The following is a 225,084-nucleotide window of genomic DNA, read 5'->3' on the forward strand; positions in this document are numbered from 1 at the left end:
GATCAGGTCGACGCAGCCGTCGGGCAGCACGCGCGTCGTCGAGGCCTGATGCACATCGGCCTGATAGCGCCAGACGCGGCGGATGCAATCCGCAAGCGCAGCCGGCGGGGGCGCTTCGCGATAGGGAGGCAGACGAGGCTCCGACATGCGCCGATGATCGCACCGCAGGCGGCGCTCAAACGGCGCGTCGACTGCCGGCTCGGGATGAACGACATGTGGGCGCCGGCGCCTCGCGCCGCCGATGGGCGGGCCGACTCACCCGGCCTCCAGCGCCGCCTGCAGTTTCAATACCGTCGCCCAGTTGCGCGTCGTCACCGCGCGCGCCGCCTTGCCGAGCAGCACCGGCGCGACCCGGCTGTCGAGCAAACCGGCGGGACAGCTGAGGTAGCCGGCGTCGGCGGTGACCACGAGCCGCTCGGGGGGCGCAGCCAGCGACACCAGGGCATCCAGCATGCGCAGGCCCTCCGGTGCCTGGGCGAAGGCCACCAGGAAGGCGCTTTGGTCCGATGCGGTGGGTGTCAGGGGGGCGTCACTCACGATGCGCGCGAACTCCGCCGACGACTTCACGATCACCGGCGTGGTCACACCCAGCTGCGCGGCGATCGCGTCAGCCACCGCAACAGCGAACGCCGTCGTGTTCCGGCGCGGCGCGGTGACCACCGCATTGCCGCTGTTGAGCAGCGTGCGCACCCCGGTGCACCCCAGGCCTTCGAGGAGCGACGTGAACGCCGCCATCGGCACCCGGTTGCCCTTGCCGACGTTGACACCTCGCAGCAACACGACGAAACGCGGCATGGCAGTTGGCAGGGGCTGTGGTGGCGCCCAGTGTGCGGCCACCGGGTGCCCGTTGCCCACACCATGCCGCCAGGCGAAACACCGGTCCTCCCATGCGAAGCGCACGACGGACCGGCACCCGCGATGACGGCCGACCGCACCCGTCGCTGCCCGACGCAGGCCTCGATCAGGTGCGCCAGACGGCGTGCACGGGTTTCGCGGCGCGTGGCACTGACCACCCGGTGCAGCACCACGTTGCGAGATCCCGGCGGGGTGCTCTCGAAATAGCGCCAGACCGCTGCCTCGCGCTTGAATGCACGCGTTTCGTCCGCCGCCAGTGCCGCCGGCTGCGCGCGTTCGAACGCATACACGCCGGATTTCTCGGCCGTGCGCGCCGCATACGCGGCCAGCCCCGCGGGCTGCATGCGCTGCTGCGCAATCAGCGCTTCGGCCTTGGCCAGGTTGACCCGGCTCCAGATCGACCCCGGACGGCGCGGCGTGAAGCGGATCTGGTAGGACACCGCATCGATGCGCCGGCGCACGCCGTCGATCCAGCCGTAGGCCAGCGCCTCGTCCACAGATTCCGGCCACGTCATGCTCGCCCGGCCGGCGGCCACCTTGTAGAAGCCGACGTGCAGCTCGCTGGCGCGTGCATGGTGCTCGGCGAGCCACGCACGGAAGTCGGCTGCAGTTTCGAAGAAACGGATCGAGTCCATGGGGTACCCGGGCTTGCGTGGCGGGCGGATCGGTGTCCGGCGCTGCATGGACGATCGTCGCACGCGGTACGCATGTCGTGCCGGGCGCCGATCCGTGCGGTCACTCGCTTCACCCGCGGCGCGCGCGATCACGAGCGGAGAATCTTCTCCATCGGCCGGCCTTTCGCGAGTTCATCGATCAGCTTGTCCAGCTGGCGGATCGTGCGCATCAGCGGATCCTCGACATCCTCCACCCGTACGCCGCACACCACGCCTGTGACCTGCGCGCGGTTGGGATGCATCGCCGGTGCCCGCGCGAAGAAGTCCTCGACGCTCGCAGTGGCATCGAGCTGCGCCTGCAGTCCCGCGGCGTCGAAACCGGTGAGCCAGCAGATCACCTGATCCACCTCGGCCCGGGTGCGCCCCTTGCGCTCGGCCTTCTGCACGTACATCGGATACACGGACGCGAACGGTGTCGCGAAAATGCGATGAGTGGGCATGCCGTCGTTCCTGCGGACACTGTGCGCGCCATGATGCGCCGCGTTTGGCGTGCAGGCCAACGTCTGCGGACCGGCCGGTCGTTCCCAGGGCATCGGCCTGGAGGCCGCTCCGCCACGCGAGACGGCGACTCGCCGAGGGGCGCCACGCCAGACGACGTGCGCTTGCTACCGCGCGGGGCGCTGTCTACCACCGCGTTGTCGGGCACTCGGCGGTATCGCGATCGCGGGTCGAGGCTGACGCGCCTCGGCCCCGGAAGAAGACCCGCCCATCTTTCGGATACGCTCCGCACCGCCGTGCGGTCATCGGCACCGTGCCACCGCTTCCGGAACTCGACATGTCGATAATGCGATCCCTCGCGGCACGGCCGCGCCCCAGGCGTCAGTGGCGTCTCGCCGCCGCGGCGATGCTGCTGACGGTCTTGTGCAGCTGCAGTGCCATCCGCGAATTTCCGCAGAACGTGCGAACGCTCAACGACGGCTTCGGCAGCCCGCAGCTGGATCACCAGACACGCACCGTGGACGCGGCCACCTATCGGGCCATGCCGGCATTCGGCGAGATCGCGCTGACGCTGCCGCCCGGCACGACACTCGGCACCCAGACGTACGGCGGGCCTCCGGTGTCGCTGTCCTACGACAAGAACCGCGCCGCGGGATTGCGGGGCACGCAGTGGCGCAAGCTGGGCGTAAGGGGCGTCGCGCCGGACGCCGACGGCGTGCTGCGTTTGCCGGTGCCTCATATCGCCGGGTACCACCCGACCTCGCTGCTGCTCTGGGTGCGCACGCCCGAAGCCGATGGCGCGCGCGACATGCGTCTCGATCTCCCGCTGACCGAAACCGCGGTCATCGATCCCAACGATGCCGACCGCCACGCCGCGTTCTGGATGGATCATCGCGGTGAATGCCTGCAACGCGGCCGTATCCAACCAATCGAATACGCAGACGACACCGAAGCCACGATCGACGGCGAGCGTCACCCGTTCCGGTTCCAAACCGACCTCGATGGCCTGTGCGTTTTCCAGCGGCCGCCACAGACCGCAATCATCGCAACCGACGTTCCCGGAACGCCGCTGCGCTCACCGGTGCGCGTGCGCATTCCGGAGGTGTATCTGCATTCGCAGTTCAGCGGCTACTGGCAGCCGCACGCAGCGCCCGTCCATGATTCAGAGTAGGCCTCGCAGTCGTATCTACCAGCTGGTCTTCGCACGCAAGCACATGCTCAGGGCACGGCGCGGCACCCAAGGCTCTGAGCGAAGCGCATCAAATAGCCGTCAGGGTCTTGCACAAGGAACTCGCGCTGGCCTTTCTCTGCTTGCTCGGAAACCGCATACCAGGTGTCTTTGACAGCGCGGAAAGGCGAAACACCCAGAGCTTCTAACGACGCCAATGTGGAGTGGGCATCGATCACTTCCACCTGGAAGTTGATGCCTCGCCCCAACGGCCTATCTAAGGGTTCGATGTTCCAGCCCGAATCGTGCTGCTGCTCGAGCATGAGCTGAGCACGCCCCATCTCGAGATACGCAAACGGTGGATCATCCCGACGGAAGCGCACCGTGAAACCTGCGGCCCTGTAGAAATCGATCGAGGTTTGGAGGTCTGTCACCGTGAACTCGGGAACCAGCGGGCTCCAGTACGTTTCATCGTTCATGTGTTCCTGACCGTAAATGATAGAGCTGGGCGACCGATGGCGCCGCACAGAGCAAAATCCTCGTCCCAACCGCTCTGGCTCACTCGGGCGCTTTGGACACTGGTGAGCCCGAACGTGAAGTGATCACTTGCAGGCTTCACGGGATTGGTTGCGAGATTTCATCATCTCCATAGGGATTGCGATGCCTTGCCCATATTCGCCGACGCATGCGAAAGCTTGCCTGGATGCCAGCAGGTTGGATTTTACCGAAGCCCGGAAAACGAACCTGACCCCGTTCTCGGCGCTCGTTCTGGATGGATCATCGCGGCGAATGCCTGCAACGCGGCCGTATCCAGCCGATCGAATACGCAGACGACACCGACGCCACGATCGGCGGCGAGCGTCACCCATTCCGGTTCCACACCGAGCTGGATGGCCTGTGTGTCTTCCAGCGGCCGCCACAGACCGCCATCATCGCAACGGACGTTCCCGGAACGCCGCTGCGCTCAGCGGTGCGCGTGCGTATTCCGAAGGTGTATCTGCGGCCGCAGTTCAGCAGTTACTGGCAACCGTCTGCTGCGACCGCCGCCAAGGACAAGTAAGCCTGGCACCGCTATTCGCGACTCGGCCCAGCTCCACAATTCTCAGCGGGATACCTGGCACGCGCTCTTGCGCCCAAAGCAGCAGCGCTTCATCCAGCATCTCCTGATCTTCATTCCTTCCCAACGCTTCCGGATGCTTGAAGATCGTGAGCGTGCGCATGGATGCGCAGTTTTGATCCTTGCAGTTGAAGCTGATCAAGGCAGCTCTGACCACGCGACCTTCGGCGCTGGCAATCACAGCCCCTTCTCGTGGCAACTATGCTGGCGGCAGCCAAAGCTCAGGACATAGCCATGGTCCATGCCCCAGGAGCGCTGCGCTTGCCGGTCTGGACCATCCGGAATGGCCATCGCAGTCAGGATCTGCGCACTGTGAAGCTCATGTCCTGTGATGTAGTGGCCGCCATGCGTGCCAGCGAACGCACGAAGCGCCTCGGGCGCAAATCCCCAGTGGCTGCTGCCCGCCTCGTTCACGTGCGCTGGATCGGATGTGCCCGTGCGCTCGTGGAACCGGATCCACGCCGAGCGCAAGCAGGGTTTGGGTACGCTATCAGTGGACACGAATACGCTCGCTTGTTTCCCGATGCGCCTTTCCTGCTGGTTATATCCGGTGCTCTCGACATGAGCAGGAATCGGCGCCGCTGACACTGCGGCGTCCAGACCCAATGCCGCTCTGGCCTCATCGAACTGCGCACATGCCGAACGATCCACCTGGTCCCCGGTGGCGAAGAAGAACTGGACACGACGAAGCCTGAGGTTCGTTCCATCGTGATCAGACGCAGCGGTGTAGTGAATGTTCTGCAAACCGATGAAGCTGGGGCTTCGCGTCCACTTCGTAGAACCCCAAAGGTATGTGCGCGACGGTACCCTTGAGCACCGAGCCTGGTAGATCCGCCACGCGATACATCAACTGTGGCTGAGCCTCAACTGCGCTGTTCGAGAGCGCTTCGAGCAGCGCAGCGAATGCCTGAGTGCTCTGTATGCCCGGAACGACAGCCGGTTCTGCTGCGCTTGCACGGCCGCAGCTACTCAGTGCGAGAGCACAGAAGAGGGCCGCGTTGATCTGCTGATGGGTTTCCATGCCGCCTAACACCTGAATTAAGCCGTGCCGCGAAGCGGCGTCGACTTGAATGAATTGTTAGGCGCCTGCCGACAAAGACGAAAAAATCCCATTATGGTATTCAGGGTCTTTGTCGTGGAACTCGAGCACCTTATTGGCGAGGTCAATATTGATGAATGCCTCTCCATAGTTGTCTTCGCCGTTATGCTCAAAGAATACTTTGATTGCTGCGCGGCTGGTTTTAATGACGCGAGGGTCGCTGTTTAGACCGGCCATTGTTAAAGTGGTGCGAGGCGACATTTTTTGAGTCGTCTCGGCAATACCGTACTCCTTGGCAAGAAGGCCCAGGAACGCATCGCTCTCATGGCCGGTGCTGCGGATATGGCCGTTGCCCCAATAAATGGTGAGCTCAGCGCCCTCTACTATCTGCTCCTTCCATTCGTTGCCGAGGTCGACCGCAATCGCGATTGTCTGGCCGTCGATCTTGCCGCGAGCTAGGACAGTCAGGGTTCCGTCCTTGGTGTATCGGCAGTCGGCCACAGGAAGATCAATGTCCACGAACCCGTCCTCCCGGGCTATTTGTCCGGCTTGTGGCTCAGAAGCGACTGCGCGACCAAAGATGCTCGCAAGAATGCTCATCATAAGGACCTTGAAGACGAAGTTAGTCACGAGAGGCAACTAACGCCTGAGTTAGGCCGTGCCGCGAAGCGGCATCGGCTTGAATGAACTGTTAGGCGGAGAGCTTATGACAAGCAGTGCAGCGGGTGGCTCTTTGCGGCAAAGCTGAGTACCCAAGGCGCCTCCTTCCGGGTGTAGATAAATCGCTGCGTGTTATGCGCCGATCTGCGATTGATTTCTAGGACAATCGATCGATCGGTCGTGAAGTACCGTGGCCTATTTGAGTTGGCCCTGTTGCCCAGAAACAAATCTCAGAACTAAGCGGGAAGCTTAGCTCGGACTCGCTCGCACCGATGCCCACTGACTCAAAAAAGAACGCCGGATTGTCGCAAGTGGTGAAATCCTCGCCAGGGCTGACGAGGAAGTGCCAGTCCATTGATACAGTTCCTGCAATGTTCTAGGTATTGCTCCGCTCTTTAACGTGTGATGCCAAAAGTAATCAGGAGGGTTCTCTTTGTCCGCAGAGATAGTCCGGTGAACCTCTTCCTTTCGCTTGCGTGCCATCGCTGCGAGATCGGGCTCGGACGCTGCAAGTGCGTCCAGTTGCTGAACGACTTGCATCTTGATCGTCTTAGCTAGCTGCGGGATGTGCCCAGCCACCCTCTTGCGCCCAGCAGGCACACGCTTCCACATGGCAACGATATAGCCGGCCAGGACCACACGATCTTCATCTCTGAGCTTGAGCCGCTTACGCGCGCGGTCAATCACGACTTGGGCCGGTCCTTCGACAACGTTTGCTAGGTTACTTTCAAACTCCTCGGTGTACATATCCGTCTCATTAGCCGAGGACTTGACCTGTGTTCGAAAAGATTGCCCCGCCTCGACGTCGTGTCCCCACAACTCCACTTCGTCGGCGAAACCAAGCAGGTAATGCTGGGGCAATAGTGATGTCCCATAGCCGCCTAACAAGATCTAGCGCTCGAAAAGCGCGATATGCACATCCTGTCCCGTGACCGTCCTAGGGTCAATCGGTTCCGTTCCGCCTTTTCCATCAGGCACTTGCGGAGCGCGCGCCTTCTCGATCCGCATTTGGTTGGCAGTGAATATTGAAACTTCTGCGCGATAACGCTTTATTCGCTCGAATTGTTCGATATGCACGACCCAAACGAACCGGGGCGACCCGAAGGCCGCCCCGATCCGTGTTGCTTCTGTAAGCCCGCGCCTCGCACGTCAGCGTGTGGCATCACTTCAACCCACGATGCTCCAGCAACGGCTCAACGCTCGGCGCCTTGCCACGGAACTCGCGGTACGCCACCGCCAGATCCCGTGAATGGCCGATCGACAGGATCTTGTCGCGGAAGATCTGGCCGTTCTCGCGGGTCAGGCCGCCGTTCTCGCGGAACCACTGGAAGGCGTCGTGGTCGAGGACTTCGGCGCCGAAGTAGGCGTAGTAGCCGGCCGCATACCCGCCGCCCCAGATGTGGCTGAAGTAGCTGGTGCGGTAGCGCGGCGGCACGGCGGCCAGGTCGACCTTGTACGTCTCGAGCGCCTGTTTCTCGAAGGCGTCGACGTCCTGCCTGGCTTCACCGGCGGGCAGGGTGTGCCAGGCGAGGTCGAGCAGGGCGGCCGAGAGGTATTCGGTGGTCGCGTAGCCCTGGTTGAAGGTGCGGGCAGTGACGATCTTGTCGACCAGCGCCTGCGGCATGGCTTCGCCGGTCTGGTAGTGCTTGGCGTAGTTGGCGAAGACCTTGAGATCGAGCGCCCAGTGCTCGTTGAACTGCGAGGGGAACTCGACGAAGTCGCGCGGGGTGTTGGTGCCGGCGACCGACGGGTACTTCGTCTTCGAGAAGAAGCCGTGCAGGGCGTGGCCGAACTCGTGGAACAGCGTGGTCACGTCGTCGAAGCTCAGCAGCGCGGGCTGGCCGGCCGCAGGTTTCGTGAAGTTCTCGACGTTGTAGACGACCGGAATCGTGCCGGTCAGGCCGTTCTGTTCGACGAAATTGCCCATCCACGCGCCGCCCTGCTTGCTGTCGCGCTTGAAGGGGTCGAGATAGAACAACGCGATCTGCGTGCCGTCTTCGTCCTTGATGTCGAACACGCGCACGTCGGGGTGATAGACCGGGATGTCGGTGCGCTCGGTGGCGGTGATGCCGTAGAGCTGGTTGGCGGCGAAAAACACGCCGTCCTTGAGCACGCGATCGAGCTCGAAGTAGGGCTTGATCTGCGCCTCGTCGAGATCGAACTCGGCCTTGCGCACCTGCTCGGCGTAGAAGTCCCAGTCGGCGGCACCGGCGGTGAAGCCGCCGTTCTGCGCATCGACCACGCCCTGGATCTTGGCGAGCTCGGCGCGCGCACGCGCGGTGGCAGCGGGCACGGTGTCGGTGAGCAGCTTGAGCGCAGCTTCGGGCGTTTTCGCCATCTGGTCGGCGATGCTGTAGGCGGCGTAGTTCGGGAAGCCGAGCAGCTGGGCCTGACGCGCGCGGATTTCGGCCAGGCGCTGGATGGTGGCGCGGGTGTCGTTGGTATCGCCCTTCTCGGCGCGGCCGGTGGACGCGGCGAGCACGCGCTCGCGCAGCGCGCGGTTCTTCAGCGAGGCGAGCACCGGCTGCTGCGTGGTGTTCTGCAACGTGAGCAGCCACTGGCCGTCCTTGCCGGCGGCCTTGGCGGCATCGGCAGCGGCGGCGATCGCGCCTTCGTCCAGGCCGTCGAGTTCGGTGACATCGGTGACGAACACGCCGCCGGCATTGCTCGCTGCCAGCAGCTTGTTGCCGAACGCGGTGGACAGGGTGGACGACTCGGAGTTGAGCGCGCGCAGTTCGGCCTTGTCGGCGTCACTCAGCAGGGCGCCGGCGCGGACGAAGCCGTCGTGGGTGTGCTCGAGCACGGTGCGCTGCTCGGCATCGAGGCCCAGCGTGTCGCGCTGATCGAACAGCGTCTTGACGCGCGCGAACAGCGCCGGATCCAGATAGATCGCGTCGCTGTGTTCGGCGAGCTTCGGCGCCAGCGCTTCCTCGGCGGCCTGCAGGGTCTCGGTGGTGTTGGCGCCGGTGAGCATGAAGAACACGTTGGCGCTGCGCGTGAGCAGTTCGCCGCTGCGCTCCATGGCCTCGATGGTGTTCTCGAAGGTCGGCGCCTCGGGGTTGTCGGCGATGGCGCGGATTTCGGCCAGGTGCTGCTTCATGCCCTCTTCGATGGCCGGCTGGTAGTCGGCGTCTTTCAGGCGATCGAAGGGCGGCGCCTGGAACGGCAGCGTGCTGGCCGTCATCAACGCATTCTCGGCCGGCGCGGCGGTGGTGGACTCGGTAGCGGGCATCGTGGACTCGGGGGCTGTGCGATCGCCACAGGCGACGAGGGCCAGCGCGATCGCGGACGACAGGAGCAGAGGACGCAACATGGGTGGCAACTCCGGAAAAGACAACGCGGTGATGGCGTCGGTCGCGTCGTGCGGCCCGCCAGCCGCGCAGCGTGCGCCTGTCGCGGGAGCGGTGGAATAGGCCGTTGGTTGGCCGCCCCCGAATGCCCGGGATCGGCAAAGTCGGGTTCAGGCGCGAGGACGTCGAGGGGGCGCTCGACGGAGAGGGGCACCACGCAGGTACGGGGTCACGACGACCGCGTTACCGCGTCAGGCGCGGCGGGCCCGGGCCAAGCGCGCGGTGGCCGCGCGCTCGAAAGGTCAGGTGCGGTGGCTCAGACCGTGCCTCGGTTCTTGCCCATCCATGGCGCGTACCAGGCACGGATCATCGCCATGTCGGCGTCGAGATCATCGCCGGGCTGGATCAGCGGGCCGAAGCCGATGACCTTGTCGGGGTAGTGGAAATACAGGGTCTGGATCGGCACGTTGGCGGCCTTGGCGATCTTCCAGAAGCCGGTCTTCCAGCGTTCCACCCGCTTGCGCGTGCCCTCGGGCGCGAGGCCGTACCAGAACGGCTCCGGGCCGTGGATGGCCGCTGCGGCCTGCTCGATCACCCGTGAGGCGCGACTGCGGTCCACCGGAATCACGCCCAGGCCGCGCAGCGCCCAGCCGAGCACCGGCACGCGGAACAGCGAATCCTTGCCGAGCACGCGGATGTCCAGGCCCAGTGCCGCCTTGGCGGCGAAGCCCCACACGCCGTCCCAGTTGGACGAGTGCGGCGCGCCGATCAGCACCAGCCGCGAGACGTCGGGCAGTTCACCGATCACACGCCAGCCGCCGAGTCGCAGGATGCTGCGGCCGATCCAGCGCGCGAGACGACTGGGCTTCACGCGGGGCGCATTGGGCGGTACGGGAATCAGGAACGGGTACTTCGAAGTGCTCATGCGTCCTCGGCGCAAGGGGCCTGCAAGGGCGGGTCAGTCCCAGTCGCGCAGGGCGCGACCGCGTTTGATGGTACTGCGTTCGCGTTTCTCCCCCAGCCGCCGCTCCTTGGCGCCGCGCGAGGGGCGGGTGGCGATGCGGGCCTTGGGCACGGCGTACCCGGTGGCGATGAACGCGGCGAGACGCTCACGCGCGTCTTCGCGGTTGCGCTCCTGGGTGCGGAAGCGCTGGGCGTTGATGACCAGCACGCCCGCATCGGTGAGGCGGCGGTCGCGCCGGGCCAGCAGCCGCGCGCGCACCGGCTCGGGCAACGACGGCGAGCCCGCGATGTCGAACCGCAGCTCGACCGCGGTGGCCACCTTGTTGACGTTCTGCCCGCCCGGCCCGCTCGCACGCACGAAGCGTTCGACGAGTTCCTCTTCGGGTATGGCGGGCGGGCTGGTCATCGGCGGCGATTGTAGACGCTGGCCCGACGCAGGCCGTGTGGGCACCTGCGGCCGGCACACGGGCGGTCACGGTTTACAGTAGTGCCTCATTCACGGACAAACGGAGTTCTCCGATGGCACGTCGCCTGCCTTTCGCCGCCCTGCTCGCGCTCGCCTTCTGCGCACCGCTCGCACACGCCGCGCCGCCGAGCGAAGCCCAGATCGACCGCCTGCTGGAGGCGATGCGCGCCGAGCAGACCGCCAATGCGGTGATTCCCCAGGTCATGGCCTCGCAGCAGCAGATGATCGCCCAGCTCACCCAGGACGCCGATCCGCAGCAGCGCGAGGCGGCGCTGCGTGCCGCGGCGTCGTCGCTGCGTGCGGTCGAATCGGCGCTGTCGTGGGACGCGCTGCAGCCGATCTACCGCGAGATCTACATGGAGACCTTCACCGCCGAGGACACCGAGGCGATGGTGAGCTTCTACAGCAGCCCGGCCGGCCAGAACCTGCTCGACAAGATGCCGCTGCTGATGCAGAACACGATGACCGCGGTGCAGCGCCTGGTGATCCCGATGCTGCAGCAGCTCGAACGCGACCTGCGCTCGGAACTCGAATCCGGCGCGTCGGCGGGCTGAGCCACGCGCACCGCGGCGCTCAGCCCGCCGCGGTGCCCGGAAACAGCATCAGCGCGCGGGCGAACTCGTCGCCCGGCGGCGCCTCGACGCACAGCCGCTGCCCGGTGTGCGGGTGGTCGAACACCAGCCGCTCGCTGTGCAGCAGCATGCGGTGGATGCCGAGTCTGCGGAAATGGCGGTTGTGGCGGCCGTCGCCATGGCTGGTGTCGCCGATCAGGTGATGCGACAGGTGCTTGAGATGCCGGCGGATCTGGCGGAAGCGTCCGGTCAGCGGTTCGGCACGCAGCAGCGCATAACGCGAGGTCGGAAAGCCCGATGAGGGCAAGGCGAGTTCGGTCGTCGCCAGGCGGGTGAAGCGGGTCTGCGCCGGCTTCTTGTGCGGCTTGCCGGGGCCACCGTCGAGCGGGTGGTCGACGAGACTCTCCTCCGCGGGCCAGCCGCGGCAGATCGCCAGGTAGTGCTTCTCCACGCTGCGCGCCATCCACTGGCTGCCGAGCGCACTGGCGGTGTCGCGGTCGAAGGCGAGCAGCAGGCAGCCGCTGGTGGCGCGGTCGAGCCGGTGCACGAGGAACAGCGGGCGTTCGAACTGCGCGCGCAGGCGATCGGCGAGGAAGTCGTGTTCGTCGCGGGCGAGTTTGCTGTCGTGGACCATCAGCCCGGCGGGCTTGTCGACCACGGCGAGCCGGTCGTCCGCGTACCGCACATCGATCATCACGCGCCTCCTGACAGGGCGGTCCGGGCGCCCGGACCACCGCGCGCGATCTGCTATTTTCGGCGATCGTCTCCGCAAAGGGAAAACACCGCATGCTGTGCCGGTTTCGCCTGGGCCTGCTCGCCGTCTGCCTGGCCGCGGGGACGGCGCTGTCCGCGACCGCCGCGCCGCGGATCGAAGCGCCGGTGCACAGCGCCGAAGGCATCGCCGAGTACCGCTTCGACAACGGCCTGCAGCTGGTGCTGTTTCCCGATCCCAGCAGCCCGGTGACCACGGTCAACGTGACCTACCGTGTGGGCTCGCGCCACGAAGGCTACGGCGAAACCGGCATGGCGCACCTGCTCGAGCACCTGGTGTTCAAGGGCACGCCCACGCATCCCGACATCCCCGGCCAGATGAAGGCGCGCGGCATCCGCTACAACGGCACGACGTGGTTCGACCGCACCAACTACTTCGCCAGTTTCTCCAGCGACCCCGACACCCTGGCCTGGCTGCTGCGGTTGGAAGCCGACCGCATGGTGAATTCGCACATCGCGCGCGCGGATCTCGACAGCGAGATGACCGTGGTGCGCAACGAGATGGAATCGGGCGAGAACAGCCCCACGCGCGTGCTGCTGCAGCGGGTGATGGGCGCGGCCTACCAGTGGCACAACTACGGCAATGCGACCATCGGCGCACGCAGCGACGTGGAGAACGTGCCGATCGAGCGTCTGCAGGCGTTCTATCGCACCTGGTACCAGCCCGACAACGCGGTGCTGGTGATCGCCGGTGATTTCGATCCGGTCGAGGCCATGGCGCTCGTCGGCGCGAGTTTCGGTGCGCTGCCGAGGCCCGAGCGCGCGCTGCCGGTCACCTACACGCGCGAGCCGGCGCAGGACGGTGCCCGGCACGTGGAGGTGCGCCGCGTCGGGCGCACGCCGTATCTCGCCACCGGCTACCACACGCCGGCCGGGCGCCACCCCGACAGCGCGGCGCTGTCGGTGCTGGCCCAGGTCCTGGGGCACACGCCGGGCGGGCGTCTGCACCGCGCGCTGGTCGAACGCGGCGCGGCCACGGGCGTATCGGCCATGTCGTACGCGCTCGACGAGGCCGGCTATCTGGCGTTCCTGGTGGAAGCGCCCGAGAACGCCGACATCGACGCCCTGCAGGCGGCGCTGCTGGCGGAGGTCGAAGACGCGGCCGCTGCGCCGTTCACCGAGGCCGAGGTGGCCGAGGCGCGCGAGCGCCTGCTCGCCGGCTATTCGCGTGCGATGCGCGATCCGAACGCGGTCGGCGTGGCCCTGTCGGAAGCCATCGCCCAGGGCGACTGGCGGCTGCTGCTGCTGGCCCGCGACCGGCTGGAGACGGTGAGCGTCGACGATGTCATCCGCGTCGCGGCGACCTATCTCAAGCCCGACAACCGCACCAGCGGCCGCTTCGTGCCGACCGACCGCGCCGAGCGCGTGGTGATCCCCGAGCCGCCGTCGGCCGAGACGCTGCTTGCCGGTTACGTGGGCCGCCCGGCCCTGGCCGCCGGCGAGGCCTTCGACGCGTCACCGGCCAACATCGATGCACGGACCCGCACCTGGACGCTGTCCAACGGGGCGAAGCTCGCAGTGCTCGACAAGGCCACGCGTGGCGGCGCGGTGCAGCTGCGCATGACGCTGCGCCTGGGCGACGAAGCCAGCCTCCACGGGCAGGCCGAGGCCGGCTCGATGGCGGGCGCGATGCTGATGCGCGGCGCGGGTGCGTTCGACCGTGCGGGCCTGTCGCGGGAACTCACCCGGCTGGGCTCGACGCTGTCGGTGGGCGGCAACGCGACCGCGGTCAACGTCGGCGCCAGCACCGACCGCGCGCGCGTCGGCGCTCTGCTCGATCTGCTGGCGACGATTCTGCGCACGCCGACGTTTCCCGAGCAGGAATTCGCCCAGCTGCGCACCCAGGCCATCACCGGCATCCGCGGCAGCATGACCGAGCCGGGCGCGCTGGCGAACCAGGCGATGGCGCAGCATTTCGATCCGTTTCCGCCCGGCCACCCGTATCACAGCCCGACGTTCGAGCAGCGCATTGCCGCGCTCGAAGCGCTGGACATCGACGCGCTGCGCGCATTCCATCGCGCGTTCTACGGCATGGGCGCAGGCACCACGATCGCCGTCGTCGGCGACGTCGATGCCGAGGCCGTGCACGCCCAGCTCGAGCGGCTGTTCGGCGACTGGACACCGGCCACGCCGTTCGCGCGCATCCCGCTGCCGGCCACGCCGCGGCCGCCCGCGCACGTGCGCCTGCCCACGCCCGACCGTCCGAATGCGGTGTTCATGGCGCGCCAGGCGCTGGCGCTGGACCAGGACCATCCGGACTATCCGGCGCTGCTGCTCGGCAATCACGTGCTCGGCGGCGGCGGCATGAAATCGCGACTGGCCGACCGTATCCGCCAGCGCGAAGGCCTGAGCTACAGCGTGAGTTCGAACTTCAGCGCCAATGCCTTCGACCCGGTCGGCAGCTTCGGCGGCTACGCGATCGCCGCACCGCAGAACATGGCGCAGGTGGAGACGGCCTTCCGCGAGGAGCTGCAGCGCCTGCGCGAGACCGAGATGCCCGATGCGGAGCGGGCGGACACGCTGGACGGACTGCTGCGTGCGCGCCGCACCTCGCGCGCCAACGATGCGCAGCTGGTGGGCATGCTCAACGACAATCTCTATCTCGGCCGCGACATGGCGTTCTCGGCCGCGTTCGAAGACCGCCTGCGCGCGCTGACGCCGGCCGACATCCGCGCCGCGATGGCGCGGCATCTGGATCCGGCGCAGCTGTCGGTGTTCATCGGTGGCGACTTCGATGCCGCCGGCGGTCAGCCCGCGCCTGTGGCCGCGGACTGACGCGCGTCCCCGCTCAGCCCTGGGGCGGGCTGGGCGGCGGCGCCTGCTGCGACATCTGCTGGAGCTCGGCACACATCTGCTGTTGCTGCGCCGGTGTCGCACTGCGGTACTGCGCCTGCACGCGGCCGTGCGCGGTGTTGAATTCCTGCTCGAAGGTGCCGGCGTCGCCGCCGAGGCGCACGAATTCCGCCTGCTGGCGCGCACGCGCGTCGGCCAGCTGCGCCGGACCGATGTCGGGCTCGCACAGTTCGACCGCCGCATGCATGGCGCCGCCGAGGCCCGCGAGCTGGTTGAGCATCGCTGCCGGCGGCGCCCCGTCCATCGGCGCGTCCGCGCGCGGCGTGGCATCGGGTCCGGTGGTCGCTTCGCCGGACTGCTGTGCACGCGCCGCTTCGCTCGGCACGGTGCGGGTGTCGTCGACGGTGTCGGTCTGCACGGCGGTGTCGGCAGCGGGCGGCGCGCGCTCGCCACAGGCGGCCAGGCCGAGCGTGGCGGCGAGCGCGGCGAGGCCCGCGATGGCGCGGAAACGGGGCTGGATCATGGGGAACTCCTGGCGTCGGTGCACACGACCCTAGCAGCCGCAGCGCGAAGCCGGAGTCGCCGGCTCACGGCGTCTGCGGCGTGGCCCGACGACTGCGGTAGCACTGCAGATGGACCCACGCGGCCTCGAGATGCGGCACGCCCAGGCCGGCGCGGCGTGCGCGCTCGACCATGTCACCTACGATCTGGGCCGCTTCGACATCCTGCCCGGACTCGAGATCGCGCAGCATCGACGCGGTGACCGCGGAGCCGGCCTTGGTCAGCAGCGCGCGGGCCTGCTGCGCGGCCTCGGGCGGAATCGGCTGTCCTTCGGCCGCCGCGACGGCGAGGCATTCGGCGTGCAGCGCGCCGAGAAAGGCGGGTCCGCCGTCGGCGTCGACGATGCGGCCGATGCTCGCGCGCATCAGGCAGGTGGCTGCGGCCAGGCTGGAGAGGAAGGCGAACTTGTTCCACGCCGCCTGCGCGAAGGTGTCGCTGCGCACGCCGTCGAAACCCTCGGCGCGTGCACAGGCCGCCTCCAGCGCACGTGTGCGCGCGCTGCCGTTGCGCGCGGGGTCGCGCTCGCCGAAGGTCATCGACGGCGGCGACGGCAGATGCACGATCTCACCGTGTTCGCCTTTCACCGCGCTGATGAAACACAGCCCGCCGAGCACGGCATCGGCGCCGAAGCGCGCGTCGAGCACCGGGTAATGGCGCAGGCCGTTGAGGATCGGCATGACCGCGGTCCCGGCACCGACCGCCGGTGCGACGGCCTCGATCGCGCTGTCGAGGTCGTAGGCCTTGCAGCTCAGCAGCACCAGATCGAACGGGCGCTCGGCCGCGAGCGCCGGCAGCGCATCGGCGGTGACGTGGGCCACCTGCAGATCGGCATCGCCGAGGGCGCTGCGGAGCTGCAGCCCCTCACGCGCGAGCTGCGCCGCGCGCGCCGGGCGCACGAGAAAGGTGATGTCGACACCGGCCTGCGCGAGGCGGCCGCCGAAGTAACCGCCGGTGCCGCCGGCGCCGAGAACGAGAATGCGCATGCGGTGATGGTAACGGGCGGCGACGGCGTGCGGCGTCAGGACCGACCTCCGAGCAAGGTGGGCGCGGTTGTGCGTCGTCTGTATCCTGCACGTCTGGATCCAGGTATCGACAAGGAGTCACGATGGCCCGTACGTCTCGCTGTGCTTCCATTCTCCTGATTGCCGGTATGACGCTGGCCACGGCCGCATGCAATCGATCGGCGCCTGCCGCGCCCGACACCGCGAGCGACGTCACCACCGCAGCGCCTGATGTGACACCGCCTGCTCCCGCCGCCGGGGAGGAGCGGCTTTCCCCCGACGCCTGGAGCGAACAGGCGCGCCAGTCGGCGACCGCCGCGACGCCGGAGGACGTGGCCGCCGAAGCCGCGGCTGCCGGTCGCGCAATGGCCGAAGTGTGCGGGTTCAGCGAGACGGAGATGCAGCAGCTCGTCGCGCGGGAAACTGCCGAAGGCCGGGGCCCCGGGTTCGAAGCCCGGGTGGCCGCTCACATGCCGCGCCTGCGGCAGGTACAGCAGACGCAGCGCCGCGAGAACGAAGCGGCGTACCAGGAGAATTGCGAGTTCCTGCGGTTCATGCAGAACAATCGCGGCTGACGCCAGCGCCTGCCGCGCATCGCGAGATGCGCCGGCCATCGCGGTGCCTGCGTCAGGCGTAGCCGATCCACACCGCGATGATGAGGGCGATCGACGCGGCTGCCATCAACTTCAGCATCAACGGCCAGGCGAAGCGGAACCAGCGGTCGTACGGCACGCCGGCCATGCCGAGGATCGCCATCAGCACGATGTTGGTCGGCAGGATCAGGTTGGCGAAGCCGTCGCCGAACTGGAACGCGAGCACCGCGACCTGGCGCTCGACGCCGGCGACGTCGGCCAGCGGGGTCATGATCGGCATCGTCGCGAATGCCTGGCCGGAGCCGGACGGAATGAAGAAGTTGATCAACGTCTGCATCAGCAGCATGCCCACCGCCGACAGTTCCGGCCCCAGCCGCGACAGCGGCATCGACGCCGCGTGCACGATGGTGTGCAGCACCTGGCCGTCTTCGAGGATCAGCGCGATCGAGCGTGCGAAACCGACCAGAAGCGCGACCACCGCCAGTTCCGCCGCGCCTGCAGCGAAGCGCCGCGCGGTGTCGTCGACGCCGAGCCGGCCGATCAGGCCCGCCGCCAGCGCGACCACCAGCCACAGCGCGCCGAGTTCGGTGAGATACCAGCCGCGCTGCGAGATGCCGTAGACCATCAGCACGACCGCGGCGATCACGACGACCGCGATCGCCGCATGACGGCGGTCGAACGGCGGATGGTCGGTGGCGGCGGCCGGCGCTGCGCTGTCGACACCGACCATCAGGCTCGCGCCGGGATCGGCGGCGACCCGGCGTGCGTAGCGCCACACGTGATGCGCGGCGATCAGCACGAACGGCAGGAACAGCGCGAGCCGGAAGCCGATGCCCGAAGTCGGCGGCAGTTCGGCGATGTCTTGCGCCACCAGCACCGTGTACGGATTGGTCCAGGCCACGCCGTAGCCCACCACGTAGCCGCCGATCATGATGCCCATCGCGGTCATCGCATCCAGGCGCATCGCCAGGCACAGCGCCACCAGCACCGCCGCGAACGGAATGTATTCGGTGGATACGCCGAGCGTGCCGGAGCCGGCGGCGAATGCGGCCGTGCCGAACAGGATCAGCAGCGCCGGATGCCCGCCCAGCGTGCGCAGCAGCCAGCCCAGCAGCGCGTCGATCAGGCCGGTCGCGCGCAGCACCGCGATCGCGCCGCCGACGATCAGCAGGAAGAAGATGATCGCCTGCGCATCGGCCAGCGCGCGCGGCACCGAGGTGAACAGCGCGGCCGGACTGAGCCAGACGCGTTCGGCATGCACTGCATACGTGCCCGGCACGACCATCATCCGACCGGCTTCGTCGGCCTCGGTGGTGAAGCTGCCCTGCGGCAGCAGCCAGGTCGCGACCAGCGCCGCGATCATGATCAGGAACAGCAGGACGAGCGTATGCGGGATGCGGAAACGTGTGGTCACAGGCGCGGTTGCCGATGGCGAGTGACCGGCCATGCTACCCCACGCGGTTTTTGGCGCTGCGCGGCCTGCGGGCCGCGCCCGTCACTCAGCTGCGCAGCCCGATCCCGCGCTTGAGCAGCCACAGCGCCAATGCGCCGAGCACGATGACGAAACCGGCCATCAGTGCGAACGACACGCCGAGCGAGACGTCGCTGACCCCGAGCAGGCCGTAGCGGAACGCATTGACCATGTAGAAGATCGGATTCGCATGCGTCGCGGTCTCGGCCCAGCCGGGCAGCAGCGACACCGAATAGAACACGCCGCCCAGATAGGTCAGCGGGGTCAGGATGAAGATCGGCACGATGGCGACATCGTCGAACTTCTTGGCGTAGACCGCGTTGACGAAGCCGGCCAGGGCGAAGATCGTCGCGCCCAGCAGCACGGTGGCGAAGGTGATCACCGGATGCGGAATGCGCACGGTGGTGAACAGCATCGCGATGCCGAGCACGATGACGCCGACGGCGAGGCCGCGCGCGACCGCGCCGATCACGTAACCGCCCAGGATCACCCAGGCCGGCATCGGGCTGACCAGCAGTTCCTCGACGTGGCGGCCGAACTTCGCGCCGAAGAAACTCGACGAGATGTTGCCGTAGCTGTTCTGGATCACGCTCATCATCACCAGGCCCGGCACGATGAAATCCATGTAGCGGATGCCGTCCATCTCGCCGACGCGCGCGCCGATCAGCCCGCCGAAGATCAGGAAGTACAGCGTCATCGTGATCGCCGGCGGCACCAGGGTCTGGCCCCAGATGCGCAGGATGCGGACGATCTCGCGACGCGCGATGGTGCCGAGCGCCACCCAGTGGCGCTGCGCGCTGCCCTCGACGGCGGCGACGTCGGTGTGTGTGGTGTGGGTGCTCATGCCGCGGTCTCCGGCTGCGGGGCGGCTTTGGGGCCGGTCATGCGGACGAACAGCTCCTCCAGCCGGTTGGACTTGGTGCGCATCGAGCGCACGCGGATGCCGGCGCCGTCGAGCGTGGCGAAGACACGGTTGAGGTCCATCGCACGCGGCATGTCGAGGTCCAGCGTGTGATCGTCGGTGGCCTGGAGCACGGCGCCGTCGATCTGCGGCAGCGCGGCGGGCAGCGTGCCGTCGATGTCGAAGATGAAGCCCTCGACGTCGAGCTTGGACAGCAGTGCGCGCATCGGCCCCTGTTCGACGATGACGCCGCGATCGATGATCGCGAGGTTGCGGCACAGGCTCTCGGCTTCCTCCAGGTAGTGCGTGGTCAGGATGATCGTGGTGCCGGCGGCGTTGATCTCCTTGAGCGTCTGCCACATGCCGCGGCGGATCTCGATGTCGACGCCGGCGGTGGGCTCGTCGAGGATCAGCAGGCGCGGCCGCGTCATCATCGCGCGGGCGATCATCAGCCTACGCTTCATGCCGCCCGAGAGCGTGCGCGACATCGTCTTCGCCTTGTCCCAGAGCTGCGCGCGCTTGAGTTCCTGTTCCGCGCGCACCATCGCCTCGGCACGCGGAATGCCGTAGAAGCCCGCGTAGTTGACCAGGATGTCGAAGGGCTTTTCGAAGAAGTTGAAGTTGATCTCCTGCGGCACCAGGCCGATCAGCCGCATCGCCTCGTCGCGGCGGGTGTGCAGGTCGGTGCCGAACAGGCGCACCTCGCCCGAGGTCTTGTTGACCAGCGAGGAGATGATGCCGATCAGGGTGGACTTGCCGGCGCCGTTGGGGCCGAGCAGGGCGAAGAAATCGCCGGGCGCGACATCGAGCGAGATGCCCTTGAGCGCCTCGACACCGCCGGCGTAGGTCTTGCGCAGATCGCGCACCGACAAAGCCGGCGCAGTGGCCGGCGACACGTGGGGTTGCGTCATGGTCCGTGGAATCCGGGAGCCTGGCCTGCGGGGAGCCGCGGCCGAAGGCGCTAGTATAGGCGCCCGGCCGCAGCCGGCCTCGCGATGCAGTGTTGCGTTGCCCGGGGCGCAGCGGCCGCCCCCGTTCCGATCCGGTTGACGTCGTGGCCATCCAGCAGTTCCCGCTCAAGCTCACGGGCCGGCGCATGATCGCGCCGACCGTCGCCCACCTGTCCTTCGTCCGCGACGACGGGCAGCCGCTCGATTTCATCCCGGGCCAGTTCATCCAGATCCACTTCGAGTACGCCGACGGCACCGCGACCAAGCGCTCGTACTCGCTGGCGACGATCCACGACCATGCGATCGGCCCGGGCGAAGCGGTCGACATCGCGGTCAGCTACGTGCCCGGCGGCGCGGCGACGGCGCTGTTCGAAGGGATGGCGCTCGGCGACGCCGTGCAGGCCAGTGGCCCGTTCGGACGCTTCTGCCTGATGCCGCAGGACACCAACCGGCGTTACCTGCTGATCGGCACCGGCACCGGCGTGACGCCGTATCGCGCGATGCTGCCGCTGCTGGAACGCGCGATCGCCGAGCGCGGTGTCGAGGTGGTGCTGCTGATGGGCGCGCGCACGCCCGAGGAACTGCTCTACGGGGACGATTTCCGCGCGTTCGCCGATGCGCATCCGAACTTCCGCTTCGTGCCCTGCTTCTCGCGCGAACTGCCGGCCGATCCGCATCCCGACGTGCGCCACGGCTACGTGCAGCAGTTCCTCGCGGACTTCGCGCCTTCGGCGGACGGCGACATCGCGTATCTGTGCGGCAATCCGAACATGGTCGATGCCGCGTTCGACGCACTGAAGGATGCCGGCCTGCCGGTGCCGCTGATCCGCCGCGAGAAGTACGTCAGCAGCAAGTAGGCGGCGGCCGGCGTGACGGCACCCGCGCTCGGGATGCGCGGCCGTGTCGAACCCCCGCCGCGCGCCACCACCGGAGCGGCTTCGGCCGGGCGACGGGCGCACGGTGCCGGACGACCACCGGTCGCGTGGTGCGGGCGGCCGAAGCCCCGGGCCGGCCGCAACGCGCCGCTCGCCCCGGAGCCGCCGGCGATCGACGACGGACGATGGACACCGCAATGGACGCCGGCACCGGCATGACCCGGGACCTCCCTGTCCGGCGGGCCGGTGGCGAACCTGCTGACCACGGCGGTGCTGGCGGCCCTGGTGGCGTGGCTGCCGATGCCCGCGTGGCTGGCGGGCACGCTGATCGGCGCGGCGCCGGGTGCGGCGACGCTCGGTCTCGGCGACCTCTTTCCGCTGCACGTGCAGGGCTGGCGGTCGGACGGACGTGGCCTGCTCGACCTGGCGCGGCGCACGCCCGACGCGGCGCTGCAGGTGCAGATCAACCAGCGGATGGCGCTGAGCCATGTGGGCGTGCGCCCGCGCGACTGGCCGGCTTCGGCGATGCCCGCGGACGACGGCGCCGCCGCCAGCGCCGGGCTGCGGCTGTCGCGCGCGATCGATGCGCGTGACGCCGACGGCGCGCGCGCCGACGCATTGGCATTGGCCGACGCGTTCCACGGCGCCCCGGCGATCTGCCAGAGCGCCATCGCGGTCGCCCTCGCCAGTCATGCCGCGCTGCTGGTGGGGGACCGGGCGCTGGTGGCGGCGTGGCGGCGGCGCTGCGAAGGCGGGCTGAGGACCTGTCGCCGTATCGCGCGTGGCTGGACGCGGAGATCGCCCGGCTCGACGGCGATGCCGCCACGTGTACGGCGCATCGCGAACGTGCGCGGCCTCATCACCGGATTCCGGATGCGGCGAGCCGGCAGGTGCTCGACGCACGGCTGTCCGAGCTCGGGCGGGACTGATCGAGCGGGCGCGCGTTCGCGCGCGAGTCCGGACGATCCGGCCGCGCCGCACTCGCCCCGCGGTGCAGCGCGCCGGCGCACGGCGCTGCTGTGTAAAGCTCGCTTGACAGGCGGCACGTGCGGTCGCATGCTCGCTGTCAAGCTCACTTGACACGCAGGCCGCCATGACCCGCTCCGCCAATCAAGCGCCCATGCTCGCCGTTGCCGCGATGCTGCTGGGCGGCGCCATCGCCCTGCGTCTGCTGGTGCCGGACGCGCCGGTGTGGGCACCGGCCCTGCTCCTGCTGTCGGCGATCGCGATCGGCATGGTCGCCATCACCCGCTACGCCGGCAGCTGCGAGGCAGCGCCGCCGGCGCTGCAGCGTCGCTACACGCGGGAGATGCTGTTCGGCATGGGCAGCTACACCCTGCTGCTGTTCGTCTCGCTGCTGTGGCTGCGCGAGGTCGAGTCGCCGGGGTCGCGCGCGCTGATCGCACTGCTGCCGGTCGCGCCGATCGCCCTCGTGCTGCGCGCGATGGTGCGCTTCATTCGCGGCGTCGACGAACTGCAGCAGCGCATCGAACTCGAAGCGATCTGCATCGCCGCCGCGCTGGTGTCCTTCGCCTACATGACCGGCGGTTTCCTGCAGGCGGCGCGCGTCATCGACGTGCCCTCGAGCGCGGCGATGCTGTGGGTGTTTCCGCTGGTCTGCGGCACCTACGGCGTCGCAAAATCCGTCGTCGCGCGGCGCTACCGGTGAGGGGTCCGGCATGAAGAGCCGGGTGCGGGCGCTGCGCGAGGCACGGGGCTGGTCACAAGCACAGCTCGGGGAACGTCTGGAGGTGTCGAGACAGACGATCAACGCGATCGAGACCGGCAAGTACGATCCGAGCCTGCCGCTGGCGTTCCGGATCGCACGCGAGTTCGCCGAGCCGATCGAATCCATTTTCCTGTTCGAGGACGTTCCATGAGGACAACACGGCTTTCCCTGCTGGCAGTGGCCGCGACTGCGGCGCTGGCCGGCTGCAGCGGCGCGGCCCCCGCGCCTGCCGATGGCGAGGCCGCGCGGCCGGCGCGGATGTTCGGCCAGATCGCGTTCCACGGCTGCACGCTCGACGGCGGCAACGCCGCGACGCGCATCGAGGCGCAGTGCGCGACCCTCGAGGTGCCGGAAGATCCGGAGGCGCCGGACGGCCGGAGGATCGGCCTCAACATCGCGTGGCTGCCGGCGGATTCGAACGACGGCGGCACCGCCGATCCGGTGTTCTTCCTCGCAGGCGGTCCCGGCCAGGCGGCAACCGAGCTTGCCGCGCAGATCAACGCCGGCCTGCGTGAAGTGCGCCGCCAGCGCGACATCGTGCTGGTCGACCAGCGTGGCACCGGTGCGTCCAACCCGCTGACCTGCACCGATGCCGATGGCGAGGCGATCGAACTCGACGCGCTGACCGCGCCCGACGACGCCGCGCTCGACGGCTACGTCGGCCGCTGCCTGGCCGGTCTGGAAGGTCGCGCCGATCCGCGCTTCTACACCACCGCCAACGCGATCCGCGACCTCGACACCGTGCGCGCCGCCCTCGGCGCCGAGCAGGTGAACCTGGTCGGCGGCTCCTACGGCACCCGCGTCGCCCAGCAGTACGCGATGGCGTATCCGCAGCACACGCGCAGCCTCGTGCTCGACGGCGTGGCGCCGAACGATCTGGTCGTCGGCGGCGAGTTCGCGCACACCTTCGAGGATGCGCTGTCGCTGCAGTCCAAGCAGTGCGCGCAGGACGCGACATGCCGCGACCGCTTCCCGACCGATCTGCAGGCGCAGCTGCGCGGTGTGCTGTCGACGCTGCAGACGACGCCGGCACCGGTGACCTACCGCGACCCGACCACCGGCGCGCAACGCGACGGCGTGGTCACGCCGGACACGGTGACCGGCCTGGCGTTCCTGTTCTCGTACGCGCCGCAGACGGCGTCGCTGCTGCCGCTGATCCTCGACGAAGCCGCGCAGGGCCGCTACGGCCCGCTGATGTCGCTCTCGCAACTGATGGTCGCCAACGTCGGCGGGCAGATGACGCGCGGCATGCAGTGGTCGGTGATCTGCGCCGAGGATGCCAGCCGCTACCGCGAGGACGGCCGCGTCGCGGACACCATTCTCGGCCCCGGCGTCGCGCGCATGTTCTTCGGCGCCTGCCGCACCTGGCCCACCGGCACGCCACCGGCCAACCACACCGCGGCGCTGCAGTCCGACGTGCCCGCCCTGCTGATGTCGGGCGAACTCGACCCGGTGACGCCGCCCGCCTACGCCGAACGCGTGCTCGCCGGCCTGCCCAACGGACGCCACCTGGTGTTCAAGGGCCAGGGCCACGGCACGTTCGCGCTCGGCTGCGCGCCCAAACTGCTCGCGCAGTTCATCGAGCGCACCGACGCCAAGGCGCTGGATGCGACGTGTCTGGATGCGATGCGCCCGGTGCCGCCGTTCACCAGCTTCAACGGGTGGTCGCCGTGAGGGCCGGGATTGGGGAGTGGCGAATCGGGATTCGAACGCGCCCGATCTCCAGGCTTCCTGCCGTCTGCCCGACCTCCGCCAGCCCGTGGAATCCCCACTCCCGAATTTCCAATCCCGGATCGCACCCATGATCACCGCCCAGCACCTGCACAAGGCGTTCAAGACCAAGACCGGCACGGTCCAGGCGGTCGACGGCGTCGACTTCGTCGCCGAGGACGGCCGCATCACCGGCCTGCTCGGCCCCAACGGCGCCGGCAAGACCACCACGCTGCGCATGCTCTACACGCTGATGAAGCCCGACAGCGGCCGCGTGCTGGTCGACGGCATCGACGCGGCGCAGGACCCGGCCGCGGTGCGCCGCGTGCTGGGCGTGCTGCCCGACGCGCGCGGCGTCTACAAGCGCCTGACCGCGCGCGAGAACATCCGTTACTTCGGCGAACTGCACGGGCTGTCGAAGGCCGAAATCGCCGAGCGCACGCAGGTGCTCAGCGAACAGCTCGACATGGGCGAGATCCTCGACCGCCAGACCGAAGGCTTCAGCCAGGGCCAGCGCACCAAGACCGCGATCGCCCGCGCGCTGGTGCACGACCCGCGCAACGTCATCCTCGACGAGCCGACCAACGGTCTGGACGTGATGACCACGCGCGCGATGCGCGAGTTCCTGTTCAAGCTGCGCGACGACGGTCGCTGCGTGATCTTCTCCAGCCACATCATGCAGGAGGTCGCCGCGCTGTGTGACCGCATCGTCATCATCGCCAAGGGCCGCGTCGTCGCCGCGGGCACCGCCGACGAGCTGCGCGAGCGCTTCGGCAAGTCGAACCTGGAGGATGCGTTCGTCAGTGCGATCGGTTCGGAGGAGGGCCTGCTGGCATGAGCAATCTGCAATGGATGTGGTGCGTGGTGCGCAAGGAGCTCCTCGACATCCGGCGTGACCGGCGCACGTTGCTCATGGCGTTGCTGCTCAGCCCGCTGCTGACGCCACTGCTGTTGATGGGCATGAACTTGATGGCTGAAAAGCGGGTGAAGACCGAGATGGACCGCGTGCTCGACGTGCCGGTGATTGGCGCCGAGCATGCGCCGAACCTGATCGCGCATCTGGCGACGATGGGAATCAACGCGGTCGATGCGCCCCTCGATCTGGAGGCCGCGATCGCGGCGCAGAAGGTCGACGTGGCGCTCGAAATCCCGCCGAGTTTCGGTGACGACTGGGCAGCAGGACGCCCGGCGACGATCGAAGTGATCAGCGACAGTACCCGCCGCAACGCCGAGACACCGACGCGTCGCGTGCGTGCGGCGATCAGCGCCTACGGCCAGCAGGTGGGCGCTCTGCGCCTGCTCGCACGCGGCATCGATCCGTCGGTGGTCCAGCCCGTGGCCGTCGGCACACGTGACATGGCGAGCGAGGAAGCCAAGCGCGGCATGCTGCTGGCGTTCCTGCTGCCCTACCTGTTGATCCTGTCGAGCTTCATCGGCGGCGCGTATCTGATCCTCGATGCGACCGCGGGCGAACGCGAGCGTCAGTCGCTCGAGCCGTTGCTGGCCACACCTGCATCGCGCGGCGCGATCGTCAGCGGCAAGATCGCGGCTGCCTGCGTGATCGGCATGGCGGCATTGCTGCTGACGTTGCTGGCCTTCAAGGCAAGTGCACACGTCGGCGGCGGGTCGTCGCGGATGCTCGATGTGAGTTTCGGCGCGATGGCGAAGATGCTGCTGGTGCTGCTGCCGATGCTGCTGTTCGGCACCTCCCTGCTGACGCTTCTGGCGGCGACCGCCAAGAGCATGAAGGAGGCGCAGAGCCACATAACCTGGCTGCTGCTGTTGCCGATGATTCCGAGCGTGGTGCTGATGGTCAATCCGCTCAAGACCGAGCTGTGGCAGTTCGCGGTGCCGTTCCTGGCCCAGAACCAGCTGCTGCTCAAAGTGATCCGGGCCGAGCCGATCACGATGCAGATCTGGGCGCTCTATCTGCTGGCCAGCCTCGCCTTGGCCGGCCTGCTGTGGTTCGCCGCGGTCCGCCGCTACCAGCAGGAGAAGCTCGCGGTCGCAAGCTGAGCGCCGGGCGCGGTCCGGGCGACCACCCGGATCGCGTCGTCCGTCGCGGTGCGGCGCGGCGCGGCGCACACAGATCGCCAATGAAAAACGCCCGGCTCGTGCCGGGCGTTGTTTCGTGCGGGGACGGGGCCTCAGTTGTTGTCGGGCGAGAAGCCGATCGTCCGTCGCGTGGTCACCGGAGCAGGCACCGGTTCGAAACGCCAGCGGCGCACGGCGGTGAGCGCCTCGCGGTCGAAGGTGCGCGGCGGATCGGCGCGCACCACGCGCGCATTGACCACGGAGCCGTCGACCCCGACGGTGAACTCCACCTGCACCTCGCCCGAGGTGCCCGAACGCAGGGCTTCCTGCGGATACCGCGGCGCGGGCGTGCTCAGCGGGCGCAGCTGCGCGGCGGCCTGCGCCGGGGCGGGCGCCGGCGTCGGCGCGGCCGCCTGGCGCGCGGCCTCCTGCTGGGCGGCCTCGCGACGCGCCGCTTCCTGACGCGCCGCCTCCTGGCGTGCGGTCTCCTCGCGCGCGGCCTGTTCGGCGGCGGCCTGCTGCTGTTGCGCCAGCTGCTGGGCGGCGGCGGCCTGTTGCTGCTGCTGTTGCTGGGCGCGGTCGCGCTCGAGCTGCTGCTGGCGCTGCGCTTCCTGCTCGGCCGTGAGCTGCTGCTGTTCGGTCTTGCGTGCCAGCTGTTCTTCGGCGGCCGTGATGCTCGCGCGCAGACGCTCCAGTGCCGGATGGCTGGCGTCGGTCCGCTCGATCAGCCCCAGCAGTCGACGCGCTTCCGCGAAGTCGGCGCGGTCACGGCTCTGCTCGGTCGCGATGACGGTCATCGGCAGCAGATCGATCAGGGCGCTCGAGGCCGCCGGATCGCCGGCTTCCTTCTCGCGCACCGCGAGGTAGTACTCCATCGCGTTCTGGCCGGCCGGCGAGTAGAGCCGGCTTTCCTGGTAGGCGGCCGTGGCGGCGGTACGCAGTTCGTCGAGTGACAGTCCCGCGATCGCATCATCGGCCGCCTGCTGCTGGCGCGCGGCCTGCTCGGCCGCCTGCTGGGTGACCGCGGCCGGCTCGCCACCGGCCGCCGCGGGCGTGGCCGCGTCGTCCTGGCTGCCGCAGGCGGTGAGCGCGACCGCGACACAGAGCGCCGCAGCCAGACGTGCCCGCGACGACCGGGCGGGCGTCGAATGCTTCGAGACCATCATCTTTCCCCAAGGATGCATGTCTGCAAGATTGCGTAGGACGCGGCAGCAGCGACGATTTGTCAACCTTTGTCTGCCTGTACGCCGGGTGACGGCGCCATGTCGGGTGGCGGATCCGTGCCGCAGTTCACGCTCCTGAGCGCCCGCCGGGCGGTCATTTGCCGATGCAGAAGCTCGAGAAGATGTGGCCGAGCAGATCGTCCGCACCGACCCGCCCGGTGATCGTGCCGATCGCATCATGGGCCACGCGCAGCGCCTCGGCGGTCAGTTCCAGGGCCTCGCCGCGAAGCGTGGCGCCGGCATCGTCCAGCGCGGCCGCCGCGTCGCGCAGCGCGTCGACATGGCGCTGGCGCGCGGTGAAGGCGCCTTCGCTGGCGGCCCCGGCACCGAGCCGGCGCTGCAGCGCAGCGCGCAGCGCGTCGAGCCCCGCGCCGGTGCGGGCGGAGACCGCCAGCGCGTCGTCCGGGACCTGCCGCCCGGACGCGAGGTCGATCTTGTTGTGGACGAGGAGCCGGTCACCGACGGCGGCCACGTCGTCGGCGACGGCCGCCAGGCCGCCTGCCGGATCGCGCGCGTCCACGACCACCAGTGCGAGATCGGCGCGCTGGAGTTCGGCCCGGGCGCGGCGCATGCCTTCGCGTTCGATCGCATCGCCGGCCTCGCGCAGGCCGGCGGTGTCGACGAGGGTGAGTTCGGCCCCGTCGATGCGCAGCGTTTCCTGCAGCAGATCGCGGGTGGTGCCGGCGATGTCGGTGACGATCGCGCGCTCGCTGCCCGCCAGGGCATTGAGCAGCGAGCTCTTGCCCGCGTTGGGCGGCCCGACGATCACCACGTGCAGACCGTCGCGCAGTTTGCGGCCGCGTTCGGCCTCCTGTTCGAGCGTGGCCACGGCGTCGGCCACGCGGGCGATGCGGCGGGCGACCTCGTCGCCGCCGAGCGCGTCGATCGGTTCGTCGGAGAAGTCGATCATCGCCTCGACATGCACCCGCAAATGCAGCAGTTCGGCCGCGATCGCCTCGCAGCGTGCCGAGAACACGCCGTCGAGCGACCTGCGCGCCGCCCGCGCCGCCCGCAGGTCGCCGGCGGCGATCAGATCGGCCACCGCCTCGGCCTGGGCGAGATCGAGCCGGCCGTTGAGAAAGGCGCGTTCACTGAATTCGCCGGGTCGGGCAAGCCGGGCACCGAGTGCGCGGCAGCGCGCCAGCAGCTGCTGCAGCACGACCGGACTGCCGTGCGCCTGCAGTTCGACGACGTCCTCGCCGGTGTAGCTCGCCGGCGCCGCGAACAGCAGCGCCAGCCCGTCGTCGATGACCGCACCGTCCTGCTCGCGGAAGCGCACGTAGTGGGCCTGACGGGGCCGGAGCGTGCGTGCGCAGACGGTGCCGGCGATCACGTGCGCCTGCGGTCCCGAGAGGCGCACGATGCCGACGCCGCCGGCCCCCGCGGGCGTGGCGATGGCGACGATGGTGTCGGCGGCGTGCGTGGATCCGGGCATCGGCGGGATTCTGCCTGAACGCACGAGCCCGCCAATCGGCGGGCTCGTGACGGAATCGTGCGCAGTGACGATCAGGCCTTGGCGGGCGCCGGCGCCTCGCTGTAGCGGCGGATCATCCACCACTGCTGCAGCAGGCCGAGGCCGCCGTTGGTGACCCAGTACAGCACCAGACCGGACGGGAAGAAGATCATGATCGCGCCGAACACCAGCGGCATCAGCTGCATGATCTTCTGCTGCATCGGATCCATGCCGACCATCGGCGTGAGCTTCTGCGTGCCCCACATGATCGCGATGTTGAGCACCGGGAGGATGAAGTAGGGATCACGTGCGGTCAGATCCTGGATCCACAGCATCCACGGCGCATGGCGCAGTTCCACCGATTCCAGCAGCACCCAGTACAGCGCGAAGAACACCGGCATCTGCAGCAGCACCGGCAGGCAGCCGCCGATCGGATTGATCTTCTCCTTCTTGTAGAGCTCCATCATCGCCATCTGGAACTTCTGGCGATCGTCCCCGTAGCGCTCCTTGAGCTGGGCGATGCGCGGCTGGAACTTGCGCATCTTCGCCATCGACTTGTACTGCGCGACCGACAGCGGGTACAGCGCCAGCTTCACCAGCAGCACCAGGCCGATGATGGCCCAGCCCCAGTTGCCGATCAGGCCGTGCAGCTTGGCGAGAATCCAGAACAGGCCTTCGCCGAGCATCGCGAAGATCGAGAAGCGGCTGTAGTCGACGACGCGGTCGAGCCCGCGGACGCCCTGGGCCTGGATCAGGTCGACCTGCTTGGGGCCGACCCACAGGCGCGCACTGGTCGCGACCTGCTGGCCGGGCGCCACCGCGACCGGCGCGCCGAGTTCGCGGATCAGGTACCGCGGCACGCCGGTGCTGCGGTCGACCTGCATCGAGATCTCGCCGGTGTCGTCCGGACGCGGAATCCACGCGCTGAAGAAATGATGCTGGACCATCGCGATCCAGACCTGGCGGTCGCGCGCATTGAGCGGACCGTCGCTTTCGAAGTCACCGAGCTGGCGGCGGCCGTAGCCGATCTCGCTGCCGAACCAGGTTGCGCCGGTCAGGCTGTAGGACTCCGGATTGGTCATGCCGCGCTTGACCGCGGGTGCGCTGCGGATCAGCTGGCGATAGGGAAAGCCCTGCCAGGCGGCGGAGCCGCCGTTGACGACCTCGTCGCGGACCTCGATCGCGTAGTCGCCTCGGGTCAGCACGACGCTGCGACGGATGGTCACGCCGTCGGCGCCCGTCCACACGAACGGGACCACCAGGGTGTTCTCGCCCTCGGCGAGGGTGGCCGAGGTGACGCCGCCTTCGGGCACGAAGGCCCCCTCGTGACTCGGCGCGGCATTGTTGCCGCTGACCCAGCCGCTCTGCGCGGCATAGAAATGCGCCGGATCGGTGTCGAACATGCGCACCGGCGGCGCGCCGTCGTCGCGGGTCTGCGGATAGGCCAGCAGGTCGGCCTGCACCACGTTGCCGCCCTCGAGCACCAACCGCAGCACATCGGTCTGCACGACGACCTGGCGCGTCGCCGCGGCCGCATCGGCCGTGGGCGTCGCGGCCGAGACCGCCGGCACCGGCGCCGCATCGGTCGGGGCCGTCGGCACCGCCGCCGAGTTCACCTGGGGCGTGGGCACGGTGGCCGACGACGACGCCGTCTGCGCGGCACTGGTCTGCGGCTGGGCGGCGGCGGTCTTTTCCTTGCCCCACTCCATCCACAGCAACACGGCCACCATCAGCCAGGCGAGGATCAGGAAGGTACGGATCTGGTTCATCGGACAGGCAGGCTCAAGCGCCGGGCGGGGCCGGCGTAGGGGATATCGGGGAGGCGGGCATTGTGCCGTCCGGGGCGTCGAGCGGCAACGCGCGTGCCCGGCGAAGCGCCGCCAGGAAGGCCGCGCGCAGGGTCGCGCCATCGGCGGCGGCGGCGGCGGGACGGGCGACGACCACATAGCTGCCCGGCGCCAGCTGCGGTCGCAGATGGCGGAACGTCTCGCGCAGCACGCGCTTGATGCGGTTGCGGCCGACCGCGCGTCGGTCGACCTTGCGCGACACCGCCAGCCCCAGACGCGCCGGCCCCGGCTCGCGCAGAAGATGGACCGCCAGCAGCGGCGAAGCGGTGCGCTTCGCGTCGGCGAAGACGCGATCGAAATCGGCACGCACGCGAACACGCACGTGCCGCGGGAAACCGGCACGTGCGTTCATGGAGCGGGCGCGATTCGGCAGGTGAGCAGGACGATGCAGCTCACCGGCCCGGCGGGATCAGGCCGAGAGGACCTTGCGGCCCTTCGCGCGGCGACGCGCGAGAATCTTGCGACCGTCGGCCGTCTTCATGCGGGCACGGAAGCCGTGGTCGCGCTTGCGCTTGAGGTTGCTGGGTTGATAGGTGCGCTTGGTAGCCATGGTGATGCCTTTGGGCAACGCGACAAAAAGGAACCGGAAATTCTAGCGGCGCCGCCCTCGCCCGGTCAAGCCGGCGTGACGGCCGGTGCCGCAGGCCCGCCGCCGCTCCGGGCCGGCGTCCGGCGGCTGCATGGTAGTCTGCCTGCCCTTCTCCCGGTGCCGGTCACCGCGCTCCGGCGTGGCGGTACCCGCTTTGTCGAATTCGCGAATGATGGATGTCTGGCCCCGCTGCCTCCAACGCCTCGAAGCCGAGTTTCCGGCCGAGGATGTCCACACCTGGCTCAAGCCGCTGCAGGCCCGCGCCGACGCCAACAGCACGGTGCTCTACGCGCCGAATGCGTTCGTCCGCGACGAGGTCCAGGCCCGCTACATGCCGCGGATCCGCGAGCTGCTGGAGCATTTCGCCGGCACCGCCGACGTCAGCCTGCAGGTGGGCTCGCTGCCGCGTGCCGCGGCGCCCGCGGCTCCGGTGACCGCGGCCGATCTGCGCCCGGCAACGGCCGCGCCGATCGAGGCCTTCGCCGGCAACATGGACAGCCATTACACCTTCGACAATTTCGTCGAAGGCCGCAGCAACCAGATGGGCCGCGCCGCCGCGTGGCAGGCCGCGCTCAAGCCCGGCGACCGCGCCCACAACCCGTTGCTGCTCTACGGCGGCACGGGCCTGGGCAAGACCCACCTGATGTTCGCCGCCGGCAACGAGATGCGGCGGCAGAATCCACACGCCCGCGTGCTGTACCTGCGCTCGGAGGAGTTCTACAGCGCGTTTTTCCGCTCGATCCAGGAAAAGACCTCGGACCAGTTCAAGCGCCAGTTCCGCCAGATCGACGCGCTGCTGATCGACGACATCCAGTTCTTCGCCGGCAAGGATCGCACCCAGGAAGAGTTCTTCCACACCTTCAATACGCTGTTCGACAGCAAGCAGCAGATCATCATGACCTGCGACCGCTATCCGCGTGAGGTCGAGGGCCTGGAGCCGCGCCTGAAGTCGCGTCTGGCCTGGGGCCTGTCGGTGGCCATCGATCCACCGGATTTCGAGACCCGCGCGGCGATCGTGCTGGCCAAGGCCGCCGAGCGCGGCACCCAAGTGCCCGACGACGTGGCCTTCCTGCTGGCCAAGAAGATGCATTCGAACGTGCGCGACCTCGAAGGCGCGCTCAATACGCTGGCCGCACGGGCGAACTTCATGGGCCGCGCGATCACCGTCGAGTTCGCCCAGGAAACGCTGCGCGATCTGCTGCGCGCCCAGCAGCAGGCGATCAGCATCGCCAACATCCAGAAAGTGGTCGCCGACTACTACGGTCTGCAGATCAAGGATCTGCTGTCCAAGCGCCGCACGCGCTCGCTGGCGCGCCCCCGACAGGTGGCGATGGCGCTGGCCAAGGAGCTGACCGAACACAGCCTGCCGGAGATCGGAGACGCGTTCGCAGGACGTGACCACACGACCGTGCTGCATGCCTGCCGGCAGATCCGCACCCTGATCGAGAGTGACGGCAAATTGCGCGAGGACTGGGACAAGCTCATCCGCAAGCTCAGCGAGTAAGCTGCGCACAATCCGGGCGTGTACAACACCGGGACGGCACGTGCACAGGGTGTGGACAAGTTCGAGCGGTCAAAACTGTCCACAGGTTCATCCCCTGCTGCCACCCCCACTGTCCACCGGGTTTGACGGTCCCAAATTGCTTTTCAAATCAGTGGTTTGAAGTAGATATCACCCGATTTTGGCATCACCCAGCTCCACCATTTTTAGATTTATATCCTTTCGTTAAAAGCACGGACCAAGGGGATAACACCGACATGCGTTTCAGTCTGCAACGCGAAACTCTGCTGAAGCCGCTGGCTCAGGTCGTCAATGTCGTCGAACGCCGGCAGACCCTGCCCGTGCTGGCCAACCTGCTGGTACAGGTCTCCGACGGCCAGCTCTCGCTGACCGGTACCGACCTCGAGGTCGAAATGGTCTCGCGCCGCGCGGTCGACGACGCCCAGGACGGCGAGACCACGATTCCGGCGCGCAAGCTGTTCGACATCGTTCGCGCCCTGCCCGACGGCAGCAAGGTCGGCATCTCGCAGTCGGGCGACAAGATCACCGTGCAGGCGGGCCGCAGCCGTTTCACGCTGTCGAGCCTTCCGGCCGGTGACTTCCCCTCGGTCGACGAGGTCGAGGCCACCGAAACGATCGCCGTGCCCGAGGCCGCGCTGAAGGAACTGATCGAGCGCACCGCGTTCGCAATGGCCCAGCAGGACGTGCGCTATTACCTCAACGGCCTGCTGTTCGATCTCGGCGATACGCGCCTGCGCTGCGTCGCCACCGACGGCCACCGCCTGGCCCTGTGCGAGACCACGCTGGATACGGCCGTGCAGAGCAAGCGCCAGATCATCCTGCCGCGCAAGGGCGTGACCGAGCTGCAGCGCCTGCTCGAAGGCGGCGACAAGACGCTGGAACTCGAAATCGGGCGCAACCATCTGCGGGTCAAGCGCGACGATGTCACCTTCACCAGCAAGCTGATCGACGGCCGCTTCCCCGACTACGAGGCAGTGATTCCGATCGGCGCCGACCGCGAGGTCACGATCGACCGTGAACTGCTGCGCGCCGCATTGCAGCGCGTGGCGATTCTCTCGAACGAGAAATACCGCGGCGTGCGCATGGAGGTGTCTCCGGGCCTGTTGCGCATCAACGCGCACAATCCGGAGCAGGAAGAGGCGCAGGAGGAAGTCGAGGCCGACACCAAGGTCGACGAACTCGCCGTGGGCTTCAACGTGAATTACCTGCTGGACGCGCTGACCGCGTTGCGCGGCGAGCAGGTGGTCATCAAGCTCCGCGATGCCAACTCGTCGGCCCTGGTGCGCGAGGCGGCGGACGAGCGCAGCCGGCACGTGGTCATGCCGTTGCGTCTCTGACCATGGTCGCCGGAGCGCCGTCTCCGGGTATGTTTCACGTGGAACACGACGCCCGGCCCGCCCGGGCGTCGTCCGTTTTCATACCGGGATTGCCGTGCAACTGAACCGCCTCGACATCCGTGATCTGCGCAACCTGGCCGATGTCCGGCTGAGCCCGGGACCGGGACTCAACCTCCTGCTCGGCGACAACGGGGCCGGCAAGAGCAGCGTGCTCGAGGGTCTGCATCTGCTGGCTTATGGACGAAGCTTCCGTGGCCGTGTGCGCGATGGCCTCGTGCGCAGTGGCCGGCCCGCGCTCGAGGTCTATGCCGAGTGGACCGAAGGAGCGGATGCCGAGCGCACTCGGCGCGCAGGGCTGCGCCACAGCGGGCAGGACTGGGACGGGCGGCTGGACGGTGTCGACGTCCAGCAACTGGGCGTGCTGTGCGCCGCGCTGATGGTGGTGACGTTCGAGCCGGGCAGCCACGCCTTGGTGTCGGGCAGCAGCGAGGTCCGGCGGCGGTTTCTGGACTGGGGCTTGTTCCACGTGGAACAGGATTTCCTGCCGCAGTGGCGGCGGTATGCCCGCGCCCTCCGGCAGCGCAATGCCTTGCTCAAGGCGGGCGCCGGGACGCGGCAGCTCGATGCGTGGGATCTGGAACTGGCCGATGCGGCCGGTCCGCTCGACCGTCGGCGGGAGGCCTATCTGGCCCGGTTGCAGATCGCGGTCCACGCCGTGGCCGCGGTGGTGGCCCCGTCACTCGGGCGTCCTGAGCTGGTCTTCCAGCCCGGGTGGCGCCGCGCCGACCTCTCGCTGGCCGACGCGCTGCTCGTGGCGCGCGAGCGCGACCGCTCGGCCGGGCACACCAGCGTGGGTCCGCATCGGGCCGACTGGCGGATCCGCTTCGATGCGCGCCCGGAACAGGCCTTGTTGTCGCGCGGTCAGGCGAAGCAGGCGGCCCTGTGCTGTCTGCTCGCGCAGGCCCACGACTGTGCGGACCGTCGCGGGGGACAGTGGCCGGTGATGGCCCTGGACGACCTCGCGTCCGAACTCGACCGGCACCATCAGGCGCAGCTTCTCGAATTCCTGCACGCGGCGGGTGCCCAGGTGCTGATCACCGGGACCGAGCGGCCTCCGCACTGGCCGGACGCGCCATTGGCGAATGCCACGATGTTTCACGTGGAACACGGCCAGTTCCACCGCCTCTGATGCGCTGTTTCACGTGGAACATCCCGCGCCGCCCGCCCGGCAGGCCGGGCGGCCGCGGATGGTATGATCGGACCACTCCCTTTCGCCCTCCAGCACCCGGCCCCGCCGGTTCGTGCGGGGGCAGCAGCTGACGGTTCCGAATGAGCGACGAACACCAGACCGGTTCCACCCCCGCGCCTGCGAACGGCAACTACGACGCGAACAGCATCACCGCGCTGGAAGGCCTGGAGGCCGTCCGCAAGCGTCCGGGCATGTACATCGGCGACGTGCACGACGGCACCGGCCTGCACCACATGGTGTTCGAGGTCGTCGACAACTCGATCGACGAGGCCCTCGCCGGTCATGCGGACCACGTCGCGGTCACCATCCACGCGGACGGCTCGGTGTCGGTGTCCGACAACGGGCGCGGCATTCCGGTCGGCAAGCACGCGCAGATGAGCGCCAAGCTCGGCCGCGAGGTCTCGGCGGCCGAGGTCGTCATGACCGTCCTGCATGCCGGCGGCAAGTTCGACGACAACAGCTACAAGGTGTCCGGCGGTCTGCACGGCGTCGGCGTCAGCGTCGTCAACGCGCTGTCGGAGAAGCTGGTGCTGGACGTGTTCCAGTCCGGCGCCCACTACCGGCAGACCTTCAGCAACGGCGCGGCGACCACGCCGCTGGAACAGGTGGAGTCGACCACCAAGCGCGGCACCACGCTGCGCTTCTGGCCCTCGGTGACGGCCTTCCACAACAACGTGGAGTTCCACTACGACATCCTCGCGCGGCGCCTGCGCGAGCTCTCGTTCCTCAACTCCGGCGTCAAGATCGTGCTCGTCGACGAGCGCGGCGACGGCCGACGCGACGATTTCCACTACGAAGGCGGCATCCGCAGCTTCGTCGAGCATCTGGCGCAGTTGAAGAACCCGCTGCACCCGCACGTGATCGCGGTGTCGGGCGAGCACAACGGCATCACCGTCGAGGTCGCGCTGCAGTGGACCGACTCCTACCAGGAGACGATGTACTGCTTCACCAACAACATCCCGCAGAAGGACGGCGGCACGCATCTGGCCGGCTTCCGCGGTGCGTTGACCCGCGGCCTGAGCAACTACATCGAGCAGAACGGCATCGCCAAACAGGCCAAGATCAGTCTGACCGGCGACGACATGCGCGAAGGCATGATCGCGGTGCTCTCGGTAAAGGTGCCCGACCCCAGCTTCTCCTCGCAGACCAAGGAAAAGCTGGTCAGCTCCGAAGTCCGCCCGGCCGTCGAAAACGCCTTCGGCGCGCGGCTCGAGGAGTTCCTGCAGGAGAACCCGAACGAAGCGCGCATCATCGCCGGCAAGATCGTCGATGCCGCGCGCGCACGCGAGGCGGCGCGCAAGGCCCGCGACCTCACCCGCCGCAAGGGCGCGCTCGACATCGCCGGCCTGCCCGGCAAGCTGGCCGACTGCCAGGAAAAGGATCCGGCGCTGTCGGAGCTGTTCATCGTCGAGGGTGACTCGGCCGGCGGCTCGGCCAAGCAGGGGCGCAACCGCAAGACCCAAGCGATCCTGCCGCTCAAGGGCAAGATCCTCAACGTCGAGCGCGCGCGCTTCGACCGCATGCTCGGCAGCGCGGAAGTGGGCACGCTGATCACCGCGCTCGGCACCGGCATCGGCAAGGACGAGTACAACCCGGACAAGCTGCGCTACCACCGCATCATCCTGATGACCGACGCCGACGTCGACGGCTCGCACATCCGCACGCTGCTGCTGACCTTCTTCTACCGCCAGATGCCGGAACTCATCGAGCGCGGCCACGTCTACATCGGCCTGCCGCCGCTGTACAAGATCAAGCAGGGCAAGAACGAGCTGTACATCAAGGACGACGCGGCGCTCGACGCCTATCTCGCCGGCAACGCCGTCGAGGGCGCCTATCTGGAGCCCGCAGCCGGCGCACCGCCGATCGAGGGCGTCGCCCTGGAGCGCCTGCTGCTGGATTTCGCCGCCGCGCGCGACGCCATCAGCCGCAATGCCCACCGCTACGATCCGGCCGTGCTCGAACTGCTGCTCGATGCCGCGCCGCTGGACGGCGATCCCGACACCGCCCGGCCGGCCCTGGCCGCGCTCGAGGCGCGACTCAACCAGAAGGGCCTCGGCCGTCCGCGCTACCGCTTCGGCATGCAGCCGGCCACCGAGGCACGCGGGCCGGTGCTCACGATCGATCGGCGGCACATGGGCCTCGACGTCACCCAGCTGCTGCCGCTGGCCGCACTGGAGACGGGCGAGCTGCGCGCGATCGGCGAGATCGCGCGAAAGCTGCACGATCTCGTCGGTCCGGGCGCGCAGATCGTGCGTGGCAATCGGGCCCAGCCCGTCAGCTCGTTCGCCGAGGCCCAGGCCTGGCTGCTCGAAGAAGCCAAGCGCGGTCGGCAGATCCAGCGCTTCAAGGGCCTGGGTGAAATGAACCCCGAGCAGCTGTGGGACACCACGGTGAATCCGGAAACCCGGCGCCTGCTGCAGGTGCGGATCGAGGACGCCGTGGCCGCGGACGAGATCTTCAGCACGCTGATGGGCGACGTGGTCGAGCCGCGTCGCGCCTTCATCGACGACAACGCGCTCAAGGTCGCGAATCTCGACGTCTGAGCCGCCGCCGAACGCCGCGCGCCTGTTGACGGCCCGTTAATCCGGGCCGTCTTACAAGAGTCGTCCTTGAACAGGGGACGATCGTCCATGAAAGCGCTCACTGCCGCACTCGCGACCGCGCTCGCCGTCGCCGGTTGTGCCACCACCACCTCGCCGACGGGGCGTACCCAGTACGTCGGCGCCGTGTCCCAGGCCGAACTCAACCGCATGGGCGAACAGGCCTTCGCCGAGACCAAGGCCAAGATGCGCCAGTCGCCGGACGCGAGGCAGCAGGCCTACGTGCGTTGCATCGTCAACGACATCGTGCGCGAACTACCGGCGAACTGGCAGCAGCTGAACTGGGAGTCGGTGGTGTTCGTCGACGAGAACCCGAATGCGTTCGCGCTTCCGGGCGGCAAGGTCGGCGTGCATACCGGCATCCTCAACGTCGCCCGCAACCAGGACCAGCTCGCGGCGGTCATCGCGCACGAGATCGGCCACGTGTACGCCAACCATCACGACGAACGCATCACCCGGCAGATGGGCGCGCAGGGTGCGCTCGGCGTCGCCGGGGCGTTGCTGGGATCGCGCTACGGCGAGGGCGCGCAGCAATCGACCAGCCAGCTCGGCGGTGCGGCGTTGCAGGCGACCTTCCTGCTGCCGGGCACGCGCACCCAGGAAACCGAGGCCGACGTCGTGGGCCAGGAACTGATGGCCAAGGCCGGATTCGACCCGCGCGCGGCGGTCGGACTGTGGCAGAACATGATCGCCGCCAGTGGCGGCAGCCGTCCGCCGCAGTGGCTGTCGACGCATCCCAATCCCGAGAACCGCATCAGCGAGCTTCAGGCGCGTGCGAACGCGCTGGTGCCGACCTACGAGCAGGCGCGCGCCGCCGGCAAGCGTCCCGCCTGCGGCTGAGCGCCCGCCGCCTCTCCCGGCGACGCATCCGCTCGTCCATAATCGACGTATTCCGTCTTTGCGGCCGCAGCGACGTGGCCGCGTCCGCCCAACGAGGTGTTCCGATGTCGAAGTTCCGTCTTTCCCACCCGGTGCTTGCCGGTGCGATCGCCACTGCATTGCTGGCGTTCGCCGCCCCGGCCGCGGTACACGCCCAGGACGCGGGCAGCGAGCGCGGCGATCGCAGCACGCGCGCCGACCGCAGCGCCCGTTCGAGCGAGCGCGGCGAGCGCCGCAGCTCGCGTCAGGCCCAGGCCGAGACGGCGCCGCGCTACCCGAACGCCACCCGCGAGGCGCCCGGCATTTCGGCCAGCCAGCGCCTGGCCAAGCAGCTCAACACGCTCTCGGAAGCCAACAACGAGCAGGACGCCGCGAAGGGCCTGCCGATCGCCGACGAGATCCTCGCCAACGAGCGCGCCAACCAGTACGACAAGTCGATCGCCGCGCTGCTCGCCGGTCAGCTGCTTCTCAACGACGACAACGACCGCGCGGTCGCGTATCTGCGGCAGGCGATCGATCTGGGGGGCCTCGACAACGACAACCACTTCCAGGCGATGCTGATCATCGCCCAGCTCCAGGCCCAGGAGCAGGACTACGAGGCCGCGCTCACGACGCTCGAGCGCTACCTCGCCGAGTCGGGTTCGACCGATCCCAAGGACCAGGCGCTCAAGGGCAACATGCTCTACCGTCTCGAGCGCTATCCCGAGGCGATCGCGGTGCTCAAGCCGCTGGTCGAGTCCGGTGGCGACGTCGATCCGCAGTGGACCCAGCTGCTGATGGGCGCCTATGCCGAATCCGGCAACACGGCCGAGGCCACCCGCATGGCCGAACAGGTCGCCCAGGCCACGCCGGGTGACAAGCGCTCGCAGATCAACCTCGCCGTGTCCTATCTGCAGACCGACCAGAACGACAAGGCGATCGAGGTGTTCGAGCGCCTGCGCAGCAGTGGCCAGCTGACCGAGGAAAACGAGTACCGCAATCTCTACGCGCTGTATCTCAACAGCGACAACAAGGAGCGCGAAGCCATCGCGGTCATCAACGACGGCCTCGAGAAGAACGTGCTCAAGCCCGACTACCGCACGATGTCCGCGCTCGGTCAGGCCTACTATTTCTCCGACCAGATCGGTCCGGCCATCGAGGCCTGGCAGAAGGCGGCGCCGCTGGCGGAGAACGGCGAGACGTATCTCAACCTCGCGCGCGTCTTGCACCAGGAAGGCCGCAGCGCCGAAGCGAAGGACGCCGCGCGTCAGGCGATCGCGAAGGGCCTGAAATCGAACACCGACGCCGAGCGCATCATCTCCTCGCGTTAAGGAAAAGTTGTATGTGCCACGGATGGTGCAGGCCGCTTATCTTGGTATAAGCTTTAGGGTTCCTGCCGCCCGGAAGCGCGGCAGGATCGACATCCCCACCGGGTTTCGCACCCCGGCCTCACCAGAGTTCTCCGCATGACGCTACGTTCGACGACGACCAACAGGAACGACGAAGACGAGGGCTTGAACTGGGCTCGCATCGCCGGCTTCACGATGGTGGTCGCGTTCCACGCCGCCGCGATCATGCTGCTGCTGGCGCCCGTGAATCCGCCGAACACTGCGCCTGACGAAGAGATGGCGACCCGCGTGGTCATCATCGAACCGCCGCCGCCGCCCCCGCCGCCGCCGCCGCCGCCGCCGGAACCGCCGAAGCCGCAGCCCATCAAGGAGCTGTCGCCTCCGCGACCGACACCGGTGCCACCGCCGCCGGAAGCGCCGCCGGTCGTGTTCGACGACCCGTCGCCGATGGACACCCCGGCTCCGCCGCCGGCGCCGCCCGCACCGCCGGCTGCCGTCGCCGACATCGGCGCCAGCGTCGACATCTCGTCGAAGAACATGAACCCGCCTCGCTACCCGCCCGCCGCCGCGCGCGCGCAGATCGAAGGCACGGTCATCCTGGTCATCGATGTCGATGCCAACGGCAACGTGACCAACGTGTCGGTCGAGAAGTCCAGCCGTAACCGTGATCTCGACCGCGCCGCGATCGAAGCCGCACGCCGCTGGTCGTTCTCGCCCGCGATGCAGAACGGCAAGCCGGCCGCTGGCCGCGTGCGTGTTCCGGTCGACTTCAGCCTGAGCTGATCGGCCACGTCACACCCGATACCTGGCGTCCCGCGTGGACGCCCGCTTGACCCGCGTCAAACGTTCCACTCTTCAAACCACTAAATCTAGAAGGTACGCGTCATGCTGCAGGAAACCACCAACGCCGCTGTGTCCAATGCTGCAGGTCTGTCGCAGATGGGCTTTGCTGACATGATCGAGCACATGGACGCGGTCAACTGGACCGTGCTCATCGTGCTGATCATCATGTCCGCGATGTCGATCTTCTGGATCATCTTCAACGCGATCAAGAATGCACGTCTGCGCGGCAGCTCGGACCGCGTGATCAACACGTTCTGGGAAACCCCGAACGCTCAGGACGCGATCCGCTTCATGGAAGAGCAGCCCAAGAGCGAGCCCTTCTCGAAGGTCGCCCTCGATGCGGCCCAGGCGGCGGCCCACCACCAGCGTCATGAAGGTTCGCGTCTGGTCGAGTCGCTGAACCGTTCGGAGTTCGTCGATCGCGCCCTGCGTCAGGCCGTGACCCGCGAATCGCTGAAGCTCGAAGATGGTCTGACCCTGCTCGCGACCGTCGGTGCGACCGCGCCGTTCGTGGGTCTGCTGGGTACGGTGTGGGGCATCTACCGCGCCCTGATCCGTATCGGTGCCAGCGGCCAGGCCGACATCGGTGCGGTGGCGGGTCCGGTCGGCGAGGCGCTGATCATGACCGCGATCGGTCTGGGCGTCGCGATCCCGGCGGTGCTGGGCTACAACTTCTTCGTGCGCATCAACCGCGGCCTCAACAACAAGCTCGACACCTTCGCGCACGACCTGCACGACTTCTTCGCGACCGGTTCGCGCGTGGGCGACGTTGCTCCGCCGGCGGCCAAGGTCTAATCAAGAACGTCTCGTAGCAGTCAGCGACAACGGAGTTTCGATATGGCTTTCAGCTCAGGTGGTGGCAACGACAAGGTCAACGCCACGATCAACATCGTCCCGCTTGTCGACGTCATGCTGGTGCTGCTGATCATCTTCATGGTCACGGCACCGCTGATGGCGCACAAGGTGCAGGTCGAACTCCCGGAGGCCAATCTCGACGAACGGCCGGAAAATCTGCCCGGTGTGCCGCTCACCGTAGCGGTCACCGAATCGGGCGAGATCTTCCTCAACGACGAGCCGGTCACGCTCCAGTTGCTGGAGAGCACGTTCTCGGTCGAAGCGCAGAAGACGCCGCAGCCGCCGGTCAACATCCGTGGCGACGCGACGACGAAGTACCGAACGATCAATGACGTGGTCAACGTTGCGCAGGCCCAGGGCATGCGCAAGGTCGGCTTCATCGCGACGACCGAAGTCAGGTAACCGGAGCAACACGCATGGCATTCTCATCCGGTGGCGAAGGCCCGATGGCCGACATCAACATCATTCCGCTCTGCGACGTGATGTTGGTGCTGCTGATCATCTTCATGGTGACTGCGCCCAAGGCCTCCTATCCGATCGATATCGATCTTCCCCAGCGCTCGACGCAGCAGCCCGATAATCCGGTAGAACCACCGGAACCGATCCGGCTGCGCATCGACGGCTCGGGCCAGATCTTCTGGAACGACAGCCCGACGCCGATCTCGGCGCTGCGCAACATGATGGAATCGGAAGTCCAGCGCGATCCGACCAACCAGCCGACGCTCGAGATCGACACGAACGCCGATGCCGATTACGGCGTGCTGGCCAAGGTCTTGGCCGAGGCCAAGAACGCGCAGATGCAGAAGATCGGCTTCGTACGGCAGTAACGCATCAACCGTCGGTGCGGGCCTGCAGCACGCACGACGCGCAACTGATGGATTTGAACGCCGCCTACGGGCGGCGTTTTTTTGTTCGGCGCGTCGCGGCGACGGGCCGCGCGGTTGTTCCAGGCGCCGCCATGTCGAAGCCGCGCTCGTGCTGTCATCGTGCTGGGTGGATGCGGAGCGACGCAGGGCGGTCTTCGAACGCGACCGCTACCGCGCTCCGGATCGCAACTCGCCGCGTGGATGCCGCCGCATACCGGGGGCAACCCGGCTCCGGCCCGCCGACATGCGCCATATCCGCGCGCCCGCGGGACGTGGCGTCTCGAAAGCGCGGACCAGGCCGACCCGGTACGGACGCGAGCGGCGGTGCGCCCGTTGCCCCTTTCCGTCTCGGCGGGCGTCGCGGCCAGGACCGACGCGCCCGTGCGTCGACCACGTCTCAGGTCCTGCACTCGATCTCCCGGCGCTGGACATCGCCGTGAGCTGGCTCAGCACTGCGTGCGGGCCTCGTGGTCTCGGAGCGCGGTGAGCGAAACCACCGCGGCATGACGCTGGTCCGGACCATCGCCGTGACCTGGCTCGGCACTGCGTGCCGGCCCTCGTCGTCTCGGAGCGCGGTGACCGGACCGCCGGCGGCGTGACGCTGGCGATGCCGCCGAGATGCGATGACCCCGCGTCGACTTCGCACGCCCACGACGACGGGCCGGCGGGCGCTAGCCGGTCGAGGTGCGGTCGACGATGCGGACATAGCGCCGTACGGTCGTATCGAGACCGTCGTACAGCGCTTCGTCGATCAGGGCGTGACCGATCGAGACCTCGTCGACGCGCCCGAGCGCATCGAGAAACGCCGCCAGATTCGTCTGACTCAGGTCGTGACCCGCATTGACACCGAGACCCGCGCGACGCGCGCGCTCGGTCGTCGCGACGAATGCGGGCAGCACCGTCTGCGGCACGCCGGCGGCGAACGCGTCGGCCCAGGGGCCTGTGTACAGCTCGATACGATCGGCGCCGATCGCCCGGGCGGCCTCGACATCGCTGCCGGCATCGGCGAACAGACTGACCCGACACCCGAGCTGCTTGAACCTGTCCACCAGCGGCGACAGCGCGGCCGCATCGCGCGCGAAGTCGAAGCCGTGATCCGAGGTCAGCTGGCCGTCGCCGTCGGGCACCAGGGTGACCTGGGCGGGGCGCGCCTGTTCGCACAGCGCGAGCAAGCCGGGATAGCCCGGGCGCGGCGGCGCGAACGGATTGCCTTCGATGTTGAACTCGATGCCGCGCGACGCCGTCAGCGCCGCGAGCGCGTGGACGTCGGGGGTGCGGATGTGCCGACCGTCGGGCCGGGGATGCACGGTGATGCCATGGGCGCCGGCGTCCAGGCAGACCTTGGCCGCGCGGCCGACATCCGGGGCATCGCCGCCACGCGAATTGCGCAGCACCGCGATCTTGTTGAGATTGACACTGAGCCGCGTCATGCGTGCGCGCCGCGCGGGCCGTCCTGCCACGACATCATGCTCAACGCGGATCGTGCGTCGCCGGATCCGACGGCGGTTGCGCTGCGGCGCGGCGCGCCTCGGCCTGCTCGCGCAGGCGACGCAGCTCCGCGGGGTCGACCATCATCGCCTCGCTCCGGCTCTGGTTGCCGACGCGCTGGGCCAGCAGGCCGAGTACGCCGATGACGATGAACACCAGCGCGAGCAGCAGCGCGATCGCGGCCAGGGCGACCGACGTGGTGGAGAACGCGAGCACGAGCGCACCGAGTGCGAGCAGCAGGAACAGCCAGGGCATGCAACGGACTCCGCCGGACGTCGGCGCAGTCTAAACCAGTGCATCGCCGCGCGTGGCACCCCGGCCGCCCCTTCCGTCGGTCGTCCGCTCCCAGTCGTCGGAGGACGTGGCCTGCGTGGGCGGACGTCAGCTCAGAGCAGCGGCGAGCACAAGCGCGCCAGAGCCTCGGGTAGACGCGCCGTCAGCAGCGGCCGCGGCCGCCCGCGGTGCACGCGCGGCGCATGCGCGAATTCGCTTTCGATCAGGCGCGCGAGGCGCACGGCAATGTCCGCGTCGTCGAACAGCACCGACAACTCGAAGTTCAGCCGGAAGCTGCGGTGGTCGAAATTGGCACTGCCGATGATCGCCAGGTGGTCGTCCACCAGCAGCGATTTGCTGTGCAGCATGCGCGAGCGGTACTCGTAGACCTTGACGCCGGCGACCAGCAGTTGCCCGAAGTAGGAACGCGCCGCGAGCGTGACCAGCCACGAATCGCTGACCCGCGGCACCAGCAGGCGCACGTCGAGACCGGAGAGCGCGGCCGAGGTGAGCGCCATCATCGCGGCCTCGCCCGGCACGAAATAGGGCGTGGTCATCCACACCCGCTCGCGCGCGGCGTGGATCGCGCCGACGTGTGCGCGGTGGATCGCCTCCCAGGTCGAGTCGGGGCCGGAGGTGAGGATCTGGGTGCGCACCGGCCCGGCATCGGCGGGCGGCGTCTGCTGCTCGACCTCGGCGAGAAAATCGCGGCGGCCGGTGGCGTAGGCCCAGTCCTCGGCGAACACCAGCTGCAGCACGCGTACCGATTTGCCGGTCATGCGCAGATGCAGGTCGCGGTAGGCGTCCGTGCGCAGGCGCTCGTCCTGCTCGTCGGTGATGTTCATGCCGCCGGTGTAGCCGATCCGCCCGTCGATCACGACGATCTTGCGGTGCGTCCTCAGGTTGGTCCACGGCCGCTGCCAGATGCGGCCGAAACGCATCGGATGGAACCAGGCGATCTCGCCGCCGGCATCGAGCAGCGGCGCGAAAAACCGGCGCGACGCGCCCGAGCCGACGAAGTCCATCAGCAGGCGCACGCGCACGCCCGCACGCGCACGTTCGACCAGGGCGTCGCGCAGCGCGGCGCCGGTGCGGTCCGGTTCGTAGATGTAGTACTCGAGATGGACATGGTGCTCGGCGTGCGCGATGTCGCCGAGCAGCGCGTCGTACTTCGCCGCGCCGTCGACCAGAAGATCGACCTGCGCCGACGAGGTCACCGGCAGGCCGGTCGTGGCCTGTGCCAGGCGCACGAGTTCGGCGGCTTCGCCGTCCTCGGCGTCCAGTGCCGAGTTCTGCATCGCGGCGCGACTGCGACTGCGACGCAGGCGGTTGCGGCGGATCTTCTGCGGACCGAAGACGTGATAGATCAGAAAGCCCAGGTAGGGCAGCAGCGCCAGGCCCAGCAGCCAGCTCAGCGTCGCCACCGGCTCGCGCTTCTGCAGCACGATCCAGCCGCCCAGCACCACCAGATACAACAGCCAGCCGCCGACCAGCACGGCGAGCAGGTGCGGGGTGGTCGCGAGCGCCTCCCAGGCGCGCTGCACGGCTTCGAACATGACGGACTCGGTCGGGGCGCCGATCGCGCCGTGCACAGGGTAGCGGCGCGGCACGCGGCCACGGTGACGGCGTCGACGGCCGCGACATGTCACAGCCCCCTGTCACCGCCGGGTGACAGCGTCCCGCCCGCCCCGCGCCGCGCCGCGCGCGAGAATCCGGGGCCGGCATGCAACATGGACGCGACGCGCGTTCCGGACAGCCTCCTTGCATTTCGATGCAAGCCATTGAATTTGATTGGAAAAATCATCTGGCACGGCCCCTGCGTTGACGTTCCCCGTCACCGAACGCGAGGGCAGGCCCGATGCGCACTCCGATCCACACCGTCCTGTGCACGCTCGGCGTCGGCCTGGCGCTGGCGACCGGCGATGCCCGGGCGGCCGGCGCGCGTACCGGCGTCCAGCCGCAGCACGGCGAGATGGTGCTGCTGCGCGACGTCAACGCGCGTCATGCGGTGCGGCCGGCTCCGCCGAGCCTCGGTCTGATCGTCGACCCGACACCGAACCGGCAACTGCTCCCCGCGCTCGCGAATACCGAACTCAGCGATGCCGATTTCCTCGCGCTCGACACCGGGCAGCAGGTGCAGGCACCCATGCCCGCTTCCGGCAGTCTCGCGGCGCCGCTGGTGCGCACGCTGGCGGGTCCGACGCTGAGCGGCTCGGGCCGGGACGGCGGCGCCCTGCAGGCGCCGGGCGCGCTCGGCGGCGCTGCCGGCGGGCCCTTGGGCGCGATCGGCACTGCCACGCGCGGCATCGGCGCCCAGGTCACCGGCGCCCTGTCGCAGCTGCCGTTCGGCCAGCCGGCGAGCGGGAGCGGTCCGTGAGCGCGCGCGCAGGCCTGCTCGTTGCCTGCCTCGGCCTGGGCGCCGCGCCGGCGGCGGCCGACGACTACGGCGCGATGCTCGGTTATCTCACCCAGTCGCGCATCGAGGGAACGACCTTCGCCGGCGCCTCCGGTGCGCTGGCCCTGAACGTCGCCGCGGGCGACCTCAACCAGCAGAGCAACCTGCGCGCGATCGCCATCGGCACGCGTGCGCTCGCCAGTGCCGACGTCCGCCAGACGCGACGTGGCGACAGGGCCACGTCGCCGGATGCGGCATCGGCGGTCATCGCCGACCGCGCCTTCGCGGGCGCGTCCGGTCTGGCGGGCATCAATCAGGCCAGTGGCCGCGGCAATTCCGCATTCAACGCGGTCGCGCTCGCACTGGCGCAACAGGGCATACGCGAGACCGACGACGACCGCGCGTTGTCGGCGGCCTTCGCGTCGGCGGGGCAACAGCACGATTTCGAACGAGGGGGCGCGACTGCGGGACGCCGCACGGCATCCGTCGACGCCACTGCGCTGCAGGGCTTCGAAGGTGTGTTGCAGCTCAACCAGGTCGCGGGCTCGGCGAACGACACCGGCAACGTCATGTCGATGTCGCTCCAGAGCGGTCCGTGACCCGGCACTTCAACGGAACTTCCACGTGAACCACGAGAGAGAGAGAGAGAGACCACATGAAGACCATGAAATCGACCGTCCTGGCGCTCGCCGTCGGTGCGTTCGCCGCCTCGGCCGCGCAGGCCAGCGGGCCCTCGCATACGCAGACCGACCGCCGCATCGTCGATCACGACATCACCATCGACGACACCCGCAACTACGAGACCAACGTCACCAACACCACCACCAACCTCGAGCTCAATGCGACCGCTGATCTGGCGCTGACCGCGACGGCGGATCTGTCGCTGCGCCAGAACCTCGACCAGAGCCTGGTCGAAAGCACCGAGCGTCGGGTCACCGAAACCATCGACCGCAGCCTCACCGACACCCAGAGCGTCAGCGACAGCTTCGACCGCAGCGTGTCGATCGACCAGAGCCTCGACGAGGCGCACCGCATCCGCACCAACCAGGTCTCCGAGGTGATCGACCGCAGCGAGACCGTCAACTCCGACATCCGCCGCGAGCGCAACGAACACGGCGTGTCGGTGAATCTGGAGAAGAGCCTGTCGTTGAGTTCCGACATCGCCTTCAGCGGCGATCCCACGCTGACCGGCGAGATCGCGATCGACTCGGCTGCGATCGCGGTGATCGACAACCGCCAGTCGGTGAGCGGCAACCTGGGCCGCAACGAGGTGCTGGAGAACGATGCCAGCATCGAGGACGACGTCGCGTCCAGCGCCTCGGGCAACCTGCTGTTCAACGTCGCCGCCGGCGACAACAACGTGCAGGACAACGCCGCGGCGCTGTCGGCGGCCGACGCCGGCTTCGCGTTCGGACTGGCCGATGCCGAGGTGTTCGTCAACCAGGCGGGCAGCGGCAACGTCACGATGAACGAGGGCGTGACCAACATGGCGGGCGTCGGTGGCAACGCGTTCTCCTCGGCCACCGGCAACATTGGCGTTAACGTGGCCTCGGGCAACAACAACGCGCAGAAGAACGCGATGGCCGCGTCCGTGGCCACCGCGGCCTACGCCCAGGCCAGCGTCAGCTCCAACCAGGCCTCCGCGGGCAACCTGACCAGCAACACGGGCAGCTACGAGTCGTTCACCGACACCGTCGACGTGTCGCTGAGCGGCACGATGAGCGGCGGCTCGGTCGCCGTGGGTTTCGGCGGCTACGAGGGCAGCACCAGCGGCAGCTCGTCGAGCCGCGGCAATGCCTACCAGCAGTCGAACTTCTATGCCGACCTGTGGTCCGGTTCCAGCCATCCGTCCGGCAACAGCACGGGGCATGCGGATTTCGACGGCGCCTCGCAGGGCGCGGTCAACAATCCCTACCGCGGCTCGGACGAGCACGGCCCGATCGGCGGCCTGGCGTTCGACACCGATTCCCAAGGCAGCTACCAGGGCAGCGAATCGGGCGATCTGGGCTTCGTCGAACTCGGCTACACCGAGCTCGAAGCCTCGCTCAGCGGCGAAGTGTCGACCACGCGCTGGGTGGCGGTGGCGGCGACCAACAGCGCCGGCCTTTCCGGCAGCGCCTTCAGCAACGCGTCGGGCAACATCGGCGTGAATGTGGCCTCGGGCACCGGCAACCTGCAGGCCAACAGCCTGTCGATGGCGGTCGCCCAGCCGGGTGCGGCGCCGCCGCCGGGCGGTGGCGGCGAGCAGTAAGCGCCCACGAGGTGTGCGTCCGGCCTGCTCCCCGGGCCGGACTCTCCCGGAGCCCCGCGCCACCTGCCCCCGTGGCGCGGGGCCTCCTTCCCTGCGAGGCTCCACGATGCTCCGTCTGATCGCTGCCGTCGCGACGGCCCTGCTGTTTCTGACCGTGGCCGCGCGCGCGCGCGGCGCCGATGTCCAGGTGCACGGCATCCTGCCCAACGGCGCGATCATGCCGGTGCGGCTGGAAAGCATGCGCGAGGCGCGCTACCGGCACATCGTGCGCCAGCACACCGATTACAGCTGCGGCGCGGCCGCACTGGCGACGATTCTCAAGTACGCCTACCGCCTCGATGTCGACGAGGCCACGGTGATCGAAGGCATGATGGGGCTGGCCGACCCCGATGCCGTCCAGGCCCGCGGTTTCTCGCTGCTGGACATCAAGCGCTACGTCGAATCGCTGGGCATGCGCGGACGCGGCTACCGGATCGAGGAAGACCGCCTGCGCGCACTGCGCGTCCCCGGGCTGGTGCTGATGGATGTCCGCGGCTTCCGCCACTTCGTCGTGCTCAAGCAGGTTGCGGGCGACCGGGTCGAGGTCGCCGATCCGATCCTGGGCAACCGCAGCGTGCCGATGGCCGAGTTTCTGGAGTCGTGGCCGTCGCGCGCCATTTTCATCGTCATTGCCAGTGACTTCGATCGCGAGACCGTGCTGTTGCAGCCGATGGCGCGCCCGAGCGCGAAGGCGCTGTTCGCCCGCCAGGGCCCGCTGACCGACGCCGAGCTGCTGGATTTCGGCTTCAGCCACGCCGATCTGTTCTGAACGAGGGTGTCATGACCACACACATCCCATGCCGGCTGATCCTCGCCCTCGTGGCGGGTGCGATCGCCGCACCGGTGCTCGCCGGCCCCGGAACACCGTCGGCCCACGCCGGCGGCCTGCAGGAAATCTCCGATGCCGAGCTCGGCGCGATGCGGGGGCGCTACATCGTCGGCGACAACCGCGTGGCCTGGTTCGGGGTGACCATGGTGTCGGACTGGGCCACCGCCGCCGGTCAGCACCTGCAGGGCGCGATGACGCTCGGCTTCGACCTTCGCGGCGCGCGTCCGACCGTCAGCTTCCAGCCCAGCGTCACGATCACCGCCGGCGAGCTTCCGGCCGTCGCCGGCAGTGGCCAGGTCGACGCGAGTGGACTGGCGAACGTCGGCGGCCTGGTGCAGGCCGTCCAGGTCGCCGGCGACGGCAACACCGCACGCAACGCGATCCGCCTGCGCGTGCGCGACGGCGCGATCCCGGCATCGGCGACGGATCCGGCGGGTCCGGCCGAAGTGCAGACCGGCAATGCATCGGCCCGGGCGACGCTGGACGACGCCGGCGCCCGCGTGCGGCTGGAGGTCGCGGGCCAGGGGTCGGTGACGCAGTGGATCGATGCGCGGGCCATCGGCCAGAGCATCCAGCTCACCGGCGACGGCAGCCGGGTCGGCAACCAGATGCAGCTCGATCTCGTGCGCCAGGCGGTGCCGGCCAGCCAGAGCGTGCACCAGAACCTCATGCAGGCGATCGGAATGACCCGCGCCGGCGGACTCTGACACCACACATCCACACGCGTCGATGCGGGAGGGGGCAATCTTGAAATCGACACACGGACGCGCGCGACGGCCACTGGCGATCGCGCTGGGCATCGCCTTGCTGTCCCCGGGGCTGGTCGTCGCCCAGGAGGCCGCCACGCTGAGCGCGGACGACCGGGCGCAGATGCAGCAGCTGCTGCAGGAGCTCTCGGCGCTGAAGCAGAGCTATGCGCAGGAGGTGCGCCGGCTGCGCGAGCTGGACATGCAGATCCAGGCGTTGCAGGCCCGGGTGGGCGGTGTGGCGCTGGCCGGCACGACCCAGGCGCCGCCGGTGGCGTCCGCGCCGCCGACGCCTGCGCCGGCGCAGGCCCCCGCCGCGGCGCCGGCCGTCCCGCGCGCCGACGAGGGCTATGCCGGCACCGCCGAGGATGCCCAGCGCGCCCAGGACGCCGAGTCGCGCAGCGTCGCCGACGTCAAGCAGCAGAACACCGCACTGTTCAACCGCCGGCTGACGATCGAGAACGGCATCAGCTACAACCGCTACGACCGCAAGCAGGTCACGCTCAACGGCTTCCTGGCGCTCGATGCGATCTTCCTCGGCAACATCGCGATCGAGAACGTCGAGTCCGACACGCTCAACTACAACCTCGCCGCGCGCTGGGGCGTGAGTCCACGGCTCAGTCTCAACCTGGACGTGCCCTACATCGCGCGCAAGACCGTCTACCAGAAGGGCGGCGCAGGCGGCGCGGCGGCCGCCATCGCGCAGGAGGAAACCGACGGCGCAGGACTCGGCGACATCAGCGCCAGCGCGAACTGGAAGCTCTTCGGCGAGCGCGGCGCCTGGCCGGAAACCGTGCTCAACGTCGGCGTCACCGCGCCGACCGGGCGCGAACCCTACGGCATCCCGTGGCGCGTGCTCGAACGCGACGAGGACGAGTTCATCCGCTTCGCCGTGCCCGAGGAGCAGCCCACCGGCAACGGCGTGTGGCAGGCGACGGTCGGCCTGTCGGCGGTGAAGACCACCGATCCGGCGATCCTGTTCGGCAACGTCGGTTACGTGCGTTCGTTCGCGCGCGACTTCGACGATCTGGACAACAACCCGCTGACGGTGAACCCGGGCCGGGTGGCCCTGGGGGATGCGTTCTACTTCGGCGCCGGCGTGGCCTTCGCATTCAACGAGCGCACCAGTCTGAGCATTTCCTTCAGCGACCGGCTCAACGCACGCGCACGCACGCGCTACGAGGGCGGAGACTGGATCAAGCTGATCGGCAGCGACGCCAACGCCGCCACATTGAGCCTGGGCGTGACCCATGCGATGACGCCGAGCGCGACTTTCGTCGGTGTGCTCGGCATCGGTCTCACACCCGATGCCCCCGATTTCAATCTCTCGGTGAAGGTGCCGTACGCCCTCTAGCGGCGCGCCGGTGCCGCAGCGCCGGCGTGCATGCCCACCCCGCAGGCGCGTTCCGGCGGGTGCCCGCGCTCAGCGGCAGGTGTCCGGCGCGATGCCGTGCTTGCGGCACAGGCGGTAGACCGTCATGCGCGAGATCCGCAGCCGCTGCGCGCAGGCGCTGACGTTGCCGCCCGTCGCGTGCAGCGCCGCGAGCAGGGCATCACGATCGGTGCGGTCGCGATGATCGTCCAGCGCGACCACGCGTGCGGTCGAGGCGCCGAGCTGCAGATCGTCGGGCTCGATCAGCGCATGTTCGGCGACGACGGCTGCGCGGCGCACCCGGTTGAGCAGCTCGCGCACGTTGCCGGGCCAGGCGTGGGCGCGCAGGCACTGGCGCGCCGCCGCGCTGAAGCCGCGCGCCTGCACCGGATGGCGGCTGCGGAAGTCGTCGAGGAACTGACGGGCCAGCAGGTCGACGTCGTCACCGCGTTCGCGCAGCGGCGGCAGGCGCAGGCGCAGGACGTCGAGGCGGTAGTAGAGATCCTCGCGGAACCGGCCCTGCACGATCGCGGCCTCGAGGTCGACATGGGTGGCGGCGAGCACGCGCACGTCCACCCGCACGGGGCGGTGACTGCCCACCCGCTCCAGCGTGCCCTCCTGCAGCACGCGCAGCAGGTTGGTCTGGGCCTCGAGCGGCAGGTCACCGATCTCGTCGAGGAAGACCGTGCCGCCGTCGGCCGATTCGAACAGGCCCGTCCGTCGCACGGTGGCGCCGGTGAAGGCGCCGCGCTCGTGGCCGAAGAGCTCGGACTGCACCAGGGTGGGGGCGATCGCACCGCAGTTCACCGCGACGAAGGGACGCTCGCGCCGGCGCGACAGCTCGTGCAGGGCGTGCGCGGCGAGCTCCTTGCCGGTGCCCGACTCGCCGGTGATCAGCACCGGCAGGTCGACATCGGCATAGCGGTGCAGCATCGCGCGTACGCCGAGCATCGCCGGGCTGCGGCCGCCGATGCTGTCGATGTCCCGGAGTGGCCGGGCGACCAGGTCGGCGAGCGCCGTGCCCAGGGCCTCCGGATCGAACGGCGCATGCAGCACCCGGCCGCAGTGGGCGTGGATCCGCGCGCGTGCGGGAGCGTCGTCGCCCTGGCCGTCGACCAGTGCGATCGACGGCAGGTCGGCGTGCTCGAGCAGCAGCGCCTCCAGCGTCGCCAGGCGCGCCGCATCGGCGCCGCGCAGATCGGCGACGAGCACCACCACGTCCTCGCCGCGCATGCCCACCTGGCGGCGCGCATCACCGCCGGCGATCCGCAGATGCCAGCCGCCGGCGGCGAGCAGGGCCTGCTCGCGCGGCGTCGGCAGACCGAACCAGATCGCGCAGCGCTGCGCGGTTGTCGCATTCACCGTGGTCATCGTGCGCCTCCGTCCGGCGACGCCGACAGGCCGGTCGATGCCGGCCGATGGTCCAACTTCATGCCCCTCTCCCCTTGCCCCGGGTACCGCTGCCTTCCACGCGCAAACGCGGCCGAACCGGCCACGCCGCCGTCGCACAGGCTGAGACCGGTGCGCGGCAGACTGGGTCGATGACCGCCGGCCGCCTCCGTCCCCCCGTCGCCACCGCCCGCAAGGGCCGTGGCAGCGCCTCGTGGGTGGCCGGACGTTACGAGCAGCGGAGCGCGATCCCCGAGGACGACGGCTGGGACGGCCTGCAGGCGCTGCAGGACGAGGCTTCCGCCCCGGACACGGTGGTCACCGAGGAGCAGGCCCGCAGCATCGTCAGCCGCAACCGCTCACCCGACATCAGCTTCTCGCAGTCGGTCAATCCCTATCGCGGCTGCGAGCACGGCTGCATCTACTGCTTCGCGCGGCCGTCGCACGCCTATCTGGACCTGTCGCCTGGGCTGGATTTCGAGACCCGGCTGTTCGCCAAGACCAACGCCGCCGAACGGCTGCGGGCCGAATTCGCGCGTCCGTCGTACGTGTGCTCGCCGATCGCGCTGGGCATCAATACCGACGGCTACCAGCCGATCGAACGCCGCTACCGCCTCACCCGGGCCCTGATCGAGGTCATGGCCGAAGCCCGGCATCCCTTCAGCATCGTCACCAAGAGCGCCAACGTCGTCCGCGACCTCGACCTGCTGGCACCGATGGCGGCCGACGGGCTGGTGACCGTGCACCTGTCGGTCACCACCCTGGACCCGCGTCTTTCCGCCCGCATGGAGCCGCGGGCGGCCGCGCCGCACGCCCGGTTGCGGGCGATGCGCGCGCTGTCCGAGGCGGGCGTGCCGGTGGGCGTGCTGGTGGCGCCGGTGGTGCCGGCGATCACCGATCACGAGCTCGAGGCGATCCTGCACGCGGCGCGCGAGGCCGGGGCCGGATCGGCGGGGTACGTCCTATTGCGCCTGCCGCACGAGCTCAAGACGCTGTGGCGGGAATGGCTGATGCTGCACTACCCCGAACGCGCCGCCCACGTGATGAGTCTGGTCCAGCAACTGCACGGCGGCCGCGACTACGACAGCACCTTCGGCCATCGCATGCGCGGCCAGGGCCCGTTCGCGGACCTGCTGCACGCGCGCTTCGCCCGCGCCCATCGTGCGCACGGCTTCGGCCGTCTGCCGCCGCTGCGCTGCGACCTGTTCACCGCGCCGCGCCCGGCGTCGCCCCAGGGCGTGCTGTTCTAGCGGGCATCCGCCCGATCGGCGGCGCCCCGCGGTCTCGACCTCGCGTCCACGCCGGGATTTCCTACACTGCGCGGTCACCCGCTCCCGCACCTGCCGATGTCCGATGTCGCCGCCACGCGTTCGCCCGTCGTCGCCGGGGCGGCCGCGCGCCTGCTCGACGCCCTGCGCGTGCCGGCGGCCGTGCTCGGCGACGACGGGCACTGGCGCCACGTCAATCCCGCGCTCGCCGCCCTGCTGGACACGACCCCGGCGGAGCTGCTCGGCGGGCCCGCGCACCGCCACGTCTGGCCGGACGTCGCGGCGCAGCTCGACAGTGCGCTGCGCCGTGAAGACCCCGCCGCGCCGCAGGAGATCGCCGTCACGTGGACCGCCGCCGACGGCCATCCGCGCGATCTGCGGCTGTCCCTGCAGCCGCTCGGCGCCGGCGAGCTCGTGCTGCAGGTCGAGGACGTCACGGCGCTGACGACACTCGAGCGGCTGCACGAGACCCTGGCGTTCGGCATCTCGCACGAACTGCGCGCGCCGGTACGCGTGATCGAGCAGTTCGCGCGCCGTCTGGCGACGCAGGGCGAGGTGATCGAACCGGCGACCGCGCAGGACCATCTGCAGCGCATCCGCGACGCCGCCGGTCACGCCGGACGCCTGATCGACGGGCTGCTCGAGACGATACGCGCCTCGCGCCCCCCGCGGTCGCCGGGCCCGGTGGACATCAGCCTGCTCGGCGAGTGGATCTGCGCCGAACTGCAGGATGCGGAACCGGGACGGGCCGCCGACGTCCACATCGCACCGGACCTGTGGGCCTGGGGCGAGGAACACACGCTCAAGCAACTGCTCGGCAAGCTCATCGACAACGCCTGGCGGTTCTCCGCGCATCGCGAGCGCGTGCACATCGCGCTCGACGGCGAGCGCCATGGCGACCGCATGCACCTGCGCCTGCGCGACGCCGGCCGTGGTTTCGACATGCGCTATGCTGACCGACTGTTCGTGCCGTTCAGGCGGCTGCACGGCGTCGACGACGGCGCAGGCCACGGCCTCGGTCTGGCGATCGCGCAGCGCATCGCGCACGCGCACGGCGGTCTGATCCGGGTGCAGTCCGAACCCGACGTCGGCACCACCTTCACCATCGAACTGCCGGCGGTGCCGGACGAGGATGCATCTGCGCCATGAGCAACCACACGATCCTGCTGATCGAGGACAACCCCGACGACGCCGAGCTGACCCGGATCGCCTTCGCGGAGGCCGGCATCGACAGCCAGCTGGTCGTGGTCGGTGACGGCGCCGAGGCGCTCGACTACCTCTTCGCCCGCGGCGCACACGCCGGACGTGACGCGACCGATCTGCCGTCGATCGTGCTGCTCGACCTGAACCTCCCCAAGCTCGACGGCCGCGAAGTGCTGCAGGCCCTGCGCGCCAACCCGGCCACGCGCGGCCTGCCGGTCGTGGTGCTGACCACCAGCACCGAGCCCTTCGACGTGGAAGCGAGCTACGCGCTGGGCGTCAACAGCTACATCCGCAAGCCGGTGGACTTCGGCAAGTTCGTCGAGGTGGTCAAGCAGATCGGGTTGTACTGGCTGGTGTTGAACCACCCGCGGGGGTGAGGGTGGTGCGCTGACGCGGTACGCGTCGGCGCGAACGTCGCCCTTGGGCTGCGTCTGCTGATCGGATCCGCGCGTTCCGACGGAATATCTGATCGGGCCGGGTGTTCGAATGGAGGCAACGCGTCGAGGAGGAACCGCGCGCGACGCTCCGCTGCCGCTGCTTTTGCCGTGCTGTTGGCTCCGGCTTTTGGCCGTGGCTTGTCTGCTTTTGGATGTTCGAGCCGTCAAGCGAGCCGAGCATCGCAGGGCGGCGGGGCCGGAGAGCAGCCCATGTCTGAGCGCAGCGAGTTTGGGCTGCGTCACCGTGAAGGTGACAATGTGCCCCATCGACCGAGAAGCGCAGGGGCCCGCCGCGGCTTCATGCGGCGGCTCGCGCCCGGCGAAGGCGGTTTTGCTTACTTTTGACAAGACAAAAGTAAGCCGCGCGTACAGCGCGGAAGCTCTGTTCTTCGCGGCTTCGCGTGGCCACGCAAGACAAGCGAACAAAGCAAGTGCACGGCTTTCGCCCGCTGCGCGTGCGAGTTCCTTTTTGAGGGACCAAAAAGGAACCAAAAAGTCCCTTCGCCGGACGCGATCCGATGCGATGAAGCCGCATCGGTTCCCTGCGCTCCTCGCCTGACGCGGCACATTGGGACCTTTACGGTTCCGCAGCCCAAACTCGCTTCGCTCAGACATGGGCTGCTCTTCGGCCGCGTCAGCCTCCGGTGCTCGGCTCGCTTTACGGCTCGACACGTCAAACGCTGACAGCCAAAGCCAAAGCCAAAGCCAAAGCCAAAGCCAAAGCCAAGAGCCACAGCAAAACGGCACCACAAAACCGCCACAACAAAAACCAAAGCCATCGGCACCGCCAACACCTACACCGATAGGCGGGCCGCCGGATCGACCCAACGCTGCGGGGCAATCAGACGCACAGATCGAGGGATTCAACGCGCGGACGAAACGCCCATGCCGACGCGTGGCCGCCCGCCGACCGGCGCCTCACCCCCCGTACAAGGCCTCCGCACGCTGGAACAGGATCCAGCTCGTCGCGATGAACTTGTCGCCGTTCAACGGCATGTTGCCGCGATGCGTATGTGTGAACGCCGTCGGCGCAATCAGCAGGTCGCCGGTGCGGGGTGCGATCCTGCGGTGCTGGAACAGGAATTCGGTCTCGCCGGCGTCGAAGCCGTCGTTGAGATAGATAGTCCACAGCAGATGGCGGTGCAGGGTTTCGGCGCTGCCGTCGCGCGGAAACAGCTCGCAGTGCCAGTACGGGTACCCGCCCTCGCCGCCCGTGTACCACTGCAGGTTGATCGCGCCCGGGCGCAGGCAGGTCTGCAGCAGGCTGCCGAGGTGAGCGTCGTCCATGCCGGCGAAATCCTCGGCCACCAGCCGGCGCAGCTGCCCGTCGGCGCCGGGCTGCTGCAGCATCAGCGGCGCGATCAGCACCTGCGGGTACTTGCGCAGATAGGCCATCAGGCCGCCGTAGACGGCGACGTTGAGTTGCTGCACGACGTCGGCCCAGTCGGCGCGGTCGTTGATCGACAGGTCGCGGCTGCGCTTGAGTTCGGGATAGATGCCGCCGCCCACCTGGCCCGGCTGCAGGTCCCGGCTTTCGCGCAGGCGCGCGACGATCGCCGCGCAGGCCTCGGGCGACAGCGCGCCGGGCGTGACCTCGATGAAATCGGCGGCGCTCATGCGGCCGCGCCGTCGTGCTGCAGGTGGTAGCGCGTCGCCGCGTCCACTTCGTCCTTCGAACCGAGGAACACCGGCACGCGCTGGTGCAGCGAGGTCGGCTGCAGGTCGAGGATGCGTTCGCGTCCGGTGGTCGCCGCGCCGCCGGCCTGCTCGACCAGCATCGCCATTGGATTGGCTTCGTACATCAGCCGCAGCTTGCCCGGCTTGCCGGGGTCCTTGGCGTCCCACGGGTAGATGAAGATGCCGCCGCGGGTGAGGATGCGATGCACGTCGCCGACCATCGCGGCCACCCAGCGCATGTTGAAATCCTTGCCGCGCGGGCCGGACGTGCCGGCCAGCAGATCGGCCACATAAGCCTGCATCGGCGGCTCCCAGTGGCGCTGGTTGGACATGTTCACCGCGAACTCGCGGGTCTGCTGCGGAATCCGCAGGTCCGCTTTCGTCAGTACGAACGAGCCCTGCTCGCGGTCCAGCGTGAACGCGTGCGTGCCGTGGCCGATGGTCAGCACCAGCATCGTACTCGGCCCGTAGAGGCAGTAGCCCGCCGCGACCTGGGTGTGACCGGGCTGCAGGAAGTCGGCATCGCCGGCCGCGGTGACCCCTTCGGGGCAGCGCAGCACCGAGAAGATGGTGCCCACGCTGGCGTTGATGTCGATGTTCGAGCTGCCGTCGAGCGGATCGAACACCAGCAGGTAGTTGCCGCGCGGAAAGCCGTCGGGAATCGGCTGCGAATGCTCCATTTCCTCCGACGCACACGCCGCCAGATGGCCGCCCCAGGCATTGGCCTCGAGCAGGATGTCGTTGCTGATCACGTCGAGCTTCTTCTGCGCCTCGCCCTGCACGTTGATGCTGTCGCCGTGGCCGGCCTCGCCGAGCACGCCGCCGAGCGCGCCCTTGCCCACGGCGACCGAGATCCGCTTGCAGGCGCGCGCGACCACTTCCAGCAGCAGCTGCAGGTCGGGCGTGAGCTGGCCCTGGCGCTGGGCTTCGATCAGGTGGCGGGTGAGGGAAATGCTGGCCATGGCGACATCCGGTGCGACGGGAGCCGCCATTGTCGCCGCATCGCGCGGGCGGTGTCCGCGGCCCAGGTTGTATTCTGGGCGGGTTTCGCACGCCGTTCCGGCTGCGGAATCCGCCCCCTCCGTCGTACAGGCCGTTTCCGTGTCCACATTCTTCGCAGACGTCGAACTCGTCCCCGGTGATCCCATCCTCGGCCTCAGCGAGGCCTACAACGCCGACCCGCGCGCCACCAAGGTCAACCTGGGCGTGGGCATCTACTACGACGAGAGCGGCCGCATTCCCGTGCTCGACGCCGTGCGCGAGGTCGAACAGCGCCTGGCGGCCGAAGCGAAGCCGCGCGGCTATCTGCCGATCGACGGCATGCCCGATTACACCCGCGCCACCCGCGCGCTGCTGTTCGGCGCGGAGTCCCCGCTGGTGGCCGAGGGCCGCGTCGCCACCACCCAGACCATCGGCGGCAGTGGCGCGCTGCGCACCGGCGCGGACCTGCTGAAGAAGGTGCTGCCGCACGCGACCATCGCGATCAGCAACCCGAGCTGGGAAAACCATCGCGCGGTCTTCGGCGCGGTCGGCTTCGAGGTCGTCGATTACACCTATTTCGACGCCGCCACCCACGGTGTCGACTTCGCCGGCATGCTCGCCGATCTGCGCAGGCTCGAGGCCGGCACCGTCGTGCTGCTGCACGCCTGCTGCCACAACCCCACCGGCGCCGATCTCACCGTCGAGCAATGGCGCCAGGTCATCGAGGTGCTGCGCGAGCGCGATCTGTTCCCGTTCATCGACATGGCCTACCAGGGCTTCGACCGCAGCATCGACGAGGATGCGGCAGCGGTGCGCCTGCTGGCCGAATCCGGCATCGCCACCTTCGTCGTCGCCAGTTCGTATTCCAAATCCTTCTCGCTCTACGGCGAGCGCGTGGGCGCGCTCTCCGTGGTCTCGGCCACGGCGGACGAGAGCACGCGCGTGCAGTCGCAGATCAAGCGGATCATCCGCGCGAACTACTCCAGCCCGTCGACCCACGGCGCCGCGCTGGTGGCCGGCGTGCTCGGCAGCGCCGAGCTGCGCGCGCGCTGGGAGACCGAACTGGGCCAGATGCGCGAGCGCATCCACGCCCTGCGCGCGGGTCTGGTCGAGAAGCTCGCCGCCAAGGGCGCGCCGGAGTTCGCGTTCATCCAGGACCAGGCCGGCATGTTCTCGTACTCGGGCCTGAGCCGGGCACAGGTGGAGCGTCTGCGCGAGGAGTTCGGCATCTACGCCGTCGGCACCGGGCGCATCTGCGTGGCCGCGCTGAGCCTGAAGACCCTGGACTACGTGGCCGACGCGGTCGCGACGGTCAGCCGCGGCTGATCACGCTCGCCGTCCTCCCCGCGTGCGGGGAGGTGGTTGTCACCGGTCACGAACGACTGCCGCACCCGCGCGGCGCCTTCCGTCACGTCGGGCGCCGCACGCGTGCCCGCCGGAACGCGCGCAGCTCGCGCGTCAGCAGTGCGAGCAGGACACCCGGTGCGACGAACTGCACCGCGATCTGCACGCTGCGCCGCACGGTGAGGCGGATCGCCTCGCGCACGTCGTCGCGCGCGATCCACGGGTCGAAGTCGCGCCAGCCGACCCACACGCACAGCACCAGGGCGACGCACAGCGCGAGGACACGCCAGCTGCGCGCACGGTCCGACGGGTTCATGCCGCGGCCTGGGCGAAATGCCCGTGGAAGCCCAGCGGAAACGCGTACGGCAGCCACGCGGTCGCGAGCGGACCGTCGCCGATGCGCTGCGCATCCAGCACCGCGATGCCGCTGCGGTCGCGGGTGGGGTCGAGCAGGGTGCCCACCAGCCAGCCGTCGTCGGGCCGCGTGCTGCCCGGGCGCGGCACGAAGACGTGCTCCTCGACGAGGATGTCGCGCCCGTACCGGTGCACCGCACGGAGGTCCGCCGCCGCATCGATCATCTGCACCGCATTGAAATAGGGCGCGCTCGCCTCGCCGACGGTCGCGGGCATGTACAGGCGCGCGCCGCGGTCGCCGGCCGTGCGGGCGTCGAAGAGCGGAAGCTCCATGCCCGGCACGCCGAGCATGTGCCACCGCGCGCGGCCCGCGCGCAGATCCAGCCGCAGTTCAGCCAGCTGCGCCGGCGAGGCGGCGCCGGCATGGCCGAACATCGCGGCGCGATGCGGCGAGCGCGCATGCTCCACGTCGTCGTGGTGCGCGGCCCGCACGATGAGTTCGCTGCCGCGTTCGAAGGCGTCGCCGAAGTGGTAGATCGCCGCGAAGTCGACCTCGAACCGGCGCATCACCCGGTCGGGCGCGGTCTTGTCGATCACCAGCGCCGTGCACGGGCGCTGCGGGGCGAACGCCATGCTCTCGAAGAACGAGCCGCCGGCCGTACGATCGAACGGCGTCATCAGGAACACCAGATACCGGTCGGTCTGCGCGAAGGCATGCAGATAGCCGGGTGCATCGAGGGTGTGCACATGCGCGTCGATCAGGCGCGCATCCGCGCCGATGTGCCACAGCAGCAGGCCGCCGCCGCCCATCAGCGACAGCGCACCGAAATTCCACCAGCTGCCGTCGCGGTCCCGCAGCGGATGCGCCGAGAACGGCAGCGCCTGGAGATCGGGCCGCCATGTCGTCGGCCCCAGCGTGGCCAGTTCGTCGGGATCGAGTTCGAATGCCGAGCCGCCCTCGTACAGCGCGAACAGGCGCCCCCCGATCGTCACCACCGAGGTGTTGGCGGTATTGGCGTCGTCGTTGTTGCGGATGGCCACCGGCTCGGCGATCGTGGTGCCGGCGGCCGGCGTGTTGAAGCGGCCGGCGCGCTGTTCGCGCTGGAACTTGGGCGTCTGCACCATGCGCCCGCGATGGGTGACCGCACCGTTGCCGAACTGCCAGCCGTGGACCATGCCGTCACCGTCGAACCAGTGTTCGTAGCGGAAGCCGTCGCGCTCGAACCAGGCCGGGCCGTTGCGATACAGCGTGCCGGCGAAGTCGGCCGGCAGCCGCCCTTCGAGCTGCACGGTGGTGGGACCGAAGGCCTCGGCGGCGACCTGGCGCCAGCCCGCGAGATAGGGACGCTCGCGCAGGCCGGCGGCGAATTCGGCCGGGTCTCCGGCCAGGGCCTCGCCGCCGCGCAGCAGCGCGGGGCCCAGCGCGGCGACGGTGGCGCCGGAGAGCAGAGTGCGAAGGAAGCGGCGACGGTCCATGGCGGGCTCCTGGGGCGAGGGCGGATCAGCGGATCGCGATGTCGAGCGCCAGCGCGTCGGCGCCGATCTCGAATGCGGCTTCGTCGAAGGTCGGCTTGCGCATCACCCGCGGATTGTTGCTGAAGCCGTAACCCTCGACCGGCATGCCGATCACGTTCGTGTCCAGCGTGCCGTTGCCGTTCTCGTCGTGGATCACCATCAGCGCGTAGCGGCCCGCCGGCAGGTCGGCGAAGGTGACCGGGGTGACGGCGCCCGCCGGCGCGACCCGCTGCGCGGCGACCGGCCCGCTGCGGCCGGCGTAGCCGTCGGCGTCGACCAGCGCCACCTGGAACTGGCCGCTCTGGCTGCGCGCCTCGTGGATCGAGACCGTGACGTCGCCCGCATGCGCGGGCGCGGCGAGCGCGGCGGCGGCCAGCAGGGCGACGGGGATGAAGAAGGGGGCGGGGATGCGGCGCATGGTGATGTCCTCGTTGGGTGTGGGGCCAGTGTCGGCGGCCGCCCCGCCGGTGCCAGCTGCCGGTGGTCATCGATCCGCCGTGCCGGAAGTCACTTTCGCCGCGCCGCCCATTGCCGCCGCGCGGGGCGGGCGGCAGCATGCCGGCATGGACCGCAGCCGCCTGCTCAACCCGCTCAACCTCGCCGCGCTGCTGACCCTCGGCGCGATCTCGCTGTCGATCCGCTACTTCGACGAGGGCAGCCGGCCGCTGGCGTGGTGCCTGCTCGGACTGTTCGCGGCCGGTTTCCTGTCGCTGTCACTGTGGCCGCCCCGGCTGCGCCTCGCCGAGCACGCGGTGCTCGCGGCGCTGCCGGTGATCGCGCTCGCCCTGATCGCGCTCGACCCGCGCATCGGCACCGCGCCGGTGCTGCTGGTGATCTGGGCCGGTGCGGTCTTCGCCGACTGGCCCTCGCGCCGGGCGGTGCTCGCGGTGCTCGCGGTCAACGTCGCCTACTACCTCGTGCTCAAGCATGCCGGCGGGCTGCGTGCGCCGTTGATGTCGGTCCTGATCTTCATCGGCTTCCAGGCGTTCGCCGCGCTGTGCATGCATTACGCGCGCAGCGCCGAGCGTGCGCGTGATGCGCTCGCCCAGGTCAATGCCGATCTTCTGGCCACCCGTGCCCTGCTCGCCGACAGCGCCCGCGATGCCGAGCGCCTGCGCGTGGCGCGGGAACTGCACGACGTGGCCGGGCACAAGCTCACCGCGATGCGGCTCAACCTGCGCGCACTCGCCGACGAACCGGGCTTCGCCGGCAATGCGCAGCTGCGCATCGCCGAACAGCTCTCGGGCGAACTGCTGGGCGACATCCGCAACGTTGTCCAGGCCCTGCGCGACAGCGGCGGTCTCGACCTGGCGACCGCGTTGCGCGCGCTGGCGGCGCCGATGCCCCGCCCGCGCCTGCAGCTCGACATCGCCGACGATGTGCGCGTGACCGACCCGGCGATCGCCGAGGCCGTGCTCCGCCTGGTCCAGGAAGCCCTGACGAACGCGGCGAGACACGCCGATGCCGACACGCTCGACGTCGCCCTGCATCGCGACGGCGATGTGCTGCATGTGACCATCGAGGACGACGGACACGTGCGCGAAGGCTGGCGCGAGGGCAACGGGATCTGCGGCATGCGCGAGCGCCTGGCGGCGCTGCACGGCCGCTTGCGGCTGGCGCGCACCGCGCGCGGCGCGATGCGCATCGATGCGGAGCTGCCGGCATGAACGTGCGCGTCGCGCTGGCCGACGACCAGGCCCTGGTGCGCGCCGGCCTGCGCGCGCTGCTCGAACGCCACGGCATCGACATCGTGTTCGAGGCCGATTCGGGCACCTCGCTGCTGGAACGCCTGGCCGCGCAGCCGGTCGACGTCGTGCTCAGCGACATCCGCATGCCGGGCATGGACGGCATCGACGCCCTCGTCGCCCTGCGCGCGCGTGGCGACACGACGCCGGTGCTGCTGCTGACGACCTTCGACGACAGCGACCTGCTGCTGCGCGCCACCGATGCCGGCGCGCAGGGATTCCTGCTCAAGGACGCCGCGCCGGACGACCTGCGCGATGCGATCGCGCGGGTCGCGGCCGGCGACACCCTGTTGCAGCCGGTCAGCACCGAACCGGTGCGCGCGCGTTACCGCTTCCACGACGATCATGCGCCGCGCGAGACCTTCACCGAACGCGAGGTCGCGATCCTGCGCCTGCTGGCCGGCGGCTATTCCAACAAGGAGATCGCCCGCAGCCTGTTTCTGGCCGAGGGCACGGTGAAGAACTACGTGTCGGCGATTCTGGAAAAGCTCGGCACCCGCGACCGCACGCGCGCGGTGTTGAAGGCGATCACCCTGCAGGTGATCTGAGGCCGCACGCGCGTCCATCCGCGGCGCGCCGTCATGTATGCGATGGCGTGAGGGGCGGCGACGGTCGATGGCGGGTTCATCCCGCGTGGCCGCCGTCGACGGGGCACCACGTCGCGCGGATGCGCCGACCGGAACGCGACGGCGCCAGCCGCCCGGCGTGCGCCGAGGCTTCACCGATCGACGGAGATGCGCGGGCCTCGCGATGACGCCCCTGCGACACCCCGTCCCAGGCCGTTCACGCCCGCGTTTGCGACAATGCACGACGCGATGCGCCGCATTGCCCCCGCTCTTCCCGGAGATGTCATGTCGAACCGCGTCTGGCGCGGCGCGCTCGCGCTGCTGCTGTCGATTCCCGCCACCGGTGCATTCGCGCGCGTCTGTCCGCTGACCGTCGACAGCGACGATTCCATGCGCTTCGCGCAGACCGAGCTGCGCGTGGCCGCCGACTGCACCCAGGTGCGGCTGACCCTGCGCCACAGCGGCCGCGTACCGGCCACGGCCATGGGCCACAACTGGGTGCTCACGCGCACCGCCGACTACCGCCAGGTCGCGATCGCCGGCGGCCGTGCACGTCTGGCCGACAGCTATCTGCCGAAGGACGATGCGCGCGTCATCGCCCATACGAAGGTGATCGGCGGCGGCGAATCGACCACGATCACCTTTCCCGTGCGCGGCCTGCAGCGCGGCGGCGACTACACCTACTTCTGCTCGTTTCCGGGCCACTGGAACGTGATGCGCGGCAAGCTGGTGATCGAATGAGCCGCGTCGCCTCCCGCACCGTGCTGGCGATGGCGATCGCGGCCGCCGGCGCGCCGGTCTGGGCGCAAGCCGCTGCAGACGACGCGGACCTCGCGACGGCGCCGCGGACACTCGAGCGTGTGCGCGTCGATGCCACGCGCCTGCGCGGCGTCAGCGATTTCGACACCCCGGCCTCGGTCGATGCGATCCGGCTCGACGACGCCGCCAGCAACCGCGCCGGCACCGTCGCGTCCGAACCGCTGGCGGGCGTGCCCGGCCTGCTCGCGCGCGACCGCCAGAACCACGCGCAGGACACGCAGCTGTCGATCCGCGGCTTCGGTGCCCGCTCCACCTTCGGCGTGCGCGGCGTGCGCCTGTTCGCCGACGGCATTCCGGCCTCGATGCCGGACGGCCAGGGCCAGCTGTCGCATTTCAGCCTCGTCGGCGGCGACCGCATCGAGATCATGCGCGGCCCGTTCTCGGCGCTCTACGGCAACTCGTCCGGCGGCGTGGTGCAGATCTGGAGCGCCGACGGCGCGCCGGGCGACGACTGGCGCTTCAAGGTCAGCGAGGGCCGCGACCGCACCACCAGCCTGTCGACGCAGCTGCGCGGCGGCACGCAGGCGGCCGGCTACAACCTCGCGCTGTCGCGGTTCGACACCGACGGCTGGCGCGACCACAGCGCCGCGCGCCGCGATTCGGCGAACGCGAGGCTGCGCTTCGATCTCGGCGACCGCCGTCGGCTGGACCTGGTGGCCAACCACGTCGACGTCGACGCGCTGGATCCGCTGGGCCTCACCGCCGCGCAGGTGCGCGAGACCCCGCGCCAGGTCGCCGCCGTCGCGCGCCAGTTCGATACGCGCAAGACCGTGCGCCAGACCCAGGCCGGCGCGGTCTACGAACACGGCCTCGGCGCGGCGCACACGCTGCGCGCGATGGCCTATGGCGGCGAACGTGCGGTCGTGCAGATCCTGCCGATTCCGGCCGCGGCGCAGGCCAATCCGCTCAATTCCGGCGGGGTGATCGATCTCGACAACCGCTACGGCGGGCTGGACCTGCGCTGGAGCTGGGAGGGCGCGCTGGCCGGGCGCCCGCTCGAGGCGACCGTCGGCGCGAATGCCGATCGCCAGCGCCAGCACCGGCAGGGGTTCGAGAACTTCGTCGGTGACACGCTCGGTGTGCGCGGCCGCCTGCGCCGCGACGAGCGCAATACGGTCGAGAACATCGACCAGTTCGCGCAGGTCTACTGGACGTTCGCGCCGCGCTGGTCGCTGCTGGCCGGCGTGCGTCACAGCGAGGTCGAGTTCGTCTCGCGCGATGCCTACGTCACCGCGACCAATCCCGACGACAGCGGCCGCATCGCGTTCCGCCAGACCTCGCCGGTGGTGGGCGTCACGTTCGCGCCGCGCGACGATCTGCGCGTCTACGCCTCGGCCGGGCGTGGTTTCGAGACGCCGACCTTCAACGAGCTCGGCTATCGCGCCGACGGCGGCGCCGGGCTCGCGTTCGACCTGGCGCCGGCGGTGAGCGACAACCTCGAAGTCGGCGCCAAGTGGCAGGCGCGTTCGGGCGCGTCGCTCAACGTGGCGCTGTTCCGCGCCGACACCGACGACGAACTCGCGGTCGCGCGCAACGTCGGCGGCCGCAGCAGCTTCCAGAACATCGGTCGTGCGCGGCGCCAGGGCACGGAGCTGTCACTGCGCCAGCCGCTGGGAGACGCATTCGATCTCAGCGTCGCCGCGACCTGGCTCGATGCCACCTTCCGCGACGACTATCGGGTCTGCACCGGCGCCGGCTGCACGGTGCCGGCCACGCCGGTGGCGGCGGGCGCACGCATTCCGGGCGTGCCGGCGCGGCAGCTGTTCGCGCGGCTCGACTGGCGCGACGGGCCGTGGAGCGCGGCGATCGAGGGGGTGGGCGTCGGCGACGTGGTCGTCGACGATCTGGCGACTGCGCGCGCGGCGGGCTACGCCCTGCTGCATCTCGAAGGCGCACGCCACTGGCGCTTCGCGGCCGGCGACCTGCGCACCTTCGTCCGCGTCCACAACCTGCTCGACCACGCCTACATCGGCTCGGTCATCGTCAACGAAGGCAACGGCCGGTTCTTCGAGCCGGGCCCGGGGCGCGGAGTACTGGTCGGCGCGCAGTGGACCTGGGACCGGTGAAGCAGATTTGGAAACGGTGAAGAGGCGCGATTGAAGCATCGCGCCGGCGGCGGAGGTCACCTCGAACCCCGCCATTCCCGCGCACGCGCGAGTTGTTCGTCAACTGCCGAACGGCTGGTCATCTATGGACGTCACTCGAAATCGAAGTCCATGGATCCCCGCATGCGCGGGGGGTGACGAATGCGTTGGGGCGCCTTGCCGAGCCTTGAAAAGCGCGTGCTTGCACGCTGTTCCAAATCCCGAATCCCGATCACCAATCCCCGCCCTCAAACATCCCCACCCGCCGTCCAGCCCTCGCCCGTGCCGCGATGGAAGACGCGGTCCTCATCACGCACCGTGCCGGCGCCCACCGTGTCCTGCGTCGCCAGGCGTGCGTAGATCGGGGTGAAGTCCGGCCGGGTCGCGTCCATCAGCTGCTCGAAGCTGTCGATGACGAAATAGGTTTTCTGGTAGGTGTCGATGCGGTAGCGCGTGCGCATGATGCGCTCGAGATCGAAGCCGATGCGGTTGGGGGCGTCGGACTCCAGCGAGTAGATCGACTCGCCCTTCGACGACACGATGCCGGCGCCGAAGATGCGCAGGCCGCCGGCCTGCCGGATCAGGCCGAACTCCACCGTGTACCAGTACAGCCGCGTCAGGTTCTGCAGCGCGTCCGGACCGATGCCGTGGGCTTTGACGCCGCCCTTGCCATAGGCCTCCATGTAATCGGCGAAGACCGGATTCATCAGCAGCGGCACGTGGCCGAACAGGTCGTGGAACAGGTCGGGTTCTTCGATGTAGTCGATCTGGTCCGGCCGGCGGATCCACCACGTCACCGGAAACCGGCGATTGGCGAGGTGGTCGAAGAAGTCGAGTTCCGGCAGCAGGCCCTCGACGCCCATCAGCGTCCAGCCGGTCGCGGTCTCGAGGACTTCGTTGAGTTCGGAGAATTTCGGAATCGCCTCGGGGGTCATGCCCATCGCGTCCTGGGCCTGCAGGAACTCGTCGCAGGCGCGGCCGACCAGCAGTTCGCGCTGGCGCGCGTACAGCGTGGCCCAGGTCGCATGGTCGTCGGCGCTGTAGGTGTCCCAGGGCTGCTCGACGATGCCGGTGGCGTAGACCGGCACCTTGCCCTTCTCGGTGTGCAGGTTCTCGACGCGGCGCGGGGCGTTCGACGGCTGGGCGGACATGGCGACTCCATGGGCGTGGCGTGTCCACCGACGATACCGCCGATCGCCTGCAACAGGCTTGCGTCATTGCGCGCCAAGCTGCGGAGCGCGCAATAATCGTGCGCACGATGCCGATTCAGGACAATATCCATGTCTTCCGCCCCACTCGACCGCACCGACCTGCTGTTGCTGGCCGAGCTCCAGCGCAACGGCCGGCTGACCAACACCGATCTCGCCGAGCGCGTTCACCTCTCACCATCCGCGTGTCTGCGCCGCGTGCAGCGGCTGGAACGCGACGGCGTGATCGCCGGCTACCGCGCCGACGTCAGCGCCGAGCGACTCGGGTTGGGCCTGCAGGCCTTCGTGCGCGTGCAGCTCAAGCACCACGACAGCGCGGCGGTGGCGGGCTTCGCCGACCTGGTCAACGGCTGGGACGAGGTGATCGCCTGCCATGCGCTGACCGGCGACATGGATTACCTGCTGCAGATCGCCGTGCGCGACCTGGAACACTTCTCCGGCTTCCTGCTCGACCGTCTGCTCAACCAGCCCGCGGTCGACGACGTGAATTCCAGTTTCGTGCTGCGCACGGTCAAGGCCTGGCGCGGGCTGCCGCTGCCTGCCTGACCCGCACCTCCCTGGTGCGTCTTCGCTGCGATGAACCAATGTGGTGCGAATTATGGGACCCGGGCGCACGCGCACCATCGCAAGTCACTGATTCCAAAGGGATCGCAGGTTGGCACGGCCGTTGCGTAACCAGGGTCACACTTCAACGCAAGGTGATGGTTCCCCGATGTCCACCGACAATCTCGACAAGCTGATCAAGGACCATAAGATCGAGTTCATCGATCTGCGTTTCACCGACATGCGCGGCGTGCAGCATCACGTCACGTTCCCGCAGTCGATCGTCGAACCGGGCCTGTTCGAGGACGGCAAGATGTTCGACGGCTCGTCGATCAGCGGCTGGAAGGGCATCCACAACTCGGACATGGTCCTGCTGCCGGACGCGTCCACGGCGTTCGTCGATCCGTTCACCGCCGATCCGACGCTGGTGATCACCTGCGACATCCTCGATCCGACCACGATGCAGTCCTACGAGCGCGATCCGCGCGGCATCGCGAAGAAGGCCGAGGCCTTCCTCAAGTCCAGCGGCATCGCCGACCAGGCGTTCTTCGGGCCGGAGCCCGAATTCTTCATTTTCGACTCGGTGCGCTACGGCAACGAGATGGGCCACACCTTCTTCCACATCGATTCGGAAGAGGCGCATTGGAACTCGGCCAAGGAATACGAGGGCGGCAACAGCGGCTACCGTCCCGGCATCAAGGGTGGGTATTTCCCGGTCGCGCCGCTCGATTCGCTGCACGACATCCGCGCCGAGATGTGCAAGACGCTGGCCCAGGTCGGCATCGAGGTCGAGGTGCACCACCACGAGGTGGCGAACGCGGGCCAGTGCGAGATCGGCACCCGCTTCAACTCGCTGATCGCCAAGTCCGACGAACTGCAGACGCTGAAGTACATCGTCAAGAACGTCGCCTTCCGCAACGGCAAGACCGCGACCTTCATGCCCAAGCCGATCGTCGGCGACAACGGCAGCGGCATGCACGTGCACCAGTCGCTGGCCAAGGGCGGCACCAACCTGTTCACCGGTGACGGCTACGGCGGCCTGTCGCAGACCGCGCTGTGGTACATCGGCGGCGTGTTCAAGCACGCGCGCGCGATCAACGCGTTCTCCAACGCCTCGACCAATTCCTACAAGCGCCTGGTGCCGGGCTTCGAAGCACCGGTGATGCTGGCCTACTCGGCGTCGAACCGTTCGGCCTCGTGCCGCATCCCGTATGTCGCCAACCCGAAGGCGCGCCGCATCGAGATGCGTTTCCCCGATCCGATGCAGTCGGGCTATCTGACCTTCGCCGCGCTGATGATGGCGGGTCTGGACGGCATCAAGAACCAGATCGATCCGGGCGGCCCGAGCGACAAGGATCTCTACGACCTGCCGCCCGAGGAAGAGAAGAACTTCCCGACCGTGTGCCATTCGCTCGACCAGGCGCTCGACGCGCTCGACAAGGACCGCGAGTTCCTCAAGGCCGGCGGCGTGTTCACCGACGACTTCATCGACGCCTACATCGCGTTGAAGATGAAGGAAGTCACCGCGTTCCGCGGCGCCACGCATCCGCTCGAGTACCAGATGTACTACGCGATCTGATCGATCGACGGCACCGGTGATCCCGGTGCCGTTCCGTGTCATCGCCGCGGCGACGCCTCCCTCCCCCACGGTCGGTTGCGTCGCCGACGGCACCCGCAGCACGCAGCACCGTGTGCACGGAAGGCGCGGCCACAGGCACCCCAGAGTGCCGGCCGCACGACGGTCAGGGGGACCGTCCGGCGCGGAGCGCCATGTCGTACGCAATGACCGGGGAGGGCTTTCCTTTCATACGAGGAGCCTGTCATGTCGTCACGTCTCACCATCGCATCGGGCCTGCTCGCGCTCGGCCTGCTGTCCGCGTCCGCCTTACACGCCGAAACATCCGGCACGCTCACGCTGACCAGCGACTATCTGTTCCGCGGCATCACCCAGACCAACGAGAAGCCAGCCCTGCAGGGCGGCATCGAGTGGGCGCACGACAGCGGCTTTTACGCCGGCGCCTGGGGCAGCAGCATCAGCTGGCTGTCGGATTCCGATCCCGACATCTCCAGCCAGGTCGAACTCGACGGCTATCTCGGCGTCCGCGGCGACTTCGGCGACAGCGGTGTCGGCTGGGACGTCGGCGCCGTGCACTACTGGTATCCGGGCCGCTATCCGGCCGGCTTCAACAAGGCCGACACCACCGAGCTCTACGCAGGCCTGAGCTGGCGCGTCCTCGGCGCGAAGTACTCCTACGCGGTCACCGATCTGTTCGGCATCCCGGACTCCGACGGCAGCAGCAATCTGGACGTCACCGTGGGGTGGGAGTTCGCGCCCGGCTGGAGCTTCAACGGGGCCGTGGGCAAGCAGTGGGTGGCCGGCACCGCCGGCACCGCGACGTATGCGTTCTGGTCGGCCGGGGTGAGCAAGGCGTTCGACAACGGCGTCGATCTGGCCCTCGCGTTCAACGACAACGACCTGATCGGCCCCGACGAGACCATCACCTTCGCGATCAACAAGTCGTTCTGACCGCGTGATCCACCACAGGAGAGCTGCATGAAACTGATCATCGCGATCATCCGGCCGTTCAAGCTCGACGAGGTGCGCGAAGCACTCGGCGCAGCCGGCGTGTCCGGACTGACGGTCACCGAAGTCAAGGGCTTCGGTCGCCAGAAGGGCCACACCGAGCTGTACCGCGGTGCGGAATACGTCGTCGATTTCCTGCCCAAGATCAAGATCGAATGCGCGGTCAGCGACGACACGTTCGAGGCCGCACTCGATGCGATCACGCGCGCGGCCGGCACCGGCAAGGTCGGCGACGGCAAGGTCTTCGTCGTCGCGCTGGAGCAGGTCCTGCGCATCCGTACCGGCGAAATCGGCGCCGACGCGCTCTAACCCCACGGAGATTCCCATGATCACGAACACGACCCGCGGGTGGGCGACCCGGATGCAGACGGTGTGCCTGTCGCTGCTGTGTGCCTTCGCCCTGCTCGCCCTGAGCGGCCATGCCCTGGCCCAGGATCCTCCGACCGCGACGCCGGCCGTGCCCGTGGCCGCGACCGGCGATGCGCTGGTCGAGGCCGACGTGGCGACCGAGGCGCCCGCATTCGACAGCGGCAACGTCGCGTGGATGCTGACCTCCACCCTGCTGGTGCTGCTGATGGTGGTGCCGGGCCTGGCGCTGTTCTACGGCGGCATGGTGCGCGCCAAGAACGTGCTGTCGGTGCTGATGCAGGTGCTGGTGGTGTATTCGATGGTGATCGTGCTGTGGGTGGCCTACGGCTACAGCGCGGCCTTCACCGAAGGCAATGCGTTCTTCGGCTCGTTCACCGAAAAGGCCTTCCTGCGCGGCATCACTGCCGACACCGATGCCGACGGCCTGCCGGAATTCCTGTTCGTGATCTTCCAGGCCACGTTCGCCGGCATCACCACCGCACTGATCGTCGGCTCGTTCGCCGAGCGCATCAAGTTCTCGGCCGTGCTGCTGTTCTCCCTGCTGTGGGTGACCTTCGCGTATCTGCCGATGGTGCACATGGTGTGGAGCGGCGACGGCGGCTTTCTCGCGCATCGCGGCGTGATCGATTTCGCCGGCGGCACCGTGGTGCACATCAACGCCGGTGTGGCCGGCCTGGTGGGCGCGTACTTCATCGGCAAGCGCCTCGGCTACGGGCGCGAAGCGATCAAGCCGCACAGCGTGCCCTTCACGTTCGTCGGCGCGTCGCTGCTGTGGGTGGGCTGGTTCGGCTTCAACGCCGGCTCGGCGCTGGCCGCCGATGCCAGTGCGTCGCTGGCGATGATCAACACCATGGTCGCCACCGCGGCCGGCGTGCTGGCCTGGGCGATCGTCGAGGCATTCACCAAGGGACATCCTTCGGCACTGGGCGCCGCGTCCGGCGCGATCGCCGGGCTGGTCGGCATCACGCCGGCGGCCGGCACGGTGGGCCCGATGGGCGCGCTGGCGATCGGCCTGGTGGCCGGCGCGCTGTGCGTCTGGGGGGTGACCGGCCTCAAGCGCCTGCTGCGCGCCGACGACAGCCTGGACGTGTTCGGTGTGCACGGCATCGGCGGCATCGTCGGCGCCCTGCTGACCGGCGTCTTCAGTGCGCAGTCGCTCGGCGGTACCGAAGCCGACCTCGCGATCGGATCCCAGGTCTGGGTGCAGCTGATCAGCGTGGTGTTCACCATCGTCTGGTGCGCCGTGGTGACCGCGGTGGTGATGCTGATCGTCAAGGCCGTGACCGGCCTGCGCGTGACCGAGGACGAAGAGCGCGACGGGCTCGACATCGTGTCGCACGGCGAATCGGCCTACGAGAAGTGAGGGCCTGAGGCAGGCACTGCGCGGGCGGCGGCGCGTCTTCGCCGCCCGCCTGCAGTGCGCAGATTTCTAACGCTTGCGCCGGCGTCGCGGCCCGTGTGCAATCGCGCGATGTTACGACCCCTCTTACCGATACTCGCGGCCCTGCTGCTGTCCGCCTGCGCCCATCACCAGGCGCCGCGGAATCCGCTGGCCACGTGGGTGCCGTCGCCGAACCATGACGCGCGTCGCCCGGTGCTGGTGGTGCTGCACTACACCGAGCAGGAGTCGGTGCAGCGCAGCCTCGACACGCTGCGCACCGCCAACAGTGGCGGCCGTGTCAGCGCGCACTACCTCATCGGCCAGGACGGCACGCGCTACCAGCTCGTGTCCGACCACGACCGCGCCTGGCATGCCGGTGCCGGCAGCTGGGGTGCGATCTCGGACGTCAATTCGGCGTCGATCGGGATCGAACTCGACAACGACGGACGCGCGCCGTTCCCGGAGCCACTGATCGGGAGCCTGCTGGTCCTGCTCGAGGATCTGAAGACACGCTGGCGGATACCGGCCGCGAACTTCATCGGCCACGCCGACATGGCGCCCGGCCGGAAGATCGATCCCGGCGTGCACTTTCCGTGGCGCCGGCTCGCCGAGCACGGCTACGGCCTCTGGCCGCAGGGCGGCACGCCGCCCGCGCCGGCCGGGTTCGACGCGATGCAGGCGCTGCGCGCGATCGGCTATCCGGTCGACGACATGGACGCGACCACGCGCGCGTTCCGCCTGCGCTTCCGGGCCCGGGACGACGGCGGCGCGCTCGACGACGAGGACCGGCGCATCCTCCACGCGCTGCAGCGCGGCTGGACGATCACGCCGCGCGAGCCGGTGCGCGCCCGATGACCGCGATGGACCAGGCGCGCGCGCTGTTCTTCGACGGCCTGGCGCATCACGAACGGCACCGCTTCGCCGCAGCGGAAGCCCGCTATCGCGAGGCGCTGGCGCTGATGCCGGACCGCGTGTCGGTGCTGGTCAATCTCAGCGCGGTGCTCATCGCGCAGTCGAAATTCGACGAGGCCGCGGCGCTGTGCAGGCGGGTGCTGGTCATCGAGCCGGGCAATACGGACTGTCGCGCGCATCTCGACGCCTGCCGGCATGCGGGCGGCACCACACGGCAGCGCTGGCTGCAGCTGGAGCAGGCCGTGGCCGCGCACCCGGACGACGCCGGCGCACACGACCGGCTGGGCAATGCGTGGCTCGACAACGACGAGCCACGGCGTGCGCTCGACTGCTTCGAGACGGCGCTGCGTCTGGCGCCGGGCGACATTTCGGCGAGCATCCACCGTGCCCAGGCCCTGCGGGCACTGGGGCGTCCCGATGACGCGCTGCGCGCCTACCTCGACTGTCTGGCGGGCAGCCCGGGCTCGCTGCTCGTCGCCCAGGCGGCGCTCATCGTGCTGGTGGAGCACGGGCACGCGATGGCCTGGGCGCTGCACGATCCGCGGGTCGTCCGCCTCCTCATCGAAGGGCTCGGCACGCCGCTGTTGCCGCCGCAATCGCTCGCCCCGTTGGCGATGGCGAAGGTGGCGCTGGACCTGCCGCGCGCCGATGCGCCCGCGGCCACGCTGGAGGTGCTGGCGGACATGCCGCTGCTGATGCGGGTGCTGGTGCATGCGCGGATCACCGCGCCGGCGCTCGAACGCCTGCTCACCGACACCCGGCGCCGGCTGCTGGCGCAGCTGACGGCGGTCGACAGCGTCGCGGCGCTGGAACCGGTCGTGCGCCTCGCGGTCGCGATCGCCACGCAGTGCTGGCGCAACGAGTACTGCTGGGCACAGACGGAGGCGGAGACCGAGCAGGTCCACACCCTGGCCGCCCGGCTCCAGAGCGGGCATGAATCACCGTTCGAGGTGCTCGCGTTCGCGATGTACGCGCCGGTCGACCGCGTCCTTTCCGACGATGTCGGGCTGCGCAGTTCGGCCTGGCCCGACGCGATCACCCGGCTGGTGACGCAACAGCTCGTCCTGCGCCAGCAGGCGCGGGCGGCATCGGTCGAGGTGCCGTCGCTCACCGGCGGCGAGCACACCGCGTCCGGCACGGCGCCGGATGACGACGCCCGCGAGCCGCTGCCACGCTGGACGGCCGTGCCGGCGCAGTCCGCCCGTATCCCGCTGCCGCACTTCGCGCGTCAGGTCATCGCCGGCGCACCGGTGATCGAGCTCGCGCCGGCGCCGGACGGCGTCCGCACGCTGCACGCCGCGTGCGGCACCGGCCAGCACGCGATCGAGATGGCGCTGCGCATCGACGGCCTGCATCTGCTCGCCGTCGACGAGAGCCGGGCCTGCCTGGGCTACGCGATGGCACTGGCCCGGCGTCACGCCGCGGCCGGCATCGCGTTCGCGCAGGCCGGTCCCGCGCAGCTGCACGCGTCGGGACGGCGTTTCGATTTCATCGACGCCTCGCGCCTGTTCCTCCAGCAGCAGGGAACATCCGACGCAGCCGTCGCGGCGCTGGTGGCCTGCCTGGCGCCGCGTGGTCTGCTGCGGCTCGCATTCGACACCCGGCGCGGCCGTCGCGGCATCCAGCCGTGCCGCGACTGGGTCCGGACCCTCGGCGCGACGCCGACGCCGGACGCGATCCGCGCGCTGCGCGAGGCCGTTCTCGCGCTGCCCGACGACGATCCGCGACGCGAGCCCGTGCGCTTCGACGCGTTCTACGCCACCAGCGAATGCCGTGATCTGCTGTTGCCCGCGGCGGAGGCCACACCCTGCGACCCGGTCGAGATCCCCGCGTTGCTCGCGCGCCACGGCATGCGACCGCTCGGCCTGGAGGCGCCGCAGGCCGTGCAGCAGGCCTTCACCCGCAGGATGCCAGGGGCCCGCCTCGACGATTTCGCCGCGTGGGACCGGTTCGAGGACGCACACCCGCGTACGTTCGAGCGCACGCTCATCGTCTGGGCGCAGATGCCCGGCTGACCGGCGCCGAGCCGGCATGCGACCGCCTGTGGTGATGCACGGGCGCGCTGATCGCCCGTCAGGGGCCCCGCAACGTGAACTGCCGCGCCTGACCGGCTTCGGCATGCGGGGCGATCCACATGTCGAACAGCCCGGGCTCGGCGGCGAACACGCCGCTGCGCGTGGTGAAGGCCAGCTGTTCGCGGCGCAGGGTGAACGACACCGTGCTGTGCTCGCCAGGCGCCAACGCGACCTTGCGGAACGCCTTGAGCTCGCGGATCGGGCGCACGCGGCTGGCGACGCGGTCGTGGATGTAGAGCTGCACGACTTCCTCGCCGAAGCGCGTCCCGTCGTTGCGCAGTGTCGCGCTCACCGTCAGCGTGCCGTCCCAGTCGAGCGTCTCGCTCGAAAGTTCGACATCGCCGTAGACGAAGCGCGTGTACGACAGCCCGTGGCCGAACGGATACAACGGACTGTGCGGCATCTCGCGCCAGCGGCTCTTGAACTCGCTCATGTCCGGCAGTTCGGGGCGGCCGGTGCGCTGGCGGTTGTAGTACAACGGCTGCTGGCCCGAATCGCGTGGAAAGCTCACCGGCAGGCGCGCCGACGGGTTGTAGTCGCCGAACAGCACGTCGGCGATCGCCGGGCCGGTGGCGGTGCCGAGGAACCACGTCGCGAGGATGGCCTGCGCATCGCGCACCGCGCCCTGCAGCGCGAGCGCGCGGCCGTGACGCAGCAGCACGACGACCGGCGTGCCGGTCGCGGCTACGGCCTCGGCCAGCGCCTGCTGCGCGGCCGGGACCACGATCTGCGTGCGCGACTGCGCCTCGCCACTGAAGCCCTGCGGCTCGCCGATCGCCAGCAGCACGACATCCGCATTGCGCGCGGCTTCGACCGCGGCCTCGAGGCCGCCGTCGATCGCGTCTTCCATGCCGCTGCCGTCGACGACGGTCAGCGCTTCGCTATCCTCGAGCGCGGCGCGCAGGCCGTCCTCGACGTTGACGTGCAGACGCTTGTCGCCGAACAGCGTCCAGCAGCCTTCGATGTTGTCGCGATCGCGCGCATAAGGGCCGATCAGTGCGATCTTCTGGCCGGATTTCTTCAGCGGCAGCAGTTCGCCGTCGTTCTTCAGCAGCACGATCGAGCGGCGCGCCGCATCGCGCGCGAGTTCGCCGTGCAGCGCCTCGGGATCGAGCGCGGCTTCGGCCTCCGGATCGAGCGAGCGGTAGGGGTTGTCGAACAGGCCGATCGCCTGCTTGACCGCGAACACGCGGCGCACGCCCTGGTCGATCACGTCCATCGGCACCTCGCCGCTGGCGACGAGGTCGGGCAGGTGCGCGGCGTAGAGACCGCTCTGCATGCTCATGTCGACGCCGGCGGTGAACGACAGCTTCGTCGCCTCGCGGTCGTCGCCCGCGAAGCCGTGCGCGACGAGTTCGAAATCGGCCGTGTAGTCCGACACCACGAAGCCCTGGAAGCCCCATTCGCCGCGCAGCAGATCGGTCAACAGCCCGTCGTGCGCGGAGGCCGGTACGCCGTTGATGTCGTTGAAGGCACTCATCACCGTCAGCGCGCCGGCATCGAGCGCGGCCTTGAACGGCGGCAGGTGCACGTCGCGCAGCGTGCCTTCGGCGATCTCGACGCTGTTGTAGTCCAGCCCGCCCATGACCGCGCCGTAGCCGACGAAGTGCTTGGGTGTGGCCAGCATGGAATCGCCCGCGGTGAGATCGGGGCCCTGGAAGCCGCGCACGCGCGCGGCCGCGAACGCATTGCCCAGCACCACGTCCTCGCCGGCGGCTTCCGCCACCCGGCCCCAGCGCTGGTCACGGGCGATGTCGAGCGTCGGCGCGAACGTCCAGTGCAGGCCGCAGGCGGTCGCCTCGATCGCCGCGGCGCGTGCGGTGCGCTCGGCCAGTGCAGGCTCGAAGCTCGCCGCTTCGCCCAGCGGAATCGGAAACACCGTGCGCATGCCGTGGATCACATCGGCCCCCATCAGCAACGGGATGCCGAGCCGGCTCTCCTCGACCGCGATGCGCTGCGATTCGCGGCCCTGCCGCGCCCCCACGCCATTGAACACCGCGCCGACGCGCCCGGCGCGGATGCGCTCGCGCAGCTCGCCGGCGTTCAACTCGTTCATCTCGGGATTCACGTCGGCCGCGAACGGACGCAGCATGTCGGCGAAGATGCCGAGCTGGCCGATCTTCTCCTCGAGCGTCATCTGCGCGAGCAACGCTTCGAGGTGGTCGTCAAGGCGCATCACCGCTCCGGTGTAACCGATTACAGCCGGCGATTATAGGGCGCAGCGCTGCGGTCCGGGCTAGGGCCGGCCCGGATGGACAGTCGACGTTCCTCCTCCCGGCGACCTGCACGCACGCCGCTGGAGCGGCGTGGTCGATCCCGGCGCGGACGCGGCTCAGTCCTCGCGCGGGCGTGCGGGCACGAACGGCGACACGGGATCGCTCGCGGGAAACGTTTCTTCCAGCGCCTCGTCGTGCACGGCTTCTTCGTGCCGTTCCTTGTGGCCGTGATGGTCACGGGCATCCTCGGGCGCGGTGGCGGGGGGCGTGTCGGCAGCGGTCGGATCGCGGGTCGGGTTCATGGTGTCGGGTGCCTGGGTCATGCCGCGAGCATCCCGCGCCGGGGCGCGTGCAGACGTGAACGTCAGTGCGGGCGCGCGCTTGACGCGGGAACGACGTGCGCGGTGCAAGCCTCGGGCTCCGGTCGACACCAGGGCATCGCGCCGCGAGCACCTGCCATCGCCGCGCAACGGAGGTCACCATGGCACGTCCCATCTGGTCCGGCTCGCTGTCGTTCGGTCTGCTGAACATTCCGGTCTCGCTGATGTCGGGCGAGCGTCGCACCGACATCAGCTTCCGCATGCTCGACTCGCGCGACAAGAAGCCGATCCGCTTCGAACGCGTCAATGCCGAGACCGGTGAAGAGGTGCCGTGGAAGGACATCGTCAAGGCCTTCGAGTACGACAAGGGCAGCTATGTCGTCATCGAGAAGGAGGACATCGCCTCGGCCGCGCCCGAATCGCATGAATCGGTGGACGTGGAGGCCTTCGTCGATGCGGGCAGCATCGGCACCCGGTTCTACGAGAAGCCCTACATCCTGGTGCCCGGCAAGAAGGCCGAGAAAGGCTACGTGCTGCTGCGCGAAACGCTGAAGAAGACCGGCAAGATCGGCATCGCACGCGTGGTGATCCGGACCCGGGAATATCTGTGCGCGGTGATGCCCGAGGACGACGCGCTGGTGCTGATCCTGCTGCGCTATCCGCAGGAACTGGTGGACCCGGCCGACTACGCCCTGCCCACGGGCGCGACCTCGAGCTACCGCATCGCCGACAAGGAATTCCAGATGGCGACCCAGCTGATCGAGTCGATGTCGGCCGACTGGACGCCCGATGCCTACCACGACGAGTTCCGTCAGCGCCTGTCGGAGATCATCAAGACCCGCATCAAGGCCAAGGGCGGCAAGGCCAAGGTGCCCGACACGCCCGCGCACCGCGAGGACGCGGCGACCAACGTCGTCGATTTCGTCGCACTGCTGCAGAAGAGCCTCCAGGACAACACGCGTACGCCGGCGGCCGCCAAGCGCCCGGCGAAGAAGGCGGCGAACAGGACGGCGAAGAAAACGGCCACGAAGAAGGCCGCGAAGAAGACGCCAGCCAAGAAGGCCGCGAAGAAGGCGACCAAGGCATCGCGCCGGAAGACCACCGAGACCTTGCGCAAGGCCTCCTGACCCATGTCCCTCACCGAGTACCGCCGCAAGCGCCGGTTCGACACCACCCGCGAGCCGGAGCCGGGCAAGCCCGCGCCGCGTGGGCGGCGCGCGATCTTCGTCGTGCAGCTGCATCACGCCAGCCGGCGGCATTACGACTTCCGTCTGCAGGTCGGCGACGCGCTCAGGAGCTGGGCCGTGCCGAAAGGGCCCAGCTACGATCCGGACGTCAAGCGCATGGCGGTCGAGGTCGAAGACCATCCGCTCGACTACGCCGAGTTCGAGGGCGAGATTCCCAAGGGCCAGTACGGCGGCGGCCACGTCGCGCAGTTCGATACCGGCGTCTGGGCCGCGGAGGGCGATGCCGAGGCCGGTCTCGCCAAGGGCCATCTGCGCTTCGAACTCTTCGGCCGCAAGCTCAAGGGCCGCTGGCATCTGGTGCGGTCGGGCAAACCCGCCCGGCAGCCGCAGTGGCTGCTGTTCAAGGATCGCGACGCGTACGCCGGCACGCTGGAAGCCGACGATCTGCTCGCCGATGTCCCGGCGCCCCCGGCCGAGGATGCCAAGCGCGCCGGGACCGGGAAGACACGCAAGCGGCGGAAGACCGACGTCACGGCGCCGACGCAGCGCGCACACGACTGGGCCGCCGAGGCGCGCACGCTTCCCGGCGCGCAGCGCGCGCCGGCCCCGACCGGGGCGTTCGAGCCGCAACTCGCCAAGCTCGGCACGTCCGCGCCCGTCGGTGACGCCTGGCTGCACGAGCTCAAGTGGGACGGCTACCGGCTGCTGGCCACGGTGTCGCGCGGCACGGTGCAGCTGTGGTCGCGCAACGCGCTGGAGTGGACCGGCAAGGTGCCGGAAATCACCGAGGCCATCGCGAGACTCGGCCTGAAATCGGCGGCACTGGACGGCGAACTGATCGCCGGCCGCGGCCGCCGCGAGGATTTCAATCTCCTCCAGGGCACGTTGTCGGGCGAGCGCCAGGGCGCGCTGGCGCTGGTGCTGTTCGATCTGTTGCACGTCGACGGCGTCGACATCAGCGCCGCGCCGCTGCTGGCGCGCAAGGCGCTGCTGCAGCGCATTCTCGGAGAAACACCGCCGGCGCATCTCGCCTTCAGCACGCACATCGAGGGCAACGCCGACACCGCGATCGAACTCGCCGCGGACTCCGGGTTCGAGGGCATCATTTCCAAGCGCGCCGATCGCGGGTACCGCCCGGGACGCGGCGACGACTGGCGCAAGACCAAGGAGCTGGCCAGCGACGAATATGCGGTCGTCGGCTACACACCGCCCAAGGGCAGCCGCAGCGGCTTCGGCGCCCTGCTCCTGGCACAGCCCGATGCCGAACACGGGTGGCGCTATTGCGGGCGTGTGGGTTCGGGCTTCAGCGACGCGCTGCTCGACACGCTCACTGCGCAGATCGGTCGCGCGGGCCGCAACGAGCCCACGGTCCATGTTCCGCCGAACGACACCGATCTGCGGGCGGCCCGCTGGTTCGCGCCGCGGTTCGTGGTCGAAGTGTTCTCGCGCGGCACCGGTGGCCACGGCCTGTTGCGTCAGCCCTCGCTGAAGGCCGTGCGTCCGGACAAATCGGTGGACGACCTCGACGACAGTGACCGCGACGGAGCGAACATGGACAGACCGGATGCAGGCAAGCGCCGGGCGTCGAAGTCGCCGGCCCCCTCGGCCGGACGCGCGGCCGGCAAGAAGACGTCCGCGAAGCCGCGGCCCGATGACGATCGCGCCCTGCCCACGCTGTCGAGTCCGGACAAGGTGCTGTTCCCCGGCGACACGCTGACCAAACGCGACGTCGCCGACTACTACGCGGCTGCCATGCCCTGGTTGCTGCCCGAAATCGTCGGACGTCCGCTGTCGGTCATCCGCTGCCCGAGCGGGATCAAAGGTGCCTGCTTCTTCCAGAAGCACCACACAGCGGGCATGCGTCTGGTCGAGACGGTGCGGCTGAAGGACGAAGCGGGCGCCAGCGATTACCTGGTCGCCAACGATGCCGCAGCCGTGCTGGAACTGGTGCAGTTCAACGCCCTGGAGTTCCATCCCTGGGGCGCGCACGCCGAGGCCCCCGACACCGCGGACCGGATCGTGTTCGACCTCGATCCGGGTGAAGGCGTGCCGTGGCCGGAGGTCGTCGCGGCCGCGCGTCAGGTGCGCGCGCTGTTGAAGCAGGTCGGCCTGGAGTCCTTCGTACGTACGACCGGCGGCAAGGGCCTGCACGTCGTGGTGCCCCTGAATCCGGGCACGGGCTGGGACGTGGTCAAGCCGTTCGCGCACGCCTTCGCCCAGGGCATGACCGAACTCGATCCCCTGAAGTACGTGGCCACCGCCACCAAGAAGTTCCGCAAGCAGAAGATCTTCGTCGACTACCTGCGCAACGGTCGCGGCGCGACCGCGGTCGCCTCGTTCTCGCTGCGCGCGCGCGCCGGCGCGCCGGTGTCGATGCCGCTGCGCTGGGACGAGCTGGGCAGGTTGAAGTCGGGCGACGCGTGGACACTGCGCAACGCACCGGCCCGGCTCAAACGGCTCAAGGCCCATCCCTGGGGCGACTACACGACGTTGCGGCAATCGCTCGAGGACATCATCGACTAGCGCTGCCCACGACGCGCGTGCCGCGGAACGCAGTGCGTGGGGCGCGCGTCATCGGCATTGGAGTTGCACCCCGCGGCCTGCGCCGCTCGCGACATGCGCGCGGCGCGGATCGCGATGCGGTGCCCGATCACGGGCGCTACACTCGGCCACTCGTTGAACCGTCGTATTGCCCATGCATGGATCGCCCGGCGCGTCACTCCTCCATCCTCGCGTTCTGGAATCGGCCGACCGCCTCGGCGCCGAGTTCACCAGGGCCGAGCCGTTTCCGCATCTGGTCATCGACGACTTCTTCGCACCCGGGGTAGCCGAGCGTCTGCTCGCGGAATTTCCCCGGTTCGAAGAGGGCAACTTCGTCGGCGACGACGGCCAGCCTGGCGGCAAGTCCACGTCCGACCAGGTGCGCCGGCTGGGCGCGGCCTACCGCGCACTCGACGACGCGGTCCAGAGTCCGGCGTTTCTGCAGACGCTGTCACGCCTGACCGGCATCGACGGGCTGCTCTACGACCCCTGGTACCTCGGCGGCGGCACGCACGAGAACCGGAACGGCATGAGCCTCGACCCGCATGTGGATTTCAACTTCCACCCCAGCGAACGCTGGCACCGCCGCCTGAATCTCATCGTCTATCTCAACCCGGCGTGGGAGGCGGCGTGGGGCGGCTGTTTCGAACTGTTCCGCGACCCGCATGCCTCGCCCCGTCCGGATGTCAGCATCGTGCCGGTGTTCAACCGCTGCGCCCTGTTCGAAACCTCCGAGCGCTCGTGGCACGGCTTCGACACGATCCGACTGCCGCCCGGGCAGGAAGACCTGAGCCGGCGCTCGATCGCGCTGTACTTCTATACGAAGGAGCGCCCGGTCGAGGAGATCGCCGAGCGCCACACCACGTACTACGTCAACCGTCAGCTGCCGGAGCGATTCACCGAGGGCCGCGTTCTCGACGCCGGCGACGTCGACGAGCTGCGGGGCCTCATCGCCCAGCGCGATGCGCACATCCGCATGCTGTATGCGGAAAACACCGCGCTGCGCAAGGCGCAGGACAGCGGCATCGGCGGGCACATCCTGTACCTCGCCAAGCGCGCCTACGTCCGGTTCCGGCGTTGAGGCCGTCCGACGCTGTTTGATCGCACGCCGGTCGGTACCGCGGCGCGTGATCCAGGGTGCTGTCGGCCTCGATGCTCCCGAGCGAGGAAGCACGTGTCGTCGACTCCGCCCGTGGCCACCGTCGTCTTGACCGGGTGACAGCGTATCCGCCCATCCCCGAATCCGCCGCGCTGCACTACATTGGTGCAATGACGACAGCTGCCGCCGTGCCGGCGTTCGACGCCCTGACGACGCCCCTGGCCTGGACCGGGGCCGATGGCCGCATCCGCGACTGCAACCTCGCGTTCGCGCGCTGGCTGGGCGTGGGCCGGCGCCGGCTGATCGACCAACCGCTGGCAGCGCTGGAGGCCGAGGGCGAGCTGTTGCGCGAGGCACTGCGTCAGGCCGGCGATCCCAGCGACGGGCCGCTGCGCGTGCGTCGCCTCGCCCTCGCCTATCTCGGCGGCGAGCCGCGATTCGCCGATGCCTGGCTGTCGCGCGAAGCCGATGGCGGCGTGCTGCTCGAGGCGCACCCGGTCGACGAGTTTCCCGGCGCCGATCCCACCCTGGCGATGCCGTTGGCGCTGTCGGCGGCGCTGCGCGGGCTGGCCCACGAGCTGCGCAATCCGCTGGCCGGGCTGAAGGGCGCGGCGCAGCTGCTGGCGCGACGCGTCGGTGACGGCGAGCCGCGCGAACTGGTCGGGCTGGTGGAGGCCGAGGTCGCGCGCTTGTCGGCGCTGGTCGATCAGCTGCTGTCGCCGACCGCGCCGCAACCGCACCGGCCGTTGAACATCCACGGCGTGCTCGAACAGGTGCTGCGTCTGGCCGAGGCCGATGCCGGCTGGGCGGTGCGCATGGTCCGCGACTACGACCCCAGCCTGCCCGAGCTCGACGGCGACGCCGACCGCCTCACCCAGACCATCTGGAACCTGGTGCGCAACGCGATCCAGGCCGGCGCCGCCAACGTCACCCTGCGCACGCGCGCGGCGATCGGCGTGCGCATCGGCGATGCGGTGCATGCGATGGCGCTGCGACTGGAGGTCGTCGACGACGGCCGCGGCGTGCCGGAGGACATGGTCGAGCAGATCTTCCTGCCCCTGGTCTCGGGCCGCGCCGACGGCAGCGGCCTCGGCCTGGCGCTGGCCCAGCAGGTCGCGCGCGAGCACCGCGGCGCGCTGGTCTATCGCTCGCGGCCCGGCCATACCGTCTTCACCCTGCAATTGCCCTTCCCCTCCGACGACGCGCCGCGCGCCGTTCCCGGGCCCGAGGAGTCCATGCCGTCATGACCACACCCCCTTCGCGCATCTGGGTCGTCGACGACGATCGGTCGGTCCGCTTCGTGCTGGCGACTGCGCTCAGCGAAGCCGGCTACGACGTCGCCAGTTTCGACGGGGCACACGCCGTGCACGATGCGCTGGCCGCGCGGCGTGCTCCCGACCTGCTGTTCACCGACGTGCGCATGCCCGGCGACAGCGGCCTGCAGCTGCTGGATGCGCTGAAGCGCGACCACCCGCAGCTGCCCGTGGTCGTGATGTCGGCCTATACCGACGTCGCCAGCACCGCCGGCGCCTTCCGCGGCGGGGCCCATGAATTCCTGTCCAAGCCCTTCGATCTCGACGACGCCGTGGCCCTCGCCGGGCGCGTGCTCGGTGACCGCGACGCCGATGCGGGCCTCGAGGTCGTGCCTCTGTCCGAGGCCACCGGCGATGCCCTGGTGGGCGATACGCCGGCGATGCGCGAGCTGTTCCGTGCGATTGGCCGTCTGGCCCAGGCGCCGGTCTCGGTGCTGGTCACCGGCGAGACCGGCACCGGCAAGGAGCTGGTGGCCCGCGCGCTGCACCGCGAATCGCCGCGGGCCGCGCGGCCGTTCGTCGCACTCAACACTGCGGCCATCCCGGCCGAACTGCTGGAGAGCGAACTGTTCGGCCACGAAGCCGGCGCGTTCACCGGCGCCGCGCGCCGTCACGTCGGGCGTTTCGAACAGGCCCACGGCGGCACGCTGTTCCTCGACGAGATCGGCGACATGCCGGCCTCGCTGCAGACCCGGCTGCTGCGCGTGCTGGCCGAGGACGAGTTCTTCCGTGTCGGCGGGCGTGAGCTGATCCGGGTCGACGTGCGCGTCATCGCCGCCACCCATCAGGATCTCGAAGCCCGGGTCGCCGAAGGGCGGTTCCGCGCCGACCTGCTGCACCGGCTCGACGTGGTGCGCTTGCGGCTGCCGCCGCTGCGCGACCGGCGCGACGACGTGCCACGGCTCGCCGAGCGCTTCCTGCAGGCGGCCGCGCAGCGCCTCGACGCGCCGCCCAAGCGGCTCGGCCGCGCCGCGGTGCAGCGCCTGCTCGAACACGACTGGCCCGGCAACGTGCGCGAACTGCAGAACCTGTGCTGGCGGCTGGCGGCGCTGGCGCCCGCGGACCGCATTTCGGTCCAGGATCTCGACGGTCTGCTCCCGCGGCGCGCGGTGGCCTCGGCGCGGTCCGATCACGACGGTGAGGACTGGGAGTCCGCACTGCGTGCCTGGGCCGACGTCCGGCTGCGCGACGGCGAGACCGACCTGCATGCGCAGGCGCGCGAGCGTCTGGACCGCGCGCTGCTGGAAACCGCGCTGCGCCACACCGGCGGACGTCGGGCCGAAGCCGCCACGCGGCTCGGTGTGGGCCGCAATACCCTGACGCGCAAACTCGGCGCACGGGGGCGCCGTGGCTGAGCGGTCTTCATCCCGGCCTGAGGTACCGGCCGCTAAGGTGCGGCGCATGTTTCTGCTCCGGTTTCGTTCGACGTGTGCGGCCCTCGCCCTCCTCGCGCTTGCAGCTTGCGCCAGCGCCCCGCGCCCCGCGCCCGCCCCGCCCGCCGCCGAGGCCGCGCCGCTGCCGCCGGCCGCGAGCGGCACGGCGCGCAGCGCGGTCGCGAATCTGGCGTCGGCATCGGGCACCCTGGTCAGCGGCCGGCTGACGCTCCATGCCGAGACCGGTGGCGTGCGCGTGCGGGGCGACATCGGTGGCCTGGTCCGTAACGGCACCCACAACCTGCGCCTGCATGCGCGCGGCGATTGCAGCGCGGTCGATGCCACCAGCGCGGGCGCCGAGTTCGACCCGCTGCGCGGTGTGCTCACACGCGAGCCCGACCCCGGCGACCGCGGGCGCATCGTCGCCGACGCGCGCGGCGTCGCCGCGGTCGATCTCCTGCTGCCGGGGGCGGTCCTCGGCGGCGGTGGCGGCAACGACATCGGTGGCCGCGCGCTGCTGGTGCTGGGGGCGACACCCGGCGCGATCGGGGCGCGCGTGGCCTGCGGCGTGATCCAGATCGCCTGATTTCCCGTCGACGCGCGTCGCGTGTCGATTCCGTTCCCTGCTCACAGGAGCTAGTCCATGACTTCGATGCCTTCCCGCCTGCTGGTTCCGGCCGTTCTGGCCGCTGCGCTCGCCGCCTGCGGCGGCGGTTCGAGCGGCGGCGACAATGCCGCCGCCGAAGCCGACCGCGCGGGCGAGACCGCCACGTCGACGCCCGCGACCGAGACCCCGGCCGCCGCCGCTGCCGGCGCCTCCGCGATGCTCGAACCCACCGAAGGCAACCAGACGCGCGGCGAGCTGCGCTTTGCCGCCGTCGGCGACCGCATCGAGGTCACCGGCACCATCAGCGGCCTGCCCGGCAACAGCACGCACGGCTTCCACGTCCACGAAACCGGCGATTGCAGCGCGCCGGATGCCACCAGCGCCGGCGGTCATTTCAATCCGGCCGGCACCGAGCACGGCCGCGTCGGCCAGGACGCGCATCACGCCGGTGACAGCGACAACATCACCGCCGACGCCGAGGGCAACGCCACCGTGCAGGGCTGGCTCGAGGGCGCCACCGTGGGCGACGGCGCGGCCACCGACATCGTCGGCAAGGCCGTGATCGTGCACGCCGACGCGGACGACTACGTCACCCAGCCCACCGGCAACGCCGGCGACCGTCTGGCGTGCGGCGTGATCGCCGCGCGCTGACGCCCGGGCGGTCGTCCCGCGCTCGCGGGACGGCGCCGATCCCGCCGCCGCCCGTCTTCCGCGGGGGCGGCGTTCCACGGGACGCGGCGCCGGCAGGGCACTTCGAATGGTCCCAGCGCAGGCCCCCTGCTGTCAGCCGCGGGCCGCTGGCGCCACACGCGGTGCGGAGCCGGATGCCCTCAGCGCAAGGCGTCGACCGGATCCTGCCCCGGCGCCACGTGCACGAACTGCACGTCGATGCCGTGGGCCTGCAGCACGGCGGCGATCTGCCGCTGCCGCGCTTCGTGCATCGCCAGTCCGCGCGCGAGCCGCCCTTCGTCCTGCTCCTGCGGCGCGTAGCGGGTGCGCCAGTCGGCCGGCGCGAGCAGGGCCATGCGCACCTCGCCGTCGACGTGGCGCAGCAGCGGTTCGGGTGGCGCGTCCAGCCAAGCTTCGCTGGAGGCGGCCAGCAGCGCTGTTTCCAGCACGTTCCACAGCGGCTCCAGGCCCTGGTTCGAGTACTGCAGCGCCATCATCGCCAGCAGATCGTGCAGCGTGAGGTAGCGCGCGTGCTCGATCCGCGCACCGAACGCCTCCTGAGCCATCAGCGCGGTCTCGGCCTGGGCCATGCCCAGATCGAGCAGGCTCGCTTCCATATGCGCGGACACGGCGTCGGTCGTCTCCGGCGCCCCGGTCAGCAGATACGGCAATACGCGCAACCGGCCGCCCGCCAGCTGGGCGTCGGCCTGGAACGGCAGCGGCACCTGGCCACGGGCATCGGCGCCGAATGCGATCACGCGCGCGCCGTCGTCCGTCCGCGGTGCACGCGCGCGCAATTCGTGAAGCCGGCGATGCACCGGCCAGCCGGGACGCAGCAGCTCCGCCGGATCGAAATGCGCGGCGGCGAACACCAGGTCGAGCTCGCGGGCACCCGGCACCAGCGCGCCGAGGTCGTGGCCGATCCGCGTCGCGAGGGCCCCCGCGGCCTGCGGATCCAGCGCGCCGCGCGTCGGCGACGCCTCCCCGCTGAGCTCGAGTGCGAGCACGCCGAGCACCTGGGGTGTGGAATCGTGTTGGGAAATGTCGGGATCTGCGGTCATTGGCCGTGCACACCGGCAGCGATACACTCGTTCACATTATGCCCGCCGCCGGTCTGCGACGGTCTCACGCTTTCTTCCCGCGAGGAATTCCCGATGCTGCAAGGTCGTCCCGTCGCCGTGCTCGGTGGCGTCCGCATTCCGTTCTGCCGCCAGAACACCGCGTATGCAGACGTCGGCAATCTCGGCATGTCGGTGCGGACCCTCGGGGCGCTGGTGGAGAAGTTCGGCCTGCACGGCCAGCAACTCGGCGAAGTGGCGATGGGCGCGGTGATCAAGCACTCCAGCGACTGGAACCTCGGCCGCGAAGCCGCGCTGTCGTCGGGCCTGTCGGCGCTGACGCCGGGCATCACGCTGCAGCGCGCCTGCGGCACGTCGCTCGATTCGATCATCACCATCGGCAACAAGATCGCCGCCGGCCAGATCGAATCCGGCATCGGCGGCGGCTCGGACACCACGTCCGACGTGCCGATCGTCTACGGCCGTGGCCTGCGTCGACGGCTGCTCGCGGCCAATGCCGCCAAGACCACCCAGGACAGGATCGCGGCCTTCAGGGGCTTCCGCCTGCGCGAGCTCAAGCCGGATTTTCCGGGCGTCGCCGAGCCGCGCACCGGCAAGTCGATGGGCGAGCACTGCGAGGACATGGCCAAGGAATGGAACATCTCGCGCGACTCGCAGGACGAGCTGGCCGTCGCCTCGCACCACAAGCTGGCCGCCGCCTACGAGCGCGGCTTCTTTGATGATCTGGTGGTGAGTTTCCGCGGCGTCGCGCGCGACAACATCCTGCGTCCGGACACGTCGATCGCGAAGCTCGCGACGCTCAAGCCCGCATTCGACAAGGTCTCGGGCCGCGGCACGCTGACCGCCGCCAACTCGACGCCGCTGACCGACGGCGCGTCGGCCTGCCTGCTGGCCAGCGACGACTGGGCGGCCGCGCACGGACACGAGGTGCTGTGCCACATCCGCGATGTGCACGTGGCGGCCGTGGATTTCGTCCACGGCGAAGGTCTGCTGATGGCGCCGACGGTGGCGGTGGCCGAGATGCTCGCGCGCAACGGGCTGACCCTGCAGGATTTCGACATCTACGAGATCCACGAGGCCTTCGCCGCGCAGGTGCTGTGCACGCTGCGCGCTTGGGAGAGCGAGGACTATTGCCGCACGCGGCTGGGTCTCGATGCGCCGATGGGCCGGATCGATCCGGAGAAGCTCAACCCGCTGGGCTCGTCGCTGGCGACCGGGCATCCGTTCGCGGCGACCGGTGCGCGCGTGGTCGCGACCGCGGCCAAGCAGCTGGCCGAGCGCGGCGGTGGCCGCGCGCTGGTGTCGATCTGCACCGCCGGCGGCATGGGCGTGGTCGCCATTCTCGAACGCTGAGCATGCGTCGCCTGTTGCTCGTCGGCGCCTGCGCCCTCGGCACCGCCTGCGCGGACGGTGCGGATGTGGACGTGCGCGCCTGGCCGGCCTGCGATGCGCTCGGCGCGAGCATCGGCCCCCTGGTGCAGGACCACGAAGGCCCGTTCACTGAAATGTTCGTCGGCGAACCCGGCGTGGCCGACGGCATGGCGTGCCGCTGGGGACGGCCCAGGGCCGCGGACGCGGACACGCTGCGCGCCGCCCTCGGAGACAGCGGGGACATCCGTGTGCGGGTCCAGGTCGCATCTTTCCGCACACCGCGCCGCCTGCGCCACGACGCGCCCCGTGCGGCCGCGATCGGCGGCTTCGTCCAGACCGCTGACGGCGTCTACGATTCGGCCGCCGAGGTGGAGGCATTCGCACCGCGCGTGGTGGCCGGCGGCGTCAGCGTCAGTGTCGACCAACTGCCGTTCCTCGCGTCCGACGTGCCCGGCCGACGGCTGACGGTGGACGATGCCGTCACCGCCGCCGTCGACATCCACCGCGCGCTGCGCGCCGCCCACGAGTGAGTCCCATGTCGTCCGAGCTCCGCCTTGTTTCAGCAGCCCGCCTGACCGGTCTGGCCTGCGCCGTGCTGTTGCTCGCGGCCTGCGGGTCGGATACGCCCGCGCCCGCCGCCGGCCCGCAGCGGGTTGCGGCTCCGTTGCCGCCCGATGCGCTGCCCGAGTGCGCCGCGATCGGCGAGGCGCTGGGATCCCTCGTTGCAGGCCTGGAGGTCGTGGATCCGGCCGGCACGCGCCAGACCGCGCCCGAGTCGCACGGCATGAGCTGCGCGTGGCGCTCGACCGACGACGGCGGGGCCCTGGGCGCGATCATCATCGTCGATACCCAGCCGCTGACCGAGGACGACATGCGCCGCGCCGGGCTCTACGCCACCGATCCGCGGGTCGCGGCGCTCGGCGGCTTCATCGCGATTCCCGACGGGCAGTTCGATGGCGCATCGATCCTGGGGCCCGTCGGTCCCCAGGTCATCGTCGGCCCGGTCACGGTGACGCTGGCCGGCAACGCGCGCGGCGCGGTGGCGGACGTGACCCTGGATCAGGCCATCGACGGCGCCGTCGCCGTTCACCGGCGTCTGCGCTGAGCACAGGCCGGTCGCCGGGATAGACCCGCGGGCCGGCGCCAGGCGGCGGGGCGAGCTCGGTCTGCGCTATCGGCGACGCGACCGTGCCGAACATGCAGGCCGGTTCGCGCGTGGCACCAGCGCGGCGGTTCGATCCGTATCGCCGTCAGATGATGCGCGGCGCCCTCGCCGGGCGGTCTAGACGCGCGGCGGCAGCGCGCGATCGTCGGCCGGGACGGACGAAGGATCGCGGTCGTCGCGGACGTCGACGACCGTATCCGGGCCGGCCGTGTGGGACACGGGCAGCGCGATGACCGGTTGATGACGGGCAGCACGCAGCGCGTTCGCATAGCAGAGCTGTGCCCGGTGGTCGTCGCCGGCCGCGGCGTATCCGTCGCCCAGCTGCACCCAGGCGTCGCGGCCCGCGCCCTGGTCGATCGCACGCTGGAGCTGCTCCCGGGCCTGGGGCCACTCGTGATGTGCCTGGTGCACGCGGGCCAGCCCCAGCATCGCGCCGGAGCTCGACGGGTGCGCCTGCAGCCAGCGCTCCAGACGGCTGCGGCGGTGCGCGGCATCGCCGACCTCCAGCGCCGAATAGCGGCTCACGAGCTGTTCGTCCCACCGTGCGTCGAGTGCGGTTTCCAGCGCGCGCAGCGCCGCATCGTGCCAGCCCAGGGCGACGGCACGGTCGACGTAGGCCAGCACCACCGGGGTTTCGGTCTTCAGGGCCTTCGGAAGCGCCTCCCAGCGCTCGGCGAGGACGTTGCCGTCGGCTGCCTCGCGCAGCGACGCCGCGGCCCAACGCAGTTCGCGCGCCGCGAGTTGCGATTCGGGCAGGGCGCGCTGCTGGCGCAGCGCCCCGAGCAGGCCGTAGGCCTCGGCGGCGTGGCCGGTCATCGCCCAGGCGTCGGCACGCAGCGCGAGGCCACGCGGTGGCAGTGGCTGCGCGGTCGGCGCCTCGAGCGCGGCCAGGGCATCGATCGGGCGTTCGTCGAGCAGCGCGATCTCGGCCAGCGCGATGGCGCGTGTCGCCGGATGCCGGTCGCTGAAGCGGTCGAGATGGGCGCGGGCAGCCACGGCGTCTTCGCGCGCGATGGCGGCCTGCGCGGCCGCGACGCGGGCCGCGGACTCGTAGTAGGGCGTTTCGTCGGCCGACTGCTGCAGCAGCTTTTCGGCCTTGGCGTAATGCCCCAGATGCAGGGCTTCCAGGCCCTCGCCCAGACGGCTCTGGGCGCGTGTTTCGCGATACCGCCCCCAGCTGCGGAAGGGCAGCAGGAGCAGGGTGACCACCAGCCAGACCAGCACCATCGCGCCCAGCGCCATCGCGATCGCATTGACCAGGGTGGTGGTGCGATCGACACCGCCGTACCGGACCAGCACGTAGCCGGGATCCTGGGCCAGCAGGAACTGCGCGGCGAGTGCGCCCACGAGCGCGATGACGATCCAGACCAGCAGGGCGCGGAGCAGGGACATGGCGGTGATTCCGGGTTCTGGGGCCGTGAGGACGCCTACGCTGACAGAGACCCGCGTGATGGTGCCGTCGCGGTCGATTCGCCCATTCAGCAACGAGTGGCCGAATCGACGGCGGCCGCCAGCAGTGCAGCGGGGCGGGCATCGGCAGCGCGGCGGACATCGTCGAACCCCAGCGTGCGCAGCCTTGCCGCCAGGCGCTCGCTCGCGGCGATCGCGCGCGCCGCGCGCAGCCGCGCCGCGATGTCGTCCGGCATCTTCGCCAGCGTCAGCGACAGCGCTTCGGCACTGCTGACCGGCAGCAGCCAGGGCATCGGCAGCGCACGGAGCGCGGCCAGCCGCGCCGGCGTCGGGCATATCGGGTGACGGGCGTAGACATCGGCACGCCGCACCGTGGCGCCCTTGCGTGCCAGCGTCGGCGCGAGCACGCCGCGCCCCCCGGGGGCGGTCACCAGGCCCACGGTGCGCCCACCGATCGCCGCCAGCGCGGGCAGGGCCAGCAGGCCTTCGCTGTCCATCCGCGCCGGCGCCTGCACCCGGCGCAGGCCGGACCCACGCAGCGCGCGCGCCGTGGTGTCCCCGACCGCCAGCCAGACCTGGTCGTTCCGCGTCTCGCGCAGCGGCTGCAGCGCTGCCGCCGCATGCACGGCCGGCGGGCTGGTGAACAGCACCACGTCGGCGTCGAGCGCCGCGCGCAGCGCCTGGCGGGTGACGTCGTCGTCGCGACGCACCAGCCGCCATGGCGACAACGCGAAGGTGCGCGCGCCCAGACGCGCCGCCGCGCGCCGCAGCCCCTCGTGGGCTCCGGCCGGTCGCAACGAGATGACGTAGTATCCCGCCAGAAGCGAGGAAGCCGGCGCGGCATGCATGCGCCCAGCTTGGTGGCTGCCGGGAGACGGCGCAAGCCGCATCACCCCATCCCCAGGACCCGCATGAGCCACGATCCGCTGCACGCCCTCGAGGCGCATTACCGTTCGATGCCACCCGTGGTCGCGATGCAGGTGCGCATCGCCGAGTTCGACGGCGAGCGGCTCCGCCTGCAGGCGCCGTTGGCCACCCACGTCAACGACAAGGGCACCGCGTTCGGCGGCAGCCTGACGTCGCTGATGACGCTGGCGGCCTGGGGCCTGACGACGTTGCAGGTGGAGGCGGCCGGGCTCGACGCCGAGGTCTACGTCGCCGACTCCGACATCCGCTACAAGGCGCCCCTGCGCGCCGACCTCGAGGCCGAGGCCACGCTGGCCGAAGGCGACTGGCCGGCGTTCCTGCGCACGCTGCGCCAGCGCGGCCGGGCGCGGGTCACCTTGCGCGCGCAGGTACCGCTGCCCGACGGCGGCGTGGCCACCGAGATGCAGGCCCGCTACGTCGCGATCCTGCGCCCGCCCGCCGCCGCCTGAAGCGGCGGGCCGGCGGCACTTGCGCGCGGCGCGCGCGCTGGCACACTTCCGCGCCGTCCCCGTGCCCGCCGGCGTCCATGTCGCATCCCTGTCTGACCTGCGGTGCGTGCTGCGCGTTCTTCCGCGTCAGCTTCCATTGGAGCGAGGCCGAGCCCGAGGTCGGCGGGCGCGTGCCGATCGAACTCACCGAGCCGCTGCGCACGCACGAGCGGGTCATGCGCGGTACGTCGCAACCCCAGCCGCGCTGCATCGCCCTCGATGCCGACATCGGCCGCTACTCGCGGTGTTCGATCCATCCGGTGCGGCCGTCGGTCTGCGCAGCGGTGCCGGCTTCGCTGGAGTTCGGCGCGCGCAGCGCACAGTGCGACAAGGCCCGGCTCGCCCATGGCCTGCACGTGCTCGAGGCCGACGACTGGCGCTGGCGCAACGTCGAGACCGCCGGCACCGTGCCGGGCGACGCCCGGATCACGCCGCCCGCGGTAACCATCTGAGTCAGGCGGCCGGCACCACCATCGTGGTGCGGTCGAGAAAGTCGCGGATCTCCGGCACCAGGCGCTCGTGCCGGTCCTCGAGCACGTAGTGACCGGCATCCTCGAACGCCGTCACCTCGGCCTGCGGCAGCGCGGCGCGGAAACCGTCGAGGAAATGCCGGTCGAACACGAAGTCCTTGAGTCCCCAGCCGATGAAGGCGGGACGGTCGGCGTAGTCGGGCAGGTGCCGGCCCGCGGCGTCGACCAGCGACCAGGCGCGGTCCTTCGGACCGAGCGGAATGTCCTGCATGAAGCGGATCGTGCTGATGCGGTTGGCCCAGCTGTCGTAGGGCGCGACATACGCGGCGCGTACGTCGGCCGGCATCCGCCGCTCCACGCCGAACCAGGACGCGCCCGCCGAGAAGGCGTTGAATCCGCGCACCATCCACTCGCCGACCGTGTAGTCGCGTCCCAGCGCGATCTGCCACGGCATCGGCTTGGCGGCCGGCATCGGAAACGCCGCGGTATTGGTGATCACCAGCCGCCCGACCTGCGCCCGGTGCTCGAGTGCCCAGCCGAAGCCGATCATGCCGCCCCAGTCGTGCACCGCCAGCGTCACCGGGCCGTCGATGCCCAGATGGGCCAGCAGCGTCTGCAGATCCTCGATCCGCGAGGCCAGCGTGTAGTCGTAGCGCGGTGCGGCGCGCTTGGCATCGTCCGGCTTGTCCGACAGCCCCATGCCGATGTGGTCGGGCACGATGCAGCGGTACCGATCGCGCAGGCCGAGCACGAGATGCCGCCAGTAGTAGCTCCACGACGGATTGCCGTGCAGCATCACGATCACGTCGGCGTCGCGCGGCCCCTCATCGAGGAAGTGCATGCCCACGCCCGGCCGGACATCCAGCCGATGGGAAGTGAAGGGATAGTCAGGAAACTGCACGGCCGTTGACGCCCGGATTCGGAATTTCGGGACCGGCATTGTAGTCAGCGACGCGCTCGACCACTGGATGCTGGGGTCCGGGCCGCGTTCATGAACGCGATGCGCGATCGGGCCAATCGCGTTCATATGCGGGAAAATGAACAGAAAAGCGCGAGACGCGCCGGTAAACTTGGCCGGTGAAAGTGAATGCGTCAGCACGTCCGGATGATCCCGTCGCCGTGTCGCACGGAGCGCGCGCTGCGCTGCGTGACGCGACGGCAACGCAGCATGCGCGTGTCGACAGCGCGTTTCCCCAGGGTCTCTCCACGCCGCAGGCCTACGCCGGATATCTCCGTGGCATGCATCGATTCGCGCTCGATTTCGAACGCGCAACCGGCCGCGCGCCGCGTCAGTCGCGCTGGCTCGCGCACGATCTCGATGCGCTGGGTCTGATGCCCATCGCGGAGGCATGGTCGTCGCCCGCGCCGCTCGTCGATGACGACGCGGCCACCGGCTGGGAGTACGTCATGGCCGGCAGCAGTCTGGGCGCACGCTATCTCGTGCGCGCGGTGCGCAGGCTCGGCCACACCGGCGAACGCGGGGCGCGTTTCCTGGAACGCCACGGCGCCAGCGAGGACTGGCGTGAGGTCCAGCATCGGCTCTCCGCGGTGGACACGGCCGACGCCGCCCGGCTCGCGCGCATGATCGACGGCGCGCGCGATGCCTTCACCCATGTTGCCGCGTGTCTCGCGCGCGGCGCAGATCCGGCCAACGAGGAGCACGTCCTGTGAACCCAGCCCTTGAACGCGCCCTCGAGGCGTGCGCCAACGAGCGGATCCACCTGTCGGCCGCGATCCAGCCGCACGGCTACCTGATCACCTGCCAGCTGCCCGACTGGACCATCCATCACGTCTCGGCCAACATCGAGGCGCTGATCGGTGCGCCCGTGCAGGAGATGCTGCGCAGCTCGCTGCGCGAGTTCCTCACCGACGATCTGATCCAGGCCATCGCCGAAACCATCGGTTTCAGTGAACCCGGTGCGCCGCCTCAGCGCGCGGCCGTGTCCAACATCGGGCCGATGGCGCATCTGTGCGACGTCAGCGTGCACATCGCCGACGGCCTGGTGCACATCGAGATCGAGCCGCAGCTGCGCAGTGCAGGGGAGCGGTCGCCGACGGTGGTCGCCCAGACCATGATCGCGCGTGTCGCCAACAGTGCCGACATCGCCGATTTCAACCAGCGCGTCGCCGAACAGGTGCGCCAGCTCACCGGCTACGACCGGGTCATGGTGTACCGCTTCCGGCACGACGACGCCGGCGAGGTGGTGGCCGAATCACGCGCGTCCGAGTTGCCCGCGTATCTGGGCCTGCGCTATCCCGCCTCGGACATTCCGGTGCAGGCACGCGCGCTGTACCTGCGCAACCGCATCCGGGTGATTCCCGATGCGCGCTACGTGCCCGTGCCGATCGTGCCCGAGCGCGACACCCGCGGGCAGCCGCTGGACCTCAGCCAGCACGCCCTGCGCAGTGTGTCGCCGGTGCACCTGGAATATCTGGCGAACATGGGCGTGGTCGCATCGATGTCGATCTCGATCATCTCCGGCGGCCGTCTCTGGGGCCTGATCGCCTGCCATCACCGCAGCCCGCGTCGGGTGCCGCCCGGCGTGCGCGCGGCGGCCGACCTGTTCGGCCTGTTCGTTTCGATGCGCGTGGCCTCGCGCGAGCAGCAACAGGCCGCGGCGCTGGAGGAAGAGGCCCGCAACGTCCGCGACGCACTCGCATTGCGGCTCGACAACGCCAGCGAGCCACGACTGGCGCTGACCGGGGAACTCGATCTGCTGGTGCGCGCGATCGAGTCCGACGGCGTCGGCCTGTTGCAGGGCGGCCACTGGTACAGCGCTGGCCGTGCCCCGGACGGCACGTTCGTTCCGGGTCTGCTCGGCTGGTTGCGGGGCTGCAATGCGGGCACCGGCCCGGTCAGCACCGACCATGCCGAGGAATGGGCCGAGACGGTGGACGCCGCCGACGGCCTGGCCGGTGTGCTCGCATTGCCGCTCGATCTGGGCCGCGACGAATGGGTGTTCTTCTTCCGCTGCGAACAGGTGGACGAGGTGCGCTGGGCCGGCAGCCCGGACGAACCCTTCCTGCTGAACGAGGACGGCACCCGGATCGGCCCCCGTGCGAGTTTCGCCGCGTGGCACGAAACCGTGCGTGGCGTCAGCGCGCCGTGGACCGATGCCGACCGCCGCATCGCCGGGCGCCTGCACCTGATGCTGCGCGAGCGCTACCGGCGCGGCACCCTGCAGCCTGACCTCGGCGACATCCGCGCGCAGGGCACGCGGCTCGACGTGCGCAGTCAGCGCGATCGCCTGCAGCAACTGTCCGAGCTTCTGGACGGCATGGTGCACGTCAGCCCGCAGGACGCGGCCCAGCTGTCGCACCGGATCGACCGGCTGGAATCCGACCTGCAGGGCCTGATCGACAACGCGGTGGTCGAGGAAGACTGAGCGCAGCCGACGGGGCGCTGATCGCGCGGAGCGACGGCCATGCCCGATGCGTGGCCCACGCGCAGGCGACGTCGAGACGCACCGGACCCGCTGACGCGTTCGGCGAGCCGAGCGGGTGCGCCGCGTTGCGGGTGTGCACGCGTGAGTCCCGATGCCGGGCCGCGGGTCGCAACGTCACCATCGGCCCCGCCGTTCCGCTGCCCGCCGCCGGCGCGGCGCCCGGTTCGATCCCGACGCACCGCGCATCGCATACGTCGATGCTGTCGGCATGCGGCCCGGGATGTTGCGTTCAGCGGACGACGACGCCGAGACGAGGCCGCGCTTGGAAGCGAGCGCAAAAAAGGCCGGACATGCCGGCCTTTCTCAACGGTCACTCTGTCAGTGGGCGGCTTACCACTCCACCTCGGCCATCGTGCAGTTCAGCCCCGAACCGATGCCCAGCAGCGCGATGCGATCGCCCTTCTTCAAGCGGCCCAGCTCCTTGAGCTTGCTCAGCACGATCGGCACGGAGGCCGGACCGATGTTGCCGTGCTCGCCGAAGATCGTGTGGACCTTCTTCGGATCGATGCCGAAGCTCTCGACGAACGCCCCGGTGTGCACCTTGCTGACCTGGTGGATCACGAACTGGTCCAGCTCGTCGACCACCCAGCCCATCGCCTCGCGCGCGGCCAGGAAGGTCTTCTGCGCCAGCTTCATGCCTTCCATCAACAGCATGCGGGTATCGGTGACCATGCGGTCGAGGTTGCCGCGGCACAGGGTGTTCCACTCGGTCGCCGAGCGCGTGACACCGCCCTTGTAGCGCGGCGCGTCGGGCAGCAGGTCGGCGCGTGCGAGCACCATCGCCGCCGAGCCGCAGCCGAGCGTCAGCGTGGCGAGTTCGTTGCGGAAATCCTCTTCCGTCGTCTCCGGGCGCAGCAGACGTTCGATGGTCTTCTCGTAGGCCAGATTCGCGGTCTCGCCGTCGACGACGAGCGCGTAGTCGATCTCGCCCAGTTCGATCATCCGGCTCGCGACATCCATGCCGTTGACGAAGGCCAGGCAGGCGTTCGCGAGATCGTAGTTCTGGCAGGTGTCCGGAATGCCGAGGTTGCCGCCGACGATGCTGGCCGTGGACGGCTCGAGGTAGTCGCGACTCACCGAGGTATTGACCAGCAGGCCCAGCTTGCCGACATCGATGCCCGCGTCGTCCAGCGCCTTGTGGCCGGCCATCGTCGCGGCGTCGGAGGCCTGGACCTCGTCGTCCCACAGGCGGCGCGCATGGATGCCGGCGATGTCCTTCAGTACGTCGGTCTTGATGCCGAGGCGGTCGATGGTCGGCTTCAGTCGTGCATTGATCTCGTCGCTGGTCACACGGTGCGGCGCATCGACATGGGCGAGGCCGGCAATGGCGACGTTCTTGAAGAGCATGGGCAGGGCGCCGGATCTGGCAAAGGGAGCCGCATAGGGTACCCGCTTCGGCGGGCCGACGCATGCTGCAGCACGGGTGAACGCGCCCCGGCGCCCGGCACGTCAGGCGGGAAACCGGGGCCTTGAGACCAGGAAGAAGACGCCCGCGCCGTGTCGCGCGGGCGGGTGGATCAGCGACCGCAGCGCCAGGCCGCGAAGCGCTGCGTGCCGCCGGCCGGCTCGCCGAGCGGATGGATGGTGTCCGCATCGAGGCCCGGCGCCTCGTTGCGCGCCAGCGTTTCCAGTTCCTCGCGCACGCGCAGCGGGTTGCGCTCGACGAACGCGATGCTGTGCTTGACCGACACTTCCACCTCGCCGCGCTTCTCGCAGCCGGAGGGCGCGGCGCTGGTCACGCGGACCGTGCTGGCGCCGGGCGCCATGTGCACCCAGGTGCAGCCGGTGACGGACAGGGACAGCAGCAACACCAGCATTGACGTGCGCATCGAGGGCTCCGGAGGCGGGGGCAGGGCGATGCCGCCATTGTGGCCGGCATCGCCGGAGTGGACCAGAACGCGGGCTTACTTCGCCGGCCGTGTGACCGGCCGGCCGTCGGCGTCGAGCACCTGCACCTCGCCCAGTTCGAGCGTGCGGATCGGTGCCTCGATCTGCGCCAGATCGCCGACCACGACCCAGGTCAGCGCGCCGGGGTCGATCGTCGTCGCCACGCCGGCGAGATCGCGCACCGTCATCGATTCGATCTCCGCCTTGCGCTGGAACACGTAGTCGTCCGGACGGCCGAAGCGCACGTTGCCGCCGATCGTCGACATCACTGCCCACGCGGTCTCGTACGCGCCGGGCAGGCTGAGCGTCTGGATGGCGCGGGCGCGGGCCAGTTCGGCGTCGGTGGCCGGACGCGCACCGGTGGCGAAGTCCGCCAGCTCGCGCTGGATCTCGGCCATCGCCTCGGCGGTCTTGTCGATCTGCACCGGCGCCGACGCCATCCACGGACGCTGGCCCAGCGTGCCGCTGGCCGAACTGCGCGCGCCGTAGGACCAGTGCTTGTCCTCGCGCAGGTTCATGTTCAAACGCGCGGTGAAATCACCGCCGATCACGGTATTGGCCATGTCGAAGCGGGCGGAGGCCGCATCGTTCGTCGGCGGAATCACCTGCGCCGCGAAGATGTTGGCCTGCACCGCGCCGGGCTGGTCGATCAGGAACACGCGCGCGGCGCTCGGACGTGCGACCTCGGCGACCTCGATCGCCGCGGGTGCAGGGCCGGTGCCACGCCAGTCCCCGAAATGCCGTTCCAGCATCGGCACGATGTCGTCCAGCGTGGTGTCGCCGACGACGATCAGCGTGGCACCTTCGGGACGCACCCAATCACGATGGAAGGCGACCAGTTCGTCGCGCGAGAGCTTCGCGATCGCGTCCTCGGTGCCGCTGCCGGTGAACGGGATCGCATACGGATGACCCGCCCCGTAGACCAGCGGCGGCAGCACGCGCATCGCCACGCTGGCCGGACGCGCTTTCTCCTGGGCGATACCGGCGATCCACGTCGCCCGGATGCGGTCGATTTCCGCCTGGTCGAAGTTCGGCCGGCGCAGCATGTCGGCGAACAGCGCGAGGGACGGGTCGAGGTTCTCCTTCAACGCCGAGACGTAGGCATTGCTGCCGTCGAGCGAGGCGCCCGCGCCGATGCTCGCGCCGAGTGCCTCCACGCGATCGGCGAAGTCGAGCGCGCTCAATCCGCCGGCGCCCTCGTCGAGCATGTTCATCGTGAAGCTCGCCGTGCCCGGCGTGCGTCCGAGATCGGCGGTGTACCCGCCCTTGAACTCGTAGCTCAGCTGCACCACCGGAATCTCCGGGCGGCGCGCCAGGATGACCTGGGTGCCGTTGGACAGTGTGGTGCGCTGCTGCTCGGGGAACTTCAATTCGGGGAACGAGGTGGTCGGCGGCACGCCGGTGCTGCGGTCGACGGTGCTGCGCGTGGTGCGGTACTTCCGGTCCGGCGCCGGCGGCGTGAACGGCGCCGGCGTGACCGCCGGCTCTTCGGCCAGTGGCGTGCGCGCGCCGGGCACGACGGTGAGCGTGTGGCTGCCGACATCGAGCCAGGTGGCGCCGGCCGCCCGCACGTCGGCGGCGGTGGTCGCGGCCACGTTGGCCAGCGATTCCCGGAAGCAGCCTGGATCGCCGGCGTAGACGGTGCATTCGGCCAGGGCATCGGCCTTGCCGCCGAAGCCGCCGATGCGCTCGATGCCGCGCACGAAGCCGGCGCGGAACGCGGTCTTGGCGCGTTCCAGCTCCTCGGCGCTCGGCCCCTCGGCGATCAGGCGCTGGAGTTCCTCGTCGATCGCCGCTTCCACCGTCGCCGGGTCCACACCCTGCTTCACGGTGGCCATGATCATGAAGGTCGAGCCCAGCTGCGAGCCGTAGGCGCCGGCGCTGACGTTGTCGACCAGACGGTCGCCGTGCAGTAGGCGGCGATCGAGTCGTGAGGCCTTGGCGCCGCCCAGGATGCTGCCCAGCACCTGCAGGTGGTCGATGTCGGTCGTGCCGAGTTCGGCCACGTTCCAGGCGCGGTAGATGCGCACCTGCGGGACCTGGTCTTCCAGCGTCTCGCATGTGTCGGCGGGGCGCCTGGCCACGTCGACCGCGGGCTGGGCCATCGTCGGGCCGGCCGGGATGTCGCCGAAGTACTGGGTCACCTTGCGGCGCGCGGTGGCCACGTCGATGTCGCCGGCCAGCACTAGCACCGCATTGTTCGGGCCGTACCAGGTACGGAACCAGGTCTTGACGTCGTCGAGCGAGGCCGCGTTGAGGTCCTTCATCGAGCCGATGACACCGCGGTGGTACGGATGGCCGGCCGGGTACAACGCGCGGGTGAGGCGGTCCCAGACCTGGCCGTAGGGCTGGTTCTCGCCCTGGCGCTTCTCGTTCTGGACCACGCCGCGCTGCTCGTCGAGCGCGGCCTGGTCGACCGCGCCGAGCAGGTGGCCCATGCGGTCGGATTCCATCCACAGCGCCATGTCGAGCGCGGTGGTCGGCACGTTCTGGAAGTAGTTCGTGCGGTCGGTATTGGTGGTGCCGTTCTGGTCGGTCACGCCGACCTGCTTGAAGGGATCGAAGAACTCGCCGTCGTGGTGCTCGCTGGCCTGGAACATCAGGTGCTCGAACAGGTGCGCGAAGCCGCTGCGGCCCTCCGGCTCGTCCTTGCTGCCCACGTGGTACCAGATGTTGACCGCGACGATCGGCGCCTTGCGGTCCGTGTGCACCACCACGCGCAGGCCGTTGGGCAGGGTGAAGGTCTCGTAGGGAATGTCGACGCCGGCCGCCTGCGACGGCGGCGCAGCGAGCGCCATCGGCGCGGCGGCGACGCCGGACAGGGCGAGGCCGGTGGCCAGGGCGAGCAGGGCCGCACGGGGGCGCGACGGGACGGAACGGAGACGGTCAGCGGACATGCCGGTCCTTGGGTTCGGGCAGGGTTGGACCCGCATCCTAGTCAGCGGCGGTCCGTGCGGCACGGGCCGCAGGTCACGGTCCGCCACCGGGCACCCGCGTCGGTCTGCCCCGTCCGGGAGAAGGAGCCCGGAGGCGGATGGGGCGGCTTCGACACACGAGCGGCGACGTCCACGGCCCTCACCCGACGCGCTGCCGCTGGTCGACCTCGCCCGCAAGGAGGATGCGGATCGAAGGCCCCCGCCTGATCCTCACCCCGGCGCGACTAGCATCGAACTCCGTTTCCGCCCGAGAGCCACGTCATGACTCACTGGACCCTCGTCACCGGCGCCAATCGCGGCCTCGGCCTCGAATTCGTCCGCCAGCTGCTGGCCGACGGCGCGCGCGTGGTCGCGACCTGCCGTCATCCCGGCAAGGCGACGGCGCTCAACACCCTCGTCGCCGAACACCCCGGTCATCTGAAAGTGCTGCCCCTCGACGTGGCCGACGCCCGCTCGCGCGAGGAGCTGGTGCGCGAATGGCCGCTGGCCGCCGGCGAGGACGCGCGTATCGAACTGCTGGTCAACAACGCCGGCGTCCTGCACAGCGGCGAGCGCTTCGGCACGCTGACCGCCGACACGCTCGACGACAGCCTGCGCACCAACGTCACCGGCCCACTGCTGCTGACCCAGGCGCTCGCGCCGCTGCTGTGCGATGGCGCGCGCGTCGCCAACCTGTCCTCGCAGCTGGGCTCGATCGCCAATACCACGCGTTTCGGTACGCCGAGCTACGCGATCAGCAAGGCGGCGCTGAACATGGCGACGGTGCAGCTGGCCCACGCGCTGCACGCGCGCGGGATCGTCGTCGTCGCCCTGCATCCGGGCTGGGTGCGCACCGACATGGGCGGCGCGCAGGCGAGCGAAACGCCCGAGGCGTCGGTTACCGGCCTGCGCACGGTCATCGACGGTCTCGGCCCCGACGACAGCGGCCGCTTTCTCGACTGGGCCGGCGCGGCTCTGCCCTGGTAGGCCGGAGGGCGTCACTCGCCCTCCGGCGTTCCCTGCTCAGAAGCGGTAGTCGAAGCGCACCGCGACATTGCGCTCGGCGCCGTAGCGTTCGCTCAGGGCTTGACGCGAACTGGTGCGCGAACGCGCCGACCGATAGGTCAGGTAGTCCTCGTTGAACACGTTGTTGACGTGGACGCTGACCACCGCATTGTCGTTGAGATGCAGGCGGCCGGACAGGTTGACGGTCTCGTAGGCGGGTGCCACGTCTTCGGGACGCGTATTGAAGTGCGACTTGAATTCACCGTAGGCGGCCACGTCGGCGCGTGCAAACGCCTGCAGACCGAACAGGCTGAACTCCTGGTCGACCGCAAGGTAACCGTTGTACTTGGGCACCATGGTCATGTCGTCGCCGGCTTCGGAACCGAGTGCCTCGTTCGCCACCAGCATGCGTGAATCGGTATAGCCGGCATTGAAGGTGAGCATCGTGCGCTCACCCAGCATCAGTGAGCTTTCGAACTCCACACCTTCCGAGCGCGCCGATTCGCCGGGCGTGTTGGTGGTGTAGCTGAAGCCGCACGACGGCATGTAGACCGACGCCCAGGTGCCGCTCCAGTCGATGCGGTAGATCGCCGAACTCACCCGGAAGCGACGATCGAACAGCGCCGCCTTGAAGCCGAGTTCGTAGTTGTCGATCGCATCGCTGTTGTAGCGCGCCTGGTACGCCCCCGCGAAGTCGTCGCCGGCGCACGAGGTCGGCAGCGGGGCGTTGTTGCCACCGGGCCGGTAGCCCTCCGAGTACAGGGCGAAGATATTGAGATCCCGGTTGGGCATGTACGAGAGACTGAACTTGCGACGGCTGCCCGACTCCTCACCGGAATAGGCTTCTTCGAAAACGGGCGAGCCGTCGGCGTTGGTGCCGAACCAGATACCGCTGCGCTGGAAGGCGGTGGCGTCCTCGAATTCGAACGCGCGCAGCCCCGCCGTGAGCTCGAATGCGCCGATTCCGGTGTCAAACAGATAGCTGAGCTCGCCGAACGCGGCACGCTCGCGCGAGTAGTCGTACAGGGTGGTCAGGTTGTAATTGATGCTCGGATCGCCGTACAGCGTCTGGCCGAGTTCGGCGATGTTGCGGATCCCCAGATCGGTGAAGCCGTAGTCGAAGAAGTCGTTCCAGGCCGAGAAGATCGCCACGCTGCGCGGATCGGTCCGGTGATACTGCCACTGCTCGTCGGGGGTGTAGCCCTGCCAGGAGCGATCCTGGAACAACCCGATCGTCCAGTCGAAGCCACCCATGCGCTCGTTGTTCTGGAAGCGCAGTTCGTGCGTGGTCCGATAGCTCGATGCGCGGTTGACGATCCAGGTCTGCGCCATGTCGTCCAGATCCAGGCGCGACCAGTTGTCGAGCGAATTGGAAAAGTTCTTGCGGTAGGAACCGACGTAGTGCAGCGAGCCGACCCCGAACACGTCGTCGACGTCGGTCCGGAGCGAGAACAGGTTGGTCGTATCGCGCGCCCAGCCGTCGAGCTGCTCGAAGATCCTGTACCTGGGATCGACCTTGCTGCCCGCACCGGGCGCGAGGCAGGCGGGACGCTCCGCACCCGCCGGACAGTCCACCGTGTCGAAGTCGACGTCGTACCCCCACGGCGAGGCGGGGTTGGGGGTCAGCGTGGGGACATAGTAGAAGCCGGCGATCGAGCGATCGGCATTGACGGTGCCGACGCTGTCGGTCGCCGTCCAGATGTGGCCGAGGGTGACGTCCACCGTGTCGGCCGGCTGCCAGCGCAACTGCGTACGGATGAACTCGCGCTCCGACTTCTGCGGGTTGCCGGTGGCGACATTGAAGATCTTGCCCGGCGAGTCGCGCTTGCTGGCCGCGATGCGCAGCGCCAGCGTGTCCTCGACGAGCGGTATGTTGACGCTCGCCTGCAGACGCGCGCCCGTGCCGGTGCCGCCTTTCTCCCGGCTGGCTTCCAGCGTCGTGGCGACTTCGGCCTCGTCGAACTGGGGGGCACGGGTGCGCAGCTGAACCGTGCCACCGATGGCGTTGGAGCCCCACAGCGTGCCCTGCGGGCCACGCAGGACCTCGGCCTGCTCGATGTCGAAGACATCGCCGAAGCCGAACGGAATGCCGTCGACGAACTGGCTGGTCGTGCCCGGCGTGGGACTGTTGCCTCCGGCCAGGCCGCGGAGCACCAGCTGTCCCGTCGGGCTCGCACCACCCGCGAGTGTCCGGTAGATCTCGCTGACCGTCGTGATGTTGCGATCCGTGAGCTCCGTCGCCGACACGACAGAGATGTTCATCGGCACCTCGAGAATGGTCTCTTCGCGCTTTCGCGCGGTCACCGTGACTCGATCCAGGTCGGTGGCCCGGTCCGTCTGGGCGGCGCCGGCGTCAGCCGGCGCGATCTGCGCCTGTGCATACGCAGGCGCGGACAGGACGAAGCACAGTGAGGCAGCGAGCGTCTTGCGGCGCAGGCGGCGGTCGGCGGATGTACGCATCATCGAAACCCCCTCGGACTGTAGAAAGAAACCGCTTGGGAGACGAGCGCCTGCCCGTCCTGCGCCGATGGCCGGCGCCTTCCCATTTCTCCCCCCGGCCCGATGTTAGGCATACGTTCAGCCCCGTGTCATCCTCGCGGCCCGCCCACCCAACGCGCAGCCGCATGTACGACGTGGTACTCCACAACCCCGAGATCCCTCCCAACACCGGTAACGTGATCCGGCTGTGCGCCAACACGGGCGCGCGGCTGCATCTGGTGCGGCCGCTGGGCTTCGATCTCGACGACCGCAACCTGCGCCGGGCGGGGCTCGACTACCACGAATACGCCACGCTGCAGGTCCACGACGATCTCGACGCCGCGCTGGCCGCGATCCGGCCGACGCGCCTGTTCGCGTTGAGCACGCGCAACAGCGTGCGTTACGACCAGCCGGCGTTCGTGCCGGGCGACGCGTTTCTGTTCGGCAGCGAAACCCGCGGCCTGCCCGACGCGGTGCTGGCGCGCGTGCCCGACGGCCAGCGCCTGCGCCTGCCGATGCGCCCCGGCAACCGCAGTCTCAATCTGTCGAACGCGGTGGCGGTGGTCGTGTTCGAGGCGTGGCGGCAACACGGCTTTGCAGGGGGCGCCTGACCGCAGCCGCCGCGTCAAGTTCCTGTACTTTTAAGTTCAATATTCAGCGCCGGTTGTCGGCGTGGTCCGAGAATGCAGTCCTCGGCCCGGGCGGCTGTGCTTCCCTCCCCTCGAAGCATCTCCCTCCCCTGCTGTCCGGGCCGACACCTTTCCTTGCAGCGAGCACGCCCCCCGATGACACGTGTACTGACCCTGGCGGTACTGGCCGCGGCCCTTCCGTTCACCGCCCAGGCCGCTGAAGGCCTGTCGTACACCTACCTCGAAGGCGGCTATTCGGCGAGCCGGTCGGACCTCGCGCCGGTCAATCCGAGCGCCGATTCCGATGGCTGGTCGGTGCGCGGCGCCGCTGCGTTCCATCCCAATTTCCACGCCTTCGGCGATTACACCCGCGAGCGCGTGGATCGCAGTCCGCTCGACCGGGACCAGTGGCGTCTGGGCGTCGGCTACAACCACGAAATCAATACGCGCACCGATCTGCTGACGCGCGTGGCGTATCAGTCGATCGATTTCGGCCGCGGGCTCGACGCCAGTGGCTATGCGGTCGAGGTGGGCGCGCGCAGTGCGCTGCTGCCGACGCTCGAAGGCTATGCGCTGGCCGGCTACGAGGATTACGGCAGAGGCTTCGACAGCGAGTTCTACGGCCGCCTCGGCGCGCAATGGACGTTCACGCCGAACTTCGGTGTCGCCAGTGACGTCAAGTTGATCCGGGGCGGCGACCGGCAGTGGTTCGTCGGCCCACGCCTGCGCTGGTAATTCCGTCTCCGTGGCATCCGGTCCGCGTTTCCCCGACGCGTCCCCTCTCTCCCTCCCGGATGTCGCACCGCCCCGGCCTGCCCACGCAGGTCGGGGTTTTTTATGCCGGTCGGCTCCGGTGTCTCGCGCGACGCCGGAGCTGCAGAGACGAGAACGCCCGGCGCGGGCCGGGCGTTCATCCTGCGCCGCGGCGGGGGTCGTCAGCCGAACAGCGCCTCGGGATACTCGGGCTTCTGCTCGCGCGCCATCAGGCGTTCGAGACCTTCGGCCGGCGAAATCTCGCCGTGCAGCACCGCGCGCACGTTGCTGGAGATCGGCAGTTCGATGCCGTGGCGCTCGGCCAGGCGCATGACCTCGTCGGCGGTCTGCACCGATTCGACCACTTGGCCGATGGCGCGCACCGCGTCTTCCAGCTTCTCGCCGCGGCCCAGGGCCAGGCCCAGCCGCCGGTTGCGCGACAGATCGCCCGAGCAGGTCAGCACCAGATCGCCGAGGCCGGCCAGACCCATCAGGGTTTCCGGTCGGCCGCCGATCGCCCGGTTCAGGCGCAGCATCTCGTTGAGGCCGCGGGTGATCAGGCCGGTGCGCGCATTGAGGCCGAGTTCCATGCCGTCGGCCGCGCCGGTGGCGACGGCCAGCACGTTCTTCATCGCGCCGCCGAGCTCGGCGCCGCACATGTCGCTGCCGGTGTAGGCACGGAACGACGGGCCGTGCAGCACGTCGGCGACGGTCTGCGCGAAGACCGCGTCGTCCGACTGCACGGTGATCGCGGTCGGCAGGCCGGACGCGACTTCCTTGGCGAACGAGGGGCCGGTGACGACCGCCAGCGGCACGTCTTCGCCGACCAGACCGCCGGCCACTTCGTGCAGGAAGCGGCCCGAGCCGGGTTCGAAGCCCTTGGTCGCCCACGACACGCCGACACCGGCCGGGCGCAGCGGCGCCAGCAGTTCCAGCGTTTCGGTGAAGGCGTGCGAGGGGACGACGACCAGGATCAGGCCGGCGCCTTCGACGGCGCGGGCCATGTCGGTGGTCGCACGCAACGTGTCGGGCAGGGCGATCCCCGGCAGATAGCGCGGATTCTCGTGGCGCCGGTCGATCGCCTCGATCTGCTCCGCATTGCGGCCCCACAGCGTGGTGGGGTGCCCGTTGCGGGCGATCAGCGAAGCGAGCGCGGTGCCCCAGGAGCCCGCGCCCAGCACCGCGACCGCGGTGGTGCGGTCACTCACGCTCAGGCGTTGCCGATCTGGTCGGTCGTGGGCTGCTCGTTGCCGCCCTGCTGCGCGCGCTGGCGCAGGCCTTCGGCGTACAGCGCATCGAAGTTGATCGGCTGCAGCAGGAACGGCGGGAAGCCACCGGCCTGGATCAGATCGCCGATCATCTGGCGGGCGTAGGGGTAGAGCACGTTCGGGCACTGGGTGCCGAGCAGCGCGTCGAGGGTGTTGCCGTCGAAGCCGGCCAGGCCGAACACGCCGGCCTGCTTCACTTCGGCCACGTAGACCGTGTTCGCGTTGTCCTCGCCCAGGCTGCAGGTCAGGGTGATCGCCAGCACCACCTCGTAGGCGTTGTCGCCCACGCGCTGCACGCTCTGGTTGAGGTTCATGTTGAGCTGCGGCTGGCTCTGCTCGTTGAAGATCGCCGGCGAACGGGGCGACTCGAACGAGACATCCTTGACGTAGATCTTTTCGACGCTGAACTGCGCGCCAGTCGGGACGGGGGCCGCGCCGTTGGCGCCGTTGGTGGCCTGTTCTTCGGACATGGAAATCAACTCCAGCAAGGACGGATGAAGGCGGATCGCCGATTATGGCACCCGCCGGAATGTGGACCGGCGGCTCAGCCGCGACCCTTGACCAGGGGCAGGTCGGCCTGCTGCCAGGCGCCGATGCCGCCGTCGAGCACGAACACGTTCTCGAAGCCGGCCTTCTTCAGCCGCTTGGCCGCGTCGCCGGCCGTGCTGCCGGTCTTGCACACCAGCACCACCGGCAGCGCCTTGGCGGCAGTGAGCTGCTTGCTCTCGGGGTCGAACTGGCTCATCAGCACGTTCTTCGAGCCCGGAATGTGGCCCTTGCCGAAATCCGCGCCCGGGCGCAGATCGACCACCAGCGCGTTCTCGCGGTTCATCAGCACGGTCAGTTCGGCCGGACGCAGCGCCTTGAAGCCACGGAACAGACGGGCGATCTCGTTGTAGATGATCGCCACCGTCAGCACGGCGAGGATCAGCGACAGCATCTGGTTTCGGCCCAGGAAGGCCAGCAGTTCTTCGAAATTCACGAAACGGTTCGCGAAGCGGCAGCGGGCGGCGATTGTCGCATACCGGGACAGGCGAACCTATCGGCCCGGACCGGGCGGGGCCGCGGCCGCGGCCGGCGCGCCGGGCTCACTCGCCGGCCCAGAGATCCGGCAGGCCGTCGACGATCCACCAGCGGCCGGCCGCCGCATCCCAGCGCCAGCGCTCGGTGTAGCGCACGGTGCGCTCGGCCATGGTGTGGCGGTTGATCACGCCGATCTGGATCTCGCGCAGTGCCTCGTCCGGGCCCGCCGTGGCCGCGGTTTCGCGATAGCCGGTGACCTGCACCTGCTCGTAACGGGCGAAATCCAGCTCGCTGAGCGGATGGGCCGTGCGGTACTCCGGGTCGACCAGTTGCCAGGCGGCCTTCATGTCGTTCCAGCGCACCGCGCCGGTCCACGCGTACTGGGCGCGTTCGAGTGCGCTGGCCTGCTTGCCGGTGCTGGCGCAGCCGGGGAGCAGAACCAGCAGTGCGAGCATCAGCAGGGCGAGCTGCGTGCGGAGCAGGGACGGGCGGCCGGATGTCGCGCGCATGGCAGGGTCTCGTGGCGTGAAGCCGCCATCGTAGCCGGCGCGGCGGGCGCACGTGCGGCTGCCGGTATCCTCTGCGGGATGGATGAGCACACGGCTTCCCCGCCCGCCACGGTCAACATCGCCGCCGCCCTGCCGCGCCTGGCCCAGGCGGCGCCCGGCCGCATCGCCATGCGCTGCCCCGGTCCCGACGGCCGCTATGCGGATGCGCACGCACTGAGTTACGGCGCGCTCGATGCACGCAGCGACGCGATCGCCGCCGGCCTCGCCGCGCGCGGCATCGTCCGCGGCACGCGCACGGTGCTGATGGTGCGCCCCACCCCCGAGTTTTTCCTGCTGATGTTCGCGCTGTTCAAGGCCGGCGCGGTGCCGGTGCTGGTCGATCCGGGCATCGACAGGCGCGCGTTGAAGCAGTGTCTGGACGAGGCGCAGCCGGAGGCCTTCATCGGGATTCCGCTGGCGCACCTGGCGCGGGTGGTGCTGGGCTGGGCGAAATCGGCACGGGTGCACATCACCACCGGGCGCTGGGCGCTGCTGGGCGACGCCACCCTGGCCGAGATCGAACGCGCCGGCACCGGCGCCGGCCCGCAACTGGCGGCGACCGCCGGCGACGACGTGGCCGCGATCCTGTTCACCAGCGGCTCGACCGGCGTGCCCAAGGGCGTGGTCTACCGCCATCGCCACTTCGCCGCCCAGGTCGACATGCTGCGCGAGGCGTTCGGCATCGGCGCCGGCGGCGTCGACCTGCCGACCTTTCCGCCGTTCGCCTTGTTCGATCCCGCACTCGGGTTGACCTCGATCATCCCGGACATGGATCCCACGCAGCCGGCCAAGGCCGACCCGCGCACGCTGCATGCGGCGATCGCCCGATTCGGCGTCGACCAGCTGTTCGGCTCGCCGGCCTTGATGGGCGTGCTCGCTAAGCATGGTCAGCCACTGCCGGGCTTGCGCCGCGTGACCTCGGCCGGCGCGCCGGTGCCGCCGCAGACGGTCGCGACGATGCTCGACCTGCTCCCCGACGACGCGAACTTCTGGACGCCCTACGGGGCCACCGAATGCCTGCCGGTCGCGGTCATCGAAGGCCGGGAGCTGCTGCGCTTGCGCATGCGTACCGAGCAGGGCGCGGGCACCTGCGTCGGCCGCCCGGTGCCGCCGAACGTGGTGCGCATCATCCGGGTCGACGACGCGGCGATTCCGGCGTGGTCCGATGCCTGGATGGTGCAGGGGGGGCAGGTCGGCGAGATCACCGTCGCCGGGCCCAGCGCCACCGACACCTATTTCAACCGCGACGCGCAGACGCGCCTGGCAAAGATCACCGAGACCCTGCCCGACGGCGGCACGCGCATCGTCCATCGCATGGGCGATCTCGGATATTTCGACACCGAGGGGCGGCTGTGGTTCTGCGGCCGCAAGGGCCATCGCGTGGTCACGGCCACCGGCACGCTGTGCACCGAACAGGTCGAACCCGTGTTCAACGTGCACCCCGAGGTGCGACGCACGGCGCTGGTGGGGGTCGGTGCGAAGGGGGCACAGACCCCGGTGCTCTGCGTGGAGCTGGAGGCCGGTATCGCGAAGACGGAGCAGTCACGCATCGCCGATGAACTGCGCCACATCGGCGAAGGCTTCGTCCACACCGGACGCATCGAACGGGTGTTGTTCCACCCCGGGTTTCCGGTCGACATCCGCCACAACGCCAAGATCGGCCGCGAGACGCTCGCGGTCTGGGCGGCGAAACGTACACAGGACCTCGCATGAATCTTCTCGTCACCGGCGGCGGCGGTTTTCTCGGACAAGCGCTGTGTCGCGGCCTGGTCGCCCGCGGCCACAGCGTCACCAGCTTCAACCGCGGGCACTACCCCGAACTCGATGCGCTCGGCGTGCGCCAGGTCCGCGGCGATCTGGCCGATGCCGCTGCGGTCCGCGCCGCTGCCCAGGGCATGGATGCCGTCTTCCACAACGCGGCCAAGGCCGGGGCCTGGGGCAGCTACGAGAGTTATCACCTCGCCAACGTGGTGGGCACGCAGAACGTCATCGACGCCTGCCGCGCGCACGGCATCGGCCGGCTGGTCTACACCTCGACGCCCAGCGTGACCCATCGCGCCACGCATCCCGTGGAAGGCGGCACGGCCGACACCGTGCCCTACGGCGAGGGTTTCAAGGCGCCGTATGCCACCACCAAGAAGATCGCCGAGCAGGCCGTGCTCGCCGCCGACAGCCCGGACCTCGCGACGGTGGCGCTGCGTCCGCGACTGATCTGGGGCCCCGGCGACCAGCAGTTGCTCCCGCGCCTGGCCGAACGCGCGCGAGCGGGCCGGCTGCGCTTCGTCGGCGACGGCGAGAACCGCATCGACACCACCTACATCGACAATGCCGCGCAGGCGCATTTCGATGCGTTCGCGCATCTGGCGCCGGGCGCCGCCTGCGCGGGCCGTGCGTACTTCATCAGCAACGGCGAGCCCAGGACGGTGCGCGAGATCGTCAACGCGTTGCTGGCGGCGGTCGGCGCGCCCCGGGTCGAGAAGACGCTTCCGTTCGGCGCGGCCTACGCCATCGGCGCACTGTGCGAGACCGCCTGGCCGCTGCTGCGGCTCGAGGGCGAGCCGCCGATGACCCGGTTCCTCGCCGAGCAGCTGAGCACCACCCACTGGTACGACATGGCACCCGCGCAGCGTGACTTCGGTTACGTGCCGAAGGTGTCGATCGCCGAGGGCCTGCAGCGGCTGCAGGCCTCGGCATGACCCGGACGCGGCATCGAAACGGGCGCGCACGCCCGCGCGTTTTCACGGCCGAATCACCCGGCTGAAACGACGTCGAAGCGGCCGTCACGTCGTCACCTGATCGCGACCTGACTGGGCATACGGTGTCCCCCACAGCCGCTACCGGCCATGCCACGGAGACCGCACCATGCTCAGATATGCCGTCATTTTCCTCGTCGTCGCCATCATTGCCGGTGTCCTCGGCTTCAGTGGCGTCGCCGGCGCCGCGACCAACATCGCCTGGATCCTGTTCGTGGTCTTCCTGATCCTGGCCGTGATCTCGATGCTGCGTGGCCGCGGACCCTGACGCTTACGTGTCCGAGCCGTCTACGACGCCCGCCTGCCCGGCGGGCGTTTTTTTGTCTCCCTGGCAGGCCAATCGCCGTCATGGGATGCGCCCCTCATTCGGGCTGAGAACAGGGCGTCCATGAAGATCGCCGCCGTCGTGTCGCTGATTGCCGGCACCGGGCTGGGTCTCGGGGCGATAGTCGCGTTCCTGACGGGCGTGAGCGGCGCTGCAGGCGCGGCAACGAGCGCCGTCTGGATCGTTTTCGTACTGCTCACGCTCGGCAGCAGCGGCGCCTTGCTTCTCGCCTTGTTTCTCTATCTCTGGGGCATGCGTGCGCGCAACGCGCCGTAGCCGGACCACACCGCCTGCCAACCCCTACAATGCCGGCATGGCCCAGTTCCCGCCCTCTCCGTTCGCCGTGCTCAAGCCCATCGCCGGTCGCGCGCTGGAAACCGCGCTCAACCGGGCGCTCGCGCTCGATGCCGACACCCGTAGCGCCTTGCGCGGACTCGACGGCCAGCGCATCGCGTTGACGCTCGCGTCGCCGCCACTCGCGCTCGAGTTGCGCGTCGACGGCGAGCGCTTGCGCGTCGGTCCGGTCGACGCGGCGACGGAGCCCGACCTCGCCGTGCGTACCACACTGGCCGGCGTGCTCTCGCAACTGCCGTTCCTGCGCCGCGACGATGCCCCGCCGATCGGCAAGGTGCGCGTATCGGGCGATGCGGAACTCGCCCGTAGGCTGCAGACCCTGGCGGCACGGTTCGATCCCGACTGGCAGCAGCCCTTCGTCGCGGTGTTCGGCGAGGTGATCGGCGTCCAGATCGCCAATGCGTTCGCCGCGGCCCTGCGCCAGGCCCAGGACCTCGGGCGTACGGTCGCCGGCAGCGCCGCCGAGTACATCACCGAAGAGTCGCGCGACGTCGTGCCGCGTGCCGAACTCGATGCGTTCCACGACGACGTCGATGCACTGCACGACGCGGTCGAACGCCTCTCCGTGCGGGTGGCACGCCTGCGCCGCGGCCCGGCGGCATGAGGTCCCGGCGATGAAGGGACTGCTGCGCGCCTCGCGCATCGGCCGTGTCCTGCTGCGCTATCGCCTCGACGATCTCCTCGACGGCACGCCGGCCGAGCGCTGGCTCAAGCTCGCGCGTCCGTTCGTGCCGCGTGCCTCGGCCGACATCGCGGCGCAGTCCCGCGGCGCGCGGCTGCGTCTGGCGCTGCAGGAACTCGGGCCGATCTTCGTCAAGTTCGGACAGATCCTCTCCACCCGCCGCGATCTCGTGCCGCCGGACATCGTCGACGACCTCGCGCTGCTGCAGGACCGTGTGCTGCCGTTCGACGGCGCCCAGGCGCAGGCGATCGTCGAGCGCGAGCTGGGTATGCCGATCGCGGTGGCCTTCGCGGCGTTCGATCCCGTGCCACTGGCCTCGGCGTCGATCGCCCAGGTGCACGCGGCGACGCTGCCGGCCGACGACCGGCATCCGCAGCGCGAGGTCGTGGTCAAGGTGCTGCGCCCCACGATCGAAAAGCAGATCGCGGCCGATGTCGCGCTGCTGAGGAACCTCGCCGCGCTGGTCGAGCGCACCCATCCGCGCGCCGAGAAGATCCGGCCGCGCGAGGTGGTGGCGGAAATCGAGAACACCCTGGCCGCCGAACTCGACCTGCAGCGCGAGGGCGCGAATGCGTCGGTGCTGCGACGCTTCTGGGCCGAATCGCCGGATCTCTACGTGCCGGCGCCGGTGTGGGAGCGCACCACCCAGCGCGTACTCACGCTCGAGCGCGTGCACGGCATCCCGAGCGACGACATCGCCGCGCTCGACGCCGCCGGCATCGACCGCAAGGCGCTCGCGGCCAAGGGCGTGCGCGTGTTCTACACGCAGGTGTTCCGCGACAACTTCTTCCATGCCGATGCGCACGCCGGCAACATCTGGGTGGATCCCGACCGCGCCGGCAATCCGCGCTTCATCGCGCTGGATTTCGGCATCATGGGCCAGCTCTCGCGCGAGGATCAGTACTACCTCGCCGAGAATTTCATGGCGATCTTCCGCCAGGATTACCGGCGCATCGCCGAGCTGCACATCCAGGCCGGCTGGATGCCGGCGCACCTGCGCATCGACGAACTCGAGGCGGCGGTTCGTTCGGTGTGCGAGCCGTACTTCACCCGGCCGTTGTGCGAAATCTCGCTCGGCGAAGTGCTGGGCAAGCTCTTTCGCACCGCGCAGCGCTACCAGCTCACGCTGCAGCCGCAGCTGATCCTGCTGCAGAAGACGCTGCTCAGCATCGAAGGCATCGGCCGCCTGCTCGATCCCAGGCTCGACATCTGGGCGGTCGCGCGCCCGGTGCTCGAACGCATCCTCGTCGAGCGCTACAGTCCGCAGCGCCTCGGCCGGGAGTTCCGCGACCGCCTGCCGGAACTCATCACCCAGGCGCCGGACATGCCGCGCCTGCTGCACGGCTGGCTCAAGCAGCAGGTCGAGGGCCGCCACGAACTGCGCATGCGCTCCGACGATCTCGCCGCACTCACCGCGACCATGCAGGGCATGCAGAAGCGTGTCGTCGCCGCGATCCTCGGCGTCGGCCTGCTGATCGTCGCCGCCGTGCTGTACGCGCTCGAGGCCGGCGGGCCGACGTTGCTTGGCCTGCCGGTGGCGACCTGGGTGGCGGGTGTGGGGGGATTGTGGGCCCTGCTGGCGGCGTGGCCGCGGCGGTAGCGGGCGCTGTTCGCATAAGTTGTTGTTGAGCAGCATCTCCCGGAGCAGCGGGCGAGCCTGCCGTTGCCGTTGCCGTTGCCGTTGCTGCTTCTTGAGCCCTTGCTGTTGCTCCAGCTGAAAGATGACACGCCTGCATCGTCGGCAGACCCGTAGGGCGCCGCCCATGGAGGGGCGGCGTTTTCCGACCGAGCCAGGATTGGCGAGTCGGAAAATCCCGGGACGAATGACTTACCGGGTGAGCTTCGTCGGGGAGGCCCTTTCTTTTGCTTACTTTTCTTTGGGCCAACAAAGAAAAGTGAGCCGCTCGCCGGCAGGCGAGTGGAAGCTCTGCACTTGTCTTCCCCAAGTAGTTCCAAGACGACAGCAAACGCTTTCGTCCGCTGACGCGGCCGAGTTCATTTCTTTTGTCAATCGACAAAAGAAACGGAACCAAAGAAAAACGATTTCCCGACAAAGCGAACCCGGCGCGTTAGTCGTTCCGGGATTTTCCGACTCGGCCTCCTGCCTCGGTCGGAAAACGGCGGGCATCCATGCCCGCCGCCCTCCGGGTCTGGCGAACGCGCGGGCATGTCGTTTTTCAGCAAAGGCAATAACAGCAGCAAAGCAACAGCAACAGCAACAGCAACAGCAGCTAAGGCGCAGAGACCGCAGCGATGACGCGTTTTCTACGCAGCCATGGCTCAAGCGCGCGCACCCCGCTGGCGCGCACCGTCAGTCGGATGGACGACTACTCCAGCCCGAAGAACGTCATCGCCGTCGCCGTCGTCGCCGCCGCGGTCTCGGCCACATCCTCGCCGCGATCCCGTGCCAGTTCTTCGACGATGTGCGGCAGGAACGCCGGTTCGTTGCGCCGGTCCTTCGGGCTGGGCCTGAGCGTGCGCGGCAGCAAGTAGGGCGCGTCGGTTTCGACCATCAGCCGGTGCGCGGGAATGTTGGGCACCAGTGCGCGCAGGTGCTGGCCGCGACGCTCGTCGCACAGCCAGCCGGTGATGCCGATGTGCCAGTCGCGGTCGAGATAGTCGAACAGCTCGCGGCGTTCGCCGGTGAAGCAGTGCACCACGGCCGCGCCGAGGCGGCCGTCGAAGTTCTTCATGATCGCGATGAAATCGTCGTGGGCGTCGCGCTGGTGCAGGAACAGCGGCTTGCCGGTATCGACGGCGATCTGCAGCTGGCGTTCGAAGGCCTTGCGCTGCGCCGGGCGGGGCGAGAAATCACGAAAGTAATCGAGTCCGCACTCGCCGACGGCGACGACTTCGGGGTGCGCGAGCAATGCGCGCATTTCGGCGTCGCATTCCTCGGTGTATTCGACCGCGTGGTGCGGATGCACGCCGGCGGTGGCATGGAGCATCCCGGGGTGCTGCTGCGCGAGCATCAGCGCCTTGGGCGAATGCTCGCGGCTCGCGCCGGTGACCACGAGCCGGGTCACGCCGGCCGCGCGCGCGCGTTGCAGCACCGCGTCGCGGTCCCGGTCGAAGCTGTCGTGGGTGAGGTTGGCGCCGATGTCGATCAACTGCATGCCGGAAACCACGCGTGGGGGACCGTGCATTGTAAAGAGGCCTCCGCCGTCATCGACGGCCGCGCGATGCGCCGCTAGCCTGTGCGCCGTGAAGACCGCCGTGCCCGCCTCGCCATCGACCGACGCAATGCCGATCACGGCGCTGCTGCCGGAGATTCTCACCAGTCTCGCGGCCCATCCGCGGCTCGTCCTCGAAGCGCCACCCGGCGCCGGCAAGACCACGCAGGTGCCGCTGGCGCTGCTCGATGCGGCATGGCTCGACGGCCGCCGCCTCGTGATGCTGGAGCCGCGCCGCGTCGCCGCGCGCTCGGCCGCGGCGTTCATGGCCCGACAGCTGGGCGAAGACGTCGGCGCGACGGTGGGCTATCGCATCCGCTTCGAGAGCCGCGTCTCCGCGCGCACGCGCGTCGAGGTCGTCACCGAAGGCATCCTGACGCGGATGCTGCAGGACGACCCCACGCTCGACGGCATCGGTGCACTGCTGTTCGATGAATTCCACGAACGCCATCTGGCCGCCGACCTCGGCCTCGCGCTCGCACGCGACGTGCAGGCCGGCCTGCGCGAGGATCTGCGTCTGCTGGTGATGTCGGCCACGCTCGACGGCGCACGCATCGCCGAGTGGCTGGAGGCGCCGCGCCTGTCGAGTGCCGGTCGCAGCTTTCCGGTGACGGTCTCGCACGTGCCGCCGCGGCGTGACGAGACGCTCGAGCATCAGATCCGGCGGGTGGTCGCCGACGCGCTCGCTGCCCACGCCGGCGATGCGCTGGTGTTCCTGCCGGGCCAGCGCGAGATCGCACGCTGCCACGCGCAGCTCGAGGCCGCGCTGCCGGCGGACGTCGAGCTGCTGGCGTTGCACGGCGAGCTGCCGGTCGAGGCGCAGACGCATGTGCTGCAGCCTGCGTCCGACGGGCGACGGCGCGTGGTGCTGGCGACCAACGTGGCCGAAAGCAGCGTCACGCTGCCGGGCGTGCGCATCGTGGTCGACAGCGGCCTGGCGCGCGAGCCGCGCTTCGATCCCAACAGCGGTTTCTCGCGGCTCGAGGTCGTGGCGATCAGCCAGGCCTCGGCGGACCAGCGCGCGGGACGCGCCGGGCGCGTCGCCCCCGGCGTGGCGCTGCGCCTGTGGCCCGAATCGCAGCGGCTCGAGCCCCAGCGCCGGCCCGAGATCGCCCAGGTCGAACTCGCGGCGCTCGCACTCGAACTCGCCGCCTGGGGCGACGCCGCGCTGGCGTTTCCCGATCCGCCGCCCGCGGGTGCGATCGCGGCCGCGCGCGATCTGCTGCAGCGTCTGGGCGCGTTCGACGAGCGCGGGACGATCACGCCGAGCGGCCGCCGCATGCTCGCGCTGGGCACCCATCCGCGGCTCGCCGCGATGCTGCTGGCCGCCGATGCGCCGGATGCGCGCGCGCTGGCCTGTGACCTGTGCGCGCTGGTCGAAGCGCGTGATCCCCTTCGCGGCGCCGCGCGGTCCGATGCGCTCGCGACGCGCTGGCAGGCCCTGGCGGCATTCCGGCGCGGACGCGACGGCGCCGACGTCTCGCGCGCCGCGCTGGCCGCCATCGATGCCGCGGCCCGGCAATGGCGCCGTCGGCTACGGGTCGATGCACAGCCGCCCGACACCGTGCCCGCCCACGCGATCGGCGATCTGCTCGCACATGCCTTCCCCGACCGCATCGGGTACCGCCACGCCCGCGATGCCTACCGCTACACGCTCAGCAACGGCCGCATGGCGCGGCTGTTCGACGACAGCACGCTCGTCGGCGAGCCCTGGATCGTCGCCAGCGAACTGCGTTTCGAGGCGCGCGATGCGCTGCTGCTGCGCGGCGCCCCGGTGGACGAGGCGGCCCTGCGCCGCGCCTGGCCGGAGCGCTTCGTCGAGGCGGACGAGACCCGCTGGGATGCGGCGAAACGGGCGCTGGTCGGCGAACGCGTGCGGCGCTTCGACGGCATCGTGCTCGATGCGCGCGCCAACGGGCGGGTCGATCCGGCGCAGGCCGCGCGGGCACTGGCGGACGCGGTCGGTGATCTCGGCCTCGAGGTGCTGCCGTGGACGGACGCGCTGCGCCAGTGGCAGGCGCGGGTGCAGGCCGTCCGCGCCTGGATGCCCGAGCTCGGCCTGCCGGACATGGCCGATACGGCGCTGCTGGCTTCGCGCGACACCTGGCTGCGGCCCGCCTTCGCCGGCATCAACCGGCTCGACGCGCTGGCACCCGACGCCTTCGCCGCGGCCCTGCACGGCCGGCTCGAGTGGTCGGTGCGGCAGCAGCTCGAACGTCTGGCGCCGACGCGGGTCACCGTGCCGTCCGGGCAGGCCCGGGCCGTGCAGTACGGCATCGAGGCCGACGGCGCCCCGGCCGCACCGGTGCTGGCGGTCAAGCTGCAGGAGCTGTTCGGCCTCGCGCAGACGCCGACCGTGGCCGACGGCCGGGTGCCGTTGACCCTGCATCTGCTGTCACCGGCCGGCCGGCCGCTGCAGGTCACCCGCGACCTGCAGGGCTTCTGGGAGCGCACCTACCCGGATGTGCGCAAGGAAATGAAGGGGCGCTACCCGCGGCATCCCTGGCCGGACGATCCCTGGAACGCGCCGGCCACGCATCGTGCCAAGCCGCGCGGCACCTGAGACCGTCTGCGCGCGCAACCGCACTTGAACGCGGGATCGCGCGCGCCGTCGCCGCTCACACCGGTTCGACAGCGTGGCGCACAGACTTCGCGTCCCGTATGCGGACCTCGAAGGAAATCCGATGAGCAAGTTCGAAGAGTTGTCCGACAAGGCGATGTCGCTGGTCGGCCAGGCAGGCGACAGCCTGCGCCATGCGCTTCCGTCCACGGCCGAGAACTGGATGAAGACCGGCATGGCCGTGGGTGTGGCACGCACCGGCGCCAAGGTCGGCGTGGGGTTCCTGCGTCGCAATCCGGCCATCGTGGCTGCGAGTGCGATCGGCGTGGGCCTGGTGTGGGTGGCCGCGCGGCAGTACCGCAAGAAGAAGGCGAACGGCACGATCGAAGGCAACTCGCGTCGTATCGAGGCCTCCAACGCCGCGGCGCGCAAGCGCGCGACCCGCAGCAAGCGCGGCGCCGCCACGGCCGCCAACGAGACCGACGCCGACTGATTCGGCGGCGCCGCGGCGCCGCCATCATCCACGTGTTCCCGCGCGCTGCCCGCACCACGGGCGGCGCGCTGTGCGTCGTGCTTCAGCCGGCGACAGGCGGCGGATGGGTATGCTCGTCTACCATCCGTCCCGAACCTGTCCCATGTCCGACGCGCTTGCCCCGACTCCGCCCCTTGCCGCGCATGCCGATCGCGCCTTGCGGGCCGGCATGCGCCATCTGCTCGGAGTCACCGCCGCGGCATTGCTGCTCGCCGGCTGCGGACGCGACAACGTGCGTCCCGTTGCCGAACCCACGCCGCCGCCGCGCCCTGCCACCGCGACGCCTGCGCCGCCGGCACCTCCGGTGCGGATCGGGTTGGCGCTCGGCGGCGGCGCGGCCAAGGGCTTCGCCCACATCGGCGTGATCAAGATGCTCGAAGCGAACGGCATCAAGGCCGACGTGGTGGCCGGCACCAGCGCCGGCAGCGTGGTGGGCGCGCTCTACGCCAGTGGCATGGACCCGTTCCGGATGCAGGAGCGGGCGGTGGCGCTCGACGAGTCCAGCATCCGCGACGTCCGCCTGTTCTCCGGTGGCCTGGTGCAGGGCGTGGCCCTGCAGAACTACGTCAACCAGGAAGTCGGCAACCGCACGCTGGAGCGCATGACGATTCCATTCGCCGCCGTGGCCACCCGGCTCGACACCGGCGACCGCGTCGTCTTCGTACGCGGCAACACCGGCCAGGCCGTGCGTGCCTCGAGCAGCGTGCCCGGTGTGTTCGAGCCGGTCCGCATCGGCGAGCGCAGCTACGTCGATGGCGGCGTGGTCAGCCCGGTGCCGGTGGACGCGGCCAAGCAGCTGGGGGCGGACCTGGTGATCGCCGTCGACATCTCCAGCAAGGCCAGCGGCAGCACACCCGGCAGCATGCTCGGCATCGTCAACCAGTCGATCGCCATCATGGGCCAGACGCTCGGCCGCCAGGAACTCGCGCGCGCCGACGTCGTCATCCGGCCGCAGGTCAACGACATCGGACCGGCGAGCTTCGAACAGCGCAATGCGGCCATTCTGCAGGGCGAACGTGCCGCGCTCGCGGCGATGCCGCAGATCCGCAGCCGCATCGCCGAACTCGAACGCGCACGCGCGGCCGCGCGCAGGCCGGCGACGCCGGTCGAGCCGGAGCCGGTCGACATCGACTGCGGTGACAGCTGGGTGCGGCGGCTCAATCCGTTCGCGAAGGAACGCGCCTGCTGACGCAGCCACGGCCCACGTGAGCGGCGTCTGCGCTGCGGCGCGCGGCACCGCCGCACAGTGCGCCGCAGCGATGGATCGAGCGGCCGGACGCCGGCCCCGGTCGTGCTGCGATGCGGCCCGCACGCGGTGATGCACGGGCGTCGTGCGATGCAGGACTGAATGCGCGTGATCGCGTTCGTTCACCCGCAGCCCACACCACGCCACGACACACTGCGCTCGGCCGCACCGATGCCGCGCGCATCGACCGACCCCGGACGCCCCCACACGCTCGCCGCTGCGCGCGCACTCCGGACACGCGCGCCATGCCGTCGGCAGCGCTTCCGCGCTGCCCGTCCATCGACTTGGTGCGGCCCGCCGCATCCCAGCGAGGAGAGTCCTTCCCATGCAAGCCAACACCCTCGGCCGACAGCTCGAACTGAGCCTGGGCCATTACCTGCCGAGCGTGCTCGGTGCGGTGCTCGTACTCATCGTCGGCCTGATCGCCGCGCTGTTCGTGCGTGGCGTGATCCGCAGCGGCATGGCGCGCTTGCGCGTCAACGAGCGCGTCCACACGCAGACCGCATCGCAGCTCGACATCGTCAAGGTGGCGGCGTCGATCGGCTTCTGGTTCGTGATCCTGCTCACCCTGATCGGCGTCTTCAGCGTGCTGCGCGTCGACGGGCTGTATGGACCGTTCTCGGCCCTGGTGACCGAGGTCATGCTGTACCTGCCGCGGATTCTGCTGGCGGCCGTGCTGGCTCTGGTGGCGTGGGTGCTGGCGACGGTGCTGCGCGCCGGCGTCAACCGCCTGATGGCCGCCGGGCGCTGGGACGAGACGCTCTCGGAATCGGCCGGCGTCCGGCCGATCTCGGGTGTGCTCGGCGACGTCGTCTACTGGCTGGTGCTGCTGTTGTTCCTGCCGGCGATCGTCGGTGCACTGCGCATCGACGGTCTGATGCTGCCGCTGGCGGACATGACCGCGCAGGTCACGACGATGCTGCCCAACATCTTCGCGGCCGTGGTCATCGGCGTGGTCGGCTGGCTGGTGGCCAAGGTGCTGCGCGGTCTGTTGACCAACCTGCTGGCCGCCAGTGGGATCGACCGCTACAGCAATCGCGACGGGCTCACCGAAGGTGTGCGGCTGTCGCAACTCGGCGGCACGCTGGTCTTCATCCTGGTGATCGTGCCGACGTTGATCGCCGCGCTCGATGCGCTGGCGATCCGGGCGATCTCCGAACCGGCGAGCGACATGCTCGGCATGTTCCTGACCGCGATCCCGAACATCCTGGCCGCGGCGCTGATCCTGATCGTCGCGTGGTACCTGGGCCGGTTCGTGGCCGGGCTGCTGACCCGTCTGCTCGAGAACCTCGGCGTCGACCGCATCCCGGCGCGTCTGGGTCTGGCCCATCTGTTCACGACTGCGCCGGCGGCTCCCGTCGCACCGACCACCGCCGCGCCGGTCGACCAGGCGCTGGCGACGGCCGATCCGGTCGCGGCCGCGGGCATGCCCGAGCCGGGCCCCCCGATCGTGGACGCACACGGCACGCCGGTGAACGCTCCGGCCGCCGGCACCGGGCTGTCGGCCTTCGTCGGCCGCGTGGCGCTGTTCTTCATCCTGCTGTTCGCCACCGTCGAGGCGGCCCACCGCCTGGGCTTCACCGGCGTGCGCGACCTGCTGGCGACCTTCATCGCCTTCGGTGCCGACGTGCTGCTGGGTGCGGTGATCCTGGTGGTGGGGTACTGGCTGGCCGACGTCGCCGCCCGGGCGATCCAGCGTGCCAATCCCGATCGCAGCGTCGGCCTGTCGCGCATCGCGCGGGTCGCGATCCTCGGCCTGGTGATCGCGATGGGTCTGCGCGCGATGGGCATCGCCGACGACATCGTCAACCTCGCGTTCGGGCTGGTGCTCGGCGCCGTGGCGGTGGCCACCGCGCTGGCCTTCGGCCTCGGCGGCCGCGATGCGGCCGGCCGGGTGGCCGACCGTTGGGCCCGCGCCTACCTGGAGCGTCGCGGCGACAACGATCCGCGTCCCTGAGCCCGACGGCGCCCCGCACCAAGGCCCGCCGCCCGGCGGGCCTTGGTCGTTTTCCCTCAATGGCGGGGTCGACGGTCGCGTGTGCGGCGGCGCTGCCGCTCGCAGCCGATGCGTCGCCCACAGGCAGGCCGCGAAGGCGCGGCCTCACTCCGGTGGGGGCATCTCGTCGCGCACGCGCAGGAACCGCGCGAAGCGCGGCAACCCGGTCGAGGTGAGGCCGTTGTAGCGATACGTCACCCAGGTGCCGAGCGCCGGCGGCTGCGCGCGCTGGGCGTCGCTGAAGCCGGTGCCGATCCGGAACCGGCGGCCGTCGTGGTGCTCGACTTCCAGGGCGCCGAGCATCCCGCTGTATTTGCCCTTGCCTGGCGTGTGTGCGACCACCCGCGCTTCGGCGTCGTCATGGGGCTTGAACTTGAACAGGGCGGCGCTGCGTCCGGCGCCGTAGCGGGCGTCGCGATGGTGCAGCATCAGGCCTTCGCCGCCGGCCGCGACCACCTCGGCGAGCTGTGCATCCAGCGCCGCGCGTGAGGTGCCGGGGGTCTGCGTCACCATCCGCAGCTGCGGATGTGCGGTGCGTGCCACCAGGGTCCGCATCGCCTGCACGCGCTCGGCGAACGGACCGGGGTGCGCCGGCAGGTCGAACACCATGAAGCGCACCGGTGCCCAGGCCGCGTCGTCAGCCCGCGCACTGCGCACGAGGGCGCTGACGGCCTCGAAGCGGTCGCGTGCGATCCACAGTTCGCCGTCCATCGGAACATCGGGCCAGCCCCGGGTGAACGCCGCCGGGGTGACGATCCGGTGCCCGCCGCGCGTCCACAACGCCCGTCCGTCCCAGCGTCCGCGCACGCCGTCGAGCTTTTCACTGACGAAATAGGCGTCGACGTCGATCCGGGTCGTGCCGAGATCGCGCGCCAGCATCAGTCCCGGCACAGGCGCCGCTGCGGCCGCCGTCGCACCGATCAGGCACAGCGCGGCGATGCAGACAGCGACAGCCCGGGACCAGGTCGGGCGATCGGTGCGCGATCGTGGCATCGGGACGCTCCGGTGTGCTGACGGGGCGTCCAGCCTGCGTGCGACGCCGGCGCCTGCGCGAGGCGGGTTCGCTGCAGCCCGGCGTCGGCGCGCACCGCGCGTGGATGTCGGGCGATGTCCCGATACGACGACGCCGGCGCAGCGCCGGCGTCGCGGGCACCTGCAGCGCCGGCGCCGTCAGAACGGCAGCGCGAGTTCCGGGTCGAGGGCCAGCAGCTGATCGCGGAAGGTCTGCTGGATCCGCGCCATCGCCTCGCGGCTGTCGGCATCGAAGCGCAGCACCAGCACCGGCGTGGTGTTGGAAGCACGCACCAGGCCCCAGCCGTCGGGCCAGTCCGCGCGGACGCCGTCGATAGTGGACAGACGCGCGCCCTCGAAGGCCGCGGCGGCCTGCACGCGCTGGACGAACGCGTGCGGGTCGCCGCCCGGCGCGTCGACCTTGATCTCCGGCGTCGACACACCGCTCGGCAGTGCCTTGAGCACCGCCGTCGGATCGTCGTCGATGGCCAAGATTTCGAGCAGCCGCGCGGCGGCATAGATGCCGTCGTCGAAGCCGTACCAGCGTTCGGAGAAGAAGAAATGGCCGCTCATCTCGCCGGCCAGCTCGGCGCCGGTTTCACGCATCTTGGCCTTGATCAGCGAATGCCCCGTCTTCCACATCAGCGGACTGCCGCCGTGGCGCAGGACGTGGCCCGGCAGACGCCCGGTGCACTTCACGTCGAAGACGATCATCGCGCCCGGATTGCGCTCCAGCACATCGGCCGCGAACAGCATCAGCAGACGGTCGGCGAAGATGGTTTCACCGTCGCGGGTGACCACGCCGAGCCGGTCGCCGTCGCCGTCGAAGGCCAGGCCCAGATCGGCATCGAAACGCTGCACCGTGCTGACCAGGTCGGCCAGGTTCTGCGGGTCGCTCGGATCGGGATGGTGATTGGGGAAGGTGCCGTCGATGTCGCAGTACAGCGGCACCACCTCCGCTCCGATGGCTTCGAGCACGCGTGGGCCGAGTTCGCCGGCCACGCCGTTGCCGGCATCCACCACCACCTTCAGCGGCCGCGCGATCTGGATGTCGTCGGCGATGCGGCGGACGTACTCCTCGCTGATGTCGCGCTCGCTCAGGCCACCGGGCTGGGCCGCGGTGTAGAGGCGGTCGTCGGCGACGCGGGCATGCAGGTCGGTGATCGCGTCCCCGGACAGCGTTTCGCCGCCGACGACGATCTTGAAGCCGTTGTAGTCGGGCGGGTTGTGGCTGCCGGTCACCGAGATGCAGCAGCCGGTGCGCAGGTGGAAGCCGCCGAAGTAGACCAGCGGCGTCGGCGCCAGACCGATGTCGATGACGTTGCGGCCGGCCTTGCGCAGGCCGGCGATCAGGCCGGCGACGAGGTCGGGGCCGGACAGGCGGCCGTCGCGACCGACGACGATGTCGGTGAGGTCCTGTTCGCGCATCAGCGAGCCCACGGCCTGGCCGATCAGATCGGCCACGCCGGCATCGAGGGTCTGTCCGACGATGCCGCGGATGTCGTAGGCGCGGAAGATCGACGGATCCAGCACGACCGACGGCGCGGCCTTCTTCGGCTCGCTGCGCACGGTCGGCGCGGGGACGGGCACGCCGTCGTCCGCCTGCGCGGGCTGCTGCAGGGATTCGGCCAGCGTCGGGGCGATGTCGTCGCTGGCCGCCACCGGCTGCAGGTGACGCGGCAGTCGCCACACCCCCGCAGCGAGCAGCAGCAGCACCACGGCGATCACCAGCAGCGGCAGGCCATCGAGGCCGAAGGGCGGGGTGTCCACGTGCGGCACAGCGGCCGCGACACGCAGGCCGGTGCCGGGCACCGGACGGCCGAGGCGCTCGGCCACGTTCGCCAGCGACGCATCGCCGCGGGCGTGGATGGTGTAGCCGCCCTGGCGAAGCGCGAGATAGGTGGCATCGTCCAGCGCGGCGCCGTCCAGCGGCGCCGTGGCACGGCTCAGCGGCAGCTGGGCGATCGCCACGCCGACGACGGCGTCCCCGGCCCGGGCCGGGGCGGTGAGCAGCACCTTGGGGGCATCGCCGATGCGTGCGACCGTCAGCACCGGTGCGTCACTGCCGATGGCCGCTTCGAGCGCGGCGAGCCGGCCGAACCCGTCGCCATCGAGCGCCGCGTAATCGGCGTCGAGCTGGACCGGCAGCACCTGCGCCGATTCCACATCGGACCAGTCGGCGCCCAGCGCCGCGCCGGCCGCCGCGAGGTCGCGGTCGGCGAGTGCGCGCTGGACGGCGGGCGTCTCCAGCTGGGTCCCCAGGCGGGCCAGGTCGTCACCCAGACGCGTGCGCAGACCGTCGAGCGCGGTATCGCGCGCGCGCTCGACCGCGGCCACGCGGCGGTCGCCCTGCAGCGTCTGCCAGCCGCTCCATGCGAACCACGCCGCCACCAGGCCCAGCACGATCGCCAGCAGCGGCGCGGCAGGACGCAGCTGCGCCAGCAGCGCACGCGTCCGTTGCGGATCCTTCTCGCTCATCAATTCGTCCCCGTCAGCGCACGCCCGAATGCCCGAAGCCCCCGGCCCCGCGTGCGGTGTCCACGAAAGTATCCACCACATTCAGCGTCGCCCGCACGATCGGCAGCAACACGAGCTGCGCGATGCGGTCCCCGGGCTCGATCGTGAACGCATCTTTGCCGCGATGCCAGATGCTGATCATCAGCGGGCCCTGGTAGTCGGCGTCGATCAGCCCGGTGCCGTTGCCGAGCACGATGCCGTGCGTATGGCCCAGGCCGGAGCGCGGCAGCACCACGGCGCACAGGCCGGGATCGCCGATGTGGATCGCCAGGCCCGAGGGCACCAGCGCGGTATCGCCGGGCAGCAGGGTCAGCGATTCGTCCAGTGCCGCGCGCAGGTCGAGCCCGGCGCTGGCCTCGGTAGCGTAGGCGGGCAGCGGCCACTGCTGGCCGAAACGCGCGTCGAGCACGCGGACATCGAGCACGTGGGCGTGGGGTGCGTGGCTCATGGCATCTCCTGGGCGAGGCGGCCGGCGATCAATGCGACCAGGGCGGTGGCGACCGCGGACTTGGAATCCGGACCGAGCCGGTGGCTGCGGGCCGCGTCGTGAACCACCAGCAGGTTGTCGTCGCCCTCGAACCCGCTTCCGGCAATGCCGACGCGGTTGGCGGCGATGACGTCGACGCCCTTGGCAGCGAGCTTGTGGCGGGCGTTGGCGTCGACGTCGTCGGTCTCGGCCGCGAACCCCACGACCACGCGCGGGCGCGCCGCATGCGCGGCGACATCGGCCAGGATGTCGCGCGTGCGCACCAGCTGCAACGTCAGGCCGTCCTCGCCGGGACGCTTCTTGATCTTCGATGTGGCCACGCCGGCCGGGGTGAAATCGGCGACCGCCGCCGCGCCCACGTAGACGTCGGCCGGCAGCGCGGAGAACACCGCCGCGTGCATCTGCGCGGCCGAGCGCACGTCGATGCGGTGCGCGCCGTCGGGCGTGGGCAGATGCACGGGCCCGGCCACCAGCACCACGTCGGCGCCGGCGGCCACGGCCGCCGCGGCCACCGCGAAGCCCATCTTGCCGCTGCTGCGGTTGCCCAGAAACCGCACCGGGTCGAGATCCTCGTACGTCGGGCCGGCGGTCACCAGCACCCGACGTCCGGCGAGCGGGGCGCTCATGCCGGCAGGGCGGCCACGATGGCCGACGGCTCGGCGAGCCGGCCGGGACCGGATTCGCCTTCCGCCAGGGGCCCGTCCTCGGGCCCGATGACCTGCACGTCGCGCGCGCGCAGCACAGTCATGTTCGCCTGCGTGGCGGGATGCAGCCACATGCGGTGGTTCATCGCCGGGCAGACGGTCAGCGGCGCGGTCGTCGCCAGGCACAGGGTGGTGACCAGGTTGTCGGCGAAGCCGTGTGCGAGCTTGGCCAGCGTGTTCGCCGTCGCCGGCGCAACGACGATCCGGGTCGCCCAGCGCGCGAGCTCGATGTGGCCCATCGCGGCCTCGGCGCCCGGATCCCACAGCGTGGTGCGCACGGCGTGATGCGAGACGGCCTGGAAGCTGGTCGCCGACACGAACTGCTGCGCGCTGTCGGTCATCGCCACCCGCACCTCGGCACCGGCGTCACGCAGGCGGCGGACCAGATCCACGGCCTTGTAGGCGGCGATTCCGCCGCAGACGCAGACCAGGATGCGCTGTCCGCTGAGCGGACTCGGGGCAGCGGCCATGGTGAGCAAAACCCTACGGAAAAACCGGCCGACAGCTTACCCGAACGTGCGCGGCGGGCTGGCAGCCGGAGCGGTCGACCTCGGTTGGAATGGACCTCCGGCCGGCCCCGGGCGCGCTTCGCCCTTCCCCTGTCGCGGCGCTCCCGGCGCCGGCCGACCCGACGAGGCGTCATGCACATCCGCGACTGGCCCAGCGACGAACGCCCGCGTGAAAAACTGCTGCACCGGGGCGCCGCGGCCTTGTCGGACGCCGAACTGCTCGCGATCTTTCTCGGCTCCGGCCTGCGCGGTCAGGATGCGGTCGCCACCGCGCGCCAGCTGCTGGCGGGACACGGCCCCTTGCGCACCCTGGTCGAACGCGGGCCTGCCGCCCTGGCCGAACTGCCCGGGCTCGGTCCTGCGCGTGCCTGCCGGCTCGCGGCGGCGCTGGAACTCGGCAATCGCGTGCTCGCCGCGGACCTCGCGCGCGGCGAGGCGATGACCGATCCGGCCGCTGCCGGCCGGTACTTCTCGCAGCGCCTGCGCGGCTTCGCGCACGAGGTCTTCGCGGTGCTGTTCCTCGACACCCGTCACCGCGCACTGGCCTTCGAGGAACTGTTCCGCGGCACGATCGACGGCGCCGAGGTGCACCCGCGCGAGATCGTGCGTCGCGCGCTGGCGCACAACGCGGCGGCCGTGATCGTCGGCCACAACCATCCCAGCGGCAGCCGCGAACCGAGCAGCGCCGATCGCGCGGTGACCGCGCAGATCAAGCAGGCGCTGGCACTGGTGGATGTGCGCCTGCTGGATCACTTCGTCGTCGGTGACGGCGCTGCGGTCTCGCTGGCGGCGCGCGGCTGGGTGTGAGCGCGGCGCGCGCGTCGTGCAGGTCCGCTGCAGAGCCCGGGCCCGTCGCCGCCGTCCAGGCGCACCTCGGCGCCGCGCGTATCCGCGGTCTCACGGCCGCCGCCTGTATCCCTGCGGCGGCTACGCGGCGCGCATCGCACTGTGGCGGGGTCGATGCGACGCGGGCCCACCAGCGTCGTGGCCGCGGCCGCACCCATGCGGTGCGCTGTGCGCGTCGAAGAGACGGCCACACGGGCACGGCTCGGGAGTGTCGACACGCGGCCGGTAACCGGGCTGCGTTCGAGCCGTAGTCGCCGAGCGTTGCAACACGGTCGCCCCGTGCTCGCGCGAATCGCGCGACGGCGTCGTCAGGCGAGATTGGGCGCGGCAGCAGCGCGGTCGCGTCGACCGCGCTCAAGCGTCGAGCCGCGATGTCCTGGCGACTCCCGTCGGGGACGGATGACCCGGCGCCGTGACTGTCGCCCGCTTGCGGACCGTCGGTGGCACGTGGTGCGGGCGTGTTCCTGGACCGCTGCCGCGTCGTTCGGATGCCGGTGATCGCCAGATGCGCCTCCGCGCAGCGAGGCCGGAGCCGCTCGAATGCGCGGGCCGGACGCGTCCGCCGCCGAGGGCGTGCGTTCGCGTACGCGGCTGCCTGCGGGCACACTGGCGGCATGTCATCACGCCCGGCGTCATCTGCCTGCCCCTGCGGTCGCCCGCAGCTCTACGACGCCTGTTGCGGCCCGTTGCATGCCGGCGCACCGGCGCCCGATGCCGAATCGCTGATGCGCGCGCGCTACAGCGCCTACGTGCGCCGCGACGCCGACTACCTGCGCGCGAGCTGGCACAGCCGCACGCGCCCGCCGGTGCTCGAGTTCGAGGGGCCGCAGCCGGTGTGGCTCGGCCTTGCGGTGAAATCCGCGCGGACGCTCGATGCGGACCACGCCGAGGTCGCCTTCGTCGCGCGTTACCGCATCGGCGGCGGCAGCGTGGTGCGCATGCGTGAGCACAGCCGCTTCGCCCGCGAGGACGGGCACTGGCGCTACGTCGACGGCGACGTGGACTGAGCCCCGGCCGCTCGCGCACGCGACGGGGCGCGCGCGGCGCGGGCGCCGGACGACCGGCCGGTGACGGTCAGGACGCGTGGCCGCGCGACGCATCCGGCGTGCCCCGATCTCGCACGTGACGCGCCCGCGCCGTGCGGTGCAGTGGATGTGATCGGCGCCCGCGTGTCCGGGTGGTCTGCGTCTGCACTCCTGCCTGCGCCGTCCGTGCCGTCGTGCAGCAGATCCCGCCGCCGTCCGGGTCGCGGCGGTCACGGGCGCACGGTGCATGCCCCGTTCGAGACCGGCGGCATCTGACCGCGTCATGAAAGCGCCCGCCGGGCGATGCCCGCGTGGTGGAGGACCTCAGGCACAGTGAGCGGCCGATTTCCAGGAAGCGCCCGCATGACGCACCGAGTCCACCGTCTCGCCCTGTCCGCGCTGATGACGTTCGCCGGCGTGGCCGCAGCGCAGACCGCGCCCCCGCCGGCCGACCCGGCCGCGTTCGCGCGCTGCCTCGACGGCATCCGCGGCGATGCGGCGAAACAGGGCATCCCGGCCGATGCGTTCGCGCGGCTCACCGGTGACCTGCAGCCGGACATGAGCGTGCTGCCGCTGCTCGATTCGCAACCCGAGTTCACCACGCCGCTGTGGGATTACCTTGCCGGGCTGGTGGACGAGCAGCGCGTCACCGATGGCCGCGCGATGCTCGCCGAACATCGTGATCTGCTCGCGCGCGTGTCGGCCCAGTACGGCGTGGATGCCGAAACCGTGGTCGCGGTCTGGGGTGTGGAGAGCGACTTCGGGCGCATCTCCGGCAAGCGGCCGCTGCGCGTGTCGCTGGCGACGCTCGCCTGCAACGGCCGGCGCCAGGCCTTCTTCCGCAGCGAGTTCGTCGCGCTGCTGAAGCTGCTGCACGACGGCGACCTGCGCGATCCCCACACCACCGGGTCCTGGGCCGGCGCGTTCGGGCACACCCAGTTCATGCCGAGCACCTATGCGCGCATCGCGGTGGACTTCGACGGCGACGGCCGCCGTGATCTGGTCGGCAGCATTCCCGATGCCCTGGCGTCGACCGCGCACTACCTCAAGCGCGGCGGCTGGCAGACCGGACGGCCCTGGGGCTACGAGGTGAGGCTGCCGGCCGGCTTCGACGTCGCCCAGGCCGGGCGCACCAATCGCCGCACCGTGGCCGACTGGACCGCGCGCGGTGTGACCCGCGTGGACGGTGGCGCGCTGCCCGCGGGCGATACGCGCGCGGCGGTGATCGTGCCGACCGGCGTGCGCGGCCCCGCCTTCATCGTGTTCCGCAATTACGACGCGATCTATTCCTACAACGCGGCCGAAAGCTATGCGCTGGCGATCGCGACACTGGCCGACCGCCTGCGCGGCGGGGCCGGGCTGAAGACGCCGTGGCCGACCGACGATCCGGGCCTGTCGCGCGCGCAGCGTCGCGAACTGCAGACCCTGCTGCTCGCCCGCGGCCACGACATCGGCGAGGTCGACGGCATGATCGGCACCGCGACCCGGCGTGCGATCCAGGCCGAGCAGCGGCGTCTCGGCCTGCGACCCGACGACGGCCGGGCCGGGCAGCGCATCCTCGCCGCCCTGCGCGGCGGCGCCTCGAACTGACGCTGCCGCGCCCGCTTCGCGATGCGAGGCGAGCCGGCCGTCGGGCCGTCCTGCCCGGCACACGCGCGATCTGCGCCGGGAGGCTGACGATTCACGCGTGACAGGCCGGCGGGGTCGGGCGACTTCCGGCGCGCTCGCGGTGCCATGCGGCGTTCAGCGGGCGCTGACGGCGTCGTGCGTCCGAACGCACGTCTCACGTCATGCGTCGCGAGCCGCAGTGCGGGCACTGCGATGGCACCCGGATGCAACCCCTCGAGCGCTGCGACCCGCAGCAGGCGCTGCCGCGCGCCGCGCCCTCCGGATTCAGGGCGTCGCGACCCGGGTATAGGTGCCCGCGAGATCGGCGCCCAGCGCGCACTGCGTGTAGTCGGTCGTGACGGTGGCGACATCGCCGTTGAGCACGATCGAAACGGTCGAGGGTTCACGCGCCAGGTCGGCTTCGGTCACCGAACTGAGCGTGCCCTCGAACGGCACGACGTCGGCCGCGATCCGTCCGTCGACGAGCGGTCCACGCGCCTCGAGTTCGCAGTCGGCGGCGGTCGACGCGCCATCGGGCACCGCGCCGCCGCGCAGGGTGATGTGCCAGACGCCATCGCCCGCCTCGGACAGTGTCAGCGTCCCCGGTGCAGGCGTGGTCGCCTCGTACCGGCCGGCAGGCGACGGGGACGGCGCCGAGACAGACCCTGCGGACGCGGGCACGGGCGCCGGCTCGACGGCGACCGACGGCGTGGCGGGCGTCGGGGCCGACACGGGGGGTTCGGCCTGGCAGGCCGCCACGGCCATCGCCAGGCAGGCACTCGCGAACCGCAGGCGGCGCATCGGGTATGGACGCATCGGCATCTCCTCGAAAGGCCCGAGCCTAGCGGGGTCCGCGTGGTCGCGACATCAGCGCGCGGCCTCCAGCATCGCCAACGCATCGGCGCGCTCGGCGACGAAACGGTTGGCGACACTGGCCTGGGTCGAGGCCGGGGAACTGCTGAAGTACACCAGGTTGCCATCCGGGCCGCGGCGGCCGCGCTCGGCGTAGATCGCATCGATCAGCGCCCGGTCGTAGGCCACGCCGTCCTCGGGCGTCACGCCCTGCGCGGCGACGTTGCGCACCGCATTGGTGATCGCGTTCGTCGTCGGGCCGTGCTGCACGGCGGTGGACCACACCGCATCCTGCACGGCGTTGGAGCGCGTGCCCACGTCGAGGCCGGTATTGGTCTCCACGCGCGCCGCCTGGACGTCGTAGTGGGTGCGCTGGATGAACGCATGCTGCGCATCGGCGAAGGCCTGCGGCTCGCGCGCGGCGATCTCGCGCCAGGTGGCGCTGAAGGCCTGCGTGCCCGGCGCCGCGCCGCCGAACTCGGCGGCCCATGCCGCGCCCTCGTTGGCCAGGAACTCCTGCGGCCGGCCGCGATTCGTCGCCAGCTGGTAGCTGCCGTAGGACACGCCGCCCGGATCGCCCTGGCCGGTCGACACCGTGCCGGGGCCGCGGCCGCCGGTTTCGTACTGTTCCGACAGCTGGCCGAGACGGTGCTCGGCATCGTTGGCCGCGGGCGGTGCGGCATCGACACCGGGGACCGTCGGCGCGGTGGACGGCGGCGGCGAGGACACGTGCGGCGCCGGGGTCGCCGCCCCCGGCAGCGCGATGACCTGGCCGATCTGGATCAGATCGGGATTGCGGATCTGCGGATTGGCCGCGAGCAGCGCCTGCACGCTGGTGCCGTTGGCCACCGCGATGCCCGACAGCGTGTCGCCGGAGCGGACCGAGACCGCCCCCGCGCTCGGGATCTGCAGGGTATCGCCGGGATACACCACATCCGGGTTGCGGATCTGCGGATTGACCGAGAGCAGGCTGGCGACGTCGACGCCATAGCGCCGCGCGACGGCGGACACGGTGTCGCCGTACTCGATGGTGTGCGTGCGCGCCGTGGACGGCGCGTCGCGGCCGGTGGCCGACGGCGCGTACGCGCCGGACAGGGATTCGATCGAGGACATGGCGGTCACTCCGGCGTCGGGGATGGGCCCAGCCTCGCGTGTCGCGGGCGGCGGTCCATCCGGAGCGACCCTAGGTGCGGGACATGAATGGCCGACGCGGTGCAGCCGGTGTCGCGAACTGCGAGCGAGGTCACGCGTCCTGGTCGGTGCCCGCAGTCGCAGAGCACCGCCGCGGCGCGGTGTCCGCGGCGTGGCGGGTGTCGACGCGGTACCCGGCGCGGGACAGGCGCCGGCGCGGGCGGTGCAGCGCCGGATGACGCGGGCGCCACGCGCGAGTCGGTCGTGTTCGCGCCGGCAGGCGGCGCCGGGAACCCGCATCACGCGCGCGAGCGCGCTGCCGGCATCACGCGGCGCGGCGGACGTCGCGGTATCGAAATCGCCCGGTGGGCGATGGAAACGACCCGACTGCGCGAGGCACAGCCGGGTCGGGAACATCAGCCGCAGCGGAAGCCGGTGATGGTGCCGCTCGCGTCGAGATCGATGTTCAGACGGTCCTCGCGGAAATCCATCGTCGCCGCATCGTCGGGGCCGAGGGCGCGGTACGACTGCGCGCCGGCGTCCTGCATCGCCTTGGCGTAGACCGCCTCGCTGCCGGCCTGGCCGATCAGGCCCTGCACCGCCTCGGTATCGCACGGCGTGACCGAGGCGCCGGGCGCATCGGGCGTCATGGGCGCGCTGCCGGAATCGCCGATCTCGGTCTGCGCGGTTTCGGTTTCGATCGCGCTTCCGGCGCCGGTGTCGGCGTCCGCCACATCGCCTGCGGGCGGTTCTTCCTCGAACGTGTCGTCATGGGCGGGCGCACAGGCCGCGAGGGCGAAGACCGGCACCAGAGCGGCGGCGAACAGGGCGCGGGACAGCGGGCGGGGGTGGCGGGGCATCGCATGCTCCTGAGTGGGGAAACCGCGGCCACTGTAGCCGCTGCCGGTGGGGGCGACCAGTTGCGGCATGATGGTCCGCAGCCCTGTCGACCGGAGTTCCCGATGACCCGTCTGTCCGCGTCTCTCGCGTTGGCGCTGTGTTTCGGCACGTGCGCAACATCGCTGTCCATCGCGACGCACGCGGGTACGCCGCGCTGGATCATCCCATTGCCGATTCCCGGCGGCGGCATCCGCGCCGAGCACCTCGCGCGTCATCTCTCGGTGCTGGCCTCGGATGCCTTCGAAGGCCGCGCGCCGACCACCGAAGGCGAACGCCTGACGGTCGAGTACATCAGCCGCGAGTTCGCCGAGGCCGGCCTGTCGCCCGGCGGCGATGACGACGGCTGGACCCAGGCGGTCACGCTCGAGCGCAGCCGCATCGACGGGCCGGTGACCGCGCGCGTGCATGCCGGGGGCGTCACCCGGCCGCTCGCCAACGGCGACGACATCGCGGTCGAATCCCTGCATCCGGGTGGCGGCGTCGATCTGACCGCCGCGCCGCTGGTGTTCGCCGGCTACGGCATCACCGCGCCGGAGCTCGACTGGGATGACTACGCCGGCCTCGACGTGCGCGGCAAGGTCGTCGTGGTGCTGATCAACGATCCCGATTTCGAGGCCGAGGTGCCGGGTCGCTTCGGTGGCCGCGCGCTCACCCTCTACGGCCGCTGGACCTACAAGTACGAGGAAGCCGCGCGTCGCGGCGCAGCGGGTGTGCTGATCGTGCACGAGACCGCGCCGGCCTCGTACCCCTGGGCCACGGTGCGCAACGGGCGCGCGGGGCCGCAGTACGACATCGTGCGCGCCGACGCCGCCACGCATCACCTGCCGATGCGCGGCTGGATGCAGCACGCGGTCGCCCGCCAGCTGTTCGCCGATGCCGGCCTCGAGTTCGACGCCGAGAAGCGGCGGGCACAGACCGCGGGCTTCCGCGGCGGCATGCTCGGCGATGCCACGCTCGACATCGCCTTCCGCGTCCAGCGCGACCGCGTGGTCAGCCACAACGTGGTCGGTGTGCTACCGGGCGCGAGCCGTGCGGACGAGACGGTCGTGCTGTCGGGGCACTGGGACAGCTTCGGCATCGGTCAGCCGGATGCCAGCGGCGACGCCATCATCAACGGTGCGGTCGACAATGCGACCGCGATCGCGTCGCTGATCGAACTCGGCCGTGTCTTCGCCGCCGGCCCGCGTCCGGCGCGCACGCTGCAGTTCCTCGCATTGACCGCCGAGGAGAACGGCCTGCTCGGCGCCGCGTACTACGTGGCCAACCCGTTGCGTCCGCTCGAGACCACGGCCGCCGTGCTCAACATGGAAATGTGGAGCCCGGACGGCGAGACGCGCGACATCTCGTCCTGGGGCAACGGCCGGGTGTCGCTCGAGCGCGATCTCGCCGATGCCGCGGCGCTCGACGGCCGGGTGCGCTCGCCCGATCCGAATCTGGAGGCCGGCCTGTTCTATCGCGCCGATCATTTCGCCTTCGCCCAGGCCGGCGTGCCGGCGATCACCATCGGTCCGGGCATGGACCAGCTCGATGGCGGTGTCGAAGGCGGCATGGCCGCACGGGCGGATTACTTCGCGCATCGCTATCACCAGCCCGGCGATGCGTTCGACGCCAGCTGGGACATGGCCGGGCCGACGGCCGACACGCGCACGGTGTACCGCCTGGCGCTCGCCCTCGCCAACAGCGCGGCCTGGCCGCAGTGGCAGCCCGACAGCGAGTTCCACGCGCGCCGCGTACGCAGCGACGCCATGCGACCGGTGCATCGCGACGCGCCCTGATCCTGGCACCGTCGCGGCCGGACAGGCGCGGCGGCACGGCGTGCGGCAAATGAAAAAGCCGCCCGTCGGAGAACGGGCGGCAAGGACCGGTCGGAGAGAGAGAGAGGGCATGCGCGAGGCATGCACCGAACCGGTGGGAGGCGCGGGTCCGACGTCCGCATCACGCCGACGTCGAACCGCTTATCAGGTCTGCGCCGGCGGCGTCGTGGTCGGATCGGTCGGCGGCTGGGTGGTGGGATTCGTCGGATCGGTCGGCGGCATCGTCGGGTCGATCGGCGGTGTCGGGTTCATCGGGTCGGTGGCCGGCGGCACCATCGGATCCGTCGGCGGGGGCATCGTCGGGTCGGTCGGCGGCGGGGTCGTGGCCGGATCGGTCATCGGCGCCGGGGTCGTGGGTGCGGTGTCGACCGGCGGCACATCGTTCGGCGGTGCGTCGTTGCTGCAAGCGGTCATCGCGAGGGCCATCGCGGCCATCAGCGGAAGTGCGATCTGTCGCATGCGTTCACTCCGTGCGGGATTGACGGCCAGTGTGGACGGCCGGATGTCATCCGGGCGTCGTCGCAGGCGTAGAGATTCCGTTATCCGGGGCCGTGTGCGCGTGCACGTGCAGCGCGGGCTAACGTCGCCGTCACGTGCCATGTCTACCCTGTCGCGATGGCGACGCACGCATCCAGCCCGGCCGACGCTACCGACTCGCGACCGGAGCGCCTCGCCGCCCTGGCCGATCGCTTCGACACCGTCCGCGCCCACAGCGCCCGGCTCGCGGCGCCGATCACGGCCGAGGACGCGATGGTCCAGAGCATGGAGGACGCGAGTCCGACCAAGTGGCATCTCGCCCACACCACGTGGTTCTTCGAACGCTTCGTGCTCGCCGAGGATGCGGGCTACCGCCCCGTGAATGCGGCCTGGGACTATCTGTTCAACAGCTACTACCAGAGCGTGGGGCCGATGCACGCGCGGCCGCGCCGCGGTCTCCTGTCGCGTCCATCGCTGGCCGAGGTGCTGGACTACCGCGCCGAGATCGAAGCGCGCATGCGCGCGCGTCTGCACGCAGGGACGCTCGATGCGCACCGGCTCGACGTCGTCGAACTCGGCCTGCAGCACGAGCAGCAGCATCAGGAACTGCTGGTCACCGACATCAAGCACGCGTTCTGGTGCAATCCGCTGGCGCCGGCGTATCACGCCTTGCCGGCGCCGGACGTCCGCGAGGCCGCACCGCTGCGCTGGCTGGCGCGCGAGGAATCGATCTGCGAGATCGGCCATCCCGGCTGGCCCGGGACGGGCGCGTTCGCCTACGACAACGAATCGCCGCGGCATCGCGTGCTGGTGCCCGCGCATGCGCTGGCCAGCCGTCCGGTCAGCAACGCCGAGTTCCAGGCCTTCATCGCCGACGGCGGCTACCGCACGCCCGGTCTGTGGCTCAGCGCCGGCTGGGCGCGGGTGCAGGCCGACGGCTGGGCACGCCCCGTGTACTGGAACGACGACGCGACCCGGGAGTTCACGCTCGCCGGCTGGCGCGTGCTCGAGCCCGGTGCACCGGTGTGCCACCTGAGCTACTACGAGGCCGACGCCTACGCGCGCTGGGCAGGCGCGCGTCTGCCGACCGAGTTCGAATGGGAGCAGGCGGCCTCCGGCCTGTCGGTGGACGGCCACTTCGCCGACGCCGGCCGCCTGCACCCCGCGACATCGACGGCCGGCGCCGGCCTGCAGCAGATGTTCGGCGACGTCTGGGAATGGACGTCGAGCGCCTACACCGCCTATCCCGGCTACCGGCCGTGGCCCGGTGCGCTGGGCGAATACAACGGCAAGTTCATGGATGCGCAATGGGTGCTGCGCGGCGGCAGTTGCGCCACGCCGCCCGGTCATGTGCGCGCCAGCTACCGCAACTTCTTTCCATCCGACGCACGCTGGCAGTTCGCCGGGCTGCGCCTCGCCAAGGACTCCGCATGAATGCCGCCACCGCCCGCGCGCGTGCCCACGCCGCCCTGACCGACCTGCGCCCGCAGCCCGACGACATCACCGCGGATGCGATCGCCGGCCTGTCGCGTTCCCCGCGCACCTTGCCGTCGAAATACTTCTACGACGCCGAGGGCTCGCGACTGTTCGAGGCCATCACCCGCCAGCCGGAGTACTACCTCACCCGGACCGAGCTGGCCCTGCTGGAATCCACGATGCCGTCGATCGCCCAGGCCGCGGGGCCGCGGGTGCACGTGGTGGAGTTCGGCAGCGGCAGCGGGCGCAAGACCGAGTTGCTGCTCGACGGGCTCGAGGCGCCGGTGGCCTACACCCCGATCGAGATTTCGCGCACCGCGCTGATGGACAGCGTCACCCGTCTGGGCCAGTCGTTTCCCGACGTGGAGATGCTGCCGGTCTGCGCGGATTTCACCCGCCCGGTGCCGTTGCCGACCGCGGCGCAGCGGCCGCAACGCACCCTGGTGTTCTTCCCCGGCTCGACGCTGGGCAATTTCGATGATCTCGACGCCGTGCAGCTGCTGACGTCGATGCGCGGCACGATGGGCGAAGGGGGCTGCGCGCTGATCGGGATCGACCTGGACAAGGATCCGGCGGTGATCGAAGCCGCCTACAACGACCTTGCCGGCGTCACCGCCGCGTTCACCCTGAATCTGCTGGCGCGGCTCAACCGCGAGATCGGCAGCGACTTCGATCTCGACGGCTTCCACCACCACGCCGTCTATTCCCGTGAGCGCATGCGTATCGAAACCGCACTGATCAGCGATCGCGCGCAGACGGTCACCATCGGAGCGCGTCGCTTCGCCTTCGCCGCCGGTGAAGCCCTGCATGTCGAAATCAGCCAGAAGTACACCGATGCGTCCTTCGCCGCGCTGGCGGCGCGCGCGGGCCTGCGCGTGACCCACGGCTGGAACGACCGCACCGACGCCTTCGGCCTGCGCCTGCTGCAACCGGCCTGATCCGTGCCGCCGGATGCGGCGCGCATCGGCGACGCGATCCGTGCACTGCTCGCGCAGCGCGCCAGCGACGCGTCGATCTGCCCGTCCGAAGTGGCGCGCACGATCGGCGATGCGGACTGGCGCGAGCGGATGCCCGAAGTGCGGCGGATCGCGGGCGCACTCGCCCGGGACGGCATCGTCCTGCTCACCCGGGGCGAGACGGTGCTCGATCCCGATGTGCCGCCGGGAGGCCCGATCCGGCTGCGTCGGGGCCCGCGCTGGGACGATGCCCGTGACGTGCACGACGGCGCGCGCGTTGCGCAAAATGCGCCGATGAAGACGCCTGCCCACGCCGACCGGCCCGACGCCCCGCCGCTGCCCGCATCACCGGCGTGCGAGCGCAACCGCGCGCCGATTCTCGACGTGCTGCGCGTGGCGTTCGCCTCGCGGCGGCATGTGCTGGAGATCGGCAGCGGCACCGGGCAACACGCGGTGCATTTCGCGGCGGCGATGCCGTGGCTGCGCTGGCAGAGTTCCGATCGCCCGGGCCAAGACCTCGGCCTGGCGCGGCGTCTCGCGCTGGCGGCGCTGTCGAACGCGCCCCCGCCGCTCGATCTCGACGTGGCGCAGGGGCCCTGGCCGGTACCGGCATCGGGCGCGCCGCGCTTCGATGCCGCGTTCACCGCCAACAGCCTGCACATCATGGGCTGGGACGCGGTGGAGGCCTGCTTCGCCGGCCTCGGCGCCATGCTCGGCGACGACGCCGTACTCGTCGTCTACGGTCCGTTCAATGTCGGCGGCGCGTTCACCAGCGACAGCAACCGCGACTTCGACGCGATGCTGCGCGCGCGGAATCCGCAATCGGGCTTGCGTGATCTCGAGGCTGTCGACGCCCTCGCTGCCCGCATCGGGCTGCGCCTGCACGCCGACGTCGCGATGCCGGCGCACAACCGCTGCCTGGTCTGGCAGCGGCCCTGAGTCGCGACGCGCCCATTCCGGCGCGCATCGCAGCAGGGACCCGCGGCCTCAGGCCGCCTGCACGATCCGCAGCGGGTTCTTCCATTCCTTGAGCAGTTCGGCCTCGCGCGCCTTGGCGGCGTGCAGGTGGGCCTCCTTGACGTGGCCGTAGCCGCGGATGTGCTCGGGCACGCTGGCGATCTCGGCGGCGAGGTCGACATTGCCGCCGTCGAGCGTCTCGAGCAGGCCGCCGACGGTGGCCTCGTACTCGTTGATCAGGCGACGCTCCATCTTGCGCTCCTCGGTGTACCCGAAGATGTCGAAGGTGCCGCCGCGCAGGAACTTCAGCTTCGCCAGCAGGCCGAAGGCCTTGAACATCCAGGGGCCGTACTCGCGCTTGACCAGCTCGCCGCGCTCGTTCTTTTTCGCCAGCAGCGGCGGTGCCAGATGGAAGCGGACGGTGTAGTCGCCTTCGAACTGCTGTCCGAGTTTCCGCTTGAAGTCACCGCTGGTGTACAGGCGCGCGACCTCGTATTCGTCCTTGTAGGCCATCAGCTTGAACAGATAGCGCGCGGCGGCTTCCGACAGTGCGGTCGAGCCGGGCGCCTTCGCCTGTTCGGCGCTGCGCACGCGCGTCACGAAGTCCGTGTAGCGCTTCGCGTAGGCGGCGTCCTGGTAGTCGGTGAGGAAGGCGCTGCGGCGCGCGATCACTTCGTCGAGCGAACGCGACAGGCGCGCATCGTCGAGCGGCAGGAAGGCCACGTTGTCCTCGGCGCCGTGCGCGGGCACATGACGCAGATCGGCCTCGTTGCGGGTGATGCGCGGCGCGGAGGTCGCGCCCCACTCGCTGGTTTCCCATTCGCCCGGCGGCAGCACCGGCAGCTCGTGCACCGTGCGTTCGGCAGCAGTGGGTGCATTGCGCACCAGCCCCGCCGCGGCGCTGACGGCATCGAAATCGACGACCGCCAGACGGCCCCAGGCGAACGCGGTCTTGTTCATTTCGACCGCGGCGCCGTTGAGCTCGACCGCGCGCATGATCGCCTCGAACGAGATCGGCACCAGGCCGCGCTGCCAGGCATAGCCGAGGATGAAGAGGTTGGCCGCGATCGCATCGCCCATCAGTGCGGTCGCGAGCTGGGTGGCGTCGATCTGCAGCGGCGCCTTGCCGCCGAGCGCGTGCTGGATCGCGGCGACGATGTCGGCTGCCGGGAACTGCATGTCCGGACGCGTGGTGAACGTGCCGGGCATCGCCTCGTAGGTGTTGAGCACGACCTGCGAACGGTCGCCGCGGATCTTCGACAGCGTCCAGTAGTCGTTGACCACGACCATGTCGCAGCCGAGCACGAGATCGGCTTCGCCGGCGGCGATGCGCACTGCGTGGATGTCGGCCGGCGTCTTCGCGAAGCGGATGTGCGTGGTCACCGCGCCACCCTTCTGGGCGAGGCCGGTCTGGTCGAGCACGCTCGCGCCGCGGCCCTCGAGATGACCGGCCATGCCGAGCAGTGCGCCGATCGTCACCACGCCGGTGCCGCCGACGCCGGTGATCAGGATGTTCCAGGGCGTCGACAGGTCGCTGGCGAACGTGGGCTGCGGCAGGTTGGCGAGCTTCTCGGCCGCCGAGACCTTCTTGCCCTTGCGCGGCGCGCCGCCGTGCACGGTGACGAAGCTCGGGCAGAAGCCCTCGACGCAGGAATAGTCCTTGTTGCAGTTGCTCTGGTCGATCTCGCGCTTGCGTCCGAATTCCGTCTCCTTCGGCAGCACCGACACGCAGAACGACTTCTTGCCGCAATCGCCGCAGCCTTCGCAGACCAGCGAATTGACCATCACCCGCTTCTGCGGGTCCGCGATCTTGCCGCGCTTGCGGCGGCGGCGCTTCTCGGTGGCGCAGGTCTGGTCGAAGATCAGCACGCTGACGCCCTTGACCTCGCGCAGGCGCTTCTGCACCGCGTCGAGATCGCGGCGATCAAAGAACTCGACGCCCGAGGGGAAGATCTCCCGCTTCGACCACTTGCCGATGTCGTCGCTGACCAGCGCGATCACGTCGACGCCTTCGCTGCGCACCTGGTGCGCGATCTGCGGCACGGTGAGCGTGCCGTCCACCGGCTGGCCGCCGGTCATCGCGACCGCGTCGTTGTAGAGGATCTTGTAGGTGATGTTGACGCCGGCCGCGACCGACTGGCGGATCGCCAGCGAGCCGCTGTGGAAGTAGGTGCCGTCGCCGAGGTTCTGGAACACGTGCGGCGTATCGGTGAACGCGGCCTGCCCGCACCAGGTGACGCCTTCGCCGCCCATCTGGGTGAAGGTGTCGGTGTCGCGGTCCATCCACGTGACCATGTAGTGGCAGCCGATGCCGGCCAGCGCACGCGAGCCTTCCGGCACCTTGGTGCTGGTATTGTGCGGGCAGCCCGAGCAGTAGTGCGGCACGCGCGGAAACTGCGCGCGCGGCAGGGCCAGCTCGCCTTCCTTGGCCTCCATCCACTGCAGCACGTCGTGCATCTTCTGCCGCTCGCTGCCGTCGTCGGGCAGGTAGCGCAGGATGCGGCGTGCGATGACGCCGGCGATCGTCGCGGGCGTGAGTTCGCCGGTGCTGGGCAGGATCCACGCGCCGCTCTCGTCGTACTTGCCGACGATGCTCGGACGCGCGCCTTCGAAGTTGTAGAACAGCTCCTTCATCTGGCCTTCGATGAAGCCGTGCTTCTCCTCGACGACGAGGATGTCCGCCAGGCCACGCGCGAAGGCGCGGATGCCGACCGGCTCCAGCGGCCAGGTCATGCCGACCTTGTAGACGCGGATGCCGAGTGCGCGGCAGGCGGCCTCGTCGAGACCGAGATATTCGAGCGCGGTCAGCACGTCGAGATAGCTCTTGCCGGTGGTGACGATGCCGAAGCGCGCGTCCGGCGTATCGAGCACCAAGCGGTCGATGCGGTTCGCGCGCGCGAACGCCTGCGCGGCCTTGACCGCGTAGCGGTGCAGGCGCATCTCCTGGTCCATCGGCGGATCGGGCCAGCGGATGTTGAGGCCTCCGGATGGCATCTCGAAATCGTCCGGGGTGACGATCTCCAGCGCGAACGGGTCCACATCGACCGACATCGACGATTCCACCGTCTCGGCGATCGTCTTGAAGCCGACCCAGCGCCCGGTGTAGCGCGACATCGCCCAGCCGACCAGGCCCATGTCGAGGATGTCCTGCACGCCGGCCGGATTGAGGATCGGCATCATCGCGCTGGTGAACTCGCCCTCGCTGCCGTGCGGCAGGGTCGAGCTGCGGCAGGCGTGGTCGTCGGCGGCCAGCGCCAGCACGCCGCCGTACTTGCCGGTGCCCGCGGCGTTGCCGTGCTTGAACACGTCGCCGCAGCGGTCCACGCCCGGGCCCTTGCCGTACCACATCGCGTAGACGCCATCGACGTTGGCGCCGGGGAACAGGTTGGTCTGCTGGGTGCCCCAGACCATCGTCGCGCCGAGGTCCTCGTTGAGACCAGGCTGGAACTTCACGTTGGCCTCGGCCAGGTACTTCTTCGCCCGCCACAGCTCCAGATCGAAGCCGCCGAGCGGCGAGCCGCGATAGCCGGAAATGAAGCCGCCCGTATTCAGGCCGGCGGCGGCGTCGCGCAAGCGCTGCATCAGCGGCAGCCGCACCAGCGCCTGCACGCCGGACAGGTAGATGCGGCCCTCGGTCCGCGTGTACTTGTGGTCGAGCGTGTAGTCGGTATCAAGCACGCCGTGGGTCAGGCCGATATCGGCCGAGGCGGGCGAGGAAAGTTCGGCGGTGCTGGTCATGACGGGAAGCTCGGGCTTGCGCGCAGGCGCTGGCGGGCGGCCGCGGGATGGACGCGCGGCCTCGGAATCGGGGGAAAACGGCGCGAATTGTAGCAGCGGCCGATGTCCCGCCGGTCGGGCTGGTCGGGTCGCGCCGCCGCACCCGGCTACAATCCGCAGCGGGAGCGTGTTGGTTCTTACAGGGGGAATTCGAGTGAAGACGTATTTGCGACCGGCCTTGGGGCTGGCGATGTGGCTGCTGGCGTCGATGGCGTATGCCCAGCGCATGCCGACGATGGCCGAGTTCTATTTCGACGACGACGCGCGTGTGGCGACGCCGATCGTGGCGATCGCCGGTGAAGGCGATGAAGTCCATGGGCGCCTGCTGCAGCTGATCGACCGCAACGCCCGTAATGCCGACCAGGCACGTGCGCAGCTCGCGCGCGCGTTGATGCGCAGCGGTCGCGAGGAGACCGGTCGCGCGATGTATGCGCAGCTGCTCGACACGCTGCCGGCACGCGCGCCGATGCGCAGTGCGGTGCACTGGAACTACGGCTGGGATCTCTATCGTGCCGGCAAGCCCGACGACGCATTGACGCAGTGGGCGCTGGCGATCGACGGCCGCTTGATCAAGCCGTCCTGGGCGCCGCCCACACTGGCCGTGGGCCTGTGGCGTGCCGGCCGGCGGGACGAGGCGGTGCAGTGGTATGCGGCTGCGGTACGCACCGAGCCGCAGGCGTGGAGCGATCCGGCACGGTTCGCCGACCTGCTGCCGGGCTGGACCGACGCCGAGCGCGCCGCGCTGACCGAGGTTTTCACCGCCTGGCGCGCGAACCCGCCGACCTGGCCCTGAGGCAGGACACCCCGGCGGCGGCGTCAGGCGCCGCCCCGGTTCGAGCTGGTCGCGCAGCCCGGGGCACGTGCAGGCGGACGTCGTCAGCGCTCCGCGGCACCCGGCTCTTGTCCACCGGTCCGCATCGCCGGATCGGGCTGCACGGCGAGCTCCGCGCTGGCGGTCTGGAAGCGGCGGCCGAACGGCGTGTCGGTGAAGTCGGCCAACGCCGTGCGGAACGCCGAGGGATCGTCGCCCCGCGCAGCGGCGAACAGACGATCGAGCGATGACGTCCGCGTCGGCCGTGCAACGGATTCCGCTGCCGACGACGCGTCGGGCGTTGACCGCAACGCGGCATCGAGCGCACGCCGGGTCTCGGCGCCGACGACGCCGTCGACAGTAAGCCCGCGCGCCTGCTGGAACGCGCGGACCGCTTCGCCGGTACGAGGACCGAACGCGCTGTCGGCTTCGAGTGCTCGACCGCGCGCATCATCGAATCCGAGCGCGGTGAGCGTGACCTGCAGAGCACGCACGTCCGCACCGTGGTCGCCGCCGCGAAGGACATCGCGGGAAGTCGCGGGTGCATCGAGCGGCGGCACGGCAGCCTCAGCTCGATCTGCGACATTGTCTCGATGCGCCTGTGGAAGCCGCTCGACTCGCCGTGCAAGGTGCTGCTCTTCGACGAAGCGGGCATAGCCGTCGAGCATCGGCAGAACCTTGGTTTCGGCATGACGCAGGCCCCCATAATCACGTACGGGCCCATCGTGGTGGTACTTGTAGATGTAGGCTTCGCCCTGACCACGGCGACTCGCGAGGTCACGGTTCTCGATGAAATGGGCGACGAGTGCCGTCGCCTGGGCACCTGCGTCAAACCGGTTCCTGCCATCGAGGCCGAATGCTCGACCCGTGTCGTCGATAAACTGACCCAAGCCGGACGCGGATGTCGTCCCGGCCGCGGCATCGGGATTGAAACCGGATTCGATTCGCGCGATCGCGAGAACGTGAGCAGTCTCGCGAACGCTCAAGCCCGCGTTCTGCGAGGCATCGATCAGGATGTCGATCACGCGTGACTGCACTTCTGGACTTGCGTCACCCCAGATCCGTGAGTTGCCGGCAAGCCTGCCCTCCGAGGTGTCGATCGACTCGAGATAGTGGCTCCGGTTGTGCAGCTGCGAGGTCCGGTACGCAGCACCCTTTGGTTGGATCATGTCCGTGTGGATGGTCGGCATCCTTGCCACTCCCAGGTTGAAATCAAAATGTGCCGGATTGTCCGGCTTCAGCGGACGGATGCGTTCGCGTCGCGCTGCGCAGGGATGTCCGGGTCAGTGGTGCGTGCCCGGGGCGGATAGTGGATGTCTGGCCGTTGCAGGCGCAGCTGATTAGTCACATTGATGTAGCCATCATTATTCGGGCGGAGCGAATCCAGGTCGCCGAGCATTGGCGGCACGCTATGGTTGAGGGGCCGGCCGTCATGGTCGTACACGAAGAACCATTCGCAGATGTTGCAGCCGGGCCATGCCTCGCCATAGGCAACGACCAGCCGTTCACCATCGGCTGCCGAGTTCGCGCATCCCATCCCGACCGGGACGTAATCCTCCATGCCGTCGGGCTTCGGGAGAACCAGCGGACCAGCGTCGGACGTGCGTTGCACACGTGACGCCTCACCTTCGACGAAGAGTGCCCAGCGTGCGCCGTCACACTGGATTTCATGGTCCGGGGGTGAACCGCCCGAGGGGCTGGAGAGCATCGGGCTCTCCGGAATGTCCGCTGCCGTTGCGGCAGGCGCCACTGGGGGCCGGTCCGAGCAGGCGGCGAGCGAACACGCCAGGGCGACTGCGATTGCCGATTTGAGGGTGTGCATCCCGAGTCCTGTGCGTGTCCGCGGTTGCTGTCGCGTTGTTCGTTGACACCGGTGTGGAGCGGTCCGATGCATATAGGCCACCGTTGAGTTCTGTGCGGCACCGGCGCGTCCGTCGGGCGCCGCACGCCCACCGCTCCAGCAGCGGAGCGCCGATTGTCCACCCGAAGCGCGCGCGGATGCTCGCGAACATGACCAGTGCGAGCGTCAGGGCTTGCCGCGTCGTGGCGTCGGCTTCCCCAAGCCTTTCAATGGACGCGACCGGTCCAGCTATGCAGTTCGACTGCACCTCCACTCTGCTCGAGCGCGGGGCATGTGAGCTCGGTCAGCGGACCCGAGTGGCATAAACAATCCAAGGGGATCGAGACCGAGCGCTCGGAGCTGCCGCTCGGAAGTGCAGAGCGCACGTTGCCGCTGATCTGCTCTGCGCTGTGCGTGTAGCGAAAGCTCTCTTCGAGGCGCCGGAGCCCGCCCGACTCGTGGCCGACCTGGGCCATGAAGTTCGCCAGCTCACGCGGCTGCGTGATGCCGGCCGCGTACGCGTCTCGCAACAGTTGTCCTTCCCGCTCGGTTGTCATCGTGCAGTTCCTTCTGCTTGTTTCCGCCGGAGTGGCACACCCATGCGTCGTGTCGCTGGCAGCGAAGTCGACGCATCAATCGAGCGTCGGAGCCGCCGCCTGGAGGTTCCCTGGATCGAACTGGGAAAACGTCACCTCGCCAAAGTCTGCGGCGGTCAGCTCGGCCTGCTTCCGGATCCCGGTCTGGGTATCCGTGACTCCACGCGTCACGTGATCAAGCAGCCAGTCGCCATGCTCGGCTGCATAGCGGAAGACGTAGTCGCTGAACCAACGCTCGCGCGATCCGCCGGAGACAGCGACGGTCACCGTCCCGGCGTCGATACGCGCATCGCCATACGGATCGCCGGCGACTCCGCCGCAGCGTGCGCAAGGAACGAGTCGTGCGTTCTCCGCTGCACGCTGCAGGCCGCCTCCCTGATCCCGTGTTAACAGGACAACGGTACGTCCCGGGCCCTCGCCCAGGCGATCCTGTTCCGAAGATGCAGGTGCGAACACGATCAGTACATCCGAGCGTCCGCGCCCGGTGAGGTCGCCCACGACGCTATCGACGAGAGTCGCGCCTGCAGGGACGAATGCAGCTGGATCATCCGGATTCGCCGCTGCCGTGGCCACGTCGTCGATAGCGTGCACAGGCGTCCGGGTGACGGCCGGCGGATTCGCGGGAGGGTCGACGCCTGCCTGCACACCTGGCACGTCTGGGGGGGCACAACCGATCATGGGCGTGCCGCAGAGACAAAGGAGCATGGCGAGTGCGCGCATCGCTAATTCTCGAACGGATGGGGGCCCGACATCACGCTGGCGAGCGCGCAGCGGGATCGAAGATCAGATTGATTCGTCGATGACGCGTTGGAGCTGCCAGCACGGTGTCTGCCTGAAGACATAGATCTGCTGGTCGCTGGTATCCGGCGTGCGGATCACAACGTCCATCCTGCCGTCAGCGCCGCTCGCGACCGTATGGGTGCGCCCGCTGTCGGCCAGGCGCTCGAGTGAAGGCATCACCGGCCAAGCCACGTCCCCCAAGGCGACGTTCGACTCGACACGCCAGGGCTCGGGTTCGGCGTCAGTGTCGTAGCGCTCGACGACGAGCGGATCGGATGTGGTCCGTCGCTGGAACGCCGCATCCCGGCTGAAACGCTCGATAAAGCGATCGAACGTTTCGACCGTGCAGATGGCCACCTCGGTCGCGGTGTCCACTGGAGCGGCAGACGGCGTGGCCGGCGCACAGGCCGGCAGGGCGAGCGCCAGGCTCGCGGTGATCAAACAGTGCAACCGCATGCAGCGGCGCGACGTGCCCCTGCTGGCGACGATCGATCCCGTGGCTGCACTCCGCATCGCTCCGCTCGTCATCCCCTGTGCTCCCATGCCTGCATCTCGACCGCGACGCCGCCGCCGTGTGGCGACAGTGAGCATCGGCCATTCCCTTCGCGAACGCGAGTGCATGCGTTCGTGTTTCGGGCAACGCGCGCGTCGGTGCTCGCCGCGGCGTGACGTCCGGCTATTCGACCGGCACCGGATTCCGCGGCCCGTGCCGGATCGCGCGTGGGATGGCCGGCCCGCGACGACGGCATCGCCCGGACGCTGACTCCGCGCCCGGCCACGCGCTACTGTGTGCGGCCCGCAGTCCCGGATCCACGCCATGTCCCGTCTGCTTCCGTCCCTGCTCGCCGTCGCCCTCGCCGGCATCGCGCTGGCGCCCGACGCCGCCGCGGCCGACCGCATCACCGGCCAGCCCTTCGCGACCCGCAGCGAGGTCTATGCGCCGCATGCGATGGCCGCGACCTCGCACCCGCTCGCCACCCAGATCGCGCTCGACACGATGAGGGCCGGCGGCAGTGCGGTCGATGCGGCCATCGCGGCCAACGCCGCGCTCGGACTGATGGAGCCGACCGGCAACGGCATCGGCGGCGACCTGTTCGCGATCGTCTGGGATCCGAAGACGAAACGCCTCTACGGCTACGACGGGTCGGGCCGCTCCCCGCGCTCGCTCACGCTGGCCGAATTCCAGCGCCGCGGCCTGAGCGAGATTCCGTCACACGGGCCGCTGCCGGTCACCGTGCCCGGCACGGTCGACGGCTGGTTCGCGCTGCACGGCCGCTTCGGCACGCGCACGATGGCCGAGAACCTGGCGCCGACGATCCGCTACGCGCGCGAAGGCCATCCGGTGCACGAGGTCATCGCCTACTACTGGGACCGTTCGGTGCCGCGCCTGGGCAAGTGGCCGGGGTTCACCGAGCAGTTCACGATCGATGGCCGCGCGCCGCGCACCGGCGAGACCTGGCGCAACCCGAACCTGGCGAACACGCTGCAGGCGATCGCCGACGGCGGCCGCGACGCGTTCTACAAGGGCGACATCGCGCGCGTGATCGGCGACTACTTCGCCGCGAACGACGGCTTCCTCTCGTACGAGGACATGGCCGCGCACACCGGCAACTGGGTCGAGCCGGTGTCGACGACCTACCGCGGCGTCGAACTGTGGGAACTGCCGCCGAGCGGGCAGGGCATCGCCGCGCTGCAGATCCTCAACCTGCTCGAGCCCTACGATCTGAAGTCCTACGGTTTCGGCAGTCCCGAACACGTGCACCTGTTCGTCGAAGCGAAGAAGCTGGCGTTCGCCGACCGCGCGCGCTGGTATGCCGACCCCGCGTTCCATCCCGCGCCCGTCGAGCGCCTGATCTCCAAGGACTACGCCCGCGAGCGCGGCGCGCTGATCTCGATGGACACCGCGCTGCGCGAGGTGCAACCGGGGACGCCGGCCCAGCTCGACGAGGGCGACACGATCTATCTGACGACGGCCGACGCCGACGGCATGATGGTCTCGCTGATCCAGTCCAACTACCGCGGCATGGGCAGTGGCATGGCGCCGCCGGGCCTGGGCTTCATCCTGCAGGACCGCGGCGAGCAGTTCGTGCTGCGCGAGGACCACCCCAACGGCTACGCACCGGGCAAGCGCCCGTTCCACACCATCATTCCCGCGTTCGCCACGAAGAACGGCGAGCCGTGGCTGAGCTTCGGCGTGATGGGCGGCGCGATGCAGCCGCAGGGCCACGTGCAGATCCTGATCAACATGCTCGATTTCGGCATGAACCTGCAGGAGGCCGGCGATGCGCCGCGCATCCAGCACGACGGCTCGACCGAGCCCGCCGGCCAGAACACCGCGATGACCGACGGCGGCGAGGTGGACCTGGAGTCGGGCTTCCCGTACGAGACCGTGCGCGCGCTGATGCAGAAGGGCCATTCGGTGCGGTTCGCACACGGGCCCTACGGCGGCTACCAGGCGATCATGAAGAACCCGCACGGCGGCTGGGTGGGCGCCAGCGAGTCACGCAAGGACGGGCAGGCCGCGGGCTACTGAGCGCACCGCGGGTGGGATATTCCGCGTATCGACCCAAGGAGGTGTCGGATGCGTCAATGGATTGTGGGGTGGCTCATGGCGGCGCTGCTGGCCTGTGCGCAGGAGCAACCGGATGCGTCGGCGCCGGGGCCGGACGCGGTGATCGAACGCGCGGATCCGCACGTCGCCGAGCAGCGCTATCTGCGTGCCACCGCGCGGGCGATCGCCGCACGCGATACCCCACGCGATCTCGCGTTCGCCGCGTTGCTGCACCACGCTGCTGCATCACCGCCACCGGGGCGGCCCGGCGACGTGATCGATGCGAACGCTGCCGTTCCGACGAACACCTTCGACGCGACCGCGCAGGCCTGGCGCAGGCGCGCGGCGGAGCGAGCGGGCGACGATGGCATCGCCCACGTCCTGCTGACGTCCGGGCCCGCGCGGCCGGATGCCGTCACGTTCGCAGCGGCGGCCCGCTGGGCCGAGCTGCAGCCTGACAACGGCGCGCCCTGGCTGTTGCGCCTCGATCTGCCGGTGGAGGCGCGTCTGGACGCGGTGGCGGCACGCCCCGTGTTCACGAGCGCGTCCTACCCGGCGCTGCGCTGGATGGTCGACACGCTGTCGCAGTTCCCGCCACCGGCCGATCTCACCGGGGCGCTGCGGCGCACCGACGTGGAGGCCCGCGACCACGCCGTGTCGATCGCGGCGATGCTGACGTTCTCCGGCGTTCCGACGTTCAAGGAGATTGTCGACGTCTGCACGCAGGGCAATCGCGACGATGCGCCTCGATGCAGTGCGGCCGCGGACCGCCTGACGCAGGCCGACACCCTGCTGGTGCGCCAGCTCGGGGAGGCGCTGCTGCGTCGGCTCCCGGATCCGCCCGTCGACGCGCTGGCCTCGCGCGAACGCGCGCAGGCGTGGCAGCAGCAGGCGATCACAGGTGTGGTCGAGCGCATCGGTGACGCACGGCAGATCGCGTTGATCCTCGACCCGGAGATCGACGACGAGATCGCCGTGCGGGCACGCATGTTCGAAGAAGCCGGCGTGTCGCTGGAGCCCCCGGCCGACTGGATCGTCCCGTCGCGGTAGCCGGTGCACGGGCCGCCGCGCGCTATGCTCGGGGGCCCTTCGATCGGACCCGACCGATGCGCATCCGCCACGTCGTGCTCGCCTGTGCCCTGACCTGCAGCGCAGTGCCCGCGATCGCCCAGGCGCCGTACGCGCGCTTTGGCGAGGCGCCGGCCGCGGAGCCCGATGTCGACGACGTGCAGGGCGCCTGGCGCAGCTGGTCGCAGCGCAGCGCAGCCGCGCTGGCCGCGACCCTGCAGCCGCGCGAGCTCGCCTTCGCAGCGCTGCTGCAAGGTCCGGGCGCCGACGTCGCTCCGTCGCCGTCGGCGCCCGCGGAGCAGGCGGCGGCGTGGCGCCAGGCCGCCGCGGCGCGCGCCAATGACGATGTGATCGCCAACACGCTGCTGGCCGCGACCGGCGACGCGGACACGCGCGTGCGCGCCGCGCAGCGCTGGCTGGGCGCCGAGCCGCAGAACCTGGCGCCGCTGCTCGCACGCGGCGGCAGTGTCGAGGCGATGCTGGCCGACGCCCGCACGGCGGCCGTGTTCGATCTGCACATGCTCGACCAGGTGCGCTGGATGCAGGCGGCGCTGCTGCGCACGCCGGCCACGCCAGCGGAGCGCGCGGCGTTCGTGGACGGCGAGACCTTCGTGGCCGAGGAGCATGCAGCGATCACCGCGTCCGCGCTGTGGAGTTCGACCGTGCTGCCGGACCCGCAGCCGCTGCTGCAGGCGTGTGATCCGTCGGCGACCCGCGATCCCGCCCGCCTGGGCGATTGCCGGCATGTCGCGGCCGTGCTCGCGGAACGGTCGGACACGATGCTGGGGCGCCTGGTCGGGCTCGGCCTGCAGGCGCGACTCGCGGCGACGCCGTCCGAGCGCGACGCGGCGCAGGCACGCGTGCGCACCCTGCACTGGCAGAACCTCGAATGGGGCCGTGCCAGCGCCGCGCTGCCGCGCGACGGGGCAGGCCAGTTCGTGCGTTTCCTGGCCGACCCGTCGATCCGCACCGAAGTCCAGCTCGTCGAACGCGCGCTGCAGGATGCCGGCGTGGCCCTGGCGCCACCTGCGGGCTGGCAGCCACCCCGCTGAGCGCGTTCAGCGCTCCAGCGGATACACGCGTGTGACCTGGCAGCGTGTTCGCTCCGCGGCGCCGGTGCTGCCCAGTGTGCGCATGAAGCTCGCGCCCGAGGGATCGGTCGCCCCGGTGCTGCGCGAGAACACGGCGTGGTCGCCCGCATGTCCACAGACCACGCCGGTGCCCATGCCGGACACGAGGGTCACGGTGTCGGCGCGGTCCATATCGCACTGCCCGTGGAGTTCGATCCGGTAGCGGCGATGCCCGGCCGCCTGGCGCGGTGAGACCTCGACCTCCAGACCCTGCGGGCCGTCGTGCCAGCTGCGGAGCCAGCGGCTGGCGACGCAGTAATCCGGTGTGCCGCGGAAGCCGCGTGCGCGCCGGTCCTGGACCACGACCCGGTCCAGCGTGCGCATCGCCTGGCGGGATTCACGCAGCAGCGCAGCGTAGTCACGGGCGTCGATGGGCGCGACCGCCGCCACCGCGCAGGCGCGGTCGGCTGCGCGCACGGCTTCGCCGTCTCGACCGCACAGCCAGCCTTCCCAGCCGACGAACGCCGGCGCGGAATCGTCGAGCAGACCGGGGCAGGCGTCGGCGAGCGTCAGCCGGCGGCGATCGCCCTGCGTATCGCGCAGCAGCAGGGTCTGCGGGTCGATCTGGTGGGCTTCGGCGATCGCCCGGCCGTCGATGCACTGGGGGGCGGGCGGCTCGCGCCCCGTTGCCGGCAGCGCCAATGCGGCCAGCAGGCCCAGAGTCCAGATGGGTCGCATCGCGAAATCCGTCCGCCGTCGTCCGTGGATTGCACCCTACCCCGGACTGTCCGCGCCGTCGATCCGCCCTCTGGCCCATGGGCGTGCGCGGGCGCACACTTCGCGCCCAGCGGCGACAGCGTGTCGCCGCACAGGGGGATGGAGATATTCGATGGGGATCCAACGCGGTGCCTGCGGCCTGTGCGCCGCACTTCTGATCGCCGGGGCCAGCGGCCAGGCCGTGGCACAGTCCTACGGCAATTTCGTACTGGGCGCCGGCTTCACGCCCGACCCACAGACCGGACAGGGCCGCACCGGCGGTGCCACCCAGGCCAGCCGGTTCGGCCCGCAGTGCAGCGGCATGATCGACGCCGCACCCGACCACACGATCAAGGTCACATCCGCGCTCGACCTGCAGCTGTCGGTCGACAGCACCACCGATTCGACCCTGGTCGTCGTCGGGCCCGCGGGTGTGTTCTGCGACGACGACAGCGCTGGCCAGCTCGATGCGCGCATCAACGCGCGGCTCACGCCCGGCGAATACGCGGTGTACGTGGGCCATCTCGACACCGCGGGCGACTACACGCTGACGCTGAGCGAGGGTGCCGGCGCTGCCGTCGGTGGCATGTACGCCAACTTCACCCTCGGCGCCGGGTTCACGCCGGATCCGCAGATCGGCACCGGCACCACCGGCGGCGGCGTCGCCGCGAGTACCTACGGCGCGCACTGCACCGGCATGATCGATTCCACGCCCGATCACCGGCTGACGATCACGTCCACCGTGACCCTGCGCCTGGCCGTGACCAGCACCACCGATTCCAGCCTCGTCGTGCGCGGCCCGGGCAAGGTGCTGTGCGACGACGACAGCGGCGGCCAGCTCGATGCCGCGGTGGTCGACAGCTTCCGCCCGGGCGAGTACGAGATCTATGTCGGCCACCTGGGACAGGCGGGCGAGTACCGGCTGGAGATCAGCGAAACGCGCTGAGCACGGTTGCCGCCGGCATCACCTCACCGGTGGTGCCGGCGCACGCGCGACGCGCCCGCCCCGCGCCGACGAGAACGTGAACACGTAGCGCAGGCGGATGGGGACCGGATCGACGCGGACATCCGGACCTTCGCAGCGCGGGTCCGCGTCCGGGTCGCGGCCGTCGGGAAAGCTGCAAACGGCGGCGCCGAAATAGCGCCACTGCGCCAGCGCCGCGCGCGCCGCGTGTTCGAACGGCGCGCTCGCCGGGGTGCCGGGCCCGGCGCAACCGGGCGATGCCGCATCGAAGGCGACGTCCTCGACCGCGCCGTCGGCGGTCACGACGAACGTCGTGCACACCTGCAGCGTGCCGTCGAACCGCGCGCCGTGCGGATAGGCCGGATCGGGATCGGCGATCGGCACCGCCATCAGGAACCGCTGGTGCGAGGCGACTTCGTGCGTCGGCGCCGAGGGCGGCAGGAGCATCTCGCGCTCGACCCGCTGCGTGCGATGCGCACAGCCGGTCGACACGCTCATCGCGACCGCGACCGCGAAAGCGGGCGCGGAAAATCTCGAGCATCCAGGTGCGGTCATATCGTGTCCTCGCCGGGTGTCCGCCCGTTTCGTGTCCGGGATGCCGCGCCGTTGGCTCCACGCGCATGCGGAATCGCGCGCGGCCTCCACTGTGCCCGCAGGTCGCCGGAGACCACGTCGGTCCCTAGTCCGCCGGCACCGTGCGTTCCCGGGCCCAGTGGCGCAGGGCGTCGACCTGCTCGCGCATCATCACCGACAGCGGCCGTGTATCGCGCAGTGCGTCCGCGACCATCGGCTGCGACAGCGGCGCGCCGTCGGCATGCGCGGCGTAGAGCGCAGCCACGATGGCCTGTTCGATCTCGGCGCCGGAGAAACCCTCGGCCTCGGTCGCCAGTCGCGGCAGATCGAACTGCGACACATCGAAGCCGCGCCGGGCCAGATGCACGGCGAACACCTCGGCGCGCACGTCGGCGCCGGGCAGGTCGACGAAGAAGGTCTCGTCGAAGCGCCCCTTGCGCAGCAGTTCGGGCGGCAGGTCGTGCACCTGGTTGGCGGTGGCGACCAGGAACACCTTGGACTTGCGCTCGGCCATCCACGTCAGCAGAAAGCCGAGCACGCGCCGCGACACGCCGCCGTCGCTGTCGCCGCTGGACGCGAGGCCCTTTTCGATTTCGTCGATCCACAGCACGCAGGGGGCGAGCTGTTCGGTCGAGGCGATCGCCTCGCGCAGGTTGCGCTCGGTCTCGCCGTGGTACTTGTCGTAGAGCGTGCCGAAATCCAGCCGCACCAGCGGCACACCGAAGCCGCCGGCGATGGCCTTGGCGAGCAATGATTTGCCGCAGCCCTGCACCCCGAGCAGCAGCACGCCCTTGGGCGGATCCAGGCCCGGCGGCGCATCGCCTTCGACGAACACCCGGCGCCGCTGCTCCACCCAGCGCTTCAGACGCCGCGCACCGGCGACGTCGGCAAAGCCCGCGGTGTCGTATTCGTAATGCAGATGCCCGCTCTTGTTGAGCAGTTCGAACTTGAGCCGGGCCAGCGCCGGCAGATCGTCGAGGCCCAGGGCGCCGTCGACGTGGATCAGCTGCCGGGTGATGCGGCGCGCATCGCCGAGCGACAGGCCCTGCAGGTTGCGCACGATCTGGCGCACCGCGTCCGCATCGGCCTCGACGCGGCGGCCGCCGTGTTCCTGCTGGTAGGCCGTCGCTTCCTCGCGCACCAGCTTGAGCAAGGCGTCGGCGTCGGGCAGACGGGGACGGAAGCGCACCGCCATCGTCTCCAGGTCGGCCGGCAGTTCGACCCGGTGCCCGACCAGCACGAGCACGTGCGGCAGACAGTGGCGGCGCTGGACCAGGTCGCGCAGCTGGCGCTGGGTGCCGGCGTAGCCGAGATAGGGGTGGAAATCGAGCAGCAGATAGATGCCGCGCTGCTCGGCCTCGCGGATCGCGGCCAGGGTGTTGCTGGCATCGGGCGCGGTGTCGGTCTCCGACTCGCCGTCGAGATCGAGCCGGCGCAGGCCTTCGGTGATCGTCCACCGGTAGAGCGCGCGCCAGACCTGCTGCAGCGACTGTCGGAACAACTCGACCACGCGCGGCTCGTCCGGGGTTTCGACGACGATCAGCGGCGTGTTGGCGCGGATCAGCGCCGCGAGGTCCTGCAGTTCGCTCATGGGCGCGGGTCCGTTCGCAAGAAGAGGGCGCGATGTTAACGGGGGCGGGCGCCCGCGGTCGCGGCCCGTGGGCCGGCGGTGTACGCTCGACCGGTCGCGGACTGCGGAGGCATCGATGAAGACCGTGCTGGTGGCCAGTTCCAAGGGCGGTGTCGGCAAGACCACGCTCGCTACGCATCTGGCCGCGCAGGCCGCGCTGGCCGGCGAGGCGACGGTGTTGATCGACGCCGATCCGCAGCAGTCGTCCACCCGCTGGGCCGAGCGCCGCGCCGGCCTGGACAGCGCCGTGCTGCCGATCGACGGCAGTGCGCGTCACAAGAAGGTGCTCGCGGCCATTCCCGAGGGCACCACGCGTGTGGTCGTCGATGCCGCGGCCGGGGCCATGGCCGACGACCTCGATGCCTATCTCGAACAGGCCGACGCCGTGGTGGTGCCGGTGCTGCCGTCGGCACTGGACATCGATGCCACGGTCGGCTTCCTCAACACCCTGGCGAGGCACCCGGCCGTGCGCCGTGGGCAGACCCGCGTGGGCCTGGTGGCCAATCGCCTGCGGCCGTGGACCAACGCCTCCCAGCAGGCGGTCGCATTGCTCGAACAGTGGCCGTACCCGGTGGTCGCGCAGCTGCGCGACAGCCAGGCCTACGTGATGCTGGTGGGCCTCGGACGCAGCCTGTTCGACTACCATTCGGCCCAGGTCCGCGACCATCAGGACGACTGGGCGCCGCTGCTGAAATGGCTCAGGAAGTAACCGCGCACGCCCTTTTCCCCCGCGTCCGAGAACGCGCCCGACGAGACCGCCGCCGACCATGCGCGAACTGATCCTGCTCCGTCATGCCCACGCCGATCCGGCGCTGCCCGGTCAGGCCGACATCGACCGGCCGCTGTCGGCCGAAGGCCTGGCCGAAGCCGAGGCCGCCGGGCGCTGGCTGCGTGATCGCGGCCTGGTGCCCGACTGCGTGCTCTGCTCCCCGGCCCGGCGCACGCGCGAGACGCTGGAGGCGGTGCTCGGCATCGTCGGCTATGTCGATCAGCGGCTCGAGCCGGCGATCTACGAGGCCACCTCGGGCACGCTGGCCACGCTGGCGGACGAACACTGCGAGGTCGGTCGATTGATGCTGGTGGGCCACAACCCGGGGCTGGAGCGTCTGGCGGCGCTGCTGCACAGCGGTCAGACCGGCGAGTACCGCGGCATGCCGCCGGCCGGCATCGCCGTGCTCGACCTGCGCGACGCCGCCCAGATCGAACCCGGCGCTGCCGAGCTGTCGGCGTTCTGGTGGCCCTAAGCCGCAGCGCTCCGGCCGTGGTGTCCCACGCTGCCGCCCGTCCCGTCTCCGTACCGCCGTCGCCGCACCGGTGGCGCGGCGTGTGTGCGCTCGCCGGGGCGGGCGTCCTGCTGCTGCTGGCGATGCCGGCCGCGGCGACACTGCCCGACCGCGCGCTGGACGCCGGCCGCTCGCAGATCGGTTTCACCCTGCGCACCCGGTGGGGGCAATTGCTCGAGGGCCGGTTCCCGGACTGGTCGGGCCTGATCCGCACGCTGCCCGACGGCGCCCATCAGGTGCGGCTCACCTTGGCCACGGCCGGCGTCGAGATCGACGGCAACCGCAGCTACACGCGCATCACGCGGGGCCCCGGCTTCTTCGATGTCGAGCGCTATCCCGAGGTCGTGTTCGTATCGGACCCGTATCCGACCGCGCTGCTGCGCGACGGCGGCGAGCTGACCGGGGTCCTGAGCATCCGCGGCGTGCGCCAGCGCGAGAGTTTCCGCATCCAGCCGGCGGCCTGCGACCGTCCCGCACTGGACTGCGACGTCGTGGGGCAGGGCGACATCCGCCGAAGCCGCTATGCGATGGATCGCTGGGGGTATGCGCTGTCGGACCAGGTGCGCTTCACGCTGCGGATCCGGGCGGTGGATCCGAACTGATGGGGCGCGGGCTGCGATTGCTGATGCTGGCCGCCACGCTGGCCACGACTGCGTGCACCACGCTGTCGCCCGCCAAGCGCGACGCGGCCGCGCACATCGCCGTGGCCGCGCGTTCGACCGAGATCGTCTGCGACCGTGCCGATGCCTGCGCCACGCCGTCGCCCCTGCGCGAACTGGGCGTGGACGCCTTCGCGCGCAGCACGCCCGAGGCCCCGCGTCATCACGCGCTGCTGCTCGAATACGGCCAGGACGCGCTACTCGCGCGACTCGACCTGATCCGCGGCGCGCAGCGCACGATCGATCTGCAGACCTACATCTTCGACGAGGACGATGCCGGCCACCTGGTGCTGGAGGAGCTGCTGGCCGCCGCGCGCCGCGGCGTGCAGGTGCGCCTGCTGGTCGACCAGCTCTCGGCGATGCGCACGGTCGAGACCCTGTCCGCGCTGGCCGGCGGCCACACCAATTTCGAACTGCGCATCTACAACCCGGTGCTCGGGCGTGCGCGCATCAGCTATCCGCGCTACGTGGTGGCGGCCGCGTGCTGCTGGCGTCGGCTCAACCAGCGCATGCACAGCAAGTCGCTGGTGGTCGACGGCGTGGTCGGCATCACCGGCGGCCGCAACTACCAGGACGACTACTTCGACTGGAACGACAGCTTCAACTTCCGCGATCGCGACGTGCTCGTGGCCGGGCCGGTGGTGGCCGAGATGGAGGCGAACTTCGTCGCGTTCTGGCACGCGCCGCTGAGCACGCCGGTCGAGCAGCTCACCGACGTCGGCCGCCAGCTGTTGCGCAACGGCGTGCCCGAGGTCTCGTTCCTCGACTACGCGCGTCCGGCGCGCGTGGCGGCGATGTCGGCCGACGCCGCCGATACCGGGCTCGTGCGTCGGCGTCTGGCCGCGGCGGCGATCGAGGTCGGGGCGGTGGAATTCATCGGCGATCTGCCCGACAAGCACCGGCGCAACCGCGAGGCGGCCGAGGCCGCGATCGCGGCGACGCCGCGTCTGCGCGAGCTGATCGAATCGGCCCGCGACGAGGTGCTGTTGCAGACGCCCTACCTGGTGCTGTCCAAACCCGCCGAGCAGATGTTCTTCGACCTGCGCCAGCGCCCGTCGCCGCCCCAGGTGGTGGTCTCGACCAACAGCCTCGCGGCGACGGACTCGTTCATCACCTACGCGCTGTCCTACAAGTACAAGCGCCGGCACCTGCGCGACTTCGGATTCCACATCTACGAGTTCAAGCCGTTCCCCGAGAACGCGCCGATCGATCTCGACGCGACCGGCGCGGTCGGCATTTCGTGGAACGAGGACGGCAGCGTGGATCTCGATCCGGCGGGCGGCGCGGCGCCGGCGCCGTCCCCGACGGCGGGTCTTGTGCCGGGCTCGGGCTGGGGCTCGGGCGGCAGCCCCTCGACCGATGCGGCCGCACGCGAAGGCGCGCCGCCGCTCAACCGCGAGTACTCGGCGCTGCGCTACGCCGGCATCGGCGTGAACCGCCGCGTGCCGCTCGACCGCGCCGGCGTGCGTGTGGGCCTGCATGCGAAATCGCTGGTGGTCGACGACCGCGTGGGTGTCGTCGGCACGCACAACTTCGATCCGCGCGGCGACAACCTCAACACCGAGAACGCGATCGTCATCGAGGATCCGCGCTTCGCGCGCACGCTCGCCGAGAGCATCCGCCGCGACATCTCGCCGGCCAACGCCTGGACCATCGCGCGTCGCGACCGGCCGGCGGTGCTGCCCGGCGTCGACTACTCGATGGCGAAGGTCTCGGAGCGATTGCCGCTGTTCGACATCTGGCCCACCCGGTATGCGACCAGCTACGAGTTCCAGCCCGGACCGGACTGTCCGGCGCCGCTCGCCCCGGACGCACCGGGCTTTCGCGAGTGCTACGTGCCGGTGGGCGATTTCCCGGAGGTCAGCCTCGGCTTCCGCAGCGTGCTCACGCGCATCTTCACCGCCTTCGGCGCCGGTCTGGTGCCGATTCTCTGAGGCGGCAGGGGCGTCCCGCGGTCGAGACGTCCGCGTGCCGCTTCGTGCGGCGACGCGGTGCGCGGCTGACCGCTCAGGCGGCCAGCGCTGCTTCGATCGCCGCGCGCAGCCGCGGATCGTCGGCGGTCACGTCCGGCGCGAAGCGGTCGACCACGCGTCCGTCGCGGCCGATCAGGAACTTCTCGAAATTCCACAGCACACCCGGCGCCGGATTCGGGGTCATGCCGTAGCCGCGCAGGTTCTCGCGCATCGGCCCCTCGCCGGTCGCCTCAGGCCGGGCCGCGGTCAGCGCCGCGTACAGCGGATGGATGGCCTCGCCGGTGACCGCGATCTTCGAGAACAGCGGAAAGCTGACGTCGTAGGTGAGGCTGCAGAACTGCTGGATCTCGTCGTCGCTGCCCGGCTCCTGGCCGGCGAAGTCGTTGGCGGGAAAGCCCAGGATCTCCAGCCCGGCCGCGTGCTTCTCGCGGTACAGCGCTTCCAGCCCGGCGTATTGCGGGGTCAGCCCGCACTTTGATGCGACGTTGACCACCAGCCGCACCTTGCCGGCATAGGCGCCGAGGGTGGCGGGCGCGCCATCGATCGTCTTGAGCGGAATATCGGTCAGCGGGGCGGTCATGGCAGTGCGCTCGGGGCGAAAAGGAGCCCGATGGTAGCGCCACGCCGACGGCCGATGGGCGCCGACCGGTGGCGCGCGTCGCGGACCCTGACGCACGCACAGGGCGACCTGCGCTCGCGCACCGGCAGCGCCGGAGACGCGCGGCGGCCTACGGCGCCTGGGCGTCCGCGTCGTCCTCGTCCCCCGGGGCCTCGTCGAACGCGTCCCCCAGCAGCGTCTGCGCTTCCGGCCCGGGCAACGATTCCACGCCGCGCAGGCGGCGCTCGATGGTGCGGGTCTTGCGGCTGGCCTCGCCGAGGCTCTTGCCGACGGTGCTGATCTGCTTCTCGGCCTTTTCGAGAATGCCGGCGAACTTGCCGAACTCGCTCTTCACTGCGCCCAGCACCTGCCAGACCTCGCTGGAACGCTTCTCGATCGCCAGCGTGCGGAAGCCCATCTGCAGGCTGTTGAGCAGGGCGGTGAACGTGGTCGGCCCGGCGATGACGATGCGGTGTTCGCGCTGCAGCAGATCGACCAGGCCGGCGCGGCGGATGGTCTCGGCGTACAGGCCTTCGGTGGGCAGGAACATCACCGCGAAGTCGGTGGTGTGCGGCGGGCAGACGTACTTGTCGCTGATCGACTTGGCCTGCACCCGGATCGCGCGTTCGAGCTGCGCAGCGCTCGTCTTGACCGCCTCGATGTCGCCGTTCTGCTGGGCATCGAGCAGGCGTTCGTAGTCCTCGCGCGGAAACTTCGCATCGATCGGCAGCCACAGCGGCGCGTCGGTCGCGCCGCGGCCGGGCAGGCGGATGGCGAAATCCACGGCCTCGCTGCTGTCGGGCTTCACCCGCACGCCGCGCGCGTACTGCTCGGCGGTGAGCGTGTGCTCGAGAATGTTCTCCAGCTGCACTTCGCCCCAGCCGCCGCGGTCCTTGACGTTGCTCAGCACGCGCTTGAGATCGCCCACGCCGGTGGCCAGCTGCTGCATCTCGCCGAGGCCGCGCTGCACCTGTTCCAGCCGCTCGGAGACCAGCTTGAACGATGCATCGAGCCGGGTGTTGAGCGTGGTCTGCAGTTTTTCATCGACGGTCGCCCGCATCTGCTCGAGCTTGCCGGCGTTGTCGGCCTGCAGGGCCTTGAGCTGCTGCTCCAGCGTCGCGCGCATCTCGCCGATGCGCTGCTCGTTGCGCTGGGTGAGCTCGTTGAGACGCGCACCGAGCGCATCGGTGAAGCGCTGCTGCTGCTCGGCGCCCTCGGTCCGCGCCTTGCGCGCGTCGTCGGTGAGCGCAGCGCGCAGCAGGTCCAGGCGTTCGTCGGTGGTGCGGGTGAAGGCGTCGAGCCGGGCATCGGTGCGCAGCGTGAACTCGTCCAGACGCTGGTCGGTGCGCGTGGTCGCGGCCTGGAGCTGCGCGCCGAAGGCATCGGTGCGCTGGGCCTGGGCGAGGGCGAAGGCGTCGAGCTGCTCGCGCAGTTCGCCGCGACCCGCGCGCTGTTCCTCGCGCAGTGCACGCTCGATCGCCTCGCCGCCGTGGTCGACACGGCGCAGCAGCAGGACGACGAGCAGGCCGGTCGCGATGGCCAGCAGCAACAGGATCAGGACGAGCAGGACGAGCGTGGTGTTCATGCGGTGATTCTAGCGGCCGGCGTCTCAGCACCTGCGCCGGCGTTGACGCGTCCGGCCGGCGCGTCGACGATGCCCGACGGTCGGGCGCCGCTCGACATCCGGGAGATGCGCGCAATGGAGGCATGGACATGCCGCGCCTGTGGACAGGCCAACGGCGCCGACTACGGGCTGTGCTGGCACTGCGGCACGGGGATCGAGGGCGCGCCGCCGCCGGCGGGCTTCGGGCGCGAGGACGAGTCGGCGTCCGCACGCCCGACGCGTGCGCCGGACTGCATGCGCTGCGGGGGGCCGATGCGCGCCCTGGGCCGGCTGCGCCTGCACGAGGGCTCGCAGGCGGCGCCGTTCCTGCTCGGCAATCTGGGCGAGCTGATGGTGCGGCGCCTGGACGTCGACGCGATCGCCTGCACCGGCTGCGGCAAGCTCGAGTTCTTCCTGCCGCAGGCGTGACGCGATGACGCCCGCGCATCGCGACGACGCGGCGTCGGCGCTGTCGGTGCGCGATCGCCTGTGCGAGGACATCGCGTCCGTCATCGACGACGGCGTGCGACCGAGCCGATGCTGATCGGCGCGGCGGCGTGGACGCGCGGGCTGTTCCTGGTTGCGCTCGGCGTGCTGGCCGCCGGTGCATTCGGAATCAAATGACTGCGCATGGGCCGATGCCGCTTCCGGATCGATGCCGAGGGCATCGCCCGCACTCCGCGTCGCGGTACGTCGGCCGTGCGCCGGGCACAGGTGCGTGCGGTCCGGCGGTATCGACGCGGCGATCTGGTCGAACTCGCCTCGGGGCGGTCCCGCTGCCGTTCCGAGTGTTCGACACCGGCGTGCGCACGCGTGTCGAAGCGTTCGCAGCCGATCTACTTTCGCCGTGACCGGCTCGTCGGCCCGCGCGCCACACGAGGCGCCGCCGACGCGCTGAGCGCGTCGGCGGACGCGTTCGGCGTCAGAAATCCCAGCGCGCCGACAGGGTCAGCGGCACCGAGAAGCGGCTGCCGGTGTCGTTGATCGAGGCCAGGCCGAGGCCGCCGATCGCACTGTCGTCGTCCTTGAGATCGGCGATGTAGCGCACGCCGCTGGCGAGGGTGACGCTGAAGCGTTCGCTCACCGGCATGATCACGCCGAGATCCAGACCGCCGGTGGCGATCCAGCCGGACTCGTAGAACGGGGCGTCGGCGATGGTGATGCCGGCATCGGGAATCTCGAACGTCGCGCGGATCTCGTCGACGCGGACGGCGCCGGCGCGCGCGCCGACGAAGGGGCGTGCATAGCCCGGCGTGCCGAAGTAGTAGCGGTAGCCGATCTCGGCCGAAACCGCCTTGTAGTCGCTGAAGGTGCCGAACACCGGAAGTTCGGTGGACAGGGCCGGCACGAAGGCGCCGCCCACGCGCACCGTGCCGTCGTCGGCCTCGGTGCGGCGCACCTGCCCGAACAGCTCGGAGCGGTCGTCGAACGCGTAGGCGAACTCCACGCCCACCGTGCCCGCCACGTCGTAGATGCGGTCGTGACCGCGGTCCCCGATGCGCAGTTCGGCATTGACGCCGGTCAGCGCGGGATTCAGCGGGCCGAGATCGGGCACGGCGGCAACGGCGCCGTCGTGCACGTCCCCACTGAGCGGGACATCGATGCCGCCGATCAGCGACAGGGACCAACGACCGGCCTCCGGGCCGGCAGCGTGTGCGGAGGTGGCCATCAGGGCGGCCAGGGGAGCGGTGAGCCAGATGCGCATGGTGTGTCTCCGGATGGGGCCGCCGGCGGGGGCCGACGGTCGCAACCTCTACGCGGCTCGGGCGCGCTTGGATTCCGGCCGGCGCGACGGGCCGCCGCGGATCCATCCGTGGCCGGTGCACGTATAGCTCGGGAACGCCCGCCGCCTGCCCCGATTCCGGACCTCACGCTCTGCTCACCCGCCCCATGACTAGCCTGCCGCGCCCCTCCGCTGCCCACCAGAAGGTCACGCCCTTGCGCGAGACTGGCCGAATGTCCCCGCTTCCCAACCAGCCGCGTGATGTCCGCTACTGGTCCGACCAGATGGCGCACGTGGCTGCGAGCCAGGACCAGGACAGCTTCCTGCGCATCTACGACCATTTCGCGCCGCGCCTGCACCGCTATCTGCTGGGGCTGGGCGCGCCGCCGTCGAAGGCCGAGGACCTGGTGCAGGATGCGATGCTGCGCGCGTGGCGCGGGGCCCGCCAGTTCGACGCCTCGCGCGCCTGCCTGGGCACCTGGCTGTTCCGGATCACCCGCAATCTCTACATCGACAGCGTGCGCCGGCGGGCCACCGTCGCCTACGGCGACGGCCTGCCGGAGGATTTCGAGATCGCGCTCGATGTCGAAGCCAGCGAGGCCAGCGCGCCGGAGCGCTACGTCGACGACGTCGGCCTGGACCGCGCGATCGAGGCCCTGCCGGCCACCCAGGCCCGTCTGGTGCGCATGTCCTTCCTCGAGGCGCGCAGTCACAGCGAGATCGCGAGCGAGCTCGGCATGCCGCTGGGCTCGGTCAAATCCACGCTGCGGCGTGCGTTCGCGCGGCTGCGCCGCGGGCTGACGGGGGCGGAGGCGTGAGCGTGCCGCAGCACCATCCCGATCCGTCGACCGTGCTGGCCTACGCGGCCGGCTCGCTGCCGACCGCCTTCGCCGCGGTACTCGCCGCCCATCTCGAGGTCTGCCCCAGCTGCCGCGCGGCCGTGCGCGATGCCGAACGTGCCGGTGCACGCCTGGTCGAGCAGCAGGACGGCGCCGCGCTGTCGCCCGGCGCCCGCGATGCACTGCGCGCACGCCTGGGCGGCACGGCGATGGCGCCGCGCCCGCTGCTGCACGAATCGACCCCCGTGCACGATCCGGACCTGCTGCCCGGGCCGTTGCAGCCGTTCTTCGGCCCCCGTTACAGCACACTGCGCTGGCGCCGCGTCGTCCCCGGCGTGCAGTACCTGCGGGCGGAGGCCGACACCGACGGCGGCCTGATGCTGCTGCGGATCGCGCCCGGTCGCGGCATTCCGCTGCACCGGCACGCCGGGCACGAGCTGACGATGATCCTCGACGGGGCCTATGCCGACGCACTCGGCCGGTTCGGCGCCGGTGACGTCGCCGATCTCGACGAGGACGTCGAGCACCAGCCGGTCACCGTCCCCGGCCGGCCCTGCATCTGCGTCGCGGCCACGGAAGCGCCGATGCGCTTCCATGGCTGGGCGGCGCGCGCGCTGCAGTCGGTGCTGCGCCTCTAGCCGCGGATCAGGCGGCGACGGGAACGGGCGCGTTGCCGGCGAGGATGCCGGCGGCGCGCAGTTCGGCCCACACGTCGCCCGGAATCGCCACCGACATCGAGGCGACGTTCTCCGCCACCTGCGCCGCATTGCGCGCGCCGGGCACGATGGCCGACACCACGTCCGGCGCATTGGCGAACTGCAGCGACACGGTGCGCAGGTCCACCCCGTGCGCGGCGACGATGCGCTGCGCGGTCGCGCGTTTTTCCCCGGCATCCGGCGGCACCGGCTGCGCGCCGTAGAGGTAGCGATCGCGCCCGGCGAGGAAGCCCGCCAGCAGCGGCGAACCGACGATCACCGAGATGTCGCGTTCGGCGAGCTTCGGGAACGTGTCGTCGAGTGCGCGCTGGTGGTCGAGCAGCGAGTACTGGCAGGCGAGCAGGAAGATGTCCGGGTCCGCCACCTCGATCGCGCGCAGCGCCGGGTCCGGCGTGTTCACACCCATGCCCCAGGCCTTGATCAGGCCTTCGTCGCGCATCCTGCTCAATTCGACGAAGGCCCCGGTGCGGGCCTGTTCGAAGTACTCGGTCCAGCGCTCGCCCATGTCGGCGTTGTCGGGCGAGAGATCGTGGATCAGCACGATGTCGATCGCATCGAGCCCCATGCGCTGCAGGCTGTCCTCGATCGAGCGGCGCGTGCCGGCCGCGCTGTAGTCGTAGCGGTAGTCGAACGGCGGCGGATCCTTCCAGCTGACCTTCGGCGTCTCCCGCGTCGCACTGAGCAGGCGGCCGACCTTGCTCGAGACCACGTATTCGTCGCGCGGCTTCTGCCCCAGCACGTGGCCGAGGCGCCGCTCCGAACGGCCGAGCCCGTACCAGGGCGAGGTGTCGAACAGGCGCATGCCGCCGTCCCACGCGGCTTCGATCGTCGCCTCGGCGTCCGCTTCGGTGACCACCGCCCAGTTGTTGCCGATCGGCGCGCAACCCAGGCCCACGCGCGAGGTCGGGCGATAACGGGGACCGCCGGCGGCGTTGGTCGGCAGGGCGACCGGCCGTTGCGTCCCGCGGGTGGGCAGCACGTCGCCGGGCGTGGTCTGGGCATGGACGCGCATGGGCGCGGCGGCCAGCGTGGCGGCGCCGAGCACGGCGGCGGACAGGAAGGTGCGGCGTGAGGGCATGGCGGATCTCCGGGGGCGAGGGATGCGACCATCGTCTTCGGCCGTCCGGCCACCCTGCATCGATGCTCGCGGCCCCACACCCTGTCAGCCGCCGTGGCGCGGCGACGTGAATCACCCGCGCCGTCGCCGCGGGGCGGCAGGCGCGTCGCGGCGGTCGCGCACGCCGTGGACCGTGCGCGACGCGGCGCCTCTCGCAGACCCGCCGGGCGCGCGTGCCGATGCGAGGGGGCGCCCGCGCTAGCGCAGCGTGACCGCCAGATCCCGGTTGACCAGCGCGGTATTGCCCGCCGCATCGCGCGCGGTGATGCGGACGATGTAGTCGTCCGGCGGCAGCGCATCCACCTGCCACAGGCCGGTGTCGAGGCGACCGTCGCGCACGGTGTTGGTGACGACGTAGCGGAAGCGGGTGCGCGCAGCGCCGTGCACGGTGATGCCGCTGTCGCCGGCATAGGCCACGCGGACGGCCTCGCGATGCGGCGGCATGCGGCTGAAATCCAGCGTCATCCGCGGCGTGCCCGAGCCCGGCAGGGCGCGGCCGTCGGCATGCAGGACCTGCCAGCCGAGGGCATGCAGGCCGAGGCGGCGCCGCGCGAGATTGCCGTCCACCTGGTCCCAGGCCTCGACGACGATCTGCACGCCGCCCGTGCCGCGCGGTACGACGACGCGACCGGCTTCGCGCGTGGTCAGCGGCGCGTCGAGTGCATCGCGCAGTTCGACGGCATCGATCCGCGGCGCCACCGTGTCGGTGAAATTCACGAAGCCCAGGCCCACCGCGTTGCGCTGGTAACCCGACGGGCCGACGATCAGATGCACATGCGCCTGCGGATTGACCGTGCCGACCGGGTCGCCGGCGGCGATGCGGGTGCCGCGCGCGATGCGCACGCGTGCCGGCCGGCCGTCGTCGCCGGTCAGCAGGGTGAAGCGCGGATCGAGCGCGCGGCCCTGGGCACTGCGGCCGACGCGGATGTGCATGTAGGTCAACGCATCGATCGCGACGTTCTCGGCCTGGTCGCCGAAGCGGCCCGCCGCCAGCGGACTGGACACCTTGGCGTCGGCGATCGCCAGCACCGGCGTGCCGACGTCGGCGCGGATGTCGAAGCCGTCGTGCAGGTGGCTGCGGCTCTCGCCCTGGAAGTTGCCGCGCACCTCGCCCATCGTGCCGACCACCTCGTGCCAGCCGTCCTGCGGGGCGAACGGCCAGCGGCCGCGCGTCTCCGGCAGCGGGGCGTCGGGCGCGGGACCGACGACGGCATTGCGCAGGTTCTGCTTCGCGCCGGTGTGCGGAACCAGGGTGATGCGATGCACGCGGTGCGCAGCGGCATCGGCGATCCACGCCTGTCCGCGTGCGTCGAGCGCGATGCCGGCCGGCCGGGCGAGGCGCTGGGCCATGTCGCGGCCGGTGAGCACGTGCACGCGGCCGTCCGCCGCGCGCTGCAGCACGCGGCCGCGGGCCAGTTCGGTGATGTAGAGCGTGCCGTCGCCGGCCATCGCCAGGGCCAGCGGCGCGCGCGGCAGATCGTCGGGATCGCTCGCATGCAGCGCCGGTGTCCGCACGCCGCTCGCATCGAGCATGCGCACGGCGCCGTTGCCGGTATCGGCGATCCACACGCGGCCCGCGTCGTCCAGCGCGAGTCCGGTCGGCGTGTCGAAGCGCGCGTCGGCGCCGACGCCGTCGACGAAGCCGGGTGCGTCGCCGCCGGCGAGTGTCGTGACCATGCCGTCACGGATCGCGCGGATCCGGTCGTTGTGGCTGTCGGCGACATAGACCGTGCCGTCGCCACCGACCGCGATACCGACCGGCGCATCGAAGCGCGCACCGTGCGCCGGCCCGTCGGCGAACCCGGCGCCGCCACCGCCGGCCAGCGTGGTCACCGCGCCCTGCGGGGTGATCCGGCGGATCGCATGGTTGCCGGTATCGGCCACGTACAGCACGCCGGCCGCGTCGATCGCCAGACCCGACGGCGTGTGCAGGCGGGCGGCGGTACCGGTGCCGTCGGCGAAGCCTTCCGCCCCGCCGGCCAGCGTGTCGACGCGGCCGTCCGCGTGCACGCGGCGGATCCGGTTGCCGTCGCCGCCTTCGGCCACGTACACCAGACCGGCCGCATCCAGCGCCACGCCGAAGGGATCGTCGAAGCGCGCCCGTGCACGTACGCCGTCGGCATGACCGCGGACGCCGTCACCGGCGATGCGGTCGACCCGCGCGGGCTGGGCGAACGGTGACGGCGGCGGCAGCTCCGCGCCGGGCGGCAGGCGCCGTTCGAACACGAACATCGCCACCAGCGCCAGCAGCCCGAGCGTCGCCACCGCCCACAGCGCCCGGCGCGCGCCCGGACGTCGCGACGCCCTCATGCGCATCCGCCCGGGACGGAGACGGCCGTGCGGCCGGCGCGGCGCGCACGCGCGCCGTCACCCGGCATCAGTCGAGCACGCGGCAGAACACCGCTTTGAGATACCGCGACTCCTGCACGTTGGCCAGGAACGGGTGGTCGGGGCCGGCGCCGGCCACGCGCAGCACCTGGATCGTGCGGCCCGAATAGAACGACGCGCGACGCAGCATGTCGAGGAACTGCTCCTCGCTGACCAGGCCGGTGCAGGAGAAGGTCGCGAACAGGCCGCCCGGCTTGACCACGCCCAGCGCCAGCCGGTTCATGTCGAGATATCTCTTCAGCGCCGGAATCACCTGGTCGCGGTCGCGGGTCATCTTGGCCGGATCCAGCACCACGACGTCGTAGCGGTCGCCGGCGTTGGCGGCGTCGCGCAGCCAGGGAAAGATGTCGGCCTGCACGAACCGTGGCCGGACGTCGTTGAGCCGGGCGTTGCCCTTGGCGATCTCGATCACGTCGCCGTCGATGTCCACGCCCACCACCTCGGCTGCGCCGCGCGCGGCGGCGTAGACGCCGAAGCCGCCGGTGTTGCAGCACAGGTCGAGCACGCGCTTGCCCGCCACCTGGCGACTCAGCCACTCGCGGTTCTCGCGCTGGTCGGCGAAGAAGCCGGTCTTGTGGGCGCCCGCGGGATCGGCGCGGAAGCGGATGCCGTGCTCGGTGATGATCGCGGGCTCGGCCGGCGTGCTGCCGCGGAAGTCGAAGCTCTCCTGCTTCTGCACGTGTTCGTCGGCGAAGCTGTGGAAGCGGCAGCCGGGGAACTGCTCGCGCATGGCCTCGAAGATCCACTCGCGATGGCGGAACGCGCCGGCGCTGAAGAACTCCACCACCAGCAGATCCGCGTAGCGGTCCACCACCAGGCCGCTGATGCCGTCGCCTTCGCTGTGCACCACGCGCCAGGCGTCCGACACCGCGTCCAGCCCCAGCACGTCGCGTCGCAGCGCCACCGCATCGGCGATCTTGCGCGAGAACCAGCCGGCATCCACCGGCACGTCGGGATCGGTCTCCAGAATGCGCACGGCGATGCGCGAGTGACCGTTGTAGAAGCCGCGGCCGATCCAGTCACCCTCCACGCCCAGCACGTCGACGATGCTGCCGGGCTTGGGCCGCTGGGCGGGCTTGTCGACCAGGCGCTGGAAGATCCACGGATGGCTGGAACGCCAGGCGTTCTTCAGGTGTACGGTCGGATTGGGTGCGTTCATGCCGCGATTTTAACGCGTGCACTTGCTGCCCACCCGCCGGATCCGGACAATCCGTCACCGAAGGGGAGTAGCTCCCGACGTACCGGCCGTCATTTCGAGCAGCGATGCTCCGGTCGTACGGCAGTCCGACGGACTGCGAGCAAGACCTTCGCCGCGATGGCGAAGGCGTGTCCCCGGTTTCCGTTCCCGGTTTCCGACGACGTCCCGCCACGGCGGCCGTCCTCCACACCGCTGCGGAAAATTCGATGGAAACGATTGGCAATCTCTGGTTATGGGCCGGCTTCGGCGGGCTCGTCGTACTCGCGTTGCTGGTCGACCTGGTGCTGATGCGCCACGGCGGCGCGCACAAGGTGACGTTCAAGGAAGCCTTGTTCTGGAGCCTGGGCTGGGTGGCGCTGGCGCTGCTGTTCAACGCCGGACTGTGGTGGTACCTGCACGAAACCGCCGGCGCGGCGCTCGCCAATCGCGTGGGCCTGGAGTTTCTGACCGGCTATCTGGTCGAGAAGGCGCTCGCGGTCGACAACATCTTCGTCTTCCTGATGTTGATGACGTATTTCGCGGTGCCCGAGGAACAGCGCCAGCGCGTGCTGATCATCGGCATCCTGCTGGCGATCGCGTTGCGGGCGATCCTGATCTTTGCCGGCGCGGCGCTGCTGGCGAAGTTCCACTGGCTGCTCTACGTGTTCGGCGCGTTCCTGCTGCTGACCGGGATCAAGATGTGGTTCGCCGCCGGCAAGGAACCCGATCTGGAAACCAATCCGCTGCTGCGCTGGATGACCGCGCACGTGCCCTTCGTGCGGCGCTACCACGGCAGCGCGCTGTGGCTCGGCCGGCCCGGGCGCCGCAAGTTCACCCCGCTGTTCATCGTGCTGGTGATGATCGGCATCACCGACGTGATCTTCGCGGTCGATTCGATTCCCGCGATCTTCGCCATCACCACCGATCCCTTCATCGTGCTGACGTCCAATGTGTTCGCCGTGCTCGGCCTGCGCGCGATGTTCTTCCTGCTCGCCGGCATGGCCGAACGCTTCCACCTGCTGCCCTATGGACTGGCGATCGTGCTGGTGTTCATCGGCGCCAAGATGCTGCTGCTCGATGTGTACAAGATTCCGGTGCTGTGGTCGCTGGGCGTGGTGGCGGCGATTCTCGCGGTGACGGTCGCACTGAGCCTGGCGCGGCCGCCGAAGCCCGTCGTCCAGACCTGACCGCGCGCCGCGGTCGCGACGTCAGGCCCGCGCCGGCAGTTCGACCTCGACGTCGCGATCGATCACCTGGTCGCGTCCGGCGCGCTTGGCGAGATACAGGCGCCGGTCCGCGATGGCGAGCAGGGCGTCGAGGTCGGCATCGCGGCCCGGGCGGGCATGGGCGATGCCGATCGACAGCGTGACCGGCACCTCGATGCCGTCCACGCGCACCGGCTGCGCGGCGACGGCGGCGCGCAGACGCTCGGCGCGGCGTCCGGCTTCGCCCGGCGACACGTCCGCGAGCAGCAGGCAGAACTCGTCGCCACCGAAGCGGCCGGCGAGATCGCCGCGCTGCAATGCGGCACGCAATGCGCCGGCGACCACGCCCAGCACGCGATCGCCGACGGCGTGGCCGTGCCGGTCGTTGACCGGCTTGAAGCCGTCGACATCGATCATCAGCAATGCGGCCAGGGTGTCCTCGCGGGGCGCGATGGCCAGCTGGCGGGCCACGCGCTCGAAGAACGCGCGGCGGTTGTCGAGGCCGGTCAGCGGATCGGCCGCCGCCAGGCCCTCGAGCAGGCGCTGCTGGCGTTCCAGCTGCGCCAGCACGAACGCGAAGGTCGCGAACACCGGCGCCAGCAGGAAATAGGCCAGCGCCAGTTGCTGGGCCGGGGTGATTCCGGCATCGAAGGCCGGCCCGGACTGCGGCTGCTGCCACTGTTCCAGCAGCCGCAGCACGCAGACCACGCCGGCGCCCACGTAGATGCCGATGACCACCCGCTCGGCGCCGTTGCGGCGCTCGCGGCGTCGATCGCGGCCGAGCGCCCACAGACCGAGCAGCAGCGACAGCAACGCGGCCGCCCAGAACATCGCGATGTGCTGCCGGGCGTCGGTGCCCGGCCACAGCATGGCCAGCGGCAGCACCAGCGCGGGCAGATACACCGGCCACGTGGCCCCGCCGCTGTCGCGCGGACCTCTCGCCAGCGCGCGCAGCAGCGCCGCATGACCGGCCACCAGCAGTCCGCAGGCCAGCGCCTGGACGCCGCCGCCGAGCACCGTGGGCGGCACGGCGAACAGCGGCCAGGCCGCGGCCTGCATCACCAGGCCGATGCCCCATTCACGCAGGCCTCGGCGCTCGCCCGTCCGCCCTCCGTGCCGCACCAGCCAGACCAGCGTCGCCAACGCGCCGCACAGCAGCACGAAGAGGGCCAGAAAGGTGATGCGCCACGGGTCCATGTCGGGGTCTGGAAACGCCTGAACGGGGGGAGCCGCGCACCCTAGCATCCGCCCCGTGGCCGCCCCGTCCGCGGTTGCACCGGCTGTTCAGGCGCGACCGTGGGCGCGGCCCGCCTTGCATCGCGCGCCGCCGCCGCCATTGTGGTCGCATGCATCTCGACAGCCCCGACGCGCCCGCCGATCCCGAGGCCCAGCGCCGCCACGACCGCCAGCGCCTGTCCAACGCGCTCAAGGCCAGCATCGCCTTCGTGCTGCTGCTGGTGATCGCCTTCGGCCTGCAGGCCGCCCTCGACTGGCGGCCGCTGGCGGTGCGGCCGGGCGAGTGGGCGGGCCTGCCCGGTCTGCTGACCGCGCCGCTGCTGCACGGCTCGCCCGAGCATCTGGTCGCCAACGCCAGCGCCCTGTTGCTGCTGGGCTCGCTGGCGCTGGCGGTGTACCCGAAGGCGACGCTGCGCGGTCTGCCGCTGATGTGGCTGGGCTCGGGCCTCGGCGCGTGGCTGATGGGCGATCCCGGCAGCCATCATCTCGGCGCCAGCGGCGTGACCCACGGCCTGATGTTCCTGGTGTTCGTGCTCGGCCTGTTGCGCCGGGACCGGCCGTCGATCGCCGCGGGCATGATCGCGTTCCTGTTCTACGGCGGCATGCTGCTGACCATCCTGCCGCAGGAGCCGGGCGTGTCCTGGCAGTCGCACATGGGCGGCGCACTCGGCGGTGTGCTGGCCGCGTTCTGGTTCCGGCGTGCCGACCCGGTGCCGCCGCGCAAGCGCTACAGCTGGGAGATCGAGGAAGAGGAGGCCGAACGTGCCGCGCTCGAGGCGCGCGAGACGTTCGAGCCGCCGGCGCCCGCACGCGTGCCGGTGCTGTGGGATCGGCCGCAGGACGCACGCGGGGTGGTCCTCGAATTCCCGCGCCGCCCGCGACCCGGCGAGGCCGTGCCCGACGACCGCGGCCCGACCGACCGTCCGCACGATCCGCGCGGCTGAGCCGTCACGCACGCGCCGCCAAGCGCAGACCGCGCGGGACCAGCCCGCGCTCGATTCCCTCGAACAGGCCCTGCACCGCCAGCGCCAGCAGCGCCGCCGGCACGGCGCCTTCGAGGATCAGGCCGAGGTCGTCGAGACGGATGCCGGTGAGGATCGGCTGGCCGTAGCCGCCGGCGCCGATCAGCGCGCCCAGCGTCGCGGTGCCGACGTTGATCACCGCGGCGGTCTTGATGCCGGCCAGGATCGTGCGCAGCGCCAGCGGCAGTTCCACGCGCAGCAGGCGCGTCGACGCGGGCAGGCCGATCGCCGCCGCGGTCTCGCGCAGGTCGCGCGGAATGCCGGTGAGCCCGGCATGCGTATTGCGCACGATCGGCAGCAGGCTGTAGAGGAACAGTGCGGCGATCGCCGGGCCGGCCCCGATGCCGAACAGCGGAATCATGAAGACGAACACCGCCAGCGACGGCAGCGTCTGCAGCAGGCCGGTCAGCGTCAGCACCGCCTGGCCCAGGCGCGGGCGACGCGCGGCCAGCACCCCGAGGGGCAGCGCGACCAGCAGCGCCGCACCCAGCGAGAGTCCGACCAGGGTCAGGTGTTCGCGGGTGCGCTGCCACAGGCGCGCCGCGCGGCCGTCGCCCGCGTCCGTGTCCGTGTCCAGCCCCAGCCAGTCGGCGGCCACCGCGGCGTCGGTCTCGCGGTCCAGCTTCACCCGGCCGTTGAGGCGCTGCATCGTCGCCGCATCGATGCGGCCTTCGAGACCGTGCAGCGCGGTGACCGCGGCCGGCGCGCGCGTCGCGAGATCGGCGCGGTAGAGCAGCACCGCGGCGTAGGACGGGAAGTAACCGCGATCGTCGTCCAGCACGACGAGGTCGTAATACGGAATCTCGGCATCGGTGGCGTAGAGGTCGGTCGCGTCGATCGCGCCCGAAGCCAGGGCGCGATAGGCGAGATCGTGGTCCAGTCCGTCCGGGTGATGCGGCAGGCCGTAGGCCGTGCGCAGGCCGGGCCAGCCGTCGGCGCGCGAGACGAACTCGTTGCTCAGCCCCAGGCGCAGTGTCGGGTGGGCGGCGAGGTCGGACAGCCGTGTGATGCCCAGCGCCGCCGCGCGTTCGCGGCGCATGCCGATCGCGTAGCGGTTGTCGAAGCCGAGCGGCGCGGTCATCGCGAGGCCGGCCGGCGCCAGCGCGGCCTCGAGTGCGGCCCGGTCGGCGCCGGGCATGCGCAGCAGCTCCTCGGCCAGCGTGCCGGTGTATTCGACGTAGGCGTCGATGCTGCCCTCGCCCAGCGCCCGCCACAGGATGCGGGTGCCGCCGAGCTGGCGCCGGTGCTGCGCCTCCACGCCCGCCTCGCGCACGGCCAGCGTCGCCACCTCGCCCAGCAGCACGCCTTCGGTGAAGTTCTTCGAGCCGAGGGTCACCGCGGGCGTCGCCCGGGCCTGCGCGCAGGCGGCGAGCAGGCACAGCAGCGCCACCAGCCGGACCGCGATGCTCATCGCGCGGCCCCGTCGACGCTCCGCTGCGCGCGCATGAAGGCCGCGACGAACTCATCGGCCGGCGCATCGAGCAGGGCGCGTGCCGGGCCCTGCTGTGCGATCCGGCCGTCGCGCAGCAGCACCACGGTGTCGGCGAACCAGACGGCCTCGGCCACGTCGTGGGTCACCAGCACCACGGTCTTGCCGAGGCGTTCGAACAGCGCACGCATCTGGCCTTGCAGGTCGTGACGGACGATCGGGTCCAGCGCGCCCAGGGGCTCGTCGAGCAGCAGCACGTCCGGGTCGAGCATCAGCGCCCGGATCAGGCCGACGCGCTGGCGCTGGCCGCCGGAGAGTTCCGCCGGGTACCGGCGCAGCGCATCGTCCGGCAGCCGGCACAGCGCGGCGAGTTCGGCGATGCGCGCTTCGATGCGTGCCCGCGGCCAGCCCAGGGTGCGCGCGAGCAGCGCGATGTTGCCGGTGGCGTCGAGATGCGGGAACAGGCCGCCTTCCTGGATCACGTAGCCGATGCGCCGGCGCAGCGCCGGCAACTGCGCGCGCTGCAGCGGCGCGCCGTCGAACCGCACCTCGCCGCTGTCGGGCCACTCCAGCCCCAGGAGCATGCGCAGCACGGTGGATTTGCCGGCGCCGCTGGGCCCGATCAGCGCGGTCGTGCGGCCGGGCGCGACGTGCAGGTCCACGCCGGTCAGGCCGGTGGTCCGGCCGAACCGGCGATGCACCTGCTGCAGATCGAACATGGCCGCACCTTAGCAGCGCCCGGCGTTGCCGAACCTGCATCCGCCGCGCACGGGCCCCGACGCACCGCCGGCCTCGACGCGCTGCCGGGCGCAGCGGCTGCGCGTGCTACCGTCGCCGCCTCGCGCTCCGGAGCCCGCCATGTCCCGCGTCGTCCTGTCCGTCTGTGCCGCGCTGCTGCTGGTGGCCTGCGAGCGCGCGCCCGTCGCGCCCGAGGCCGGTGCGCCGATGCCCGAGACACCGGCGGTCGCCAACGACACGCCGGCCGGACAGCGCATCGAGGCCGATGTGCGCACGCTCGCCGACGACCGCATGGAGGGCCGCCTGACCGGCAGCGCCGGTTACGACCTCGCCAGCCGCCACGTGGCCGCGCGCTTCAAGGCCATCGGCCTGGAGCCGGCCGGCGACGACGGCGACTGGTTCCAGCGCGTGCCACTGACGCGTGCGGTGGTGGTGCGCGACGGTGCGCGTCTGGACATCACCCGCAACGGACGCACGCTCCGCCTGCGCTTCGGCGACCAGTTCCTGCCGCTGCCCAACTTCAACACCACCGACAGCACGGTCACCGCGCCGGCGGTGTTCGTCGGCCAGGCGATCGACGCGCCCGAACTGGGCCACGACGACTTCCGCGGGATCGATCTGCGCGGGCGGATCGCCGTGGTCTTCGGCGGCGCGCCCGACACCTTCCCGCCCACCCAGCGCGCCCATTACAGCGCCAGCCGGGCCAAGGCCGAGGCGGTGGCGTCGCGCGGCGCGATCGGCCTGCTGATGGTCAATACGGCAGCCGACGAGGCCGGCCAGCCCTGGGCACGCACCGCCGGCCGCTGGAACCAGCCGTCGATGCGCCTGCGCGGCACCGACGGCGCCGCGGTCGACGGGTTTCCGCAACTGCGTGCGACCGCGATCGTCGCCGCGGCCGCGGCCGACCTCGTCTTCGCCGACGGGCCGCGCACCGCCACCCAGCTGTTCGACGCCGCGCGTGACGGCACCCTGGCCCCGTTCGCGCTGCCCGGGCGCATGACCATCGCCGGCCGCACCCGGATCGACCGGCTGGAGTCGCGCAACGTGCTGGCGCGCCTGCCCGGCCGTGATCCCGCGCTGGCCGGCGAGAGCATCGTGCACACGGCGCATCTCGACCACATCGGCATCGGCCCGGCCGTCGACGGCGACACGCTCTACAACGGCGCGATCGACAATGCGCTGGGTGTGGCGATCATGCTCGAGGCCGCGCACGCGCTGCGCGAGGCCGAGCAGGCACCGAAGCGCTCGGTGGTCTTCGCCGCGCTCACCGGCGAGGAACAGGGCCTGCTCGGCGCGACCTGGCTGGCGCGCTATCCCACTGCCGGCGTCGGGCGTGCGGTCGCCAACATCAACATCGACATGCCGGTACTGACCGCCCCGACCCGTGACGTGGTCGCGATCGGCGTGGAGCATTCCACGCTGCGGGCCGCGGTGGACCGCGCCGCGGCCGAGGTCGGGGTCGAGGTCTCGCCCGATCCCTTCCCCGAGGAAGTCGCGTTCGTGCGCAGCGACCAGTACGCCTTCGTGCGTGCCGGCATTCCCGCGGTGTATCTGGATGCCGGCGTCGCGCCCGCCAACGAAGGGCAGGATCCGAAGGTCGCCGCGACCTGGTTCCTGCGCAACTGCTATCACCGGCCCTGCGACCAGGTGGACCTGCCGATCCAGTACGGCGACGCCGCCCGGCTGGCGCAGGTGAGTGCGGCACTGAGCCGGGTGATCGGGGATGACGCGGCGGCGCCGCGCTGGAATCCGGGTGACTTCTTCGGCACCCGCTTCGGCGGGGGAGACGCCGCGCCGCGCTGAGCGCGGCGCCGGGATCAGGTCGCGCCGGTGGTGTCGGCGGCGTCGGCGCCGTCGGGCTCGCCGATGAAGGCGGGCAGTTCGATGATGAAACGCGCGCCGCCGCCCTCGCGGTCCTCGTACCAGAGCTGGCCGCCGAGGTTGACGATGATCTGCTTGGCCAGCGACAGGCCGAGGCCGCTGGAGCGGCCGTCGTCGGTGCCGGCGTGGGCCAGGCGCTGGAACGGCCGGAACAGCGCATGCTGCAGGTCGCGGGCGATGCCCGGGCCGCGGTCCTCGATCAGCAGCTGCCAGAAGCCGGCACCGCCGCTGCGCAGCGAAATGTCGACGTGGCTCTGCGGTGCGTACTTGATCGCATTGGTGACCAGGTTCTCGGCCACTTGGCGCAGCACCAGCATGTCCACCGCCACCATCGCGGGCACGTCCGGCGCCCGCACCTGCAGGGCCACGCCGCGGTCCTCGAACTGCAGCGCGTAGCGGTCGACCAGCCAGTCCACCACGTCGCGCAGCGCGCTGGCCCGGCGCGGCGTGTCGGTATGGCGCGAGGTGTCCTGGGTCTCGAGATAGCGCCGGATGTAGCCCAGCGCGTCTTCCGCGCTCTCGTGGATCATCCGGTGGTAGCGCGGCACGCGCTCGGGCTTGGTCTCGCCCTTCATCAGCATGTCGCTGGCGAACCAGATGCTCGACAGCGGGTTCTTCAGATCGTGCGCGACCAGGTTCACCAGCTCCTGGCGTTCGCGGGCGATGCGCTCGAGGCGGTCGCGGGTCTGCTTCAGGCCGACGTGGGCGTTGACCCGCGCCAGCAGTTCCTCCGGCATGAAGGGCTTGGTCACGTAGTCGACCGCGCCGGCGTCGAATGCGCGCAGCAACAGCTCGCGGTCCTGGGCCACGGTGAGGAACACCACCGGCAGGCGCAGCAGGTCCGGGTTCTGCTTGATCTCGCCGAGCAGGGTGAAGCCGTCCATGTTCGGCATCAGCATGTCGAGCAGGACCAGGTCCGGACGTAGCTCCGGCAGCATCGCCAGGGCTTCGGCGCCGTCGCCCGCGGTGATGACCTCGTAGCCGTGCCGGCTCAGCAACGAGCTGACCACGCGCAGGTTCGCGGGCTGGTCGTCGACCACGAGAATGCGACCGCTGGCGTTGACTTGATTCGGCATGGGTTCCAGAAAAGCGGCCGGAAAGGACGCCGCGATGCGGCAGCGCGGGACATGCGCGCCGCAGACGTTAACAGAAATGAACATCGGCGCGCCGTGCGCCAACGCGCCGGGATCAAGTCGCCAACGTGCGCCAAGTGCCCGGAGCCAGATCGTCCAGCCGCCACGGCCCGATCGCCACCCGGACCAGGCGCAGCGTCGGCAGGCCGACCGCCGCGGTCATGCGCCGGACCTGGCGGTTGCGGCCCTCGTGGATCGTGAGTTCCAGCCAGGCGTCGGGCACGGTCTTGCGCACGCGCACCGGCGGGTCGCGCGGCCACAGTGCCGGTGCGGGGTCCAGCAGCGCCGCCCGGGCCGGACGGGTGAGGCCGTCCTTGAGCACCACGCCCTCACGCAATTGCTGCAGCTGCGCCGGCGACGGTGTCCCCTCGACCTGCACCCGATAGGTCTTGGGCAGCTTGTGGCGCGGATCGGTGATGCGGTGGGCCAGCGGCCCGTCGTCGGTCAGCAGCAACAGCCCTTCACTGTCGTGATCGAGGCGGCCGGCCGCATACACGCCGGCCGGCAACCCGAACCCGGCCAGCGTCGGCCGCGGCGGCGTGCTGCGGTCGGTGAACTGGCACAGCACGCCGTGGGGTTTGTTGAAGGCCAGGAGCATGGGATTGGTGATTCGTGATTGGTGATTCGAAACAGCGGGGGTGACGCGATCGTGCCGTTGCCGGCTTGAGTACAGAGCTCGCCCCTCCGACGCGCGCGATGCGGTCGCAGGAGCGGCTTTTACCAATCACCAATCACGAATCACCAATCACGGCCTTTCAGGGCTTCACAAACCGCAGCGTCATCCGGTCGCTCTCGCCGATCGCGGCGTAGCGCGCGGCGTCCTGGGGCTCGTGGCGGTTGGTCGGCGGAAGCGTCCAGACCCCATTGGGGTGGTCGCGGGTGTCGCGCGGGTTGGCGTTGATCTCGCTGCTGCCGTCGACGCGGAAGCCGGCGGCCTGGGCGAGGGCGATCACCTGGGACTGGCCGACGTAGCCGCTGCGGTCGCCGTCGGGCACGTCGCCGCGCGCGCGGTGTTCGACCACGCCGAGCACGCCGCCCGGGCGCAGCACGTCGTAGAAGCCCTTGAACATCGCCTCGGCCTGGCCCGACATGCGCCAGTTGTGCACGTTGCGGAACGTCAGCACGACGTCGGCCGAGTTCGCCGGGCCGAAGCGCGGCGCCGCCGGATCATAGGCGACCATGCGCGCGCGGCCGAACTGCGCGGGCGCGGCATCGAAGCGCGCCTGCAGGCCGTCGCGCTGGGCCTGCTGGTAGTCGCGCGCGCGGCCTTCGGCGGCCGCCGCGGGATCGACGATCGCAGCGATGTACTGGCCGCTCTCGTTGAGATACGGCGCCAGGATCTCGGCGTACCAGGCGCCGCTGCCGGGCGTGATCTCGATGACCGTCTGCCCCGGGCGCACGCCGAAGAAGCGCAGCGTTTCGGCCGGACGACGCGCGGCGTCGCGGGCGCGGTTCTCCGGGCTGCGCCACGCGCCGGCGATCGCGGCATCGAGCCGGGCGGCATGGCCGGCGTCCACATCGGCGGCGCTATCGGCGCGGGTCTGCGGGCCGCTGCATGCGGTGAGAGCGAGCAACATGGCGCCGAGCAGGAGACTGCGTTGCATGAGCGGACACTCCGGATTCCAGGGTGGCGCAAGGGTGCCACAAGCCGCGCCGCCGCGCGGTTGTGGCGCAATGCGGCGCGCCCGGCGAACCGTGCGGAACACTGTTTTGCGCGCCGGCTGCACGCGGGCGCCGCCGCGCGCTGCCTATGCTGGGCGCCCTTTGCAACAGGACCGCGCCATGGCCGAACGTGCTCTCGGACGCTCCGGGCTGACGGTGTCGCCGCTGGCCTTCGGCGGCAACGTCTTCGGCTGGAGCGCGGACGCGGCGACGTCGCACGCCCTGCTCGACGAATGCGTGGCCCTGGGCCTCAACCTCGTCGACACCGCCGACGCGTATTCCGCGTGGGTGGCGGGCAATGCGGGCGGCGAGTCGGAAACCCTGATCGGCCAGTGGTTGCAGAAGACCGGCAAGCGCGATCGCGTGGTGATCGCCACCAAGGTCGCGAAGTGGGCACCGCGCAAGGGCCTGGCACCGGCCAACATCCAGGCCGCGTGCGAGGATTCGCTGCGCCGTCTGCGCACCGATGTCATCGATCTCTACCAGGCCCACGAAGACGACCCCACGGTGCCGCTGGAAGACACGCTGGGCGCGTTCGCGCGCCTGATCGAACAGGGCAAGGTGCGTGCGATCGGCGCCTCGAACTATTCCGCCGCGCGCCTGGCCGAGGCGCTGGACCTCGCGCGCCGGCACGGCCTGCCGCGCTTCGAGACCCTGCAGCCGGAATACAACCTCGTCGACCGCGCCGGCTACGAGTCCGAACTCGAACCGCTGGTGCGCACGCACGACATCGGCGTGATCGGTTACTACGCGCTGGCCAGCGGCTTTCTCAGCGGCAAGTACCGCAGCGAGGCCGATGCCGCGAAGAGCCCGGCACGCGGCGCGCAGGTGGTCCGGCGGTATCTCAATCCGCGCGGCAAGCGCATCCTCGCCGCGCTCGACGACGTCGCCTGCCGGCACGCGGCCTCGGTCGCCCAGGGCGCGCTGGCGTGGCTCATCGCCCGGCCCGGCATCACCGCGCCGATCGTCAGCGCCACCAGCGTCGCCCAGCTGCGCGAGCTCGCCGCGGCGCGCACGCTGCTGCTGTCCAAGGCCGACATCGCCGCGCTCGATGGCGCCAGCAGCGGCGGCTGACTCTGCACGTCGGCATGGCGGCGTCCGGCGCATGCTGCGCGCTCGTCTTCCAGGACCCTCGACCATGACGACCGATTCCCTCACCCGCATCGTGCTGGCCGCTCGCCCCGAGGGCGCACCCACGGCCGCCGACTTCCGTATCGAGACCGCGCCGATGCCCGCGCCGCGCACCGGCCAGGTGCTGCTGCGCAACCGCTGGCTGTCGCTCGATCCCTACATGCGCGGACGCATGAATGCCGGCCGCTCGTATGCCGCGCCGGTGGAGATCGGCGAGGTCATGGACGGCGGCACGGTGTCCGAAGTGGTGCAGTCGCTGCATCCGGCCTGGTCGCCCGGCGACCTCGTGCTCGCGCACGCCGGCTGGCAGAGCCACGCCGTCGTCGACGGCGAGACCCTGCGCCGCAAGCTCGATCCGGCCGGTCTGCCGCCGCAGACCGCACTCGGCGTGCACGGCATGCCCGGTTTCACCGCCTACGCCGGCCTGCACGAGATCGGCAAACCCCAGCACGGCGAGACCGTCGTCGTCGCCGCGGCCAGTGGCCCGGTCGGCGCCACCGTCGGCCAGATCGCGCGCCTGCGCGGTGCGCGCGTGGTGGGCATCGCCGGCGGCCCGGACAAGGTGGCGCACGTGAAGCACGACCTCGGCTTCGACGTCGCGCTCGACCACCGCGCCGACGACTTCGCCGAGCAGCTCGCGGCCGCCTGCCCGGATGGGATCGACGTGTACTTCGAGAACGTCGGCGGCAAGGTCTTCGACGCGGTGCTGCCGCTGCTCAACGATTTCGCACGCATTCCGGTGTGCGGCCTGGTGGCCCACTACAACGCCACCGGCCCCGCGCCCGGTCCGGACCGCGTGCCGCAGTTGATGTCGCTGATCCTCACCCGGCATCTGACGGTGCGCGGTTTCATCCAGCACGATTTCATCGCGCTGTATCCGGAGTTCGTGCGCGAGATGGGCCGTTGGCTGCGCGACGGCCGCATCCGCTATCGCGAGGATGTCGTGGAAGGGCTGGAGAATGCACCGGAGGCGTTCATCGGGATGCTCGAAGGCAAGAACTTCGGCAAGTTGCTGGTGAAGATCGCGGATTGAGCGGCCGTGCGGTCTGCGGGCCGGACGCGTGCTGCGCAGGACACGAAGCGTGCGCCCGTGTCGCTCTGCCTCGTTGCGTAAGTTGATTCGTTCCGTGAGGTCTCGTGCTGACGCAGCGAACATGCTGGCGGCGGTGCCATTGCGGTTGCTGTTGCCGTTGCTTCGTCGGAGCAATGACGCGCCGGCATACCTTCCAGACCCGTAGGGCGCCGCCCATGGATGGGCGGCGTTTTTCGACCGAGCCATGGATGGCGAGTCGAAAAATCCCGGAACGAATGAAGGGCCGGATTTGCTTCGTCGAGGAGGCCCTTTCTTTTGCTTACTTTTCTTTGGGCCAACAAAGAAAAGTGAGCCGCTCGCCGGCAGGCGAGTGGAAGCTGTGCACTTGTTCTTCTCAGGTATCCAAAGCGAGATCAAACGCTTTCGTCCGCTGGCGCGGCCGAGTTCATTTCTTTTGGTAGACCCCAAAAGAAACGGAACCAAAGAAAAACGTCTCCCCGACGAAGCGAACCCGGTGAGTCGTTCGTTCCGGGATTTTCCGACTCGCCCTCCTGGCTCGGTCGGAAAACGCCGCCCATCCATGGGCGGCGCCCTCCGGGTCTGGCGAGGGCGCGGACACATCATTGTCCAGCGAAGCCGAAGCCGAAGCCGAAGCCAAAGCCGACGCCAAAGCCAAAGACAACGACAAAGCCGAAGTCGAAGCAAGCAGAGCTGTTGCGTCAGTACCGGGGTCGCGATGGAGACGTCTGTCGCTCACCAGGCACACGAGGGATGTCGACCTCGTGTACGTCACGGCGCACGCCATCGCCAGGCGCCACCGGGGCCATGGCACGAGAGTTCGCGAGCCCAACCCCACAACGCGACAGGCCCGCCGAAGCGGGCCTGTCGATCACACGTTGACGCGGTCGTTTACTGCTTCAGCGAATCGATCGCCGCATTGAGCGTCGTGCTCGGCCGCATCGCCGCACGGACCTTGGTCAGGTCGGGGTGGTAGTACCCGTCGATTTCGACCGGCGTGCCCTGCGCGCCGTTGAGCTCGGACAGGATCGCCGTCTCGCCCTCGGTCAGGGCCTTGGCCACCGGTGCGAACGTCGCCTTGAGGTCGGCGTCGTCGCCTTGGTCGGCCAGCGCCTGCGCCCAGTACTGGGCGAGGTAGAAGTGGCTGCCGCGGTTGTCGAGCTCGCCGACCTTGCGCGCCGGCGAGCGGTTCTCGTCGAGGATGCGGCCGTTGGCGACATCGAGCGCGGCGGCCAGCACTTTGGCCTTCGGGTTGTCGTAGGCGTTGCCCAGATGTTCGAGTGAGGCGGCCAGCGCGAGGAACTCGCCCAGCGAATCCCAGCGCAGGTAGTTCTCCTCGACGAACTGCTGCACGTGCTTGGGCGCGCTGCCGCCGGCGCCGGTTTCGAACAGGCCGCCACCGGCCATCAGCGGCACGATCGAGAGCATCTTGGCGCTGGTGCCCAGTTCCATGATCGGGAACAGGTCGGTCAGATAATCACGCAGCACGTTGCCGGTGACCGAGATCGTGTCCTCGCCGGTGCGGATGCGCGCGAGCGAGAACGTGGTCGCCTCGACCGGCGGCAGGATGCGGATGTCCAGACCGTTCGTGTCGTGATCCTTGAGATACGTTTCGACCTTGGCGATCACCTGCGCGTCGTGCGCACGGCTCCTGTCGAGCCAGAACACCGCCGGTGTGTCCGACAGGCGCGCGCGGTTCACCGCCAGCTTCACCCAGTCCTGGATCGGCGCGTCCTTGGTCTGGCACATGCGCCAGATGTCGCCGCTCTCGACCGCGTGTTCGAACACCACGTTGCCGTCGCCGTCGGTGACGCGCACGGTGCCGTCGCCGGGGATCTGGAAGGTCTTGTCGTGGCTGCCGTATTCCTCGGCCTTCTGCGCCATCAGGCCGACATTGGGCACCGAGCCCATCGTCGCCGGGTCGAAGGCGCCGTTGGCGCGGCAGTCGTCGATGACCGCCTGGTAGACGCCGGCGTAGCAGCGGTCCGGGATCACGGCCTTGGCGTCCTGCAGTTTGCCGTCGGCGTTCCACATGCCGCCCGAGTCGCGGATCATCGCCGGCATCGACGCGTCGACGATGACATCCGACGGCACGTGCAGATTGGTGATGCCCTTGTCGGAGTTGACCATCGCGAGCTTCGGGCGCTGCGCGTAGAGCGCGTCGATGTCGGCGCGGATCGCGTCCTGCTGGTCCTGCGGCAGCGACGTGATGCGCGCGTACAGGTCGCCGATGCCGTTGTTGGCGTCGAAGCCGACCTGCTTCAGCGCGTCGGCGTGCCTGGTCAGCACGTCACGGTAGAACGCCTCGACGACGATGCCGAACATGATCGGATCCGACACCTTCATCATCGTGGCTTTCAGGTGCAGCGAGAACAGCACGTCCTGCGCCTTGGCGTCTTCGATCTGCGCCTCGATGAAGCTGGCGAGCGCCTTGCGCGACATCACCGCGGCATCGACGATCTCGCCGGCCTGCACCTTCACCGCGTCCTTGAGCACGGTCGTCGCGCCATCCGCGCCGACCAGTTCGATTTTCAGCGCGCCGGCCTCGGCGATCGTCGCCGAACGCTCGCTGCCGTAGAAGTCACCCTCGCTCATGTGCGCGACGTGCGACTTCGAATCGCCCGCCCACTTGCCCATGCGATGCGGATGCTTGCGCGCGAACGCCTTCACCGACTTCGGCGCGCGGCGATCGGAATTGCCCTCGCGCAGCACCGGATTCACCGCGCTGCCCTTGGTGCGGTCGTAGCGGGTCTTGATCTCGGTCTCGTCGTCCGACTTCGGCGTGTCGGGATAGTCGGGCAGATCGAAGCCCTGGCCCTGCAGCTCCTTGATCGCCGCCTTCAGCTGCGGCACCGAGGCGCTGATGTTGGGCAGCTTGATGATGTTGGCCTCGGGCGTGGTCGCCAGCTGGCCGAGTTCGGCGAGGTGATCGCCGATCTTCTGGGTGTCGGTCAGCCGTTCCGGGAATTGCGCCAGGATGCGTCCGGCCAGCGAGATGTCGCGCGTTTCGACCGCGATGCCGGCAGGCTTCGTGAACGCCTCGACGATCGGCAGCAGCGACTGCGTCGCCAGGTACGGAGCTTCGTCGGTCAGCGTGTAGAGAATCTTCGGCGTATCGGACATGCGGGCGTGTCTCGTCTGGAAGCGGGGGAGAGGGCGCGGCCGGCGCGCGTCGCGGCGCCGTGTGGCCGCATGCGCCGGCCCATCCGCGGTGCACCGGGCCGTCGGCCCGGTGCGCGGAGGTGCAGCGGGTCGATTGTCGCGCGTTTGGCGCCAGCGGGAAACGGCGTGGACGGGCGCAGCGGGACATACGGGACAGCACGGCGCGTGACGGGCCGGCGCCGCGCGTGCGTTGCGGCGGCGCCGTCATGCCCGCCGGCGTGGACGCCGGCTCATCGCACCGAGAACGTCCGGGTTTCGACGCTGGTGCCGTCGAGCTGGACCTCGAGCGTGTAGCTGCCGGTCGGCCAGCCGTCGGGATGCTGGATGTCGAAGGCGACGACCTGCGGGCCGGCGGGGACATCGGCGTCGGTGCTGCGCACCAGCTGGCCGGCCTCACCATAGGTCCAGCGTGCGGTCAGGCGCGCGGCGCTGCCGCCATCGGTGCCGACCGAGGCGTAGATGGTGTCGGTGGTTGCGAACTCCGAGGCCGGCGTCGCGACCCGGTTCTCCTCGTCGACTGCATTGCCCAGCTCGACGCTGGTGACCGCCGCCGGTGCCGGCGCTGGCGGCTCGGGCGCGGGCGGCGGTGCGGCCTGCGTCGCCGGCGGCGGCGTCGCGGGCGCAGGGGCATCGCGGTTGCAGGCGGCCAGCAGCAGCGTGGCGGCGACTGCGCCGGCCAGAGGAAGAATCGCGGATCGGGTCATGAAGCGCTCCGGAGCTCACAGTTGAGGAAAGGCGATGCGGCCGCAGTTCAATCCGCCGGCAGTTGCAGCACCTGGCCGGCGTGGATGCAGTCGGGATCGTCGAGCACGTCGCGGTTGGCCGCGTAGATCTCGGTCCAGCGGTCCGCCCGGCCGTAGACCTGCTCGGCGATGGTCGACAGGGTGTCGCCCTTGCGGACCACGTGGGTGCGCAGCGGCGCATTCGCGGCGCCGGGGTCCGGCGGCTCGGGACTTGTCATCGCGGGATCCTCCACACTGGATCGAGGCGGCAGGCTCCCACCCGCGGCGTTAAGAAACCATCGCGCCTACTGGCGCAGTTCACGTCGTACCGGATCGGGCGCATGGCCGGGCGTCGCGCGCCAGGGATTGATGTCCAGCCCGCCGCGGCGCGTGTAGCGCGCTTCCACCGACAGCGCGGCCGGCGCGCCCACGCGCAGCAGATCCAGGAAGATGCCTTCCACGCACTGCTCGTGGAAGCCGGCATGGTCGCGGTAGGACACGAGATAGCGCAGCAGCCCGGCGGGGTCGAGACGCGGCCCGTGCCAGTCGATGTGCACGCTGGCCCAGTCGGGCTGGCCGGTGACCGGGCAGTTGGATTTCAGCAGCTGGGAGACCAGGCGCTCGTGCAGCGGCGCGGCATCGACCACGCGCAGGTGCGCGGGGTTGGGCGGACCGTAGTCGTCGATGTCGATGTCGAGCGCGTCGAGATCGACGAGACCTGCATCGATTCCGTCCGCGAACGCCGGCAGTCCGAACGCGACGTCGACCGCCGCGCCGGCGGCCGCCGAGACGTCGTCGACGATGCGCGTGCGCGCGGCTTCGGGATCGTCGAAGCGGGTGGTGTTGAGCGAGTTGAGGTAGAGCTTCAGCGATTTCGATTCGACCAGATGCGGCGAGTCCGCCGGCACCGTCAGCGTGGCGGTGGCGACGACCGGCTTGCCGCGGCCGTCCAGCCAGCCCAGTTCGTAGGCGTGCCAGCGGTCGTGACCGGCGAACGGCAGCGGGGTGCCGGCGTCGAGCCCGAGTTCGGCGCGTGCCGGCGCGCGCGGAATCGGGAACAGCAGCGAGGCGTCGTACCGATCCGGATAGGCGACGCTGCGGCCGAGGCTGGAATCCTGGGGGGTGCTCATGCGCGCATTCTAGTCGCCACGCGCGCGGCGTCTCACGGCACGGGTTCGACGGTCAGGCCGATGTCGAACGTACCGGTGGTCATCCGCGCCGGCGCGCCGGGCCGCAGCAGCATCGCGAACGGCTCGGGCGCGGGATCACCGCGGCCGGGGCGGGACAGGCGGCCCTCGACACGGATGACCTCGCCCTCGGGCTGCACCACGAGCGTCAGCGCGTAGCCGTCGTCGCCGTCCACCTGCAGGCGGCCGGGCGCTCCGGCGGCCAGCACGACGGTGGCGCTGCCGAGCGCGTGCCCCTGGTGATGCAGGTCGGCATCCAGACGGTACGACGCGCCGCCGGCGAGGGCGGGCAGTGCCGCACACAGGCCGAGGCCGGCGAGCGCGGCGCGGAACCGGTTCGTCATTGCAAAACCCTCCGTGGCGCGCCGGCTCAACCGGCCGGCGTGTCGAGATAGTCCAGCGTCGCCTGCAGCATCGCGCGCAGGCCGAGGTCCAGTGCGGATTCGTCGACGTCGAACTTCGGCGAATGGTTGCTCGGTGCCGCGCCAGCGTCCTGGCCCACCGGCGTCGCACCGACGAAGAAGAACAGGCCCGGCACTTCGCGCGCGTACAGCGAGAAATCCTCGGCGCCCATGATCAGCGGCATGTCGACCACCGGCACCGCACCCGACGCGGCCTGCAGGCTGGGGCGCATGCGCGCGGTCAGGGCTTCGTCGTTGAAGGTGACCGGATTGCCGTCCTCGGCGGGGATCTGGGTCTGCACCGTCGCGCCGTTGGCCGCGGCCACGTGCTCGGCGATCGAGGTCAGGCGCTTGAACACGTCGGCGCGCATGTCCTCGTCGAAGGTGCGGATGGTGCCGACCAGTTCCACCGAGTCGGGAATGATGTTGTAGCGGATGCCGCCGTTGATCGCGCCGAAGGTCACCACCACCGGTTGCTTGCTGATGTCCATCTGCCGGCTGACGATCGCTTGCGACTGGTTGACGATCTGCGCCGCGGCGACGATCGGATCCACGCCGCCCCAGGGCCGCGAGCCGTGGGTCTGGCGGCCGACGACGGTCATGCCGAAGCGGTCGGACGCGGCCATCGTCGGCCCGGCGCGCACGCCGATCTGGTTGGCGTTGAGCGTGCTGAAGACGTGCAGGCCGAACACCGCATCGGGCTTGAAGTCGGCGAACACGCCTTCCTTCAGCATCAGGCCGGCGCCGCCTTCCTCGCCTTCCGGCGCGCCTTCCTCGGCCGGCTGGAACACGAACAGGATCTCGCCGGCCAGCTGCTCGCGCATGCCCACCAGCGCCTCGGCCACGCCCATCAGGATCGCGGTATGCGCGTCATGGCCGCAGGCGTGCATCACGCCGGTGGTCTGGTCGCGGTAGGTGTCGGTGACCTGCGAGGCGAACGGCAGGCCGGTTTCCTCGGTGACCGGCAACGCGTCCATGTCCGCGCGCAGCGCCAGCCGCGGGCCGGGGCGGGCGCCCTTGAGCACCGCGGTCACGCCGTGGTGGGCGATGCCGGTGCGCGGTTCCAGGCCCAGGCTGCGCAGATGCGCGGCCACCTTGGCCGCGGTGCGCGTCTCGCGGTTGGACAACTCGGGGTGCTGGTGGATGTCGCGTCGCCAGTCGACGACCTTGGCCTGCAGCGCGGCCGCGGCCGCGGTGACTTCGCCGCGCTGCGCCTCCTGCGCGATCGCGTGGGTGGGCAGGGCGAAACAGGCGCACAGCAGCGCGGCGGCGAGACGATGCATCGGTGGATTCCCCGGCAGGACGAGGGTCCGATGCTAAGAGGAATCGCAAGACGATGCGCGGACCCGTCGCCGTCGCCCTGCCGGCGCCGCCCGGTTCGCGGTGCTGCGGATCGGACCGTCATGCGCGAAATCACGCGCGAGCGCGCTCCTGCAGCGGCGGCGTTCGATGACCGGGCCTGTGCTTGCGACGCACAGGCATTGCGTGCCCCGTAGCAGCGACCTCGGTCGCGATGCGGCGTGCCCGACCGAGCGTGCAGGCGTCCCGCAGTCACGCGCGAGCGCGCGCCTCTGCTACTCGCGCTGTTCCAGCAGATCCAGCGTCGCACGCAGCATCGCGCGCACGCCGACGGCCAGCGCGGCCTCGTCGGGCGCGTAGTGCGGCGAGTGGTTGATCGGCATCGTCGCCGGATCCTGGCCGCGCGGCGTGGTGCCGACGAAGAAGTACGCGCCGGGCACCACGTTGGCGAACTGCGAGAAATCCTCGGCGATGGTCTGCAGCGGCATCTCGACCACGTTGTCGGCGCCCACCGCGGCCTGCAGCGACGGCAGCACGCGGCGGGCGAGCTCGGGGTCGTTGACCGTCGCCGGCGCGTTGTTGACCACCGACAGTTCGGCCGTCGCACCGGCCGCCTCGGCATGGCCGCGGGCGATGCGCTCGAACCGCGCGATCACGTCCTCGCGCACGTCGGCATCGTAGGTGCGCAGCGTGCCGACCAGGCGCGCGTCGTCGGGAATGATGTTGAAACGCACGCCGCTCTGGAACTGCCCGGCGGTCAGCACCACCGGCGAGTCGACGATGTTGATCTGGCGCGCGAGCATGCTCTGCGTCGCCAGCAGGATCTGCGCGCCGACGGTGATCGGGTCCACGCCGTCCCAGGGGCGCGAGCCGTGGGTCTGGCGGCCGGTGACCGTCAGCGCCCACTCGTCCGCGCTGGCCAGCGACGGCCCACTGCGGAAGCCGATCCGGCCGGTGTGCAGGCCGGCCCAGACGTGCAGGCCGAGAATCGCATCGGGCGTTCCATCATCGAACACGCCTTCGTCGAGCATGCGCTTGGCACCGAACACCTCGCCCGGCTCCGGCGGCCCTTCCTCGGCCGGCTGGAAGATGAAGACCACCTCGCCGGCCAGCTGTTCGCGCATGCCGGCCAGCGCTTCGGCCACGCCCATCAGGATCGCCACGTGCATGTCGTGGCCACAGGCGTGCATCACGCCGACGTCCTGGCCGCGATAGGTCGCGCGTGCGGTCGAGGCGAAGGGCAGACCGGTCTGCTCGGTGACCGGCAGCGCGTCCATGTCGGCGCGCAGCGCGATGCGCGGGCCGGGCCGGGCGCCCTTCAGCACCGCGACCACACCGGTCGGCCCGATGCCGGTGCGCGGTTCCAGGCCGAGGCCGCGCAGATGCTCGGCCACCTTGGCCGCGGTGCGCGTTTCCTGGTTGCCCAGTTCGGGATGCGCATGCAGGTCGCGGCGCCAGTCCACGAGCTTCTGCGCCAGCGCCGGATCGAGATCGCCGGGCGCGGCGTGCGCCGGAGCGGCGCCGAGGAGCGCGACGGCGAGGCAGAGGGACAGCGGCAGCGAACGGCGCATCGGCGGTTCCGGATGGGCGGGCCCTGCATGCTAGCCCCGCGGCCCCGGCGCTCGCCGCCGCACGGCGGAACGCTGCGCGGCGCCGGATGGAACAGGTCGCGCGCATGCCGTCGCGCGCGGGGGCGCCGACGGGTGGCCCGGGTGCCCGCGGATGCGACAATGGACCTCCACATCGGACACGAGACTCCCATGACGGCATCGCCCTCCAAGCTCGATCAACTGCGCGACCTCTCGGTGGTCGTCGCCGATACCGGCGACGCCGACGCGATCGCCCGGCTCAAGCCGGTCGACTGCACCACCAATCCCACGCTGGTACGCAAGGCGCTGGACCTGCCGGTCTACGCGCCGCTGATCGAACGCGAGCTCGAGCGCGCCGCCACGCTGGACGGCGATGTCGAGCAGGTCGCGCGCCAGGTCGCCGACCGTCTGACCATCGGCGTCGGCCGCACGCTGGCCGGTCTGGTGCCGGGCCGCGTGTCCACCGAGGTGGACGCCGATCTCGGCCACGACACCGAGGCCACGATCGCCAAGGCGCGCCAGTTCATCGAGATGTACCAGGACGCCGGCGTGTCGCGCGACCGCGTGCTGATCAAGATCGCCGCCACCTGGGAAGGCATCCGCGCGGCGAAGGCCCTGCAGAACGAGGGCATCGACTGCAACCTCACGCTGATCTTCAACCGCGCCCAGGCGATCGCCTGCGCCGAGGCCGGCGTGTTCCTGATCTCGCCCTTCGTCGGCCGCATCCTCGACTGGCACGTCGCCCGCGGCGAGACCCCGGCCACGATCGACGACGATCCGGGCGTGCGCTTCGTGCGCGACGTCTACACCGAATTCAAGCGTCGCGGGTCGCCGACCATCGTCATGGGCGCCTCGTTCCGCTCGACCGCGCAGATCGAGGCGCTGGCCGGCTGCGACCGCCTGACGATCTCGCCCGAGCTGCTCGAAGCGCTGGCCGCCGAGCACGGTCCGCTGCCGCGCGCGCTGCAGGCGGGCGAGCGCAACGGTGCGGTGCCCGCACCGGTGGACGCCGATGCCTTCGCCCAGGCCATGGCCGCCGACCCGATGGCGACCGAGAAGCTGCGCGACGGCATCGCCGCGTTCGCCAAGGATCTTGACATGCTGCGCGACACGATCGCCCAGCGCCTGCGCGCCCGCTGAGCATGCCGCGTCGTCGACATCGCCTCGGTGCGGCCCTCGTGGCGGCCCTCGCCACGGTCACGATGGCCGGCTGCAGCGGGCTGCCGCGCGCACAGGCCGGTCCGGTCGTCGTGCCCGAGCGCAGCCCGGGCGTGTCGATCGGCTATCTCGGCGACGCGGCCTTCGACAGTCGCGCGCTGGTGCCGGCACCGCCCGCTCCGGGCACGCCGGCCCACGTGCTCGACGACGTCATCGCCGGCCGCGCACTGGCGCTGCGCGATACCACGCGCTGGCGGCAGGCCGCGGTGGATGCGGATCTCGATTTTCCGGCCGCCGGCTCACTCTTCGCCTGCGCGCTCGGCGTGCCGGTCGACAGCACGCACACGCCGCACCTCGTGCGGCTGCTGCGCCGCTCGCTGGCCGATGCCGCGGTGGCCAACCGCGCCGCCAAGGACCAGTGGCAGCGGCCACGCCCGTTCCTGTCCAACGGCGCGGCGGTGTGCACGCCGGAAGACGGCGCGCGCCTGCGCGACAGCGCGGCGTATCCGTCGGGGCACGCGGCGATCGGCTGGACCTGGGCGCTCACGCTGGTCGACGTGGCGCCCGAGCGCACGGACGCGCTGCTGCAGCGCGGGCGCAGCTTCGCCGAGAGCCGCCTGGTCTGCAACGTGCACTGGTACAGCGACATCGTGCAGTCGCAGCTGGTGGGCGCGGCCACGGTCGCACGGCTGCAGGCCGAGCCGGAATTCAGGGCCGATCTCGCCGCCGCCCGGCGCGAGGTCGCCGCGCAGCGTGCACGCGGCGCGCAGCCGGAGGGGTGCGATGCGGAAACCATCGCACTGCGCCGTTCGCCGCTGCCGGCGGCCGACGAGCGTCCGTGAGCGGCGCGCCGCCGCGGGATGCCGATCCACGCCCGCAACCGCCCGAACCGCCCCTGGCCAGCGACTGCTGCGACAGCGGCTGCGCGGTCTGCGTGCACGACACCTACGCCGAAGAGTTGCAGTGGTACCGCGAACAGCTCGCCGCCTGGCGGGCGCGCCATCCGGGCGTCGACTGACGCGCCGCCGGCTGCGCGCATGTCCGCATGGCCGCCCCGCCCGGCGGCCGCGTCGCCCGGGCCGTCCTGCCGGAACACGCGCGTGCGACCGCGCTCCCGGTGATGTCCATTCCCACGTGCGCTCCGGCAGGCGGCGCGGATTGCGGGTTCGCCGCGCCGCCACTGATCGCCGGCCGGACGCGCTCAGTCCCATCCGAAATGGAGGAGACCTTCCGGCACGCAGCGCTGCACCGGCGTGTGCGGCGGCAGCAGGAATTCCGCCCGCGGGCGGAGGCCTGCGTCGTGCACGCGCACGACCGGCACGCCGGATGCCCGCCCGGTGATTATCGAGCGCGACGACGAGAACTGCAGAAACCGCTGCGCCAGCACCGTGTCGACCAGCGCCGAAAGCGGCGCCGTGCCGGGCAACGGGACCGTCAGCGTCAGCCGGCCCGTCTGGTCGTCCGCGCCGCACACCGCCTCGCGCGTCACCGTGATCTCCCGCATGGAACCGGATCCCGTCATGCGCTGCGCGGCGATCAGAACGCCGGAATCACCGCATCGTCGTAGGTCGACTGGATGAAGGCGCGCACGTCCTCGCTGGTCAGCGCGGCGATCAGCTTCTGCACGCGCGGATCGTCGCGCGTGTCGGGGCGGCCGACGAGGAAGTTCACGTACGGCGAATCCTGGCCCTCGATCGCCAACGCGTCGCGGCCCGGATCGAGGCCGGCGTCGAGCGCATAGTTGGTGTTGATCAGCGCCAGGTCCACCTGCTCGAGCACGCGCGGCAGCATCGCAGCGTCGAGCTCACGGAAGCGGAGATTCCTGGGATTGGCGGTGATGTCGCGCAGGGTCGCCATCGCGTCGGTGGGGTCGCGCAGCGTGATCACGCCGCTGTGGTGCAGCAGGATCAGGGCGCGGCTGTTGTTGCTCGGATCGTTCGGAATCACCACGTCGGCGCCGGCCGGCACCGCGTCCAGTGAGTCGAACCGGCGCGAGTACGCGCCGAAGGGTTCGATATGCACGCCGACCAGCGTGGTCAGATCGGTGCCGCGGTCGCGGTTGTAGGCGTCCAGATACGGCTCGGTCTGGAAATAGTTGACGTCGATCTGGCCCTGCGCCACCTGGTCGTTGGGCTGCACGTAGTCGTTGAAGACGCGCACCTGCAGGTCGACGCCCTGCGCGGCGAGCAACGGCTTCACCACCTCGAGGATCTCGGCGTGCGGCACCGCGGTCGCGGCGATGGTCAGGCGTTCGCCGTTCGCGCCGGATCCGGACCCGCCGCAGCCGGCCAGGGCGGACAGCAGCAGGGCGGCAGTGGCGAGACGGGGCAGCAGGGCCATGGCGGATCCGGTGAGGCGAGGGGCCCGCCAGTATCGGCGGTCACGCGTCCGGATCGAGTGCGGTGGTGGAAATCAGTGTGTGGCGGGGCTGCGGGTCACGCCGGGGCGTGGCGTTCGCAACGGGTTCGATCGTCCGGCGCTGCAGCGGAACGCACACCTCGCTGGCGTCGGCCGGAATGACGGGAGGGGCCGCAGCCGCGGAGCGCCCTAGCGCCGCGTGAACCGCGCCACCAGCCGGTCGCCGACCATCTGCAGCACCTGCACCATCACCAGCAGCGCCACCACGGTGATCACCGCGACATCCGTGCGCGAGCGCAGATAGCCGTCGCGGTACGCCAGATCGCCCAGACCGCCGGAACCGATCGCGCCGCCCATCGCGGTGAAGCCGATCAGCGCGATCGTGGTCACCGTGGCGCCGGCGATCAGACCGGGCAGCGCTTCGGGCAGCAGCACGCGCAACACCAGTTGGCGCGTGGTCGCGCCCATGGCGAGGCTGGCTTCGATGACGCCGCGTTCGACTTCGCGCAGCGCGGTTTCCACCAGGCGCGCATAGAACGGCGCCGCGCCCACCACCAGCGGCAGGATCGCGCCGCGCACGCCCAGTGACGTGCCCATCGCTTTCAGCGTCACCGGGATCAGCACGATCATCAGGATGATGAAGGGCACCGAGCGCAACAGGTTCACCACCAGCGACAGGCCGCCGTACAGCGCCGGGCGCGCGTGCAGCTGACGCGGGCCGGTGAGGAACAGCAGCACGCCCAGCGGCAGGCCGATCAGCAACGTCAGCGGCAGCGCGCCGCCCAGCATCAGCAGCGTGTCGATCGTGGCCTGGCCGATTTCCACCCACTTGCCGGCATCCACGTTGGGCAACAAAGGCGTGCTCATCGCGGCAGCTCCTGCACGTGCACGCCGGCCTCGGCGAAACGGTGCACGGCGGCGTCGAAGCGGTCGCCGGTGACGGCCAGCGTCAGCTGGCCATAGGGCATGCGCTTGATGCGGTCCACGCGGCCCGAGAGGATCGTGTAGTCGATGCCGGTCTCGCGCGCCACGCGGCCCAGCATCGGCTGCCAGGTCGCATCACCGGTGAACGTGAGTTTCAGCAGGCGGCCTTCGACATGCGCGATGTCGCCCTGCTGTGCATCCTCGTCCACGTCCTCGGATTCGGCGACGAAGCGCCGCGTCGTCGCGTGCTGCGGATGCAGGAACACCTCGGTCACCGGCCCGCTCTCCACCAGGTGCCCGGCATCGAGCACCGCGACGCGGTCGCAGACCCGGCGCACCACGTCCATCTCGTGGGTGATCAGCACGATGGTCAGGCCCAGCTCGCGGTTGATGCCGTCGAGCAGCTGCAGCACCGAGGCCGTGGTCTGCGGATCGAGCGCGCTCGTCGCCTCGTCGCACAGCAGGATCTTCGGCCCGGTGGCGAGCGCGCGGGCCACGCCGACGCGTTGCTTCTGCCCGCCGGAGAGCTGCGCCGGGTACTTGTCGCGATGCGCCTCCAGGCCCACCCGCACCAGCAGGTCCTGCGCACGCGCGCGGGCCTGCGTCGTCGACACGCCGGCCAGACGCAGCGGAAACGCGACGTTGTCGAGAACCGTCTTCGCCGACAGCAGGTTGAAGTGCTGGAAGATCATGCCCACGCGCCGGCGCAAGGTGCGCAGGCCGGCGCCGTCGAGCGTGTCCAGGCGTTCGCCGTCCACGGTGAGCCGGCCGCCGCTGGGCGTCTCCAGGCCGTTGATCAGCCGCAGCAGCGTGGACTTGCCCGCGCCGGAATGGCCGACGATGCCGAACACCTCGCCGGCGTCGATCTGCAGATCCAGCGGATGCAGGGCGACGATCTCGCGCCCGGCAACGGGATAGGACTTGTGGATGCCTTCGAACCGGATCACGTGGGCACTGCGCAGCGAACGGCCGGGCAGCCTAGCAGGCGCGCGCATGTCCACCGTTGCACCGCCGCGTGTGCAGCATTCCGGCGCCGGCACGCACGGCACGTCCACGGCGTCGGCGACACGGGGGCGGTATCATCGACGGCCCGGTCTTCCACCGCTCGCACAGGACTCAGGCACGTGGCAGTGAATCAGGAACAGCACAACCGAATCGCCTCCGGCCAGGGCTTCATCGCCGCACTCGACCAGAGCGGTGGCAGCACGCCCAAGGCGCTCAAGCTCTACGGCATCGAGGAAGACGCGTACGCCAACGACGCGGAGATGTTCGGCCTCGTCCACGCGATGCGCACCCGCATCGTCACCAGCCCGGCGTTCACCGGCGAGCGCGTGCTCGGCGCCATCCTGTTCGAACGCACGCTCGACGACCAGTTCGACGGCCAGGACGCGGCCACCTACCTGTGGGAGGTCAAGGGCGTGGTGCCCTTCCTCAAGATCGACAAGGGCCTGGAGGACGAGGCCGACGGCGTGCAGATGCTCAAGCCCATTCCGGGCCTCGACGCGTTGCTGGCACGGGCCAAGGCCAAGGGCGTGTTCGGCACCAAGGAGCGCTCGGTCATCAAGCAGAACAATGCCGCCGGCATCGCCCGCGTGCTCGACCAGCAGTTCGAACTCGGTCGCCAGGTGCTGGCCGCGGGTCTGGTGCCGATCATCGAGCCGGAGGTCGACATCAAGGCCGCCGACAAGGCCGACATCGAGACCACGCTCAAGCAGGGCCTGATCGAGCGTCTCGACCAGCTGGATGCGGCGACGCCGGTGATCCTCAAGCTCACGCTGCCGGAGGTGGACGGCTTCTTCCGCGAGCTGGTCGAGCACCCGGCCGTGCTCAAGGTCGTCGCGCTGTCGGGCGGCTACAGCCGCGACGACGCGAACGCGCGTCTGGCGAAGAATCCCGGCGTCGTCGCCAGCTTCAGCCGCGCACTCACCGAAGGCCTGAGCGCGCAGCAGAGCGATGCGGAATTCAATACGTCGCTCGACAAGGCGATCGAGTCGATCTACCGCGCCTCGATCACCTGATTCGCGCGCGCGGATCGCGCACCGGAAGCCGGCGCCCGTGCGCCGGCTTTTTCACGCCGGGCCGCCGGACCTCCGACGCACCCGTGCGGTGACGCCCGCATATCAACGCGACGCCACGAATCCCGGAGATTCACTCGGGGTGACGTGCGCGCCGACGCCAGGTGAACGTCCGGCCGCCAACCGTTAGCGAAGCGTTGGAAATGGATTGGGGAACATCGACATCCCCCGCGGGTCATTAAACGGAAAGCCGCTTAATAGGCGCACTCGACCCGGCGTGACGCAGGCGGTGGATAGCGTGGTCTTCGAGGTCCAGCCTTGGAGTTGCACGATGTCCCAGCCCAGCTTCGTCACCCATTACATGGTGCGCCGTCCGCTGCGCGCTGCCGCGTCGCGATCCTTGCGCGTCATGGCCGAACCGGGCGCGCGCCCGTGTCCGCCGCGGCGACGCGAGGCCGTCGCCGCACGGCCGGACGCGGCGGATGCGCCCGCACGCGAGCCGCGCGGCCACCGCCCGTCGATGTCGGCACTGCGATTCGGTTGAGCGCGACGACACGCGCGGGCGACAGCGCCGTCAGTGCGGCGTGCCGTCTTCGCAGTTCACCCGCAGGCACTGGCCCGGCCGGATCCCGGGCCAGCCGACATCGCGCTGCAGCAGGTCGCCGCCGACGCGGCACCAGAGCTGCATGGCGCCGCGCCGCCGGCGCGACCGTCAGGCGCGGTGACCCGGAACGTCGCGAGTTCGGTCACCGGACCGGTCACGGTGTCCACGGCGGGCTGTCGCTTCGCCAGCCACGCGGACCCGACGTGCGCAGGCGCATCAGCCCGTAAGCGGGCACCTGTGCGGCCGGCGCCACGCCCCGCGTGTGCAGGGAAACATGTTCGTTGAGTCAGCGCGTCTGTCGTCTGCTGCATCGGCGTCGAACAGTGGCCGTCGGCGCCTGGAAGTCGCGTTCGTGCGTGTCGATCGCCGCCGCGGTGATGCGTGACGCCCTCGACGGCCTCGGATCCGCATCCACGCTGCGCGCATGGCGCCGCGGCGGCATTTGCGGGGCCACGTGCTTGCTCAAGCCGACGCGCCGCCCTCAGCGGTGCCGGCGGCCGCGCGCCGCTCGGCCACGAAGGCTTCGAACAGCGCCAGCGTTTCCGGGCTGACGTGGTGTTCGATGCCCTCGGCATCACGGCGGGCGATGTCCTCCGGCACGCCCAGTGCCAGCAGGAAGGCTTCCACGGTCTGGTGCCGCGCGCGGCTGGCGCGCGCCAGCCGCTCACCGGCGTCGGTGAGGAACGCGCCGCGGTAGGGCTTCTGCAGCACCAGGCCGTCGCGCACCAGGCGCTGCAGCATGCGCTGCACCGTGGGCTGGGCCACGCCCAGGCGCTCGGCGATATCGACCTGGCGCGCCTCGCCACTGTCGGCGATGAGGTCGGAGATCAGCTCGACGTAGTCCTCCACCAGCTCCGCGCGCCGCGCTTCGCGCACCTGGCGGAAGTTCTCCACGTGCACGCTGGCCTCGGGCAGGCCGGGCTTGGGCGCGGTGGGGTCCGTGTCGTCGGCGGGCAGGGCCTTGCGTGCGGACATGACGTCGAATCTAAGCGGATGAGCCGCCATTGTCGCCGATCGTCCATGCACGCGCGCCGCGCGGCGCGCACGCACGCTGGATGCCGGCGCGAACGCCGCTCAGCGCTTGCGGTTGAAGAAGGCCAGCACCGCGCCGCAGACCATGCCGATGAACAGGCCCAGCGCAATCCACTGCAGGATCGACAGCTCACTCATGCGATGTCTCCGGGAAGTTTCGCCACCTCGGCCGGGCGGCCGCGCGCATCGAGCGCGATCATCACGAAGCGGCCGCGCGTGCACAGCTCGCGCTCGCCGCTGAGCAGGTCTTCGGCGATCAGTTCCACCTCCACCTGCATCGACGTGCGGCCCACCTCGACCACGCGCGCGATCGTCTCCACCAGCTGGCCCTGCTTGATCGGCAGCTTGAAATCCACCTGTTCCGACCGCGCCGTCACCACCGTGCGCCGCGCATAGCGCGAGGCGGCGATGAAGGCCGCCTTGTCCATCCATGCCAGCGCGGTGCCGCCGAACAGCGTGCCCAGGTGGTTGGTGTGATCGGGAAACACGATCTCCAGCATCCGCGCCTCGGTCTTGGGCGTGTCGGCCAACGGCGCCATCAAGCCGCGTCCACGGTCGTCAGGTGCAGGCCCACGGCCTGGGCGATCTGGCCCGGTGCCTGGAAGCCCGGCAGGCGCGCAGCCTCGGCCCCGTGCTTGAACAGCGCCAGCGTCGGCGTCTGGCGCAGGCCCAGGTTGCGGAAGAAGTCCTCGCCGATCACTTCCATCTTCACCTTCAGCAGCGCGAGGCCGGCGGCGTCTTCGCTGGCGGCGAACTTCGCCAGCGACATGTCGAGCATCTTGCAGCCCGGGCAATCGTCCTTGTAGTAATCGACGAGCAGGCGCGGATGCGCGGCCAGGGCGGCGGCGTAGTCGTCAGGCGTGGAGGCGTGGAGTGTCTGCATGGGGGGCAATCTCGATCTGTGTTTCGGCAATACCAAGTATGTGGTCGGTCCAGCGTTGGATCTTCATGGCGTCCCGCTCGCCATGGGGCATCTGTTCGATCTCCAGCCGCGGGTAGCGCGTGCCGAAGAACGCGGCCATGCGCCGGGCCGCACCGCAGTAGTTCTCCTCGCCCCACTGCGTCTCACCGGTGCCGAACACCGCCACGCGCTCCGGCTTGCCGACCGCGGCGACGAGCTCCTCGATGAAGCGCTTCATCTCCGGCGGCGTGCGCCCGGCGTTGATGCTCCAGCTGCCGAGGATGTAGAGATCGTGTTCTGCACTGTGCGGGCAGGCCTTGGAGAGCGTCTGGATGTCGGCATCGATCCAGGTGACGGCATGGCCCAGCCCCTCGCAGCGCGCATGGATCGCACGCGCGACATCGCGAGTGTTGCCGCTGAGCGATGTGTGGGCGAGGAGGATGCGCATCTGTTCAGCTGTCAAAAGCTTATGAAATTTACTGTAAAAACAACGACTTACATTTCTACGGTCTATCGGGAACTAACTTTGTGCTAAGCGCACTTGACTCTAACGGCAGTTGAGATAGGCTCCCGCCTCGAGTTCACTGCCTATCGGCTTTGAACCTATCGAGGTCTCGGCCGCTGAACCCGCGTAGCGAATCAGCGGCTTTTTTTTGCCTGCTATTCCGGTTTCGTGAGCGAGCGGACGCATTCCTCGCGAGACCAAGTTGGCGAGCTTCTGATCTTTCCGATGCTGCTATTTGCTTGATAGCAGGTGATGAAATTGGCTTTTAGCGTCGAATCGCGCTTCAACGACATTGCAATTACAACCACGAAATCTTCATAGATCACGGCCACTCGGCGCGTGGCGTCGACTTGTCGGATTGCTTTGTTCCAGCCTTGAAACAGAACTGCATCCGGATGCGTAAGGGTCGCCTGAATCCAGTCGATTCGCTGTGCTCTTACTTCCGAAAAAGTCTCCTTTCGGCCATCTCGCTCCACGCTTTCGTAAAACGCGTGGTCGAACTTCTTAGCATCGAAGTAGACGCGAATCTCGTCCGGGGTCCGGATGTTCCCGCGGCAATAAACGCGCTCGTAGTGTTGACGGTACTCGGCAGAGGTCTCGTACTTCACTAACGGGGGTAATGACATCACCACCCCCCGTTGAGTCGAATTTTGAAGAGGTTGAACTTCTCCTCACCCTTGCTAGTTGGAGTAAGCTCGCGACCTAGCGCGCTCTCGATGCGGCCGACGACAGAAAACTTCGCAGTGCCTGGCGTCAGTGTGGAATTGAGCTTGCTGCTTGCCGCTCCAAGCAGCAAATCACACATCTGAATAAGTACTACCTCGTTGGACGGTAGGGATTGAACGCTCTCGATATTCGAGCTCAAGTTTGCTCGCGATAGACATTGAGCGAGGATAGGTAGCCGTTTTGAATCGCGATTGCTCTTCGCGTCACAGAAGATGCGGTAGTCGTTGAAATCCAGGATCCAGTGATGGAGAAGCTGGTAATAGAACTTATAGAACCCTAGCTCTGCATCGTCGTCATGTAGTGAGAGATCGAGCTGGGTGCGATCAACCGCGATGCATCGAAAGCGAAGGTTCTCCCCGTACGCGAAGAAGAGGTCAATAAGCTCTATGTAAAAGTCGCGGCGATTGGGAGAAACTTTGCTCCATTTGATCTCGCCCCATGCTTCATGTCGCTTCCGAAGGTCGCTAATTCGCAACTTAAGCTCATTCCGAACCTCTTGTGGAAGCCAAAGACTTCCGATCATGAGATAGCGCGCGCGCGGATTCGAAGACGTCAGGACGTCTGGATTCGCCTCATCGCAGTACACTTCAAATCTCATAGGGTCTCGCAGGTCGTTAGCGGACTGAGTTACAGAAGCTCTTAGAGATCGTCGAACCCGTTATCCGAATTCGTCTTCTTGTACGACGCATTCCGCATCTCGAAGAAGTCCGTCTTCGTCTCGGTGAAGTTGTCGGCGTAGGCCTTGATCCACGGCATCACGTTCTCGTTCGATTCGCTGTAGAGCTTCTCGATACCCAGCATGCCGGCCATCTTGTTGGCGCGGTACTTCACGTAGCGGACCATCTCGTCGACGTCGATGCCGTCGATGCCGTCGAGCACTTCGCTCGTCCAGCGTGTTTCGAGTTCGATCGCGTGCTCGAAGGCCGTGTGCACGTATTCGGTGAGTTCGTCGCCCTGGAGGTTCTGGTTCTCGCCGACGATGGCGCGGATCAGTTCGCTGATGAACTTGCTGTGCGCCAGCTCGTCGCGGTTGATGAAGCTGATGATCTTGCCGGTGCCGGTCATCCGGTTCTGCCGGACCAGGTTGTAGAAGTAGGCGAAGCCGGAATAGAAGTTGATGCCTTCAAGGATCGACGACTGCACCAGCGAGCGGATCAGCGTTTCGGCCGAGCGCTCGCGCATGAAGTCGTTGTACGAATCCATGATCGGCTGGTTGCGCGCGATGATCGTGGGATGCGTGCGCGCGAGTTCGAACACGCGGTTCTGGTCGGCCAGGCCGGTGATCGAGGCCAGCACGTAGCTGTAGCTCTCGTTGTGGATCACTTCCTGCTGGCCGATGATCGCGGCGTTGGCGTGCGCGGCCGGGTCGGTGATGTATTCGGCGACGTTGTAGATGAAGCGCGTCTGCGGCGAATCCAGCGTGGCCAGCAGGCCGATGATCGAATCGTAGGCGTTCTTCTCGCGCGCCGAGAGCTCGCCGTACTGTTTGGCGTCGCCCTTCATGTCGACCTCGTCCGGAATCCAGAAGTTGGTCGAGAGTTCCTTGTAGGCGCGATAGAACGACGGATACGGAATGTCGTTCCAGTTGAGGATGCCGCTGGTCTGGCCGTTGATGATGCCGGTGGAGCGGTTGGGATGACGCGGCTCGAGGATCTTGATGCGGTCGAGCGGGGTGGACGTAACGGCCATGGTTGCTTCTCGTATTCCGGTGCCGCGCCCCGAATCACGATTCGACGCGGCGATTCAATCTGGAGGAAAGCCCCCCTGAGTCAGGGGGTGCGCCGAAGGCGCGGGGTGTGGATGCTGGTGAGACGGGGCCCACGGTTTGCAATGCAAACCGTGGGGAGCGAAGCGCGAATGCGCTTAGCTCGAACACCACTCGCACTCGGCGATATCGATGTCGTTGGAGCGCACGTAATACGTGGTCTTGATGCCCTCCCGCCATGCGGTCATGTGCAGCTCCAGCAGCGTGCTCGCGCGGATGGTGCTGGGCACGTAGAGGTTGAAGCTGATCGCCTGGTCGACGTGGCGCTGGCGACGCGCGTTCTGGCGCACCGAGGCGAACTGGTCCACCTTGTAGGCGCCCTTCTCGTAGTAGGGCCAGGTCTCCAGCGACAGGCCGGGCGCGGCGACCGGGCGGCGGTAGTCCTTCTTCTCCTCGTAGTAGAACGCGGAGTAGATCGGGTCGATCGACGCGGTGGAGCCGGCGATCTGCGCGGTGGACATGTTCGGCGCGACCGCCATCAGCCAGCCGTTGCGCATGCCGTTGACGCCGACCTGCGCGGCCAGGTCCAGCCACTCGGGCGAGTTGTAGTTGCGATCACTGAAGTACGCGCCGGTGTGCCAGTCGCTGCCGGCGAACACCGGGTAGGCGCCCTTTTCCTTGGCGAGTTCCATGCTGGCCTGCACGGTGAGGAAGTTGATGCGCTCGTAGAGCGCATCGCTGAAGTCCTCGGCGTCCTTCTCGTTCCAGTGGATGCCCTTCTGCGCCAGCAGGTGGTGCCAGCCGAACGTGCCCAGGCCGATCGCGCGGTACTTCTGGTTGGTGATCGTGGCCTGCGGCACGGGCAGCTGGTTGAGATCGATCACGTTGTCGAGCATGCGCACCTGGATCGGGATCAGGCGCTCGAGCACGTCGGTGATCAGGTCGCCCTGGCCCTGCTGCGGCACCACGGCGCGGCCCAGGTTCACCGACGACAGGTTGCAGACGACGAAGTCGCCGGCCTGCTTGGTGGTGACGATCTGATTGCCGGAGATGATCTCCTGCATCATCTTCGTCGGGCTCATGTTCTGCAGGATCTCGGTGCAGAGGTTCGACGAGTACACGCGGCCGACGTGCTTGTTCGGGTTCTTCCGGTTCACCTCGTCGCGGTAGAACATGAAGGGATTCCCGGTCTCGAGCTGCGAGACCATGATCCGCTTGAAGATGTCGATCGCCTTGACCGTCTTGCGGCTGATGCGCTCGTCGGCGACCACCTCCTCGTAGCGCTTGCGGAAGCTGCCGTTGGGGTCGCCCTTCTTCTCGTCGAAGAAGTCCTGCAGGTAGAAGCCCTTCACGCGATGGACCTCGTGCGGGTCGAACAGGTACCAGTCGCCGCGACGCTCGACCGCTTCCATGAAGAGATCGGGGATGCAGATCGAGGTAAACACGTCGTGCGCGCGCAGGCGCTGGTCACCGTTGTTGAGCCGCAGGTCGAGGAAGTTCTCGATGTCGCGGTGCCACACGTCGAGGTACACCGCGACCGCGCCCTTGCGCTGGCCCAGCTGGTCCACCGACACGGCGGTGTTGTTGAGCTGCTTGATCCACGGCACCACGCCGCCCGAGGAATTGGGCACGCCGCGGATGGCCGAACCGCTGGAGCGCACGTAGCCCATGTACGCGCCCACGCCGCCGCCGCCCTTGGAGACGCGGGCGATGTCGGTGTTGGAGTCGTAGATGCCCTGCAGCGAATCGTCGACGGTGTCGATGAAGCACGAGGAGAGCTGGCCGCCGACCTTGCCGGCGTTCTGCAGCGTCGGCGTGGCCACGGTCATGTACAGGTTCGACAGCGCCCAGTAGGCCTCGCCGACGAGCTGCATGCGGCGCTCGCGGCCGCCCTTGGTCTCGTTCTGCATCAGGTACAGCGCGATGGTGAGCCAGCGCTCCTGCGGCAGTTCGAACACGGCGCGCGAGGTGTCGGTGGCCAGATACCGCGTGGCCAGCAGGTACAGGCCGTTGTAGGCGAACAGCTTGTCGCGCTCGGCGTCGATCATGCGGCCGGCTTCCTGCAGCTCTTCCTTGGAGTAGGCGCGCAGGATGTCGTTGGAATAGATGTTGCGGTCGGCCAGCGATTCCTGCAGGCCGACGTAGGAGCCGTACTTCTGCTCGGCGTCGTAGAAGCGGTTGCGGCTGGCGCGCTTGTACAGGCGGTGCAGGTACAGGCGGGCGGCGAAGAATTCCCACTCCGGCGCGGTGACGTCGACGCGGGCCTCGGCCTCGCGGATCAGGTGGTCGGTGAGGTCGTCGGCGTTGACGGCCTCCTTGCGCTCGACGAAGCCGAACACGCTGCGCTTGTAGTCGGCGATGTCGAGCTGCGGGAACTCGGCATGGGTGCGGTCGATGCTGCGCTCCAGGCGCGCGCGGTCGTAGGGAATCCGGCGATTGCCGGCTTCCTTGGTGATCCAGGTGGAGACGCCGGCGTCGGCGTCGGGTGTTTCGGCAATCGCGGTGTTCATGGCGGCACTCGGGGGCGGCGGCACCACGTCGTCGGGCTCGACGGTGGGCGGCGTGGGCGAAACAGGGGGCGCGGTGGCGGCGGGGGTGGCGTCTGCGGCGGCCGGTGCAGTGGTCGCGACGGTGTCCTGGCTGGTCATCTGGTCTCTCTCTCCGTGCATGCGCGCACACCCCCGGCCCGCCCGCATCGGGTCCGGCGGCTGCGGTCGTGTCCGAGGATCGACGGGCGGCGTCGCAGGGGCCGCGATCGGACGCCGTGCGTCATCGCGCCTGCTCCGCAAGCCCGCTCCCCACGGAGCGGCTGCAGCCAGCACCGCGCGGCGTGCATTCGCGCGGCTGTCGGCAGGTCTTCGGACTCATGGGCGCGAAGGCGACGCCTTCTCCTCGCCCGCCGCTTCCCGGATCGCTCCAGTGCTGATGGCGGGTTCGTTCCCAATCACCGCTGCGGGGCAGTGCCGGACTGGCCTCGAGGGCGTCACCGGCTTCCCGTTTTAATCCGTCGCCCTGGGGGCGCGGAACCGACGTGGCCCAAGATAGTGGGGTGTTCGGGCGGGGTCAACGCTAAATCTTGTGAAGACGCGGCAGGCCCCGTGGCGCCCGCATTTCCGGTTCGTCAAGCCCCTGATGCCGCCTTGGGCATGCGCATCGGGCTGCGCGATGCAAGCCCCGCGCGGCCTGTTCATGCAATCCGGACACCCCCAGGCGGGGGGGTGCGGGACGCGGCGACGCCGCAGCGCGGGGTCGGGCGTTTCATCCGGAGCGTTCGCCGGAGCGCGCGGCCGGCCCGGACTCAACCGCGGTGTTCGCGGGTCAGATACTCGGTGCTGCGCATCTCGATCAGCCGGGAGGCGGTGCGTTCGAAGGCGCCGGTGAGGCGTTCGCCCGTGTAGAGCTGCGGCGGTTCGACGGCGGCGGTGCAGACCAGGTTGACGTGGCGGTCGTAGAGCTCGTCGATCAGGGTGACGAAGCGGCGCGCGGCGTCGTCGCGGGTGGCGTCCATGCACGGAATGCCGCCCAGCAGCACGGTGTGGAACTCGGTGGCGATGTGGATGTAATCGCTGGCGCCGCGCGGGCCTTCGCACAGCGCGTCGAAATCGAACCACGCCATGCCGGTGCAGCGTGCGCGCACCGCGATGCGCCGGCAGTCGATCTCGATGCCGGCATCGCGGTGGTCGTCGTCGCCGCCGAGTTCGTGCCAGCGCGTGTCCAGCCAGGCGTCGGCACCGGCGTCGAGCGGCGTGCGGTAGACCGGCGAGCGGGTCAGGGCGCGCATGCGGTAGTCGGTGTCGCTTTCGAGAAACACGACGTGGCAGTGGCGCTGGACCAGCGCGATCGCCGGCAGGAAGCGCACGCGCTGCAGGCCGTCCTTGTAGAGATCCTGCGGGTCGACGTTGGAGCTGGTCACCAGCACGATGCCGTCGGCGAACATGCGCTCGAGCAGCCGCGCGAGCAGCATCGCATCGCCGATGTCGCTGACGAAGAACTCGTCGAGCACCAGCACGCGCAGGCCCGCATCGCGCCAGCCGCGGACGATCGCCGCCAGCGGATCACGCTCGCCTGCATGCGTGCGCAGCGCCTCGTGGACCTCGCGCATGAAGCGGTGGAAGTGGGTGCGGCGCTTGCGGCCGAGCCGCGGGTCGGGCGTCGCGTGGCGCGCAGGGTCCTTGCGCGCCTTGGCCGCGGTCACGTCCGCGCCGCCCTCGCCGGGGCGTTCGGGCCGGAGCACGCCCATCGGCAGGCCGTCGTGGAACAGGTCGATCATGAACGTCTTGCCGCGACCCACGCCGCCCCACAGGTACAGCCCGGGCGGCGCGTCACCGGCGGCATCGCGGCCCAGCAGGCGTCCGAGCAGGCCGCCGCGCGTCGGCGGCAGGGTCAATGCGCGATGCAGGCGGTCGAGTTCGACCAGGGCCGGGCGCTGGGCCGGATCCTCCTGCCAGTCGCCGCGCGCGACGCCCTCGGCATAGCGCTGCGAGGGCAGGGCGGTGTCGCTCATCGCGCAGGCATCCGCGCGGCGCGGATGTGCGGCGCGGCAACGGCCGCGCCCGGAGCACGAGGCGGCCGCATCAGGCGGCCGGGTCCGGCAGCCAGGTGCGCACGCCGTTCTTCAGTGCGCCGCGCAGGTCCATCAGCTTGCGATGGAAGAAATGGCTGGTGTCGGGCATGCGCACCAGCTCGGCGTCGGCGCCGCTGTCGTCGAGCCAGTGGTAGACCGCTTCGGGATCGACGATCTCGTCGGCCTCGCCCTGGATCACCAGCCACGGGCAGCGCGGCAGCACGATCGCGTCGAAGTCCCAGCGCCCGGCCGGCGGTGCGATCGAGATCAGTCCGTCGGGCTGCAAGGCCTCGCTCGCGCGCAGCGACACGTAGGCGCCGAAGCTGAAACCGGCCAGCCACAGCGCATGGCCCGGCCGCTCGCGGCGCACCCATTCGACCACGGCGGCGAGGTCGGCGGTTTCGCCCTCGCCCGCATCGTAGGTGCCGGCGGACGCGCCGGTGCCGCGGAAGTTGAAACGCACCGTGGCCGCGCCGAGCTCGCGCAATGCGCGCGCGGCCATGGTGACGACCTTGTTGTGCATGGTGCCGCCCTCGGTGGGCAGCGGATGGCAGACGACGGCGACCAGTGGACGGGCATCGACGTCGGCCTCGGGCAGGTCGACGATGGCCTCGAGGTCGCCGACGGGGCCGGCGAGCGTCAGCGGCCCGGATTCGGTGGGGAACGTGGGGGACGTCATGTGCGCATGATACCGGGGCGTTCGCGACGGAGCCGTGCATTGCGCACGCCGTACGCGGCCCCGGCCGTCAGCGGCCGCGCAGCTTCAGGCCCACCACCAGCGGGTCGTGATCCGAGCTGCGCCACGGGCCGCTCGCCTCGCGCGCGCGCATGTCGTCCGGTTCGTCGGCATTGGTGTGCCACTTCGCCGCGCCGACCACGCGCGCGGCCAGCGCCCGGCTCAGCAGCGCGTGGTCCAGTCGTCCGGCCTGACCGTTGAAGACGAAACTGTGTGCCGGCGCGTCCGGACCCGCGGCGAAGGGGTCGCGCCAGCCGGCGTCGTAGAACAGGCGCAGCGGATCCTCGCGGGCGTAGGCGTTGAAATCGCCGACCACCGCCACGCGCTCGCCGGCGCCGGTGGGCGCCGTCGCCAGCCATTCCAGCAGGCGGCGCGCCGATTCGGTGCGCGTGGCGTTCCAGCAGGCCTGGCCGTCGCCGGTGTCGGCATCGGCCCCGTCGGCGTTGCCGCAGCCCTTGGATTTGAAGTGCACGGCGACGACGCTGAAGTCCGCGCCGTCGGGCCGGCCGCCGCGCACGGGCACGAAGGCCTGGGCCAGCGGCGCCCGGCTGTAACGCGCAAACGGGCCGCCGCCGAGCGTGGCCGCGGCGCCCTTCGGCTGCACGCGCGTGGCCCGGTAGATCAGGCCCACGCGGATCGCGTCCGTGCCCGGCCCCGTGCCCGCGTCGACGAAGCGCCAGTCGCGCGCCGGACCGGCGGCGTTGAGCGCATCGACCAGTTGGGCGAGGCTGGACGCGGCGTCGTAGCCGTCGTTCTCGAGTTCCATCAGCGCGGCCACGTCGACGTCGAGCGCGGTGATCGTCGCCACCAGGCCCTCGAGCTGACGCGCGTACTGGGCCGGCGTTTCGGCGCCGCGCGCGGTCGGAAAGCCGCCGCCGCGCCCGTCGCCGTTGAACAGGTTCTCGAGATTGAACGCGGCGATGCGCACGTCGCCCGGCACCTGCGGCGGGGCGGGGCGCGGCGCGGGCTGCACCTGCACGGGCGCGGTGAGCTGCAGGCGCCAGGCGCCGTGGCGGTGATCGACGATGCCTTCGACGCCGGTCAGCACGCTGCCGCTGCGCAGGGCGCGCGCGGTCTCGGGCAGGTACCAGGGCACGCCGTCGGCCGGTGCGTCATTGCGGCCGTCGTCGATCAGGACGCGGCGGCTGTCGTTCGCGGCCTGCACCATCGCCGCCTGGACGCCGGGCCAGGCGATCTCCGTGGGCACGTAGAGCCGTCCGTCGACACTGGTGACCAGGGTGCCGCGGGTCGCGCGCTCGTGCTGGCCGCTGACGGTCAAGGGCGCTTCGATCCGCACCCACTGTCCGGCCAGCCGCGACCAGTCGCCGGGCGCGCTGGCCAGACGCAACGGCGCCAGCGTCGGTGCCGGCGCGGTGAGCGTGTCGATGCGGGCCGGCTGCAGGGTGGGCACGCGATCGAGGCTGCGCAACGTGCCGCTCACCCGCACGTGGGCACCGGCCGCAGGCGCGGGCATGCCGTCGACGGTTTCGACGAACACCGCTGCGGGCTGGTCACGGCCCGGCGTCGCCGACTGCAGGAACCAGCCGCCCAAACCCTCGGCGAACGCGCCGGTCACCCGGCCCTCGATGACGGCCTCGCGCGCCGCCAGGGCCGGCGCATCGACGACCGGTGAGGCATCGACGACCGCCGGTGCGGCGGGCGCGGTCGCGCGGCAGGCGGCGAGCAGGGCGCAGGCGAGCAGACCGGGCAGTAGACGGGAGGCGGGGCGGGGCAGCGACATCGGGCACATCTCCAGCGGCCCGGAGGCCTGATACGACGCCGCCGCCCCGGAAGGCGGCGTCCACGACGGGCGAAAGGCCCGCGCGCAGTTATTTGAGGTTGTCGATCATCCAGTCGACGGCGGCGTGCATCTGCTCGTCGTTGAGCGCCGGGTTGCCGCCGCGCGCCGGCATCACACCGGCGGCGCCGGTGAAGCCCTCGATCGAGTGCCGGTACAGGGTTTCGGTGCCCTGGGCGATGCGGGCATCCCAGTGCTGGTGATCGAGTGTCGGCGCGCCGCCGGCGCCCGAGGTGTGGCAGCCCGCGCAGAGGTTCTGGTAGATCACCGCGCCGTCGAGCGTGCCGCCGTAGGCGGACTGCGCGGCGGCTGCGGCCGCGGCAGTGGCCGCCGCCTGCGCCGCGGCGCCGGTGGCGCCGGCGTACACCGCGCCGACGGGCGCGATCCGCGCTTCGGTGCGCTTGGCCACGTTCGGCGGCGTTTCGGTGGGCACCGACTTGTGCAGGAACCAGGCACCGATGATGAGGCCCAGGGTGACGATGGACAGAAACACCAGCACCAGCGAGAAACGCTTGAGGAATTCGAGATCGTAATTACGCACGAAACACCCTTGGCGGCATGGCCCTCGGCCACAGCTGCGGCCGAGTATACGGGCAGGGTTTCAAGAATGCTGCGGCCACGCGGGCACGGTCGGACCGCGCGGCGCCGCCTCGTGGCCGGGCCTCGGCCGCATGCCTCGGCATGCGCACGACTGCCGCGGCGCCCCCATCGCGCGCGGTGCCGGCGGCCGACGTGCGCTCACGGAACGCGGTCCTGCGACGCGGGCGCGATGGTGGGGGCGCGGAGGCGCGTCGCACGCGGGACATCCGTGCCTGATCGCGCGGCGGCGCGGGCGAGGGGCCACGGCCGACCGAGCGCCGCCCCCGAGGGCCGCAGCGCGTGCGAGGCGAGCCGTGCGCCCCTGCGCGCGCGCCGGCGACGCCTCACATGCCGGCGTAGTTCGGTCCGCCGCCGCCCTGCGGTGCGACCCAGACGATGTTCTGGGTGGGATCCTTGATGTCGCAGGTCTTGCAGTGCACGCAGTTCTGCGCGTTGATCCGCAGGAACGGGCCGTCGGGGCCGTCGAGGTATTCGTAGACCGCGGCCGGGCAGTAGCGCGCCTCGGGGCCGGCGTAGGTCGCCAGGTTCACGTCGACCGGCACCGACGCATCCTTCAGCGTGAGGTGGGCCGGCTGGTCCTCGTCGTGATTGGTGCTCGACAGGTACACCGAGCTCAGGCGGTCGAAGGTCAGCACGCCGTCGGGCCTGGGATAGTCGATCTTCGCGTGCTGCGCCGCCGGCTCGAGGCAGGCGTGATCGGGCCTGTCGCGGTGGATCGTCCACGGCGGCACGCGCATGCCGAGCCTGGGCAGCAGCCACTGTTCGATGCCGGTCATCAGCGTCGCGGTGGTGCGGCCCTTCTTGAACCACTGCTTGAAGTTCTTGGCCTGCGACAGCTCGGCGTGCAGCCAGCTCGACTCGAATGCGGCCGGATACGCGGTGAGCTCGTCGCCGCCGCGGTCTTCGCCGAGTGCGGCGAAGGCGGCCTCGGCGGCGAGCATGCCGGTCTTGATCGCGGCGTGGCTGCCCTTGATGCGACTGGCGTTGAGCGTGCCGGCCTCGCAGCCGACGAAGGCGCCGCCGGGGAACACCAGCTTCGGGATCGACAGCAGGCCGCCGGCGGTGATCGAGCGCGCGCCGTAGCCGATGCGGGTGCCGCCTTCGAGATATTTGCGGATCGCAGGATGCGTCTTGAAGCGCTGGAACTCCTCGAACGGGCTCAGCCACGGATTCCGGTAGTCGAGCCCGACCACCAGGCCGATCGCGACCTTGCCGTCCTCGGCGTGGTACAGGAACGAGCCACCGTAGGTGTCGTCGGTCAGCGGCCAGCCGGCGGTGTGCACCACCAGCCCCGGCTCGTGCTTCGCCGGATCGACCTGCCACAGCTCCTTGATGCCGATGCCGTAGCTCTGCGGATCGCGGCCCTCGTCGAGCGCGAACTTCGCGATCAGTTCCCGGCCGAGCTGCCCGCGCGAGCCTTCGGCGAAGATCGTGTACTTGGCCAGCAGTTCCATGCCGAGCTGGAATTCCGCGGTCGGCTGCCCGTCCTTGCCGATGCCGAGGTTGCCGGTGGCGACGCCGCGCACGCGGCCGTCGTCGGCGTACAGCACCTCGGCCGCGGCGAAGCCCGGAAAGATCTCCACGCCCAGCGCTTCGGCCTGCGTCGCCAGCCAGCGCGTGACCGCGCCCAGGCTGACGATGTAGTTGCCGTGGTTCTTGAAGCAGTCGGGCAGGAAGAACGCCGGCGTGGACTTCGCGCCGGTTTCGTCGAGGAACAGGAATTCATCGCGCGTGACCGCCTGCTTGAGCGGCGCGCCCTTTTCCTTCCAGTCGGGAATCAGTTCGGTGAGGGCACGCGGGTCGATGATCGCGCCCGAGAGAATGTGCGCGCCCGGCTCGGAGCCCTTCTCCAGCACGCACACCGAGACCTCGCGCCCGGCGTCGGCCGCCAGCTGCTTGAGCCGGATCGCGGTCGACAGGCCGCCGGGGCCTGCGCCCACGACGACGACGTCGTACTCCATCGATTCGCGCGGGCCGTGGGTGTCGAGCAGTTCCTGGGGTGTCGTCATCGTTGCCTTGGGCGGTGAGCCTGGGTGACGGGGCGTGCGTCGAGCATCGCAATCGCGATGCGACGGCCGCGTGGGCGTCGGAGTTTAGCGCGGGCCTCGGCCCGCACGGATCAGCGCGGGCGCGCGGGCAGCGGGAACGGCGTGACCACCTTCTCGCCGGATTCGGCGTCGCGGATCGACGACTGGCCCTTGCGCTCCACATCCTCGATCCGCAGCACGCTCTGCATCGGCAGGTGCAGCGTGCGCGTGTCGCGGAACTCTTCGCGCAGGCGTTCCTCGGTCGGATCGACCACCAGCCCCTCGTGCACGTCGAACACCAGATCCGACACCTCGACGAAGCCCCACAGCCGCCCGCTCTCCACCCGCCGCGCGTACAGCGCGTAGATCTTGCCGTGGCTGAGGAAGGTGATCTTGTGCAGGGTCTTGGGGGTCATGGCGCAATTGTAGAAGCCGGGATTGGGGATTCGGGAGGCGGGATTCGAAGACGCTGCATGGAGTCGCTGCTGCAAATCCCCAATCCCGACGCCCGAATCCCGGCCCTCAGTACCCCTTCAGCCGCCGCAGCCGTTGCCCGATCGCATGGCGCGAGAGCAGGGCGAAGACCACGCCGAACAGGAAGCCGGCCACGTGCGCGGCCCAGGCGACGGCGCCGTAGGCCGGGCCGATGTAGGCGAAGAACACCTGCAGCACCGCCCAGATGCCGATCAGCAGCGAGGCCGGGGCGCGCACGAATTCCAGGAACAGGCCCAGCGGCACCACGACGCCGAGCCGCGCGCGCGGGAACAGCGCCAGATACGCGCCGATCAGCGCCGACACCGCGCCGCTCGCGCCGATGATCAGCCGGTCGGGTGCGCCGATCACCAGCACCGCGGCCAGGTTCGCCAGCGCGCCGCCGACCAGGAACAGGAGCAACAGCCGCCAGGCGCCCATCAGCCGCTCGGCCGGCAGGCCGAAGATCAGCAGGAACACCAGGTTGCCGAGCAGATGCGCCCAGTCGGCATGCAGGAACAGCGCCGTGAACAGGCGCAGCCACGGCCCGGGATCGAGCCAGTTCACCTGCACGCCGTCGGTGCCCACCGGCGTGCCGTACAGCGCGCCCCAGTCCAGCAGCAAGGCGTACTGGTCGGTGGCCGAGCGGGTCAGCGCCCACAGGAAGGCTGCCCACAACAGCGCGCACAGCATCGGCACGGCCCAGCGGAACGGGGCCTGGTCGCGGCGTCGGGGAACGGAAATGAACATCGTGGCGGCCATTGTCGGACGGGACGGACGGCGCGGCAAAACCCGGCATGCCGACGCGTGGAAAATGCCGCAGCGCAGCACGGGTCCAGACGGGCACGTACGGTATCATCCGCCCCGCTGCGCGCGTTCGGGAGGGGAATTCCGACAGGCGACGACGACGCAAGGGGGCCTGGTCACGTCCGGCGGAGCAACCACACTCGAAGTTTCAGATGTCTTTTTCGGAGAGAACGCGACACATGGCTACCACCCCCCGCTTCATCCAGTGCACGGCGCTGGCCCTCGGCGTCGCCGGCGCGCTGGCGTTCGCCGGCCAGGCCCAGGCGGCCGGCTTCCAGCTCAAGGAAAACAGCGTCAAGTCGCAGGGCACCTCGTTCGCCGGCACCGCCGCGAAGACCGGCGACAGCTCGGTCGTGACCAACAACCCCGCGGTGATGACCCAGTTCGAAGGCACCACGGTCCAGGCCGACCTGACGGTCATCGACCTCAACTATGAATTCCAGGGCAGCGGCCGCGACGCGCTCGGCCGTCCCCTGAGCGGCGGCAACGGCGGCAACGCCGGCGACGTCACCCCGGTGCCGGCGCTGTCGGTCGTGCACAAGCTCGACAACGGCGTCGCGCTCGGCGCGATGATCAGCGCCCCGTTCGGCCTGAAGACCGAATACGACGCGGGCTGGGTCGGCCGCTACGCCGCGCAGACCTCGGACGTGAAGATCGTCGACCTGACCCTGTCGGGCGCGCTCGACATCACCGACCGCTTCTCGGTGGGCCTGGGCGTGATCGCCTCGCGCGCCGACGTGACCCTGTCGCGCGCGGTCGACTTCGGCGCGCTGCTGGCGCAGTCGGGCGTGCCCGGCTTCCTGCCGCAGAGCGCGGACGGCCTGGCCGAGATCCAGGGCGACGACAACGGCTTCGGCTGGCTGGTCGGCGCGCACTTCCGCCCGACCGACACCGTCGCCATCGGCGTGAGCTACCGCTCCGAGATCGACTACGAACTGCGCGGCACCGCCGACTGGACCGTGCCGGGCAACGCCGCGGCCGTGTTCGGCCAGGTGCGTCCGGGCCTGTTCCTCGATGGTCCCGGCGGCGCCGATCTGACCACGCCGTCGATCCTCAACGTCGGCGCCACCTGGCAGGTCACCGATGCGCTGATGCTGTCGGCCACCTACGCCGAGACCGGCTGGTCGTCGCTGCGCGAAGTGCGCATCCAGTTCGACAACCCGGACCCGGATTCGGTCGAGCCGTTCGAGTGGCGTGACACCTACTTCGCCGCCCTCGGCGCCGAATACGCGCTCAACCCGTCGTGGAAGATCCGTGGCGGCGTCGCGTACGACGAAACCCCGACCAGCCTCGCCCACCGCACCCCGCGCCTGCCCGATGCGAACCGCATCTTCTACTCGGTCGGCGCGACCTGGGCGATGAGCGACGCGTTCGACGTCAACTTCGCCTACACCCGCATCGAGCCGCGCAACCCGCGCATCGACACCACCAGCGGCGGCAGCCGCGTCGCCGGTGGCTTCGACGGCAACGCCAACCTGTTCGGCGTGTCGGCGCAGTACCGCTTCTGATCCGGCGGTCCCGATGCCGGGACTTTGCACGACGAAAAGCCCCGCTTCGGCGGGGCTTTTTCGTTGCGGCCGTAATCGATGCCGGGCCCGTTGCCGCGCCGGCGTCAGCCGGCCCGGACCGCCTGCGCCGATGGCCCCCATTGCGCGCGCACATCGTCCGGCGGCAGCGGCCGCGCGATCCGGTAGCCCTGGATCTGGTCGCAGCCGGCGGCCCGCAGAAAGTCGTGCTGGGCCTGGGTCTCCACGCCTTCGGCCACCACGCACAGGCCGAGTCCGTGCGCCATGGCCAGGATCGCGGTGGTGATGGCCTCGCCGTCGCCGGGAATGCCGCGTACGAAGGTCATGTCGATCTTCAGCGCGTCGATCGGCAGGCGCTGGAGATAGGCCATCGACGAATAGCCCGTGCCGAAATCGTCGATCGCCAGGCGCAGCCCGCGCGCGCGCAGGCGTGCCAGCAGGGCGATCGCGAGGTCGGTCTCTTCCATCAGCACGCTTTCGGTGATCTCCAGCTCGAGGCACGCGGGCGCCAGCCCGTGCGCTTCGAGCAGCGCGTCGATGAAGTCGGGCAGCTGTTCGTCGCGGGTCTGGCGGACCGACAGGTTGACCGCGACGCGCACGCCCTCGAAGCCCGCCTGGCGCCAGGCGGCGAGCTGACGGCAGGCCTCGCGCAGCACCCAGCGGCCGATCGGCACGATGAGGCCGGACTCCTCGGCGAGCGGCACGAACACCGCCGGCGACACCGGCCCCAGCGTCGGATGCTCCCAGCGCAGCAGGGCCTCGACGCCGGTCAGCGCCCCAGTGCGGGTATCGACCTGGGCCTGGTAGTGCAGGGCCAGGCCGTCGGCATCGAGCGCGCGGCGCAGATCGTTCTGCAGACGCACGCGTTCGGCCATCGCCTCGCGCAGCCGCGGGTCGTAGAACGCGACGCGATTGCGGCCGTGGCGTTTCGCCTCGTACATCGCCGCGTCGGCGTTGCCGGCCAGGTCGTGGAACTCGCCGGAGTCCTGCGGATACAGGCTCACGCCGGCGCTGGCGGTGACGTAGAGCTCGTGGCCGGCGATCCGGAACGGCTCGGCGAACTGGGCCAGCACCCGCTGCGCGACCGCATCGGCCTCGGCGGCCGAGGCGATGGGGTGCATCAGGACCGCGAATTCGTCCCCGCCGAGCCGGAACAGCTGGTCGTCGGCACGGATCGCCGAGGCCAGCCGCGTGCCGACCTGTCGCAGGAGTTCGTCGCCGCCGAGGTGGCCCAGCGTGTCGTTGATCTCCTTGAACCGGTCCATGTCCAGCTGCAGCAGCGCATGCCTCGATTGCGCACGCGCATCGCGCGCGCGGTGCAGCGTGGCGTTGAAGGCGTTGCGGTTGCGCTGGCCGGTGACCGGGTCGTGGTGCGCGAGATGGTCGAGCCGCGCCTCGGCCAGACGCATGCGTATCCGCATCCGGCGCAGCAGCGGCAGGCTCAGCGCCAGCGCGACCAGGGCCGCGACCAGGAACGCGCCCGCGAACGCCAGCAGGCGGGTGAACACGCGCTGCAGCGAGACCTCGAGTACGACCGTGCCGAGCGGCGTGCCGGCGTGCTCGATCGGCGCGGTCACCCGCGTGCAGTCCAGGCCGCAGTCACGCGTGCCGTCGGCCGCGCCCGCGGCGACGTAGGTCGCCAGCACGCGGCCGGTCTCGTCCTCGATGCGTGCCGCGCGCACGGTGGACGCCGCGCTGAGCGCGTCGAGCATTTCCGCCGCGACCACGCGGTCGTCGAACAGCACCGCGGCGGCGCTGTTGAGGGCGACGATGCGGGCCTGGGCGTCGGCGTCCTCGACCAGCTCCCGACGCAGGCCGACGAGCTGCAGCAGCGCCAGCACCACGCCGGCCAGCGTCAGCACCAGAACCGAGGCGAGCAGGCTGGAGCGTTCGAAGCTGCGACCCAGGCGATCGGCGCCGATCACAGCACGCGCCTCGCCAGGCGCAGCAGGCGGCTGCTGAAACTCACGCCGGCATGCGCGGCCGCGTCGGGATCGACGTCGAACCGCAGGCGCGTACCGTCACGGCCGAGCGCGACGGCGGTGACCGCATCGGGCAGCGCGCAGCCGTCGCAGACCACCAGGCGTCCCGTCTGCGCCGGCCCGGCCGGCGACGCGGCGGCGCGCACCAGGACATCGCAGCCGGCCGGGGTGTCGCGGGCGGGGCGGAAGCTCAGGCGCCGGTCGGCCACCTGGCGGCCGTCGAGTGTCGCCAGCGCCGCGGACAGGCCGGGGTCGACCGCGGTGCACACCACCAGGGCCTCGCGCCGCGGCGGCGCGTCCCAGCTCGCGAAGCTGATGATGTTGTAGACGAACGCCGCCTTCAGCGCATTCTCGTCCACCTGGGCCAGCGCCGGCGCGCACAGCGCCAGCAGCACGGCGAGCGCCGCGCCCGCCGTGCGCACGCAGCGCCTGGACCGGGAGCCGGAGCGCGCGTGCATCAGAAGCGCCAGAGCACGTCGAGGTGGACCGACCGGCCGCGACCCGGAATCGCGTCGGGCAGGAACTCGGGACCGACCGGGTCGGCGTAGCGGCGGTCGAACAGGTTCTCCGCGCCGAGCGCCACTTCCAGGCGCCCGCCGGGCACGGCCCAGAGCAGGTTGGCATCGGTCACCGTGGCGCCGCCCACGGCGCCGTCGCGGGTGGCCCGGCGCGAGGTGTAGCGGCTGCCGAGCGCGAGCGACAGGCTCTGGCCGATCGGCGCGGTGACGTAGGCCTTGGCCAGATGGCGCGGTGCGTTGATCGGCTGGCCCTGTTCCTCCCAGCCGTGCACGTCGGCGTAGGCGTAGCTCGCGCGCAGCTGCAGCCCGCCGTCCCAGCGGTGCAGCAGGCTCGCTTCGACGCCGGTGCTGCTCGCGGTGGCGGCGTTCTCGAGCGTCAGCAGGTCGCCGTCCTCGACCAGGCTGATCAGATTGCGCAGGCGGTAGTCGTACACCCCGAGATCGACCTGGGTGCGGGTGCCGATCTCCTGGGTCAGCAGCAGCTCGGCGGTGCGGATGCGTTCGGCACCCAGGCCCGGGTTCGCGCGCTGCCCGCCGGGCCCCTGCGCCTCGTAATAGCGCTCGTAGGCATTCGGGGACCGGAAGGCGTGCCCGGCGATGGCCTTGAGCGTCGTGCCGGGGCGCAGGCTGCCGACGAGGGCGAAGCGCGGATTGAGGCGCAGCGTGCCGCCGTTCTCGCCGTCGAGGCGCAGGCCGGTCGACAGCGACCACTGCGGCGTCCAGCTCCATTCGTCGTTGACGTAGACGCCCACGCGCTCGCCGGCCTGATGCGAGTCGAAGTACACCTCGCGCGGGTCGACGTCGAAATTGCGCTGGTCGACGTCGCGCTTGACCACCAGTTCGACGCCGGCCGCGATCACGTGGCCGTCGAACGCGCGCGTGACCACGCCCGACTCGAGCGCCAGCGAGCGGCCGCGGGCGACGTCGCGGTTCATGACGTCGTAGACGTAGTCGCCGACGTAGCGGAAATCGAGCAGACGGCCCTGCACGTAGCCCTCGGTGGTCGACGACAGGGCGCGCGTCCAGTCCACGCCGAGCAGTGCCCAGCGGTCGTCGATCTGCGCGCCGGGCGCCCCGAACACCTGTCCGTAGTTGGCGGTGGGAATGTCCTTGATGCGCTGGCCCGCGATCAGCGACAGCTTGAGATCGCCCTGGCGATGGCGGACGAACAGCCGGTGCGCGCGCATGCCGTCGAGTCCCCGGGCCACGCCGTCGCTGCCGTCGTCGGCATACACGGGCAGCGCGAGATCGGTGCCCGCGCTGCGCGTGACGTCGGCCGACAGCAGGGTCTCGCCCGCCGTGCCGCGTGCGGCGACCGACGCGCGCACGGCGCGGCTGCCGTGGCTGCCCACGATCGTGTCCACCTCGCCCCGTCCGATCGAGCCCGCATCCCGGGTCATCACGTTGATGACGCCGAAGAACGCGTTCGAGCCGTACAGCGCCGAGCCCGGACCGGGGACGTATTCGATGCGCTCGATCAATTCCACGTCGAGCGGAAACTCCCAGCCCACCGGCGCCTGGCTGTAGACCGGATCGTTCATCCGGTGGCCGTCGATCAGCAGCAGGAACCGCGTGCCGAAATCGCCCGGCCGCAGGATGCCGCGGGCGCCGAGGTAGCTGTATCCGCGATCGTTGCTGACGTGCAGGCCCGGCAGGCTTTCCAGGGCCTGGGCCAGGGTGCGCCAGCCGTGCCGGCGGATGTCGTCGGCGGTGATCACGCGCACGGCCGACGGCGCCCGGCTGGCCTTCTGCTGGAAGCGCGAGGCCGTCAGCACGTCCATGTCGAGCAGCTGTTCCAGCGGAATCGCGGTCAGGTCGGCCGCGCCCGGCTGGGCCAGGGCGCCCGTCGCGGCGGCACACAGGCACACGGCGCACAGACGGGCGAGGCGGCGGGGCACCGGCGCCGGGGACGGGTGCGTGCGGAACACTGAGGGCATGTCGGTCGGATCGCGTTGGGCGGGCTCGCCCTCGGCTCCGGTATCGGCGCCGGGGGGCCGTTCTTGACCGGCGCCCGCCGCGCAGTCAGGTCCGCGCCCGGTGTCAGCTGGCGGCGAGCCGCGCCAGCAGCCACGCCCAGGCAGGCAGGGTCAGCAGCGACAGCAGGATGCTGTAGCCCACCAGGGCGGCGGTCAGTCGCGGCGCGAGGCCGGCGGAGATCGCCAGCGCCGCGGCGGTGATCATCGTCGGCATCGCCGCCTCCAGCACGTTCGCCTGCAGCATCGTGCCGCTCATGCCGAAGGCCCAGGACAGCGGCAGTGCGATCGCCGGCATCACCAGCAGCTTGAGCACCACGCCGGTGGCCAGCGGGCGCAGCTCGTCGCGCGGCATGCGCAGCCGGATCGACAGGCCGACCGCCAGCATCACCATCGGCAGCATCGCACCGGCGACGGTGCGCAGGCCGTTGTCGATCCATGCCGGCGGCTGGGCGGGCATCAGAGTCAGCGCGAACGCCAGCGCCCACAGCGGCGGGAACCGCAGCATGCGCGCGAGGATCTGCCGCGCCGGTGGGGGCGTGTCGCCGGCATAGCGTGCGATGACGGTCAGGCCGAACGTCGACAGCAGCACGAAGGTGCCGAACTGGTCGTAGACCACGGCGTAGGCCACCGCCTCCTGGCCGAGCAGGGCGCCGATCATCGGATAGCCGATGAAGCTGCTGTTGCACAGCGCCACGCACAGCACCACCACGCCGGTTTCGTCCCGACGGAAGCGCAGCAGGCGCGCGAGCGGCCAGACCAGCAGCACGGTGGCGACGGCCAGCAGCCAGGGCGTCGCCGCCAGGCCGATCAACGCCGGATCGAACCGCAGCGACGGCACGTGCACCAGCACCGCCGCCGGCAGGCAGACCAGCAACACCACGCGGTTGAGCACCTCGGCCGCGCTGTCCGGCAGCACGTCGAACCGTGCGAACAGCATGCCCAGCGCGAGCATCGCGAGAATCAGGGCGAAGGCGTCGAAAGCCACGGGGCGTCAGGCACTCGAAGGAACGCGGGGCGACGACGGTCGCGCGGCGGACGGCGCACGGCCGCCCGCCCGCGGGCGGGTCAGTCGACCAGGGTCAGCAGCGAGGCGTTGCCGCCGGCGGCCGTGGTGTTGATGGTCACGGTCTTCTCGGTGGTGAAGCGGGGCAGGTAATGCGAGCCGCCGGCCTTGGGGCCGGTGCCCGACAGGCGCTGGCCGCCGAAGGGCTGCACGCCGACGACGGCGCCGATCTGGTTGCGGTTGACGTAGACGTTGCCGACCCGCGCACGCGCGGTGATGGTCTCGACCGTCTCGTCGATGCGCGAGTGGATGCCCAGGGTCAGGCCGTAGCCGGTGTTGTTGATCGCGTCGATCACCGCCTCGAGCTCGTTGGCCTTCCAGCGGATCACGTGCAGCGCCGGGCCGAAATTCTCGCGCTGCAGCTGCGACAGCGACTGCAGTTCCCAGGCGCGCGGTGCGAAGAAGGTGCCGTGCGCGGTGGCGTCGCCGACCGGCGTGGTCGCGATCAGACGCGCGTCCTTCGCCATGCGCTCGGCGTGCGCGTCGAGCATGCGCAGCGCATCGGCATCGATCACCGGGCCGACGTCGGTCGACAGCAGGGCCGGGTCGCCGACGGTGAGTTCGCGCATCGCGCCGGCCAGCATCTCCAGCACCTTGTCGGCGATGTCGTCCTGCACGAACAGCACGCGCGCGGCCGAGCAGCGCTGGCCGGCCGAGGTGAAGGCCGAACCCAGCGCGTCCTTGACCAGCTGCTCGGGCAGGGCGGACGAGTCGGCGATCAGCGCGTTCTGGCCGCCGGTCTCGGCGATCAGCGTGCCGATCGCACCGTCGCGTGCGGCGAGCGCGCGGTTGATCGCCAGCGCGGTCGCGTTGGAGCCGGTGAACACGACGCCGGCCACGCGCACGTCCGAGGTCAGCGCCGCGCCGACGGTGGCGCCGTCGCCCGGCACGTACTGCAGCACGGCTTCGGGCACGCCGGCTTCGTGCAGCAGCCTGACCGCGGCATGGCCGACCAGCGTGGTCTGCTCGGCGGCCTTGGCGATGACCGTATTGCCCGCAACGAGCGCCGCGGCGATCTGGCCGGCGAAGATCGCCAGCGGGAAGTTCCACGGGCTGATGCAGACGAACACGCCGCGGCCCGAGAGCTGCAGGCTGTTGGATTCGCCGGTCGGGCCCGGCAGCGCCTCGACGATGAACAACCGGCGGGCCTCGCCGGCGTAGTAGCGCAGGAAGTCCACCGCCTCGCGCACTTCGGCCACGCCGTCGGGAATGGTCTTGCCGGCCTCGCGGGTGCACATCGCGATGTATTCGGGCATGCGGGCCTCGAGCAGGTCGGCGGCGTGCTCGAGGATCGCCGCGCGCGAGGCGGCGGGCATCGCGTTCCAGTCGGCATGGGCGTCGGTCGCATTGCGCAGCGCCTGCTCGACGGTCGCCTCGTCGGCGGCCTGCCACTGGCCCACGCGCACGCGGCGGTCGGCGGGGCTGGTGACCTCGAACGTCTCGCCGCGGCTGGTCGCACCCGGCACCAATGGACCCGCGGTCCACGGGCCGGCATGGGTCTGGATCTGTTCGGCGAGTGCGGCGAGCTGCGCGTCGTTGGCGAGATTGACGCCCATGGAGTTGCTCCTGTCGTGCGACTGGCTGCGGTAGAGGTCGACCGG

The 225,084-nt window shown here is 70.2% G+C and carries 204 protein-coding genes, 5 pseudogenes and 1 riboswitch (2 of these 210 cut by a window edge); of the genes and pseudogenes, 100 read left to right on the top strand and 109 right to left on the bottom strand.

The genetic code is table 11. The features are described 5' to 3' along the window. The 4 genes and pseudogenes from PQS31_RS08350 to PQS31_RS08365 all read right to left on the bottom strand — a co-directional run. On the bottom strand, positions 1-147 hold the start of the coding sequence (locus PQS31_RS08350; RefSeq protein WP_272762248.1) for a DUF6597 domain-containing transcriptional factor. Its footprint begins 390 nt before the window's first position; the window shows 147 of its 537 coding nt (coding positions 1-147); it begins with the start codon at positions 145-147; the stop codon falls past the left edge of the window. 108 nt (positions 148-255) lie between these two features. Continuing rightward, positions 256-795: a DUF1697 domain-containing protein gene (locus PQS31_RS08355; protein WP_336314343.1), complete on the bottom strand. Its 540-nt coding sequence runs from the start codon at positions 793-795 to the stop codon at positions 256-258. 167 nt (positions 796-962) lie between these two features. Next, positions 963-1,538, bottom strand: a pseudogene (locus PQS31_RS17030) (YdeI/OmpD-associated family protein); the annotation flags it as partial. An 80-nt stretch (positions 1,539-1,618) separates the two neighbouring features. Then, entirely contained in the window at positions 1,619-1,969 is a 351-nt protein-coding gene (locus tag PQS31_RS08365) for a DUF2200 domain-containing protein (protein WP_272762250.1), read from the bottom strand. Between the two features lie 458 nt (positions 1,970-2,427). On the opposite strand from PQS31_RS08365, the gene PQS31_RS08370 reads away from it, so the two are divergent. Continuing rightward, entirely contained in the window at positions 2,428-3,138 is a 711-nt protein-coding gene (locus PQS31_RS08370) for a hypothetical protein (protein ID WP_272762251.1), read from the top strand. A gap of 47 nt (positions 3,139-3,185) precedes the next feature. Here PQS31_RS08370 and PQS31_RS08375 read toward each other — a convergent pair whose 3' ends face one another. Beyond that, a complete protein-coding gene (locus tag PQS31_RS08375; RefSeq protein WP_272762252.1) occupies positions 3,186-3,614 on the bottom strand; it encodes a VOC family protein in 429 nt (142 codons plus the stop codon). 293 nt (positions 3,615-3,907) lie between these two features. Here PQS31_RS08375 and PQS31_RS08380 point away from each other — a divergent pair, with 293 nt between their 5' ends. Further along, positions 3,908-4,195: a hypothetical protein gene (locus PQS31_RS08380; RefSeq protein ID WP_272762253.1), complete on the top strand. Its 288-nt coding sequence runs from the start codon at positions 3,908-3,910 to the stop codon at positions 4,193-4,195. Between the two features lie 234 nt (positions 4,196-4,429). Here PQS31_RS08380 and PQS31_RS08385 read toward each other — a convergent pair whose 3' ends face one another. The 7 genes from PQS31_RS08385 to arfB all read right to left on the bottom strand — a co-directional run bounded on the left by PQS31_RS08385 (position 4,430) and on the right by arfB (position 10,610). After that, a complete protein-coding gene (locus PQS31_RS08385) occupies positions 4,430-4,996 on the bottom strand; it encodes a hypothetical protein (protein ID WP_272762254.1) in 567 nt (188 codons plus the stop codon). Beyond that, positions 4,965-5,273 (bottom strand): hypothetical protein, encoded by a 309-nt coding sequence (locus PQS31_RS08390; RefSeq protein WP_272762255.1) that lies wholly within the window; start codon positions 5,271-5,273, stop codon positions 4,965-4,967. Before PQS31_RS08390 ends, PQS31_RS08385 begins: the two co-directional genes overlap by 32 nt. A 57-nt stretch (positions 5,274-5,330) precedes the next feature. After that, complete coding sequence (locus tag PQS31_RS08395; RefSeq protein ID WP_272762256.1) at positions 5,331-5,891, bottom strand: hypothetical protein; 561 nt, start codon at positions 5,889-5,891, stop codon at positions 5,331-5,333. A 309-nt stretch (positions 5,892-6,200) separates the two neighbouring features. Then, positions 6,201-6,812 (bottom strand): DUF4238 domain-containing protein, encoded by a 612-nt coding sequence (locus PQS31_RS08400; protein ID WP_272762257.1) that lies wholly within the window; start codon positions 6,810-6,812, stop codon positions 6,201-6,203. A 301-nt stretch (positions 6,813-7,113) separates the two neighbouring features. Continuing rightward, complete coding sequence (gene dcp / locus PQS31_RS08405; protein ID WP_272762258.1) at positions 7,114-9,264, bottom strand: peptidyl-dipeptidase Dcp; 2,151 nt, start codon at positions 9,262-9,264, stop codon at positions 7,114-7,116. Between the two features lie 293 nt (positions 9,265-9,557). Beyond that, positions 9,558-10,166, bottom strand: coding sequence for a lysophospholipid acyltransferase family protein (locus PQS31_RS08410; RefSeq protein ID WP_272762259.1), 609 nt, complete (start codon positions 10,164-10,166; stop codon positions 9,558-9,560). A gap of 33 nt (positions 10,167-10,199) precedes the next feature. After that, complete coding sequence (gene arfB, locus PQS31_RS08415) at positions 10,200-10,610, bottom strand: alternative ribosome rescue aminoacyl-tRNA hydrolase ArfB (protein ID WP_272762260.1); 411 nt, start codon at positions 10,608-10,610, stop codon at positions 10,200-10,202. A gap of 113 nt (positions 10,611-10,723) precedes the next feature. Between arfB and PQS31_RS08420 the strand changes: the two genes are divergently transcribed. After that, positions 10,724-11,224: a DUF2059 domain-containing protein gene (locus tag PQS31_RS08420; protein WP_272762261.1), complete on the top strand. Its 501-nt coding sequence runs from the start codon at positions 10,724-10,726 to the stop codon at positions 11,222-11,224. A gap of 19 nt (positions 11,225-11,243) precedes the next feature. On the opposite strand, the gene PQS31_RS08425 is transcribed toward PQS31_RS08420, so the two are convergent. After that, positions 11,244-11,936: a pseudouridine synthase gene (locus PQS31_RS08425; RefSeq protein WP_272762262.1), complete on the bottom strand. Its 693-nt coding sequence runs from the start codon at positions 11,934-11,936 to the stop codon at positions 11,244-11,246. A gap of 92 nt (positions 11,937-12,028) precedes the next feature. On the opposite strand from PQS31_RS08425, the gene PQS31_RS08430 reads away from it, so the two are divergent. Then, positions 12,029-14,788: a pitrilysin family protein gene (locus PQS31_RS08430; protein WP_272762263.1), complete on the top strand. Its 2,760-nt coding sequence runs from the start codon at positions 12,029-12,031 to the stop codon at positions 14,786-14,788. 13 nt (positions 14,789-14,801) lie between these two features. Here PQS31_RS08430 and PQS31_RS08435 read toward each other — a convergent pair whose 3' ends face one another. Together PQS31_RS08435 and panE are read right to left on the bottom strand one after the other, a co-directional pair. Further along, entirely contained in the window at positions 14,802-15,329 is a 528-nt protein-coding gene (locus tag PQS31_RS08435) for a hypothetical protein (RefSeq protein WP_272762264.1), read from the bottom strand. A 64-nt stretch (positions 15,330-15,393) separates the two neighbouring features. Next, the gene (gene panE, locus PQS31_RS08440) at positions 15,394-16,350 is read right to left on the bottom strand and encodes a 2-dehydropantoate 2-reductase (protein WP_272762265.1); all 957 of its coding nucleotides are present in this window, start codon (positions 16,348-16,350) and stop codon (positions 15,394-15,396) included. A 122-nt stretch (positions 16,351-16,472) separates the two neighbouring features. On the opposite strand from panE, the gene PQS31_RS08445 reads away from it, so the two are divergent. Next, a complete protein-coding gene (locus PQS31_RS08445) occupies positions 16,473-16,943 on the top strand; it encodes a hypothetical protein (protein WP_272762266.1) in 471 nt (156 codons plus the stop codon). A gap of 52 nt (positions 16,944-16,995) precedes the next feature. Here the strand turns inward: PQS31_RS08445 and PQS31_RS08450 are convergent, their stop codons facing one another. The 3 genes from PQS31_RS08450 to PQS31_RS08460 form a co-directional block, all read right to left on the bottom strand. Then, positions 16,996-18,375 (bottom strand): TIGR00366 family protein, encoded by a 1,380-nt coding sequence (locus PQS31_RS08450; protein WP_272762267.1) that lies wholly within the window; start codon positions 18,373-18,375, stop codon positions 16,996-16,998. A gap of 85 nt (positions 18,376-18,460) precedes the next feature. After that, positions 18,461-19,276, bottom strand: coding sequence for an ABC transporter permease (locus tag PQS31_RS08455; RefSeq protein ID WP_272762268.1), 816 nt, complete (start codon positions 19,274-19,276; stop codon positions 18,461-18,463). Next, positions 19,273-20,244, bottom strand: a complete 972-nt coding sequence (locus PQS31_RS08460; RefSeq protein WP_272762269.1) for an ABC transporter ATP-binding protein — start codon at positions 20,242-20,244, stop codon at positions 19,273-19,275. The genes PQS31_RS08455 and PQS31_RS08460 overlap by 4 nt, the downstream gene beginning before the upstream one ends. A gap of 143 nt (positions 20,245-20,387) precedes the next feature. Here PQS31_RS08460 and PQS31_RS08465 point away from each other — a divergent pair, with 143 nt between their 5' ends. From PQS31_RS08465 to PQS31_RS08495, 7 genes are all read left to right on the top strand, one after another. Further along, the gene (locus PQS31_RS08465) at positions 20,388-21,140 is read left to right on the top strand and encodes a ferredoxin--NADP reductase (protein ID WP_272762270.1); all 753 of its coding nucleotides are present in this window, start codon (positions 20,388-20,390) and stop codon (positions 21,138-21,140) included. A 264-nt stretch (positions 21,141-21,404) separates the two neighbouring features. Then, positions 21,405-22,238 carry a hypothetical protein gene (locus PQS31_RS08470; RefSeq protein ID WP_272762271.1) on the top strand — a complete coding sequence of 278 codons (834 nt, stop codon included), beginning with the start codon at positions 21,405-21,407 and terminating at the stop codon, positions 22,236-22,238. Between the two features lie 13 nt (positions 22,239-22,251). Then, complete coding sequence (locus PQS31_RS08475; RefSeq protein ID WP_272762272.1) at positions 22,252-22,827, top strand: hypothetical protein; 576 nt, start codon at positions 22,252-22,254, stop codon at positions 22,825-22,827. 10 nt (positions 22,828-22,837) lie between these two features. Further along, the gene (locus PQS31_RS08480; protein ID WP_272762273.1) at positions 22,838-23,038 is read left to right on the top strand and encodes a helix-turn-helix transcriptional regulator; all 201 of its coding nucleotides are present in this window, start codon (positions 22,838-22,840) and stop codon (positions 23,036-23,038) included. Continuing rightward, positions 23,035-24,561 carry an alpha/beta hydrolase gene (locus PQS31_RS08485; protein ID WP_272762274.1) on the top strand — a complete coding sequence of 509 codons (1,527 nt, stop codon included), beginning with the start codon at positions 23,035-23,037 and terminating at the stop codon, positions 24,559-24,561. Before PQS31_RS08480 ends, PQS31_RS08485 begins: the two co-directional genes overlap by 4 nt. Before the next feature lie 127 nt (positions 24,562-24,688). Beyond that, positions 24,689-25,435, top strand: coding sequence for an ATP-binding cassette domain-containing protein (locus tag PQS31_RS08490; protein ID WP_272762275.1), 747 nt, complete (start codon positions 24,689-24,691; stop codon positions 25,433-25,435). Beyond that, on the top strand, positions 25,432-26,613 hold the full coding sequence (locus PQS31_RS08495; protein WP_272762276.1) for an ABC transporter permease: 1,182 nt from the start codon (positions 25,432-25,434) through the stop codon (positions 26,611-26,613). The genes PQS31_RS08490 and PQS31_RS08495 overlap by 4 nt, the downstream gene beginning before the upstream one ends. 131 nt (positions 26,614-26,744) lie before the next feature. Here the strand turns inward: PQS31_RS08495 and PQS31_RS08500 are convergent, their stop codons facing one another. The 5 genes from PQS31_RS08500 to rpmH all read right to left on the bottom strand — a co-directional run bounded on the left by PQS31_RS08500 (position 26,745) and on the right by rpmH (position 31,704). After that, a complete protein-coding gene (locus tag PQS31_RS08500) occupies positions 26,745-27,815 on the bottom strand; it encodes an energy transducer TonB (RefSeq protein WP_272762277.1) in 1,071 nt (356 codons plus the stop codon). A 133-nt stretch (positions 27,816-27,948) separates the two neighbouring features. Further along, complete coding sequence (gene mnmE / locus PQS31_RS08505; RefSeq protein WP_272762278.1) at positions 27,949-29,289, bottom strand: tRNA uridine-5-carboxymethylaminomethyl(34) synthesis GTPase MnmE; 1,341 nt, start codon at positions 29,287-29,289, stop codon at positions 27,949-27,951. Positions 29,290-29,360: 71 nt separating this feature from the next. Beyond that, positions 29,361-31,076, bottom strand: coding sequence for a membrane protein insertase YidC (yidC, locus tag PQS31_RS08510; protein ID WP_272762279.1), 1,716 nt, complete (start codon positions 31,074-31,076; stop codon positions 29,361-29,363). A 13-nt stretch (positions 31,077-31,089) separates the two neighbouring features. Continuing rightward, positions 31,090-31,506 (bottom strand): ribonuclease P protein component, encoded by a 417-nt coding sequence (gene rnpA / locus PQS31_RS08515; protein WP_272762280.1) that lies wholly within the window; start codon positions 31,504-31,506, stop codon positions 31,090-31,092. Positions 31,507-31,563: 57 nt separating this feature from the next. After that, complete coding sequence (gene rpmH / locus PQS31_RS08520) at positions 31,564-31,704, bottom strand: 50S ribosomal protein L34 (RefSeq protein ID WP_076585856.1); 141 nt, start codon at positions 31,702-31,704, stop codon at positions 31,564-31,566. Between the two features lie 211 nt (positions 31,705-31,915). Here rpmH and dnaA point away from each other — a divergent pair, with 211 nt between their 5' ends. From dnaA to PQS31_RS08570, 10 genes are all read left to right on the top strand, one after another. Continuing rightward, a complete protein-coding gene (gene dnaA / locus PQS31_RS08525; protein WP_272762281.1) occupies positions 31,916-33,247 on the top strand; it encodes a chromosomal replication initiator protein DnaA in 1,332 nt (443 codons plus the stop codon). A gap of 254 nt (positions 33,248-33,501) precedes the next feature. Next, entirely contained in the window at positions 33,502-34,602 is a 1,101-nt protein-coding gene (dnaN, locus tag PQS31_RS08530) for a DNA polymerase III subunit beta (RefSeq protein ID WP_272762282.1), read from the top strand. A gap of 94 nt (positions 34,603-34,696) precedes the next feature. Continuing rightward, the gene (gene recF, locus PQS31_RS08535; protein WP_272762283.1) at positions 34,697-35,791 is read left to right on the top strand and encodes a DNA replication/repair protein RecF; all 1,095 of its coding nucleotides are present in this window, start codon (positions 34,697-34,699) and stop codon (positions 35,789-35,791) included. 140 nt (positions 35,792-35,931) lie between these two features. Then, positions 35,932-38,394, top strand: coding sequence for a DNA topoisomerase (ATP-hydrolyzing) subunit B (gene gyrB, locus PQS31_RS08540; RefSeq protein WP_272762284.1), 2,463 nt, complete (start codon positions 35,932-35,934; stop codon positions 38,392-38,394). Between the two features lie 87 nt (positions 38,395-38,481). Continuing rightward, on the top strand, positions 38,482-39,291 hold the full coding sequence (locus tag PQS31_RS08545) for a M48 family metallopeptidase (protein WP_272762285.1): 810 nt from the start codon (positions 38,482-38,484) through the stop codon (positions 39,289-39,291). A 104-nt stretch (positions 39,292-39,395) separates the two neighbouring features. Then, complete coding sequence (locus tag PQS31_RS08550) at positions 39,396-40,640, top strand: tetratricopeptide repeat protein (RefSeq protein ID WP_272762286.1); 1,245 nt, start codon at positions 39,396-39,398, stop codon at positions 40,638-40,640. 135 nt (positions 40,641-40,775) lie between these two features. After that, the gene (locus PQS31_RS08555) at positions 40,776-41,441 is read left to right on the top strand and encodes an energy transducer TonB (protein WP_272762287.1); all 666 of its coding nucleotides are present in this window, start codon (positions 40,776-40,778) and stop codon (positions 41,439-41,441) included. 102 nt (positions 41,442-41,543) lie between these two features. After that, entirely contained in the window at positions 41,544-42,296 is a 753-nt protein-coding gene (locus PQS31_RS08560) for a MotA/TolQ/ExbB proton channel family protein (protein WP_272762288.1), read from the top strand. 42 nt (positions 42,297-42,338) lie between these two features. Next, a complete protein-coding gene (locus PQS31_RS08565) occupies positions 42,339-42,758 on the top strand; it encodes a biopolymer transporter ExbD (protein WP_096209673.1) in 420 nt (139 codons plus the stop codon). A 14-nt stretch (positions 42,759-42,772) separates the two neighbouring features. Beyond that, a complete protein-coding gene (locus tag PQS31_RS08570; RefSeq protein WP_272762289.1) occupies positions 42,773-43,183 on the top strand; it encodes a biopolymer transporter ExbD in 411 nt (136 codons plus the stop codon). A 710-nt stretch (positions 43,184-43,893) separates the two neighbouring features. Here the strand turns inward: PQS31_RS08570 and PQS31_RS08575 are convergent. From PQS31_RS08575 to cls, 3 genes are all read right to left on the bottom strand, one after another. Beyond that, positions 43,894-44,652: a pyridoxine 5'-phosphate synthase gene (locus tag PQS31_RS08575; RefSeq protein ID WP_272762290.1), complete on the bottom strand. Its 759-nt coding sequence runs from the start codon at positions 44,650-44,652 to the stop codon at positions 43,894-43,896. Between the two features lie 40 nt (positions 44,653-44,692). Continuing rightward, the gene (locus PQS31_RS08580; protein WP_272762291.1) at positions 44,693-44,965 is read right to left on the bottom strand and encodes a hypothetical protein; all 273 of its coding nucleotides are present in this window, start codon (positions 44,963-44,965) and stop codon (positions 44,693-44,695) included. Positions 44,966-45,096: 131 nt separating this feature from the next. Continuing rightward, the gene (cls, locus tag PQS31_RS08585) at positions 45,097-46,539 is read right to left on the bottom strand and encodes a cardiolipin synthase (RefSeq protein ID WP_272762292.1); all 1,443 of its coding nucleotides are present in this window, start codon (positions 46,537-46,539) and stop codon (positions 45,097-45,099) included. 302 nt (positions 46,540-46,841) lie between these two features. Here cls and PQS31_RS08590 point away from each other — a divergent pair, with 302 nt between their 5' ends. The 6 genes from PQS31_RS08590 to PQS31_RS08615 all read left to right on the top strand — a co-directional run bounded on the left by PQS31_RS08590 (position 46,842) and on the right by PQS31_RS08615 (position 52,597). Continuing rightward, positions 46,842-47,360, top strand: coding sequence for a hypothetical protein (locus PQS31_RS08590; protein WP_272762293.1), 519 nt, complete (start codon positions 46,842-46,844; stop codon positions 47,358-47,360). Continuing rightward, positions 47,357-47,977, top strand: coding sequence for a hypothetical protein (locus PQS31_RS08595; protein WP_272762294.1), 621 nt, complete (start codon positions 47,357-47,359; stop codon positions 47,975-47,977). Before PQS31_RS08590 ends, PQS31_RS08595 begins: the two co-directional genes overlap by 4 nt. Before the next feature lie 56 nt (positions 47,978-48,033). Beyond that, a complete protein-coding gene (locus PQS31_RS08600) occupies positions 48,034-49,629 on the top strand; it encodes an adhesin (protein WP_272762295.1) in 1,596 nt (531 codons plus the stop codon). 106 nt (positions 49,630-49,735) lie between these two features. Then, positions 49,736-50,437, top strand: coding sequence for a C39 family peptidase (locus PQS31_RS08605; protein WP_272762296.1), 702 nt, complete (start codon positions 49,736-49,738; stop codon positions 50,435-50,437). Between the two features lie 11 nt (positions 50,438-50,448). Beyond that, entirely contained in the window at positions 50,449-51,204 is a 756-nt protein-coding gene (locus PQS31_RS08610) for a hypothetical protein (protein ID WP_272762297.1), read from the top strand. Between the two features lie 85 nt (positions 51,205-51,289). Then, positions 51,290-52,597: a hypothetical protein gene (locus PQS31_RS08615; RefSeq protein WP_336314345.1), complete on the top strand. Its 1,308-nt coding sequence runs from the start codon at positions 51,290-51,292 to the stop codon at positions 52,595-52,597. Between the two features lie 69 nt (positions 52,598-52,666). Here the strand turns inward: PQS31_RS08615 and PQS31_RS08620 are convergent, their stop codons facing one another. Beyond that, entirely contained in the window at positions 52,667-53,986 is a 1,320-nt protein-coding gene (locus tag PQS31_RS08620; RefSeq protein ID WP_272762299.1) for a sigma-54 dependent transcriptional regulator, read from the bottom strand. Positions 53,987-54,156: 170 nt separating this feature from the next. Between PQS31_RS08620 and PQS31_RS08625 the strand changes: the two genes are divergently transcribed. From PQS31_RS08625 to PQS31_RS08635, 3 genes are all read left to right on the top strand, one after another. Then, positions 54,157-55,254, top strand: coding sequence for a PA0069 family radical SAM protein (locus PQS31_RS08625; protein ID WP_272762300.1), 1,098 nt, complete (start codon positions 54,157-54,159; stop codon positions 55,252-55,254). A 96-nt stretch (positions 55,255-55,350) separates the two neighbouring features. Then, positions 55,351-56,421, top strand: a complete 1,071-nt coding sequence (locus tag PQS31_RS08630) for a PAS domain-containing sensor histidine kinase (RefSeq protein ID WP_272762301.1) — start codon at positions 55,351-55,353, stop codon at positions 56,419-56,421. Continuing rightward, complete coding sequence (locus PQS31_RS08635) at positions 56,418-56,852, top strand: response regulator (RefSeq protein WP_272762302.1); 435 nt, start codon at positions 56,418-56,420, stop codon at positions 56,850-56,852. Before PQS31_RS08630 ends, PQS31_RS08635 begins: the two co-directional genes overlap by 4 nt. A 978-nt stretch (positions 56,853-57,830) precedes the next feature. Here the strand turns inward: PQS31_RS08635 and PQS31_RS08640 are convergent. Next, entirely contained in the window at positions 57,831-58,529 is a 699-nt protein-coding gene (locus tag PQS31_RS08640; protein WP_272762303.1) for a 2OG-Fe(II) oxygenase, read from the bottom strand. Beyond that, positions 58,526-59,551, bottom strand: a complete 1,026-nt coding sequence (locus PQS31_RS08645; RefSeq protein ID WP_272762304.1) for a class 1 fructose-bisphosphatase — start codon at positions 59,549-59,551, stop codon at positions 58,526-58,528. Before PQS31_RS08645 ends, PQS31_RS08640 begins: the two co-directional genes overlap by 4 nt. A 139-nt stretch (positions 59,552-59,690) precedes the next feature. On the opposite strand from PQS31_RS08645, the gene PQS31_RS08650 reads away from it, so the two are divergent. After that, complete coding sequence (locus PQS31_RS08650; protein WP_272762305.1) at positions 59,691-60,896, top strand: amino acid aminotransferase; 1,206 nt, start codon at positions 59,691-59,693, stop codon at positions 60,894-60,896. Positions 60,897-60,978: 82 nt separating this feature from the next. On the opposite strand, the gene PQS31_RS08655 is transcribed toward PQS31_RS08650, so the two are convergent. From PQS31_RS08655 to PQS31_RS08665, 3 genes are read right to left on the bottom strand one after another with little or no spacing between them, the layout of a single operon-like run. Next, entirely contained in the window at positions 60,979-61,230 is a 252-nt protein-coding gene (locus PQS31_RS08655) for a hypothetical protein (RefSeq protein ID WP_272762306.1), read from the bottom strand. Continuing rightward, complete coding sequence (locus PQS31_RS08660; protein WP_272762307.1) at positions 61,227-62,744, bottom strand: carotenoid oxygenase family protein; 1,518 nt, start codon at positions 62,742-62,744, stop codon at positions 61,227-61,229. The genes PQS31_RS08655 and PQS31_RS08660 overlap by 4 nt, the downstream gene beginning before the upstream one ends. 25 nt (positions 62,745-62,769) lie before the next feature. Beyond that, a complete protein-coding gene (locus PQS31_RS08665) occupies positions 62,770-63,201 on the bottom strand; it encodes a DUF2141 domain-containing protein (protein WP_272762308.1) in 432 nt (143 codons plus the stop codon). Positions 63,202-63,250: 49 nt separating this feature from the next. Here PQS31_RS08665 and PQS31_RS08670 point away from each other — a divergent pair, with 49 nt between their 5' ends. From PQS31_RS08670 to PQS31_RS08685, 4 genes are all read left to right on the top strand, one after another. Further along, positions 63,251-64,450 carry a histidine kinase gene (locus PQS31_RS08670; protein WP_272762522.1) on the top strand — a complete coding sequence of 400 codons (1,200 nt, stop codon included), beginning with the start codon at positions 63,251-63,253 and terminating at the stop codon, positions 64,448-64,450. Then, a complete protein-coding gene (locus PQS31_RS08675; protein WP_272762309.1) occupies positions 64,447-65,076 on the top strand; it encodes a response regulator transcription factor in 630 nt (209 codons plus the stop codon). Before PQS31_RS08670 ends, PQS31_RS08675 begins: the two co-directional genes overlap by 4 nt. A gap of 303 nt (positions 65,077-65,379) precedes the next feature. After that, on the top strand, positions 65,380-65,835 hold the full coding sequence (gene azu / locus PQS31_RS08680) for an azurin (protein ID WP_272762310.1): 456 nt from the start codon (positions 65,380-65,382) through the stop codon (positions 65,833-65,835). Next, positions 65,832-67,979 (top strand): TonB-dependent receptor, encoded by a 2,148-nt coding sequence (locus PQS31_RS08685; RefSeq protein WP_272762311.1) that lies wholly within the window; start codon positions 65,832-65,834, stop codon positions 67,977-67,979. Before azu ends, PQS31_RS08685 begins: the two co-directional genes overlap by 4 nt. Before the next feature lie 266 nt (positions 67,980-68,245). Here the strand turns inward: PQS31_RS08685 and phhA are convergent, their stop codons facing one another. After that, on the bottom strand, positions 68,246-69,148 hold the full coding sequence (phhA, locus tag PQS31_RS08690; RefSeq protein WP_272762312.1) for a phenylalanine 4-monooxygenase: 903 nt from the start codon (positions 69,146-69,148) through the stop codon (positions 68,246-68,248). A gap of 129 nt (positions 69,149-69,277) precedes the next feature. On the opposite strand from phhA, the gene PQS31_RS08695 reads away from it, so the two are divergent. The 7 genes from PQS31_RS08695 to PQS31_RS08725 all read left to right on the top strand — a co-directional run bounded on the left by PQS31_RS08695 (position 69,278) and on the right by PQS31_RS08725 (position 77,009). Beyond that, entirely contained in the window at positions 69,278-69,751 is a 474-nt protein-coding gene (locus PQS31_RS08695; protein WP_272762313.1) for an Lrp/AsnC family transcriptional regulator, read from the top strand. Positions 69,752-69,917: 166 nt separating this feature from the next. Then, the gene (glnA, locus tag PQS31_RS08700) at positions 69,918-71,327 is read left to right on the top strand and encodes a type I glutamate--ammonia ligase (protein ID WP_272762314.1); all 1,410 of its coding nucleotides are present in this window, start codon (positions 69,918-69,920) and stop codon (positions 71,325-71,327) included. Positions 71,328-71,570: 243 nt separating this feature from the next. After that, the gene (locus PQS31_RS08705) at positions 71,571-72,275 is read left to right on the top strand and encodes a TorF family putative porin (RefSeq protein ID WP_272762315.1); all 705 of its coding nucleotides are present in this window, start codon (positions 71,571-71,573) and stop codon (positions 72,273-72,275) included. Between the two features lie 27 nt (positions 72,276-72,302). Next, the gene (locus PQS31_RS08710) at positions 72,303-72,641 is read left to right on the top strand and encodes a P-II family nitrogen regulator (RefSeq protein ID WP_272762316.1); all 339 of its coding nucleotides are present in this window, start codon (positions 72,303-72,305) and stop codon (positions 72,639-72,641) included. A 16-nt stretch (positions 72,642-72,657) separates the two neighbouring features. Next, positions 72,658-74,064, top strand: a complete 1,407-nt coding sequence (locus PQS31_RS08715; protein WP_272762317.1) for an ammonium transporter — start codon at positions 72,658-72,660, stop codon at positions 74,062-74,064. A gap of 108 nt (positions 74,065-74,172) precedes the next feature. Further along, complete coding sequence (locus PQS31_RS08720; protein WP_272762318.1) at positions 74,173-74,937, top strand: N-acetylmuramoyl-L-alanine amidase; 765 nt, start codon at positions 74,173-74,175, stop codon at positions 74,935-74,937. After that, a complete protein-coding gene (locus PQS31_RS08725; RefSeq protein ID WP_272762319.1) occupies positions 74,934-77,009 on the top strand; it encodes a tetratricopeptide repeat protein in 2,076 nt (691 codons plus the stop codon). Before PQS31_RS08720 ends, PQS31_RS08725 begins: the two co-directional genes overlap by 4 nt. 58 nt (positions 77,010-77,067) lie before the next feature. Here the strand turns inward: PQS31_RS08725 and PQS31_RS08730 are convergent, their stop codons facing one another. Beyond that, positions 77,068-79,245, bottom strand: coding sequence for a glycoside hydrolase family 3 N-terminal domain-containing protein (locus PQS31_RS08730; protein ID WP_272762320.1), 2,178 nt, complete (start codon positions 79,243-79,245; stop codon positions 77,068-77,070). A 156-nt stretch (positions 79,246-79,401) separates the two neighbouring features. Further along, on the bottom strand, positions 79,402-79,608 hold the full coding sequence (locus tag PQS31_RS08735; RefSeq protein ID WP_272762321.1) for a hypothetical protein: 207 nt from the start codon (positions 79,606-79,608) through the stop codon (positions 79,402-79,404). Between the two features lie 158 nt (positions 79,609-79,766). Between PQS31_RS08735 and PQS31_RS08740 the strand changes: the two genes are divergently transcribed. The 7 genes from PQS31_RS08740 (at position 79,767) to PQS31_RS08770 (ending at position 88,376) form a co-directional block, all read left to right on the top strand. Then, positions 79,767-80,732 (top strand): Ku protein, encoded by a 966-nt coding sequence (locus PQS31_RS08740; RefSeq protein WP_272762322.1) that lies wholly within the window; start codon positions 79,767-79,769, stop codon positions 80,730-80,732. Between the two features lie 3 nt (positions 80,733-80,735). Next, positions 80,736-83,315 carry a DNA ligase D gene (ligD, locus tag PQS31_RS08745; RefSeq protein ID WP_272762324.1) on the top strand — a complete coding sequence of 860 codons (2,580 nt, stop codon included), beginning with the start codon at positions 80,736-80,738 and terminating at the stop codon, positions 83,313-83,315. 172 nt (positions 83,316-83,487) lie between these two features. Then, positions 83,488-84,414, top strand: a complete 927-nt coding sequence (locus tag PQS31_RS08750; protein WP_272762325.1) for a 2OG-Fe(II) oxygenase — start codon at positions 83,488-83,490, stop codon at positions 84,412-84,414. A 188-nt stretch (positions 84,415-84,602) separates the two neighbouring features. Then, the gene (locus PQS31_RS08755; RefSeq protein ID WP_272762326.1) at positions 84,603-85,679 is read left to right on the top strand and encodes an ATP-binding protein; all 1,077 of its coding nucleotides are present in this window, start codon (positions 84,603-84,605) and stop codon (positions 85,677-85,679) included. Continuing rightward, positions 85,676-87,100: a nitrogen regulation protein NR(I) gene (ntrC, locus tag PQS31_RS08760; protein WP_272762327.1), complete on the top strand. Its 1,425-nt coding sequence runs from the start codon at positions 85,676-85,678 to the stop codon at positions 87,098-87,100. The genes PQS31_RS08755 and ntrC overlap by 4 nt, the downstream gene beginning before the upstream one ends. Positions 87,101-87,146: 46 nt before the next feature. Next, positions 87,147-87,704 carry a superoxide dismutase family protein gene (locus PQS31_RS08765; protein WP_272762329.1) on the top strand — a complete coding sequence of 186 codons (558 nt, stop codon included), beginning with the start codon at positions 87,147-87,149 and terminating at the stop codon, positions 87,702-87,704. A 57-nt stretch (positions 87,705-87,761) separates the two neighbouring features. After that, a complete protein-coding gene (locus PQS31_RS08770) occupies positions 87,762-88,376 on the top strand; it encodes a superoxide dismutase family protein (RefSeq protein WP_272762330.1) in 615 nt (204 codons plus the stop codon). A gap of 179 nt (positions 88,377-88,555) precedes the next feature. On the opposite strand, the gene PQS31_RS08775 is transcribed toward PQS31_RS08770, so the two are convergent. Continuing rightward, positions 88,556-89,455 (bottom strand): hypothetical protein, encoded by a 900-nt coding sequence (locus PQS31_RS08775; RefSeq protein ID WP_272762331.1) that lies wholly within the window; start codon positions 89,453-89,455, stop codon positions 88,556-88,558. Between the two features lie 93 nt (positions 89,456-89,548). Between PQS31_RS08775 and PQS31_RS08780 the strand changes: the two genes are divergently transcribed. Genes PQS31_RS08780 through PQS31_RS08790 form a run of 3 tightly spaced genes read left to right on the top strand, consistent with a single transcriptional unit; the run spans position 89,549 to position 91,949 of the window. After that, positions 89,549-90,826 (top strand): acetyl-CoA C-acetyltransferase, encoded by a 1,278-nt coding sequence (locus PQS31_RS08780; RefSeq protein WP_272762332.1) that lies wholly within the window; start codon positions 89,549-89,551, stop codon positions 90,824-90,826. 2 nt (positions 90,827-90,828) lie between these two features. After that, complete coding sequence (locus tag PQS31_RS08785; protein WP_272762333.1) at positions 90,829-91,374, top strand: hypothetical protein; 546 nt, start codon at positions 90,829-90,831, stop codon at positions 91,372-91,374. A 5-nt stretch (positions 91,375-91,379) separates the two neighbouring features. Then, positions 91,380-91,949, top strand: coding sequence for a hypothetical protein (locus PQS31_RS08790; protein WP_272762334.1), 570 nt, complete (start codon positions 91,380-91,382; stop codon positions 91,947-91,949). 177 nt (positions 91,950-92,126) lie between these two features. On the opposite strand, the gene PQS31_RS08795 is transcribed toward PQS31_RS08790, so the two are convergent. Together PQS31_RS08795 and PQS31_RS08800 are read right to left on the bottom strand one after the other, a co-directional pair. Next, positions 92,127-93,401 (bottom strand): heme biosynthesis HemY N-terminal domain-containing protein, encoded by a 1,275-nt coding sequence (locus tag PQS31_RS08795; RefSeq protein WP_272762335.1) that lies wholly within the window; start codon positions 93,399-93,401, stop codon positions 92,127-92,129. Positions 93,402-93,487: 86 nt separating this feature from the next. Continuing rightward, positions 93,488-94,267 (bottom strand): uroporphyrinogen-III synthase, encoded by a 780-nt coding sequence (locus tag PQS31_RS08800; RefSeq protein ID WP_272762336.1) that lies wholly within the window; start codon positions 94,265-94,267, stop codon positions 93,488-93,490. Between the two features lie 63 nt (positions 94,268-94,330). Between PQS31_RS08800 and PQS31_RS08805 the strand changes: the two genes are divergently transcribed. Together PQS31_RS08805 and PQS31_RS08810 are read left to right on the top strand one after the other, a co-directional pair. Next, positions 94,331-94,795, top strand: a complete 465-nt coding sequence (locus PQS31_RS08805; RefSeq protein ID WP_272762337.1) for a YiiD C-terminal domain-containing protein — start codon at positions 94,331-94,333, stop codon at positions 94,793-94,795. A 77-nt stretch (positions 94,796-94,872) separates the two neighbouring features. After that, the gene (locus PQS31_RS08810) at positions 94,873-95,286 is read left to right on the top strand and encodes a YkgJ family cysteine cluster protein (protein ID WP_272762338.1); all 414 of its coding nucleotides are present in this window, start codon (positions 94,873-94,875) and stop codon (positions 95,284-95,286) included. A 1-nt stretch (position 95,287) separates the two neighbouring features. Here PQS31_RS08810 and PQS31_RS08815 read toward each other — a convergent pair whose 3' ends face one another. Further along, positions 95,288-96,205 carry an alpha/beta fold hydrolase gene (locus tag PQS31_RS08815; protein WP_272762339.1) on the bottom strand — a complete coding sequence of 306 codons (918 nt, stop codon included), beginning with the start codon at positions 96,203-96,205 and terminating at the stop codon, positions 95,288-95,290. Positions 96,206-96,543: 338 nt separating this feature from the next. On the opposite strand from PQS31_RS08815, the gene PQS31_RS08820 reads away from it, so the two are divergent. Both PQS31_RS08820 and PQS31_RS08825 read left to right on the top strand, forming a co-directional pair. Continuing rightward, positions 96,544-96,975, top strand: coding sequence for a biliverdin-producing heme oxygenase (locus tag PQS31_RS08820; protein ID WP_272762340.1), 432 nt, complete (start codon positions 96,544-96,546; stop codon positions 96,973-96,975). Beyond that, the gene (locus PQS31_RS08825; RefSeq protein ID WP_272762341.1) at positions 96,972-98,690 is read left to right on the top strand and encodes a GAF domain-containing protein; all 1,719 of its coding nucleotides are present in this window, start codon (positions 96,972-96,974) and stop codon (positions 98,688-98,690) included. Before PQS31_RS08820 ends, PQS31_RS08825 begins: the two co-directional genes overlap by 4 nt. A 390-nt stretch (positions 98,691-99,080) precedes the next feature. Here the strand turns inward: PQS31_RS08825 and PQS31_RS08830 are convergent, their stop codons facing one another. From PQS31_RS08830 to PQS31_RS08840, 3 genes are all read right to left on the bottom strand, one after another. After that, a complete protein-coding gene (locus PQS31_RS08830) occupies positions 99,081-100,097 on the bottom strand; it encodes a 3-oxoacyl-ACP synthase III (protein ID WP_272762342.1) in 1,017 nt (338 codons plus the stop codon). Positions 100,098-100,267: 170 nt separating this feature from the next. Further along, positions 100,268-100,579, bottom strand: coding sequence for a DUF4156 domain-containing protein (locus PQS31_RS08835; protein ID WP_272762343.1), 312 nt, complete (start codon positions 100,577-100,579; stop codon positions 100,268-100,270). A 75-nt stretch (positions 100,580-100,654) separates the two neighbouring features. Next, positions 100,655-103,534 (bottom strand): pitrilysin family protein, encoded by a 2,880-nt coding sequence (locus PQS31_RS08840; protein WP_272762344.1) that lies wholly within the window; start codon positions 103,532-103,534, stop codon positions 100,655-100,657. 300 nt (positions 103,535-103,834) lie between these two features. Between PQS31_RS08840 and PQS31_RS08845 the strand changes: the two genes are divergently transcribed. Beyond that, entirely contained in the window at positions 103,835-104,539 is a 705-nt protein-coding gene (locus PQS31_RS08845; RefSeq protein WP_272762345.1) for an SDR family oxidoreductase, read from the top strand. A 36-nt stretch (positions 104,540-104,575) separates the two neighbouring features. On the opposite strand, the gene PQS31_RS08850 is transcribed toward PQS31_RS08845, so the two are convergent. After that, the gene (locus PQS31_RS08850) at positions 104,576-107,017 is read right to left on the bottom strand and encodes a TonB-dependent receptor (protein WP_272762346.1); all 2,442 of its coding nucleotides are present in this window, start codon (positions 107,015-107,017) and stop codon (positions 104,576-104,578) included. A gap of 164 nt (positions 107,018-107,181) precedes the next feature. Here PQS31_RS08850 and PQS31_RS08855 point away from each other — a divergent pair, with 164 nt between their 5' ends. Together PQS31_RS08855 and PQS31_RS08860 are read left to right on the top strand one after the other, a co-directional pair. Beyond that, positions 107,182-107,646: a tRNA (cytidine(34)-2'-O)-methyltransferase gene (locus tag PQS31_RS08855; protein WP_272762347.1), complete on the top strand. Its 465-nt coding sequence runs from the start codon at positions 107,182-107,184 to the stop codon at positions 107,644-107,646. A 174-nt stretch (positions 107,647-107,820) separates the two neighbouring features. After that, positions 107,821-108,399 carry a diffusible signal factor-reguated Ax21 faimly protein gene (locus PQS31_RS08860; protein WP_272762348.1) on the top strand — a complete coding sequence of 193 codons (579 nt, stop codon included), beginning with the start codon at positions 107,821-107,823 and terminating at the stop codon, positions 108,397-108,399. Between the two features lie 200 nt (positions 108,400-108,599). On the opposite strand, the gene PQS31_RS08865 is transcribed toward PQS31_RS08860, so the two are convergent. The 4 genes from PQS31_RS08865 to PQS31_RS08880 form a co-directional block, all read right to left on the bottom strand. Then, positions 108,600-109,625: an NAD(P)H-dependent glycerol-3-phosphate dehydrogenase gene (locus PQS31_RS08865; protein WP_272762349.1), complete on the bottom strand. Its 1,026-nt coding sequence runs from the start codon at positions 109,623-109,625 to the stop codon at positions 108,600-108,602. Between the two features lie 2 nt (positions 109,626-109,627). Beyond that, positions 109,628-110,155 (bottom strand): protein-export chaperone SecB, encoded by a 528-nt coding sequence (gene secB, locus PQS31_RS08870; RefSeq protein ID WP_272762350.1) that lies wholly within the window; start codon positions 110,153-110,155, stop codon positions 109,628-109,630. 74 nt (positions 110,156-110,229) lie between these two features. After that, on the bottom strand, positions 110,230-110,667 hold the full coding sequence (locus PQS31_RS08875; protein ID WP_272762351.1) for a rhodanese-like domain-containing protein: 438 nt from the start codon (positions 110,665-110,667) through the stop codon (positions 110,230-110,232). Between the two features lie 106 nt (positions 110,668-110,773). Beyond that, entirely contained in the window at positions 110,774-111,217 is a 444-nt protein-coding gene (locus PQS31_RS08880) for a hypothetical protein (RefSeq protein ID WP_272762352.1), read from the bottom strand. A 78-nt stretch (positions 111,218-111,295) separates the two neighbouring features. On the opposite strand from PQS31_RS08880, the gene oleC reads away from it, so the two are divergent. From oleC to ubiB, 6 genes are all read left to right on the top strand, one after another. Continuing rightward, positions 111,296-112,969, top strand: coding sequence for an olefin beta-lactone synthetase (gene oleC / locus PQS31_RS08885; protein WP_272762353.1), 1,674 nt, complete (start codon positions 111,296-111,298; stop codon positions 112,967-112,969). After that, the gene (gene oleD, locus PQS31_RS08890) at positions 112,966-113,952 is read left to right on the top strand and encodes a 2-alkyl-3-oxoalkanoate reductase (protein ID WP_272762354.1); all 987 of its coding nucleotides are present in this window, start codon (positions 112,966-112,968) and stop codon (positions 113,950-113,952) included. Before oleC ends, oleD begins: the two co-directional genes overlap by 4 nt. Positions 113,953-114,118: 166 nt before the next feature. Then, positions 114,119-114,277 carry a DUF1328 domain-containing protein gene (locus tag PQS31_RS08895; protein WP_082387634.1) on the top strand — a complete coding sequence of 53 codons (159 nt, stop codon included), beginning with the start codon at positions 114,119-114,121 and terminating at the stop codon, positions 114,275-114,277. 120 nt (positions 114,278-114,397) lie between these two features. Further along, complete coding sequence (locus PQS31_RS08900; protein ID WP_272762355.1) at positions 114,398-114,610, top strand: hypothetical protein; 213 nt, start codon at positions 114,398-114,400, stop codon at positions 114,608-114,610. Between the two features lie 37 nt (positions 114,611-114,647). Continuing rightward, a complete protein-coding gene (locus PQS31_RS08905; protein ID WP_272762356.1) occupies positions 114,648-115,292 on the top strand; it encodes an SCP2 sterol-binding domain-containing protein in 645 nt (214 codons plus the stop codon). A 10-nt stretch (positions 115,293-115,302) separates the two neighbouring features. Beyond that, a complete protein-coding gene (ubiB, locus tag PQS31_RS08910; protein ID WP_272762357.1) occupies positions 115,303-116,970 on the top strand; it encodes a ubiquinone biosynthesis regulatory protein kinase UbiB in 1,668 nt (555 codons plus the stop codon). A gap of 727 nt (positions 116,971-117,697) precedes the next feature. Here ubiB and PQS31_RS08915 read toward each other — a convergent pair. Then, positions 117,698-118,486, bottom strand: a complete 789-nt coding sequence (locus tag PQS31_RS08915; RefSeq protein ID WP_272762358.1) for a TatD family hydrolase — start codon at positions 118,484-118,486, stop codon at positions 117,698-117,700. Between the two features lie 127 nt (positions 118,487-118,613). Between PQS31_RS08915 and hrpB the strand changes: the two genes are divergently transcribed. From hrpB to PQS31_RS08935, 4 genes are all read left to right on the top strand, one after another. Further along, positions 118,614-121,106 carry an ATP-dependent helicase HrpB gene (gene hrpB, locus PQS31_RS08920; protein WP_272762523.1) on the top strand — a complete coding sequence of 831 codons (2,493 nt, stop codon included), beginning with the start codon at positions 118,614-118,616 and terminating at the stop codon, positions 121,104-121,106. A 121-nt stretch (positions 121,107-121,227) separates the two neighbouring features. Next, on the top strand, positions 121,228-121,596 hold the full coding sequence (locus PQS31_RS08925; RefSeq protein WP_272762359.1) for a hypothetical protein: 369 nt from the start codon (positions 121,228-121,230) through the stop codon (positions 121,594-121,596). Between the two features lie 208 nt (positions 121,597-121,804). Beyond that, positions 121,805-122,824: a patatin-like phospholipase family protein gene (locus PQS31_RS08930; RefSeq protein WP_272762524.1), complete on the top strand. Its 1,020-nt coding sequence runs from the start codon at positions 121,805-121,807 to the stop codon at positions 122,822-122,824. 382 nt (positions 122,825-123,206) lie between these two features. Then, positions 123,207-124,838, top strand: coding sequence for a mechanosensitive ion channel (locus tag PQS31_RS08935; RefSeq protein WP_272762360.1), 1,632 nt, complete (start codon positions 123,207-123,209; stop codon positions 124,836-124,838). A gap of 144 nt (positions 124,839-124,982) precedes the next feature. Here PQS31_RS08935 and PQS31_RS08940 read toward each other — a convergent pair whose 3' ends face one another. The 4 genes and pseudogenes from PQS31_RS08940 to coaBC form a co-directional block, all read right to left on the bottom strand. Then, positions 124,983-125,870: a DNA ligase gene (locus PQS31_RS08940; RefSeq protein ID WP_272762362.1), complete on the bottom strand. Its 888-nt coding sequence runs from the start codon at positions 125,868-125,870 to the stop codon at positions 124,983-124,985. A gap of 177 nt (positions 125,871-126,047) precedes the next feature. Continuing rightward, positions 126,048-128,366: a phosphomannomutase/phosphoglucomutase gene (locus tag PQS31_RS08945; protein ID WP_272762363.1), complete on the bottom strand. Its 2,319-nt coding sequence runs from the start codon at positions 128,364-128,366 to the stop codon at positions 126,048-126,050. Between the two features lie 13 nt (positions 128,367-128,379). Continuing rightward, positions 128,380-128,853, bottom strand: a complete 474-nt coding sequence (dut, locus tag PQS31_RS08950; protein ID WP_272762364.1) for a dUTP diphosphatase — start codon at positions 128,851-128,853, stop codon at positions 128,380-128,382. Beyond that, positions 128,850-130,066: pseudogene (gene coaBC / locus PQS31_RS08955) on the bottom strand (bifunctional phosphopantothenoylcysteine decarboxylase/phosphopantothenate--cysteine ligase CoaBC). The gene dut and the pseudogene coaBC overlap by 4 nt, the downstream one beginning before the upstream one ends. Positions 130,067-130,237: 171 nt before the next feature. Between coaBC and radC the strand changes: the two are divergent. The 3 genes from radC to PQS31_RS08970 all read left to right on the top strand — a co-directional run bounded on the left by radC (position 130,238) and on the right by PQS31_RS08970 (position 133,566). After that, a complete protein-coding gene (gene radC / locus PQS31_RS08960; protein ID WP_272762365.1) occupies positions 130,238-130,912 on the top strand; it encodes a DNA repair protein RadC in 675 nt (224 codons plus the stop codon). A 653-nt stretch (positions 130,913-131,565) separates the two neighbouring features. Then, positions 131,566-131,958, top strand: coding sequence for a YchJ family metal-binding protein (locus tag PQS31_RS08965; RefSeq protein ID WP_272762366.1), 393 nt, complete (start codon positions 131,566-131,568; stop codon positions 131,956-131,958). Between the two features lie 381 nt (positions 131,959-132,339). After that, positions 132,340-133,566 (top strand): lytic murein transglycosylase, encoded by a 1,227-nt coding sequence (locus PQS31_RS08970; RefSeq protein WP_272762367.1) that lies wholly within the window; start codon positions 132,340-132,342, stop codon positions 133,564-133,566. A 303-nt stretch (positions 133,567-133,869) separates the two neighbouring features. Here the strand turns inward: PQS31_RS08970 and PQS31_RS08975 are convergent, their stop codons facing one another. From PQS31_RS08975 to PQS31_RS08985, 3 genes are all read right to left on the bottom strand, one after another. Beyond that, the gene (locus tag PQS31_RS08975; protein ID WP_272762368.1) at positions 133,870-134,400 is read right to left on the bottom strand and encodes a hypothetical protein; all 531 of its coding nucleotides are present in this window, start codon (positions 134,398-134,400) and stop codon (positions 133,870-133,872) included. 51 nt (positions 134,401-134,451) lie between these two features. Then, on the bottom strand, positions 134,452-135,549 hold the full coding sequence (locus tag PQS31_RS08980; protein ID WP_272762369.1) for a LysM peptidoglycan-binding domain-containing protein: 1,098 nt from the start codon (positions 135,547-135,549) through the stop codon (positions 134,452-134,454). Positions 135,550-135,983: 434 nt separating this feature from the next. After that, positions 135,984-136,427 carry an I78 family peptidase inhibitor gene (locus PQS31_RS08985; RefSeq protein WP_272762370.1) on the bottom strand — a complete coding sequence of 148 codons (444 nt, stop codon included), beginning with the start codon at positions 136,425-136,427 and terminating at the stop codon, positions 135,984-135,986. Between the two features lie 102 nt (positions 136,428-136,529). On the opposite strand from PQS31_RS08985, the gene PQS31_RS08990 reads away from it, so the two are divergent. Beyond that, on the top strand, positions 136,530-138,242 hold the full coding sequence (locus tag PQS31_RS08990) for a M28 family metallopeptidase (protein WP_272762371.1): 1,713 nt from the start codon (positions 136,530-136,532) through the stop codon (positions 138,240-138,242). 183 nt (positions 138,243-138,425) lie between these two features. Here the strand turns inward: PQS31_RS08990 and PQS31_RS08995 are convergent, their stop codons facing one another. Next, positions 138,426-138,740, bottom strand: coding sequence for a hypothetical protein (locus tag PQS31_RS08995; RefSeq protein WP_272762372.1), 315 nt, complete (start codon positions 138,738-138,740; stop codon positions 138,426-138,428). A gap of 156 nt (positions 138,741-138,896) precedes the next feature. Here PQS31_RS08995 and egtB point away from each other — a divergent pair, with 156 nt between their 5' ends. From egtB to PQS31_RS09015, 4 genes and pseudogenes are all read left to right on the top strand, one after another. Next, positions 138,897-140,192, top strand: coding sequence for an ergothioneine biosynthesis protein EgtB (egtB, locus tag PQS31_RS09000; protein ID WP_272762373.1), 1,296 nt, complete (start codon positions 138,897-138,899; stop codon positions 140,190-140,192). Next, positions 140,189-141,172, top strand: coding sequence for an L-histidine N(alpha)-methyltransferase (gene egtD, locus PQS31_RS09005; RefSeq protein ID WP_272762374.1), 984 nt, complete (start codon positions 140,189-140,191; stop codon positions 141,170-141,172). Before egtB ends, egtD begins: the two co-directional genes overlap by 4 nt. Positions 141,173-141,175: 3 nt before the next feature. Next, positions 141,176-141,436, top strand: a pseudogene (locus PQS31_RS09010) (DUF3253 domain-containing protein); the annotation flags it as partial. A 48-nt stretch (positions 141,437-141,484) separates the two neighbouring features. After that, the gene (locus PQS31_RS09015) at positions 141,485-142,129 is read left to right on the top strand and encodes a DUF938 domain-containing protein (protein WP_272762525.1); all 645 of its coding nucleotides are present in this window, start codon (positions 141,485-141,487) and stop codon (positions 142,127-142,129) included. A gap of 48 nt (positions 142,130-142,177) precedes the next feature. On the opposite strand, the gene PQS31_RS09020 is transcribed toward PQS31_RS09015, so the two are convergent. Then, positions 142,178-145,885 (bottom strand): indolepyruvate ferredoxin oxidoreductase family protein, encoded by a 3,708-nt coding sequence (locus PQS31_RS09020; protein WP_272762375.1) that lies wholly within the window; start codon positions 145,883-145,885, stop codon positions 142,178-142,180. A gap of 229 nt (positions 145,886-146,114) precedes the next feature. Between PQS31_RS09020 and PQS31_RS09025 the strand changes: the two genes are divergently transcribed. Then, positions 146,115-146,717, top strand: a complete 603-nt coding sequence (locus PQS31_RS09025; RefSeq protein WP_336314346.1) for a tetratricopeptide repeat protein — start codon at positions 146,115-146,117, stop codon at positions 146,715-146,717. A 338-nt stretch (positions 146,718-147,055) separates the two neighbouring features. Here PQS31_RS09025 and PQS31_RS17035 read toward each other — a convergent pair. The 6 genes and pseudogenes from PQS31_RS17035 to PQS31_RS09050 form a co-directional block, all read right to left on the bottom strand. Next, positions 147,056-147,238, bottom strand: a pseudogene (locus tag PQS31_RS17035) (peptidoglycan-binding domain-containing protein); the annotation flags it as partial. Positions 147,239-147,586: 348 nt separating this feature from the next. Next, positions 147,587-147,925 (bottom strand): annotated as a pseudogene (locus tag PQS31_RS17040) (transglycosylase SLT domain-containing protein); the annotation flags it as partial. Positions 147,926-147,972: 47 nt separating this feature from the next. After that, positions 147,973-148,557, bottom strand: a complete 585-nt coding sequence (locus PQS31_RS09035; protein WP_272762378.1) for a hypothetical protein — start codon at positions 148,555-148,557, stop codon at positions 147,973-147,975. A 245-nt stretch (positions 148,558-148,802) separates the two neighbouring features. Next, complete coding sequence (locus PQS31_RS09040; RefSeq protein WP_272762379.1) at positions 148,803-149,132, bottom strand: hypothetical protein; 330 nt, start codon at positions 149,130-149,132, stop codon at positions 148,803-148,805. Between the two features lie 75 nt (positions 149,133-149,207). Continuing rightward, positions 149,208-149,891 carry a hypothetical protein gene (locus tag PQS31_RS09045; protein ID WP_272762381.1) on the bottom strand — a complete coding sequence of 228 codons (684 nt, stop codon included), beginning with the start codon at positions 149,889-149,891 and terminating at the stop codon, positions 149,208-149,210. Positions 149,892-149,954: 63 nt separating this feature from the next. Continuing rightward, on the bottom strand, positions 149,955-150,392 hold the full coding sequence (locus PQS31_RS09050) for a hypothetical protein (RefSeq protein ID WP_272762382.1): 438 nt from the start codon (positions 150,390-150,392) through the stop codon (positions 149,955-149,957). 376 nt (positions 150,393-150,768) lie between these two features. On the opposite strand from PQS31_RS09050, the gene ggt reads away from it, so the two are divergent. Genes ggt through PQS31_RS09065 form a run of 3 tightly spaced genes read left to right on the top strand, consistent with a single transcriptional unit; the run spans position 150,769 to position 154,622 of the window. Next, on the top strand, positions 150,769-152,484 hold the full coding sequence (gene ggt, locus PQS31_RS09055; protein WP_272762383.1) for a gamma-glutamyltransferase: 1,716 nt from the start codon (positions 150,769-150,771) through the stop codon (positions 152,482-152,484). 48 nt (positions 152,485-152,532) lie between these two features. After that, on the top strand, positions 152,533-153,552 hold the full coding sequence (locus tag PQS31_RS09060; RefSeq protein WP_272762384.1) for a hypothetical protein: 1,020 nt from the start codon (positions 152,533-152,535) through the stop codon (positions 153,550-153,552). Between the two features lie 56 nt (positions 153,553-153,608). After that, entirely contained in the window at positions 153,609-154,622 is a 1,014-nt protein-coding gene (locus PQS31_RS09065) for a hypothetical protein (protein WP_272762385.1), read from the top strand. Between the two features lie 6 nt (positions 154,623-154,628). On the opposite strand, the gene PQS31_RS09070 is transcribed toward PQS31_RS09065, so the two are convergent. After that, positions 154,629-155,378, bottom strand: a complete 750-nt coding sequence (locus tag PQS31_RS09070; RefSeq protein WP_272762386.1) for a hypothetical protein — start codon at positions 155,376-155,378, stop codon at positions 154,629-154,631. A gap of 151 nt (positions 155,379-155,529) precedes the next feature. On the opposite strand from PQS31_RS09070, the gene PQS31_RS09075 reads away from it, so the two are divergent. Next, positions 155,530-156,342 (top strand): hypothetical protein, encoded by an 813-nt coding sequence (locus PQS31_RS09075; protein WP_272762387.1) that lies wholly within the window; start codon positions 155,530-155,532, stop codon positions 156,340-156,342. A gap of 18 nt (positions 156,343-156,360) precedes the next feature. On the opposite strand, the gene PQS31_RS09080 is transcribed toward PQS31_RS09075, so the two are convergent. Beyond that, entirely contained in the window at positions 156,361-156,915 is a 555-nt protein-coding gene (locus PQS31_RS09080) for a hypothetical protein (protein ID WP_272762388.1), read from the bottom strand. Between the two features lie 124 nt (positions 156,916-157,039). Next, positions 157,040-158,524, bottom strand: a complete 1,485-nt coding sequence (locus tag PQS31_RS09085; protein WP_272762389.1) for an AAA family ATPase — start codon at positions 158,522-158,524, stop codon at positions 157,040-157,042. Positions 158,525-158,639: 115 nt separating this feature from the next. On the opposite strand from PQS31_RS09085, the gene PQS31_RS09090 reads away from it, so the two are divergent. The 4 genes from PQS31_RS09090 (at position 158,640) to PQS31_RS09105 (ending at position 162,439) form a co-directional block, all read left to right on the top strand. After that, complete coding sequence (locus PQS31_RS09090) at positions 158,640-159,272, top strand: ParA family protein (RefSeq protein ID WP_272762390.1); 633 nt, start codon at positions 158,640-158,642, stop codon at positions 159,270-159,272. 58 nt (positions 159,273-159,330) lie between these two features. Continuing rightward, entirely contained in the window at positions 159,331-159,807 is a 477-nt protein-coding gene (locus PQS31_RS09095; protein WP_272762391.1) for a histidine phosphatase family protein, read from the top strand. Between the two features lie 80 nt (positions 159,808-159,887). Next, entirely contained in the window at positions 159,888-160,448 is a 561-nt protein-coding gene (locus PQS31_RS09100) for a YceI family protein (protein ID WP_272762392.1), read from the top strand. Further along, a complete protein-coding gene (locus tag PQS31_RS09105; protein ID WP_272762393.1) occupies positions 160,448-162,439 on the top strand; it encodes a phospholipase D family protein in 1,992 nt (663 codons plus the stop codon). The genes PQS31_RS09100 and PQS31_RS09105 overlap by 1 nt, the downstream gene beginning before the upstream one ends. A 73-nt stretch (positions 162,440-162,512) precedes the next feature. Here the strand turns inward: PQS31_RS09105 and PQS31_RS09110 are convergent, their stop codons facing one another. Together PQS31_RS09110 and rmuC are read right to left on the bottom strand one after the other, a co-directional pair. Next, a complete protein-coding gene (locus tag PQS31_RS09110; RefSeq protein WP_272762394.1) occupies positions 162,513-163,058 on the bottom strand; it encodes a glutathione peroxidase in 546 nt (181 codons plus the stop codon). Positions 163,059-163,206: 148 nt separating this feature from the next. Beyond that, positions 163,207-164,661, bottom strand: coding sequence for a DNA recombination protein RmuC (rmuC, locus tag PQS31_RS09115; protein WP_272762395.1), 1,455 nt, complete (start codon positions 164,659-164,661; stop codon positions 163,207-163,209). 114 nt (positions 164,662-164,775) lie between these two features. On the opposite strand from rmuC, the gene PQS31_RS09120 reads away from it, so the two are divergent. Then, on the top strand, positions 164,776-165,108 hold the full coding sequence (locus PQS31_RS09120; protein ID WP_272762396.1) for a hypothetical protein: 333 nt from the start codon (positions 164,776-164,778) through the stop codon (positions 165,106-165,108). A gap of 493 nt (positions 165,109-165,601) precedes the next feature. On the opposite strand, the gene PQS31_RS09125 is transcribed toward PQS31_RS09120, so the two are convergent. Beyond that, positions 165,602-166,384, bottom strand: a complete 783-nt coding sequence (locus tag PQS31_RS09125; protein ID WP_272762397.1) for a hypothetical protein — start codon at positions 166,382-166,384, stop codon at positions 165,602-165,604. 251 nt (positions 166,385-166,635) lie between these two features. Here PQS31_RS09125 and PQS31_RS09130 point away from each other — a divergent pair, with 251 nt between their 5' ends. Beyond that, complete coding sequence (locus PQS31_RS09130) at positions 166,636-167,220, top strand: sigma-70 family RNA polymerase sigma factor (protein WP_272762398.1); 585 nt, start codon at positions 166,636-166,638, stop codon at positions 167,218-167,220. 2 nt (positions 167,221-167,222) lie between these two features. Further along, positions 167,223-167,879: a ChrR family anti-sigma-E factor gene (locus PQS31_RS09135; protein ID WP_272762399.1), complete on the top strand. Its 657-nt coding sequence runs from the start codon at positions 167,223-167,225 to the stop codon at positions 167,877-167,879. 7 nt (positions 167,880-167,886) lie between these two features. On the opposite strand, the gene PQS31_RS09140 is transcribed toward PQS31_RS09135, so the two are convergent. The 3 genes from PQS31_RS09140 to PQS31_RS09150 form a co-directional block, all read right to left on the bottom strand. Beyond that, positions 167,887-169,035: an aldo/keto reductase gene (locus PQS31_RS09140; protein ID WP_272762400.1), complete on the bottom strand. Its 1,149-nt coding sequence runs from the start codon at positions 169,033-169,035 to the stop codon at positions 167,887-167,889. A 237-nt stretch (positions 169,036-169,272) separates the two neighbouring features. After that, positions 169,273-171,384, bottom strand: coding sequence for a gluconolaconase (locus tag PQS31_RS09145; RefSeq protein ID WP_272762401.1), 2,112 nt, complete (start codon positions 171,382-171,384; stop codon positions 169,273-169,275). Positions 171,385-171,451: 67 nt separating this feature from the next. Beyond that, positions 171,452-172,621, bottom strand: coding sequence for a class I SAM-dependent rRNA methyltransferase (locus tag PQS31_RS09150; protein WP_272762402.1), 1,170 nt, complete (start codon positions 172,619-172,621; stop codon positions 171,452-171,454). Positions 172,622-172,866: 245 nt separating this feature from the next. On the opposite strand from PQS31_RS09150, the gene PQS31_RS09155 reads away from it, so the two are divergent. After that, on the top strand, positions 172,867-173,826 hold the full coding sequence (locus PQS31_RS09155; RefSeq protein WP_272762403.1) for a TerC family protein: 960 nt from the start codon (positions 172,867-172,869) through the stop codon (positions 173,824-173,826). Positions 173,827-173,847: 21 nt separating this feature from the next. Here PQS31_RS09155 and PQS31_RS09160 read toward each other — a convergent pair whose 3' ends face one another. Then, entirely contained in the window at positions 173,848-175,041 is a 1,194-nt protein-coding gene (locus tag PQS31_RS09160; RefSeq protein WP_272762404.1) for a GGDEF domain-containing protein, read from the bottom strand. Positions 175,042-175,190: 149 nt separating this feature from the next. Here PQS31_RS09160 and PQS31_RS09165 point away from each other — a divergent pair, with 149 nt between their 5' ends. After that, a complete protein-coding gene (locus PQS31_RS09165) occupies positions 175,191-176,024 on the top strand; it encodes a rhomboid family intramembrane serine protease (RefSeq protein ID WP_272762405.1) in 834 nt (277 codons plus the stop codon). 4 nt (positions 176,025-176,028) lie between these two features. Here PQS31_RS09165 and PQS31_RS09170 read toward each other — a convergent pair whose 3' ends face one another. Both PQS31_RS09170 and PQS31_RS09175 read right to left on the bottom strand, forming a co-directional pair. Then, entirely contained in the window at positions 176,029-177,513 is a 1,485-nt protein-coding gene (locus tag PQS31_RS09170; protein ID WP_272762406.1) for a glycine betaine ABC transporter substrate-binding protein, read from the bottom strand. Continuing rightward, positions 177,510-178,250 carry an ATP-binding cassette domain-containing protein gene (locus PQS31_RS09175; protein ID WP_272762407.1) on the bottom strand — a complete coding sequence of 247 codons (741 nt, stop codon included), beginning with the start codon at positions 178,248-178,250 and terminating at the stop codon, positions 177,510-177,512. The genes PQS31_RS09170 and PQS31_RS09175 overlap by 4 nt, the downstream gene beginning before the upstream one ends. Before the next feature lie 139 nt (positions 178,251-178,389). Here PQS31_RS09175 and PQS31_RS09180 point away from each other — a divergent pair, with 139 nt between their 5' ends. Continuing rightward, positions 178,390-180,072: a M28 family metallopeptidase gene (locus tag PQS31_RS09180; protein WP_272762408.1), complete on the top strand. Its 1,683-nt coding sequence runs from the start codon at positions 178,390-178,392 to the stop codon at positions 180,070-180,072. A 14-nt stretch (positions 180,073-180,086) separates the two neighbouring features. Here the strand turns inward: PQS31_RS09180 and PQS31_RS09185 are convergent, their stop codons facing one another. The 3 genes from PQS31_RS09185 to PQS31_RS09195 form a co-directional block, all read right to left on the bottom strand. Continuing rightward, on the bottom strand, positions 180,087-181,226 hold the full coding sequence (locus tag PQS31_RS09185) for a HAMP domain-containing sensor histidine kinase (RefSeq protein ID WP_272762409.1): 1,140 nt from the start codon (positions 181,224-181,226) through the stop codon (positions 180,087-180,089). 112 nt (positions 181,227-181,338) lie between these two features. After that, the gene (locus tag PQS31_RS09190) at positions 181,339-181,881 is read right to left on the bottom strand and encodes a pseudouridine synthase (RefSeq protein WP_272762410.1); all 543 of its coding nucleotides are present in this window, start codon (positions 181,879-181,881) and stop codon (positions 181,339-181,341) included. A 157-nt stretch (positions 181,882-182,038) separates the two neighbouring features. After that, complete coding sequence (locus PQS31_RS09195; RefSeq protein WP_272762411.1) at positions 182,039-182,887, bottom strand: methyltransferase; 849 nt, start codon at positions 182,885-182,887, stop codon at positions 182,039-182,041. A gap of 178 nt (positions 182,888-183,065) precedes the next feature. On the opposite strand from PQS31_RS09195, the gene PQS31_RS09200 reads away from it, so the two are divergent. Next, positions 183,066-184,019: an aldo/keto reductase gene (locus PQS31_RS09200; RefSeq protein WP_272762412.1), complete on the top strand. Its 954-nt coding sequence runs from the start codon at positions 183,066-183,068 to the stop codon at positions 184,017-184,019. Positions 184,020-184,083: 64 nt separating this feature from the next. Next, positions 184,084-185,109, top strand: coding sequence for an NADP-dependent oxidoreductase (locus PQS31_RS09205; protein ID WP_272762413.1), 1,026 nt, complete (start codon positions 184,084-184,086; stop codon positions 185,107-185,109). A gap of 909 nt (positions 185,110-186,018) precedes the next feature. On the opposite strand, the gene PQS31_RS09210 is transcribed toward PQS31_RS09205, so the two are convergent. From PQS31_RS09210 to PQS31_RS09240, 7 genes are all read right to left on the bottom strand, one after another. Continuing rightward, complete coding sequence (locus PQS31_RS09210) at positions 186,019-188,250, bottom strand: NADP-dependent isocitrate dehydrogenase (RefSeq protein ID WP_272762414.1); 2,232 nt, start codon at positions 188,248-188,250, stop codon at positions 186,019-186,021. Positions 188,251-188,519: 269 nt separating this feature from the next. Beyond that, positions 188,520-188,993 carry a hypothetical protein gene (locus PQS31_RS09215; RefSeq protein WP_272762415.1) on the bottom strand — a complete coding sequence of 158 codons (474 nt, stop codon included), beginning with the start codon at positions 188,991-188,993 and terminating at the stop codon, positions 188,520-188,522. A gap of 47 nt (positions 188,994-189,040) precedes the next feature. Next, the gene (locus PQS31_RS09220; RefSeq protein WP_272762416.1) at positions 189,041-189,250 is read right to left on the bottom strand and encodes a LysM peptidoglycan-binding domain-containing protein; all 210 of its coding nucleotides are present in this window, start codon (positions 189,248-189,250) and stop codon (positions 189,041-189,043) included. Positions 189,251-189,316: 66 nt separating this feature from the next. After that, positions 189,317-190,141, bottom strand: a complete 825-nt coding sequence (gene queF / locus PQS31_RS09225) for an NADPH-dependent 7-cyano-7-deazaguanine reductase QueF (RefSeq protein WP_272762417.1) — start codon at positions 190,139-190,141, stop codon at positions 189,317-189,319. A gap of 32 nt (positions 190,142-190,173) precedes the next feature. After that, positions 190,174-190,542, bottom strand: a complete 369-nt coding sequence (locus PQS31_RS09230; RefSeq protein WP_272762418.1) for a hypothetical protein — start codon at positions 190,540-190,542, stop codon at positions 190,174-190,176. Between the two features lie 26 nt (positions 190,543-190,568). After that, a complete protein-coding gene (locus PQS31_RS09235) occupies positions 190,569-191,882 on the bottom strand; it encodes an amidohydrolase (RefSeq protein ID WP_272762419.1) in 1,314 nt (437 codons plus the stop codon). 291 nt (positions 191,883-192,173) lie between these two features. After that, on the bottom strand, positions 192,174-193,469 hold the full coding sequence (locus PQS31_RS09240; protein ID WP_272762420.1) for an amidohydrolase: 1,296 nt from the start codon (positions 193,467-193,469) through the stop codon (positions 192,174-192,176). A 189-nt stretch (positions 193,470-193,658) separates the two neighbouring features. On the opposite strand from PQS31_RS09240, the gene PQS31_RS09245 reads away from it, so the two are divergent. The 3 genes from PQS31_RS09245 to PQS31_RS09255 are packed head-to-tail and all read left to right on the top strand — an operon-like array spanning position 193,659 to position 195,663. Continuing rightward, entirely contained in the window at positions 193,659-194,627 is a 969-nt protein-coding gene (locus PQS31_RS09245) for a transaldolase (protein WP_272762421.1), read from the top strand. Between the two features lie 38 nt (positions 194,628-194,665). Continuing rightward, positions 194,666-195,487, top strand: a complete 822-nt coding sequence (locus PQS31_RS09250; RefSeq protein WP_272762422.1) for a phosphatase PAP2 family protein — start codon at positions 194,666-194,668, stop codon at positions 195,485-195,487. Then, positions 195,484-195,663 (top strand): oxidoreductase-like domain-containing protein, encoded by a 180-nt coding sequence (locus PQS31_RS09255; RefSeq protein WP_272762423.1) that lies wholly within the window; start codon positions 195,484-195,486, stop codon positions 195,661-195,663. The genes PQS31_RS09250 and PQS31_RS09255 overlap by 4 nt, the downstream gene beginning before the upstream one ends. Positions 195,664-195,846: 183 nt before the next feature. Here the strand turns inward: PQS31_RS09255 and PQS31_RS09260 are convergent, their stop codons facing one another. From PQS31_RS09260 to PQS31_RS09275, 4 genes are all read right to left on the bottom strand, one after another. Next, positions 195,847-196,134 carry a hypothetical protein gene (locus tag PQS31_RS09260; protein ID WP_272762424.1) on the bottom strand — a complete coding sequence of 96 codons (288 nt, stop codon included), beginning with the start codon at positions 196,132-196,134 and terminating at the stop codon, positions 195,847-195,849. 47 nt (positions 196,135-196,181) lie between these two features. Continuing rightward, on the bottom strand, positions 196,182-196,985 hold the full coding sequence (locus tag PQS31_RS09265) for a MetQ/NlpA family ABC transporter substrate-binding protein (protein WP_272762425.1): 804 nt from the start codon (positions 196,983-196,985) through the stop codon (positions 196,182-196,184). A gap of 207 nt (positions 196,986-197,192) precedes the next feature. After that, positions 197,193-197,870, bottom strand: a complete 678-nt coding sequence (locus PQS31_RS09270; protein ID WP_272762426.1) for a methionine ABC transporter permease — start codon at positions 197,868-197,870, stop codon at positions 197,193-197,195. Beyond that, the gene (locus PQS31_RS09275) at positions 197,867-198,874 is read right to left on the bottom strand and encodes a methionine ABC transporter ATP-binding protein (RefSeq protein ID WP_272762526.1); all 1,008 of its coding nucleotides are present in this window, start codon (positions 198,872-198,874) and stop codon (positions 197,867-197,869) included. Before PQS31_RS09275 ends, PQS31_RS09270 begins: the two co-directional genes overlap by 4 nt. A gap of 183 nt (positions 198,875-199,057) precedes the next feature. Between PQS31_RS09275 and PQS31_RS09280 the strand changes: the two genes are divergently transcribed. After that, positions 199,058-199,945 (top strand): fructose bisphosphate aldolase, encoded by an 888-nt coding sequence (locus tag PQS31_RS09280; protein WP_272762427.1) that lies wholly within the window; start codon positions 199,058-199,060, stop codon positions 199,943-199,945. 1,063 nt (positions 199,946-201,008) lie between these two features. Here the strand turns inward: PQS31_RS09280 and mntR are convergent. The 15 genes from mntR to PQS31_RS09355 form a co-directional block, all read right to left on the bottom strand. Further along, positions 201,009-201,521, bottom strand: a complete 513-nt coding sequence (mntR, locus tag PQS31_RS09285) for a manganese-binding transcriptional regulator MntR (protein ID WP_272762428.1) — start codon at positions 201,519-201,521, stop codon at positions 201,009-201,011. 191 nt (positions 201,522-201,712) lie between these two features. Then, positions 201,713-202,117, bottom strand: coding sequence for an acyl-CoA thioesterase (locus PQS31_RS09290; RefSeq protein ID WP_272762429.1), 405 nt, complete (start codon positions 202,115-202,117; stop codon positions 201,713-201,715). Continuing rightward, the gene (locus tag PQS31_RS09295; RefSeq protein WP_272762430.1) at positions 202,117-202,461 is read right to left on the bottom strand and encodes a thioredoxin family protein; all 345 of its coding nucleotides are present in this window, start codon (positions 202,459-202,461) and stop codon (positions 202,117-202,119) included. The genes PQS31_RS09290 and PQS31_RS09295 overlap by 1 nt, the downstream gene beginning before the upstream one ends. Next, a complete protein-coding gene (locus tag PQS31_RS09300) occupies positions 202,433-202,927 on the bottom strand; it encodes a flavodoxin (RefSeq protein WP_272762431.1) in 495 nt (164 codons plus the stop codon). The genes PQS31_RS09295 and PQS31_RS09300 overlap by 29 nt, the downstream gene beginning before the upstream one ends. Before the next feature lie 212 nt (positions 202,928-203,139). After that, complete coding sequence (locus PQS31_RS09305; protein WP_272762432.1) at positions 203,140-203,592, bottom strand: hypothetical protein; 453 nt, start codon at positions 203,590-203,592, stop codon at positions 203,140-203,142. A gap of 17 nt (positions 203,593-203,609) precedes the next feature. After that, positions 203,610-204,308, bottom strand: a complete 699-nt coding sequence (locus tag PQS31_RS09310; protein WP_272762433.1) for a DUF3800 domain-containing protein — start codon at positions 204,306-204,308, stop codon at positions 203,610-203,612. Positions 204,309-204,349: 41 nt separating this feature from the next. After that, positions 204,350-205,399, bottom strand: a complete 1,050-nt coding sequence (locus PQS31_RS09315; protein WP_272762434.1) for a ribonucleotide-diphosphate reductase subunit beta — start codon at positions 205,397-205,399, stop codon at positions 204,350-204,352. Positions 205,400-205,573: 174 nt separating this feature from the next. Next, on the bottom strand, positions 205,574-208,063 hold the full coding sequence (locus PQS31_RS09320) for a ribonucleoside-diphosphate reductase subunit alpha (protein WP_272762435.1): 2,490 nt from the start codon (positions 208,061-208,063) through the stop codon (positions 205,574-205,576). A gap of 183 nt (positions 208,064-208,246) precedes the next feature. Beyond that, positions 208,247-208,461, bottom strand: a riboswitch (cobalamin riboswitch). Between the two features lie 252 nt (positions 208,462-208,713). Continuing rightward, complete coding sequence (gene zapE / locus PQS31_RS09325; protein ID WP_272762436.1) at positions 208,714-209,919, bottom strand: cell division protein ZapE; 1,206 nt, start codon at positions 209,917-209,919, stop codon at positions 208,714-208,716. 70 nt (positions 209,920-209,989) lie between these two features. Then, complete coding sequence (locus tag PQS31_RS09330) at positions 209,990-210,658, bottom strand: alpha/beta fold hydrolase (protein ID WP_272762437.1); 669 nt, start codon at positions 210,656-210,658, stop codon at positions 209,990-209,992. A 67-nt stretch (positions 210,659-210,725) separates the two neighbouring features. Beyond that, the gene (locus tag PQS31_RS09335; protein WP_272762439.1) at positions 210,726-212,456 is read right to left on the bottom strand and encodes an ExeM/NucH family extracellular endonuclease; all 1,731 of its coding nucleotides are present in this window, start codon (positions 212,454-212,456) and stop codon (positions 210,726-210,728) included. A gap of 88 nt (positions 212,457-212,544) precedes the next feature. Beyond that, complete coding sequence (locus PQS31_RS09340) at positions 212,545-213,054, bottom strand: c-type cytochrome (RefSeq protein ID WP_272762440.1); 510 nt, start codon at positions 213,052-213,054, stop codon at positions 212,545-212,547. Positions 213,055-213,436: 382 nt separating this feature from the next. Continuing rightward, complete coding sequence (locus tag PQS31_RS09345) at positions 213,437-215,122, bottom strand: electron transfer flavoprotein-ubiquinone oxidoreductase (protein WP_272762441.1); 1,686 nt, start codon at positions 215,120-215,122, stop codon at positions 213,437-213,439. Between the two features lie 110 nt (positions 215,123-215,232). Beyond that, on the bottom strand, positions 215,233-215,556 hold the full coding sequence (locus PQS31_RS09350) for a DUF1820 family protein (protein WP_272762442.1): 324 nt from the start codon (positions 215,554-215,556) through the stop codon (positions 215,233-215,235). Positions 215,557-215,662: 106 nt separating this feature from the next. After that, complete coding sequence (locus PQS31_RS09355) at positions 215,663-216,361, bottom strand: rhomboid family intramembrane serine protease (protein ID WP_272762443.1); 699 nt, start codon at positions 216,359-216,361, stop codon at positions 215,663-215,665. A gap of 236 nt (positions 216,362-216,597) precedes the next feature. Between PQS31_RS09355 and PQS31_RS09360 the strand changes: the two genes are divergently transcribed. Continuing rightward, positions 216,598-217,926 (top strand): outer membrane protein transport protein, encoded by a 1,329-nt coding sequence (locus PQS31_RS09360; RefSeq protein WP_272762444.1) that lies wholly within the window; start codon positions 216,598-216,600, stop codon positions 217,924-217,926. A 104-nt stretch (positions 217,927-218,030) separates the two neighbouring features. On the opposite strand, the gene PQS31_RS09365 is transcribed toward PQS31_RS09360, so the two are convergent. The 5 genes from PQS31_RS09365 to putA all read right to left on the bottom strand — a co-directional run. Beyond that, the gene (locus tag PQS31_RS09365) at positions 218,031-219,869 is read right to left on the bottom strand and encodes an EAL domain-containing protein (protein ID WP_272762446.1); all 1,839 of its coding nucleotides are present in this window, start codon (positions 219,867-219,869) and stop codon (positions 218,031-218,033) included. Beyond that, positions 219,866-220,348 (bottom strand): YfiR family protein, encoded by a 483-nt coding sequence (locus PQS31_RS09370; protein WP_272762447.1) that lies wholly within the window; start codon positions 220,346-220,348, stop codon positions 219,866-219,868. The genes PQS31_RS09365 and PQS31_RS09370 overlap by 4 nt, the downstream gene beginning before the upstream one ends. 35 nt (positions 220,349-220,383) lie before the next feature. After that, positions 220,384-222,381, bottom strand: a complete 1,998-nt coding sequence (locus tag PQS31_RS09375; RefSeq protein WP_272762448.1) for a TonB-dependent receptor — start codon at positions 222,379-222,381, stop codon at positions 220,384-220,386. A 103-nt stretch (positions 222,382-222,484) separates the two neighbouring features. Beyond that, on the bottom strand, positions 222,485-223,405 hold the full coding sequence (locus tag PQS31_RS09380; protein ID WP_272762449.1) for an AEC family transporter: 921 nt from the start codon (positions 223,403-223,405) through the stop codon (positions 222,485-222,487). Positions 223,406-223,485: 80 nt separating this feature from the next. After that, positions 223,486-225,084 carry the end of a bifunctional proline dehydrogenase/L-glutamate gamma-semialdehyde dehydrogenase PutA gene (gene putA / locus PQS31_RS09385; protein ID WP_272762450.1) on the bottom strand. The gene runs 1,620 nt beyond the window's last position, so 1,599 of the gene's 3,219 nt are visible here — the last part of the coding sequence; its start codon lies off the right edge, out of view; its stop codon occupies positions 223,486-223,488.

The sequence above is a fragment of the Luteimonas sp. BLCC-B24 genome (genome assembly GCF_028550595.1).
Taxonomy (GTDB): domain Bacteria; phylum Pseudomonadota; class Gammaproteobacteria; order Xanthomonadales; family Xanthomonadaceae; genus Luteimonas.

Coding starts and splice junctions, on each gene's coding strand:
- PQS31_RS08355 (WP_336314343.1), bottom strand. CDS start 795: ATGCCGCGTTTCGTCGTGTTGCTGCGAGGTGTCAACGTCGGCAAGGGC.
- PQS31_RS08365 (WP_272762250.1), bottom strand. CDS start 1,969: ATGCCCACTCATCGCATTTTCGCGACACCGTTCGCGTCCGTGTATCCG.
- PQS31_RS08375 (WP_272762252.1), bottom strand. CDS start 3,614: ATGAACGATGAAACGTACTGGAGCCCGCTGGTTCCCGAGTTCACGGTG.
- PQS31_RS08380 (WP_272762253.1), top strand. CDS start 3,908: ATGGATCATCGCGGCGAATGCCTGCAACGCGGCCGTATCCAGCCGATC.
- PQS31_RS08390 (WP_272762255.1), bottom strand. CDS start 5,273: ATGGAAACCCATCAGCAGATCAACGCGGCCCTCTTCTGTGCTCTCGCA.
- PQS31_RS08395 (WP_272762256.1), bottom strand. CDS start 5,891: ATGAGCATTCTTGCGAGCATCTTTGGTCGCGCAGTCGCTTCTGAGCCA.
- dcp (WP_272762258.1), bottom strand. CDS start 9,264: ATGTTGCGTCCTCTGCTCCTGTCGTCCGCGATCGCGCTGGCCCTCGTC.
- PQS31_RS08410 (WP_272762259.1), bottom strand. CDS start 10,166: ATGAGCACTTCGAAGTACCCGTTCCTGATTCCCGTACCGCCCAATGCG.
- arfB (WP_272762260.1), bottom strand. CDS start 10,610: ATGACCAGCCCGCCCGCCATACCCGAAGAGGAACTCGTCGAACGCTTC.
- PQS31_RS08420 (WP_272762261.1), top strand. CDS start 10,724: ATGGCACGTCGCCTGCCTTTCGCCGCCCTGCTCGCGCTCGCCTTCTGC.
- PQS31_RS08425 (WP_272762262.1), bottom strand. CDS start 11,936: ATGATCGATGTGCGGTACGCGGACGACCGGCTCGCCGTGGTCGACAAG.
- PQS31_RS08430 (WP_272762263.1), top strand. CDS start 12,029: ATGCTGTGCCGGTTTCGCCTGGGCCTGCTCGCCGTCTGCCTGGCCGCG.
- PQS31_RS08435 (WP_272762264.1), bottom strand. CDS start 15,329: ATGATCCAGCCCCGTTTCCGCGCCATCGCGGGCCTCGCCGCGCTCGCC.
- panE (WP_272762265.1), bottom strand. CDS start 16,350: ATGCGCATTCTCGTTCTCGGCGCCGGCGGCACCGGCGGTTACTTCGGC.
- PQS31_RS08445 (WP_272762266.1), top strand. CDS start 16,473: ATGGCCCGTACGTCTCGCTGTGCTTCCATTCTCCTGATTGCCGGTATG.
- PQS31_RS08455 (WP_272762268.1), bottom strand. CDS start 19,276: ATGAGCACCCACACCACACACACCGACGTCGCCGCCGTCGAGGGCAGC.
- PQS31_RS08460 (WP_272762269.1), bottom strand. CDS start 20,244: ATGACGCAACCCCACGTGTCGCCGGCCACTGCGCCGGCTTTGTCGGTG.
- PQS31_RS08475 (WP_272762272.1), top strand. CDS start 22,252: ATGACCCGCTCCGCCAATCAAGCGCCCATGCTCGCCGTTGCCGCGATG.
- PQS31_RS08480 (WP_272762273.1), top strand. CDS start 22,838: ATGAAGAGCCGGGTGCGGGCGCTGCGCGAGGCACGGGGCTGGTCACAA.
- PQS31_RS08485 (WP_272762274.1), top strand. CDS start 23,035: ATGAGGACAACACGGCTTTCCCTGCTGGCAGTGGCCGCGACTGCGGCG.
- PQS31_RS08490 (WP_272762275.1), top strand. CDS start 24,689: ATGATCACCGCCCAGCACCTGCACAAGGCGTTCAAGACCAAGACCGGC.
- PQS31_RS08495 (WP_272762276.1), top strand. CDS start 25,432: ATGAGCAATCTGCAATGGATGTGGTGCGTGGTGCGCAAGGAGCTCCTC.
- PQS31_RS08500 (WP_272762277.1), bottom strand. CDS start 27,815: ATGCATCCTTGGGGAAAGATGATGGTCTCGAAGCATTCGACGCCCGCC.
- mnmE (WP_272762278.1), bottom strand. CDS start 29,289: ATGCCCGGATCCACGCACGCCGCCGACACCATCGTCGCCATCGCCACG.
- yidC (WP_272762279.1), bottom strand. CDS start 31,076: ATGAACCAGATCCGTACCTTCCTGATCCTCGCCTGGCTGATGGTGGCC.
- rnpA (WP_272762280.1), bottom strand. CDS start 31,506: ATGAACGCACGTGCCGGTTTCCCGCGGCACGTGCGTGTTCGCGTGCGT.
- rpmH (WP_076585856.1), bottom strand. CDS start 31,704: ATGGCTACCAAGCGCACCTATCAACCCAGCAACCTCAAGCGCAAGCGC.
- dnaA (WP_272762281.1), top strand. CDS start 31,916: ATGGATGTCTGGCCCCGCTGCCTCCAACGCCTCGAAGCCGAGTTTCCG.
- dnaN (WP_272762282.1), top strand. CDS start 33,502: ATGCGTTTCAGTCTGCAACGCGAAACTCTGCTGAAGCCGCTGGCTCAG.
- gyrB (WP_272762284.1), top strand. CDS start 35,932: ATGAGCGACGAACACCAGACCGGTTCCACCCCCGCGCCTGCGAACGGC.
- PQS31_RS08545 (WP_272762285.1), top strand. CDS start 38,482: ATGAAAGCGCTCACTGCCGCACTCGCGACCGCGCTCGCCGTCGCCGGT.
- PQS31_RS08550 (WP_272762286.1), top strand. CDS start 39,396: ATGTCGAAGTTCCGTCTTTCCCACCCGGTGCTTGCCGGTGCGATCGCC.
- PQS31_RS08555 (WP_272762287.1), top strand. CDS start 40,776: ATGACGCTACGTTCGACGACGACCAACAGGAACGACGAAGACGAGGGC.
- PQS31_RS08560 (WP_272762288.1), top strand. CDS start 41,544: ATGCTGCAGGAAACCACCAACGCCGCTGTGTCCAATGCTGCAGGTCTG.
- PQS31_RS08565 (WP_096209673.1), top strand. CDS start 42,339: ATGGCTTTCAGCTCAGGTGGTGGCAACGACAAGGTCAACGCCACGATC.
- PQS31_RS08570 (WP_272762289.1), top strand. CDS start 42,773: ATGGCATTCTCATCCGGTGGCGAAGGCCCGATGGCCGACATCAACATC.
- PQS31_RS08575 (WP_272762290.1), bottom strand. CDS start 44,652: ATGACGCGGCTCAGTGTCAATCTCAACAAGATCGCGGTGCTGCGCAAT.
- PQS31_RS08580 (WP_272762291.1), bottom strand. CDS start 44,965: ATGCCCTGGCTGTTCCTGCTGCTCGCACTCGGTGCGCTCGTGCTCGCG.
- cls (WP_272762292.1), bottom strand. CDS start 46,539: ATGTTCGAAGCCGTGCAGCGCGCCTGGGAGGCGCTCGCGACCACCCCG.
- PQS31_RS08590 (WP_272762293.1), top strand. CDS start 46,842: ATGCGCACTCCGATCCACACCGTCCTGTGCACGCTCGGCGTCGGCCTG.
- PQS31_RS08600 (WP_272762295.1), top strand. CDS start 48,034: ATGAAGACCATGAAATCGACCGTCCTGGCGCTCGCCGTCGGTGCGTTC.
- PQS31_RS08605 (WP_272762296.1), top strand. CDS start 49,736: ATGCTCCGTCTGATCGCTGCCGTCGCGACGGCCCTGCTGTTTCTGACC.
- PQS31_RS08610 (WP_272762297.1), top strand. CDS start 50,449: ATGACCACACACATCCCATGCCGGCTGATCCTCGCCCTCGTGGCGGGT.
- PQS31_RS08620 (WP_272762299.1), bottom strand. CDS start 53,986: ATGACCACGGTGAATGCGACAACCGCGCAGCGCTGCGCGATCTGGTTC.
- PQS31_RS08625 (WP_272762300.1), top strand. CDS start 54,157: ATGACCGCCGGCCGCCTCCGTCCCCCCGTCGCCACCGCCCGCAAGGGC.
- PQS31_RS08630 (WP_272762301.1), top strand. CDS start 55,351: ATGTCCGATGTCGCCGCCACGCGTTCGCCCGTCGTCGCCGGGGCGGCC.
- PQS31_RS08635 (WP_272762302.1), top strand. CDS start 56,418: ATGAGCAACCACACGATCCTGCTGATCGAGGACAACCCCGACGACGCC.
- PQS31_RS08640 (WP_272762303.1), bottom strand. CDS start 58,529: ATGAGCGCCGCCGATTTCATCGAGGTCACGCCCGGCGCGCTGTCGCCC.
- PQS31_RS08645 (WP_272762304.1), bottom strand. CDS start 59,551: ATGGCCAGCATTTCCCTCACCCGCCACCTGATCGAAGCCCAGCGCCAG.
- PQS31_RS08655 (WP_272762306.1), bottom strand. CDS start 61,230: ATGAACCCGTCGGACCGTGCGCGCAGCTGGCGTGTCCTCGCGCTGTGC.
- PQS31_RS08660 (WP_272762307.1), bottom strand. CDS start 62,744: ATGGACCGTCGCCGCTTCCTTCGCACTCTGCTCTCCGGCGCCACCGTC.
- PQS31_RS08665 (WP_272762308.1), bottom strand. CDS start 63,201: ATGCGCCGCATCCCCGCCCCCTTCTTCATCCCCGTCGCCCTGCTGGCC.
- PQS31_RS08675 (WP_272762309.1), top strand. CDS start 64,447: ATGAACGTGCGCGTCGCGCTGGCCGACGACCAGGCCCTGGTGCGCGCC.
- azu (WP_272762310.1), top strand. CDS start 65,380: ATGTCGAACCGCGTCTGGCGCGGCGCGCTCGCGCTGCTGCTGTCGATT.
- PQS31_RS08685 (WP_272762311.1), top strand. CDS start 65,832: ATGAGCCGCGTCGCCTCCCGCACCGTGCTGGCGATGGCGATCGCGGCC.
- phhA (WP_272762312.1), bottom strand. CDS start 69,148: ATGTCCGCCCAGCCGTCGAACGCCCCGCGCCGCGTCGAGAACCTGCAC.
- PQS31_RS08695 (WP_272762313.1), top strand. CDS start 69,278: ATGTCTTCCGCCCCACTCGACCGCACCGACCTGCTGTTGCTGGCCGAG.
- glnA (WP_272762314.1), top strand. CDS start 69,918: ATGTCCACCGACAATCTCGACAAGCTGATCAAGGACCATAAGATCGAG.
- PQS31_RS08705 (WP_272762315.1), top strand. CDS start 71,571: ATGTCGTCACGTCTCACCATCGCATCGGGCCTGCTCGCGCTCGGCCTG.
- PQS31_RS08710 (WP_272762316.1), top strand. CDS start 72,303: ATGAAACTGATCATCGCGATCATCCGGCCGTTCAAGCTCGACGAGGTG.
- PQS31_RS08715 (WP_272762317.1), top strand. CDS start 72,658: ATGATCACGAACACGACCCGCGGGTGGGCGACCCGGATGCAGACGGTG.
- PQS31_RS08720 (WP_272762318.1), top strand. CDS start 74,173: ATGTTACGACCCCTCTTACCGATACTCGCGGCCCTGCTGCTGTCCGCC.
- PQS31_RS08725 (WP_272762319.1), top strand. CDS start 74,934: ATGACCGCGATGGACCAGGCGCGCGCGCTGTTCTTCGACGGCCTGGCG.
- PQS31_RS08730 (WP_272762320.1), bottom strand. CDS start 79,245: ATGCGCCTTGACGACCACCTCGAAGCGTTGCTCGCGCAGATGACGCTC.
- PQS31_RS08735 (WP_272762321.1), bottom strand. CDS start 79,608: ATGACCCAGGCACCCGACACCATGAACCCGACCCGCGATCCGACCGCT.
- PQS31_RS08740 (WP_272762322.1), top strand. CDS start 79,767: ATGGCACGTCCCATCTGGTCCGGCTCGCTGTCGTTCGGTCTGCTGAAC.
- ligD (WP_272762324.1), top strand. CDS start 80,736: ATGTCCCTCACCGAGTACCGCCGCAAGCGCCGGTTCGACACCACCCGC.
- PQS31_RS08750 (WP_272762325.1), top strand. CDS start 83,488: ATGCATGGATCGCCCGGCGCGTCACTCCTCCATCCTCGCGTTCTGGAA.
- PQS31_RS08755 (WP_272762326.1), top strand. CDS start 84,603: ATGACGACAGCTGCCGCCGTGCCGGCGTTCGACGCCCTGACGACGCCC.
- ntrC (WP_272762327.1), top strand. CDS start 85,676: ATGACCACACCCCCTTCGCGCATCTGGGTCGTCGACGACGATCGGTCG.
- PQS31_RS08765 (WP_272762329.1), top strand. CDS start 87,147: ATGTTTCTGCTCCGGTTTCGTTCGACGTGTGCGGCCCTCGCCCTCCTC.
- PQS31_RS08770 (WP_272762330.1), top strand. CDS start 87,762: ATGACTTCGATGCCTTCCCGCCTGCTGGTTCCGGCCGTTCTGGCCGCT.
- PQS31_RS08775 (WP_272762331.1), bottom strand. CDS start 89,455: ATGACCGCAGATCCCGACATTTCCCAACACGATTCCACACCCCAGGTG.
- PQS31_RS08780 (WP_272762332.1), top strand. CDS start 89,549: ATGCTGCAAGGTCGTCCCGTCGCCGTGCTCGGTGGCGTCCGCATTCCG.
- PQS31_RS08785 (WP_272762333.1), top strand. CDS start 90,829: ATGCGTCGCCTGTTGCTCGTCGGCGCCTGCGCCCTCGGCACCGCCTGC.
- PQS31_RS08790 (WP_272762334.1), top strand. CDS start 91,380: ATGTCGTCCGAGCTCCGCCTTGTTTCAGCAGCCCGCCTGACCGGTCTG.
- PQS31_RS08795 (WP_272762335.1), bottom strand. CDS start 93,401: ATGTCCCTGCTCCGCGCCCTGCTGGTCTGGATCGTCATCGCGCTCGTG.
- PQS31_RS08800 (WP_272762336.1), bottom strand. CDS start 94,267: ATGCATGCCGCGCCGGCTTCCTCGCTTCTGGCGGGATACTACGTCATC.
- PQS31_RS08805 (WP_272762337.1), top strand. CDS start 94,331: ATGAGCCACGATCCGCTGCACGCCCTCGAGGCGCATTACCGTTCGATG.
- PQS31_RS08810 (WP_272762338.1), top strand. CDS start 94,873: ATGTCGCATCCCTGTCTGACCTGCGGTGCGTGCTGCGCGTTCTTCCGC.
- PQS31_RS08820 (WP_272762340.1), top strand. CDS start 96,544: ATGCATCGATTCGCGCTCGATTTCGAACGCGCAACCGGCCGCGCGCCG.
- PQS31_RS08830 (WP_272762342.1), bottom strand. CDS start 100,097: ATGCTCTTCAAGAACGTCGCCATTGCCGGCCTCGCCCATGTCGATGCG.
- PQS31_RS08835 (WP_272762343.1), bottom strand. CDS start 100,579: ATGCGCACGTCAATGCTGGTGTTGCTGCTGTCCCTGTCCGTCACCGGC.
- PQS31_RS08840 (WP_272762344.1), bottom strand. CDS start 103,534: ATGTCCGCTGACCGTCTCCGTTCCGTCCCGTCGCGCCCCCGTGCGGCC.
- PQS31_RS08845 (WP_272762345.1), top strand. CDS start 103,835: ATGACTCACTGGACCCTCGTCACCGGCGCCAATCGCGGCCTCGGCCTC.
- PQS31_RS08850 (WP_272762346.1), bottom strand. CDS start 107,017: ATGCGTACATCCGCCGACCGCCGCCTGCGCCGCAAGACGCTCGCTGCC.
- PQS31_RS08855 (WP_272762347.1), top strand. CDS start 107,182: ATGTACGACGTGGTACTCCACAACCCCGAGATCCCTCCCAACACCGGT.
- PQS31_RS08860 (WP_272762348.1), top strand. CDS start 107,821: ATGACACGTGTACTGACCCTGGCGGTACTGGCCGCGGCCCTTCCGTTC.
- secB (WP_272762350.1), bottom strand. CDS start 110,155: ATGTCCGAAGAACAGGCCACCAACGGCGCCAACGGCGCGGCCCCCGTC.
- PQS31_RS08880 (WP_272762352.1), bottom strand. CDS start 111,217: ATGCGCGCGACATCCGGCCGCCCGTCCCTGCTCCGCACGCAGCTCGCC.
- oleC (WP_272762353.1), top strand. CDS start 111,296: ATGGATGAGCACACGGCTTCCCCGCCCGCCACGGTCAACATCGCCGCC.
- oleD (WP_272762354.1), top strand. CDS start 112,966: ATGAATCTTCTCGTCACCGGCGGCGGCGGTTTTCTCGGACAAGCGCTG.
- PQS31_RS08895 (WP_082387634.1), top strand. CDS start 114,119: ATGCTCAGATATGCCGTCATTTTCCTCGTCGTCGCCATCATTGCCGGT.
- PQS31_RS08900 (WP_272762355.1), top strand. CDS start 114,398: ATGAAGATCGCCGCCGTCGTGTCGCTGATTGCCGGCACCGGGCTGGGT.
- PQS31_RS08905 (WP_272762356.1), top strand. CDS start 114,648: ATGGCCCAGTTCCCGCCCTCTCCGTTCGCCGTGCTCAAGCCCATCGCC.
- ubiB (WP_272762357.1), top strand. CDS start 115,303: ATGAAGGGACTGCTGCGCGCCTCGCGCATCGGCCGTGTCCTGCTGCGC.
- PQS31_RS08915 (WP_272762358.1), bottom strand. CDS start 118,486: ATGCAGTTGATCGACATCGGCGCCAACCTCACCCACGACAGCTTCGAC.
- hrpB (WP_272762523.1), top strand. CDS start 118,614: ATGCCGATCACGGCGCTGCTGCCGGAGATTCTCACCAGTCTCGCGGCC.
- PQS31_RS08925 (WP_272762359.1), top strand. CDS start 121,228: ATGAGCAAGTTCGAAGAGTTGTCCGACAAGGCGATGTCGCTGGTCGGC.
- PQS31_RS08930 (WP_272762524.1), top strand. CDS start 121,805: ATGCGCCATCTGCTCGGAGTCACCGCCGCGGCATTGCTGCTCGCCGGC.
- PQS31_RS08935 (WP_272762360.1), top strand. CDS start 123,207: ATGCAAGCCAACACCCTCGGCCGACAGCTCGAACTGAGCCTGGGCCAT.
- PQS31_RS08940 (WP_272762362.1), bottom strand. CDS start 125,870: ATGCCACGATCGCGCACCGATCGCCCGACCTGGTCCCGGGCTGTCGCT.
- PQS31_RS08945 (WP_272762363.1), bottom strand. CDS start 128,366: ATGAGCGAGAAGGATCCGCAACGGACGCGTGCGCTGCTGGCGCAGCTG.
- dut (WP_272762364.1), bottom strand. CDS start 128,853: ATGAGCCACGCACCCCACGCCCACGTGCTCGATGTCCGCGTGCTCGAC.
- radC (WP_272762365.1), top strand. CDS start 130,238: ATGCACATCCGCGACTGGCCCAGCGACGAACGCCCGCGTGAAAAACTG.
- PQS31_RS08965 (WP_272762366.1), top strand. CDS start 131,566: ATGTCATCACGCCCGGCGTCATCTGCCTGCCCCTGCGGTCGCCCGCAG.
- PQS31_RS08970 (WP_272762367.1), top strand. CDS start 132,340: ATGACGCACCGAGTCCACCGTCTCGCCCTGTCCGCGCTGATGACGTTC.
- PQS31_RS08975 (WP_272762368.1), bottom strand. CDS start 134,400: ATGCGTCCATACCCGATGCGCCGCCTGCGGTTCGCGAGTGCCTGCCTG.
- PQS31_RS08980 (WP_272762369.1), bottom strand. CDS start 135,549: ATGTCCTCGATCGAATCCCTGTCCGGCGCGTACGCGCCGTCGGCCACC.
- PQS31_RS08985 (WP_272762370.1), bottom strand. CDS start 136,427: ATGCCCCGCCACCCCCGCCCGCTGTCCCGCGCCCTGTTCGCCGCCGCT.
- PQS31_RS08990 (WP_272762371.1), top strand. CDS start 136,530: ATGACCCGTCTGTCCGCGTCTCTCGCGTTGGCGCTGTGTTTCGGCACG.
- PQS31_RS08995 (WP_272762372.1), bottom strand. CDS start 138,740: ATGCGACAGATCGCACTTCCGCTGATGGCCGCGATGGCCCTCGCGATG.
- egtB (WP_272762373.1), top strand. CDS start 138,897: ATGGCGACGCACGCATCCAGCCCGGCCGACGCTACCGACTCGCGACCG.
- egtD (WP_272762374.1), top strand. CDS start 140,189: ATGAATGCCGCCACCGCCCGCGCGCGTGCCCACGCCGCCCTGACCGAC.
- PQS31_RS09015 (WP_272762525.1), top strand. CDS start 141,485: ATGAAGACGCCTGCCCACGCCGACCGGCCCGACGCCCCGCCGCTGCCC.
- PQS31_RS09020 (WP_272762375.1), bottom strand. CDS start 145,885: ATGACCAGCACCGCCGAACTTTCCTCGCCCGCCTCGGCCGATATCGGC.
- PQS31_RS09025 (WP_336314346.1), top strand. CDS start 146,115: ATGTGGCTGCTGGCGTCGATGGCGTATGCCCAGCGCATGCCGACGATG.
- PQS31_RS09035 (WP_272762378.1), bottom strand. CDS start 148,557: ATGCACACCCTCAAATCGGCAATCGCAGTCGCCCTGGCGTGTTCGCTC.
- PQS31_RS09040 (WP_272762379.1), bottom strand. CDS start 149,132: ATGACAACCGAGCGGGAAGGACAACTGTTGCGAGACGCGTACGCGGCC.
- PQS31_RS09045 (WP_272762381.1), bottom strand. CDS start 149,891: ATGCGCGCACTCGCCATGCTCCTTTGTCTCTGCGGCACGCCCATGATC.
- ggt (WP_272762383.1), top strand. CDS start 150,769: ATGTCCCGTCTGCTTCCGTCCCTGCTCGCCGTCGCCCTCGCCGGCATC.
- PQS31_RS09060 (WP_272762384.1), top strand. CDS start 152,533: ATGCGTCAATGGATTGTGGGGTGGCTCATGGCGGCGCTGCTGGCCTGT.
- PQS31_RS09065 (WP_272762385.1), top strand. CDS start 153,609: ATGCGCATCCGCCACGTCGTGCTCGCCTGTGCCCTGACCTGCAGCGCA.
- PQS31_RS09070 (WP_272762386.1), bottom strand. CDS start 155,378: ATGCGACCCATCTGGACTCTGGGCCTGCTGGCCGCATTGGCGCTGCCG.
- PQS31_RS09075 (WP_272762387.1), top strand. CDS start 155,530: ATGGGGATCCAACGCGGTGCCTGCGGCCTGTGCGCCGCACTTCTGATC.
- PQS31_RS09080 (WP_272762388.1), bottom strand. CDS start 156,915: ATGACCGCACCTGGATGCTCGAGATTTTCCGCGCCCGCTTTCGCGGTC.
- PQS31_RS09085 (WP_272762389.1), bottom strand. CDS start 158,524: ATGAGCGAACTGCAGGACCTCGCGGCGCTGATCCGCGCCAACACGCCG.
- PQS31_RS09090 (WP_272762390.1), top strand. CDS start 158,640: ATGAAGACCGTGCTGGTGGCCAGTTCCAAGGGCGGTGTCGGCAAGACC.
- PQS31_RS09095 (WP_272762391.1), top strand. CDS start 159,331: ATGCGCGAACTGATCCTGCTCCGTCATGCCCACGCCGATCCGGCGCTG.
- PQS31_RS09105 (WP_272762393.1), top strand. CDS start 160,448: ATGGGGCGCGGGCTGCGATTGCTGATGCTGGCCGCCACGCTGGCCACG.
- PQS31_RS09110 (WP_272762394.1), bottom strand. CDS start 163,058: ATGACCGCCCCGCTGACCGATATTCCGCTCAAGACGATCGATGGCGCG.
- rmuC (WP_272762395.1), bottom strand. CDS start 164,661: ATGAACACCACGCTCGTCCTGCTCGTCCTGATCCTGTTGCTGCTGGCC.
- PQS31_RS09120 (WP_272762396.1), top strand. CDS start 164,776: ATGGAGGCATGGACATGCCGCGCCTGTGGACAGGCCAACGGCGCCGAC.
- PQS31_RS09125 (WP_272762397.1), bottom strand. CDS start 166,384: ATGCGCATCTGGCTCACCGCTCCCCTGGCCGCCCTGATGGCCACCTCC.
- PQS31_RS09130 (WP_272762398.1), top strand. CDS start 166,636: ATGTCCCCGCTTCCCAACCAGCCGCGTGATGTCCGCTACTGGTCCGAC.
- PQS31_RS09140 (WP_272762400.1), bottom strand. CDS start 169,035: ATGCCCTCACGCCGCACCTTCCTGTCCGCCGCCGTGCTCGGCGCCGCC.
- PQS31_RS09145 (WP_272762401.1), bottom strand. CDS start 171,384: ATGAGGGCGTCGCGACGTCCGGGCGCGCGCCGGGCGCTGTGGGCGGTG.
- PQS31_RS09150 (WP_272762402.1), bottom strand. CDS start 172,621: ATGAACGCACCCAATCCGACCGTACACCTGAAGAACGCCTGGCGTTCC.
- PQS31_RS09155 (WP_272762403.1), top strand. CDS start 172,867: ATGGAAACGATTGGCAATCTCTGGTTATGGGCCGGCTTCGGCGGGCTC.
- PQS31_RS09160 (WP_272762404.1), bottom strand. CDS start 175,041: ATGGACCCGTGGCGCATCACCTTTCTGGCCCTCTTCGTGCTGCTGTGC.
- PQS31_RS09165 (WP_272762405.1), top strand. CDS start 175,191: ATGCATCTCGACAGCCCCGACGCGCCCGCCGATCCCGAGGCCCAGCGC.
- PQS31_RS09170 (WP_272762406.1), bottom strand. CDS start 177,513: ATGAGCATCGCGGTCCGGCTGGTGGCGCTGCTGTGCCTGCTCGCCGCC.
- PQS31_RS09175 (WP_272762407.1), bottom strand. CDS start 178,250: ATGTTCGATCTGCAGCAGGTGCATCGCCGGTTCGGCCGGACCACCGGC.
- PQS31_RS09180 (WP_272762408.1), top strand. CDS start 178,390: ATGTCCCGCGTCGTCCTGTCCGTCTGTGCCGCGCTGCTGCTGGTGGCC.
- PQS31_RS09185 (WP_272762409.1), bottom strand. CDS start 181,226: ATGCCGAATCAAGTCAACGCCAGCGGTCGCATTCTCGTGGTCGACGAC.
- PQS31_RS09190 (WP_272762410.1), bottom strand. CDS start 181,881: ATGCTCCTGGCCTTCAACAAACCCCACGGCGTGCTGTGCCAGTTCACC.
- PQS31_RS09195 (WP_272762411.1), bottom strand. CDS start 182,887: ATGCAACGCAGTCTCCTGCTCGGCGCCATGTTGCTCGCTCTCACCGCA.
- PQS31_RS09200 (WP_272762412.1), top strand. CDS start 183,066: ATGGCCGAACGTGCTCTCGGACGCTCCGGGCTGACGGTGTCGCCGCTG.
- PQS31_RS09205 (WP_272762413.1), top strand. CDS start 184,084: ATGACGACCGATTCCCTCACCCGCATCGTGCTGGCCGCTCGCCCCGAG.
- PQS31_RS09210 (WP_272762414.1), bottom strand. CDS start 188,250: ATGTCCGATACGCCGAAGATTCTCTACACGCTGACCGACGAAGCTCCG.
- PQS31_RS09215 (WP_272762415.1), bottom strand. CDS start 188,993: ATGACCCGATCCGCGATTCTTCCTCTGGCCGGCGCAGTCGCCGCCACG.
- PQS31_RS09220 (WP_272762416.1), bottom strand. CDS start 189,250: ATGACAAGTCCCGAGCCGCCGGACCCCGGCGCCGCGAATGCGCCGCTG.
- queF (WP_272762417.1), bottom strand. CDS start 190,141: ATGAGCACCCCCCAGGATTCCAGCCTCGGCCGCAGCGTCGCCTATCCG.
- PQS31_RS09230 (WP_272762418.1), bottom strand. CDS start 190,542: ATGACGAACCGGTTCCGCGCCGCGCTCGCCGGCCTCGGCCTGTGTGCG.
- PQS31_RS09235 (WP_272762419.1), bottom strand. CDS start 191,882: ATGCATCGTCTCGCCGCCGCGCTGCTGTGCGCCTGTTTCGCCCTGCCC.
- PQS31_RS09240 (WP_272762420.1), bottom strand. CDS start 193,469: ATGCGCCGTTCGCTGCCGCTGTCCCTCTGCCTCGCCGTCGCGCTCCTC.
- PQS31_RS09245 (WP_272762421.1), top strand. CDS start 193,659: ATGACGGCATCGCCCTCCAAGCTCGATCAACTGCGCGACCTCTCGGTG.
- PQS31_RS09265 (WP_272762425.1), bottom strand. CDS start 196,985: ATGGCCCTGCTGCCCCGTCTCGCCACTGCCGCCCTGCTGCTGTCCGCC.
- PQS31_RS09270 (WP_272762426.1), bottom strand. CDS start 197,870: ATGAGCACGCCTTTGTTGCCCAACGTGGATGCCGGCAAGTGGGTGGAA.
- mntR (WP_272762428.1), bottom strand. CDS start 201,521: ATGTCCGCACGCAAGGCCCTGCCCGCCGACGACACGGACCCCACCGCG.
- PQS31_RS09290 (WP_272762429.1), bottom strand. CDS start 202,117: ATGGCGCCGTTGGCCGACACGCCCAAGACCGAGGCGCGGATGCTGGAG.
- PQS31_RS09295 (WP_272762430.1), bottom strand. CDS start 202,461: ATGCAGACACTCCACGCCTCCACGCCTGACGACTACGCCGCCGCCCTG.
- PQS31_RS09300 (WP_272762431.1), bottom strand. CDS start 202,927: ATGCGCATCCTCCTCGCCCACACATCGCTCAGCGGCAACACTCGCGAT.
- PQS31_RS09310 (WP_272762433.1), bottom strand. CDS start 204,308: ATGAGATTTGAAGTGTACTGCGATGAGGCGAATCCAGACGTCCTGACG.
- PQS31_RS09315 (WP_272762434.1), bottom strand. CDS start 205,399: ATGGCCGTTACGTCCACCCCGCTCGACCGCATCAAGATCCTCGAGCCG.
- PQS31_RS09320 (WP_272762435.1), bottom strand. CDS start 208,063: ATGACCAGCCAGGACACCGTCGCGACCACTGCACCGGCCGCCGCAGAC.
- zapE (WP_272762436.1), bottom strand. CDS start 209,919: ATGAGCGACACCGCCCTGCCCTCGCAGCGCTATGCCGAGGGCGTCGCG.
- PQS31_RS09330 (WP_272762437.1), bottom strand. CDS start 210,658: ATGACGTCCCCCACGTTCCCCACCGAATCCGGGCCGCTGACGCTCGCC.
- PQS31_RS09335 (WP_272762439.1), bottom strand. CDS start 212,456: ATGTCGCTGCCCCGCCCCGCCTCCCGTCTACTGCCCGGTCTGCTCGCC.
- PQS31_RS09345 (WP_272762441.1), bottom strand. CDS start 215,122: ATGACGACACCCCAGGAACTGCTCGACACCCACGGCCCGCGCGAATCG.
- PQS31_RS09350 (WP_272762442.1), bottom strand. CDS start 215,556: ATGACCCCCAAGACCCTGCACAAGATCACCTTCCTCAGCCACGGCAAG.
- PQS31_RS09355 (WP_272762443.1), bottom strand. CDS start 216,361: ATGTTCATTTCCGTTCCCCGACGCCGCGACCAGGCCCCGTTCCGCTGG.
- PQS31_RS09360 (WP_272762444.1), top strand. CDS start 216,598: ATGGCTACCACCCCCCGCTTCATCCAGTGCACGGCGCTGGCCCTCGGC.
- PQS31_RS09375 (WP_272762448.1), bottom strand. CDS start 222,381: ATGCCCTCAGTGTTCCGCACGCACCCGTCCCCGGCGCCGGTGCCCCGC.